This is a genomic window from Sinorhizobium sp. 7-81 (assembly GCF_030124405.1).
Taxonomy (GTDB): Bacteria; Pseudomonadota; Alphaproteobacteria; order Rhizobiales; family Rhizobiaceae; genus Sinorhizobium; species Sinorhizobium psoraleae.
In genome coordinates this window covers 227046-428424 of sequence record NZ_JASKLT010000002.1, presented here as the reverse complement: position 1 = coordinate 428424, position 201379 = coordinate 227046, and the positions used below count along the sequence as shown (strand labels likewise).

The window sequence follows — 201379 nt, the reverse complement described above, 5'->3', positions numbered from 1 at the left end:
AGCCTGGCTTTGATGAACGCCAAGAGGAGGGCGGCGTGTGCTATCTCGACGAGATCGTCGAGGCGCGCAAGGATGTCGCCGTCGTCCTGCATCCGCTGACCGACGATCGCCGCATGCTGCCGCTGGAGCGCACCGGCGAGATGCTCGAGGCGCCGCCCGGTTTCATGCTGGTCGTCTCCTACAATCCCGGCTACCAGAATCTTCTCAAGAGCCTGAAGCCCAGCACGCGGCAGCGCTTCGTTGCGATCGAATTCGATTTCCTGCCGAAGGCGCAGGAAATCGCCGTCGTCTCGGCGGAAAGCGGTCTTGCGGAGGCGCAGGTCGCACGGCTCGTCGATCTCGCCGCGCGTCTCAGGGCGCTCAAGGGGCACGATCTCGAAGAGGGCGTTTCGACCCGCCTGCTCGTCTACTGCGCCAGCCTGATCGACGCCGGGATGCCGGCGAAGGAAGCTGTTCGAGCCGCCATGATTGAGCCCCTGACCGACGAGCCCGACGTCAGGGTCGCCTTGCTGGAAGTGGCCGATTCCCTGATAGCCTGAGGTCCTGGCGATGCTTGATTTCCTCGAACTGGAAGAAACGGTCGGCCGTGCCTGGCACCGCTTCATTGGTAACACGCGCACGTGGCGGCGCCATCCGGAGCACGCGGTCCAGCTCGCCGATCTTCTACCGGTGCTCTCGATCTCGTTTCGGGGGCACGGCGGCGAGGGCGCAGTGCAGATCGCCCCGGCACGCGGGCGCACTTCCGCCCACAGGCTCAAGTGGCGGCAGAGGGTGGGTCTCGGGGAAGAAAAGCTCACGCAGCCCGGGCGCGACCACGCATCGCTGATGCTGCCGGCGGAAATCGATCTTTTCCCGGACAAGAATCTCAATCGCGACCTCTATTTCTGGCTTGTCGCCTATATGGCGACTATGTCGCTGGAACCCCTGGCGGAGGCCGATCTGCTCCGCCGCGATCTGGCCGCACTCGCCCGTGCGGAAGAAACGGTAACGGGCGTATTGCATCAGTTTCCCGGCATGCGCCCGCGTTACCGCCGTCTGGCGGCAGCCGTCCTTGCCGAGCGGACCCGAGGCACGCTGCCGTCCGTGGAGCAACATGTCGAAAACCGTATTCTCGGCATGTTGCGGAAGGCCACTGGGGAGCCGGACAAGACTTTGCCGGTCATCTTCCCGCATCGGGCGCCGCCCGGCTATTTGCCGATGTTGCCTCTGCCGCTCTGGCCTGATGCATTGGTGCGCTCTGAGACGGAAACTCGGCGCGAGGACGATGAGCCCGCGCAGGGTAGGGCGGGGTCGCCCGCCGTCGAGACCGAGCGTCATGTCGCGACCCGCGAGAACCCCGAGAACCGCAAGGGCGACCGCAGCCCCTTCATTCTAAACCGCTTCGAGAAGATCCTTGCGATGGCGGAGATGGTCAATGTCGACCGGCCGGCCGACGACAGCGACGATCATGACGCGAAGGCTGCGGAAGAGCTGGACGAGATGACACTCGGCGAACGGAAGGGGCGCCCGTCCGCACGCTTCCGGTTCGATCTGGACCTGCCGCCCGAGGCGGTCGACGTCACACCGTTGACGGCCGAACATACTTATCCGGAGTGGAACTACCGTACAGGCACCTATCTCAAGGACCATTGCCGCGTACTGGCTTTCCCCGCTTCCGCACTCGGCGACCGCGCCGAGCTGACCTCGGAAACGCAAAGCCTCATCCGTCGTGTGCGGCGCCAGTTCGAGGTGCTGCGTCCGCGTCATGAGATCCTGCGCGCGCAGATTGACGGTGCCGACCTTGATCTCGACGCCGTCGTTCGCGCGCGCACCGACCTTGCGGCCGGCGGCCAGGGAAGCGACCGCATTCATCTGATGAGCCGGCCGCAGGCGCACGATCTCGCCGTCACCATCCTTGTCGACGTTTCCCTGTCGACCGATTCCTGGTCGGATAACCACCGCGTTCTCGATGTCGAGAAGGAGGCGTTGACGATCCTGGCGCATGGCTTGGCCGCCTGCGGCGACAACCATTCGATCCTGACCTTCACGTCGCGCCGGCGCGACTGGGTGCGAGTGGAAACGGTCAAGGCTTTCGATGAGCCGATGAGCGGTCTCGTCGAGGCGCGGATCGCTGCGCTCAAGCCCGGTTATTACACCCGCATCGGCGCCGCGATCCGGCACGCCTCGGCCGAACTCCGCAAGCAGCCGAACCGCAAGAAACTGCTTCTGGTGCTGACCGACGGCAAGCCGAACGACGTCGACCACTACGAGGGGCGCTTCGCGCTGGAAGACAGTCGGCGCGCCGTGTCGGAGGCGCGCCGAAGCGGGATCAGCACCTTTGCCGTCACCGTCGACCGCGAGGCGCGATCCTATGTGCCGACGATGTTCGGCCAGAACGGCTATGCCATGGTCGGCAACATTGCCCGGCTACCGGCCGCACTTCCCGCCATCTATCGCGGGCTTGCCGGATAGGCCAGCCCGGATCTTAGGGCCAAGTATTCAACCTCGCTGACCGCATGAGGGTGCGAAACCCTCACGCGGTGCCGCGGCCGGCGGCTGCGTCGCTCCCCTTGCGGCAGCAATTCCGCTGGGCTAGCATCAATCGTGCTGCTGTAGGGCGCGTCGGCTTGCGAGCCGGAGGGGCATTGCCCGCCTACGACAAACTCAAACCGTAGCGCGCCCATGCCAAATAGCGAAAACCTCAGAAAGCAAGCCAAACTGTACCTGCGATGGCACCGTGAACGGTACTATCCTGTGGCGGAGCAGATCAGGTCGGCGCTGGCCAAATTCCGAGACTTAAGCGATGCAGAAGTCCTGGAGGCGGAGTTCAGGCTCAGTGACGCGCAGGAGCTTGTCGCCAGAAAACACGGTTTCGCGACTTGGGCCGCGCTGATCAAAGGGATCGACACCATGACCGGACCAGCAGCCACCAATAACACGTCTGTCATCACGGCGGCAGAGCCGCAGCTCTTCGTTTCGGACATCGAGATAGCGTGCCGATTTTATGTTGAGAAGCTCGGCTTCAACATCGCGTTCTCTTACGGGGAGCCGCCGTTCTATGCTCAGGTGTTTCGCGACGGCGGCCGCTTGAACCTGCGAAAAGTTGGCGGCCCTGTTTTTGACAGCGGCTTTCGCGAGAGAGAACGTGATGCGCTTTCCGCAACACTCACCCTCGACGATCCCAAATCGCTATTTCTGGAATATCAGAGCCAAGGCGTCACATTCCACCAGAGCTTGAGGGCAGAGCCGTGGGGAACTCGCACCTTCATCGTGCGAGATCCTGACGGCAACCTGATCGCATTTGCGGGCGGCAAAGGATAGCCGGGCGCTTCGCTTACCGCACCCATACCTTCACGCAGCCTTGCTGTGCGTCCTCTGCGATTGCTCGAGATAGGCGTCGAAGACGGCGGCGACAGCGCGAACGACGAAGCGGTGATCCTGCCGTACCTGGATGACGCCGCCGGTAACGTCCAGCACGCCGTCTTCGGCGAGTGCAGCGAGCTTGGCGTTCTGGTCGATCAGCGGATGCGCGTCGAGACCGTGGGCCGCGGCGATCGCAGCAATGTCGGCGCTGAAGTCGCACATCAGCCTTTCGATGATCTCAGCTCGCATGCGGTCTTCGCCGGTCAGGCGATATCCCTTTGCCGTCGCCAGGCGACCGGACGCGATGTGGCGGGCGTAAAGGCCGGGCGCCACTTCATTCTGCGCATAGCCTTCCTGCGAACGGCCGATGGCAGACGCGCCGAAACCGATGAGCGTTTCGCAATTGTCGGTCGTGTAGCCCTGAAAATTGCGCCGCAGCTTTCCCGCTTCCTGGGCCTTCACGAGGTCATCGTGCGGCAGGGCGAAGTGGTCGAGGCCGATCTGCCGGTAGCCGGCGGCAACGAGGGTCTCGCTGATCGCCACCGCCTGGGCATTGCGTGCGGCACCGTCCGGCAACGCGTTCTCGTCGATCATGCGCTGGTGCTTCTTGAAGGAGGGGATGTGCGCGTAGCCGAAGACGGCAAAGCGCTCCGGCCGCATCGCCAGGGCCGCCTTCGCCGTCGCGATGCAGGAGCCGACGGTCTGATGCGGCAGGCCGTAGATGAGGTCGAAATTGATGTTGTCGACGCCGGAGCGGCGCAGATGATGAACGGCGTCTGCCGTCTGGGCCTCGCTCTGGATGCGATTGATGGCCTTCTGGACGACCGGATCAAAGCTTTGCACGCCGAGACTGGCACGGGTGACGCCGCCGGCGCCGAGCGCTTCCGCCATCTCGACCGTCAGCCGGCGCGGATCGATCTCGACCGCGATGCCGGTTGAGCCGGCGAAGGAGAATTGCTCGCGCAACAGATTCATCAGCGCAAGGAATTCCTCCGGCTCGATGATCGTCGGCGTGCCGCCGCCGAAATGCACTTCGCCGATTGGAAGAGGTTGCCGCGTGCGGCCCGCCACCATCCGGATCTCGTCTTTCAAGACCGCGAGATAGTCGAGGATCGGCTCGTCCTGCCGGGTGATCGTCGTGTGACAGCCGCAATACCAGCACATCGAACGGCAGAAGGGGATATGCAGATAGAGCGATACGTCTTGCGCGCGCGGTATCGCCGCCAACCATTCGGAATAGGTTTGGTGATCGATCGTGTCCGCAAAACGCGGCGCAGTCGGATAGCTTGTGTAACGCGGCAGGCGCATTTCGCCGTACTTCTGAAGGATTGAGGCGTGCATGGCGGCTCCTGTGGTCATGTCGGAATTCATGAGCCGACAGTAGGGCGCTATGCCGTGCGGTTCTTTGCGAAATGCCAAGTACTGCATGTTTCCTTAATTCGTCGCCGATTTAAGGACAAAAACATGCAGCACTCCCAGCGTCCTTTGCGCGTCTGATAAGACGCGCGGCGCTGTCGTGGACGCGTTGCTCAATCCGGAATTTGTTTGCGCTTCGACAAAATGTCGCGTTGCCACGCCGACTAGTTTTCTCAAATCCGAGGCGACCGCGCCGCCTTGCCCCGGAGAGCAACAATGTCGGCGGCGAACGGATCCCTCATGACAACTGCAGAAACGGAATCAAAGCCCTCCATCGACGTCCGCACCATTCCCCCGGTGGAGCGCCATCCGAAGATTTTCGGCATGCTTAATGCCCTCGCCGCCGGTGGTTCCTTCATCATCGTCAATGACCACGACCCACGCCCGCTCCACTACCAGCTCGAAGCGAGATATCCGGGCGAATTCTTCTGGGAGTATCTGGAGCAGGGACCCGACGTATGGCGCGTCGAGATCGGGCGCCATGAGGCCTCCGGTTGCGAATGCTGCTGTGGTAGCCATTGAGCGGCGCCCGCGCTCAGCTCCTTCCTATCAGAGCGGGATGAGCGCGGTTTTCCGCCCCCGTCCCGCTCTAACTTACTAGAATCGATCGCGTGACTTCGCTTGCTTCACGTGATCCGGTCAAGCAGGTGAATAGAGATGTTCGGCGCCACGCTTTCCCGCTGGACCATGTCCTATTTTGCGGCCGCGCTCGCCTTTCTCCTGATCGGCGAGGCGATGATGGTCCTCGGCTACGGATATCCGGCCGCTGCGATTGAAGCGCCCGAGACCCTGGCGCTGGTTCACACGATCGCGCTCGGCTGGTTGAGTCTGCTGATGGCGGGTGCGCTGCTGCAGTTCGTGCCGGTCCTTGTCGGCCGGCCGCTTTGCTGCGCCCATCTCGCCTTTCCCGCGCTGGTGCTTCTCGTCGTCGGTATCGCCGGCCTGATCATAGGTTTTGTGGGTCTTGCCGGCAGTATCGATCTGCCGCCGATCGTGCTGCCGGCGGCGGCGGTTGTGACGATAGCCGGCTTTGCCTGTATCGGGGTCGCGTTTACCGTGACGCTGTGGCGCGCACGCCCGCTGCCGCTGACCGCGCGTTTCGTCGTCGTTGGTCTCGCCGCACTGGCGGTGACGATCCCGCTTGGCGGAACCTATGCTTTCGTTCTTGGCGGAGCGGGCGCGTCCGACGCTGCGATCGCGCTCACCTTGGAAGGAGTTTCGCTGCATGCCGCGCTCGGCCTGTGCGGCTGGCTGACCTTCACAACGATGGGCGTCAGCTATCGTCTATTGACCATGTTCATGCTGTCGCCGGATGCGGAGCGTCGCAGCAGCAGGATCGTCTGGCTGTCCGGCAGCGGCGCGCTCTGCCTTGTCGCGGGCATGATCCCGCTGGTTTTGATGGATGTGCCCGGCCGTCTTGGCTGCCTGCTCATTGCCGCCTGCCTTGGTGTTCTTGCCATCGTGGTCTATGCCGGCGACATGTTCAGGATTTACCGGGAGCGAAGGAGGCGTGAAATCGAGCTTAACACCCGCGCCAGCATCGGCGCCTTTGGCGCCCTCATCGCCGCCGCCGTTCTTCTCGTAGGGCTGCTCGTGACCGGTCGCATGGAACAGGGTATTGGCTCGCTGGTTTATCTTGTGGCCTTCGGCTGGCTGACGGGCATGGGCCTTGCGCAACTTTACAAGATCATTCCTTTCATGACCTGGCTTGAATGCTACGGCCCCGCTCTCGGCCGAACCCCGACACCGCGGGTCAAGGATCTGGTCGTCGAAAGGCGGGCGCTCGGCTGGTTTCGAGCGTTTTACGTGTCCGTCCTGATTGCCACCCTCAGTCTCTCGGTCGGCGCGGTGCCGCTCTTCCGGCTTGCCAGCCTTTGCCAACTGGTTGCGATCCTCGCGCTTGTCCTGGAGTTCACCCGGGCGCGCCGGCTCTCGAACGTACCGGCGAGCCTTCGCTTGCCAACGGGTGCGGTCCGTCCGCATCTTTTCCTGCCATCCCTTCAGTTATGGAGACTGCCATGACCCCCGAACCCCATGAACTCGATGTCCGGCCGATCTTGCGCGGCGGCGGTGATCCCTTCCAGGTGATCATGAATGCCGTCGACAATCTGGCGCCTGGACAGGGCCTGAAGCTCATTGCCTCGTTCAGGCCGGTGCCGCTTTTCAGCGTCATGGCCGGGCGCGGATTTTCCCACCAGGAAGAGGCCCTCGGCGACGGCGATTGGCTCGTGCTGTTCACCCCTGAGGGCGAGATTGACGATATCCGCATGTCGGCTGGGGACATGGACCTGGACGGATGGCCGGATCCGGTGCGCCAGCTCGATCTGACCGAGCTCGATCCGCCCGAGCCGATGGTGCGCATTCTCGCCGCGGTCGAGAAGATGGAAGTCGGCGAGGTGCTTTTCGCCTTGCTTTCGCGCGAACCGCTCTTTCTCTATCCCGAACTGGCGAAACGCGGCCATCGCTGGGCCGGAAATTTCGATGCGAGCGGCGAGGTCTATCGCATCCTCATCCGCGTCGGAAAGCCGGTGCACCATGTCGGCGCCTGATACCGGGGACTTGGTCGAGCGGATCCGCGACGCGCTTCGGATCATCATCGATCCGGAACTGGGATCGAACGTCGTCGATCTCGGTCTGATCTATGACATCGAGGCGCTGGTGGGAGGCGTCGTGCGCGTCACCATGACGACCACCGTGAAGGGCTGCCCGGCGACCGCCTTCCTGAAGGAGGCGGTACAGAACTGCGTCTGGTATGTACCCGGCGTCGAATATGCCGAGGTGCGGCTGACCTATGAGCCGCCTTGGACGCCGGACAGGATGGCCGCGGCCGTGCAACCATATGGGCGATGAGAGGCGACGTGATTCCCGGCCGCCAACCCTTTTCGCAAAGCGCACCTCCGCTCAGAGAACGAAATAGCCCTTCTGCAGGGCAACGGCATCATCGAGGTGAATGGCGAAGTCCGCCTTCCGGTCGCCGTTAACGTCGCCGTAGATATAAGTGTCGGACGCCCCTTGGACGTAGCGCAATTCGCCCTTGCCGCCAGCGAACGCGGCTGTTCCGACGAAGACAAACGCCTGGTTGCCGGTCGCGGCCGAATTGGCGTCGATCGCCGAAAGATCGATCCTGTCCGATTGCGAGGCGACGAAATCGTAAATCGTGTCGCGGCCGGTCGTCGTGACTGTCGTGTCCGTGAGCGTCCTGAAGAGAAACCTGTCGGCGGCGGTCCCGCCCGTCAGCCTGTCTGCTCCGGCGCCACCATAGAGCACGTCGGCACCCGCCCCGCCCGAGAGGCCGTCATTGCCGATGCCGCCGTCGAGCCAGTCGTTGCCGCTGTCGCCGTTCAACGTGTCGTTGCCGGCATTGCCGCGCAGCGTATTGGCGGCCAGGTTACCGGTGATCGAATCGCTGGCCGATCCGCCCAGGACGCTTTCGATCAGCGAGCGCGTATCGCCGTGGTAGAGCAAGGCGTTGAAGACATTGCCCCGTGCGAAGCCGCCGTTCGGGCCGCCGCCTAGATAGGCGAGCTGATCCTCGCTGAAGGTCGAGGCTTGGCCCGGCCGCAAGTCGATCTTGAGCCCGGTCCTGTAGGCTGAAAGGTCGTAGGTGTCGGTGCCGCCGCCATCCCAGACTGTCGAGAAAATGCGGTTGGCTCCCGGGGCGATGGCCGTTGCGCCGTTTACCAGCGTGGCGCCGCTGCCGGGCGTCCATTTGTAGACGGTGTTGCCGCTGTTGGTCGAGAAATCGGCGCCGTACATTTCCTGTAGCGCCGCGATGTCGGCCATCATGAAGGTTTGCGGAGCGCCGAAGCGCTCGTACCAATAGGTATTGCCGGAACCGACGAAGCCGCTGTAGGTCATGATCGAATATTCGACCGAATTGTATTGCGCGGGCAGCGCACCGTAGTCGTCGGCCTCATGCCCGTGCGAAAGCCCGAGTGCGTGTCCGAGCTCGTGCAGCAGCGTATGCCAGGCGTAATTTCCGGCCACGGGCGTGCGATAGTCGTTGGCGGTGCCGGCATAGGCCGTGCCGAACCAGACGTCGCCAGCTTGAAAGTTGGTGCCGGGATAATAGGCGTAGGCCGTCTTCGGCATGTTCGACTGCGCCAAACGAACTGTCGCGGTGCTGGCGCTGCCGAGCGCGAAACTGGCGTTGGTGAAGCCTTCGACGGAGAAACCGTCATTGGCGGCGGAACCGAACGATTGCTCCATCGCGAAGAGCGCCGCATTTTTCTGTGCGGCCGATATGGCGGCAAAACCGCTGTTCTTTTCCCCGCTGTAGCTGTAGTTGCCGGCCGATGTTGGAATGGCATAGGTGATAGTGCCGTTCCAGGCCACATTCGAGAGAACCCCATCGATCAGGCCGTTCCCGGTTGCCTTCACAATTTTGATGGATTTACCCGTTCCGCTCATGCAAATTTCCCGATCTTGAGTAGCGGCGCCTTGCGCCAGGAAGCTCGCGATTGGGACGATATGCCTTCACGAGATACGATTCTCGTAAGCCGATCGTTAAAATTGGAGACATTTTTGTGGCGTTCCGCGGATTATTGACATCGGTTGGCCTGGCCATCTTGGCGATGGGTTTGTCGACCTCTGTGCCAAGCGCAACGAACGCAGGTGAGGTGCAGATGCAGGAACCTCCGGATCCCGACACCGCCGTCAGGTCCGAGTTCGAGCGCGTGAAGGCGAAGAACACGGTCGAGGCTTACGAGCGCTTCATTCGCCGTCACCCGGACCATGCCTTGGCTGACGAAGCACGACGGGCCCTGTTGCGTCTCAAGCAGTAGAAGCCCGCCGGCAGGCAGGCCTCTGCATTTGATAACGGCTTCCAACCGATTTCAGGCGGCGCCGCGGGGCGAGCGGCGGTTGCGCACCAGCATCGGTCCGTATTCCATGCAGAACAGCGCGAATGCGCATATCCACAAGGCGCCCGATGCGGCCGCCAGTACATGGTAATAGGACGGCACGATTTCCGCGAAAGGCCGCACCAGCGCAGCGCAGATGATCGCCACGTAAGATGCGTTGGTGACGGGCGACGCCGTCAGCGGCCGACCGGTGTGTCCCCTGCTCGCGCGGGTCATCACCGCCAGCATCATGCAGGCAATGACGCCCACTGTCAGAATATGCATCACCGGATACTCCCCGAGCAGGCCGAGCGCGCCGGCGGCAATCCCGGCGAAACCCAAAGGCACGAAGGCATAGGCGACGTGCAGCACGACGAGCAGCTTTTCGGGATGGGTCGTCCAGCCGCGCCAGCGAACCAGGCGAGCAACGTGAAGCAGGGAGGCGACCATTGCGATTGCCGCCGTCAGGACATGCTCCGGCGCCAGCGCCCAGGAAGCGAGCGCGGCGATGCCCGTCAGAATCGCTCCCGTGTCGAAGCGATTATAGGGCGCCGGAAAATCAGTGCGGCCGAGCTTGTTGAGCCAGTTGCGCGTAAAGCTCGGGAGAATTCGCCCCCCGACGATCATGATCAGCATGACATAGGCTCCGATCGCAAGCCTTGCAGCGGTATCGACGTTAGCGCTTTCGAGCACCGCAAGGTGGAAGTGCACGTTGGCGCAGGAAAGCAGCACCAATCCGCCGATCACCTTCAGGTCCTTCCATTTCCGTCCCGCGATTACTTCACGGGCGCAGATCGCCAGTAGCGTCGGAAGAAACAGTGCTTCGATCGCTGCCGCCAGCGTCAGGCCGAGCAGATCCGTTGCGAGCAGCGCCAACCGGCCCGCAAGCCAGAGACCGAAGAGCCCGGCGAGCGGCAGGCCGGACACGGGAAGTCTGCCGGTCCAGTTGGGCACCGCGGTCAGAAGAAAGCCCGCAAGCACGGCGGACGAGAAGCCGAACAGCATTTCGTGGGCATGCCAGTGCGCAGCGCCATAGCCCCCCGCGATATCGATGCCGGCGCTCAATGTTGCGATCCATGCGGCCATCGCGCCGATGGCCCAGAGACCGGCGCCGAGAAAGAACGGCCTGAAGCCATAGGAGAAGAGGACGGGCCCGGTGGTGGCAAGCCCGCGCGGTATGCCGCCACGGGGCGGCGATTTGCTGCGCATATGAAACATTGTCCGATCCTGTCTGCGGGATCCCGACCGATATCGAGATGGCACCGAGTACCATAGGGGGAGGCCCATTCTTTGCGAAAACGCAAGTAATTGGCGAGCTTTGCTAAACCGCAAGTATTGGCGAGGGTGCGACAAAGTGCGCACGTGAATTTTCCAAAATTGGCAAAGCGGAAGGAAACGTTTGTTCCAAGACAAAGATGCCAATGGGACCTGGCTTTACTTGAAATACGAACGCTGAAGAAGCAGCGGTCAAAGCAACGGTGAGCCGGCCGAGAGGGCAACGGCAACCGTAACACGTTGAATATCGGCGTGATCTTTCGACAGCCAATCCCGGCGTCGCGATTGCGCCCAAGGAGAGCGATGATGAGTGAACAGCTTCAGATGACTCGCAGGACGGTTCTCGCCGGCGCGGCTTTCGCAGGCGCCTTGACGCCACTGTTGCAGACGGCGACGGCGCAGGCGGCGCCCGCGGCCGCGGCGGCCACGCCGCCGGTCGACATCTCGACCTTGCCGCGCGTGAAGGTGGACCTCGTTGCGCCGCCGTTCGTCCATGCCCATGACCAGGTGGCCAAGACCGGCCCCCGCATCGTCGAATTCACGATGACCATTCAGGAAAAGAAGCTGGTGATCGACGGCGACGGAACCGAAATCCACGCCATGACCTTCAACGGCTCGGTGCCGGGACCGCTGATGGTTGTGCACGAGGGCGATTATGTGGAACTCAGGCTGATCAACCCGGACACCAACACGCTCCTGCACAACATCGACTTTCACGCCGCGACCGGTGCGCTCGGCGGCGGCGGCCTGACGCAGGTCAATCCCGGTGAGGAGACGACGCTTCGCTTCAAGGCGACCAAGCCGGGCGTGTTCGTCTATCATTGCGCGCCTGAGGGGATGGTGCCCTGGCACGTCACGTCGGGCATGAACGGCGCAATCATGGTGCTGCCGCGCGACGGCCTGAAGGACGAAAAGGGCCAGCCGCTCACCTATGACCGCGTCTATTATGTCGGCGAGCAGGATTTCTACGTGCCGCGTGACGAAGCCGGCAATTACAAGAAATACGAGACGCCCGGCGAAGCCTACGAGGATACGGTCAAGGCCATGCGCACGCTGACCCCGACCCACGTCGTCTTCAACGGCGCGGTCGGCGCGCTCACGGGCGAGAAGGCGTTGACAGCGGCAGTCGGTGAGCGGGTGCTGATCATCCATTCGCAGGCCAACCGCGACACGCGGCCACACCTGATCGGCGGCCATGGTGACTATGTCTGGGCGACCGGCAAGTTCCGCAATCCGCCGGAGCTGGATCAGGAGACATGGCTCATCCCCGGTGGCACGGCGGGCGCCGCCTTCTACACATTCCGGCAACCGGGCATCTATGCCTACGTCAACCATAACCTGATCGAAGCATTCGAGCTTGGTGCGGCCGGCCATTTCAAGGTCACCGGCGAGTGGAACGACGATCTGATGACATCGGTGACAAAGCCGGCGTCGATGTAAGTTGATACTTACGAATTGCCGACGCGGGGCATCCGCCCGCGTCGGCCGCGACAAATGTCCCATCCGGAAACGAAGCCATGAGCAAGAAGAACCGGGAAAACTCGCCGTCGATGCTCTCGCTGACTGTGCCGGCAGCTCTGCTCGTCGCGCTCGGCATCACACTGTCGGCGAAACTCGGCCTGTTCGATCCGGTGGGGCCGGTCTCCGGCCTTGCGATCAAAGGGCCGGAGACCGTCGTTATCGAGCCAAGACAGATGCGTTATCGCGCCGAAGGGCACTTTCTGAAACGGGGTCTGGCCGTCGATGCGCCTCTGGTCGATGCCGCCCTCAGGGCGCCGTTCGCGATCACCAAGTACCAGGTGAGCCGCGGTGAATATTACCGCTGCGTCGAGGATGGCGCCTGCGAGGCACCGGAGGCCGGGGACGGCGGTGAGGACGTTCCGGTCACGGGCGTCAACTACAGGGACGCAGAGAACTACGCCAAATGGCTTACCGCGCAGACAGGAGAGGTCTGGCGGCTTCCGACCGACGAGCAATGGGCCTTCGCCGCCGGCAGCAAATTCTCCGACGATGCACTGGGGATCGATGCCGAAAGCGATAATCCGGCGCTGCGCTGGCTCGCCGATTACGAGCGCGAGGCAGGCCGCCAGAAGTCACCCGATCCGCGGCCTCAGCCTCGCGGTACCTTCGGCGAGAACGAATATGGCGTGGCCGATCTCGGCGGCAATGTCTGGGAATGGACCAGGACCTGCCATCGCCGAGTGACGATCGGCGATGGCGGCAAGGTGCTGAAGGAACAGCCGGCCTGCGGTATCTACGTGGTCGATGGCAAGCACCGCGCTTCCATGAGCTTCTTCATACGCGAGCCGAAGAGCGGCGGCTGTGCCGTAGGCGTTCCGCCGGATAATCTCGGCTTCCGCCTCGTGCGCGACGATCGCTGGTATGCCCGTTTGCTCTATGCCTTCGAACGGCGGCGCGGGCGTGCGGTATGACAGCGCACGTGTGGCCCACGCCGTCTGTTCAGGGACTGCGCGGCCGCAAATGGCAAGGGACGGTCCTTTCTTGCCCTGGTCCGGTATGGTATAGCAGCCGCCATATCGGAACGGCAGAAGACAAGGAACGACGTGGCCGCGCTCGACCGAACACTCGTTAAATCGCTCCCATTGTTTCAGAAGATGAGCGACCAGGAACTCGATCAGCTGCTGGCGCACGCGACCGTCCGGCGCGTCCCGCAAAACGAGGCGGTGTTCGAGCAGGGGGCGACGGCTGATTTCTTCTACCTCTTGCTGCATGGACGCCTGAAGGTGACACAGGTCACGCGGGACGGGCAGCAGATCATCGTTCGCGTCGTCAATCCGGGCGACCTCTTCGGCTTTGCCCGCGCCCTTCAGCGCAATGACTATCCGGGTACCGCAACGTCCGCAACGGAGAGCCTGGTGCTTGCCTGGCCGACGGAGCTCTGGAACGTCTTCGTCGAAATGAACCCGCATCTCGCCGTCAACGCCATGCACACGATCGGCCAGCGGCTTGACGAGGCGCATACGCGAATCCGCGAAATGTCGACCGAGGAAGTCGAAAGACGCGTCGCGCATGCGGTGCTGCGGCTTGCCGAAAAGGCCGGTCGACGGGAAGAGAGCGGTGTCCGCATCGACTTCCCGATCTCCCGTCAGGACATCGCCGAAATGACCGGCACGACGCTGCACACCGTCTCTCGGATACTCAGCGCCTGGGAGGGGCGGGGCCTTGTCCAGGGCGGCAGGCAGAAGCTCGTCCTGTGCGACATCCCCGGCCTCAAGCGCCTGGCCGAGCAGGCTGAAGAGCGGTAGCCGTCTCGTCCTCGCGCCGGATCGCAGCCGAGCCGTTTCTCGATCAGGCAAGCTGGCGATCGCCGGCCCTGTCTCAGTTCGGCGGCTTGCTTGCCCGGATCGCGTAGCGGTGCTGGCTTTTGCGCGCGAGCGCCTTGAAGACGTTCCAGTTCTTCGCCTGCGTCCGATGAATTTCGTTGAGATCGGTATCGATCTCGATGTCGACGAATCCGGTCTTGCGCAGAAGGTCGGCCACCTCTTCGGCGCGCGCGCCGCGTGAAAAGTGGACGCGGGAGAGAATGCTCCTGTGGGTCTCCATCATTTCGCGCGATCCGGACGGAGTGTCGGCCTTTAGAAGCCCGGCGCGCTGGCCCCAGGCGCCGAGCTTCGAGAAGAGCCGCTCCAGCGCATTCGTGTTGACGAAGTCGCCGTCGACGATCAGCAGCCTGCCGCCCGGTTTCAGCACCCGCATCCATTCCGCAAAGGCGGCGGCCGGGTCGACCAGCGTCCAGACGAGATGCCGGTTAACGACCGCGTCGTAGTGATCGTCCGGCTCCATCGTATTTTCGGCGTCGCCCAAGCGGAACGAAATCTTGCGCCGGCGCTCGCGAGCCTTGCTGCGCGCCCGCTCGAGCATCGGTTCGGCCCAGTCGAGGCCCGTTACCCGGAAGCCGAGATCGTCGAGCAGGTGCGAGACGACACCCGTGCCGCTCGCGAGGTCCAGCGCCGTGCGGCCTTCGCCCTCGCCGAGATGGCGCCGGATCAGTCGGTGCCATGCTGCGCGCTCCTCCTCGGAGAAAATCTCGTGCCCGGGGGAAAGATCGAAGGTTGCCGCGCGCTCCGACCAATAGGCCTTGATTTCGTCGCGAAGATTATAGTTCCGCTGCTCTGCCACGTCGCTCATATCGCTCTCGTCCCACCCGCTTTGGAAGCGTTCTAAAAGATATATGTTGACTGATAAAGTCATGAAATATTAGATCGCCCCAATTTTTTAGCGGAGCGAAGAACAATGAGGCTTTTCAACACGGTGGCCAGCGCCGCCATGGGTTTTTGCGTCCTTTTTTCGGCCCCGGCCTGGGCTGAAACGGTCACGGTCAAAGACGTCACGGGCCGTGACGTCGAGGTCGAAGTGCCAGTCAAGCACGTGATTCTCGGCGAAGGGCGCCAGATCTATTTCCTCGCCGCGCTCGACAGGGAAGAGCCTTTCAAGCGCGTCGTCGGCTGGCGCGACGATCTGGCGAAGGCCGACCCCGAAAGCTATGCCGCCTATCTCGCCAAATACCCGGACATCGCCAAGCTGCCGGCTTTCGGCGGCATGAAGGACGGAACCTTCGACATTGAGCAGGCCGTAGCGCTGAGGCCGGATGTCATCCTGATGAATGTCGACGCCAAGACGGCGACGGAGGAAGCCGGCTACATCGAAAAGCTCGGCAAGGTCGGCATTCCGCTCGTCTACGTCGATTTCCGTGAGAAGCCGATGGAGAACACCGAACCGAGCATGCGCATCATGGGCAAGCTCATCGGCAAGGAGGAAAAGGCCGAGGAGTTCATCAAGTTCCGCGCCGACAATATCGCCAAGGTGACCGACGTGCTCGCCAAGGCCGACGCGAAAAAGCCGCTCGTCTTCGTCGAACGCGCCGGCGGCTATTCCGACGATTGCTGCATGTCCTTCGGCAATGAGAATTTCGGCAAGATGGTCGAGCTCGCCGGTGGCGTGAACATGGCGAAGGACATCATTCCGGGCACGTTCGGTACGGTCAATCCGGAGCAGATCATCGCCGCAAACCCGGATCAGATCATCATCACCGGTGGCAACTGGCAGGGTTACGTGCCCGGCGGGGACTGGGTCGGCGTCGGCTATGGCGCCGACGAGACGGAAGCGCGCCGAAAGCTCGACAACCTGACCAAGCGTGCCGCCTTTACTGGCGTCAAGGCGGTCAAGGACGGCAACGTGCACGCCATCTGGCACCAGTTCTACAACAATCCCTATCAGTTCGTCGCCGTCCAGCAGATCGCCAAATGGCTGCATCCGGACCTCTTCAAGGATCTCGATCCCGAGGCGACGTTCAAGGAACTGCACGCGCGCTTCCTGCCGCTTCCCTACAAGGGCGGGTACTTCGTCTCGCTGAATGTCGGTCAATAAGGGGTCGGGCGCCGGAGAGAAGGGAGGCTCCCCGGCGCTCCCATCAAGAGGTTTGCATATGTCGCTGTTCAAGAGACTTTTCCCGGCGCTGGTCGCAATGGCGGTGTTCATCGCTGTACCGGCCATGGCTGCGGAAATCACCGATGTCATCGGTCGCCGGGTCGAGCTCGACCTCCCGGCCAAGCGGGTGCTGCTTGGCGAGGCGCGGCAGATTCATGTGGCGGCGGCACTGAAGGGCGAACACGTCTTCGACACAATCGTCGGCTGGCGCGATGATCTGATCAAGAAGGACCCGGATTCCTACACGGCCTATCGGGAACGCTTTCCGGCGATCGTGGACCTGCCGCTGTTCGGTTACATACCGAGCGGCGATTTCAGCCTTGAAGCGGCGATCGCACTGAAGCCGGATGTGCTGACGCTGAACCTCGAGGCGCAGCAGGCGGTCGAGGAATCCGGCTTCATCGAAAAGGCTGCCGCCGCCGGTATCGCCGTCGTCTTTCTCGACTTCCGCGTCGATCCGGCGAAGAACAGCGTAAAATCCGTCGAAATCCTCGGCGCGCTTTTTGGCGCAGAGGCGCGGGCCAAGGAGTTCATCGCCTGGCGTCAGGCCCAGATCGCGCTGGTGACCGACCGCCTGGCGGCGGCCGCGGCGGTCGCGCGCCCGAAGGTCTTCATCGAACGCTCGCCCGGGATCACCGGTGAAACCGCCTGCTGCAGGACGTTCGGACCTGCCAATTTCGGCGAGATGGTGGAAAAGGCGGGCGGCCATAATATCGGCTCGGATGTGGCCACAATAACCTTCGTTGATCTCAACCCTGAACAACTCGTCGTCGCCGATCCGGACCATGTGATTATCACCGGCAGCAACTGGGCGGCCGAGTCCGACCTCAATCAGTTCGTGAATGTCGGCCGCGGTGCCGATCCGGCGGCGGCCCGGGAAAGGCTGGCGGCCCTGATGCAGCGCCCGGGCTTTACCACGCTCAAGGCGGTGAGAGAGGGCAGGGTGCATGCTGTCTGGCACCAGTTCTACGGTGCACCCTACGAGTTCGTGCCGATCCAGCAATTTGCCAAGTGGTTCCACCCGGAGCTTTTTGCCGACATCGATCCGGACCGGACGTTCCGCGAGTTCCACGAGAAATTCCTGCCCGTCGCCTATCGGCCGGGTTATTTCGTCTCGCTTCCGCAAGGGGGTGAATAATGGTTGCGGCGGTGGGAGAATTCGCCGGTGTCGAAGGGCGCGGGCGTTACCGCGCCCTCGTGCTGCGCCGGTTGCTGCTGATCTCCGGTCTCGTCACGGCGCTCTTCGTGTCGGTGGCGGTCGACATGGCGCTGGGGCCAGCAAATTATCCGCTCACCGATGTGCTCGCGGCCTTGTTCCGGCCGGAGACGGTCGGCGACCAGCTTCGCGTGGTGATCTGGGACATCCGCATGCCGATTGCGCTGATGGCGGTCACCGTCGGTGCGTCGCTTTCGGTCGCAGGCGCGCAGATGCAGACGATCCTCGCCAATCCGCTGGCGAGCCCCTTCACGCTCGGCATTTCCGCTGCCGCCGGCTTCGGCGCGGCACTTGGCCTCGTTGCCGGCGTGGCGATCTTTCCCGTCGCGGTCCACTACATGGTTCCGATCAACGCCTTCCTGATGGCGATGGTGGCGGCACTCTTCATCCACTTCGCCTCGACCATGCGCGGCGTGACCGTCGAGACGATAGTGCTCATCGGCATCGCCCTCGTCTTCACCTTCAACGCGGCTCTGTCGCTGCTTGAATATCTGGCGTCCGAGCAGGCGCTCGCCGCCGTCGTGTTCTGGACCATGGGGAGCCTCACGAAGGCGACCTGGCCGAAGGTATGGATCACCGGCGCCGTGCTCCTCGTCGCCGTGCCGCTTTTCGCGCGCCACGCCTGGGCGCTCACGGCGCTGAGACTTGGCGATGACAAGGCGGCGAGCTTCGGCATCAATGTCCGCCGCCTGCGGCTCGAAACGATGCTGACGGTCAGTTTGCTTGCGGCTATCCCGGTCTCGTTCGTCGGCACCATCGGCTTCGTTGGCCTCGTGGGGCCGCATATCGCCCGGATGCTCGTCGGCGAGGATCAGCGCTTCTTCCTGCCCGCTTCCGTTCTTTGCGGCGCGCTTCTGCTCTCGGTGACGTCCGTCGTCAGCAAGATGCTCATTCCCGGCGCGGTGCTGCCGATCGGCATCATCACGGCGCTGGTCGGCGTCCCCTTCTTTTTCGCGCTGATTTTCACCAACAGGAGACGTTCATGGTAGCCCTGACGCTGGAAAAGGTTGGCGCGACATACGGCCGGCGCGTGGTGCTGTCCGACGTCAGTACGGGCATGTTGCGGGGTGGCGGCCTGACCGCCGTCATCGGTCCGAATGCCGCCGGAAAGTCGACGCTCTTCAAGCGCATCGCCGGGCTTGCAGCCGGCCCTGGCCTCGTCCAGCTCTCCGACACCGCCAAGGGACCGGAAGCGGTCTGTTACATGCCGCAGGATACCGGAGCGAATGCGGTGCTGACCGTCTACGAGTCGGTGCTGCTTTCGGCCAAGCAGGGCTCCGGCTGGAAGGTCAAGGATGAAGAGCTTGCGGAAATCGACCGGGTGCTCGCGGCGCTCCGGATCGACGACCTGGCGTTCCGCGGTCTCGGCGAGCTTTCCGGCGGTCAGCGCCAGCTCGTCTCGATCGCGCAGGCGCTGGTGCGCAAGCCGGAAGTTCTGTTGATGGACGAGCCGACGTCGGCGCTCGACCTCTTCCGCCAGATCGAGGTGCTCGGCTTCATGAAGCGGTTGTCGGCGCAATCCGGGATGGCAGTGCTGATCGCTTTGCACGACTTGAACCACGCGCTGCGCTATTGCGACGATACGATCGTGATCAGCAACGGATCGGTGATCGCCAGCGGCCCAACCCCCGAGGTGATCACGGCCGAGATGCTGAAATCCGTCTATCGCGTCGAAGCCCGCGTCGAGGCATGTTCTCTGGGCCGCCCCGTCGTCATCGTCGACGGTTCCATTTAGAGCAATTCCAGGAAAAGTGCGTAACGGTTTTCCGCCTGGAATTGGATTGTTTCAAAGACTGCATTGGTTCAATGAAACAATGAAATGATCTAGGCCGCGCAACCGCCGGTAAAGGGTTCGTTCCCGCGGGCGCGCGATTGACGTGACTCGCCCTCGAAGCCATGCGCAATGCTTCGAAATCGTACCGAGCAACATCAGATGGGCGTTCGCGGCCGCCGGACGGGTGACGAGCGTACTTGTCCGCAAGCCGCGTCACGCAGGCGACGCGATTTTCCCGTTCTTCGATGCTGTTGGCGAGCAAGGGGCGAGCCGGGTCAAGTGATCTTGACTTGGGGGGTAGGGTGAGAGCGTCGGCCCCGTTTTCATCTTGAAGGACCGCGACCGCTGGCTGTTCCAAAGGCGAGCTGCGATCGCGTTTCGACGGCACGATCGACAACAGCTTCACAGTAAATCTATCTGTGAACTGAATTGATTTCTTGCCGCCGGAATGGGGTTGATCTATTTAACATATATCTAAGATGCCCCATGAATGTATGAGCCGGCGCGACGCCCGGTGTGGTGGGCGGCCACTGGCAAAAGTCTTTCTCGAAAGCTGTGTCTCATGCTGACAAAAAAGGGAAAATACGGGCTGAAGGCCATGGTTGACCTTGCCCAGCTTCAGCCGGGCGAAACGGCCTTTATCACCGATATCGCCGTCCGTAACAATCTGCCGAAGAAATTCCTCGACACGATCATGCTGGAACTCCGCAACGCCGGGTTCCTTCGCTCGAAGAAGGGCCCTGGCGGCGGCTATTCGCTCGCGCGCCCGGCGGCCGAGATCCGCGTCGGCCAGGTGATCCGCACGCTCGACGGCCCGCTTGCGCCGATCCGCTGTGCCAGCCGCACCGCCTTCGAGGCCTGCGATGACTGTCGCGATCCGGAAAGCTGTCACGTGCGGCGCTCGATGGTGGTCGTGCGCGACGCCATCGCAGGGATCCTCGACAATATGACGCTCGAACAGTTCGCGGCCAGCGAGAACGAAGACCTCGTAGCGCCGTTTCGCAGCGGAGCCGGCTGAGGCCTGCCCTTTGCCGCGCCGTGGTGAAACGACCGGGCCGATGGTCGACTGTTTGGAACGGCGAGGCTTTGCGCCGGCTTCAGTGTGCCGTGTGCAGGATGTTGCGCGCCTCGTCCTCCATCGAGCGTCCGCGCGCAGCGGCGCGTAGCCGCGGTCTCCGGTCTCCACGAACGGCCGGCGGGAAAGCGGAGACCATGCTGAACGGCAGGGGATGCGGATTCGAACCACCACAGGAACGATCACAACTGCGGGTGACGTAAGAGCAACCGCATGGTGAAAGAAATCCTGCTCAACAGCCAAAGGTTTCACGAGACGGCATTGTCCCGCGCATAGTATATGACGTGCAATCTGTTGGAAAATGCTCGCGGCTGAATTTGAAAGAAACTCAGCTGTCTGCAGGGAACTCTTCGCGCAGAGCTTAGTTTGCTCCACAGTGTAACGGATGCATTGCGTCCCTAAACAGCGAGCGAAGAGAAAAATGTTGATACGTCTCATAGCAGCTACCGCCCTTCCCCTTCTGTTGGCTGCGCCGGCATTTGCGAACTGCACTCAGGAACTTGCGAAACTCGAGCAAGCTATGGTTGCCGCGGAAACGGGTGCAAGCGGCAGCACGGCCGGCGTGCCCGTTACGGAGCACCAGGAAGAAGTGATGCCCGGTAAACAGAAGCAGGGCGTTGGAACCGAAACGACAGGATCGACCGGTACTCAGACTGAAGCGGTTTCCCCCCATCAGGAGCAGGTAACCGGGACACGGACCGGCGAAAGTGCCGACAAGCCAAGCCAGCTGTTAGCGGAAGCCCGCAAAATGGCCGAAGCCAATGATGAGCAGGGCTGCATGAAGAAGCTGGCGGAAATCAAGGGCCTGATTGGGGAAAAGTGAGGAGCTGGCCTGGACAAGGACGGGTTAGCGGCTTTCCGACCACCACAATGTGATCGGCGCCAAGGCGAAGCTTACAGGTCGAACTCTCCCGCCCGTCGACGAGCGGTGACGACTCCAAATAGCACTGTCACCGAGCGGCAGCTCTCGTCCGCAAGAACCCCTGCAACGCTCATCCAGATCACCAGCAAGGGGTCGTATCCTCCGAGAGGAAACGCTCTAACGAAGATGCGAGAGCACGTTGAGCAGCTTGCCTGTTGGGTCGGCGATGAAGAAGCGTCTTACGCCCCAGGGTTCGTCGGTCAGATCGTGGACGACCTGGCATCCGATCTCTTTCGCGCGACGGTACACCTCATCCACATTGTCGACTTCGATCGACAGATCGGGCACAGGCGCATCCGAGCCGCCCTCGCTGAGGATGCTGATCTGGGGAAAGGTCGTTTCGCGCGACGCCAGCGTGGCAATCCACCCGAGATCCATGACGACATCAAGCCCGAAAAGATCGGAATAAAACTTCCGAACGTCCGGGACACTGTCTGCTGCGATATTCGCGACGATGCGCCGTACGGTCATCCTGCTACTCCTTCCCTAGATGTTCGAGTCGGGCGCCTTTCCGGTTCGGTCGCCACCGGTTGTCGAAAAGTGCTGTTCGCGCATGGCGTAGACCGACCGGCGGACCACGTCGGAAATCTGCAGGAGCTGTTTGACCAATGGCGTCGAATTGCGCCGGATCATTCCTATCATACGCGAGAGCCGGGGAAACTTCGCCGTTTGCGTCTCATGCACCTATATTTGAATACCGTCGAACGTTCTGTTCAGATCGTTTATGATGGCCGGTAACAGGTAGGGTGCAATCGTTGGAACTCTCCCAGTTCATCCACGGCACGAACGATGTCGCGGACGCGCAGCGCGAACGTTTGATCGAACACGGTCAGTCTCACTTCACGCGCGCTACGTTCAAAGAGGTCGTTGCCCAATTCTTCTTCGAGTTCTTTGATTTGCATTGATGATGCTGGCTGAGAGATTGCACAGGCGTCAGCCGCGAGCCGGAAGCGACCATGTCGTGTCAAAGCTTCGAAATAACGAAGCTGTATCAGTGGAGGATGCGCATCGACCTGTGTCTCTGGCTCAAACCGGAGGGGCCACGCTGAAATGGCGCACTGATCGAAGGCTCCGACAGACAATGCCCCCTTTTGAATGGCAGACATATGAAGCAACAAGGAGAAAATCATGGACATGGAAACTGACAGCGCGAGCAAATGTCCCGTCGCAGATACGGCCCGCGGCAGATCGAATCGCGACTGGTGGCCTAACCAGCTGAACGTCCAGGTTCTTCACCAGCAATCTGGTCTTGCCGATCCGATGGGCAAGGCGTTCAACTACGCCGAGGAGTTCAAGAAACTCGATCTCGACGCGCTGAAACAAGATCTTCATGCGTTGATGACGGATTCGCAGGATTGGTGGCCGGCCGACTTCGGTCACTACGGCGGCCTGTTCATCCGCATGGCCTGGCACAGCGCCGGCACATACCGCATCACCGATGGCCGCGGTGGCGCCGGCGCCGGGCAGCAGCGTTTTGCGCCGCTGAACAGCTGGCCGGACAACGCCAACCTCGACAAGGCCCGCCGTCTCTTGTGGCCGATCAAGCAGAAATACGGCAACAAGATCTCCTGGGCCGACCTGATGATCCTCACGGGCAATGTCGCGCTCGAATCCATGGGCTTCAAGACCTTCGGCTTCGCCGGCGGCCGTGCCGATGTGTGGGAGCCCGAAGAGCTGTTCTGGGGGCCGGAAGGTACGTGGCTGGGCGATGAGCGCTATAGCGGCGAACGCGAGTTGGCAGAACCGCTCGGCGCGGTACAGATGGGCCTTATCTACGTCAACCCGGAAGGTCCGAACGGCAATCCCGATCCCGTAGCCGCTGCACGCGACATTCGCGAAACCTTCGCCCGCATGGCGATGAACGACGAGGAAACCGTGGCGCTGATCGCCGGTGGTCACACCTTCGGCAAGACCCATGGTGCCGGCGATCCGTCCTTCATCGGTGCAGAGCCCGAAGGCGCAGCGATTGAAGACCAGGGCCTCGGCTGGAAGAGCACGTACGGGACGGGCATCGGCAAGGACGCGATCACGGGCGGCCCGGAAGTGACCTGGTCGCAGACGCCGACCTGGTGGAGCAGCTACTTCTTCGAGAACCTGTTCAACTGCGAGTGGGAACTGACCAAGAGCCCGGCCGGCGCGCATCAATGGAAAGCGAAGAATGCCGATGCTTCCATCCCGGACGCCTTTGACGGGTCGAAGAAGCATCTTCCCACCATGCTTACCACCGACCTGTCGCTCCGTTTCGATCCGGTCTACGAAAAGATCTCGCGTCGCTTTCTCGAAAACCCGGACCAGTTCGCCGATGCCTTCGCCCGCGCATGGTTCAAGTTGACCCACCGCGACATGGGCCCGAAGGTTCGCTATCTCGGTCCGGAGGTCCCAGCCGAAGACCTGATCTGGCAGGATGTGATCCCGGCCGTCGACCACAAGCTGGTAGACGAGAAGGACGTCGCCGACCTCAAGGCCAGAGTTCTCGCGTCCGGCCTCTCGGTGCAGGAACTGGTGTCGACCGCCTGGGCTTCGGCTTCGACCTTCCGCGGCTCCGACAAGCGCGGCGGCGCCAATGGTGCGCGCATCCGCCTCGAACCGCAGAAGGATTGGGAAGTCAACCAGCCAGCGCAACTGGCCAAGGTGCTCTCCGCTCTTGAAGGCATCCAGAAGGACTTCAACGCCGCGCAGACCGGCGGCAAGAAGATTTCGCTGGCCGACCTGATCGTGCTTGCTGGCGCCGCCGGCGTCGAGAGGGCGGCAAAGTTTGGCGGCGTGGACATCACCGTTCCGTTCACGCCGGGCCGCATGGATGCCTCGGAGGCACAGACCGACGCCGCTTCCTTCGCCGCGCTCAAGCCGCGCGCCGACGGTTTCCGCAACTATCTCGGCGGCCGGCAGTTCATGAAGCCGGAAGAAGCTCTGGTGGATCGCGCCCAGCTGCTCACGTTGACCGCACCGGAAATGACCGTTCTCGTTGGCGGCCTGCGTGTGCTGAAGGCGGGCGAGCCTGAGCATGGCGTCTTCACTTCGCGTCCCGAGGTGCTGACGAACGACTTCTTCGTCAACCTGCTCGACATGCGCACGCAGTGGGCCCCAATTGCCGGCGAAGAAGGCGTTTACGAAGGGCGCGACCGCAAGACGAACGAGCTCAAGTGGACCGGTACCCGCGTCGACCTGATCTTCGGTTCACACTCGCAGCTTCGCGCCCTGGCGGAAGTCTATGCCCAGTCCGACGCCAAGGAGAAGTTCGTGAAGGACTTCGTTGCCGCCTGGAACAAGGTCATGAACGCCGATCGATTTGACCTTGTCTGATCGGAAAAACCTGCCTGGACGCGGCTCTTGGCCACGTCCAGGCATCCTTATGCGGGATGAAATCTTCCTCGTCAGATCTCGTCGCCTCGACAAAATGTCAGCGCGAAACAGGCGGCCGCCAGCGGCAAGAAGTGTACGGCAGGATTCCGACCGCCTAATCTGCCGATCAGACGCGCCGCACGGCTGTCACGATCTCAGCCTTTCCCCTTCCGGGTCGAACGGCGGCCGTTCCAGGATTATTGCGTCACGGGGACGGCCGAGGATCGCGACGCTGACCTTGTCCCCCGGCTTCGCCATGTCGCCCTTGATGTAGCAGAGGGCGAGCGACATGCCGACGCTATAGCCGTACGCGCCGGACGAGACCTGGCCGATCGGGGTGCCGTCATGAAGAAAGATCGGCTCGCCGCCGGTGGCATCCGCATCCCTGGCGTCGATTGATACCATCGCGAGCTTCTGCCTCGGGTGCTCCCCGGCAATCCTCTGATAGGCGTCCCTGTTCAGGAAGGCGCCCTTGTCGATCTTGATCAAGCGGCCGAGACCACTTTCCTGTGGCCAATATTCCGGCGAGTACTCGCGGCTCCAGCTGCCGTAGCCCTTTTCTATGCGCAACGAGGCGAGCGCGCGTGAGCCGACCGGGCCTGCGCCGAGATCCTTGCCGGCCTCGAGTAAGGCGTCGTAGAGCGCGACCTGCTGGTCGGCGTCGCAGTAGAGCTCCCAGCCGAGATCGCCGGTGAAGGAGACGCGCAGCGCGACGACATCGACGCCGGCGACACTCATCCTGCGCGACCGCATGAACGGGAAGCTCTCGTTGGAAAGGTCTTCGTTCGTCAGCCGCATGAGCAATTCGCGGGATTTCGGACCGGCGATGTTGAAGGCGCAGAGGCGCTCCGTCATCGACGTGAAGGTGGTGCCTTCGGGCAGTGGAACCGCCTTGAAGAACCGCTGGTGGTAGCGCTCCGCCATGCCGGAGCCGAAAATCATGAACTCGTGCTCGCCGAGCTTCGTCACGGTGAAATCGCCCGCGATGCCGCCGCGCTTGCCGATGAGCGGTGTCAGGCACGAGCGGCCGATCTCAGTCGGCATGCGGTTGGCGAAGAGCGCGTCAAGCCACTCGGCGGCGCCGGGCCCCTTCACCGCATATTTGGCGAAGTTGGAAATGTCGATGATGCCGGCGTTCTCGCGCAGCATGCGGGCCTCGCGGCCGACGGGCGCCCACCAGTTCTGGCGGATAAAGCCGATCGTCTCTTCCTTCGGCTCGCCATCGGCGGAGAACCAGAGCGGGTGTTCCCAGCCGAAATTGAGGCCGAAGACCGCGCCCATAGCCTTCTGTTTCTCATAGGCCGGCCGGGTGCGGACGGGTCGGCCGGCCGCCCGCTCCTCGTTGGGGAAGTGGATCTTGAAGCGGTGGCTGTACTGGTCCTGCACGCGCGCCTTGGTGAAGGCCTTGTTCGCCCAGTGGCCGAAGCGCGCCATGTCCCAGCCGAACATGTCGAGCGACGGTTCACCCTCTATCATCCACTCCGCCGCAAGTTTGCCCATGCCGCCCGACTGCGAGAAGCCCGGGATGATGCCGTTGCAGCAGAAGTAGTTCGTCAGCTCCGGCACGGGGCCGAAGAGGACCGCACTGTCCGGCGACCAGATCATCGGCCCGTTGATCACGCGCTTGATGCCCGCCGTTCCGACGACCGGCACGCGGTCGATGGCGCGCATCATGTTGTCCTCGATGCGTTCGAGATCGTCCGGGAAGAGCTCGTGGCCGAAGCCGAGCGGCGTGCCTTCCTCTGCCCAGAAGCGCATGTCGCGCTCATAGGCGCCGATCAAAAGGCCGAGCCCCTCCTGCCGCAGGTAATATTCGCCGTCGCGGTCGGCGACGGAGGGAAGCCGCCGGTCGAGCGCGGCGATCTCGGCTATGGTCTCGGTCACGAAATACTGGTGTTCCGTCGGGATCAGCGGAAGTTCGAGCCCCGCCATGGCGGCGACTTCCCGGCCCCACAATCCGGCGGCGTTGACGACCCATTGGGTGCGGATGTCGCCTTTGGGCGTGCGCACGATCCAGCTGCCGTCCGGTTGCGCCTCGGTGCCGATCACTGGTGTGAAACGGTGGATTTCCGCACCCCGCTGGCGCGCGCCGGCGGCATAGGCCATCGTGACGCCGGAGGGGTCGACATTGCCGCCCTCGGGCTCGTACATGATGCAGCGGATGCCGTCGAAATTGACGAGCGGATGCAGGCGCTCCGCCTCGTCACGACCGATCTCGTAGAAGTTCATCTTGTATCGGCGCGCCTTGGCCTCCTGCAGCCTGAGCTGATGCTCGCGCGCCTCGGTCTGCGCGAGATAGAGGGAGCCTGGCTGGAAGACGCCGCAGCCTTGCCCGGTCTCCACTTCCAGTTCCTTGTAAAGCGTCATGGTATAGTGCTGGAGCAGGCTGATATTGGTGGAGTCGTGCAGGCCGTGGATATTGGCCGCCGCATGCCAGGTCGAACCCGACGTCAGTTCGCTGCGCTCCAAAAGTACGACGTCGGACCAGCCGAGCTTGGTGAGATGGTAGAGAATGGAACAACCGATTAGACCGCCGCCGATGACGACCGCTTGAGCGTGGGAGCGCATAGATTCCAACCTTGAACTGATGACGTCTGCTGCCGGCGGGCCTGTGCCGGCGGACCTCAGTTTAGGGGCGGGCGGTTTCTTCCAAAAGGCGGCGAGAGCGTGAAATCGGCCCCTTTCCGCGTCAGATGGACAAATAAAACGGGGTCATTGATCCCGCAATTTTCGCTTGTTGCCGCATGGGGTTCGGCTAGTCTGAAGTCGGCTCTTTCTGTGTTTTAGCCGGTCAGCCGATCACCTTCTGGGCCTCGGCGACAATCCACTCGCGCACCTTGGCGACAGTCGTGCCTTTTGACGCCTGGCCCTCGGCGAGGTAGTAGTTCCACGCGCTCTTGGTCCGGATCTGGAACGGCTCGACGAGCAGGCCACGGTCGATGTAGGTCCGCGCAAGCGACTGGGTGGTCACGATGCAGCCGGCGCCGCTCGCCGCCATCTCCAGCGCGATGTTGGTGGAGTTCGTGGAAAGCCGCTTGTCGTTTGCGGATGCGTCGATGCCGAGCGCATCGGCCATGTCCTGCCAGAACTCCTGCCGTCCGTGCACGGCGATCCAGTTCGATCTCAGAACGTCCCCCGGCGTCTTAATGGAATTCTGGCCGTGGACGAGTTGCGGCGCGCACAGAAGCACGAGCCTGTCGTTCCACAATTGCATGCCGTTTGCCGGCATATTGTCGAAGCGACGGATCGAAATGAGGATATCGGCGATCTGCTCGGTCGAATCCTCCCAGATCGTGCCATGCAGAAGGATTTCGACGTCAGAATGTTTCCTGCTGAAACCGGCGACGCACTTTGCCAGCCAATTTTCGGCAAGGCTCGTCGGGCAGGAGATGACCACAGTTTTGTTGCGCGCTGAAGCCAGGACGGCTTCCGTGGCGAAATCGATCTGGGTGAGTGCCTGACGCAGGGTGGGAAGAAAGGCCTCCCCCATCTCGGTCAGCTTGAGGCTCCGCGGATAGCGGATAAAGAGCTGGCGCCCGAGATATTGTTCGAGCGCGCGCACGTGATTGCTGATGGCGGCCTGCGTATAGCCCAGTTCGTTGGCCGCCTCAGTGAAGCTTAGATGCCGGGCGGAGCACTCGAAGGACCGGATGTAGTTCAATGGCGGTGGCGGCTTCATCTGAAGTTCCCTTTTTGCACGACGCTAGCCCGGCCGCTTCCGCACTTGCAAGTCGCAAGCGCGCCATGACATGGTTTTTTTTGGCCATTGCCGCCGAACTTATCATGTGAAGACCGGTGCATGATTGGCCATAGTTTCAGTGAGGCGGAACACAAAAGCGCAAGTATCCACGACCGGGCATCTTATTGCCCCCGGTGGGTGGATGCATTGCATGAAAGGCAGTTCTCGATGAGTGACAGACGCGGCGGCGGACGGCGATCGCGGGCAACCCGGGGCGGCGGCGGCATCTCACAGCTACCATGGCAGGAGGTCGTCAATACCTATACCCCGATGAAGCTTGTCGATGAGGAGCGTATAGAGGCGCTTCATCGCAATTCGATACGCATTCTCTCGGAAATCGGCATCCGCGTCATGAGCGAGAAGGCGATGACGCTGTTCGAGAAGGCGGGCGCCATCGTCGACCGCGAGAACCTGACGGTCCGAGTCGACGAATCCATTGTCGATGCCGCACTGGCCACCGCACCGTCCTCCTTCACGCTTACCAGCCGCAACCCGGCGAAGCGGCTGACGGTCGGCGGCAATACGATGGCTTTCGGTCTCGTGGCGGGCCCGCCGAACGTGCACGACCGGATCAACGGCCGACGGCAGGGTAATCTGGCCGATTACCAGAACTTCACGCGGCTGGCCCATTACTTCAACGCGATCCATATTCTTGGAAACCAGGTCTGCGCACCGATCGAGCTGCCGGCCAATTCGCGGCACCTCGATACCTACAACGCAAATCTCACGCTCAGCGATCTCTGCTTCCACTGTACCGCTATCGGCCGCGGGCGCGCCGTCGACGGCATCAACATGATGGCAATCGCGCGCGGCATCAGCGTCGAGGAGATGCGCCAATCCCCCGGTGTCATCACCATCATCTCTGTGAACTCGCCGCGGCTTTTCGACGATGCGATGGCTGACGGACTAATCGCCATGGCCGAGCACGGGCAGCCGGTGACCATCACGCCCTTCACACTCATGGGCGCCATGACGCCGGTGACGCTGGCGGCGGCGCTCTGCCAGCAGAATGCCGAGGCGTTGTTCGGCGTCACGCTCGCGCAGCTGGTCAATCCGGGGACGCCGGTCATGTACGGCGCGTTCACGTCCAACGTGGACATGCGCTCCGGCGCGCCAGCCTTCGGCACGCCGGAGAACGCCAAGGCGAACGTCATCGCGGGCCAGCTCGCGCGACGATACAAGCTTCCGTATCGCACATCGAACGCCAACGCCTCGAACGTCGTCGACCTCCAGGCCGCCTATGAGACGGAGATGGCGACCTGGGGTGCGGTGCTTGGCGGCGCCAACCTCATCTATCACGCTGCGGGATGGCTCGAAGGCGGATTGACGGCGTCCTATGAGAAGCTCGTGCTCGACGTGGAGATCCTGCAGAACATGATGGGCTTTCTCGCGCCCATGCCCTTCTCCGAGGACGATCTCGGTTTCGAAGCCATCAAGGCGGTACCCGCCGGCGGGCACTTTTTCGGTTCCGAACACACGATGGCGCGGTACGAGACGGCCTTCTACCAGCCGATGCTGTCCAACTGGCAGAACTACGGCAGCTGGCAGGAGGCGGGTGGGCGCGATGCGCTGGAGCGCGCGACCGACATCTGGCAGCAGGCCTTGCGTGAATACGAGGAGCCGGCACTCGACCCGGCAATCCGAGAAGAGCTCGATGCCTACATGATCAAGCGGCGCGCGGAGATCGGGGCGGGCGAACCTTGAGGGGGCCGATGAAGGATACGCAGGAAATCCGCTTTGCAGTTTTGATGTTTCCAAACTTTCCGCTGATGGCCTTCAGTTCGATCATCGAGCCGCTGCGCGCAGCCAACACACTTTCCGGCAGGCGCTGTTATTCCTGGATCACGGTCGCCGCCGGCGAGAAGATCAAGGCGTCGAACGGCATAGGGATCGAGCCGGACTTTCATGTGCGCAACGCACCCGAGGTCGACAGGATCATCGTGTGTTCCGGCGGGGACGCGGAGCACCTCGTCGCGGATGAGGAGATGGCGTGGATCCGCAAGAATCTCCGCTCCGGTGCGCAGCTTGGCGCGGTGGCGGACGCGGCCTTCTTCCTCGCGCGCAAAGGATTGCTCGATGGTCACGCCTGCACGCTGCACTGGACGAGCCAGCCTGCCTTCAAGGAAGCATTCCCGCATCTCGACATGCGCTCGGATCTCTATGTGATCGACCGCCGCCGCTTCACCTCCGTCGGCGGCATCGGCAGCCTCGACATGATGCTGGACATGATCGGACGGGACTATGGCGCCGAACTCGCCGACGGTGTCGCCGGCTGGTACATGCACAGCCCGTTGCGCCCGGATGCGGACCGGCGAAAGCTGACATTGCGTATCCGGAGCGGCATCGTCGACGACCTCGTCCTTTCCGCAGTGGCGATGATGGAAGATGCTATCGAGGACGTATTGCGCATCGAGGATCTGGCCAGCCGGCTTAACGTCTCATCCGACAAACTCGAACGCGCCTTCAAGGCCGAAGTGGGCGTATCGCCCAACGCCTATTATCGCAATCTGAGGCTGGGTCATGCCGCAGACATGCTGACGCATTCCAGTCTCAAGGTGAATGAAGTCGCCGTCGCCTGCGGCTTTGGAAATGCCGCAAACTTCTCCCGCGCCTTCAAGCAGCAGTTCGGATACGTGCCGCACAGCGTTCGCCGCCGCGTCTCGCGGGCGGGCGAGGCGCCCCGCGCAGTCGCGGGGCTGAAATAATGAAACTCTGCGGATTCCAGCATAGAGACTGCGGAATCCGCGCAAATGCGCGCTCCGACTCTTCTCCATCCTGCTGGAAAAGGAGAATGTCATGAGCATTGTTGTATTCGACCCCGACAGCGTGGACGATGTGGACTTCAAGGACCGGATGCGCCATCCGGAGGCAGCCGATCCGGCCGGCGGCATGTGGCTTTCGGACACGGAGCCGTCCTTCATCGACGCCGACGCCTTGCGCAAGGGGCGTTTGAAGAAGCTTCGCGACTGGATGCGCGCGGCCGGTTACGGCGCGGTGGTCCTTTTCGATCCCTATAACCAGCGCTATGCGACCGGCTCCCGAAACATGTTCGGGTACTTCCTCCGCAACTCCACCCGCTATTTCTTCATTCCCGCCGAAGGCCCGATCGTTCTCTTCGAATATCCGCAGAGCTATCACGTCTCGATGGTCCTCGACACGGTCGATGAGGCCCGCCCTTCCAAGCTTGTCTGGTCCTCCGTCTCCGGCAAGGACGACGAGACCGCCGGGCCGTTCGCGGACGAGATCACCGACTTGCTCAAGCAGCATGGCGGCGGATCGATGAAGCTCGGCATGGACCGTTGCAGCCATCTGCAAGCCGTGGCGCTCGAAAAGCGCGGCTGTGAGGTAAAGGACTGTCAGGGCGAAATTCTCGCCGTCCGGGCAGTCAAGACCCCCGAGGAGATCAAGTGCCTTCAGGTTTCCATGGCCGGCGCAGAAGCTGCAGTGGCCGCCGTGCGTGAAGCGATCAAGCCGGGCGTTTCCGAGAACGAGCTCTTCGCGATCATGTATCACGAAGTCATCCGGCAGGGCGGCGAGTTCATCGAGACCCGACTGCTGAGTTCCGGCCAGCGGACCAATCCCTGGTTCAACGAGGCGAGCGGCCGGAAGATCAGGCCGGGGGAACTCGTTGCCCTCGATACCGACACGATCGGCTGCTACGGCTATTACTCCGATTTCTCGCGCACCTTCCGCTGCGGTCCCGGCAAGCCGACGCCTTACCAGAAGTCGCTCTACCGGATGGCCTACGAGCAGGTTCAGCACAATATCGATATCGTCAAGCCGGGCATGGCCTTTCGCGAGATCGCCGAAAAGGCCTGGAAGATACCCGACCGCTTCGTCGATCAGCGTTACACGTCGGTGATGCACGGCGTCGGCATGCATGGCGAGACGCCGTTCATAGCCCACGCGATGGACTACGAGACCTATGGTCGCGATGGGCACCTCGTGCCCGGAATGGTCGTTTCCGTCGAGAGCTATATCGGCGAGAAGGGCGGTCGCGAGGGCGTGAAACTCGAAGACGAAATCCTCATCACGGAAACCGGCACGGAACTATTGTCGCGCTTCCCCTACGAGGATGAATTCCTGAGCGGGGAGATTTGATGAAGAAGCCGTTACGGATCGAGCGTCAGAAGGTTGCCGCTCTTTTCATCGATCTCCAGGAGGAGCATCGCCACGACGAGCGTTATCTCGTCGAGGGGTACGACGCGGTTCTTCGCAATGCCGCCCGCCTTCAGGATTCGGCGCGCCGCAACGGCATTCCCGTCTTCCACTGCGCCTACATCGTCGATCTGGCCGACCATGTCCGCCCGTTCCATCCAATCGGGCCGGACGGGCGCTCTGCGTTCAGTGATAAGGACGACCCGCTGACGGCGATCTGTCCCGAAGTCGCTCCGCGCGCGTCGGAGCGACTGCTTGTGAAGAACGAAGCAAGCGCCTTCGGGAAAAGTCCACTGATTGGCGAATTGCGCGACGCAGGCGTGCAATGGCTGGTGATCGCCGGTGTCTGGACCGAAGCCTGCGTCGACGCGACGGTCAAGGATGCGATCAGTCTCGGCCTGCATGTCCTGCTCGTCAAGGACGCCTGCGGCAGCGGCGGTCTTGCGATGCACCAAGCGGGTATACTGAATCTTGCAAACCGCCTCTATGGCGGCGCGGTCGTCGACACGCAAGCCGCGTGCGCCCTGCTGGAGGGCAGCACCGTCGAAGCGTGGCAGATCGAAGGATCCGTTCCCCTGCGCTTCACTTTTGAGACTGCTGCCGAACTTTACAGGGAACTCTAGGCAATGAAAGGCTGGCCGTAACGAATGGAAATCGTCCGGTTCATCATCGACAATCTGGACATCATAGGCACGCGGGCGCTCGAGCACATCTCGATCGTCTTTCTGGCGGTAGGGATTGCGATCGCGACGGCGGTACCGATCGGGATTGTCATCACGCAGTCGAAGAGCACGGCCGACACCGTTCTCTATCTTGCGTCAATGATGATAACCGTTCCGTCGATCGCGCTGTTCGGCCTGATGATACCGCTGCTCTCGCCGATCGGGCACGGCATCGGCTATGTCCCGGCGGTGGTAGCCGTCATTCTCTATTCCCAGCTCCCCATCATCCGAAACACCTACACCGCCATCACCAATGTCGATCCGGCTCTTCGCGAGGCCGCGAAAGGGATGGGCATGAGCACCTGGCAGCGTCTGCGGCAGGTCGAAATCCCGCTCGCCATACCGGTTATTATGGCCGGCGTGCGGACAGCCGTCGTCATGAACATCGGCGTGACGGCGATTGCCGCCTATATCGGGGCAGGCGGTCTCGGCACCTTCATCTCGCGCGGTATCAGCCAATCCGATCCTCGTCAGTTGGTGACCGGCGCACTTGCGGTCTCACTGCTTGCGATCGCGGCGGACCTTTTCCTCGCGCTCGTGCAGCGCCTTCTCACATCACGCGGCATCCGGTGGGAGGTCACGCCATGATCCGGCTCGAGAACCTGACGAAACACTACGGTCCGGCGCATGATCCTCTCGTTGCGGTCGACAACGTAAGCTTCGACCTCCCCACCGGCGAGATCTGCGTGCTGCTCGGCCCGTCGGGTTGCGGCAAGACGACGACGATGAAGATGATCAACCGACTGATCCAGCCGACCAGCGGCAAGGTCTTCATCAACGGCAAGGACACCAGCACCGTCGATCCAATCGAACTCCGGCGGTCCATCGGCTATGTGATCCAGCAGATCGGCCTGTTCCCAAACAAGACGATCGAGGAAAACATCTGTGTGGTGCCAGATCTGCTCGGCTGGGACCGCCGCAAGTCGCGCGCTCGAGCGAAAGAACTCCTCGAGCTTGTGGGTCTTCAGCCAGACCTTTTCCTCAAGCGCTATCCGAACGAACTTTCAGGCGGCCAGCAGCAGCGTGTCGGCGTCCTGCGCGCGCTTGCGGCCGATCCGCCGGTCATGCTGATGGACGAGCCGTTCGGGGCGATCGACCCCATCAACCGCGAAGTCATCCAGGAGGAGTTCCTGAAGATGCAGCGAGAGATCCGCAAGACGATCATCTTCGTCTCGCACGATCTCGACGAAGCGGTGAAGATGGCCGACAAGATCGCGATCTTCCGTAGCGGCAAGCTCGAACAGTATGCCGCGCCGGACGAGTTGCTCGCCCGGCCCGCGAACAGCTTCATCGAGGACTTTCTGGGCTCGGACCGGGCGCTCAAGCGGCTGAGGCTTGTCTCGGTGCGCGACGCCATGGAGACGGACTTCATCACGGTTCGGCGCTCGGATTCGCTGGAGCATGCCCTTGAGCGCATGCGTTCGTCGCGCAGCGCTGCAGCCTTCGTCCTGAACGCCGATGGCGTGCCGGAATCTCTTCTGAGCGAGCAGGCGGCAGAGGTGCGCTCCGGTACCGTGGGCGATCATGCCGAACCGGTAAAGGCTGCCGTGCCGACCACCGGCGATCTGCGGCAAGCCGTGTCGCTGATGTTCGCGCACGACATGCCGCTGCTGCCCTGCGTCGACGAGGCCGGGCGGATGGCGGGCGTGATGAGCTACCGGTCCATCGTGCATAATCTGGGCCACGGGGGGAAGGCATGAGCGCTCTTGTCGACCAGGCCGCACCGCAGCAACGCCACCGGGTCGAAATCGCACCGATGATCGTACTGATCGTTCTGGCCGGAACCGTCGTCTGGCTATGGTGGAGCGGCATGGCTGAGGAGATCCTCGCCTATTCCGATGACATCTCCTATCTCGCCGTTCAGCACCTGGAACTGGTCGCTTGGGCTGGAGGCCTTGCCATCCTTGTGGCCGTGCCGGTCGGCATCGTGCTTTCACGGCCTGCCTTCCGCTTCATTTCGGAGGCGGTGATGCAGATCTTCAATATCGGCAGCACCGTGCCGACCCTTGCGATCCTGGCGCTCTCCATGACGCTGCTCGGTATCGGTACGGTGCCCGCAGTCTTCGGGCTCTGGGCGGCCACCCTCCTTCCGATCGTGCGCAACACCTATGCTGGCTTGCGCGCGGTGCCGCCTCACCTGGTGGAAGCCGCAACCGGCATGGGCATGACGCCGCGGCAGGTTTTGTGGCGCGTCGAACTCCCAAACGCCCTCTTCGTGATCTTCGGCGGCATCCGCACGGCGCTAGCGATCTGCGTCGGCTCCGCGCCGCTGGTCTTTCTGATCGGCGCGGGCGGGCTTGGCGAACTGATCTTCACCGGGATCTCGCTGGACGAACTCCCGATGATGATGGCCGGGGCCATTCCCACGGCAATGATCGCGGTCCTGGTCGATTTCGTATTCGGCCAGGTCCAGTACTACCTCGTCCCACGAGGCATCAATCCGTTGCGATAACAAAAACGAGAGAGGAACTGAAATGAACTTCGCACCGAAACTTGCCAAAACCCTTCTGTCAGCGGCGGCCATCGCGCTCGTCGCGACCTCCGCCTGGGCAGCGACGCTTACCGTCGGCGGGAAAAACTTCACCGAGCAGCTGATCATCGCAGAGATCACCAAGCAGCTCCTCGAGAGCAAGGGCTACACCGTCGACAAGAAGGACGGCATGGGCACCAAGATCGTCCGCGCCGCATTGGAGAACGGCGAGGTCGATCTTTATTGGGAATATACCGGGACATCACTCATCACCTTCAACAAGGTGACGGAACGGCTTTCGCCGGAGGAGACTTACAACCGCGTCAAGAAACTGGATGGCGAAAAAGGCCTCGTCTGGCTGGCTCCGTCCGCGGCGAACAACACCTACGCCTATGTCATCAAGCCGGGCAACGTCAAGACGGAAGGCATGGAGACGATCTCCGACCTCGCCAAGGCGTATAACGACGGCAAGGAAATTCTCATGGGGACGACGGCCGAGTATCCCAAGCGCCCCGACGGCCTGATCGGCTTGCAGGAGGTCTACGGTTTCGAGGCCGGGCGCGCCAATGTGCGGCCGATGGACCTTGGTCTTGCCTACAACGCGCTCGCCAATGGTGATCTTGACACGATCGCCGCCCAGGCGACCGACGGCCAGATCGCAGCACTCGGCCTGAAGACGCTGAAGGACGACAAAGGCTTCTTCCCGAACTATGCGCTGACCCCCGTAGTGCGCAAGGAAGTCCTCGACGAGAATCCGGATCTCCAGGGTACGCTCGAAGCGGTCTCGACAAAGCTCGACGATGCCACGATGCAGCGTTTGAACAGCGAGGTCGATGTCGAGAAGAAAACCATCGAAACCGTGGCCGCCGACTACCTGAAGTCGCTCGGCATGTAAGGCCACGCTCTTCGCGTCCTATCGAATGTCTCGCCCGCCTGCAGGTTCTCCCGCAGGCGGGAGGGGAAGGTGCGTGCCGGAAAGCCGGGCGCCAAATGCATGGCTCGGCCAATGCCGGCCACCTTTTTGAGGAACCCCGAGAATGGTCAAGATATCAAGCGTCCGCGTCCGCCCGCTCGTCCTGCCGCTGAAGCAGCCCTACCACTGGTCCTACGGCATTCGCGAAGCATTTGCCGTCAATCTCATCGAGGTCGAGGCGGATGACGGCACGATCGGTATCGGCGAGTGCACGGTCGCGCCGGATCAGACCGGAACCGCGGCCATCCTTCACCGCCTGGCCAACCATCTTGTCGGCCATTCGCCCCATGACGTGGCGCCGCTCATCGCGCGCATCTTCCATCAGGAATATCTCGGGCACGGCGCGAATATCATGCGGGCGGCCAACCAGATGTTCTCAGGTATCGACATGGCTATGTGGGACCTTCAAGGCAAGCTCGCCAGCCTGCCCGTGCACCAACTGCTTGGCGGGGCGCACCGGAAGGCGGTCGGCTACTTTTATTTCCTTCAGGGCGAGACCGCCGAAGAGCTTGCGTGTGATGCCGCCGTTGGTCATGCCCAGGGCGAGCGGGTCTTTTATCTCAAGGTCGGCCGCGGCGAGAAGCTCGATCTGGAGATCACCGCGGCGGTTCGCCGCGAGATCGGCGACGCGCGCCTGCGCCTCGACGCAAACGAAGGCTGGAGCGTGCATGATGCGATCAACATGTGCCGCAAGCTCGAGAAGTACGACATCGAGTTCATCGAGCAGCCGACGGTGAGCTGGAGCATTCCCGCCATGGCGCATGTGCGTGAGAAGGTCGGCATTCCGATCGTTGCGGATCAGGCGGCCTTCACACTCTACGATGTGTACGAGATCTGCCGCCAGCGGGCCGCCGACATGATCTGCATCGGCCCGCGCGAGATCGGCGGAATACAGCCGATGATGAAGGCGGCCGCTGTAGCGGAATCCGCCGGGCTGAAAATCTGCATCCATTCTTCCTTCACCACCGGGATTACCACCTGCGCCGAGCACCACATCGGGCTAGCCATCCCCAATCTCGACGATGGCAACCAGATCATGTGGCAGCTCGTCCAGAAGGATATCGTCTCCTCGCCTGACCTGGCGCCCAGGAACGGCTGGCTCGATGCCTTCACGAAACCGGGTCTCGGTTTCCAACTCGCCGACGACCTCGTCGTCAAAGGTGAAAGACGCTACGCGGCAAGCCGATGACCACGGTCGGAACATCCCGGGAGATAATAGAGGCGGTTTGCCTGTCGGCGCTGACAGGCCATGGCGCGACTGTCGATAATGCGCTCCCCGTGGCGCAGGCGATCGCCAGGGCGGAGGCGGACGGCAATCGCGTCTGCGGCCTCTACTATCTGCCGATTTTCTGCAGGCATTTAACGGTCGGCAAGGTCGATGGAGAAGCCGTTCCAGACGTGACGACACGCGGTGCCACGGTCTCGGTCGACGCACGGTACGGCTTCGCGCATCCTGCCATAGCCGCCGGCATGCCGGCCCTGATCGGCGCCGCACGCGGCGCCGGCGTCGCGGCCATGGCAGTGCGCAACTCCTACAATTGCCTCGCGCTCGGCCATCACATCCTCCCGCTCGCCGATGCCGGCCTGATCGGCATCTGTCTGTCGAATGCGCCGGCGTCCGTCGCGCCGCCGGGCGCGACGCGGGCGCTCTTCGGCACGAATCCGCTTGCCTTCGCCGTACCTTCGAAAGAGGGGGCTCCTCCCATTGTCGTCGACCAGAGCATGAGCGCAGTCTCCAAGACGGAGATGATCCTGCGCCGCAATCGCGGAGAGGCGATACCGACCGGCTGGGCACAGGACAAGCATGGGCAGCCGACGACCGACGCGGCCACCGGCCTGGAAGGTTCGCTTCTGCCTGCTGGCGGTCGCAAGGGCGCCAATATCGCCCTTCTCGTGGAAATCCTTGCTGCCGCCCTGACCGGTTCGGCGCTGAGCACAGAGGCGAGCGCCTTTGGAAACGACGAGGGCGGCCCGCCGCGCGTCGGGCAATTCCTGATTGCCATCGATCCCGATCATTTCTCCGCCGGGCACTCTTGTGAAGCCGTTGACGGTTTGATGGCAGCTCATGAAGCCGCCGGCGTAAGGCTTCCCGGACACTCCGGACGAAAGCGGGCCGTTTGCGTCGATGCCGACCTGTGGCAGGCGGCCCTGCGGCTTTCAAAACCGGAAGGCGCGCCCAGGAGTCTCAATCGAACTGAACAACACAGCGACGTCAATCGTCGAATGACGCCCAACCTAGATCAAGGCATTTGCTCCGACTGTCCAAACGAGTCCGGCGACGGCGCAGGCAAGCAGCGTCGCGATGATCGAAGCTTGGAAACGGAAGATTGCGATGGCGGCCGCCGCTGTGAGCACGAGCGATGGCAGCACCAGTGAGGATGGATCGGGGACATCGAGCGCGAACCAACCGAGCCTCCACGTCACCACCTCTGCAAACAGCGTGTGCAGCCCGAACCACACGGCGAGGTTGAGGATCACCCCGACGACGGCGGCGGTGATTGCCGACATTGCGCCCGTCAGCGCCGCGTTGTTGCGAAGGCGCTCGATGAAAGGCGCTCCGAGGAAAATCCAAAGGAAGCAGGGAACGAAGGTCACCCAGGTCGTCAGGATAGCCGCAAGCGTCGCCGCCGCCATCGGGTTCAGCGAGCCCGGGTCACGGTAGGCGCCCATGAAGCCGACGAACTGGACAACCATGATCAAGGGGCCAGGCGTCGTCTCGGCCATTCCGAGGCCGTCGAGCATCTCGCCGGGCTTCAGCCAGCCGTAGTGCTGAACCGCTTCCTGGGCGACATAGGCGAGCACAGCATAAGCTCCGCCGAAGGTGACGACGGCCATCTGGCTGAAGAACAGCCCGATCTGGGTAAAGATATTGTCCGTGCCGAGGAAGGCTGTAAGCAGCATCAAGGGAAGGAGCCAGAGCGCGAGGAACGCCGCCGAGACACGCACCGACCAGGAAAGGTTCGGACGGGCATGGGCCGGAGTTTCCTCTCCGAGCAGCGAATCTTCGTCCTTCAGGACAGGACCGGATCCCGCCTTGTGACCGCCGCCAATCCGGAAGAGCGGCGAACCGGACCGGCCGCCGACATAGCCGAATATACCCGCGGTCAGGATGATCAGCGGAAATGGGACGCGGAAGAAGAAAATGGCGACGAAAGCGGCCGCCGCGATGCCGATCATCAGCCGGTTCTTGAGTGCCCTGGCACCGATCCGGAAGACGGCATGAATGACAACGGCGAGCACAGCCGCCTTCAGGCCGAAGAACAGCCCTTCGACGACGGTGACATTGCCGAAGGCTGCGTAGATATAGCTCAAGCCGAGGATGGAGAGGAAACCCGGCAGCACGAACAGCGTGCCGGCAACGAGGCCGCCGGCGGTACGGTGCAGGAGCCAGCCGATGTAGACCGCAAGCTGCTGCGCCTCCGGTCCCGGCAGCAGCATGCAGTAGTTCAGGGCATGCAGAAAACGGTGCTCGCCGATCCAGCGTTTTTCGTCGACGAGGATGCGATGCATCACCGCAATCTGGCCGGCAGGACCGCCGAAACTCAAGGCCGCAATTCTTGCCCAGACCCGTACGGCCTCGCCGAACGGAATCCTGTGGGCGTATTCCTGCCGCGCCGCTCCCGGCGCGGCCCTGTTTGCAGTTTCGGTCATTTACGAATCCTTTTTCGGCGATGGCCAGTTATGCGTTTCGTCGGTAGCATCCCGGCACCAGCGGTAAAAGGCGTCGTAGAGCAGCATCCCGGCCTCCAGTTGCTCAAGATCGTCGGCATACATACGCGACAGACCGAGTGATGCCGCCAAAAGGCCGGGCGCTTCCGGAGCGAGATCGAGGCGGGCGGTGTCCGCGCCGCGCACGATCGTGGCGAGCCGCTGCAACGGTTCGGTGGAAAGACCGAATTCCTCGACCATGACGTCGAAGGTGCAAAGCTCACCCTTGTGGCTCCAGCGGATCGGGGCATCTATGTCGAAGGGCGTCGCGGCGAAGCGCTCGCCGACCACCTCGACCTCGGCAGGCGACACGAACAGGAAGGCTGCCTGCGGATCGACGAAGCGGCGGATCAGCCAAGGGCAGGCGATGCGGTCGATCTTCGGCCGCGCCCTTGTCACCCAGACGGTGCGTCCGCTCGTATCCCGCTCCGGTATTGCGGAAGCGGGTATGGCCGGATAGCCAAGCTCAGCCCAGGCTTCGAAGCCTCCTTCGAGGACGTCGGCGGCAATGCCATAGTGGCGAAGCCAGGCGGCGACACCGTAGCTGAGTTTCTTGCCGCGATGACAGATGATCACCGCTGAGTCGCGATCGAGCTCCGCAATCCACTCCTGTACATTGCGATAGTCGCGCCGCATGGAGCCGGGCACCAAACGCGGATCAGCGTCGAAATCCTCGTCGATCCGGACATCGATGAGCGCGGGGCATCTGGGGGTGCCGATCAGGCGGGCAAGTTTCTCTGGGGAAATTTCGAGCAGTGACGACATATGACGCGTCCTCCGTGTGAGCGGTTGATTGGACGCGATGCTTCGGCTGTCGCCTCGTGGGGTGATCGCAACCCCCCATGCGCGGTGTTTTCCGCTCTTTGCCCGGTCCTGTCAAGCGGTTCGACTCGTAGGAAACGCAGAGGCCTGATCGTCGCGCAATACGTCGATAATGGTTCGCCTTTGCCCAACGCGTGTACTTGGATGTTTCGCCCCTAACAAATCCGCGCAAAAGAGAACATTTGAAGAACTTCTCCCTGTCATAACTCCGACTGGCGGTTTATAAGGAACAGATGGTTCAAAGAGCAGGCAGTGCGGATCTCCCGCTTCATGGTGGCAAGGTTCCCCGGTGGCTGGGCGACCGTATGACGAAGCTTGGCGCGGTCATCACTGAGGCGATCGTGATCGAATATGGCCGCGACGAGTTTCTCCGGCGTTTGGCGCACCCTTTCTGGTTTCAGTCCTTGGGCTGCGTCATGGGGATGGATTGGCACTCTTCCGGAATCACAACCAGTGTCATTGGCGTTTTGAAACGCGGCCTCACACCCCTTTCGCGGGAATTGGGTATTCATGTTTGCGGAGGACGTGGGCGAAACTCGAGGCAGACACCAGACGAATTGATAGACATCGGCAACCGCGTCGGCATCGACGGCGGCGGTCTTGCAACTACCAGCCGGCTCGTCGCAAAGGTCGACAGCGCGGCGGTTCAAGATGGTTTCGACCTCTACCTACACAGTTTCATCGTGGCCGACGACGGCAAATGGGTGGTCGTGCAGCAGGGCATGAATGGCGATAAACGACAGGCTCGGCGCTATCACTGGCTATCAGAAGGCGTTTCCAGTTTCGTCGATTCTCCCCATGCAGCGATAGAAGGAAGGCGCCAAGGTGAAATCGTCAATCTCGCCGACAGGCGTGCTGCAGCGTCGCGACGTAGTCAGCTTGACCTGTTAACCGCTCACGGACCCGATCGAATTGTCCGGGAGGTATTCGCGATGGACCGGAAGGTCGAAACGAAGGAACTCGCGCAACCCCTGCTGCCGCACCTTGTAATGCCGGCACATCATGAGGTGCGAGAGGAAAACATCAACATGAAGCGGTTGCATGCAACGCTTGCTGCGGCGGCCGATCGCGGACCTGAAGATTTCGAACAGCTCCTGCTCGTGCCAGGCGTCGGTGCGCGGACGGTCAACGCGCTCGCGATGGTGGCAGAAGTGGTGCATGGCGCCCCCTGCCGCTTTGCCGATCCCGCGCGGTTCTCCCTTGCACACGGCGGCAAGGATCGCCACCCGTTTCCCGTGCCACTCAAAATCTACGATCAGACGATCCGCGTAATGAAATCGGCTGTGACCAAAGCGCGGCTGGGTCGCGATGAGGAGCTGCAGGCGCTGAGACGCTTGGACGATCAGGCGAGGCAGCTGGAGAAATACGTTACAGGCCCAGATCTAAAAGAAATTGTCGCCGGGGAGTTCCGCCGGTCCCCCGAATGGGACGGTCGCAGCGTCTTTGGCTGGGAGGCATATCCTGAGCAGTCCGACGAGAAAGCAAGCTCCTAGGCGAGGGTAGGCGGTGTTGGATAGCCAAAGGACCATCCGAAGAAATTATTTGCGCTATCGGTTCGGGAGCACCCTTGCCGCAACCCAGTTGCGAGGCAAAAACACATTCTCGGTCCAAGAGGATCCCATAATGTATCGAGTTGAACTCACACCCTGTTTGTGGTGATCAAGGTAGAATTGCCCCTTGTGACCGCCGCAGCTGAGAGCTTGCGATCGACTGCCGCCAGTTGGCCCCACGCGCCTTGGCGAGCGACGCGAACCATTCGAGCGCATCATCACGGGCCACATGGCCCGGATCGATTATTCCGGACCGCAGCATGCGTGTGTCCGCGTGATGCTGAAGCGGCGCAAAGACTGCTTCCAGTTACTTCCGGAACTGCCGCACTGGCACAGCCGGTGTATTTCCACTGACAGATCGATCGCGCGTGCGGGCTGAACGTACGCTGGCCATCGCATCAGGAACGATAAAGCGGTGAATCCGTCGCCGACGGCCGCATTGGCGAGTGTCAACCGACTGCTGGACACTCAGATCAAGAAGGAACGCACCATGTCCAAGACCTCCTTCAGCATTAATCCATCGGCATTTCTGGCAGCAGCGCAAAGCCCAGCCTTCTTGAGCCACGCTGCACAGATTGCCGAGATAATCCGCCGTCGCAGGCGGATCAGTCGGGCACGCGGCTGCGCCTTGCATGAGATGCCGGATCACATCCTCAAGGACATCGGCGTAACGCGTTTCGAAGTTGAACACCTCGTCGGCTCTGCACGAGCCAGCAACCGGCACAAGGGCGCGTGAAGCGGCCGAGTGCCACGGTCTCCCCCCGATCGAAAGCAGACGAGAATGACCATGAAAACGCACCTTCTCTCCAGCGCCCTGTCCGCAGCGATTCTGATCGCCGCCGGCCCGACACTTGCCCATGATGCGAAGTACCACCTGGCAAAGAACACGGAACTGAAACAGTTCGGCGGCAACCAGCTTCCGACGCCGGTTGCCGATGGTGACCAAGTTCCCCTGTGGGCAAATCTGACCGGTCATCGCTCCTCCGCCTCTACGGCGAACGAAGGAGCGCAGGCTTATATCGATCAGGCGATGATGCTGAGTTTCGGGTTCAACCATGCCGAGGCTGCACGCAGTTTCAGGCAAGCACAGAAACTTGATCCATCTTGCGCGATCTGTTTCTGGGGAGAGGCGCTCGTGCTCGGCCCGAACATCAACGCACCGATGGATCCCGATGCAAATGCTGCGGCAATGGCGGCGGTGGCAAAGGCCACGGCCCTGGCGCCGAACGCATCTCCGCGTGAGCAGGCGTTGATCGCCGCGCTGGCCCATCGCTACGCTCCGGATGCCGACCGTGAAGTCCTCGACCAAGCCTATGCAGATGCCATGGCCGAAGTCGCCGGTAAGTTTCCGAACGACGACGATATTGCCGTTCTTTATGCAGAGGCGTTGATGGATATCAGCCCCTGGGACTACTGGACCGACGGCGGCGCAAAGCCGAAGGGAAGGACCGCGGAGATCATCTCGACGCTTGAACGGGTGCTGGCGCGCAACGCGAACCATGTCGGTGCGATCCATCTCTACATCCATGCTGTCGAGGCCTCGACGACGCCCGAGCGGGCGGAGCCGCACGCCGATCGCCTGGCGAAGATGGAGATCGATGCCGGTCATCTCGTTCACATGCCCTCTCACATCTACTACCGCGTCGGACGCTACGCGGATTCGCTTGCGGTCAACCGCCGTGCGGTCGCAACGGACGAGTCCTTCTTCAAGGCCGTGGCGCCCGAGGGGCTCTATGCAGGCGGCTACTATCCGCACAATATCCACTTCCTGCTGGTTTCGGCGCAGATGGCCGGCGACGGACCGACTGCAATCGAGGCGGCGCAGAAGCTCTCCGGAGTGATCTCGGACGAGCTCGCGCGCGCCGCACCTGCCTTCGTTCAGCCGATCAAGGCCGCGCCCCTCTTCGCGCATGCCCAGTTCAGCGATCCTGAAACGATCCTCGGGGTCGCGCGTCCCACTGGCGCCTTCCCGTTTGTTGACGCGGCTTGGCATTATATGCGCGGAGTGGCCCAGGCTGCGCGCGGTGATCTCGAAGCTGCTCGGGTCGAAGGGGCGGCGATTGCCGAGATCGCGCGATCGTCCGACTGGAGCGCGCTGGCGGCCGGCGGAATGCCCGCTGCCGACGTGTTGGAAATAGCCGGGCACGTCCTCACGGCGCGTATCGCCCAAGCGGGCGATGATTGGCCGGCTGCCGCCCGCGCATTCGCAGATGCCAAGAAAGTGGAGGATCGCCTTTCCTATATGGAGCCGCGCCATTGGTATTACCCGCTCGGGCAGTCGCTCGGGGCGGCGCTGCTCCGCGTCGGCGATCTCGATGGCGCGGAGAAGGCCTTTCTTGAGAGCCTCGATCTTGCTCCGAACAATGGCTGGGCATTGTTCGGCCTGAGCGAGGTCTACCGTGCACGCGGCGACGAGGCCCTGGTTGAAAAAACGACGCGTCGATGGCGCGAGGCCTGGGTCGGCAACACCTCGGTCCTGCGGCTCGACCGGCTTTGACGATCTGCGAAAGGAGGGCGCGGCTTTGGCGGCTTCCCCCGGCAGATCCGTCACTACGTCGCAAAAGGCTCGCCCTGCTCTTCCATGCCGGGGCGGGCATCGCATTCGTGCTGGATGTGCCCGTTGATCTAATCGACCCCAGCGTTGACGCGGTGTACGAGCGTGCTCGGCCGGCTCCATAGATCGCACCCGGGCGGTAGCGATGTTCGTGCCCCGATCGATTCCTTGGCGCGGCGCATCGGTCTGTCGCACGGCACCATGAACTCACGGAAAACACGACTGACGCGGTGGTCTGTTGGTCGCACACGTGCCGATCGCGGGCCCGCATGGGAGCAAGCCATCAAGATCGGAGCCGCGATATTGCCGGATGAACGGAAAGGCTAAGGTCGGGTCGTGCCAGCACCGGTGCCATGGCCAGAACACGTCGAATCACGCTTCCGCAAACCGTCATGCCAGTCGCCGCTTGCAGAGCTCCTCCGCATAAGCGTCGAAGGACTCGCTCTTTGTGGCCACGAATGGCAGTGTCGGCGCACGGCAGCAAGCCCGATATCCACTTCTTGTTGAGCTGCGCCATGCACCGCCCGGAAATTGTTGATCCTGCTGTCTGGGGAAAGTATTCCTTTTGTCGACAAGAGGATTTGCCAAATGACCGACAGCGACAACAATTCCCTCCCGGAACGCAAGCGGGGCTCCGGCGTGAAGATGGTCTACGACCTTCTTCGCGACGAGATCCTTGATCTTGTCCTGCCGCCCGGCAGCCCTATCGACGAGGTGCAACTGGCCGAGCGCTTCAAGCTCTCACGCACGCCGATCCGTGAGGCACTGGTGCGGCTGGCAGGAGAGGGGCTGATCGACACGTTGCCGAATCGATCGACGATGGTGTCGAACATCGATTTCCTCAACCTTCACACATTCTTCGAGGCGCTGGTGCTGATGTACCGGGTGACGACCCGGCTTGCGGCGCAGAACCACCGCCCGGAAGACCTGCCGGTCATCCGCGGCTTCCACGAAGATTATGCGGCGGCCGTCCAGTCGCGCGACGCACTGGCCATGATCGCCACCAATGCAGCTTTTCATGCGGCAATCGCCGAGGCCGGCCGCAACCCCTATTTCACCGGCCTGTTCCGGCGGTTGCTCGATGAAGGGCGGCGGATTCTCCGCCTCTACTACCAGTCCTATGAGGAACAGTTCCCACAGCGCTTCGTCGACGAGCACGCGGAAATCATCGCCGCGATTGAAGCGCGCGACGTGGAGGCGGCCGATCGTCTCGGCAAGGCGCATGCCGAGCAGATCGTTGAGCAGGTGCAGAAACTGTTCACCCGAAACAACAAGCTCGACATTGACCTGTAGCGGCCTGTATTTTTCTTGTCGACAAATAAAATACAAGACGCTATTGTTCGCTTCAAAGGCACGGAAGCGGCACCAAAGCGCACGCCCGTGGCCCCGCGACAAGACAAGAGGAGTTTCAAATGAAGGCGAAGATTTTCTCAGGCGTCATCCCCGCCTTGATGACCCCCTGCAAGGACGACCGCACCCCCGATTTCGACGCCCTCGTGCGCAAGGGCAAGGAGCTGATCGCGCAGGGCATGTCCGCCGTCGTCTATTGCGGCTCGATGGGTGACTGGCCGCTTCTGACCGACGCACAGCGCATGGAAGGCGTCGAGCGTCTGGTCAAGGCGGGCATCCCGGTCATTGTCGGCACCGGGGCCGTCAACACCGCGTCCGCCGTCGCCCACGCCGCCCACGCCCAGAAGGTCGGTGCCCAGGGCCTGATGGTCATCCCGCGCGTGCTTTCGCGCGGCTCGGTCGTCGCCGCCCAGAAGAACCACTTCAAGGCTATTCTCTCGGCCGCTCCGGATCTGCCGGCGGTCATCTACAACAGCCCCTATTATGGTTTCGCCACCCGCGCCGACCTGTTCTTCGCCCTGCGCGCCGAGCATCCGAACCTCGTCGGTTTCAAAGAGTTCGGGGGCGCCGCCGACATGCGCTATGCGGCCGAGAACATTACCAGCCGTGACGATGGCGTCTCATTGATGATCGGCGTCGACACCGCCGTGTTCCACGGTTTCGTCAACTGCGGCGCAACCGGCGCCATCACCGGCATCGGCTGCGTGCTGCCGAAGGAAGTCATCCATATGTGCAACCTGTCGCAGGCCGCCGCCGAAGGCGATGTCGATGCACGCCAGCGCGCACTGGAACTGGAGCAGGCGCTTGCCGTGCTTTCCTCCTTCGACGAAGGGCCGGATCTGGTTCTCTACTTCAAGTACATGATGGTGCTGAAGGGCGACAAGGAATACACGCTGCACTTCAACGAGACCGACGTGCTGTCGGAAAGCCAGCGCGGTTATGTCGAAGCGCAGTTCAAGCTCTTCAACACTTGGTATGCCGAGTGGAGCAAGCTTCCGGGCGCCGTACAGAAGTACAAAGCCTGATCGCCGCATCGGCCCACAAAACAGAAGGCCCTCCGATCGGAGGGCCTTTCTCGTTGGTGGCTTCGATTTCGAAATCGACCATCGTGCAGCAATTCAAAGTGCTATGGCGACCTTACGTGTCCGATTGGACGCGCGACGTGCAGACGCCTTACCTTACGCGACCGCGTCCAACCCAAAGGCGAGGAGCCGCTCGAGCTGGTCGATCTCGGCCTTTGTCAAGACGACGCCCTCTGCCTCAGACCTGGCGCGCGCCAGGAAGCGCCGCTGCGAGGGAAGGCGGGCCCCCTGACCGACGATCGCCTCAAACAGAACCTCCGCGCGGGCAAAGGGATTGCCCGGCCGTCCGGCCGCGAAGGTCTCCGGCGAGAAGGCGATGATGAGTTCGCCGTGGAACGGCGCCAAGGTGGTCGTGCCGAGGTAATCAAGCACTTCGGGGCTCGTCAGGTCGCCGATCATGATGCCCGCGAGAAGCTCGATCATCGTTCCAATCGCCGAGCCCTTGTGGCCGCCGAACGGCAACATTGCGCCGGCGAGCGCCGCTTCAGGATCGGTCGTCGGCTTGCCGTCCGCATCGATAGCCCAACCCTCCGGCAAGGGCTTTCCGGCTCGCCGGTGCAACTCGATCTCGCCGCGCGCTGCAACGGAGGTCGCGAAGTCGAAGACGTAGGGCGGTTTGCCTTCGCGCGGCCAGCCGAAGGCGAAGGGATTGGTACCGAGCAGCGGCTTGTTGCCGCCGGTAGGCGCCACGGTCGCATAGCTCGGGCACATGACGAGGCCGGCGAGCCCTTCGCCCGTCAGTCCTTCGACTTCAGGCCAAAGCGCCGAGAAATGCGTGCAATCGTTGATGACGAGTGCGGCGAGGCCGAGCACCCGGGCACGTTCGGCCAGGACAGGCAGGCCGAGCTCGAAGGCCGGATTGGCGAAGCCGCCCTTGGCGTTCACCTTAACGATGGCCGACCCCTCCTGCTTTTGGAGTTCCGGCACGGCGTCCGGCTTCACCTTCCCCGCCTTTACTGTTCGCAGAGCCCCTTCAATGCGATAGATACCGTGCGATTTGCAGGCGTCACGCTCGCCGGCGACGATGACGCGAGCAAGCGCCCCAGCTTGAACGCTATTGAGCCCCGCCTTGCGGAAGATCGCGTCGACGCGCTCGTGCAGAGCACTGATGGGAAGGGTTGTGGTTTCGCTCATGGCATTGCCTCCTGTCGCTACGGGCGGCGCAACGGTTGATGTCGTGCATACAAACAGTATACAAAGTTTCGACAAGTGCAATTCGTTCGCGGGTTGATCTTTGCCGAAGTACCGATTTTTTGAGAAAGGAACGTCAGATGGTCTTTACCCCAAAAGGAAAACACCTCGTCGCCGGCGAATGGCTCGACGGCGCGGGCACATTCGGCTCCGCCCCGGCCCACGGCCCGGTGCATCACTTTGCCATAGGCACCGTCGAACTGGTGAACCGGGCCTGCGAGGCGGCCGAGGAAGCCTTCTGGAGCTTTGGCTATTCCTCGCGGGCGGAGCGCGCGGCCTTGCTGCGCGCCATTGCCGACGAGATCGAAGCCCGTGCCGACGCCATCACCGAGATCGGCAGCCAGGAGACCGGTCTGCCCGAGGCTCGTCTGCAGGGTGAACGCGGCCGGACCACCGGGCAGCTTCGGTTGTTCGCCGACCACATCGAAAAGGGCGAGCACCTGGACCGCCGCTTCGACGCGGCGATGCCGGACCGCCAGCCGGCGCCGCGCCCGGAGATTCGGCTCATCCAGCGGCCGATCGGTCCGGTCGCCGTCTTCGGCGCATCGAACTTCCCGCTCGCCTTCTCGACAGCCGGCGGCGACACCGCTGCGGCGCTTGCCGCGGGCTGCCCCGTGGTCGTGAAGGGCCATTCGGCGCATCCAGGCACCGGTGAAATCGTCGCCCAGGCGATCGAGGCAGCCATCCGCAAGACCGGCGTCCACCCCGGCGTGTTCTCGCTGATCCAGGGCGGTAGCCGCGAAGTCGGCCATGCCCTGGTGCAGCACCCACTGATCAAGGCCGTCGGCTTCACCGGTTCGCTGGCTGGTGGCCGTGCGCTCTTCGATCTCTGCGCCGCACGGCCCGAGCCGATCCCGTTCTTCGGTGAACTCGGCTCGGTCAACCCGATGTTCCTGCTGCCGGAAGCCCTGAACGCCCGGGCGGAGACGCTCGGCCAAGGCTGGGCCGGGTCGCTGACCATGGGCGCCGGCCAGTTCTGCACCAATCCAGGCATCGCCGTGGTCGTCAATGGTGCCGCCGCGGACCGCTTCACGACAGCCACTGTCGAGGCGCTCGCCAAGGTCGCGCCGCAGACGATGCTGACCGACGGCATCGCCAAAGCCTATCATGACGGGCAGGCGCGCTTTGCCAGCCGCAACGCCGTCAAGCCGTTGCTCGTCACTCAGTCGTCCGATCGCACCGCCTCGCCCAACCTCTTCGAGACGACCGGCGCGCAGTTCCTCTCAGATCATGCGCTCGGCGAGGAGGTCTTCGGACCTCTGGGGCTCGTGGTCCGGGTGGGCTCGCTCGAGGAGATGGAGCAACTCGCGCGCGGGTTCGAGGGACAACTGACCGCGACCATCCACATGGATTCCGCCGACCTGGACGCGGCCCGGCGCCTGCGCCCGGTACTTGAGCGCAAGGCGGGGCGGGTGCTGGTCAACGGCTTCCCGACCGGGGTTGAAGTGGTCGATTCCATGGTGCATGGAGGACCCTATCCCGCCTCGACCAATTTCGGGGCAACCAGCGTCGGCACCCTGTCGATTCGACGTTTCCTGCGTCCGGTGGCCTACCAAAACATGCCGGAGGGCCTGCTGCCGGAGGATTTCCTCGGCTGATCCAAACGGCGTGCAAGCAATAAAAGGAGCTTTTCCACAAGGGAAAGCTTCTTTTAATTGCGTCTAGGCGCCCGGCTATATACTTTTTGTATTTTTCTTGTATTTTTGCAATTGATTTGTGCGCTTCAATGCGGAATAGTCCGCCGCCGTAAGACGGCACACCATTTCAGGGAGAGAGAGATAATGAAGACCTCGGTGCTCGCGTTCGGCCTCGTTGCGGCCACGGCTCTGACCAGCCCGGCCCATGCCGACAAACTTGATGACATCATTGGCTCGGGCACGCTGCGCTGTGCCGTTGTGCTCGACTTCCCACCGATGGGTTCTCGCGACGAGAACAACAATCCGGTCGGCTTCGACGTCGACTATTGCAACGACCTTGCCAAGGCACTCGGCGTAACGGCCGAGATCGTCGAAACCCCGTTCCCGGAACGCATCCCCGCTCTCATGTCGGGCCGTGTTGACGTCGGCGTCGCCTCGACCTCGGACACGCTGGAGCGCGCCAAGACCGTTGGCATGACGATGCCGTACTTCGCCTTCGAGATGGCCGTCACCGCCAACGACAAGTCGGGCATCAAGTCCTTCGAAGACATGAAGGGCAAGGTCGTCGGCGCCACGGCAGGCACGTTCGAAGCGATCGCACTGGAAAACCAGGTCAAGGCCTGGGGCGCCGGTGAGTTCCGCCCCTACCAGACGCAGGCTGACGTCTTCCTTGCGCTGAGCCAGGGGCAGATCGACGCCACCGTGTCGACCTCGACTGTCGCCCAGGCCAATGTGAAGACCGGCAAGTTCGCCGGTATCTCCGTGGTTGGCAAGGCGCCGTTCGACACCGACTATGTGGCGCTCTTCACCAACCGCGAAGAATACGGCCTCATCAACTACCTCAACCTGTTCATCAATCAGCAGGTTCGCACCGGCCGCTACAAGGAACTCTACGAAAAGTGGGTTGGCGGCGAGGTGCCGGAGCTGACGGTCAACGGCGTCTATCGCTGATCAAGCCGCTTCTCTTGCGGCGCGAGGCCTACTGCATGTTTCCTTGAATCCTAGCCGATTTAAGGAAAAAACATGCAGCAATTCAAAGTGCTACAGCGTCCTTTGCGCGTCTCATAAGACGCGCGGCGCTGTAGCCTCGCGCCGCTATTCGTTTCCGAAGGGGTGAGACGAAAATGTTCAGTTATACCTTCCATTGGAACCAGGCGCTGAAGGCCCTGCCGCAGATGCTCGACGGAGCGCTGATCACCTTGCAGGTGGCGCTGCTGTCGATGGTCATCGGCCTCGCACTCGCGCTCGCGTTGACGGCCTGCCGCCTGTCCGGGAACCGCGCCCTTGGTGGCATTACCGCGACCTGGGTCGAGATCGCCCGCAACACCCCGGCACTGTTCCAGATCTACATGGCCCATTTCGGCCTCGGCAATTTCGGCATCCATCTGAGCCCCTATACGGCGCTGCTCGTCGGGATCGCCTTCAACAATGCCGGCTACCTTGCGGAGAATTTCCGCGGTGCCCTCAAGGCCATTCCGGACACCCAGACGCGCGCCGGTCGCTCGCTCGGGATGACCCCGGTGCAGGCCTTCCGCTACATCGTCCTGCCGCAGATGCTGCGCGTTGCATTCCTGCCCGCCACCAACCAGATGGTCTGGGCGATCCTGATGACGTCGCTCGGCGTCACCGTCGGCATGAATTCTGATCTCGCCGGCGTCACCCAGGAGCTGAACGCGCGGTCGTTCCGCACCTTCGAATTCTTCGCCCTTGCCGCCGTGATCTACTATGTCATCGCCAAGGCAGTGACGCTGGCGGCGCGTGCGCTCGCCTCGCGCCTGTTCCGCTACTGAGAGAGGTGAGAGATGTTCAATACCGCCCTCACCCTAAGTGACCTCGGCTTTCTCGCACAGGGTGCGCTGATGACGCTCGCGGTCACGGCCGTCTCGGTCGCGGCCGGCACCGTGCTCGGTGTCATCTTCGGCGTCGTGCGCAACCAGGTCGGTCCTTACTGGTCGGCGCCGCTCACCTTCCTGCTCGACGTCTTCCGCTCGGTGCCGCTGCTGATCCAGCTCGTCCTCGGCAACGCCTTCCAGTCGATCGCCAAGCTCGGCTGGCCTCCGTTCACGACGTCCTGCGTGGTGCTGTCGCTCTATACGGCCGCCTATTGCACCGAGATCGTGCGCGGCGGCATCGCCTCGGTGCCGCCGACGACACGGCGGTCCGCCCGGTCGCTCGGCATGACCTGGTGGCAGGACATGCGCTACATCGTGGCGCCGCTCGCCACCCGCGTTTCGCTGCCGTCCTGGATCGGCCTGACGCTCGGCGTCATGAAGGACTCCGCGCTCGTGCTCTGGCTCGGTCTGATCGAACTGCTGCGCGCCTCGCAGGTGCTCGTCACCCGCCTGCAGGAACCGCTGCTCATCCTCATGATCTGCGGTGCCATCTACTTCCTCATCAGCTTCCCAATCGCCCGGCTCGGCGGTTATCTTGAAAAACGGTGGTCCAATGATTGAGATCCAGAACGTCCGCAAATCCTTCGGCTCGCTGGAGGTTCTCAAAGGCATCGACCTCACCGTCGAGAAGGGTGAAGTCGTGACGGTCATCGGCGGCTCCGGCTCCGGGAAATCGACGCTGCTCACCTGCATCAACGGCCTCGAGCCGATCGATGCGGGCCGCATCATGGTCGACGGTACCGAGGTCCACGCCAAGACGACCGACCTCAACAAACTGCGCCGCAAGATCGGCATCGTCTTTCAGCAGTGGAACGCCTTCCCGCACCTGACCGTTCTCGAGAACGTCATGCTGGCGCCGCGCAAGGTGCTCGGCCTTTCCAAGGAGAAGGCCGAGGAGATTGCCGTCAAGCAGCTCACCCATGTAGGCCTCGGCGAGAAGCTCTCGGTCTATCCGGCCCGCATGTCGGGCGGCCAGCAGCAGCGCATGGCAATCGCTCGCGCGCTCGCCATGTCGCCGGAATACATGCTGTTCGACGAAGTGACCTCGGCGCTCGATCCCCAGCTTGTCGGCGAAGTTCTCGATACGCTGCGCATGCTCGCCTCCGAGGGCATGACTATGATCTGCGTCACGCACGAGATGAAATTCGCCCGCGAGGTGTCCGACCGGGTGGCCTTCTTCCACAAGGGCGTGATGGCGGAAATCGCGCCGCCGGAAGCGCTCTTCGGTGCACCGAAGGATCCCGAACTGCAGAAGTTCCTCGCAGCGACGCACTGAGGCGATCATGAAGGATGCAGCCCAGCCTGACCTCATCGTCATCGGCGCCGGCGTTGTCGGCCTTTCCGCGGCGATCGCGGCCCAGGCACGGGGGCTTTTGGTCACCGTGCTCGATCGCGAGGGCCCTGCTGCCGGAGCCTCCGCGGGCAATGCCGGGGCTTTCGCCTTCACCGACATTCTGCCGCTCGCCTCGCCAGGCATCCTCAAGAAGGCACCGAAGTGGCTGCTCGACCCGCTCGGGCCGCTGACCGTTCCGCCCGCCTACGCCGCACAGATCGCACCGTGGATGTTCCGCTTCTGGCGCGCCTGCTCGCCGAAGCGGGTGGCGCATTCGACGGCAGCACAAACGGCGATGATGGACCTGTCGAAGGCGGAGCTGGAGCCCTTCCTTGCGGCGACCGGAACCTTGCCGATGCTGCGCAAGGAAGGCAATCTTCAGGTCTATGAAAGCGAGGCCGAACTGAAGGCTTCGCTGCCCGGCTGGAAGGCGCGGGCGGAGCACGGCATCGAGTTCCGTCACCTCGACGCTTCAGCCATGCGCGAGATCCAGCCCGGCCTTGCACCGCGCTTCGCCCATGGGACCTTCACGCCCGGCTGGTACTCGATCGCCGATCCGAAGCTCTACACGCTGGCGCTTGCGGATCATTTCGGCGCCCGCGGCGGTGCGATCGAACGCGCCGAGATCGTGGCGCTGAGGCCGGTCGAGGGTGGGATCGACCTGACTGCGGCGGACGGCAAGACGCGGCGTGCCCGCCACGTGGTGCTTGCGGCCGGCGCCTTCTCGCACCGTATCGCCCGCACCCTTGGCGAGCGCATTCCGCTCGAGACCGAGCGCGGTTACAATACCACGCTTCCCTCGAACGCCTTCGACCTGCGGACCCAGGTCACCTTCGGCGGCCATGGCTTCGTCGTCACGCGGCTTTCGACCGGCATCAGGGTGGGCGGTGCCGTGGAACTCGGTGGCTTGAAGTTGCCGCCAAACTTCCGTCGCGCGGAAGCCATGCTGAAGAAGGCGCAGACCTTCCTGCCGGGGCTGAAAAGCGAAGGTGGCGTGCAATGGATGGGCTTCCGCCCGTCACTGCCCGACAGCCTGCCGGCGATCGGCCGCGCCCGCGCCACGCCGCATGTGATCTACGCCTTCGGCCACGGTCACCTCGGACTGACGCAATCGGCGGGGACCGCCCGGCTCGTCGCCGATCTCTTGACCGGCCAGAGGCCGGCCATCGACATTCAATCCTTCTCGCCACAAAGATTCTGACAGGGCACCGACCATGGCCACCTACACCTTCTCCTGCATCGACGGCCACACCTGCGGCAATCCGGTCCGCCTCGTTTCCGGCGGCGGGCCGAGACTGGAGGGGGCCAACATGCTGGAGAAGCGCGCCCACTTCCTCAGAGAGTTCGACTGGATCCGCACGGGCCTGATGTTCGAGCCGCGCGGGCACGACATGATGTCGGGCTCGATCCTCTATCCGCCGACGCGACCGGACTGCGACGTCGCGGTGCTCTTCATCGAGACCTCCGGCTGTCTGCCGATGTGCGGTCACGGCACGATCGGCACCATCACCATGGCGATCGAGAACGGGCTGATCACCCCGCGCGAGCCCGGCAAGCTGTCGATCGACGCACCGGCCGGCAAGGTGGACATCACCTATCGCCAGGAGGGTCGCTTCGTCGAGGAGGTACGCCTGACCAACGTGCCCGGGTTTCTCTATGCCGAGGGATTGACCGCCGAAGTCGAGGGCCTGGGTGAAATCGTCGTCGACGTTGCCTATGGCGGCAACTTTTATGCCATCGTCGAGCCGCAAAAGAACTTCCGCGACATGGCCGACCATACGGCCGGCGAACTCGTCGGCTGGAGCCCGAAGCTGCGCGCGGCATTGAACGCCAAATATGAATTCGTCCACCCCGAGCATCCGGAGATCCGGGGCCTCAGCCACATTCAGTGGACGGGCAAGCCGACGCAGGCTGAGGCGCATGCGCGCAACGCCGTGTTCTACGGCGAAAAGGCCATTGACCGGTCGCCCTGCGGTACCGGCACCTCGGCCCGCATGGCGCAGCTCGCCGCCAAAGGGAAGCTCAAGGTCGGCGACGAGTTCGTGCATGAATCGATCATCGGCTCGCTGTTCAAGGGCCGTGTCGAGGCCGCGACCAAGGTCGCGGACCGCGATGCCATCGTTCCTTCCATCGCCGGATGGGCGCGGATGACTGGCATCAACACGATCTTCATTGACGACCGTGACCCCTTTGCTCATGGATTTGTCGTAAAATGACTCGATCGATCTCGGCTCGCAGCATATTGGGAGGCACCGCCCGTGGCCCTATCGTCGGCACTGTGGAGGCGTTGAGCTTCTGGGGCGGGGTCGATCCGGCGACCGGCCGGGTAATTGACGTGCACCATCCATTGCACGGCAGCTGTCTGACCGGCGGCATCCTGCTGATGCCGTCGAGCCGCGGCTCCTGCACCGGCTCGGGCGTGCTGCTCGACCTTGCGCTGACGGGTCGCGCCCCGGCCGCGCTGGTATTCTGCGAAGCCGAGGACGTCCTGACCCTCGGCGCGCTGATCGCCGCCGAAATGTTCGGCAAGCCGCTGCCGGTATTGCGTGTCTCGCGCAAGGCCTTTGAAGCGCTTTCGCAAGCAGAGACAGCGCGGATCAGCGAGGCGGCGATCGAGGCGGATGGTCTGACGATCACGGTCGAACCACCGGCGACGGCTGCCCTCGATCTTTCCGAGGCCGACCGCGCCATGCTCGATGGCCGCGACGGCGTCGCGGTCCAGCAGGCCATGCGCATCATCTGCGCCATGGCGGCGCAGCAGGGAGCGGAAGGGCTGGTGGACGTGGTGCAGGGCCATATAGATGGCTGCATCTATGCGAGCCCCGCCAACCTGACTTTCGCCGAGAAGATGGCGGAGATGGGGGCTGAGGTCCGGGTGCCGACGACCATGAACGCCATTTCGGTTGACCGCGCCAATTGGCAGGCGCAGGGAGTGCCGGCCGCCTTCGGCGACCCGGCGGCGCGACTGGCCGACGCCTATGTCCGCATGGGCTGCCGTCCAACCTTCACCTGCTCGCCCTATTTGCTCGACAGTGCACCGCGCGCCGGCGAATCCATCGCCTGGGCGGAATCCAACGCCGTGATCTTCGCCAACAGCGTTCTCGGCGCACGGACGGCGAAGCATCCGGATTTTCTCGACCTTTGCATCGCGCTGGCCGGACGCGCGCCACGCTCCGGCGTCTACCTGGACGAACACAGGAAGGCCCGACGCGTGATCGACGTCGACCTGCCGGAAGACGTGGACGATGCATTCTGGCCGCTGGTCGGTTATCTCGCCGGTCGCGCGGCGCCGGATCGCATACCGCTCCTGCGCGGGCTCGCCGCGGGGCAGCCCACGCGCGACGACCTCAAGGCGCTCTGCGCCGCTTTCGGCACCACCTCCGCCGCGCCGATGCTGCATGTGGAGGGCGTCACGCCCGAGGCGGGCGGTGCAGCGGCCGAAGATGCCGACCACGCGACCATCTCCCGTGCCGACATGGCCGCCGCATGGTCGAGCTTGAACGACGGACCGGACCAAGTGGAACTCGTCGCCATCGGCAGCCCGCATGCCTCGCTTGGCGAATGTCGCGCGCTGGCCGATGCGCTCGGCGGGCGCATGCGGCATCCCGAGGTCGTGGTGATCGTCACGTCCGCGCACCAGGTCATCGCCGAGGCGCGCAGCGAGGGTACGCTCGCCCGGCTCGAGATGAGCGGCGTGCAGGTTCTGCCGGACCTCTGCTGGTGCTCGATTTCCGAGCCGGTGTTCCCGACCAAGACCCGCGCGCTGATCACCAATTCGGGCAAATACGCCCATTACGGTCCCGGTCTCTCCGGCCGCACCGTGCGCTTCGGCAGCCTCGCCGACTGCGTCACCGCGGCTCTGACCGGGCACGTCCCGGCACGGCTGCCCGACTGGTTATCCTGACCGACTACTGCATGTTTCCTTAAATCGGAGCCGATTTAGGGACAAAAACATGCAGCAATTCAAAGCGCTACAGCGACCTTTGCGCGTCTGATTAGACGCGCGGCGCTGTAGTTATCCCGAAAGGAGTTCGCGATGCGCAGCACGAAAACCATTCATGTCATCTCCGCCCACGCCGAAGGCGAGGTGGGTGATGTCATCGTCGGCGGCGTTGCGCCTCCGCCGGGCGAGACGATCTGGGAACAGAGCCGCTGGATCGCCCGCGACCAGATGTTGCGCAACTTCGTCCTCAACGAACCGCGCGGCGGTGTCTTCCGCCACGTCAATCTGCTGGTTCCGCCAAAGCACCCGGAGGCCGATGCCGCCTTTATCATCATGGAACCGGAAGACACGCCGCCCATGTCCGGTTCGAATTCGATCTGTGTCTCCACTGTGCTCCTCGACAGCGGCATCCTCCCGATGCAGGAGCCGGTGACGGAGATCACGCTCGAAGCGCCGGGCGGTCTCGTGCGCGTCCGCGCCGAATGCCGCAACGGCAAGGCCGAACGCATCTTCGTGCAGAACCTGCCGAGCTTCGCGGAGCGGCTGGACGCGAAGCTCGAGGTCGAGGGCGTCGGCACGCTGACCGTCGACACCGCCTATGGCGGCGACAGCTTCGTTATCGTCGATGCTGCTGCAATGGGCTTCAACCTCAAGTCGGATGAGGCCCATGATATCGCTCGCCTCGGCGTGAGGATCACCAATGCAGCCAATGCGCAGCTCGGCTTTCACCATCCCGAAAATCCCGACTGGCGGCATTTCTCCTTCTGCCTCTTCGCGGGACCCGTGGAGCGCACGGCGGAGGGCCTGCGCGCCGGAGCGGCCGTCGCCATCCAGCCGGGCAAGGTCGACCGCTCGCCCACCGGCACGGCGCTTTCTGCACGCATGGCCGTGTTGCACGCCCGCGGCGAGATGGGTCCGGAGGACAGGCTGACGGCGGTATCGCTGATAGGCTCGACCTTCACAGGCCGTATCGTCGGCACGACCGAGGTCGGCGGTCGGCCGGCGATCCTGCCGGAAATCTCGGGCCGCGCCTGGATCACCGGCGTTCATCAGCACATGCTCGATCCTTCCGATCCCTGGCCCGAGGGTTACCGGCTGACCGACACCTGGGGCGCTCGCTGAGCCGGTTCGACCGCGGCAAGGGGAGACGGTCAGCGGACGCTGCCGCTGGCAAACCGCAAGGCACGGATCGATCGCGCAGCGACCGACAGGGCCAGGCTCCTCGGCTATCGCGGGGCCTATCCCCGCCTCGGTCATGCCGAACGCAACAACGGCGCATACCGCTCCCCAGCCGCTGAATGACGAATGCGAAGTGCTTCCTCGCCTTATCGCGCGACATTTCGGATTGATCTTGAGCATCTTATCCGCTTTCAGTGAGCACTTCAGAGTGCTCCAGCGTCCTTTGCGCGTCTGACTAGACGCGCGGCGCTGTAGAAGCGGATGCGGGAAGCGAAGGGAGTGAAGATGAGCGGAACCGGGACCTGGGACTTCTGGGTGGATCGCGGCGGCACCTTCACCGACGTTATCGGCCGCGATCCCGCCGGCGCGCTCCACGCGCGCAAGGTTCTTTCCGAAAATCCCGAGGCTTACCGCGACGCGGCGGTGCACGGCATCCGGCAGCTTCTCGGGCTTCCAGCCGGCGAACCTATACCGGCGGGCCTGATCGGCGAGGTGCGGATGGGCACGACCGTTGCCACCAATGCGCTTCTCGAACGCAAGGGCGAGCGGCTGGCGCTGATCACCACGCGCGGTTTCCGCGATGCGCTGAGGATCGGCTACCAGGAGCGCAAGAAGATTTTTGCGACCGAGATCATCAAGCCGGAAGCGCTCTACCAGGACATCGTCGAACTCGACGAGCGCGTGCTCGCCGACGGTACGATCGAGCGCCCCTTGAGCGAGGATGATGCGCGGCATGCCCTCGAAGACCTGAAGGCGAAAGGCTACCGGGCGATCGCCATCGTCTTCATGCACGCCTACAGATATCCCGACCACGAGGCGCTGGTGGCGCGCCTCGCTCGCGCGATGGGCTTCGAACAGGTTTCGGTCAGCCACGAGGTCTCGCCGCTCGTCAAGTATGTCGGGCGCGGTGACACCACCGTCATCGACGCCTATCTCTCGCCGGTGCTGAGCCGCTATGTGGCGCAGGTCTCGCAGGAACTCGACGTCGGGCGTTCCGGTGCCCGCATCATGTTCATGATGTCGTCAGGCGGCCTGACGGCGGCGGACATGTTCCAGGGCAAGGATGCGATCCTTTCCGGTCCGGCAGGCGGCGTCGTCGGCCTTGCGAAGACGGGAGAGGCGGCGGGATTCGACCGGATCATCGGTTTCGACATGGGCGGAACCTCGACCGACGTCGCCCATTTCGACGGCGAATACGAGCGCGCCTTCGAGACCGAGGTCGCCGGCGTGCGCGTGCGGGCGCCGATGATGCTGATCCACACGGTCGCCGCCGGCGGCGGTTCGATCCTCCATTTCGACGGCGAGCGTTTTCGCGTCGGCCCCGATTCGGCCGGTGCCAATCCAGGCCCCGCCTGCTACCGCAACGGCGGCCCGCTCGCCGTGACCGACGCCAACGTGATGCTCGGCAAACTGATGCCGGAATTCTTTCCGGCGTTGTTCGGACCGGAGCAGAACCTGCCGCTCGATGTCGAGACGGTGCGGGCGCGTTTTGCCGAACTCGCGTCCGAAATCGGCGATGAGCGCAGCCCCGAAGAGGTCGCCGACGGCTTTATCCGCATTGCGGTCGCCAACATGGTCGAAGCGATCAAGAAGATCTCCGTGCAGCGCGGCTATGACGTGACGCGCTACGCGCTGAGCTGCTTCGGTGGCGCCGGCGGCCAGCACGCCTGCCTGGTGGCGGACGCGCTCGGCATGAAGAACATTCTCGTCCACCCGATGTCGGGGCTGCTCTCAGCCTATGGGATGGGGCTCGCGGACATTCGCGCGACGCGGCAGAAGGCGCTCGGCGTGACGCTCGATGGTCAGGCGCCGCCGGCAATGGCGGAGCTCGGCAGTGAATTGCAGGAAGAGTGCCTTGCGGAACTTAAGGCGCAGGCCATCGCGCGGGATCTCGTCCGCACTCATCTTCGCGCTCATATCCGTTATGCCGGCACGGATACCGCGCTCGCCGTCGAGGCGCGTTTTCCGGAGCACGACGACGCCGCGCGACTGCGCCGGGAGTTCGAACTCCTGCACAAACGCCGCTTCGGCTTCATCGCCGAGAACAAGGCGCTGGTGATCGATGCGGTCGAGATCGAGACGGTCGGCGGCGGTGCGGCGCAGATGGAAGCGGATGGTCTTTCCATCACCTCCGGTGCGCCTGATCTCGGACGGCGAACCCGCTTTTATTCGCAAGGTGAGTTCCACGACGCGCCGGTGGTGCTGCGCTCCGAGATCGAGCCGGGGCAAAGGCTGGCGGGCCCGGCAATCGTCATCGAAGCCAACCAGACGATCGTGGTGGAAGATGGCTGGCAGGCGGAGCTGACGGCGAAGGATCATATCGTTCTCACACGCATCAAGGCGCTGCCCGAGCGCACCGCGATCGGCACCAAGGCCGATCCGGTGATGCTGGAGATCTTCAACAACCTCTTCATGTCGATCGCCGAACAGATGGGCGTCACGCTGCAGAACACCGCCTATTCGGTCAACATCAAGGAACGGCTCGACTTTTCCTGCGCGGTCTTCGACAACAACGGCAATCTCGTCGCCAACGCGCCGCACATGCCGGTGCACCTGGGATCCATGGACGCCTCCGTCGCCACCGCGATCCGGGAAAACCCGGTCATTCATCCGGGCGACGTGTTCCTGATCAACGCGCCCTATAACGGCGGCACGCATCTGCCGGACCTGACGGTGTGCACGCCGCTGTTCGACGATGCCGGTCGCGAGATCCGCTTCTGGGTCGCAAGCCGCGGCCATCACGCGGATATCGGCGGGATTTCGCCGGGTTCGATGTCGCCGCTTGCGACCAATATCGAGGAGGAAGGCGTCTATATCGACAACTTCAAGCTCATCGACCGCGGCCGGTTCTCAGAGGAGGAGTTGGAGAAGCTTCTCAACGGCGCGCGCTATCCGGTGCGCAACATCCTCCAGAACGTCAACGACCTGAAGGCGCAGGTCGCTGCCAACGAGAAGGGTGTCGCGGAACTGAAGAAGATGATCGCCCAGTTCGGCGAGGACGTGGTCGAAGCCTATATGGGCCACGTCCAGGACAATGCCGCCGAAAGCGTGCGCCGCGTACTCGACCAACTGCGCGACGGCGAATTCTCCTACGAAATGGACCAGGGCTGCCGGATCGTCGTGAAGATCTCCGTCGATCGCGAAAGCCGAGAGGCGACGGTCGACTTCACTGGCACGTCCGCGCAGCGTTCGGACAATTTCAACGCGCCGGCGCCGGTGACGCGCGCCGCGGTGCTCTATGTCTTCCGGGTGCTGGTCGAGGCCGATATTCCAATGAACGCCGGCTGCTTGCGCCCGATCCGCATCGTCATCCCGGAAGGCACGATGCTGACGCCGCGCTATCCGGCGGCGGTCGTCGCCGGCAATGTCGAGGTCAGCCAGGCCGTCACCAATTGCCTCTTCGGCGCCGTCGAGGCACAGGCCGCCGCGCAGGGGACGATGAACAACCTGACCTTCGGCAACGCAAACTATCAGTATTACGAAACGATCTGCTCGGGCGCCCCGGCCGGTCCGGGTTACAACGGCGCCGACGCGGTCCACACCCACATGACCAATTCGCGGCTCACCGATCCGGAAATTCTCGAAACGCGGTTCCCGGTGGTGCTGGAGGATTTCCATATTCGCGAAGCTTCCGGTGGCCGCGGCAAATGGTCGGCCGGCAATGGCACCGCGCGCACCATCCGCGCGCGCGAACGGTTGGATTTCGCCATTCTCTCCGGCCACCGCCGCGTCGCGCCCTTCGGGCTGAAGGGCGGAGAGCCGGGCGAACTGGGGCGCAACAGCGTTCGGCGCAATGACGGCCGTATCGAGGAACTGGCCGGCTGCGCTCACACGGTTCTGGAAGCAGGCGAGGCCTTCACCGTCGTGACACCGACCGGGGGCGGTTACGGAAAAGCGTGAGGCGGACTGCTGGCCGGAGGCGGCGGTTTGCCTTGCCCGCCTCTAAAGCGCGTCGCGTTCAATCAGACTCATGCGACGCGCCTTAGGTCATTTGCTTTTATGCATGTCGTTGTCGCAAAACCGCTGCACACTTTTGGGCGACATGCATTAGTCTTCAAGCCTCGGCATTCACGCCCGCGCGGCGCCGCAGGCGCTCGGCCGCGAAATCCACGAACGCACGAACCCGGGCGGAAACCATGCGCCCCTCCGCGTGTACGATGTGGATCGGCACCGGCGCGCGCTCGTAATCGGCAAGCACCACCTTGAGCCGGCCGGCCTCTATCTCCGGCGCCACCTGGTACGACTGGAAGCGCGACAGTCCCCAACCGGCGACCGCCGCAGCGATGGCCGCGTCGTTGGTGTTGACGATGAGACGGGCGCTGATCGGAACGCGAATGCTGCTGTCACGGCCGAAGAGCCATTCCGAATGGCCGAAAAGACCCTCCCGGCCGATGACGCGGTGTTGAGCAAGATGCTGCGGCTCCGTCGGTTCGCCGAAGCGGGCGAAATAATCCGGCGAGCCGCAGAGAACCTGCCTGACCGAACCAACGCGGCGAGCGATGAGGCCCGAGGCGGGAAGCGCCGCGATGCGCACGGCGACATCCAATCCTTCCTCGACCAGGTTGGTCACCCGGTCGACGAAGATGGTCTTCACCTGCATGGCAGGGTAGCGATCGAGAAAATCGAGAACGACGGGGAGCACGTGGATGCGCCCGAAAAGGGCGGGCGCAGTCACCGTGAGCAATCCTGCCGGATGCGTGAAGCTGCCTGCCGCGTTGGCCTCCGCCTCGGCAATCTCCGCCAGAATGCGTCGACAATCAGCCGCATAGCCTTCGCCCGCCGCCGTCAGCTTTAGCGAACGGGTCGTGCGGACGAGCAGCCGCGTGCCGATCATCTCCTCCAGCCTCGCAATCGCCCGCGTCACCGATGGCGGGCTCATGTGCAGCATCTTGGCGGCAGGCGCAAACCCGCCGCTTTCCACCACCTGCACGAAGATCCGCATTGCCTGCCAGCGATCCATCGCCTTGCTGCTCCGTGCGCATTATTGCGTCCGGTGAAATGGTCTAGTGTCTTTCTGGGCGCTTATCAACGTCGCGTTTAACAATCATCTTGATGCCGTTCTATTCCTCAGGAGACAGACATGAAGCTCTACCATCACCCGCTGTCCGGCCATGCACATCGTGCCCGGCTCTTTCTCTCGCTGATCGGAATCGAGCACGAGCTTGTGCTCGTCGATCTCGGCAGGAAGGAGCACAAGGAGCCGCAGTTCCTCGCGCTCAACCCGTTCGGCCAGGTTCCGGTGCTCGATGACGGCGGTACGATCATCTCGGATTCCAACGCCATACTGGTCTATCTCGCTAAGAAGACGGGACGCACGGACTGGCTGCCCGAAGACCCCGAGGGCGCGTCCGCCGTTCAGCGCTGGCTTTCGGTCGCCGCCGGCCAGATCGCCCATGGCCCGGCGCAGGCGCGCCTCATCACCGTATTCAAGGCGCCCTATCGGCCGGAAGAGGTCATTCCCCGCGCTCACGCGATCCTGACGCTGATCGAGGCGGCGCTTGCGGGCCGGAGCTGGATTGCCGCCGAGCGGCCGACAATCGCCGATGTCGCGCTTTACAGCTACGTGGCAAGCGCGCCGGAAGGCGACGTGGACCTTCAGCCCTATGCCAACATCCGCGCCTGGCTGAACCGCATGGAGGCGCTGCCCGGCTTTGTCGAGTTCCAGAAGACGCCTGTCGGTCTGGCAGCCTAGAGCGGGATGAGGAAAAGTGTGCGCGGTTTTCCGCCCGCATCCCGCTCTAACTTATTAGAATCGATAACGTTTATGATTTTGGGTCGATTCGACCCAAAATCATCGTGATCTAGGGAGTCACACATCATGGACAGCCGTCTCCTCGATCCTTCGCCCTGGCATGCGGGCGAGCTTGCGCTGCAGACGCGGTCCGGTGTGGAAGCGCGCATGGACGAGATCGGTCGCCGGGTTCTGCGCGATCATCTGATCGACCAGCACCGCGAATTCTATCCCCTCCTGCCGATGGTGGTGCTGGGGGCGGTCGACCAGGACGGCGACGTTTGGGCCACGCTCCGGGCGGGGCATCCCGGCTTCCTCCATGCACCGGACGCTCGCCGGCTCACCGCCGAGCTCACCAGAGAGCCGGCGGACCCGGCCGAGGCGGGCATGGAGGATGGCGCCTCGCTCGCCCTCCTCGGCATCGATCTCGCCACCCGCCGCCGTAACCGGCTGAACGGCATCCTCAGCCGGCACCCGCGAGGGTTCGATTTGAGCGTCGGCCAGAGCTTCGGCAACTGCCCGAAATACATCCAGCTCCGCCAGGTGCAATTCGTCCGCGATCCGTCGGAGCCGCCGGCGGTACCCCCCACCTGGAGCTCAGAGCTCGATGCACCCGCCCGCGCCCTGATCCGGCAAGCGGACACCTTCTTCGTCGCCACCTATGCGGACCTTCCCGCCGGCCGGCAGGTGGACGTTTCCCATCGCGGCGGCCGCGCGGGATTCGTCGATGTCGGCGAAGACGGCTGGCTGACGGTCCCGGATTTCATCGGCAATCGCTTCTTCAACACGCTCGGCAATATCGCGCTTAATCCACACGCCGGGCTCGCCTTCCCGGACTTGTCGACGGGTGGCCTGCTGCAGATGACCGGCGCGGCCGAGCTCATGTTCGACCATCCCGCCAAGCCTCTCGAAGGGGCAGAGCGCTACTGGCGTTTCCGCCCGCGCCGCATCGTCTGGCGGCCGGACGCGCTGTCGATCCGCTACGATTTTGCCGAATGGTCACCCTTCGCGCTCGCCACCGGCACCTGGTAGCGTGCCTTCGAAGTCGTGGGCGATCGCCGCCGTCTTGGCGAACATCGCCGACATCGAGCAATAGTTCCTCGACAAGACGCGGTCAGGCCGTGACGCGCAAACCCGGTTCGCCCTCCTCGACCGCCCCGATGATCCGCGCTGCGGGATAGCCTGCGGCCACGATCTCTTCGAGCAGTGCGTCCACCCGATCGGCTCGGCATGATACGAGCAGGCCGCCGGAGGTCTGGGGATCGGTGAGGATGTGGCGCCGCCATAGCGGAAGATCGTCCGGCAAGGTGACGTCCATGCCGTAGCTTGCCCAGTTCCGGTGCGATGCGCCGGTCACGAAGCCTTGCTCTGCGAGTTCGGCGCAATGGGAAAAGAGCGCAATGGCGTCGGCATCGATCGCTATCCGCTTCTTCGACCCTCGCGCCATCTCGAGTGCGTGGCCGAGAATGCCGAAGCCGGTGACATCGGTGACGGCATGGACGGGAGAATGCTTGGCGAGCTCGGCGCCGATGCGGTTCAGGAGCGTCGTCGACTGGATGAGTTCGGCATAGGCATCTGCTGGCAGCGCGCCTTTCTTGAAGGCGGCTGAGTAGATCCCGACGCCGAGCGCCTTCGTCAGGATCAGCGCATCGCCGGCCCGCGCGCCACTGTTGCGCCTGATATTGGCGGTCGAGCCAGTGCCTATAACCGCGAGGCCGTAGATCGGCTCCGGCGAATCGATCGAGTGGCCGCCGGCGACCGGAATGCCGGCCTCGGCGCAGATTGCGCTGCCGCCCCTCAGGATCTCGCGCACCATTTCGGGCTGCATCTTGTCAATCGGCATGCCGAGAATGGCGAGCGCCATGATCGGTTTTCCGCCCATCGCATAGACGTCGGATATGGCGTTGGTCGCGGCGATCCGGCCGAAATCGAAGGGATCGTCGACCATCGGCATGAAGAAATCGGTGGTGGCGATCACGCAGGTCTCATCGTCGAGTTGCCAGACGGCGGCGTCGTCGCCTGTCTCGGTGCCGACGATGAGGCGGGCAAAGGGGCTGCCGGCCGGCTGATCGGCAAGCAGTTGCTGCAGGACCGATGGCGCCAGCTTGCAGCCGCAGCCGCCGCCATGGGCAAGCGCCGTCAGGCGCGGCAAGGTCGCGTTATCCATGGTTGCCTCCCAATGTTTCCTGTGGACCGCGCGCGACGCGGCACGATTGTGTGAATTGAACCGGAGCCGAATAAGGGCGAATTGATACAGCAATTCAAAGCGATACAGCGACGTTTGCGCGCCTGACCACAGTACACGACAGTAGTCAGCTTCTGCCACATTGGTTGGGGTACGGTAACGCATCTCCTCCTGCCCTCATTCCTGTGCCTGTCACAGGAATCCAGCCAGCCCAAGTCCTTGGGCTGAAAGAACCCTTCCGCGCCGCAGACGCGGCGCTGCTGGATCCCTGTGACAAGCACAGGGATGAGGGCAAAAAAGGCATCCGCCAAAGCCAATTGCATTACTGTCGTGTACTGTGGCGTCTGACCGGACGCGCGGTGCAGCAGCCCGGATGAAAATTTCGCGGAAAACCGGAGATGCGTCGGGCGCAGGCCGGAATGGCCCACCGCTTCGGCGGCGCCCCATGGCGATCGTGAGTGCGCAATGCCCCGAGCCTCGGGAGCGGCGTGCAAGCCCATAGTGTTATTATGGTTGATCCGAGTGAGAGCGTCAATTTGCCGGGGAACACGTGCCAGCAACGGTCAAATGGGTTCACGGAGATGTGAGAGAAATCGCTCGAACGTCAATGCTCCCGATTGTGTTCGCTGCGGTTAATACACGCTCGCACCAATTTAGATGTAAGTTGGATATCATATTGGGGATTTGGAGTTCTTATCGATTTGACAATAGGATAGGGAGGATTAAGATTTAAACTTGCAACGCCGATTTTACGTCTTTCTTGTCAAAAGGCAGACCCAAATTCTCCGGCACGCCCTTGTCGGCAAGGCCGGTTTCAGGGAGGTGTCATGCTATGAACATGGAACTCTCGCGGCGCCAATTCCTGGGCGCCGTCGGTGCCGGAGCGGCGGCCACGGCGCTCGGATCATTAGGCTTCGGTGAAATCGAAGCCGCGCATGCCGAAGCGATCCGTGCCTTCAAGCTCGTGAGCACGACCGAAACCCGCAACACCTGTCCCTACTGTTCCGTCGCCTGCGGCGTGATCATGTATTCGAAGGGTGACCGGACGAAGGGCGAGAAGGCGGAAATCATCCATATCGAGGGTGACACCGATCATCCGACCAATCGCGGTACGCTCTGCCCGAAGGGCGCGGCGCTGCTCGATTTCGTCAAGTCCGAAACGCGGCTGAAATATCCGATGATCCGCAAGCCCGGTTCGGACAAGTTCGAGCGGGTCAGCTGGGATGAGGCTCTCGATCGGATCGTCCGGCTGATGAAGGACGACCGCGACGCCAATTTCGTCGAGAGAAACGAGGCGGGCGTGCCGGTGAACCGGTGGACGACCACCGGCTTCCTCGCAGCCTCGGCGACAACGAACGAAACGGCATGGGAGACCTACAAGGTCGTCCGCAGTGCCGGGATGCTGGTCTTCGACAACCAAGCGCGTGTCTGACACGGCCCTACGGTAGCCAGTTTGGCTCCAACATTCGGCCGCGGCGCAATGACCAACTCCTGGACGGACATCAAGAACACCGACCTCGTGGTCATCATGGGCGGCAATGCCGCCGAAGCGCATCCTTGCGGATTCAAGTGGGTCACGGAGGCGAAGGCCAATCGCGGCGCGAAGCTGATCGTGGTCGATCCGCGCTTTACCCGGTCTGCGTCGGTCGCCGATCTTTATGCACCGATCCGCCAGGGTACGGACATCGCCTTCCTGCTCGGCGTCATCAACCAGTGCATCCAGAACGACAAGGTGCAGTGGGACTATGTCAAGGCGTTCACCAATGCCAGCTACATCGTCAAGGACGGCTTCGAGTACAAGGACGGGCTGTTCACGGGCTATGACGAGGCAAAGCGCGACTACGACAAGTCTACCTGGGACTATGACATCGGTCCCGACGGCTATGCCGTCGTCGACGAGACGCTGGCGAACCCACGTTGCGTATGGAACCTGCTGAAGCAGCATGTCTCTGTCTACACGCCCGAAATGGTGGAGCGCATATGCGGCACGCCGAAGGACAAGTTCCTGAAGGTGGCCGAAATGATCGCGGAATGCTCGTCGCCGACAAAGGTGATGACCTCGATGTACGCGCTCGGCTGGACACAGCATTCCAAGGGCTCGCAGAACATCCGCGCCATGGCGATGCTGCAGCTGATCCTCGGCAATATCGGCATGCGCGGCGGCGGCATGAATGCGCTGCGCGGCCATTCGAACATTCAGGGCCTGACCGACATCGGGCTGATGTCGAACCTGCTGCCCGGCTACCTGACGCTGCCGACAGAAAAGGAGATCGATCTCGAAACCTACATGTCGACGCGCGGCTTCAAGCCGCTCAGACCCAACCAGATGAGCTATTGGCAGAACTACAGGAAGTTCTTCGTCAGCTTCCAGAAGGCGATGTGGGGTGCGGCGGCGACGCCGGAAAACAACTTCGCGTTTGATTGGCTGCCGAAGCTCGATCTGCCCGGCTACGACGTCCTGCGCGCCTTCGAGCTCATGAACCAGGGCAAGATGACGGGTTACATGTGCCAGGGCTTCAATCCGCTTCTTGCGGCCCCGAACCGCAAGAAGCTTACGGACGCACTGTCGAAGCTCAAATATCTCGTCACCATGGATCCGCTCGACACTGAGACGGCGCGGTTCTGGGAGAACCACGGCGAATACAACGACGTCGATTCGTCACAGATCCAGACGGAGGTCATCCAGCTGCCCTCCACCTGTTTTGCCGAAGACGAAGGATCACTCACCAACTCCAGCCGCTGGCTGCAGTGGCATTGGCCGGGCGGCACGCCTCCCGGCGAAGCGATGACCGACAACTGGATCATGGCGCAGATCCATGTGCGTCTGAAGGAACTCTACCGCAAGGAAGGCGGAAAGTTCGCGGATCCGATCCTCAATCTCGACTGGGCCTATGCCGATCCCGGAGAGCCGACCGCCGAAGAGCTTGCCAAGGAGATCAACGGCAAGGCGCTTGCAACCGTCTACGACACCGCCGACCCGACAAAGGTCGTGGCCGAGGCCGGCAAGCTGATACCGGCTTTCGCGGCGCTCCGCGACGACGGCTCGACCTCGAGTGGCTGCTGGATCTATGCCGGCTGCTTCAACGAGAACGGCAACAACATGGCCCGGCGCGACACGTCGGACCCGGACGAGACCGGCGCCTATTCCAAATGGGCGTTCTCCTGGCCTGCCAACCGCCGGATTCTCTATAACCGGGCCTCGGCGGACGTGAACGGCAAGGCATGGGATCCGAGCCGCAAGCTGATCGAATGGGACGGCGCGAAATGGGCGGGTTACGACGTGCCCGATATCGCTCCGACGGCCAAGCCCACGGATGTCGGGCCGTTCATCATGAACCCGGAAGGCGTCTCGCGTCTCTTCACCAGGGGCATGATGCGAGACGGGCCGTTCCCGGCGCACTACGAGCCGTTCGAATCCCCGATCGGCAATCTCGTCGCCCCGAACGTGCGCGGCAATCCCGCGGCGCGGGTCTTTGCCGGCGATTTCGAACAGTTTGCCGAACCCGCTTCGGCAGAGTTCCCCTATGCAGCGACCTCCTACCGCCTGACGGAGCATTTCCACTACTGGACCAAGCATGTCCGGGTGAATGCCGTGCTGCAGCCGGAGTTCTTCGTCGAGATATCGGAAGAACTGGCGGCGGAGAAAGGCATCACCAAGGGCGGCTGGGTGCGCGTCTGGTCGAAACGCGGATCGATCCAGGCGAAGGCGGTCGTCACCAAGCGGATCAAGCCGCTGGTCTGCGACGGCAAACCGATCCATGTGGTGGGTATACCGTTGCATTGGGGGTTCACCGGGGCGGCGAAGAAGGGCTTCGGCCCGAACTCGCTGACGCCGTTCGTCGGCGACGCCAACATCGAAACGCCGGAATACAAGGCGTTCCTGGTCAACATAGAGCCCATTGCCGGGCCGGTGGCTTGAGGAGGCCAGAGCCATGTTCCCGCCCGTCCCAAATCCAACCACCGCCCCGCAAGGTCCGAAGTTCGGTGAAAAGGACCTGATGCGGCGGTCGGCGTCGACCGTGACGCCGCCCGCCGAGCGCCAGACCGAGGTGGCCAAGCTCATCGACGTCTCGAAATGCATTGGCTGCAAGGCCTGCCAATCGGCCTGCATCGAATGGAACGACACCCATCCCGCGCTCGAGACCAATACCGGCGTCTATGAAAATCCGCACGATCTGACGCCGGACATGTTCACGCTGATGCGGTTCACCGAATGGGAGAACCCCGAGACCAACAATCTGGAATGGCTGATCCGCAAGGATGGCTGCATGCATTGCGAGGACCCGGGCTGTCTCAAGGCGTGCCCCGCACCCGGTGCGATCGTGCAATATTCGAACGGTATCGTGGATTTCGTCCACGAGAACTGCATCGGCTGCGGCTATTGCATCAAGGGATGCCCTTTCAACATCCCGCGGATTTCCGAGGTCGACCACACCGCCTACAAATGCACGCTGTGCTCCGATCGCATCGCCGTCGGCCAGGGGCCCGCCTGCGCCAAGGCGTGCCCGACGCAAGCGATCGTCTACGGCACCAAGGACGAGATGAAGAAACATGCGGAAGGGCGGATCACCGACCTCAAATCCCGCGGCTTTACCAATGCGGGTCTTTATGACCCGCCGGGCGTCGGCGGCACGCACGTGATGTATGTGCTGCACCATGCCGACAAGCCGGAGATCTATGCCGGCCTGGCCAACAATCCGACGATCAGCCCGGTCGTCGAGGCCTGGAAGGGGGTCACCAAATATGCCGGTCTCGCCGTGATGGGCGTCGCGGCGGTCACCGGTTTCCTGCATTACATGGTCAACGGCCCCAACCGCGTCTCTGAAGAGGACGAGGAGGCTGCCGAGAGGTTGACGGGAGATCGTTCCTCATGAGTACGAACACGGAATATGACGTTGGCAAAGGCGACAGCGTTCATGCCGGCAAGCCCGTCACCGTCGACCGCTATACCGGCGGCGCGCGGATCAATCACTGGATCACCGCCGGAAGCCTGGTGCTGCTTGCGCTTTCCGGCCTGTCTCTTTTCCACCCGCGGCTTTTCTTCCTGTCCTCGCTGTTCGGTGGCGGCCAGCTGGTTCGCGCCATTCACCCGTGGATCGGCGTCGTCCTGTTCTTCAGCTTTCTCGGCCTGTTCCTGCGTTTTTGGAAGCTCAATCTCTGGAAGCGCGAGGACGGCACTTGGCTCGCGCGCGTACGCGATGTGCTCGCCGCGCATGACGAGCGCCTGCCTGAAATCGGCAAGTACAATGCCGGGCAGAAGCTCGTTTTCTGGTCCATGTCGATCCTGATCATCGTGCTGATCACGTCCGGCATCGTCATATGGGATGAGTATTTCGCGACTTACACGACAATCGAGCAGAAGCGATGGGCCCTTCTCGTGCACGCGATCGCCGCCGTCCTCGCGATCAGCGTCTGGATCACCCATGTCTATGCAGCGATCTGGGTAAAGGGTACGATACGCGGGATGGTACGTGGTTCCGTGACCGGCGGTTGGGCGTGGCGGTATCACCGCAAATGGCTGCGCGAACTTGTCGCCAAACCGCCTGCGAAAGACGAAAAGAGGACCGCAGCCGAGTAGGAGCGGTTCAAAGGTCGCGGCGACCTTGCGCGTCTCAAGACGCGCGGCGTTGCAAGGGATTAGATCACGTGGCCCGTCGGGTTCGTGAGGGAGTGTGATGAAACGCAAAGACGCCGCAGCGCCGGATCCCACTGCAATTGGAGATGTTTCGTCGCCGCCGTTTGCGCGCCTTCCCGATCCCGCTTCGCTTTTTTCCGCCCGGTCGCTCCGCCTGCGCCAACTGGCCGAAGCGAGCGACCTTGCCCCCTATCTCAATTTCGTCGCCGCGCTCGCTGCAGTCCAACACGATATCCAGGCCGATCTTCCGCTCGCCGAAGGCCCCGACGCCGCGGCGGTCCTACGCGCGCGTGAGTTCGAAATGCCGCCGCTCCATCGCCATGGAATGGAGGACGGCGAAACGATCAACATGATATTCGATCGTCTGTTCGCCGCCGCCAACGCAATCGAGAAACCGGCCCCGGCCGCCGATGCACTCGCGCGCGTCGTCGCGGCCGATCGGGAAGCACGTCTTGCCATGGCCGATACCGTCCTCTCCGGCTCCTTGCCCGCGGACGCGATCGCGGAACATATCTTTATCTGGGCAGCGCTTCAGGTGCACTTCGCCCGGCTCGCGTCGCTTCTCGACGAGAAGAAGCTCACGCCGGTCGCCGACGGCGTTTGCCCGTCATGCGGCGGTCGGCCGGTATCATCCATGGTCGTCGGCTGGCCGGGCTCGCACGGCGCGCGGTTCTGTTCCTGCTCTCTTTGCTGCACCTTGTGGCACTATGTCCGGGTCAAATGCGTGCTTTGCGGCTCCACCAAGGGGATCTCCTACCGGGAGATCGAAGACCACGGCGGGATCGTAAAGGCGGAGACCTGCGACGAGTGCCATGGCTGGACGAAGATTTTCTACCAGACCAGAGAGCCGGCGGCAGAACCGATTGCCGATGATGTTGCGAGCCTGAGCCTCGATCTCCTGATGCGCGAAGGCCCTTATCACCGTGGCGGCTTTGCGCCGCTTCTGGCCGGCTTCTGAGACGCGGCGCTGTAGGGGAGGGCTGTAATGGATGCCAATGTCAGATTGCGTGACATCCCGTCGGTGGACGAGCTTCTCCGATCGGCCGCTGTCGTCGAAGCGATCGAATGCTTCGGACGGCAGCCCGTAATCGAAGCCTTGCGGAACGTCCTGGCCGCGATCCGGAATGAGGTGCGTGAAGGCGGAGACATCCCTACCTCGGATGCCATCGCGACTGCTGCCGTCGCGGCGCTGGAGACGAATGATCGATCGACGCTCCGCCCGCTCTTCAATCTGACGGGGACCGTGCTCCACACCAATCTCGGCCGCGCCTTGCTGGCTGAAGCGGCGATCGACGCCGCGACGGAGGCGATGCGCGAGGCGGTGGCGCTCGAATTCGACCTTGAAAGCGGCAAACGCGGCGAAAGGGACGATCACCTGCGCGCACTCGTTTGCGAACTGACCGGTGCGGAGGATGCGACCGTCGTCAACAACAATGCCGCGGCCGTGCTTCTGGTGCTGAACAGTCTTGCGGCGGGCAGGGAAGCGATCGTCTCGCGCGGCGAGCTCATCGAAATCGGCGGAGCATTCCGCATGCCGGACATCATGTTGCGCTCCGGCGTCCGCCTCGTCGAGGTCGGCACCACGAACCGCACGCATGCCAGGGATTATCGCGACGCCATGGGACCCGATACGGGCCTGATGATGAAGGTCCACACCTCCAACTATCGCATCGAAGGCTTCACCAAGGAGGTGGGGGCGCGCGAGCTTGCGGAGATCGCCCATGAGCGTGGGCTTCCGCTCGTGAACGATCTCGGCTCCGGCACGCTCACTGATCTTGAACGCTTCGGACTTGCGCACGAGCCGACCGTCAGCGAAGCGATCGCCGATGGCGCGGATATCGTCACCTTTTCAGGCGACAAGCTCCTTGGCGGACCGCAGGCCGGCTTCATCGTCGGGCGCAGCGCCTTCATCGACAAGATCAACAGGAATCCGATGAAACGCGCGCTGCGGGTCGACAAGATCCGTCTTGCGGCGCTGGAAGCGACGCTGCGGCTCTACCGCGACCCGGATCGCTTGAGCGAACGTCTTCCGACGATGCGGCTGCTCGCGCGTCCGAGGGCCGACATCAGCGAGCAGGCCGCACGGCTGGCGCCCTTGGTGGAGCGCACGGTAAAGGGCGCCTTCAACGTTTCGGTCATTGCCTGCGAAAGCCAGATCGGCTCCGGCGCGCTGCCGCTCTCCACCGTGCCGAGCGCGGGGCTCGCCTTGGCGCCGCTATCGGGCAGCGGCCGCATTCTCGCCGAGCTGGCCGCGGCACTCAGGCGTCTTCCGATGCCGGTCATCGGCCGAATCGAACGCGGATCGCTGGTCCTCGACTTGCGTTGCCTCGAGGACGAAGAGGGTTTCGTTGCCAATCTCGAACACCTCGATCCGCCGGGCGGAGGACCTTCGTCGTGAGCCTTTTCAGCCGTTTCTCGCGAAAGCCGACCGACAGCGATGTCTCCGGCGAGGCCTCCATGCCCAAGGCGCTCGCCGCCGCCCGCAATGGCGACTTTGAGACCGCCCTCGCGATCTGGGAACCCTTGGCGCGGGCTGGAGACGCGCGGGCGCAGAACAATATCGGCGCGTGTTTTGCCGGCGGATTGGGTGTGCCGCGGGATGCCGACCTGGCTTATCGCTGGCTGAACTTGTCCGCCGAGGCAGGCGATCCGGTCGGCCTGCGCAACTTCGCCTCCCTCCTGTTCAAGGGCGAGGGGATCACACCGGATTATCAAAGGGCCGCAGCGCTTTACCGCAGGGCGGCCGAACAGAACGACGCCGAGGCTCAGGACATGCTGAGCTGGATGCTGCTCGAGGGCGATCTCATCGAGCCCGATTTTGCGGAAGCCCACCGCTGGGCGCTCGCCGCCGCCGAGAACGGTTCGGCCGCGTCGATGACGCGGCTCGGGATGCTCTACCACAATGCCATCGCGGTCGCGCGCGATCCGATCGAGGCGGTTTACTGGTGGGGACGCGGCGCGCGTGCGGGTGACGCCGACGGGCAGGCGATGCTTGGCGCAGCCTATCATCTGGGAAGCGGCATCGCCCGCGATCCGATCGAAGCCTTCGCCTGGCTCTTGAGGGCGCGTGAAGGCGGCAGCGCGCTGGCCGCGCCATTCTTCGACGTCGTACGCGCCGCGCTCGACCCGGAGGAACTGGCAGAGGCGGAGCGTCGCGCCGCAATGCCGCTGTCCGAAACGGCGGACCCGTCACAGCCTGCAAGCGAAAGGAATGAACAGTGATCGTCGGCACTGCCGGTCATATCGATCATGGCAAGACGTCGCTCGTACGCGCGCTGACCGGCATAGACACCGATCGGCTGAAGGAGGAAAAGGATCGCGGCATTTCGATCGACCTCGGTTTCGCCTATATGCCGGTCGAGGGCGCGGAGACCATCGGCTTTGTCGACGTCCCCGGCCATGAGAAATTCATTCACACCATGCTTGCGGGTGCCGGCGGCATCGATTTCGTCCTGCTGGTGGTCGCGGCCGACGACGGCGTCATGCCGCAGACGCGCGAGCATTTTGCCATCGTCGATCTTCTCGGCATCGAAAACGGCATCGTCGCCATCACCAAGGCCGATCTCGTGGCGGAAGATCGCCTTCAGGAAGTCGAACGTCAGATGCGAGACGAGCTCGCGGGTTCGGCACTTGCCGATGCCCCCATGATCCCGGTTTCGACCATATCGGGCAGGGGGGTGGCATCGCTTCGCGACGAAATCGTCGGTGCGGCACGCTGCTTCACACGACGACGGACATCGGGCCGCTTCCGGCTGGCCGTCGACCGTTCCTTCACCATTCAAGGAGTCGGCACGGTGGTCACCGGAACCGTGCTTTCGGGACAAGTGGCGGTGGAAGACCGCGTCACCATCAGCCCTTCCGGCCCCGACGCGCGGGTGCGATCGATCCACGCGCAGAACCGGCCAAGTGAAACTGGCCGTGCGGGCGATCGCTGCGCGTTGAACCTCGCCGGCCCCGGCATCACGAAGACGGCAGTTGGTCGCGGCGATATGGTCTGCGACCGAAGCCTGCATGCGCCGACTGGCCGGATCGATGCGACGTTGCGTGTACTCGCCTCGGAGCCGAAGCCGATCGGCCACTGGTTCCCGGTGCGGCTTCATCACGCCTCAGTCGAAGTCGGAGCCCGCATTGTCCTTCTGGCTGACGAGCCGGCAGTGCCGGGAGCGCGCACGCTCGTCCAGCTCGTGCTGGAGCGGCCGATCGCGGCGGCGGCCGGAGACCGGTACGTCGTTCGCGACACTTCTGCCCGGCGCACGATCGGCGGCGGTCGCTTTCTGGATCTGCGCGCGCCGGCGCGCAAGCGGCGCACGGCGGAGCGGCTGGCGCAACTCCAAGCCCTGTCGCTCACCGATCCGAAGCAGGCGATCGAGGCCTTGCTTGCCGTGCCACCGTTTTATGTCGACATCGGCGCCTTTGCACGCGACCGGGCGATTGCCGAAACAGAAGCCGGCGCACTGGCCCAATCGTTGAGCGTCGTACAGCTACCGCTGGATGCGGCGACGCTCGCCACGTCCGAGACGAGTTGGGAAAAATTCCGCAGCGACATCCTCGCAAGACTGAAGACCTTCCATGCGGATAATCCGGACCTTCTGGGAATAGGCGTCGAGCGGCTGCGGACGCTGGCGGCGCTTCGATTGCCGGTGCCGGCCTTTCGGGCGGCCTTGCAGGCACTCGCTCGATCGGGCGAGATCGCGCTCGATGGAGCCTGGGTCCGCCTTGCCGACCATCGGGTAACGATGGCTTTGGCCGATGAAAGGCTCTGGCATGATATCAAGCCTTTGCTCGACGGAGCCGAGCGGTTTCGCCCGCCGCGCGTGCGCGATATCGCGGGATTGCTGGCGATGCCCGAGGCGCAGGTGCGCCGGCTCTTGAAGCTCGGCAGCCGCATGGGCAAGGTGCACGAGGTGGCGCACGATCATTTCTTCCTACGCGAAGTGGTCGCGGAGATGGTCGCGGTTATCGTGGAGATCAGCGAGGCCGCCGACAAAGGTTGGTTCACCGCGATGCAGTTTCGCGATCGTCTCGAAAACGGCCGCAAGGTTGCGATCCAGATCCTCGACTTCTTCGATCGCCACAGCGTCACGCTCAGACGCGGCGATATGCGCCGCCTCAATCGCAACCGTCTGGACCTTTTCGGCAATTTGTCGAATGGTGCCAGCGAGAAGGACATTTTTTCAGGAGGAGATTCGTCCCCGGTGGGGCGTCCGGACTTCAAATCCGGGAGGGGTCGAGAGACGGCCTTTGGTGGGTTCGACTCCCACTCTCTTCCGCCATCGCGCGAAATTCGGAAATAGTCGTCCGGGGCCTACAGCGCCGCGCGTCTAACCAGACGCGCAAAGGTCGCTGTAGAACTTTGAATTGCTGCATGATTTTGTCCTTAAATCGATTCCGATTTAAGGAATCATGCAGTAGCGTTCAGCTGAAATAGCCCGGATAGAGAAGCCGTAACTCGTCGATATCCGGAATGACGGCGCTCAAGTGATGCATCATCGCGTCGCGGGCGCGGTCGGGTTCATGCGCCGCGATCGCGTCGCGGATCGTCATATGCTCCTCGATGACGCTATCCATGCGGCCAGGCACCGGTAGCGTCAGGCGGCGGGTGCGGTCGATCTGTAGCTTCACAGTCTTCAGGATGGTCCAGATGCCCGGATAGCCGGCGATTGCCGAAATAGCCTCGTGGAAGGCCTCGTCCTGCTCGTGAAATAGCGAGGGCTCGTTATGCGCCGCGTGGACGCGCTGGCGGGCGATGATCGCGTCGAGCCTGGTAATATCATCAGTGGTCGCGATTTCAGCGGCATGTTCCACCGTCGTGCGCTCGAGCGATTTGCGGATGACAACGGCTTCGGGAATGGCGGAGACCGGAATTCGCGACACGAAGGTCCCGGATTGCGGGAAGATTTCAACCAGACCGGCTTCGGCCAACCTCAGAAGCGCCTCGCGCACCGGCGTCCGGCTGACACCGAATTCCTCGGAGATGCGTTTCTCCTGCAGCGCGACGCCCGGCTTCATCTGCAGCGAAAGGATCGCGGCATAGAGCTGTTCGTAGATCGCCGATGCCGTCGTCACCCGGCGAACCTTGACGCCGCCAGGCATCGCAAAAGACGGCGACGACACGTCCGGGCGTTGGCGTTGCGACATGGAGCAAACTCCATTGGTTGACTCGGCTTTGAATACTAGTATATCAATTCATCCATGTTGCCAATATGGACGCAGGGGAGCGCGGAAATGGCATTGCATCCCGATCGGTTGTTTCCGGTGGAGCCGGAGGCTCGGACCGTCGCCCGGCGGCTCTACGACGCCGTTGCCGGCCTGAAGATCATTTCGCCGCACGGCCATACCGACCCGTCCTGGTATGCGGAGGATCAGGCCTTTCCGGATCCCGCGGCGCTCTTCATCACGCCGGATCATTATGCGACGCGGATGCTCTATTCGCAGGGCGTCAGGCTGGAAGACCTCGGGGTCAAGAGGCGCGACGGCAGCGGCGGCGCCCCGGACGGTCGCGCCATCTGGCGACTTTTCGCCAAGCATTTCCATCTCTTTGCCGGCACGCCCACAAGGTTGTGGTTCGAGCATTCGCTGGAATCCGCCTTCGGTATCACGGAGCGGCTGGGGCCGGGCAACGCAGACGTCCTTTACGAGCGCATCGCGGAGGCGATCGCCACACCGGCCATGCGGCCGCGCGCGCTCTATGACAAGTTCGGAATCGAGGTGATCGCCACGACCGACGGCGCGCTGGATGATCTCGCGCATCACGATGCTGTGCGCAGTTCGGGATGGCATGGCCGTGTCGTACCCACCTATCGGCCGGACGCCGTCGTGGATGCCGAGGCACTCGGCTTTGCCGAGAACGTCGGGAAGCTGCTCGCGATCACTGGCGAGCCCGCGACGTGGACCGGCTATCTCAACGCGCATCGTGCCCGCCGCGCCTTCTTCAAGGCCCGTGGCGCCACCGCGACGGACCATGGCCATGCGACCGCGCGTACGGAAAACCTTTCACAGGCCGACGCAGCAGATCTGTTCGATAAGGTCCTGTCCGGCAGGGCCGGACCGGCGGAGGCCGAGGCCTTCCGCGGCCAGATACTGACGGAAATGGCGCGCATGAGCCAGGACGATGGCCTCGTCATGCAGATCCATCCCGGTTCCTACCGCAACCACAATCCGTCGCTGTTTACGAATTTCGGGCCGGACAAGGGCGCCGATATCCCCAAAGCGACCGACTATGTGCACGCGCTAAAGCCGCTGCTCGATGCGGTCGGGAACGACGCCTCGCTGACGATCATCCTCTTCACGCTCGACGAGACCGCCTATTCGCGCGAACTGGCGCCGCTCGCCGGCCATTATCCGGCGCTGAGGCTAGGTCCCGCCTGGTGGTTCTTCGACAGTCCGGAAGGCATGCGCCGGTTCCGCGAGACGACCACGGAGACCTGCGGCTTCTACAACACCGTTGGCTTCAACGACGATACCCGCGCATACCTGTCGATCCCGGCGCGGCACGACATGGCACGCCGGGTGGATTGCGCCTATCTCGCCCGCCTCGTCGCGGACCACCGTCTCGACGACGAGGAGGCCCACGACCTTGCGCGGGAACTTGCCTACGGGCTCGCCAAGCGGGCGTACCGCTTGTGAGCCGCTGCTGCATGTTTCCCTGAAACGGTGCCGATTCGGGGTGAAACTTCTCGCACCACAATTCGTCAGCGCGACGCAGATCGTCACGCGGGCAGAACAACAGCAGGCTTCATGATGCGGCTCTCACGACAGACACTCGACCGGTTGCCGGCTACCGTCAAACGGCCGGAATACGACCACGCCCGGCTTGCCGTCGGTATCGTCCACCTCGGCATCGGCGCGTTCCACCGGGCGCACCAGGCCGCCTTCACCGACGCGGTGCTTGCACAGGAACCGGCTTGGGGGATTTGCGGCGTCTCGCTGCGCAGCCCCGAGACGCGCGATGCGCTCGCGCCGCAGGACGGGCTCTATACGCTCAAGGTTCAGGATGGTGAGGGCGAGGAACTGCAGGTGATCGGCAGTGTCGTCGAGCTCCTCTGCGCGCCGGAGAACCCGGAAGCCGTTCTCAACCGCATGGCCGACCCGGCGACGCGGATCGTTTCGCTGACGATCACCGAGAAAGGCTACTGCCACAATCCGGCAACCGGCAGGCTCGATGAAAATCATCCCGAGGTCGTCCACGATCTCAAGAACCTCGCACGACCGAAGTCGGCGGTAGGCTTCATCGTGGAGGCGCTTGCCCGTCGTGCGGCCGCCGGCGTGCCCCCGTTCACGCTGCTCTCCTGCGACAATCTTCCGTCCAATGGCCACGTGCTGAAAAACGTCGTCACGCGCTTTGCAGAACTGCGCGATCCGGCTCTCGGCCGCGTGGTCGGGCAGGTTGCCTCGCCGTCGACCATGGTGGACCGGATCGTCCCGGCGACGACGGAAAGCGACCGGTCGGACATTTCCGCGGCGATCGGCGTTGACGATGCCTGGCCGATCGTGACCGAACCGTTCCGGCAATGGGTCGTGGAAGACGACTTTCCGCTTGGCCGTCCGACCTGGGAAAATGCCGGCGTCGTTTTCGTCGACGACGTCGCCGTCTTCGAGATGATGAAACTCAGGCTCTTGAACGGCAGCCATTCGACGCTCGCCTATCTCGGCTATCTCGCCGGCGCGGAGACGGTCGCCGAAGCCATGGCGCTGCCGGGCATGGAGGCGCTGGTCGAGGGATTGATGATCGAGGAGGTCTCGCCGACCTTGCCGGCGCTGCCGGGTTTCGATCTCGCCGCCTATCGCCGGGCATTGCTTCAACGTTTCCGCAATCCGGCGCTGCGCCACCGGACATGGCAGATTGCCATGGACGGCTCGCAGAAACTGCCGCAGAGGCTGCTCGGAACCATCCGCGAGCGCATCGCGACCAAATCCTCCTATGACCGCCTTGCGCTCGGCGTCGCCGCCTGGATGCGTTATGCGCGCGGCATCGACGAAAAAGGCAACGCCATCGATGTCCGCGACCCTCTTGCCGCCCGGATCGCCGGCATGACGCAACCGCTGCATCGGCCAGAAGAGATCGTGGGCGCTTTCCTTGGCATCGCCGAGGTGTTCGGCGACGATCTGTCGTCGGATCAGGCGTTCCGGGACACGCTCGTTTGCTCGCTCGCCGCCCTGATGTCGGAGGGCGCCGCCACGGTGGTCAAATCCCGGGCGTGAGCTCTGAGCACCCGGCAGCCTTGTTCTCAAGGGGCAATAGATGCCGTCGGCTTTGCCGCCACTGCTGGCGCGAAGCTGCACGCGGCGATCGATAGTTCCGAGCGTTGATCGACGATCGTGTTGGCCGTGCGCCGTCTCTCCCGCACGAGCCGCGACCGGGCAAGCCTCACACAAGATCGCAACGGAATAAGTGTGCTCATTGGTTCTCAGTCTTGCGCAGGCTGCGCGGAGCTTTGGGAGCAGCGGCCTCTCGGTGGCGTCCAGTCGCCCTTCGAGCGAACTCTTTGGAATGCGCAACTCCGGACGCAAAACCGTTACACACTTTTCCTGGATTTGTTTTAGAGGAATACGCAGTGGATCCCGTGAAGCTCAGCATCTGCATCCCGACTTACAACCGGGCCCGCTTTTTGGAGAATGCGCTCGGCCGCATCGTCGAACTCTACCGAATCCCGTTCAGCTTCGAGGTCGTCATTTCCGACAACGCGTCCACGGACGATACTCGGGACGTTGTCGAAACCTTCGCCGGCAAAGGGCTGCCGATCCGCTATTTCCGCAACCTGGAGAACCGCGGCGTCGACGCAAATCTCGCCAGCGCCTTCCGGCACGCGGCAGGCGAATATGCGGTCTATCTCGCAGACGACGACATGCTGGCGATCGATGGCCTTACCGAGGCTATCGCCTACCTCGACAGGAATCGGGAACTGTCCGCCTGTTTTGCGCCGTGGTTCGTCCATAACGAGATCGAAGGAAGAGATACGGACCTCTTCTACCAAATCGATGCCGACATTAAATTCGACAAGGATCAATTCGAGCGGCTTTTCGCCTTCATCGTCGAGCGGCATATCTTTCCCGAAATCGGAATCTATCGTACCGCCGCGCTGCGCGTTGCGTGGCTGCCGCGTCACTTCGCCTATTGGGCTTTTTCCAACCTCGCGCATTTTCTCGAAAGCGGCGGCGTTGCGTTTCTGAAGAAGCCCTTCTACAGGCAGGTCGTCCAATCGAAGATCGGGCGGGACCGCCCGCAAGCCGGCCACGACGAATTGCTCACCGCCTGGGACCGTTACCGGGGTGGTCTGGAATACTTCCTGCACGTCGGAGTGAAGCGCGGGGCCGTGCGCATGACACCTGACCGTCGCGCGGCACAGGACACGTCGATCAAGCAGTTCACCTGCATGCGCATGGCCGTTGCGATGCGGATGTGGGCGGCCAGGAAAGACTACGTCAAAGCCTACGAGATCCATACGCGCATGGCGCTTGCCGGGTTCGAGCACCATCCGGTTGCCCGGCAGCTGAAGGATTCCTTGCCGCTGATGGTGGCCGTGCAGACGCTTGCCTGGCAGATCAATGCGGCTGCCGAAGTCAACCGCGTGATCCTGCATGGCGTCGACAGCCCGCCGTCGCTTGAGGGCCTGCTGCGCGAGCTCGGCCTGCGCCAGGATGTTGCCGTCGTCGCCCCGGCTCCGGAGCTCGGGCCGCAAGAGATCGCGCGCTCGGCCGTCTTCGTCGTCGCCGAAAGCGATCGCCAACAGTTCCTTGCGCAAGGCTATTCGCCGAATCTCGTTTTCTGCGAAAGCGACATCGTCGGCAACGTCGTGGTCTGAAACGCGCCGTGGCTGCAGGGCCAAGCGGATAGCGCCGCATTGGCAGGATCCTGCTCAAGTCTGCATCTGACTTTTGGAAGCGAATGAACCGCCGGCGTCGCCCGTGGCTGCGCGGGATGTTTTTTCGCGGCCATTTGTCTGCCACAAGACGCAGTGCAACTCGCACCATTGAAATCGATTACATTTTCTGGCTTCATGTCCCGGCAAGATTTGGGAGGATCTTATGAGGAAACTTATCGCGGTAGCGCTCAGCACAGTTGCGTCCATCGTCATCTCGGCATCGGCAGTCAACGCAGAGACCTTCAAGATCGGTCTCTCGAACGGCTGGGTCGGCAGTGAATGGCGCACCCAGATGATCGACGAGGCCAAGGCCGCTGCGGAAAAGTGGAAGGAGAAAGGCGTCGACGTTGAGGTCTCGGTCCAGAGCGCGAATGTCGACGTGCCCGGGCAGATCGCCCATATCCGCAATTTCATCGCCGAAGGCGTTAACGCCATCATCGTCAACCCCAACAGCCCGACCGCGTTCGATCCGATCTTCGCCCAGGCGAAGGAAGCCGGAATCCTTGTCATCGCGACGGACGCGGAAGTCTCGTCTCCGGACGCCATCTATGTCGGCATCGACCAGACCGCCTGGGGTGCCGCCGGGGCGAAATGGCTAGCCGAGACGCTGGGCGGCAAGGGCAAGGTCGTCGCGATCAACGGTGTTGCCGGCCATCCGGCCAACGAGATGCGCGTGGCGGGATACAAGCAGGTCTTCAAGGACTATCCGGACATCCAGATCGTCAACGAAGTCAACGCCAACTGGGATCAGGCCCAGGGCCAGCAGGCGATGCAGAACATCCTTGCCACCTATCCCGACGTGAACGGTGTCGTGGTTCAGGACGGCATGGCCGCCGGCGCCTGGAAGTCGATCATGGACGCCGGCAAGACGGGCCAGATCGCGGCAACGGGCGAAATCCGCAAGGACTTCATCGACCTCTGGGTCAAGGACAAGCTGAATTCCGGCGCGACCGTCAACCCGCCGGGCGTGATGGCGAGCGCGTTGAACGTCGCGGTGCTGATGCTGCAGGGCAAGGAATTGAAGGAGCCGGCAAAGGCCGGCCAGTACGGCAACGCCCTCTACCTGCCGATCCCGTTCATCGACAGCAAGAACCTGGGCGACGCTGCAAAGCAGCTCGAAGGCAAGCCGGGCTACTATTCCTATACCAGCTCGCTTTCGATCGAAGACGCGGAAGCCCTCTTCAAGTGAGCGTGTCCGATGGTAGCGCGGGCCGAGGATCGGCCCGCGCATGCCTTCGCACCGTAACGGACGAAGTTCCATGTCGAAACTGAAACTGAGCGGTGTAAGCAAGGCTTACGGCGCCACATTGGCGTTACGTCGCGGTGATCTGGAGGTCATGGCCGGCGAGGTTCATGTGCTCATGGGCTCGAACGGATCGGGCAAGAGCACGCTTTGCAAGATCATTGCAGGCAGCGTGCGGCCGGACGCCGGAAAGATCCTCATCGACAACAGGCCGATCACGATCACCGGGCCGCGCTCGGCACGCGGACACGGGATCGGTATCTTCTATCAGGAGCTGAGCCTTGCGGCTCACCGCTCGGTCGAGGAAAACATCTGTCTTGCCGCCCTGCCGATCAAGTCCCATCTGTTCGTCGACCGGGCTTTGCTCAAGCAGCGTGCGGCGCGCTACATCAGGCTCTTCGAAAACGTAGCCGGGGAAGGATTTTCCGCCGACGCACTTGTCGGCAACCTGCGTCCCGACCAGCGGCAACTCGTGGAGATCATGAAGGCGCTGGCGAGCGAGGCGCCGATTCTCATCTTCGACGAGCCGACTTCCGCGCTCGACCGGGCCCAGGTCGATCGTTTCTTCGAGATCCTGCGCGATTTGAAGCGGCAGGACCGGGGTGTCATCTTCATTTCCCACCGCATGGACGAGATCAAGGCGATCGGCGATCGGGTGACGATCATTCGCGATGGCGAGACGCTCACGACGCTCAATCTTGCCGAGACGGATGCGGCCTCGGTTATCCGGCTGATGGTCGGCGGCTCCGGCGACATGCCGGCTTCGCAATCGTCTGCCCCGGCTGTCGTCGACCTCGCCGACGGAACGGCGATGACTGTCCGCGATCTCTCCGGTGCCGGCTTCCGCAATGTCAGTTTCGATGTCGCCAAGGGCGAGATCCTCGGTTTCGGCGGTCTCCACGGCCAAGGCCAGTCGGCTCTGCTCCGGGCGATCTTCGGTGCCGGCTCGATCTCGTCCGGCGAGGTGTTGATCGGCGACAGCCGCCTTGACGCCTTGAGCCCGCGCGATGCCATCCGGCGGGGCTGCGCTTACGTTTCCGGTGATCGCGGCCGCGACGGCGTCATCAGCGGCAGGCCGATCATCGAGAACGTCACGCCGATCCATTACCTGCGTGATCGTCTGATGATCGCGAGGCCTTCCAAGCTGCGCGACAAGGTGACGCCGGCGCTCGAAAGCATGCACACCAAATTTGCGAGCCTGTTCCATCCGATCAGTTCGCTTTCCGGCGGTAACCAGCAGAAGGTGATCATCGCCCGCTGGCTGATCGACCGCCCGGATGTTCTGCTCCTCGACGACCCGACCAAGGGTATCGACCTTTCGGCAAAGGCCGACCTCTTCGCGCTGATCCGTCAACTGGCGGCCGAGGGCCTTGGCATTCTGCTCTATTCATCCGAAGACGCCGAACTGTTGGGCAACGCCAACCGCATCCTGGTCTTCAACGGCGGCTCGGTGAGCCGCGAGCTGACGGGTGCCGACCGCACGCGCTACAATCTTTATCAAGCCGCTTACGAGGCCGCGTGATGGCAGATGTCACAGTCACTCCGAGAGCGCGCGCCGGCGGCATCCGGAAGCTTCTGGAGCGCTATCCCTTTCTGCCGGCACTGGTGATCGTCGCCGCGCTCCTGCTGCTCAACGGCGTCTTCTCGCCCAACAGCCTCAGCTACCGTTCGCTGACGGGGCTTCTCAGCACCTACATGGCGCTGATCATGCTCGCGATCGCGCAGACCTATGTCGTCTATGCCGGCGATATCGATCTCTCCGCCGGCTCGATCCTGTCGCTCGTCAACGTCGCGATCGTCGTTCTGATGGAGCGATGGGGCGGCGGTGCCGGCGCGGTGCTGCTGGCGCTCGCCCTTGGCCTTCTGCTGGGGCTCGCCTGCGGCCTTGTGAACGGCATCGTCGTCGCCGCGCTGCGGCTGCAGGCGATCGTTGCGACTTTCGCCACGAGCATATTCTTCACCGGGTTCGCCCTTTACATCCTTCCCGTTGCCGGCACGCCGGCGCCGGCGCTCTTCTGGCGGACTTATGGCGGACGGCTGCTCGGCGTGCCCTTTGTCTTCTATATCCTGGCGGTCTTGGTCCTCCTCCTCCTGGTGCTCAGCCGCACGCGCCTCGTCACGCAATTGCTTGCGGTCGGCGATGATCAGCAGGCGGCTTTCCAGACCGGGCTCCCGGTCGTATCGGCGCGCATCAAGGGCTATCTGCTCTGCGGGCTTTTCTCGGCACTTGCCGCCTTCTGCATCACCGGTGACACGGCAAGCGGCGACCCGTTGGTCGGCGGCAAGATGACGCTCTATAGCGTCGCCGCGGTGGTGCTGGGCGGCAGCGCGCTTTCCGGCGGCTGGGGCACGGTGGTCGGCTCGCTGCTCGGGGCGCTGACGATCGGCCTCATCAATTCGGTCGTGTTCTTCATGGGCACGCCGTCCGAATGGCAGAATTTCGTCCAGGGTTTCGCCATTCTCGTCGTGCTGATGGCAGGCGTGCTGGCGGGCAGGAGGGCGCGCGCGTGACCCGGATCCTCACCTTCGTGCGTGAGCCGCTCATCATCGCGCTGGTGCTGATCGCCGCTCTTCTTTACCTCGGCGAAACGCTGTCGCCGGGCTTCGCTTCCGGCGGACAGATCCTGAGGCTGCTGATCGTCGCATCGCTGCTCGGCATTGTCGCGGCCGGCCAGAACGTCGTCATTCTCGGCGGCCGCGAGGGCATCGACCTTTCCGTCGGCGGCGTCGTTTCGCTTTCGGCGATCATCGCGGGCAACGTCATGAACGGAGCCGACGGCGGTATTGTGCCGGCTATCCTCGCCTGCCTCGCCGCCGGCGCCTTCTTCGGTCTTCTCAACGGGCTGGGCGTGACACTCCTGCGCATCCCCCCCCTCGTCATGACGCTCGGCATGCTTGGTGTTCTCCAGGGCCTGCTGGTCGTCATCCGCATGGGCATACCCTCCGGCCGCGCCGCGCCGGGCCTTTCGGGCTTCGTCACGCAGCCGTTCTTCTTCGGCATTCCGGGCATCATCTGGCTGTGGATCGCGATCGGCGTGCTCATGGCCTTCATGCTCCACCGCACGGTTTTCGGCCATCGCATCTATGCCATCGGCTCGAACGAGCATGCGGCCTACATGGCGGGTGTTCCGGTCCGGCTGATGCGCATCGCGCTCTTCATGATCTCCGGCATGTTCGCGGCGATCGCCGGCATGTGCCTGCTTGGCTACTCCGGCTCGTCCTTCGCCAATGTCGGCGAGCAGTACACGCTCTCGTCGATCATCGCGGTCGTCTTCGGCGGCACGTCGCTCGCCGGCGGCAAGGGCGGTTATACTGGCACCATGGCCGGCGCGATCCTGCTCGTTATCCTCCAGAGCATTCTCACCACCGTGAACATCGATGAATCCGGGCGGCAGATGGTGTTCGGGGCGACGCTGCTCCTGCTGATGATGTTCTATGGACGGGGTCGGGCGATGCGTGCATGAGAGAGCGGCCGAAGATCAAGGATATCGCCAAGCGGGCGGGCGTATCGGTCGCGACCGTGTCGCGCGCACTGAGCGACTCGACACTGGTCACCGCCGAGACGCGCCAGCGCATCCATGATCTGGCGCGCGAGCTCAACTACCGGCCGAATGTCAGCGCCCGCAATCTCAGGACCCGCAAGTCGATGTCGGTGCTGCTGGTCGTCCGCGACGTCGGCAATCCATTCTATCTCGACATCCTGAAAAGCGTGGAGGCGACGGCGCGCGAAGCCGGCTATTCGGTTCTGATGGGCAATACCGAGAATGATCCGGCCCGCGAGACCGAGTATTTTCACATGCTGCGCGACGGCCATGCCGACGGCATGATCCTGATGACCGGCAAGCTGCCGACGGCCGGCGGAAACTGGAGCGGTGCCCCGACCCGCGTGCCCGTCGTCGTGGCGCTCGAGATCATCGAGGGCGCGGGCCTGCCGCATGTGCAGGTGGACAATGCCGGCGCCGCGCGTGAAGCGGTGGAGCACCTCATCTCCCTTGGTCATCGGCGCATCGCCCATATTAGCGGGCCGGTTCCGGAACTGATGAGCCTTCACCGTCGCGAAGGCTATCGCCAGGCCATGCGCGACGCCGGGCTCGATGTCCCGGATGCCTACGAGGTTCGCGGTGACTACCTGCTCGAAAGCGGGCAGGAGTGCTGCCGCGCGCTTTTCACCCTGCCGGAGCCGCCGACCGCGCTCTTCGTCGCCAATGACGAGATGGCCTATGGGGCTGCGTACGAGTTGCGGCGCATGGGGCACGACGTGCCGGGCGACGTGTCGGTCGTCGGTTTCGACGATCTTTACCTGAGCAAGGCGTTTTATCCGCCGCTGACGACCGTCAGCCAGCCACGCGCCGAGATCGGACACGCCGCCATGGAACTGCTTCTTAAGATCCTGTCCGGCGCCGAGATCGATTGCGACGAGCCGATCATCCTGCCAACGGTCTTGCACATCCGGGGCAGCACGGCTCCGCCGCAGGGATGACAAACACAGGCGAACTGTGATGCGCCGCATCCGGTTCCGCAACACACAGTGGGGAGGAGAGAATGACTGAGCTGCCAAGGCAGACGCTGCGGGTGGGATTCGTCGGAACCGGCTTCATCGCCCATTTTCACCTGAAGTCGATGATCGGAGTCCGCAATGTGGAGGTCACGGGCGTCTATAGCCGCAGCGCTGAAAATCGCGCGCGCCTGGCAAAGGAAGTCGAGACGCTCGGGCTTGGCAAATGCCGCACGCATGAAAGCCTCGACTCGCTGCTCTGCGCCGAGGACGTCGACGCGATCTGGATTCTTTCGCCGAACTACACGCGGCTCGACGTGATGCGGGCACTCCACGCGGCGGTCGCGGCGGGGCGCAGCAAGATCTTTGCCGTCGCCTGCGAAAAACCGTTGGCACGCACGGTCGCAGAAGCCCGCGAAATGCTGCGGCTTGCCGAGGACGCCGGTCTCAACCACGGCTATCTGGAAAATCAGGTTTTCTGCACACCGGTTCTGCGCGGCAAGGAGATCATCTGGCGCCGTGCAGCCTCCACCACTGGCAGACCCTATCTCGCACGCGCCGCGGAAGAACATTCCGGCCCGCACGAGCCATGGTTCTGGCAGGGCGACAAACAGGGCGGCGGAGTGCTCTCCGACATGATGTGCCACAGCGTCGAGGTGGCGCGTCATCTCCTGACTGCGCCTGGCGCGCCGCGCGGTTCACTCAAGGTCAAGGCGGTCAACGGCACGGTCGCAAACCTGAAATGGACCCGCCCCAATTATGCGGAGCAACTGAGTCAGCGGTTCGGCAAGGACGTCGACTATCGCAACCGCCCGTCCGAGGATTTCGCGCGGGCGACGGTCACGCTCGAGGATGAGGACGGCAACGAGCTGATGATCGAGGCGACGACATCCTGGGCCTATGTCGGCGCAGGCTTACGCATCCAGCTCGAGCTTCTCGGCCCGGAATATGCGCTGGAATACAACTCGCTCGGCACCGGCCTGAAGATCTTCATGTCGCGCGCCGTGAGTGGCTCGGAGGGCGAAGATCTCGTCGAGAAGCAGAATGCCGAGCAGGGACTGATGCCGGTGTTGGAGGACGAGGCCGGCGTCTACGGCTACACGGATGAAAACCGGCACATGGTCGAATGCTTCCGCAAGGGGCAAAAGCCGATCGAGACCTTCGAGGACGGCCTCGCCGTGGTAGAGATCCTGATGGGACTCTATCGCTCGGCGGAGATCGGCGCGACGCTCAAGTTTCCTGCGCCGGAGCTGGAAGATTACGTGCCGATCGTGGCGCGAACCGGAGCGTGACGGTCCACTCCATCAGGTCCTCCGACGGCACGTCCAGTGGTAGTCCCCCTACAGCGCTGCGCGCGTCTTATCAGACACGCAAAGGACGCTGTCCCCCTTTGAATTGCTCCATGTTCTTGTCCTTAAATCGGCTCCGATTTAAGGACACAGTAGAATTCGCAGCGCAGCGCGATACGGAGGATGAGACGATGCAGGAGAAATCGGCCCCACGGCCCAAAGGAGCGCGGCCATGCTGATCCGGGACAAGGTCTTTCTGGTGACCGGCGGCGGATCGGGTCTCGGGGCGGCCGTCGCACGCGCCCTTGTCGCCGATGGCGCCTCCGTCGTCATTGCCGATGTCAATGTCGACGCGGGCTCCGCGATTGCGGCCGAGCTTGGCGAGAAGGCGCGTTTTGCGCCGACCGACGTGACAAGCGAAGCGGAGGGCGAGGCGGCCGTCGCTGTGGCGCTCGAGAGCTTCGGACATCTCCACGGGCTGGTGAACTGCGCCGGCGTTGCGCCTGGCGAAAAGGTGCTCGGACGCGACGGGCCGCATCGTCTCGAAAGCTTCACGCGGGCGATTGGCATCAATCTGATCGGCACCTTCAACATGATCCGCCTGGCCGCCGCGGCAATCGCGAAGGAAGAGCCGGATGGCGACGGCGCCCGCGGCGTTATCATCAACACGGCATCGGTTGCCGCATTCGACGGGCAGATCGGCCAGGCCGCCTATTCGGCATCGAAGGGCGGCGTGGTGGCGATGACGTTGCCGATCGCGCGCGAACTCGCACGCTTCGGCATCCGCGTCGTCTCGATCGCGCCGGGCATTTTCGAAACGCCGATGATGGCCGGCATGCCGCAGGAAGTACAGGACTCGCTCGGCAAGAGCGTCCCGTTCCCGCCACGCCTCGGCCGCCCGGCGGAATATGCCGCGCTGGTGCGGCATATCTGCGAGAACGACATGCTGAACGGCGAGGTCATCCGCCTCGACGGCGCATTGCGGATGGGTGCGCGCTGAGGGTTGGCTCGATGACGGGCCGTGTGGAGAGCAGACTGCGCGCCGGCTGAAATTTCGCCGATTGGTCAACCCAACGGGGAGAGCATCGCGAACACGAATGCCGTGAGCACTACGATCAGCATCATGAAGCCGAGAACGCAAATCTCGCGCATGCGGTAACCTCCGCCGACGGTCAAACCTCGTCGGCGCGCCCGGGTTCCGCTTTTTTGACGAAGCAGAGATGAAGGTCCCAGAACAGGGCAGAAGGGACTATTGGGGCGTTGCTCTGGGACCCTCGCGCGCGCCCGCTGCGGTGTTGGGGGAACCCGCCGTAGGCGCTCAACTACAGCAATATGCGCCATGAGGAACATTCCGCAACGGGCCTAGGACCTCTGGCTGTGCCGCATCGGACTAAGGTCTGATACTCTCTTTTTCGGCCGTCTTCGGCGAGGAGCGCTGGAACATCTCTTCAACGCAGCGGGTTGTTCTGTGGAAGGGATGAATAACTGGAGGACCTCTGATGAAAGGTGTCATCATCAAGAGTGCCATCGCCCTGAGTCTCGGACTTGGTTTGATTGCTGTTCCCGTCGCAGCGCACGACACATCTGAAAAAGGCACCGTGACCGGCGCGGCTGGCGGAGCCGTCGCTGGTGCGGTTGTTGGCGGCCCGGTCGGCGCCGCCGTTGGAGGAGTTGCGGGAGCGATGGTCGGCGCGGCAATAGATCCACCGCCGCCAAAGGTCATAGAATATGTTGAGGCCCAGCCGCTTCCGCCAAGTCCGCTGGTCCTCAAAGAAGAGATAGTGGTCGGCAAGCCGGTGCCTGAAACGGTTCTTCTGACCCCCGTTCCCCAGGACAAGCGGTATGCTTATGCCGTCGTCAACGAGAAGCGCGTAATCGCTCACCTGAGGACCCGTACGGTGGTTCAGTTGGTCCAATAAACGGGGCTCGTCCGACGAGCGACGCTGATTGGACCATGGCGAGCATGCAGCACGACGCAGATCCGCCACCCGGTCAGGCGCAGTGAACGCAGGTGCCCGAGCGCCAGGCAGGAATATTTTGACAAGTCCGTTGCCATGGCACCAAACTGCCGGAAACGGAGCGGTCTCACGCGATGGCGAAGAATGTTTCGGTGCAGGCAACGATAGCTCCGGATCGGTTGCTGACGACGCGGCGTTCGCGAGCGGTCGCGCTCCTGGTCGCGTTCGCGGTGGGAGCAGTCGTTTGTTATCTGCTCGCGGTCTCCTTTTTGCCGGCCCTGACATGGGCGCTGGTCCTCGCAATCATGTTCCATCCGCTTCACCGGCGTATCCTGAAGGATCTCCGCTATCCGGGACTCGCGGCCGCGACGACCGTGGTAGTCGCCGCTTTTATTGTTGTCGTGCCCATTACCTTCGTGGCGGAACGGTTGGTGAATGAGGCGGCGAGGGGGGCGCAGATCGTCGCCGACGCCCTGAGGTCCGGCAACTGGCGCGAGGCGCTTGCCAGCTATCCGCGGATCGCGCCGGTTCTCCTATGGATGGAGACGCAACTCGATCTCGCCGGCCTTGCTGGCAACGCCGCCACTTTGCTCACCAATTACAGCGCACTGTTCGTACGCGGCTCGGTGGCCCAGATCATCAATATCGTCCTGACTTTCTATTTTCTGTTTTATTTGCTGCGCGACGGACGCGAAGCGTTGGCTATGCTCAAGAATTTCTCGCCGCTTGCGTCCGAAGAGATGAACAGGCTGTTCCTTTGCGTGAACAGAACCGTCTACGCCGTCATCTTCGGAACCTTTGCCGTCGCTGCCGTGCAGGGCACCTTGGGTGGTCTTATTTTCTGGCTTCTTGGCCTGCCGTCGCCGCTGGTCTGGGGCATGATAATGGGCCTGCTCGCGATAATGCCGGTTCTCGGAGCCTTCATAGTCTGGGTCCCGGCCGCGCTGTCTCTCGCGCTGAGCGGCGAATGGGAGAAGGCGCTGGTCCTTGTGGCGTGGGGTGCAGGCGTCGTCGCGACGGTGGACAATCTGCTTTATCCGATCCTCGTCGGAGACCGCCTGAAACTGCACACCGTGGTGGCCTTCATCGGCATGATCGGCGGCATCATCGTATTCGGCCCGGCGGGCGTCGTCATCGGACCAGTTATCTTCACGGTTATGCTGCTGCTGCTGGATATCTGGCGCGAGCACAACAGGGAAAACCAATAGTCAGACGGTGCCGGTTGCGCGCGGTCCAACCGGGTGGAACGGCCCGCAGGCTGCGCGCTTACGCCGGTGTCCGCCGGCGCGCAAGCCTGACTAGTATCTACGCGAAGATGACGTCGTTCGCCGAGAGATCGGAGAGCGTGAGGTTGTCCAGGAAGAGGCCGAACGTCTGGGACTCGTTGAATGCGATGTAAAGCCCGTCCTCCGTTTCGGTTGCTGCGGCGATGAGGTCTGCGAAGCTGTCGATGCGCGTGACGGAAAGCGCGTAGTCGCCGAAGCGCAGTACGTCGCCGCTTTCGGTGTCGAAGTCGGTGATGCGGTCGACGCCCGTGCGGGAAAATGTATCAGACGACCACAGGAAGGTATCGGCGTCGGCGCCGCCTGTCATCACGTCGTCGCCTGCCCCGCCCCAGAGCAGGTCGCTGCCCGCACCACCGTCGAGCCGGTCGTTGCCATCGAGGCCGGCAAGCTGGTCGTTGCCGGCGAGGGTGCGGATGGTGTCGGCGCCGGAGCCGCCCTCCACCTGAAACGTCTCCATATTGGCGAAGATCAGCCTCGTGCCGAGCATGCCTGCCGCCGCGTCGAAGTTGACCGCTTCTGAAAGTGACCAGGTGACGTGAAGCGTATCCTGACCCTCCCCGCCGTCGATGATGCCAGAGGGTGCACGAACCAGGATCAGGTCGTCGCCGTTGCCGCCGTTGATCACCGTGTCGCCGTCGTCGATGCTCGTTCCCGAGTCGTGAATCTCATCGTTGCCGTCGCCGCCCACCATCACATCGTTGCCACCGACGCTGATCAGGATGTCGTCGCCCGCGCCGCCATAAAGGGCGTCGTCGCCGCTTCCGGATACGAGGTGGTCCCTGCCGCTGCTGCCTTCAACGTAGTTGTCGCCCTCGCCGAGATGGGCATAGAGGGAGGCGAGATCTCCGCCGATCAACGTATCGCTGCCACTGCCGAAATGTATGCTGGCGACCTCGATGCCGCTGATCAGCGTGCCGGTCGAGGCAAATCCCCGCGCGAAGTCGACAGTCAGGTCCTCGCTCCTCGCTTCATCGAAAAGCGAGAGCGTATCTGAGCCTTCCCCGCCATCGATCACCGCGGAAGCGAGGGTGGTCGTGATCTTGTCGCTGTGATTGCCGGCAAAGATACGGTTCGCGCCGCTCCTGTCGACGATGATGTCGCCGCCGTCGCCAGTGGCGATCGTGTCGTCGCCCAACATGCTGGTGCCGTCGTCTCCGTCGGTGCCGTAAGGGCCCACGATGTCGTCTCCGGCACCGGTCGAGATGATGTCGTCGGTGGTCGCGCCGAAGATCCGGTCGTTGCCGCTCCCGGTGGTCAGCACCAGTTTCTCGATGCGGTTGAAGAAGATGTGTTCCCAGTTCGATGTATTGTAGCCGATGATGCCGTGGCCGTGCTCGCCGCTGAACCGGACGGCGGTGCTGACGCTGGAGAGGTCGATCACCAAAGTGTCGAAGCCTGCTCCGCCTGTGATGGCACCCCCGGTGCCAATCAGGGTGATCTCATCGTCGCCGTCGCCGCCGTCGAGCCGGTCGTAACCACTCGTGCTCGTCAGGAGATCGTCTCCCGCGCCGCCATCGACCAGATCATCACCGCCGCCCGCATCGATCGTGTCGGCGCCGGTCAGCCCCCAAATGCGGTCCTTCTCCTCCGTTCCAAGTATCGTATCATCTTCAATTGTGCCGACGATCGTGGCCATGCCCCATTCTCCCTAACTAATGAATAGGATTCATAGCGTGTATTAATGTACTTTTGAAACGAGAATATGAACTGACGAAAACAATACTTAATTGATCTAAATATATAGGAGTTTACTTCAAACTTAGAATTACAAAGTATCTACATTATACGCAAATCAAGAACAGGCGATTGCGGCGATACCGGCGTGGTCGCCGCTATCGCGTGCGCAGCTATGGGTCCTAGCCCAACATCTATCCAAAGCGGCACACGCACGCACGGACTGGCTCGAGGTGCTCAGTACGGGGGGCGTGTCCTCCTGCGCCAACGTCCCCTTCGGCGATTTGAGCCGGACGAGCTTTCGAGTCGCTACCGCAGGCGCTGGCCGTTCGCGTCGAACACCAGGGCGCAGGCCGGATCGAAGCGGGCGGCGATGCGCTCGCCGGATTTAAGGCCGCGGCCATTCTTCGTTTCGATCACGACGAGATCGCCTTGACCTTGGCGGGCATAGGCAAAGGTCTCGCCGCCGAGATGTTCGAGCATGTCGATCGTGAGATCGAGGGCAGCTGGCCCGGTCTCGTTGAAATGCTCCGGGCGGATGCCGATGGTTACGGGTGCGCCCGCTGCACCCGCCTCCACCGCGACCGGTATCGTGACGTCACCAAAATCCGGTAGCCGGGCAATTGTCCGGCCGCTGCCGTCAGCTTCCAGCACTCCCTTAAGGAAGTTCATCTTCGGCGAACCGATGAAGCCGGCGACGAAGAGATTGGCGGGATCGTCATAGAGCTCCAGCGGCGAGCCGACCTGCTCGACCATGCCGCCGCGCATCACCACGATCTTGTCGGCAAGCGTCATCGCCTCGACCTGATCATGGGTGACGTAAACGATCGTGGTGGCGAGCGTCTTGTGGAGCCGCGCGATTTCGATGCGCATATGCACGCGCAGCTCGGCGTCAAGATTGGAAAGCGGTTCGTCGAAGAGGAAGATCTTCGGATGCCGGACGATCGCGCGGCCGATCGCCACGCGCTGGCGCTGTCCGCCGGAAAGCTGCTTCGGCTTTCGGTCGAGCAGGGGGTCCAGTTCAAGGATTTTCGCCGCCTCGCCGACGCGGCGATCTATCTCCGCCTTGGCGACGCCGGCAAAGCGCAGTGCAAATCCCATGTTTTCGCGCACGGTCATATGTGGATAGAGCGCATAGGACTGGAAAACCATGGCAATGCCGCGCTTTGACGGATCGACATCGTTCATCCGCGCGCCGTCGATCGTGAGGTCGCCGGAGGTGATCTCCTCGAGGCCGGCAATCATGCGCAAGAGGGTCGACTTGCCGCAGCCCGACGGGCCGACGAAGACGACGAACTCGCCCGACTTGATGTCGAGATCGACGCCCTTGATGACGTCCAGGCTGCCATAGGATTTGCGGATGTCGCTGAGTTGCAGGTCACTCATGCGCTCGCTGCTCCTTCGGCGGAGAGCGCCAGCGTTTCCGAGCCGAGACGCGACGACGCGACGGTGACGTCAATGGCGCCAGCTTTCCCCGTCGACTCCAGCCAGAAGCCGGTCGAGCCTCCCTGCAAGACGATCCTGCCCGGCCCGATGAGCCGCGCCGGGCCTTCAACCATGATGTCGACGGCATCGTTCAGGAAGGGAAGGACGTTGCCGGCCTGATCCAACGCGCGGACGACGACGCGCACGCTGTCGCGGCCTTCGGCACGAAGCGTCCTGCTGTCGGACTCGACCTGCAGAGTGGTCGGAACGGGATCGGCGACCATGCGCAGACTGGCCGCGGGCTTGCCAGCGATGAAGCCGGTGAATTCTGCGTCCTCCCATTTCATGCCCCAGACGCCGAGCTCGTCCTTGGTGAAGTGGCGATGGTCGATGACGACCGGGGCGTGCGGCAGATGCGGGAAGTTCTGGCGATCGGGTCCGACGCGTTTTGTGAGCGAGCCGTATTTCAGCTCGACCTCGTCGCAATTGGTGAGCACGATCAAGGGCAGCACACCGCCGATGTTTCGCTCGCCGCGTGCCCAGAAGGTGACCGGCTTCATCACGACTTCTTCGGAAGGATCGCATTGGCTTGCATAGACGTAAGCCGCGAACTTCGGCTCGCGGAACATGTCCATGACGCCGTGATAGCAGATGCGGTCGCCGGAGCCGAAATCCTTGTGGGTGTTGTAGTCGAACATGCACCAGCCGATCGCGCCGGAAATGCTGGGGTCGCCATGGGCGGCGTTCAGCACTTCGAGATGCCGCCGCACGTGTTCGGCCTGACGCTGCTCCTGATCGTAGATTTTCGTCGGGAACATATGGCCCCCGAACTCGGTGATGAGGTAGGGCACCTGGCGCGAAAGCCCAGTGCACTCCTGTTGCGGCCGGAGCGCCGTGCGCGGACGGTTCGCTCCCGGCAGTTCCTCGTTGCCGAGGATGAAATCGTTCATCGTGTAGACGTCTTCGAGGAATTCGCTGTCGGTAATATAGCGTACGCCGCCGGTCTGCCGCGCCGGGTCGAGCTCGCGCGCCAGCCGGTTGGTCTCGACGTAGAAGTCGTGCGAATCCTGGGACTCGTTAATGCGCACGCCCCAGATGATGATCGAGGGATGATTCCAGTCGCGCTCGATCATCCGGCGGACGTTCTGGATCGCCTCCTCTTTCCACGCCTTGCCGCCGATATGCTGCCAGCCCGGAATTTCCTCGAAGACGAGCAGGCCGATCCGGTCGCAATGGTCGAGGAACCATTTCGACTGCGGATAGTGCGAGGTGCGCACGAGATTGCAGTGGAGCGTGTGTTTCAGGATTTCCGCGTCGCGCTCCTGCGCGCTGCGGCCCATGGCGTAGCCGACATAGGGGAAGGACTGATGGCGATTGAGACCGCGAATCTTGAGCGGCCGGCCGTTCAGCCGGAAGCCGTCCGTCGTGAACTCCGCCGTGCGGAAGCCGAAATGCGAGGAGAGAAGATCGCGGCCGTGATCGGTCCTGAGTTGCACCTCGATCTGGTAAAGCACCGGATTGTCGATATCCCAGAGCGAGAGGCCCTCGAGACCGCTCATTTCGAGCGTGACGCTTTCTCCGCGGGCCTCGGCGATCGCCTCGGCCAGGAGTTCGCCTTCCGCGTCTCTCAGGAGCGCCGTCACCGTTCCGGAGAAGGTCAGCCCCTGTGGGTTGGCGAGATCGCTGCGGATGGTGACGGACTTGGCGTCGCTCAGCACATCGCGGGTCTCGATCTTGATATTGGCGACCGAGACCTCGTCGGTGGTCTTCAGCCAGACGTCGCGATAGATGCCGGCATAGGTGAGATAGTCGATCCGGCCGCCGAAGGGCGGGATCTCCGGATTCTCGCTGCCGTCGATCTTGACGGTGATCAGGTTGTCGCCTTCGCGAAGCTTGCCTGTCAGCCGCGCCTCGAACGGGGTGTAGCCGTCCTTGTGCGCGACGATCTCCACACCGTTCAGATAGACGACGGCATCCGCCATCGCCGCATCGAAGACGAGCGAGACTTCGCGGTCTTCGAATTCCGCGCGCCAGGGCAGCACCTTCTGATAGGTGAAGGCGCGCTGATAGGACGTTTCGTCGAAATAGTTGAACGGAAGCTCGACGGCATTGTGTGGCAGGCTGACAGCCTGGCCGGCCTTGAGCGTGCCGGCTTCGGCAGCGGTAAAGCCCTCGGAAAAGATCCATGAATCGTTGAACGAAGTAATAGAGCGCATCATCATTCCTATTTGACTGAGCCCAGCATGCCCTGGACGAACTGACGTTGCATGAAGAAGAACACGGCAAGTGTCGGAAGCGTTGCGAGCACGGTTCCGACCATGACGACGCCGTAATCGGGGTAATAGGCGGAGGCGAGCGAGGAAATGACCAGCGTGATGGTCTTCGTCTCGTTCGACTGCAGCACGATCAGCGGCCAGAGATAATTGTTCCAGGCCGTCATGAAGACGATGATGAAGGCCGCTGCGTAAGTGGATCGCATCACCGGCACGTAGATGTAGAGAAAGATCTGCCATTCCTTGAGGCCGTCGACCTTCGCGGCGTCGCGCAGTTCCGACGGAAACGCCTTGGTGCTCTGGCGGAAATAGAAGACGATGAAGGCCGAGCCGATCGAGGGCAGCACGACAGCGATGTGCGTGTTGATGAGACCCATCTGGCCCATCATGATGAAGAGCGGAATCATCAGCGCCGCAAACGGGATCATCAGCGTCAAGAGCATGGCGCGATAGAGGCGTTCGCGATGGCGCGAGCGGAACATCTCGAAGCCGTAGCCGGCGAGCGACGAGACGGCGAGTGTCAGCACCGTCGCGAGGATTGCGATCTTCGCGGAATTCCAGAACACGAGCGGTGCGTTCACCTGGGTGAAGAAGGTGTTGATATTGGTTGCGAGCGCGGCGCCCGGCAGCACCTTTCCCTTGATGATGTCGATCGACGAATTGGTGGCGCCAAGCACCATCCAGACGAAGGGAAAGACGGAGAGGAAGGCCATCAACCCCAGGAAGCCGTAGGTGAGAAGCGCGCCTGCCGCGCGTCCGATACCGTTCGTCATTTGTCGCGCTCCCGGGCTGCAAAGAACTGAAGGAAGGCGAGAAGCGCGACGAGAACGACGATGACGTAGGAGACCGTCGCCGCGTAGCCGAAATTCGGCATGAAGCGGAAGGTGAGATTATAGATGTAGAGCGACAGCGTCAGCGTCGCATTGGACGGTCCGCCGCGGCCCTCCGTGAGATTGTAGACCTCGTCGAAGAGCTGCAGCGTACCGATTGTCGAGATCACAGTGGTGAAGAGGATGACCGGTTTCAGGAGCGGGATGGTGATGTGGGTGAAGCGTGCCCAGGCCGGGACGCCGTCGATGCGCGCCACCTCATAGATCGACTTGTCGATGTTCTGGAGCGCCGCGAGATAGAAGATCATGTTGTAGCCGGTCCAGCGCCAGGTGATCGCGATGATCACGAGCACCTTCGCCCAGAAGGGATGCGTCAGCCACGGAATCGGCGAGGAGACTATGCCGATCGCCTGGAGCGTCGAATTGACGACGCCGTCGGTCGCGAACATGCCCTTGAAGAGAACCGAATAGGCGACCAGAGAGCTGACGCAGGGCAGGAAGATCGCCGTGCGAAACAGCCCGCGTCCGACGAGCCGCGGATTGTTGAGGATCGACGCCAGGATCAGCGCCAGCACGATCATGATCGGCACCTGCACGATGAAATAGGTCATCGTGTTGGTGAGAGCCTTGATGAACACCGGGTCGTTTGAGAGACGGACGATGTTCCCGAAGCCGACGAACTTCATCATCATGCCGCGGCCGGACTGGAAGGACATCCAGAGCGACCAGACGATCGGATAGATCATGAAAAGGCCGATCAACCCGAGCACCGGGGCGACGAAGAGCCAGCCATTGACGTCGTAGTAGCGGCCGATGCCGCCGCGGCGTGCGGGAACCATCATCATCCTCATGGGTAGCGAACGAAAACCTGTCAGCCGCGCATCAGCCGCGGCCGGAAGGGTGGGCGGTTGCCCGCCCACCTTGCTCATCCGCTCACTGGATCTGCGCGCTGACCTCGGCGTCGATCGCCTTGAGAACGTCGTCGACCGGCGTTCCCTGCGTCAGCGCCGGAAGTTGTGCCGTGACGGCGGTATCCGCCTCGTTGGTGAAGATGCCGTAATTCACCGACGGCACCTTGGCGAGCCAGTCGGAGAAGTTCTGCCAGACCTTCTCGCCGCCGAAGAAGGGATCGGCCGCCTCGTAAGCCGCACCGCCGCGCGCGGCGAGCAGCGAGCCGACGGCGCCGCGATCCTGCAGGATCGTCTGATAGAAATCGACATCCTTGGCGTAGACTTCATTGAGGAAATCGATCGCCTCGGCCTTTTCCGCCGAGCTTTCAAGCACGTACCAGCTCGATCCGCCGAGGTTCGAGGCTTGCGTTGCGCCATCGATCGCAAGTTTCGGAATAGGAGCGACACCCCATTTGCCGGCCTGGTCCGGCTGCGCCTTGACGGTACCGGTGATCCAGACGCCGGTGACGACCGCCGCGACGTCGCCCGAGGTGAAGGTTCCGACCCAGTCGGACCAGCCGGCGGCCGGCTTGTAGATGTTCGCCGACATGATCTTGCCGACGGTCTCGAGTGCGGCTTTGAGCGCCGGATTGCCGGTGATATCGGCCTTGCCTTCCTTGTCGAAATACCATTGCCCGGCCGATTGCATGATGATGCGGACGAGGCCGGCATCGTTCGGGTCGAGCCCCATCATCTTCTTGCCGGTCTTGGCCTCGACCTGCTGGCCGATCTCGATGAAGCGGTCCCAGGTGAGGTTCTGCATGTCTTCCGGCTTGAAGCCGGCCGCCTCGATGTAGTCCTTGCGATAATAAAGCCCGGTGACGCCGGAATCGAAAGGCATGCCGTAGACCTGGCCGTCAACGGTCATTACCTCGACCTTGTAGGGAGCGAAGCCGGAGTAATCAACGGTGCCGGAGAGGGCTGCGAAGGCGCCGGGGAAGGATTGCAGATATTTCTGCGCGCCGTAGTCCTCGATCAGAACGATGTCCGGCAGCGCATCGGCGGTGCCGGAGGCAAGGCCCGTCTGGAGCTTCTGCTCGACGTCGGTCTTGGCGAAATCGACGACGTTGAAGGTGACGTCAGGATGAGTCTTCGTGTAGCGGGCGCCGGCCTCCTTCATGATCGCGACATTGAAGTTCGGATCCCAGCACCAGATGGTGATTTCCTTCGCCTCCGCGGCAGTCACCGCCAGGAAGCTCACGCTCGCCAGCGCAAGGCCGGCGATGCGTGGCAGATAGGCACGCGCCAGATTGTCCATTGTTTCCTCCCGGAATTGTGTTCCCCGAGACAGTCCTCCCTGTCTCGGGGCGGAGTATTTCTCAAAATCGGGAGCGAGGCAATATTTTCAGTAAATTTTTACCTCGGTTTTTCACTCAGCCGCGGCGGCGGCCGGTGCCGGCGTGCTGCCACGCCAGATGATCTCGGTTCCGAGAACCACCTTTTTGGCGATCTCGCGCCCCGAAAGGCGCTCAAGAAGCAGGTCGACCGCCGTCTCGCCGATCAATTCCGCAGGGATCTTCACGGTGGAAAGCGGAGGACCCAGAAACTGGGCGACGGGAATGTCGTTGAAGCTCGCTACGGCCACGTCCTGCGGGATCCTGAGGCCCATCTCGTGGATCGCTCTGTAGGCGCCGAGCGCCATGTTGTCGTTGCAGGTGATGAGGATCTTCGGCGGATTGGGCTTCGACAGCATCGCCTTGGCGAGCGTATAGCCGCTGTCCGGTGTCATTCGTTCGACCATGCACAATTCCGGATCATAGAGCCCGGCCTTGGTCATCCAGTCGATATAGGTGCGGCACCGACGTTCGGCATGGATGTTGTCGGGACCGTAGAAGGCGTCGATCCAACCGATGAAGCCGATGCGGCGATAGCCCATGCCGTGGATGGCTGTCAGCAGCCGGCTCATGGCGAGGGAAACGTCGCTCAACACGGCATCGTCCATGTCCCCGATGGGTGCATAATCGGCAAAGACGAGATGGCGGGCGTGGCGGCGCAGCCAGTCGAGCTCGTCGCCATAATAGTGGCCGACGGCCACCACGCCCGAGGCTCCCTCCAGCATTGCCGCCTCGGGAGGGCTCCCGGTGAGGAAGACTTTGACGACCTCGCTCTTCAACGCCTGACAGCGGCTTTCGATTCCGAGCCGCACGCCAACATAATACGGGTCGGCCAGTTCCTGCGCGGGATCGAGGAAATGCACGAGCGCAATCTTCAATCCGGTACCGACGCCTTGGGCTGCGGCGCGGCTGCGGTTGCGCGGCGTTGCATAATTGAGCGCCTCGGCGGTCTCGATGATCGCCTGGCGCTTGCTGGTGGAAATCGACAGCGTCGGATCGTAGTTCAAGACCCGCGAAACGGTCGCCGATGATACGCCGACCGCCGAAGCGATTTCCTTTATCGTAACCATGTTGCACTTGTCCTCGTCTCAGCCGCCCACGATTATCAGGGATCATCGGTCGATGCCACGCGGCAAGCGTGGGGACCGCGATCTTGGCGCGAGCGCACAAGTAAATTTTTACTAACGCTGCGTCATTTGCAAGCGGCAGTTTTGGAAACTTGCCCGCGAGACAAGCTTAAACCGTTGAAATCGGATGCGGATGCGCTTGGCTGCAGCCGGATGGCTCGCTCATCCGGTGCTGCCGGAGCCAAGGGGCGCGGTGGCGGGTCCGTGCATGACTTCTCCATCGAGACCGAAACGCGATCCGTGGCAGGGACAGTCCCAGGTGCGGTCGGTCTCATTCCAGCCCACGATGCAGCCCATGTGCGGGCATACGGCCGACACGCTGTGCACGCGGCCCTCATCGTCCTTGTAGGCGGCAACATGTTTGCCGTCGATCCGCATGATTGCGGCCTGCCCTGGCGGAAGCTCCTCAAAAGAATGCAGTTTGCGAGACAGATAGCCACCCACCAGGTGGGCGCCGACCATCGCATTCTCCTTTACATACTGCGCGGCTCCGCCGAAGACTGTCGTACGTTTGGCATCGAACAGCGATAGCCAGGCGTGGTGATTGCCTGCCGCAAGCTCCGCCAGGATCATCGCGGCAGCGGTTCCGTTTGAAATCCCCCAGGCGGCGAACCCGGTCGCGACAAGGTAGCCATCTTTGGTCGCTGACCAGCCGACGAAAGGCAGCTTGTCGACAGACGAGTAATCCTCGTTGATCCATTGGTACTCGATGGGTCCCGAATCGAAGTTTTCACGCAGCCACCGCTGCAGATCCGCCATGTATCGACGCTCATCGTCGGTATGGCCCGGTTTGAAGCTTTCGCCGGCGACGATCGCGTAAACCTCTCCGTTTTCCCGCCTGTGGGTGCGGATCGAGTGGCCGGGCTGATCGACACTGATATACATGCCCGGCGGCGGGCTCTGGATACGCGCGGCGGCAACGGGCTCGGCATAGGGATGAGCCGCGGTGTAGAAGCCTCCGATCTGGCCGAGCGGGAGATGCGTCGCCATGATGACATGGCGTGCGCCGACGCTACCCGTTCGCGTGACCACGCGCGTCGACTCCCAATCCGTGACCGGGCTGTTTTCGAAGACATGACAGCCATCGCCGGGGATCGTTTGCGCCAGGCCCGCTACATATTTCGTCGGGTGGAATTGCGCCTGGCCATCGAAGCGTATCGCGCTCGATACTTCGAATGGCAGTCCTGTGTCGCGGGTGAGGGCGGCCGGCAGGCCCAGGCGCCGCGCCACTTCTGCTTCCGTCTCTATACGATCGACCGACTTTTCCTCGAGGGTATAGACGTAGGCCGACTTCTCCTCGATGTCGCAATCGATCGAATGCTCGCGGGCGAGACTGCGGATCTTTTCGATGGCGCTCTGCTGCGCCTCGCCATAGAGGCGGGCATGGTCCGCATCGAACTTCTGCTCCAGTGTCTGATAGATGAGCCCGTGCTGGGAGGTCATCTTGGCGGTAGACTTGCCCGTCACCTGCCGGCCCACTCTGCGAGCTTCCAGCAGGACGACACGCAAGCCCTTGTCCTTGAGGAGGCGCGCCGTCGTGACGCCGACGATGCCGCCGCCGACAATGACGACGTCGGTGGTGGTATCCTGCTCCAGACGGGGAAAATCCGGAGCGTCGCAGGTAGCGTTCCAGTAGCTGCTTGAATCCGGTGCGCCGGGCATGTTTGTTCCTCGCGGGTGTCATCAGCCCGTGCCGTGGGCCGGACCTTCGCATCCAACAGGGAACGCCATGCTTTGTTCCTCAGGCGGCCGCCTCCTCGCGGCGAGAGAGCGACCCCCACTTGCCTGCTTGCGAGCGGCAACGCACCGCGTTCAGTCACAAGCAGCAGCGAGCGTGGTCACAGATTCGCTTACCTTCTGAGCCTTTGCGGGCACGCTCGCATACATGCCGGTGGTGCGGAACTCGGTGGGGCTTGCGCCGAAGACGCGGCGGAAGACCTTGGCAAAATAGTTGGGGTCTTCGAAGCCCGACATGATTGCCACTTCCTTGACCGGCAGGTCCGCGGTCTTGGTGAGGAGTTTCACCGCCCGCTGCAGCCGCTTCTGCAGAACGAATTCGGCTGGCGGCATGCCCTCGCTCGCCGCGAAGACGCGGGAAAAATGCGCCCGGCTCAGCCCCGATACCTTTGCCAGTTCCTCGACCGGCAGCGGCTTTTCAAGGTTCGCCATGATGTGATCGATGACGTGATGCATGGTACGGTATTCCTGGCTGAAGACCGGATGCGACCCGAAAACGTCGTCATAGAGCGCCATCGCCGCCTCGTAGGCGATCGCCGAGGCGCGGCCCGGCGTCTCGCCGCCGGTGATGAGCCGCAGACTGCAATCGGCGAGATGCTCGATCGTTTCGGGCTGCAGCTTCAACACCGGACCAGTGACCGCCAGGATGGCGCGATGGATGCGCAGCGCCTCCTCGCCGTTCATCGATATCCAGAAGAATTGCCAGCGCCCGCCGTCCTCCAGCCAGTAGCGATGATTGTGCGGCACGAGCAGGAGCAACGTCTCGCCCTCGCGCAGACGGTAGCTGCGGTTTTCGTAGCGCAGGTTGCCGGCGCCGCCGATCGTGTGCTGCAGCACGGTGAACGGCGTCTGCCCGCGCTTTCGTCCGTCCCAATTGTAGGTCGCGTCGGTGCGTATTTCATAGCCCGTGCTGGTCGGCATGGTGTGCAGGCTCTGTCTTCCCCGCGGCAGCGAAACGGTGCGCATCACCGGGCCGTGGTCGATCAAATCTTGCAGCACAGAATTACCCATGAAAGCACAATACCTCTCTAGTCGTGCGGTCGATTATACACATAATGGCCACAGATCGCGCAAGACGGCCACTTTTCTGTAGCGGGAAAGAGCCTGGGAGAGGAGGGGTCGCGCTTTGCGACCAGCGTCAATTCGATGAATTGATTTTACCCTTATAGCGCGAATGCCGCAGGACGAGGAGGAACGAGACGACCATGAGCCGCTTCAAGATCGCCATTATCGGTGCCGGCAGCATCGGCTTCACCAAGAAGCTTTTCACCGACATTCTTTCCGTGCCGGAGCTCCAGGACGTCGAATTCGCGCTCACCGACCTGAGCGAGCACAACCTCGGCATGATCAAGACGATCCTCGACCGGATCGTCGAGGCGAACAGGCTGCCGACGCGGGTGACCGCCACTACCGATCGCCGCAAGGCGCTCGAGAGCGCGCGCTACATCATCAGCTGCGTTCGGGTGGGCGGGCTCGGCGCCTATGCCGACGACATTCGCATTCCGCTGAAATACGGCGTCGACCAGTGTGTTGGCGATACGATCTGCGCCGGCGGCATCCTCTACGGCCAGCGCAACATTCCTGTCATCCTCGACTTCTGCAAGGACATCCGCGAGGTCGCTGAGCCGGGCGCGAAATTCCTGAACTACGCCAACCCGATGGCGATGAATACCTGGGCCGCGATCGAATACGGCAAGGTCGATATCGTCGGTCTATGCCACGGCGTCCAGCACGGGGCCGAGCAGATCGCCGAGATCCTCGGCGCCAGCGACGGCGAGCTCGACTACATCTGCTCGGGCATCAACCATCAGACCTGGTTCATCGACGTGCGACTCAACGGCCGCAAGGTGGGCAAGGACGAGCTCGTCGCTGCCTTCGAGGCCCATCCGGTGTTCTCGAAGCAGGAAAAGCTCAGGATCGACGTGTTAAAGCGCTTCGGCGTCTATTCGACGGAAAGCAACGGTCACCTCTCCGAATACCTGCCCTGGTACCGCAAGCGTCCGGACGAGATTACCAAATGGATCGACATGTCGGACTGGATCCATGGCGAGACCGGCGGCTATCTCCGCTATTCGACCGAGACCCGCAACTGGTTCGAAACGGAATATCCGCAGCTCTTGGCTTCCGCGGGCAAGCCGATCGATCCAGCGAAGCGCTCGAACGAGCATGCGAGCCGTATCCTCGAGGCGCTAGAGACGGGCCGGGTCTATCGCGGTCACTTCAACGTCAAGAACAATGGTGTCATCACCAACCTGCCGGCGGATGCGATCATCGAATCGCCCGGCTTCGTCGACCGCTTCGGTATCAACATGGTGTCGGGGATCACGCTGCCCGAAGCCTGTGCCGCCACCTGCATCTCGTCGATCAACGTCCAGCGCATGTCCGTCCACGCGGCGATATCCGGCGACATCGAACTTCTGAAGCTCGCGGTGCTGCACGATCCGCTCGTCGGCGCCATCTGCACGCCGGAGGAGGTGTGGCAGATGGTCGACGAGATGGTCGTCGCCCAGGCCGAATGGCTGCCGCAATACGCCCACGCGATCGATGCGGCGAAGGAGCGGCTCGCCCGCGCGACGGTCAAGACCCGCGACTGGAAGGGTGCTGCGCGCCGCGAGGTGCGCTCGATCGAGGAGATCCGTCAGGAGAAGGAAGCGATGCGCGCCGCCGGCTGATCGGCGGTCGCGTCCGGCATCTGCGTGAGGAGACGCGGCTGCCGCCCGGCGTTCGCTGCCGGTGAGAGTTAGGAGGAGCGCCACCCGTCCCGGCGTGGCGATCAGTGGAGGGAGAACCAGAGGCAATGAAAACGTACCGACTCAGAACAACGACCGCCCTGCTGGTCGGCATATCCGCATTTGCCGTGCAGGCCGTCGCATCCGAACCGACCGTCGTGCCCGAGCAGCCGCCGTTCCCGGCCCAGGGCAAGATCACCTATGTGCCGCGCGACGCGCTGCTGGAGTTCAAGGCGCTGCCCGAATATCACGAGCCGGACTGGGTCACGGAGAAATTCGTGAAGGCCGGCAAGCTGCCGCCGGTTGCCGAGCGGCTGCCGAAGGAACCGATGGTCTTCAAGACCGGCAACATGCCCGACGGCGTCGGTGTCTATGGCGACGTGCTGCGCCATGTCATCGGCGGGCGTCCGGAAGGCTGGAACTACAGCGCGGGCCAAACCCAGGGCTGGGGCGGCATCGACATCGGCATGTCGGAATGCCTGACGCGCACCGCACCGCTCTTCCAGGTCGAAGCTGCCGACGTGGAGCCGCTGCCGAACCTTGCCAAAAGCTGGGAGTGGTCCGAGGACGGCCACAAGCTCACCATGCATCTCGTCGAGGGCGCGAAATGGTCGGACGGCGATCCCTTCGACGCCGAGGACGTCATGTTCTATTGGGACGACAACGTCGTCGACCCGAACGTTTCGCCGCTGAACGGCGCGACCCCTGAGACCTTCGGCGTCGGAACGACGCTGAAGCAGATCGACAAATACACGGTCGAATGGACTTTCAAGGAGGCTTTTCCGCGCCAGCATCTCTACGCCATGGCCTACGGCACCTTCTGCCCCGGTCCGTCGCATATCCTCAAGACCAAGCATCCGAAATATGCCGGCACGACCTACGACCAGTATAAGAACGGCTTCCCGGCGGAATACCTGAACATTCCGGTGATGGGCGCCTGGGTTCCGGTCGCTTATCGGGCCGACGACATCATCGTGCTGCGCCGCAATCCCTACTACTGGAAGGTCGACGAAGCCGGCAACCAGCTGCCCTATCTCAACGAGCTGCACTACAAGCTGTCGACCTGGGCCGACCGCGATGTGCAGGCGATTGCCGGTTCGGGCGACTTCTCGAACCTGGAGCAGCCGGAGAATTTCGTCGAGTCGCTGAAACGCGCTGCCGATGAAGCGGCGCCGGCGCGGCTCGCCTTCGGTCCCCGCGTCATCGGCTACAATCTGCGCCTGAATTTCTCGGCCAATGGCTGGGGAGAACCGGACGCGCGGGCCCAGGCGGTGCGCGAGCTCAACCGCAATCTCGACTTCCGCAAGGCGGTCACGATGGCGATCGACCGCAAGAAGCTCGGCGAAGCCCTGGTCAAGGGCCCATTCACGGCGATCTATCCGGGCGGGCTTTCCTCCGGCACGAGCTTCTACGACCGCCAGTCGACGATCTACTATCCCTTCGACATCGAAGGCGCCAAGGCACTGCTCGAAAAGGCCGGGCTCAAGGACACGGACGGCAACGGTTTCGTGAACTTCCCGGAAGGAACGGCCGGCGGCGCGGACGTGCAGATCGTGCTGCTCGTCAATTCCGACTACGGCACAGACCGCAACCTCGCCGAGGGCTTGATCGGCCAGATGGAGCAATTGGGTATCAAGGTCGTGCTCAACGCCGTCGACGGCACCAAGCGCGATGCGACGCAATATGCTGGCCGCTTCGACTGGCTCATCCGCCGCAACGAGCAGGAGCTGACGTCGGTGGTGCAGAACACGACGCAGCTTGCGCCGACCGGTCCCCGCACCAGCTGGCACCACCGTGCCCCTGAAAGCGGCACCGTCGACCTGATGCCCTACGAGCAGGAACTCGTCGATCTCGTCAACAAGTTCATCGCCAGCAACGACAATGATGAGCGGGCGGCGTTGATGAAGCAGTTCCAAAAGGTATCGACCACCAATGTCGATACGGTCGGCCTGACGGAGTATCCGGGCGCGTTGATCATCAACAAGCGCTTCTCGAACATTCCGACCGGCGCTCCGATCTTCATGTTCAACTGGGCCGAAGACACGATCATCCGCGAGCGGGTCTTCGTCGCAGCCGACAAGCAGGGCGACTACGAGCTCTATCCGCAGCAGCTTCCCGGCAAGCCCGGCGATAGCGGCCCGAGCAACTGAGCCCCGAACCGTCCTTCCGGCTTCAGTCGTGAAGCCGGAAGAATGAGTCCTTTCAATGCGCCCGGGACGCCGGAAACACCGGCGTCCCGCGCGAAGAACGACAGAAGGAAACGGCATGTTCAGGTTTCTGCTTGTCCGCATCGCCTCTGCCATTCCGGTATTGCTTGTCCTGAGCGTGGCGACCTTTGCCATCATCCAGGCGCCGCCCGGCGACTACAGCGACTATATCCGCTCGCAGCTGATCAACCAGGGCGGGGCGTCCTTCGAGGAAGCCGACGCGCAGGCGCAGGCCTATCGTAAGGAGCACGGACTCGATCAGCCGTTGCCGATCCAATACGTCAACTGGATGACGGGCATCGTGACCCGAGGCGATTTCGGCCACAGCCTTTATTACAACAAGCCGGTTGCCGACGTCGTTGGCGAGCGCCTGCCGCGCACACTGGCGCTGGCGCTGGTGTGCCACTTTCTGGCATCGGTCATCGGCATATCCTTCGGCATCCTTGCTGCGACGCGGCAATATTCCTGGGTCGACAGCCTGCTTTCGACCGTGTCGTTTCTCGGCATGACGGTGCCGCGCTTCCTGATGGCGCTGATCATCGTCTATGTCCTCGTCTTCCATTTCAATGTCAGCGAGATCAACAGCTTCAATTCCGCCCGCTACGGCGGGGCCCCCTGGTCGTGGGACAAGTTCGTCGATCTGGTGAAGCATGTCTGGCCGGTCGTCGCGATCGCGACGTTCGGCGGGCTTGCCTACAACATGCGCGTGATGCGCGGTAACCTGCTCGACACGCTGAACGCGCAATATGTCGAGACGGCGCGCGCCAAGGGCCTGAGCGAGGGCGCCGTCGTCATGCGGCATGCCGTTCCGAACGCGCTGCATCCGCTGATCATGTATCAGGGTGTCGTGCTTCCCTACATGCTGACCGGCGAGATCGAAACGGCGATCATCTTCGCTCTGCCGACCGTCGGCCCGGCGATCGTCGGTTCGATGTGGGTGGGCGACGTCTATGTGACCGCCACCTTCATGCTGGTTCTGTCGGCGACGCTGATCGTCGGCAACATCATCGCCGACCTGCTGCTTGCCGCGCTCGATCCGAGGGTGCGCATGGGAGGGGGAGCCTACGCATGACCATGGAAGCGCACAGCACCATTCCGGTTGCTACGCAGCCGAAGGAGCAACCGAAGGAAAAGCACCACAATGAAAGCTATTCGGCTCTCGTCTGGCGCCGCCTCAAGCGGTCCTGGACCGGTCTTCTCGGCCTGATCCTCGTCAGCCTGCTGGTTCTCATGGCGCTCTTCGCCGATTTCCTGTCGCCCGTCGATCCGAAGGCGACTGGCGTAGGCTTTGCACCGCCGCAGGCGATCAGCCTTCACGACAAGGACGGCAATTTCGTCTTCCCGCCGCGCAGCTATCCGGTGCGCGAGACGGAAGAACTCGATCCGATCACCTTCCAACCGGTGATCGGCCCGGATTACGACAATCCGCAGATCCTCGGCTTTTTCGTCAAGGGCGCGCCCTACCGCCTTCTGGGGCTCATCCCGGCGGAGCGCCATCTTTTCGGCGCGGTCGACGGGACGGCAGTCCATTTCCTCGGCACCGACAAGTTCGGCCGCGACGTGCTCGCGCGCATTCTTCATGGCTCGCGCATCTCGCTGATGATCGCGCTCATCGTCGTCTTCATCGTCACCGTGGTCGGCACGACCGTCGGCATGGTGTCCGGCTATTTCGGCGGCCGCTTCGACGCGTGGGTGCAGCGCTTTGTCGAACTCGTGCTCGCCTTTCCGCAACTGCCGCTCTATCTGGCGCTCGCCTCGCTGATCCCGGTGACAGCGCCGACCAGCGTCTTCCTCGCTTTTGTCATCGTCGTGATGTCGGCGCTCGGCTGGGCGCAGATGTCGCGTGAGGTCCGCGGCAAGACGCTGGCGCTCGCTCGGATCGACTATGTCCGCGCGGCGATCGCGATCGGCGCGACCGACCGGCGCATCATCTTCCAGCATATCTTCCCGAACGTGATGAGCCACGTCATCGTCGCGGTGACGCTGTCGATCCCGCAGGTCGTGCTGCTCGAATCCTTCCTCGGTTTCCTCGGATTTGCGGTGAAACCGCCGCTGATCTCCTGGGGGCTGATGTTGCAGGACACGGCGAATTATTCGGCGATCGGTTCCTATCCCTGGATTCTCTCGCCCGTCGCCTTCGTGCTCGTCACCGTCTTCGCCTTCAACGCGCTCGGTGACGGCCTGCGCGACGCAATCGACCCCTATTGAGGAGCACGCCAATGGCGACGACAGAGACTATTGCCCCGGCTCCTGAAGAAAGGCGCGACCGCCACACCAAGGATACGCGGCCGGTCATCGATGCCCGCAAGGTTGCGGTCACCTTCAAGGTCGAGCATGGCACCGTGGAAGCGGTGAAGGACGTCTCCTTCCAGCTCTACCGCGGCGAGACGGTGGCGATCGTCGGAGAGTCCGGCTCCGGAAAGTCGGTGACGGCACGGACTGTCATGGGGCTTTTGTCCAAGCGTGCGACGATCGCTCCGCAGGCGCGCATCGAATATGACGGCCGCGACGTCCTGAAGTTCTCGAAAAAGCAGCGGCGGGCGCTTCGCGGCGATCGGATCTCGATGATCTTCCAGGAACCGATGAGTTCGCTCAATCCCGTTTACACGATCGGCAGCCAGATCATTGAGGCGATCCGCGCCCATCGGCGGATGAGCCGTCGCGCGGCGAACGAACGGGCACTGGAGCTCCTGCGACACGTGCAGATACCGGATCCGGAGGCGCGGCTGAACCAATATCCGCACCAGCTTTCCGGCGGCCAGCGCCAGCGCGTGATGATCGCCATGGCGCTCGCCAACGACCCGGACGTACTGATCGCCGACGAGCCGACGACGGCGCTCGACGTTACCGTGCAGGCGCAGATCTTGAATCTGATCCGCAAGCTGCAGAAGGAACTCGGCATGGCCGTGATCCTGATCACCCACGACCTGACGGTCGTCAGGCAGTTCTCGGACTATGTTTACGTCATGCAATACGGCGAGGTGAAAGAGCACAACACGACGGCCGCGCTCTTCGCCAACCCGCTCCACGCCTACACCCGCCGGCTGCTTGCGTCCGAACCTTCGGGTGCGGCCAATCCGCTGCCGGACAATGCGCCGATCATGCTCGACGGCCGCAGCGTCCGCGTCTCTTTCATGCTCAAGAAGGGCGGCTTCTTCAGGCCGGAGCTGAAGGAGCTCGTCGCGGTCGACAGCCTGAACCTCCACCTGCGACGGCACGAAACGCTCGGTCTCGTCGGCGAGTCCGGCTCGGGCAAGACCACCTTCGGCCAGGCGCTGATCCGCCTCATCAACACCGACAGTGGCGAGATCTACTTCGATGGTCAGCCGATCCATGGCAAGGACCGCAAGGCGATGCGGCCGCTTCGCTCACGGATTCAGGTCGTCTTCCAGGACCCGTTCGCCTCGCTCAACCCGCGCATGTCGGTCGGGCAGATCATCGAGGAAGGACTCGTCGTCAACGGCATCGGCGAGAACCGGCAGGACCGGTTGGCGCGCGTCGAGGACGCGCTCGTCAGCGCCGGCATGCCGGCCAATATCCTGTCGCGCTTTCCGCACGAATTTTCCGGCGGCCAGCGCCAGCGCATCGCGATTGCACGGGCGATCGCGCTGGAGCCGGAGTTCATCCTGCTCGACGAGCCGACCTCGGCGCTGGATCTCTCGGTGCAGGCCCAGATCATCGACCTGTTGCGCAAGCTCCAGGACGAGCGGGGTCTGAGCTATCTCTTCATCTCCCATGACCTCAAGGTCGTGCGCGCGCTCTGCCATCGCGTGGTGGTGATGCAGCACGGCAAGATCGTCGAAGAGGGGCCAGTGAACGAAATCCTTTCCAATCCCAAGACCGCCTACACCGAACGGCTCGTCCGGGCCGCCTTCGATGTGGCCGCATGACCTTCAAACAGAGGTATCCCATGAACAGGCAACCCAAGATCACCTTCATCGGCGCCGGCTCCACCGTCTTCATGAAGAACATCATCGGCGACGTCTTGCAGCGCCCGGCGCTTGCCGCTGCCACCATCGCGCTGATGGACGTGAACCCTGAGCGGCTCGCGGAAAGCGAGATCGTCGCCGGCAAGCTCGTGCGCACGCTCGGCGTGAAAGCCAGGATCGAAACGCACTCGAACCAGTTGAAGGCGCTCGAAGGGGCCGATTTCGTCGTCGTCGCTTTCCAGATCGGCGGTTACGAGCCCTGCACCGTCACCGACTTCGAAGTGCCGAAGAAATACGGGTTGCGCCAGACGATCGCCGACACGCTCGGCGTCGGCGGCATTATGCGCGGCCTTCGTACAGTGCCGCACCTTTGGAAGATTTGCGAGGATATGCTTGAGGTCTGCCCCGAGGCGATCCTGTTGCAATACGTCAACCCGATGGCGATCAACACCTGGGCGATCGCAGAAAAGTACCCGACGATAAAGCAGGTGGGCCTCTGCCATTCGGTGCAGGGCACGGCCTTCGAGCTTGCCCGCGACCTCGACATCCCGGTCGAGGAAATCCGCTACCGTGCGGCCGGCATCAACCACATGGCCTTCTACCTCAAGTTCGAGCACCGGCAGAAGGATGGCAGCTATCGCGACCTCTATCCGGATCTGATCCGCGGCTATCGCGAAGGGCGCTTCCCGAAGCCCAGCCACTGGAACCTGCGCTGCCCGAACAAGGTGCGCTACGAGATGCTGACGCGACTTGGCTATTTCGTTACCGAGAGTTCGGAGCATTTCGCCGAGTACACGCCCTATTTCATCAAGGACGGCCGCCCGGACCTGATTGAGAAATTCGGCATTCCGCTCGACGAATATCCGAAGCGCTGCATCGAGCAGATCGAGCGCTGGAAGGGTCAGGCGGCCGCTTACAAGGAGGCCGAGACGATCGAGGTCGCCGAGAGCCACGAATATGCCTCATCGATCATGAACTCGGTCTGGACCGGCGAACCTTCGGTCATCTACGGTAACCTCAGGAACAACGGCTGCATCACCTCGCTGCCGGAAAACTGCGCCGCGGAAGTCCCGTGCCTCGTCGATGCCTCGGGCATCCAGCCGACCTATATCGGCGCGCTGCCGCCGCAACTCACCGCGCTGATCCGCACAAACATCAACGTCCAGGAACTGACGGTTCAGGCGCTTGTCACCGAGAACCGCGAGCATCTCTATCACGCGGCGATGATGGATCCGCATACGGCCGCCGAACTCGACCTCGATCAGATCTGGTCGCTTGTCGACGACCTGCTCGCAGCCCACCGAGACTGGATTCCGGAATGGGCGCGTGTTTCGAAAAAGGTTCAGGCCGCCTGATTTTTTCTCCCGGTCAGGCGGCAAGAAAGCCCCGGGACAATCGTTCCGGGGCTTTTCCACAACCGCCCCTTAAAAATCGCGCCGCGGTGCGCCACATTACCTGAATGTATATCCTGCATGTTCGCTCAATCGGCGTCGATTGGAGGGACGAGCATGCAGCGATTGGAAATGCCACAGCGGGCTGTGTGCATCCAAAAGGACGCAAGATCGCTGCCGGCGATGACGGAGTGTCGCAATGCAGTCGCTATTGAATCCAGGTCTCGCCGAGGCACGCCAGGACGACGGAACCCGGCCGAAGCGGGGGCGGAAAGTCCTCGACTGGCTGATCAACGAGACGCGCGGCGAGCGTTTCATCGACAACATCTTCGTGGAAATGTGCGAACGGCTGGTGGTGGCCGGCGTGCCGGTCGCGCGGGCGACGCTTCATTTCAGGATCCACCATCCGCAATGGATCGGCGCGCGCATCCTCTGGCGGAAAGGGCTGGCGGAGGCGGAGCTCCAGACCTATGAATACGGCATCGAGGATACCGAGCAATATCTGAACAGTCCGCTGCACGAGTTCAACAACGGTGCGCCGGAGGTGCGAGCGCACCTCGATGACCCCACGGCGGACGGCCCGAAGTACCCTCTTTACGATGAGTTGCGCGCCAGCGGTCTCACAGACTATTTCATCTGGCCGCTCGAGCACACGCTCGGCAAGCGGCATGCGGTGAGCTTCGCAAGCGACAGGCCGGGCGGCTTCAGCGAGGACGACATGGCAGTCTTCGCCGATCTCCTGCCGGTGCTGGCGCTCGTCAGCGAGATCAGATTGAAGAACCGCTTCGCCCGGACGCTTCTGGAAACCTATGTCGGTCCGCATGCAAGCGAACAGATCCTCGCCGGCGCGACGACGCGCGGCAGCGGGGTGACCGTCGGCGCCGCGATCCTGATCTGCGATCTCCGCGACTTCACGAAACTGTCCGACCTCTGGCCGCGGGACGACGTGATCGAGCTGTTGAACGGCTATTTCGACGCGATGTGCGAACCGATCGAGCGGCATGGCGGCGAGATACTCAAGTTCATGGGCGATGGCCTTCTGGCGATTTTCCCGTTGAGCGACCCGATGGCCTGCAACAATCTTCTCAGCGCAATCGGCGAAGCACAGGCGGCGTTTGCCAGGCTGAACGAGGAGAACCTGAAAAAGGGCCATGAACCGCTCGGCTACGGCATCGGCGTCCATGTCGGCGACGTGATGTATGGCAATATAGGCTCACGCAAACGCCTCGACTTCACGGTGATCGGGCCGGCCGTGAATATTGCTTCCCGCCTCGAAAGCCTGACGAAGGTGATCAAGCGGCCCGTCCTGCTCTCCAGGGCCTTCGTCGAAATGGCGAAATGCCAGGGCGAGCTGGAAAATCTCGGCTCCTATCCGGTAAGGGGGCTCGACGAGCCGATCGATGTCTTCGCGTTTTCCGGCAATTCCGCGCCGGCGGATGCGGCTGCAAGATGTTAGATTGGGCAACTATCTTGGCAAATCTATAGCTTACGGAAGACCCTCAGCGCGCCAACATACCTTGCACGACAGTAATGTATGGGTCTGGCGGACGCTTTTCCGCCCATCCCTGTGCCTGTCACAGGGATCCAGCAGCGCCGCGTCTGCGCGCGGAAAAGTCTTTTCAGCCCAAGGACTTGGGCTGGCTGGATTCCTGTGACAAGCACAGGAATGAGGTTGCGAGGAGACGCTTTGCCGTGACCGCGACCGATGAGATTACGGTCGCCCCACGAAGAGGCAGGCGAAGGCAAGGTGACCGGAACAGGGCCTGCCGGGAACTTATGCGTTCCTTATGTCTTTGCCATGAGTCCGTATCGATTTCCCTATGCGACTTCGGGTCGGGCTGACATGGAACGGGATAACGCTTTAGCGGAGCCGTTGCCTTCAGAATTCCACAGTTGTCGCGTCAAGCGGGCTCCGACGTGGAGACGAGTATCGGCGGCGTGACCGCCGATACTTGCAGTGAGCTAAGAGACGATGAAGATCAAGAATGGCTTCAGGATTACCTGGAAGACCAGCCGAAATCTGCCAGTTGAGTATTTCATCCTGACGAACGTGCAGTTCGAAGGAAGAGTCATCGGCCATCTGGCCGGCCGCCCGATCCGCGAGACTGCCGTCGACAACGACGGGCTTCGGTATCGGTTCGTCGGTGTCGCGCCGCGCGACGAGAGAGGCCGATTCGATGTCCAGTCGCTCAAGACCGGCGAATGGATCGTCCAGCCTGGACTGGTTTACGCTCAGAATCCGATGCTGAGTGATCGCGCGGCGTGACCTCTTTGCAGCGCCGCGCGTCGAGCGTCAGCGCCAGCGCGCGGTCTTTTCGATCCATTCCCGCGTCCGGCCTTCCGGGTAGGCATTCAGCGTGATGTCGGTGACGACGGCCGCACTGTCTGCTCCGTGGGCGAAGACGCCTTCGAGCCGGTCGGTGTTCAATCCGCCGATCGCGACCAGCGGAAGCGGCCGTACGCGCTCGCGCCAGGCGGAAATGCGGGAAAGTCCCTGCGGCTGCCATTTCATCTTCTTGAGGATCGTCGGGTAGATCGGCCCGAGCGCCACGTAGTCCGGCTTGGCGGCGAGCGCCGTTTCGAGCTCCGCCTCGTCATGGGTGCTGAGACCGAGCTTCAGCCCGGCCGTGCGGATCGCCGCGACATCGGCCTCGGCGAGGTCCTCCTGACCGAGATGAACGAAGTCGCAGCCTTCCTCGATTGCGATCTGCCAATAGTCGTTGACGATCAACTGGCAGCCATGGGCGGCGCAGACCGCCCTGGCGCGGCGGATCTCGCTTCTGAGATCCGATTCGGGGCGATCCTTGATCCGAAGTTGCACCAGCTTGACGCCGAGCGGCACGAGGCGCTCGATCCAGGCGGCACTGTCGACGATGAGATAGAAGGGATCGAGCTTCACGAGAAGACTGCCTTTCCGATGACGGGGGTCGAGGGAACAGCCATGTCGCGCGGTTCGAGCATGCCCGCCTCGAAGGCGGCGCGGCCGGCATCGATCGCCTTGGCGAAGGCTGAGGCCATCAGCGCCGGTTTTCCCGCGCCTGCAACGGCGGTGTTGAGCAGCACCGCGTCGTAGCCGAGCTCCATTACGGTCGTGGCATGCGAGGGCCGGCCGATGCCGGCATCGACGATCAGTGGCACATCGGGAAAATGCGCGCGCATGGCTCTAAGTGCCCCGATGTTCTGCGGCCCCATGGCGCTGCCGATCGGCGCGCACCAGGGCATCAGCACTCTGCAGCCCGCCTCGACCAGCCGTTCGGCAACGACAAGATCGTCGGTCGTATAGGGGAAGACCTCGAAACCTTCGCCGGCAAGGATGCGCGCCGCCTCGACGAGCCCGAAGACGTCCGGCTGAAGTGTGTCGTGATGGCCGATGACCTCGAGCTTGATCCAGTTCGTGCCGAAGACCTCGCGCGCCATCTTCGCCGTCAGCACCGCCTCCGACACCGCGTGGCAGCCGGCGGTGTTCGGCAGAACGCGTGCGCCGAGTTCGCGGATGAGTTCGAAGAAGGCGCCGCCCTGCCGGCCGCCGGCCGTCTCACGGCGGAGCGATACGGTGACGACCTCGGTGCCCGCCTGCCGAACGGCATCAGCGAGGATAGCGGGGGAGGGGTAGCGCGCCGTGCCTAGCAGCATGCGCGAGCCGAGTTCCTGTCCGTATAATGTCAGCATGTTCAGCCTCCCTTCATCGGCGAGAGAATTTCGATCCGGTCGCGATCGTTGAGCCGATGGCTTGCTCTGTCGGTCCGGTGAACGAGTTCGCCGTTGACGGCGGTTGCGAGCCACTCGCCCTCGTACTCGAGCGCCAGCAGCAGCTCCGACAGCGTCTTTGCGCTGCTCTCCAAGGTCTCGCCGTTGACGATGTAGGTCATTGGGTTGCTCCCTGTCGGAAAGAAGGATTGGGGGAGAATGGCGGATGTTCCGCTCCGCAGAGCTTTTCTGCGAGCTGCCGTGCCATGGCGGGCGCAAGCAAGAAGCCGTGGCGGTACATGCCGGCGATCGCGAAGCCGTCGTCGCGGTCGAGGACGCGTGGCAGGTTGTCGGCAAAAGCAGGCCGGACGCCGACGCCCATCTCCACGACGCGCGCCTCGCCGAACGCAGGATGTACGGCGTAAGCGGCGTTCAGGAACTCCATCACCGAGCGGGCGGTGATCGGTCCGTCATCATCGGTTTCGATCATGGTCGCGCCGACCATGAAACGATGGTTATCACGTGGCACGATATAGAGCGGGTGGCGCGGATGAAGCAGGCGGACAGGCCTTGAGAGGCTGATCTCGCAACCATCCAGAAAAAGATCCGCAACACCTAGTCGACTAATGCCGGGTGTGTTGGCGATCGCCGCCGCACCTGTGCATTCGACCACTGCCGAGAAGGGCGTATCGGACGGCAGGTCGGTGCTCCCGAGATGGAAGCGGACGCCTCTCTCGACGAGCGCGGCGTAAAGGCCGTCCATTGCCTTTCGCGGATCGAGATGGGCTTCTTCGGGAAAGAACAGCGCGCGGTCGAACCGGCCCGCAAGGTCCGGTTCGAGTTCTCCGATCGTGTTGCCGCCGACCCATTCGTATCCGCGGGTGCGGGCGGCGAAGCGGGCGAGCTCACCGCTGTCCCGTCCTGCGGCGATCACCAATGTGCCCCTGCGGGACACTTCGCCGGGGGCAGCCTCCTCCCACCAGTCGGCGGCGGAAAGCCCGAGCGTCAGCACTGCTTCATCGGCCGCTTCGCGTTCGCAGTAAGGCGCAATCATGCCCCCGGCATAGCTGGATGCGCCGGTTCCTACGGTTTCCGCCGCGTCCAACACCTCCACCGCGATCCCGCGGCGGCTGAGCTCGAAGGCGGCGGCAAGGCCGGCGACGCCGGCTCCCTTGATCAATACCGTCATCCTACTCTCCTGGCTGCGCTTCTTCGCCGACCGGCATATAGAGGTCGCCGCCATCGCGGTATTTGGCTGCCATCGCCTCGAGCCCTTCCTTCTGCGCCTCGGCACGGATGTCGTGGGAAATCCGCATCGAACAGAATTTCGGGCCGCACATGGAGCAGAAATGCGCGACCTTGTGCGCTTCCTTCGGCAGGGTCTCATCGTGGAAGCTGCGCGCCGTTTCCGGATCGAGCGATAGATTGAACTGGTCTTCCCAGCGGAATTCGAAACGCGCGCGGGAAAGCGCGTCGTCGCGAATGCGGGCGGCCGGGTGACCCTTGGCGAGGTCGGCGGCATGTGCCGCGATCTTGTAGGTGATCACGCCCGTCTTGACGTCGTCGCGGTCGGGCAGCCCCAGGTGCTCCTTCGGCGTCACGTAGCAGAGCATCGCGGTGCCGAACCAGCCGATCATCGCGGCACCGATGCCCGAGGTGATGTGGTCGTAGCCGGGCGCGATATCGGTCGTCAGCGGCCCGAGCGTGTAGAAGGGCGCCTCGCCGCAGACGGCAAGCTGCTTGTCCATGTTTTCCTTGATCTTGTGCATAGGCACGTGGCCTGGGCCTTCGATCATCACCTGGCAGTCTTTTGCCCAGGCGATCTTCGTCAGTTCCCCGAGCGTTTCGAGTTCGGCGAACTGAGCGGCGTCATTGGCATCGGCGATCGAGCCGGGACGCAGGCCGTCGCCGAGCGAGAAGGAGACATCATAGGCGCGGCAGATGTCGCAGATCTCCTCGAAATGCTCGTAGAGGAAGCTCTCGCGGTGGTGATGGAGGCACCATTTGGCCATGATCGAACCGCCGCGCGAGACGATGCCGGTGACGCGGTTGACGGTCAGCGGAATGTAGTGCAGCCGCACGCCGGCATGGATGGTGAAATAGTCGACGCCCTGCTCGGCCTGCTCGATCAGCGTGTCGCGATAGACCTCCCAGGTCAAATCCTCGGCGATGCCGTTCACCTTTTCGAGCGCCTGATAGAGAGGGACGGTGCCGATCGGCACGGGCGAATTGCGGATGATCCATTCGCGGATGTTGTGAATGTTGCGGCCGGTCGAAAGGTCCATGACGGTGTCCGCGCCCCAGCGCGTCGCCCAGACCGTCTTCTCCACTTCCTCGGCCATCGACGAGGTGACGGCGGAATTGCCGATATTGGCGTTGATCTTCACCAGGAAATTGCGGCCGATGATCATCGGTTCGGATTCCGGATGGTTGATGTTGGCCGGAATGATCGCCCGACCAGCTGCGACTTCCTGGCGAACGAATTCGGGCGTGACGAAATCGGGGACCGAAGCGCCGAAGCTTTCGCCGTCGCGCGTCAGCGCCTCCTTCGCCGCCTTGCGGCCGAGATTCTCGCGGATCGCAATGAACTCCATTTCCGGCGTGATGATGCCGGCGCGGGCATAGGCGAGCTGGGTGACGGCCTGTCCCGCCTTTGCCCGCAAAGGTTCCTGGCGAACGGGAAATTCAGGGGTCAGCTTTTCGCCCGTCGCAAAGCCGTTGTCCTCCGCCTTGACGCTGCGCCCCTGATAGGCCTCGACGTCACCGCGTCCAAGGATCCAGTCGCGGCGAAGCTGCGGCAGGCCCCGATCAATGCGGATATCCGCATCGTCGAGCGTATAGGGGCCGGAAGAATCATAGACGGCGACCGGCGGCTCACCGGACGTCGGATGCAGCGCGATCTCGCGCATCGGCACACGGATCTGCGGATGGATCTCGCCGGCCTTGTAGACTTTCTGCGAGGCGGGAAGCGGACCCTGCGTGACCGAGGGAGTCGTGCGCGGCGGGTTGATAATATTCATCGTGAGGCTCCAAAGTTTACGCGTTGGAGACCCAGTTCTGAAGCCGGAAGGATGAAAAGACGCTGCGCCGATGGATCGCGAAAATCGGAATCCTGGCTGTCGCACGTCCGCACCGTCCCTACGCCAGTATGAACTGGATCAGGTTCAACGGGTCACTGCGCGCTTTAGCAGTATCTCAGCCCCTTGCCGGGACCCCCCTGGTGAATGGTGCGAATAGTGCCGGTTATCGGCGTGGCGTCAAGATGGTTTTTTGAGCTTCGGCGGCCGGTTCCTATTCGGCGCGCGCTAAATCGTATCACGAATGCGCCTAAGGCTATTCTTGTGGAAAACCGTTCGGCATCGGTGCGCTTCTGTGCAGTCTAGTGAATATTAGCTGCACTGAATGAGGAGAGTGTCCTGATTCCAGAGCTCGGAGAGAAGGCCTCGCATTGGCGGAGCCGCAAGCGGAAGAAGCAACCGCAGCTTACTCCCGTGTCGCAAATGCGGAGCTTTTGGGGTCTGATGTGGGCCTATTGGTTCTCCGACAGGTGGCGGGAAGCTTGGGCCCTGGCGGCGATCATCGTCGTGCTGACGGCGTTTTCGGCGCTGTCGAGCGTTTGGTTCGCCGATGCCTCGGGCGAACTCGTCAATGCGATTGCCTTTCTCCACCATCCGCAGAATCCGACGACACTCCGCTCCATTCTAGCAAGCGCGGCGACGATGGTCTCGATCGTCGTGCTGAAGGAAGCCGGGTTCACCGCGGTCCGGCACTTCCTCTCGACGATGCTGCATCGCAAATGGCGCGCCTGGCTTGACGAGCGCTTTAACGACGCATTGCTCAGCCGCAACCATACACATCTTCACTTGCTGCGCGGCGCGTCCGAGGCGACCCCGATGGCCGGGGGGATGCCGGATAACATAGACCAGCGCATCCAGGAGTCGATCAAGGGCATGACCGGCGGGGCCATCGGACTGGCGATGGGCATCGGCGGCGTCACCCTGTCGCTTTTCTTCGTTGGTGGGAGGATCATCGAAAGCTCCACCGAGGTTGGCGGACTGGAATTCCTTGGCAGTTACGGCAGCGCCTGTCTGACACTTGCCGCCGTCGCGGCCTATGTTCCCATCAGCACGTTTCTCGCAGTCAAGATCGGTGCAATTCAGCAGCGGCTGGACGTCAGGATGCAATCGGCCGAAGGCAGCTACCGCCGCGAACTCACAACGCTGCTCCACCGCAGCTTCCATGTCGCGGCCTCGCGAGGTGAGGGGGTGCAGAAGCGCATCCACAGCCGGCGCTATCGCGAAATCGACCAAACCTGGTCGAGCCTGAACATTCTGACGGCTTGCTATATGGGCTTCGAGCTCGTCTATAATTTCATCGGCTCGCGCGTCATCGCCTATGCGCCCGGACTGCTGCCCTATGCCGAGAGCAAGATCAGCCTGCGCGGCTATGTGACAGGGGCGGAGCTCGCTAATGCCATCATCAACGATTGCTCGTGGTTCATTCATGTCATGCCAGACATAGCCCGGCTCAGGGCCAATGCAGGGCGCATCACCGATCTCGCAAAGGCGATCGAGGACGTGCAGCAGCCGCGCGCATTCTATGCCCGCACCGGCCGGTCGGAGCTAAGCTGCGTTCGGCAGAATCGCGAGATTGGCTTGACCATCCAGCGCCTCGAACTGATGCACCCGGGCGCCGACTTGCCCTTCCTTGCGACAGGCTACCTTCACTTCAACCCAGGCGAATGGACACTTCTCGTCGGTAGATCCGGCAGCGGCAAGTCTTCCCTGCTCAAGGCGATCAATGGTCTGTGGCCGCATGGCCGCGGCTCGGTCGCACTGCCCAGACACGTGCGGACGCTTTTCGCCGCGCAGGAGGTCAAGCTGCCGCCAATATCATTGAAGGAACTGATCTGCCTGCCCGAAGAGGGCGATGCCCATAACGACAGGGAAGTCGCAGCGGCGCTCTCCAGGGCCGGCCTTTTCGATTTCGTCGGTGATCTCGCCGGGGAGGGGCGTGGGACGCAAAGCTGGGACCAGCTTCTTTCCGGCGGCCAGAAACAGAAGCTCGTGCTTGCGCGCATCCTCCTGCATCGTCCGGGTCTGCTGTTCCTGGACGAGCCGACCAGCGCCCTCGACGGCGAGGCGGCGATCACGTTCCATCAAACAATCAAGGATGAGTGCCCCGGTGTAATCGTCATCAGCATTATGCACGCCGCCGTGCCTCCGAAATCCAAGACGGGCAAACAATTCTACGACAACGTGCTCGCCATCGCCGACGGCAAGGTCACGAAGAGACCGCTGTCGCTGTTGCCGTTCGGCGCGACCGAACTCACGCGCGTGAAGCCGCGCGCCGAAACGATCGGACCGATATTGCGGTAAGCTCGGCCACTGGGGCGGGATGAGGAAAAGTGTTTGGCTTCCACCCCTATCCCGCGCCAGCTTATTAGATTCGATAACGTTTATGATCTTAGGTCGACCCGACCCCAGATCATCGTAGTCTAGAACTCACCATCCTTGGCCGATGTTTGCCCCGCATAATCCGCCCGGTTGATCCCGTGGCGTTGTAGCTTGTCGTAGAAGGTCTTGCGGGGAATGCCGAGCGCTTCCAGCGTTTCCTTGACGTCGCCTCGATGCGCCGTCAGCACTTCTTTCAAGATCTCGGCTTCGTAGCGCTCCAGCCGTTCCGGAAGCGAGGCCCCGGCCTGCGCCGCTGGCGGGACCGGATTGCCGAGACTTCCCTCCACCCCGAGCGCCACCCGCTCGGCGAAATGCGACAGTTCGCGCACATTGCCGGGCCAGGAATGCGACATGAGGTGATGCTGGACAGCCGGGGAGATCGACGGGACGTCGCGTTCGAAACGTTCCGCGGCGCGCGTCAGGAAATGCGAGAAGAGCAGCGGGATGTCCTCGCGCCGCTCGCGCAACGGCGGGATCGAAAGCGTCACGACATTCAGCCGGTAGTAGAGGTCCTCACGAAAGTCGCCGCGCTTGTCGGGGTCGCCGAGGTCCACCTTGGCGGCGGCAACGACCCGGATGTCGGCCGGGCGCGTCTCGTTGGTGCCGAGCGGGGTGATCTCGCGCGCCTCCAGAACGCGCAGCATCTTGACCTGGGTCGCCGGTGGCATCGCCTCGATCTCGTCGAGGAACAGCGTGCCGCCGCTTGCATGCTCGATCCGACCGATCCTCTTCTTGACGGCTCCGGTGAAGGCGCCCGGCTCGTGGCCGAAGAGTTCACTCTCGATCACCGTTTCCGGGAGCGCGCCGCAGTTCAGCGCCACGAAATTGCCGGTCCTGCGCCGGCTCCATTGGTGCAGGAGCGTCGCGACCACTTCCTTGCCGCTGCCGGTCTCGCCGGCGACCAGCACATCGACGTCGGTGTCGGCAATGTGTTTCAACGTCTGCCGCAACCGCTCCATGACCGGCGTCTGGCCGATCAGCGGCAGGCTGTCGGAGGCGGCTTCCGCCGCGCGTCGAAGCGCGCGGTTTTCCATTACCAGGCGGCGCTTCTCCTCGGCGCGCCGCGCGCTCTGGACGAGCCGATCGGCGGCAAAGGGCTTGGCGATGAAATCATAGACCCCATCCTGAATCGCCTGGACCGCCATCGGGATGTCCCCATGCCCGGTGACCAGAATGACGGGCAGGTCCGGATCCAGCGCCGCCACCTTCTGGAAGAAGGCCAGCCCGTCGAGACCCGGCATGCGGATGTCGCTGATAATGACGCCGTCGAATTCGGGGCTGAGGGCGCCAAGAGCTTCGGCAGCGCTGGCGAAGGGGAAGACGGCAAAGCCGGCAAGCTCCAGCGTCTGCTGCATCGCCTTGCGCAGGTCGCGGTCGTCGTCGATCAGGAAAACGGAAGCGGCGTCGCTCATTGCGCTTGAGCCTTCTTCAATTGGACAGTGAACGTCGTTCCGGACGTGCTGGTCTCGACCGCGATGTCGCCGCCATAGTCGGCGACGATTTCCTTGGAGATCGCCAGCCCGAGGCCGAGCCCCTCGTCCTTCGACGTGTTGAATGGGGTAAAAAGCTCATCGCGAACATGCTCCGGAATACCGGGGCCGTTATCGGCAACCGCCAGCTTGATGCGGCCGTCGGTCTCCGTGCAGCGTACCTTGATCTCGCCGTTCTCGGCGTCGCCGAGTGCTTCCAGCGCGTTCTGGAGAAGATTGATCACCACCTGTTCCAGACGGATGCGGTTGCCCATGACCTGCAGGCCGTTCGGAGGAAGAGAGATCTTGATCGTATCCATGCGGCCGGCAAAGCGGCTGCGAAGCAAGAGCATGGCCCCCTCGATGACATCCCGCATCTCGGTCGGCTCGGCGACGAAATTTCCCTTGCGAGCGAACCGGCGCAATTCGTCGGTGATTGTCCCGACGCGTTCGGTAAGCTCGGCGATGCTGGTCAGGTTTTCCGCCGCTGTCGCGCTTTGGCCGCGATCGAGGAAGGTGCGGGCGTTATCCGCATAGGCGCGGATCGTCGCGACGGGCTGGTTGATTTCATGCGCAACGCCGGCGGCGACCTGCCCCAGGATCGCCAGCCGATTGGCCTGCACGAGGTCCTGCTGAACCGCCTGCAATTTTTCGGTTGTCTGCCGATGGTCGGCGATTTCCGTCTGAAGGCGATCGCGGGCCATGGTGAGATCGCGCGTCCGCTCCTCGACACGCGCCTCGAGCTCGTTGCGTGCCGCGCGTTCGGTCGCCGAACGCAGGGCGACCATCTGGCGCCGGCGCATGAGAAAGGCCGCAAGCGCCAACAGCGGCACCAGAATCGCGAGCATCTGCAGCCTTGTTTCGCGTGCGCCCGCGGACAGCGTGGCGGTCAGCGGCGACAATTGCTCCAGCCGCCAATTCGTCGATGGCACCATCGTCTCGACACGCAGGAACATCTCGGGGCGGCTGCCAGGGAGCAGCACGCTGAGGGTGGAGGAGCCGTCGGCCTCGGCTTCGACTTGCCGGAACGGCAGCGGCAACAGAGGCGCGTCGCCGAACTGCAGGCTTTCGCGGATCGCCGCCAGCCTCTCGTCGGGAATTTGCTTCGTCGTCATGAAGCGCCAGGACGGCAGGCTGGTGATGAGGACGATGCCGCGGCGGTCGGTGACATAGGCCGGCTTACCCGCGCTTGCCCAATCTGCTTCGACGCCGTCGAATTCGAGTTTGGCAACGATGACGCCGAGCGGCCCCGCCGGTCCGTCGATCCGGCGGGAAATATAGAGGCCCGGGCGCTTGCTGACAGACCCCATGGCGAAATGCTCCGCGTTGCCATCGCGGATAGCCAGCCGGAAATAGTCGCGAAAGCCATAGTTGCTGCCGACGAAACTCGTCGGCTCGCGCCAATTGCTGGCGGCGACCGCGATGCCGTCCAGCCTGATCAGATAAACGACCGCGGCGCCGGCACTTGCGGCAAGCTCCTCCAGCTTGTGGTTGATCTGGTCGAGCGAGCGCGCGTCGGGCGACAGGAGCGACTGACGGATCGCCGTGTCGTCGGCGAGCACCAGCGGCAGCGCGCGCTGTTTTTCGACTACGGCGCGCAACAGCGCCGCCTTGAGGCTGGCGTCGATCCGGCTCTGGTCGGCCAAGGCGCGGAGCGCCTCCGAGCGGCCGTACTCGCCGGCCGCGAGAAAGCCGAGCGAGAGGAGCGCGAGCGCTACCCCTGTAAAGGCGAGCCAGAGTCTCCAGGCGCGACGCTGAAGAATGCCGAGCTCATTTTTGTCGGGAACAGTCATCGCGGCATTGTGCATCTTTTCGCTCAACGTGCCAATTCGTCTGTGCGGATTTCCGCTCATCCTGGCGTGAGTTCTCCAAGGGTCAAATATAAACGGATTAAGAATCAAGACGTTATTCGTGCGCGTCGAATCTGGCACGCCCGTTGCAATTACCTCCGCATGGCAGCCGGGTGCTGTCGTTCTTCGGAAAATGGCCTGGGAGGCCCGGCGCATTGCCGGACTGGGCCCTCGTGGAGGATATCATGATCATCGAACATTCCGCGGAGGTCCGCGGCAAGACACCCCTGTATCGGCATCTTTATGTCCAGGTCCTCGCGGCGATCGCCGCAGGCATTCTGCTCGGGCATTTCTATCCGGATATCGGCACGGAGCTCAAACCTCTCGGCGACGCCTTCATCAGGCTCGTCAAGATGATCATCGCGCCGGTCATCTTCCTGACGGTCGCGACCGGTATTGCGGGCATGACCGATCTTGCCAAGGTCGGGCGCGTCGCCGGCAAGGCGATGATCTACTTCCTGACCTTCTCCACGCTCGCGCTCGTCGTCGGTCTCGTGGTCGCGAATGTGGTCCAGCCTGGCTCCGGCATGCATATCGACCCCGCCTCGCTCGATATGAAGGCGGTCACGACCTATACGGAAAAGGCACATGAGCAGTCGATCACCGGCTTCCTCATGAACATCATTCCGACGACGCTTGTCGCGGCCTTCGCCGACGGCGACATCCTGCAGGTGCTGTTCATCTCCGTCCTGTTCGGCATCGCGCTCGCCATGGTCGGCGACAAGGGCCAGCCGGTAGTCGACTTCCTGCATGCCCTGACGCTGCCGATCTTCCGCCTGGTGGCGATCCTGATGAAGGCCGCCCCGATCGGTGCCTTCGGCGCCATGGCCTTCACCATTGGCAAGTACGGCGTGGCGTCGATCGCCAATCTCGCCATGCTGATTGGCACCTTCTATCTCACCTCCTTCCTCTTCGTCTTCCTCGTGCTTGGCGCAGTGGCGCGCTACAACGGCTTCTCGATCGTCGCGCTCATCCGCTACATCAAGGAAGAACTGCTGCTGGTGCTCGGAACGTCCTCCTCGGAAGCGGCGCTGCCGGGCCTGATGAACAAGATGGAGAAGGCGGGCTGCAAGCGCTCGGTCGTCGGCCTCGTCATTCCGACCGGCTATTCCTTCAACCTCGACGGCACGAACATCTACATGACGCTTGCCGCGCTCTTCATCGCGCAGGCGACCGATATTCCGCTCTCCTTCGGCGACCAGATCCTGCTGCTGCTCGTCGCCATGCTGAGCTCGAAGGGGGCTGCCGGCATCACCGGCGCTGGCTTCATCACGCTCGCCGCAACGCTCTCCGTCGTTCCGGCCGTGCCCGTCGCCGGCATGGCCTTGATCCTCGGCATCGACCGCTTCATGTCGGAATGCCGGGCGATCACCAACTTCATCGGCAATGCGGTCGCCACTATCGTCGTGGCGAAGTGGGAAGGCGAACTGGACCGCGGGCAGCTTGCTGCCGTGCTCGGCGGTGAAACACCTGCCGTCGAAACCATCCCAGCGGTCGTCCAGCCCGCCGAATAAGTTGCCTCCCGGGCAAGCCTGCACGCAAGTGCAGTTTGGCGCGGTCTGTTTCGCAGACCGCGCTCTTTTTTGGAAAATCGCGGCTGCTGCCCGCCATCAGATCCCGTGCAGGACCTGCGTCGCCTTGACCGCCGCGGAGGCGCGGTTTTCGACACCGAGCTTCACGTAGATCTGTTCGAGATGTTTGGTGACGGTGCGGGCGCTCAAGCCGAGGATCTCGCCGATGTCGCGATTGGATTTGCCCTTGGCGATCCACAGCAGCACCTCGGATTCGCGCTGCGTCAGGAGGAAATGCTGGCGCAAGATCTCGTCGTCGCTCATGCCGTTCTCGGCTGTCAGGCGGAAGAGATATTCGTTGGAGCCGACGGCGCCGAGATAGGAAATCTGCAAGCCCGTCTGCCCCGCCTGCTGTAGTGTGAAGCTGGCCTGACCGGAGCCATGCTTTTCGCGCTGCCGCATCCATTCGGCGATGCGGGCGGTGACGACCGCAAGGCCGTCGTCGCTGCCGGTGGCGGCATTGACGAGGCGCGTCGCCTGCGGCGTCGACCAGCGGACGCCGCCGTCGCCGCGCACGGCAAGCAGGTGGCGCCCGGCCGCGTCGAGCGCAACCCGCGCGCTCTGGGCGGAACGCGCATTGGAGAGGTGGACGCGGATGCGGGCCCTCAGTTCATCGATATTGATCGGCTTGGTGAGATAGTCGACGCCGCCCGCCTCAAGTGCACGCACCACGTGCTCCGTCTCGGTGAGCCCGGTCATGAAGACCACCGGAACCTGGGTGACGGAGGCGTTCGCCTTGAGCCTGACGCAGGTGTCGAAACCGTCCATGCCAGGCATCACGGCATCGAGCAGGATAATGTCGGGGGTGATGCGGTCGGCAATATTCAAGGCGGCGTTGCCGGACGTGGCGATCAGCACGGAGAAGCCGGACTGTTCCAGCGCTTCGGTCAGGAAGCCCAGGGCCTCTGGCGAATCGTCGACCAGCAGAACGATATCGCGCGGATTGGCGGGGTCAGCCACGTGTGCCGGCCTCCTCTGCCGTCAGCCGTTTCAGGAAGGCGTCGTAGCCCGAGAGGTCGAAGGCTCGCACATAGGCGCGTACCGCCTCGGCAAAGGCCTGGTTCTCCGGGTTCAGGGCAATCTCCGTCAGCTTCGCCTCGATGCCCCTGACGTAGCCGATTTCGCCGAGCCGGATCAACTCCTCCACGTGGTGGTGTCCGGGATTGGTCACAGGATCGGTGCTGCCGTTGGCGTTCTTGCCATCGTCCTCATGGATCCATTCGAGGCCGAGATGGATCGCCAGCTTGTCGATGAGCTGGCGGACGCCAAAGGGCTTGGCGAGCGTATCGTTGTGGCCGCCTGCGGCGCCGGCGGTCGATCCATCGCCGATATTGGCCGATAGCATGATCGCCGGTGCCGTCTGGCCGCTTTCACGCAATTGCGTCACCAGTTCCCAGCCGTTCATGCCCGGCATGGAGATGTCGATCAGGAACAGGTCGGGTTTGATGTCTTCGATGAGCGTCAGGCACTCCTGGCCGCCTGCCGCCGCCAGCACCACGAAATTGAGCGGAACCAGCACTTCGCGCATCAGATCGCGATGATCCGCGTTGTCGTCGACGACGACAACGGTGCGGCGGGCGCCCTTGTAGGATCGGATTCGGCGTACCGGGTCGTTGAGCGCCGCCGGCCGGTCGACGGCGGAGAGCATCAGGCGGATCCTGAAGGCTGTGCCCTTGTCCTTTTCGCTGGTCACGGAGATTTCGCCGCCGAGCGTCTGCGTCAGGAGGCGCGTGATGGTCAGGCCAAGCCCGAGCCCGGGCATGCGATGTTCAGCATCGCCGCGCTGGAACGGATCGAAGATTCGCGGCAGGTCCTTGTCGCTGATGCCGCGGCCGCTGTCCTCGATCGTGAAGGTGGCAACCTGGTTGCGGTAGCCGACGTCGAAGCGGATGCGGCCGCGTTCGGTGAACTTCAGCGCATTCGACAGGAGATTGACGAGGATCTGTCGGAGCCGCTTCTCGTCCGCGCGCACGTATCGCGGCAGTGACGCCACACGGTTGTGTTCGAAGGCAATGCCCTTGGCCTGCGCTTGCGGGCGGAACATATCGACGATCTGGTCGAGGAAATCGTGAATGTTGATCTCGTTGGAATAGACCTGCAGTTTTCCGGCCTCGATCTTGGAGATATCGAGCAGGCCGTCGATGAGACCCGAGAGGTGATCGGCGCTGCGCTTGATTACCTTGATCGCCCCCTGCCTTGACGGCGGTATGGTCTCGTCGCGTTCGAGGATCTGCGCATAGCCGAGCACGGCATTGAGCGGCGTGCGCAGTTCGTGGCTCAAGCCCACGACATAGCGGCTCTTCGCCCGGTTTGCCGCTTCCGCCGCCTCCTTGGCGTTCTGAAGCGCCGCGTCGGTCTTCTTGTGCGCGGCGATCTCCTTCAGGAGCAGCGTGTTCTGGCGGGAGGACTCTTCCTCCGCGACCACGCGGCTGTCATGGGCGAGCACATAGAACCATGAGACGACGCCGGCGAAGATCGCGAAGACGAAGAAGACGATCGCCACCGTCCGCTCCACGACGGCGGCGGTTTCGGGCGAGGTGGCGGTCGTCTGATGAGCGATCATCGCGAGAATGATGCCGATGCCGGTGATCGAGAGGATGGCGGAGATCGCGTAGCGGCCGAGCCTCGTGGCGAGCTTCGCGGTCACCGCCTCGGGCAGGATCATCTTTGCGACGGTGGCGACCTGCGTGTTCAGCCGCGCCTTCGGTTTGCACATGTCGTGGCAGCGGCTGTCGAGCGAGCAGCAGAGCGAGCAGATCGGCGCGGCATAGGCCGGACACCAGGCCATGTCTTCCGGCTCGAACGGGTGCTCGCAGATCGAGCAGGTGATCTCGCTTTCGCGAAACCAGCTCTTGCGCGGCTTGCGGGCGAGATAGAATTTGCCCTCCGTCCACCAGGCGATCAGCGGCGAGACGATGAAGGCGGTGACGAGCGCGATATAGGGGGCAAGCGAGGCGGCGATATCGCCGAAGGCGCCGAAATGGGCTGTCAGCGCGAGGATCGCCGAGATACCCATGGTGCCGAGGCCGACGGGATTGATGTCGTAAAGATGGGCGCGCTTGAACTCGATACCGGGTGGTGACAAGGCCAGCGGTTTGTTGACGAAGAGATCGGCCGAAATCGTGCAGAGCCAGGCCATGGCGATGATCGAGAAGATTCCGAGCGTTTCCTCGAGCAGGCGATAGATGCCGAGTTCCATCAGCAGGAGGGCGATCGCGACGTTGAAGACCAGCCAGACGACGCGGCCGGGGTGGCTGTGGGTCAGCCGCGAGAAGAAATTGGACCAGGCGAGCGACCCGGCATAGGCGTTCATCACGTTGATCTTCAGTTGCGAGATGACAACGAAGGCGACCATCAGCAGGAGTGCGGCCGTATCCGACGGAAAGATGTAGCCGAAGGCGGTGTAGTACATCTGCGCCGGATCGGCGGCGCGCGTCGAGGGCACGCCGGCGCTGAGCGCCAGCACGACGAGAAACGAACCGGCCAGCAGCTTCGGCGCGCCGACGATCACCCAGCCGGAGCCCGCGAGAAAGACGGCGATGCGGTGATGCAGCTTCCTCTGGCCGTCCGGCGGCAGGAAGCGGAGAAAGTCGACCTGTTCGCCGATCTGCGCCATCAGCGCGAAGATCACAGCGGAGGCGGCGCCGAATTCGAGGAGATTGAACGGCGCGACGGTGCCGGGCGGACCGGAGGTGTGGTGGATGCCGGAATAGGCAAGCCAGAGCCCCACTTTTTCCCAATCGGCGAACGCGATGAAGGCGAAGGGCAGGATGTTCAGCACGATCCAGAAGGGCTGCGTCATCAGCTGGAACCTGCTGATGAGGCGGACACCGTGGGTCACGAGCGGGATAACCACGACAGCGCTGACGATATAGCCGATCCACAGCGGTATCCCGAGGGCAAGCTCCAGTGCCCCGGACATGATCGAGGCCTCGATCGCGAAGAGGATGAAGGTGAAGCTTGCGTAGATCAGCGACGTAATCGTCGAGCCGATATAGCCGAAACTGGCACCCCGGGTCAGAAGGTCGATGTCGACGCCGTGGCGGATGGCATAGCGGCTGATCGGCAGGCCAACGAGCAGGATCATCACGCTCGCGACCAGGATCGCGACGATCGCGTTCGTCGTGCCGTAGGACATGGTGATCGCGCCGCCGATCGCTTCGAGCGCCAGGAAGGAAATCGCGCCGATCGCCGTCTGCGAGATGCGCTCGGAGGAAAAGCGCCGCGCGCTTTTCGCTGTGAAGCGCAGGGCGTAGTCTTCGAGCGTCTGGTTGGCGACCCAGCGATTGTATTCTCGTCGAACGGGAATGATGCGCTGGCGTGCCGCCATGGTGCCTCGTGTCGTTTGTCTGTTCCCGGCAGCGCCGTCTTGCTTTGGTAACACAGACGGACGGCTCGCGAAATTGCTGCATTGCGGAAAACATCGCCGGCTCCAGGATCGACGTCGGTGATAGCACCGCCCTTGACAGCAGGCTGCTCTCCTGCAATAAACCGCTAGGTTAATTAACTGTTGAGTTAAATAAGTATGGACCGGTTGAGCAACACCTTGTCGGCATTGGCGGACCCGACCCGCCGCGCCATTATCGCCCGCCTTGCCGCCGGCGAGGCGACGGTGAACGAGCTGGCGGCCCCGTTCGACATGAGTCTGCCTGCTGTCTCCAAACATCTGAAGGTGCTGGAGCGCGCGGGCCTGATATCGCGGGGCCGCAACGCCCAATGGCGCCCGTGCCGGCTTGAGGCGGCGCCGCTGAAGGAAATTGCCGACTGGGTCGAGCGCTACCGCCAGTTCTGGGAGGGCAGCTTCGACCGGCTCGACAGCTATCTCCATGAACTCCAGCACAACGGCAAATCCGGTCATGACTGACGCCAGAGCTGCTAACGAAGGGAGAAGCCGATGAATGCCCCGTCTCGCAAGCAAGAGATTGCCCTTACCATCACGCGCGTCTTCGCCGCGCCTCGCAGCCTTGTCTTCAAGGCCTGGACCGCAACCGAACATCTGGCGCGTTGGTGGGGTCCGAAGGACTTCACCGTCCCCAGCATCACCGCGGATTTCCGTGAAGGCGGCACCTGGCGCAGCTGCATCCGCTCGCCGGAAGGACAGGACTATTGGGCGCACGGCACCTACCGCGAGATCGTGCCGGCGAGCCGCATCGTTTTCACTTTCACCTGGGAAGAGGAGGACGCGATGGACACGCTGATCACGGTCACCTTCGACGAGGTCGAGAGCGGCACGCGGCTTACTTTCCACCAGGCACCATTCCCGACCATCGAAAGCCGCGATTCTCACATGGAGGGTTGGGGCGAGTGCATGGACCGGCTTCTTGCCTATGTCGTTGCCCGGAAGGAGGCCATGGAATGAAGAAGACCTATCACGGGAGCTGCCAATGCCAGGCAGTACGCTTTTCCGCAAATCTCGACCTTGCGCCGGAAAGGGAGCGCTCGACGCCGGCGCGGCCCGGCGTGTGGTGGACGTCGACATTCCGCTGCAACTGCTCGTTTTGTCTGAAGACGCGATTCTGGAAAGTCTTCGTCACGCCTGAGGATTTCTCCTTGCTTTCCGGTGAGGAGGCCCTCACCGAATATCGCTTCGGCGAGCGCTCGATCCGCCACGTTTTCTGCCGGCACTGCGGCGTCCATCCGTTCGCCAGCGCCGATTTCGAGATGCTGGGCGGCCCGTTCCACGCGGTGAATATCGCCTGCCTCGACGATGCCACCGACGAGGAGCTGGCGAATGCCCCGATCATCTACGAGGACGGGCGCGTCGATGCCTGGGACCGGCCACCGGCGGTGACGAGCTTTTTGTAAGTGGTCCGAACCACCGCTTGCCCTCACATTTCTCGTGTCTGCCACGGTGGTGATCCGCGGCAGACACCTCCTGCGTCGGAAGTGCCACGACTTCCTTCTTCCCCCCTGCACCTACGTAGAATGACGTATGTGCAGGGCAGCGCCACTCGTCGATGATCCCTCAAGCAACGGCCAAGGAGAACGACCGTCCCGTTGCGCGACCAGAACAAGAGGGGTTCAATCCGATGACTATCAGGGCACGCGTTTGCGGCGCATTCCTTGCTGCCGCCCTTTCGACGACCGCGTTCAATGGCGCCTTTGCGGCGGACGACACGATCAAGGTCGGTATTCTTCATTCGCTTTCCGGCACCATGGCGATCTCCGAAACGACGCTCAAGGACGCCATGCTCATGCTGATCGATGAGCAGAACAAGAAGGGCGGGATTCTCGGCAAGAAGCTGGAGGCGGTCGTCGTCGACCCCGCTTCCGATTGGCCGCTCTTTGCGGAAAAAGCCCGCGAGCTGATCTCCGTCGACAAGGTTTCGGCCGTCTTCGGCTGCTGGACGTCCGTGTCGCGCAAATCCGTGCTGCCGGTTTTCGAAGAACTGAACTCGATCCTCTTCTACCCGGTCCAGTACGAGGGTGAGGAAAGCCAGCGCAACGTCTTCTACACCGGTGCGGCGCCGAACCAGCAGGCGGTCCCAGCCGTCGACTATCTGATGGAGAACGAAGAGGTCGAGCGCTGGGTGCTCGCCGGCACGGACTACGTCTATCCGCGCACAACCAACAAGATCCTCGAAGCCTATCTGATCTCCAAGGGCGTGAAGCCCGAGGACATCATGATCAACTACACGCCCTTCGGTCATTCCGACTGGCAGACGATCGTTTCCGACATCAAGAAGTTCGGCTCGGCCGGCAAGAAGACCGCCGTCGTCTCGACGATCAACGGCGACGCCAACGTGCCGTTCTACAAGGAGCTCGCCAACCAGGGCATCAAGGCCGAAGATATCCCGGTCGTCGCCTTCTCGGTCGGCGAAGAAGAACTCGCCGGTCTCGACACCGGCCCGCTCGTCGGTCACCTCGCCGCCTGGAACTACTTCCAGTCGGTCGACAACCCGGCCAATGCCGAATTCATCAAGACCTGGAAGGCTTATACCAAGAACGACAAGCGGGTGACCAACGACCCCATGGAAGCCCACTATATCGGCTTCAACATGTGGCTGAAGGCGGTCGAAAAGGCCGGCACCACCGACACCGACGCCGTGCTTGACGCCATGGTCGGCATCTCGGTGCCGAACCTTTCCGGCGGCTATTCCACCATGATGCCGAACCACCACATCACCAAGCCGGTGCTGATCGGCGAAATCCAGTCGGACGGTCAGTTCGAAACCGTTTGGGAGACGCCCGGCCTGGTCGTCGGCGACGAGTGGTCGGACTATCTGCCGGACTCGAAGGATCTTATCGCCGACTGGCGGGCGCCGATGTCCTGCGGCAACTTCAACATCGCCACGGGAAAATGCGGCGGTAAGGGTTCCTGATTTCATGACGAAGCACTTGTTCTCGGAAAAGACCATATCGGCCTTCTTCGACAACGCCGTTTTCATGACGAACCGATAGATCGAAATACCCTCCGTCCGAAAGCGTCCATTCGGACGGAGGGGCATTTTCACCGATGCCGCGCCGCGAACCGACGCGGAAACCGTGCGAGGGGCGAATGTATCGCATCTTACAAACCGTGCTTGTGGCCCTGATCCTGTTGACCGCGATCCCGACCGCGGGACTGAGGGCGCAGGAGTCGTTGCGCGACCTGGTGAACGCGCTCGGCACGGCGAAGCTCTCCAACATGGACGAACATATCGCGGCACTCGCAAAGAGCGGCGATCCCAAGATCGTGCCGGTCCTCGAAGCGCTCGGCGACGGCAACCTCTACGCCCGCAAGGCCGATGGTCTGGTATTCCTGACGCGTGACGACGGGGCGAACCTGACGCTGACCGATCCGCTTTCCGGCGAGAGCGTCGGCGAGGCGCCGAAGGGGGCGCTGCAGAAGATCAAGGTGAACAACAGCGTACGCCGTGCCGTGCGCGCCGCGCTCGGCGGCCTGACGCTGCTGAGCCCCGATCGCGATCAGCGCTTCAAGGCCGCGCAGTCTATCAAGCAGGCACCCAACGCGGATGCGCTCCCGACCATCGAAAACGCGCTCGCCTCCGAGAAGGATGCGGCTATCCGTGTTTTGCTCGAAGAGGCGCGCGCGACGGCGATCCTCACCTCCGACCGTCCCGGCGAGGAGAAGCGACAGGCCGTTCAAATCCTGAAGCAAGGCGGCAGCCGCGAGGCGCTTTCCATTCTCTCGACCGCCCTCGGCACGGCGGACGAGACGTTGAAGGCGGATATCAAGGCGGCGCTCGCCAGCATCGAGCAAAGCCAGGCGCTCTGGGCTGCCGGCCAGAATGTCTGGTACGGGCTCTCCCTCGGCTCGGTGCTGCTGCTCGCCGCGATCGGCCTTGCGATCACCTTCGGCGTCATGGGCATCATCAACATGGCGCATGGCGAGATGGTGATGCTCGGCGCCTATACGACCTTTCTCGTGCAGGAGATCATCCGCACGTCCTTTCCCGGTCTTTTCGACTGGTCGCTGGCGATCGCGCTGCCGCTCGCCTTCCTGGTGACCGGTGCCGTCGGACTGGCGATAGAGCGAGGCGTCATCCGTTTCCTCTACGGTCGCCCGCTTGAAACGCTGCTTGCCACCTGGGGCATATCCCTGATCCTGCAGCAGGCGGTGCGTTCGATCTTCGGTCCCACCAACCGGGAGGTCGGCAATCCGTCGTGGATGTCAGGCGCCTTCGACCTCGGCGGGTTGACGGTCACCTGGAACCGTCTCTGGATCATTGTTTTCGCGCTCACCGTCTTTGCCGGTCTCCTGTTCCTCCTGAAGAAAACACCGATGGGCCTCCAGATGCGCGCGGTCACGCAGAACCGGCGCATGGCCTCCTCGATGGGCATACGCACGCCCGTGGTCGATGCGCTGACTTTTGCGCTCGGCTCCGGCATCGCCGGCATGGCGGGCGTGGCGCTCTCGCAGATAGACAACGTCTCGCCGAACCTCGGCCAGGGCTACATCATCGACAGCTTCATGGTCGTGGTCTTCGGCGGCGTCGGCAATCTCTGGGGCACGCTCGTCGGCGCCTTCTCGCTTGGCATCCTCAACAAATTCATCGAGCCCTATGCCGGCGCCGTGCTCGGCAAGATCCTCGTGCTCGTGCTGATCATCCTCTTCATCCAGAAGCGGCCGCGCGGGCTGTTTGCACTCAAGGGCCGGGCGGTGGAAGCATGATCACCTCTTTCCTCATCAAGTCTCTCGATCGCACAATCATCATCGCCGTCGCGATCCTGCTCGGCCTCGCGCTTGTCATTCCGGCGCTCAATCTCCTGACAACGCCGGATCACCCGCTGCACGTGCCGACCTATCTGGTCTCGCTGTTCGGAAAATATCTGACCTACGCGCTGCTGGCGCTGGCGCTCGATCTCGTCTGGGGTTTTTGCGGCATTCTCTCGCTGGGGCACGCCGCCTTCTTCGCGCTCGGCGGCTATGCCATGGGCATGTACCTGATGCGCCAGATCGGCGCCCGCGGCTCCTATGGCAATCCGCTCCTGCCGGATTTCATGGTTTTCCTGAACTGGAAGGAACTGCCGTGGTTCTGGTACGGCCTCGACATGTTCTGGTTCGCGGCACTGATGGTGGTCGTCGTGCCCGGGCTGCTTGCCTTCGTCTTCGGATGGTTCGCCTTCCGCTCGCGGGTCAACGGCGTCTATCTGTCGATCATCACCCAGGCGATGACCTATGCGCTGCTGCTCGCCTTCTTTAGGAACGACATGGGTTTCGGCGGCAACAACGGGCTGACGGACTTCAAGGATATTCTCGGCTTCAACATCCAGGCGGACGGAACCCGCGCCGCGCTTTTTGCCGCCTCCGCACTGGCACTCGCCGTTTCGCTTGTCGTCACATCAGGGATCGTGCGTTCGAAGTTCGGCAAGGTGCTGGTGGCGCTGCGCGATGCGGAAAGCCGAACCCGCTTCCTCGGCTACCGCGTCGAGCACGTGAAGCTCTTCGCCTTTACGGTTTCGGCGATGATGGCCGGTATCGCCGGCGCCCTTTACGTGCCGCAGGTCGGGATCATCAATCCCGGCGAGTTCGAACCCGGCAATTCGATCGAGGTGGTCATCTGGACGGCGGTCGGCGGGCGCGGCACGTTGATCGGCCCGATCATCGGCGCCATCCTCGTCAATGGAGGAAAAAGCATCTTCACGGCGGCCTTCCCGGAATTCTGGCTCTTCGCGCTTGGCGGGCTCTTCGTGCTCGTCACGCTGCTCATGCCGAAGGGCATTGTCGGCACGGCACAGCACCATCTTGCCCGACGCCGCTCCTATCGCGAGGCCGCGCGGAAGGAAAGAGTAAGTGCCAAAGAGGCAGGCCTGCCGGCTGCAGAACCGATGGCTGCGGAGTGATCGTCATGAACGAGAAGAAACCCAGGAGCCTGCTCTATCTCGACGGCGTCTCCGTCTCCTTTGACGGCTTCAAGGCGCTGAATTCGCTTTCCTTTGTGGTCGAACCGGGCGAGCTCAGAGCAATCATTGGTCCGAACGGCGCCGGCAAGACGACGATGATGGACATCATCACCGGCAAGACCCGACCCGACGAAGGGGAGGTCTTCTTCAAGGGCGATATCGATCTTACCCGAAGGGACGAGGCAGAAATCGCCCAGCTCGGCATCGGCCGCAAGTTCCAGAAACCGACGGTGTTCGAAAACCACACCGTCTGGGACAATCTGGAACTGGCGCTGAACCGCAGCCGCGGCGTCTTCGCGACACTGTTCTACCGCCTGACGGAGGAGGATCGGTCCCGTATCGAGGAAATCCTTTCGACCGTGCGCCTGACGGCGCGCCGCGACGATATCGCCGCCAACCTCTCGCACGGCCAGAAGCAATGGCTGGAGATCGGCATGCTGCTTGCGCAGGAACCGGAACTGCTGCTCGTCGACGAGCCGGTCGCCGGCATGACCGATGCGGAGACGGCCGAGACGGCCGTGCTGCTCAAGGAAATCGCCAGGACGCGCTCGGTCGTCGTCGTCGAGCACGACATGGGCTTCATTCGTGATCTCGGCGTCAAGGTGACCTGCCTTGCCGAGGGCTCGGTGCTGGCGGAGGGCTCGATCGACTTCGTCAGCAGCGATCCGAAGGTGATCGAAAACTATCTCGGCCGATGAGCGAGGCGAGCGGAAGGAATCTGGACCCATGTTGACCGTCGAAAACGTCAGCCTTCACTACGGCGCCGCGCAGGCCTTGCGCAACGTCTCGATCAAGGCCGAGATGGGAAAGATCACCTGCGTGCTGGGGCGCAACGGCGTCGGCAAGTCGAGCCTGCTCAGGGCGATCACCGGCCAACATCCGGTGACCAGCGGCGCGATCGCCTTCAACGGCGCCCCGCTCGACGGCATGGCGCCCTTTCGCCGGGCGAAGCTCGGCGTCGGCTACGTGCCGCAGGGGCGGGAGATTTTCCCCTTGCTCACGGTCAGGGAGAATCTCGAAACCGGCTATGCGCCGCTGAAGCGGGCCGACCGCTCGATCCCAGAGGACATCTTCAGCCTGTTCCCGGTGCTGCAAGCCATGCTCGGCCGGCGTGGCGGCGATCTTTCCGGCGGCCAGCAGCAGCAGCTTGCCATCGGTCGCGCGCTTGTCACGCGTCCAAAAATCCTCGTGCTCGACGAGCCGACCGAGGGCATCCAGCCGTCGATCATCAAGGACATCGGCCGTGCGATCAAATATCTGCGGGATTCGACCGGCATGGCGATCCTGCTCGTCGAGCAATATCTCGATTTCTGCCGCGATCTCGCCGACCATGTCTACATCATGGACCGCGGTGCCTTCGTGCATGAGGGGCCGGCGGAAACGCTGGATACGGCGGAGGCACGCCGGCATTTGACCGTGTAATTGTTTTCCACAGGGGTAAATTATTCCAGAAATTCAGCCGCTTGCCCGCTCCTCGAAGGATGCTTTGCCTTCGGAACACGGCAAAAAATACAGTGTTTTAATCGATTGTGTTGCGCTGCCTGCTGCTTTGAACCATACTCCCGCTGCACGCTTTATGAAGGAACATCACAATCCGTTACCGCTGACGGAATTGGCCATTTCGCGTTTCCGGCCTACCCAATCGGAGGAGACCCTAATGACGAATTTCCTGCCCGCCCTTTACGAAGGGCACGCCCCGATTACCCTGCAGAATCTGTTTCGAGAGGCACTCGAGGCCTATGAAGACTGGGATGAGGGGATGCCTGAACCGATGGTTTCCTATGAAGGCAACATGCTGCCGATCAGCGACGTCTTCGACTGGATGAAACCTTGCACCGATATCATGCCCGCCAACATGATCGGTATCGTCACCGACCGGCTGAGCAAGCCATGGAGTGGCCGCGGACCGCTTGACGAGATGACCTTTTCCACCGCGGCCCGCGTCATGGCCGTTCTGGTCAGGCGCCGCCTGAGGCGCTTCGGTCGCGGTTCGGTCGAAACTTTTGTTGACCGCTTCAATCAGCGGCTTCACGCTGAGTAACAGCGCCAAGGCTTGATTGGGCAAACAGCGCGGCTGTCGTGCCGCGCTGTTTCGTTGTGCGTCCGTCTGTCTTCGGCCGATGCCTGTACGACTGAGAGTTCTTTCATTTCATACGACGCACCGTAAGATGGTCGGGTGAGGGGAGCGCAGCACATGCGCAATTTCCTCGCGCCGAGCAGATATAACAAGCAGCGGCGCGCAGCGCCGGTGGCCGAATTGAGGCGGGGTGTGGCGTCAAACGACAGCGAAGTCAGGAATCGATCGCGCCGGGGCAGCGGCCGTCCGACCCTTGCGGACGTTGCGGGTCTCGCCGGCGTCGGCAGCATCACGGTCTCCCGCGCGCTGCGAGATCCCGAGCGCGTATCGCCGGAACTGCGCCAGCGCATTGCCGCGGCAGTCGACGAGCTGGGCTACGTGCCGAACCCGAGTGCTCGTGCGCTGGCGTCGGCACGGGCCGACGTCATCGGCGTGCTCGTTCCGTCGCTGACGAACAATGTCTTTTCCGAGGTCTTGCGCGGCATCCACGACGGCCTGGGGGATTGCCCGCTGCAGATCCAGTTCGGCAACACGCATTATTCCGAACAGGAGGAAGAGCGGCTGCTGAGGGTCTTTCTCGGCCAGCGCCCGTCCGCGTTGATCGTTTCCGGCATCGATCAGGCCCCGACGACGCGGCAGATGCTGGAAGAGGCAGGTTGCCCGGTCGTGCAAATTATGGAAATCGGGCCGGACCCGATCGACATGATGATCGGCTTTTCCCACCTGGAGGCGGGCAAGGCGGTGGCGCGGCACCTGGTCGATGTCGGCTGTAAGCGCATAGGGTTTCTCGGCGCGCGCATGGACCCGCGTTCGCGGCGGCGCCTCGCAGGCTATGAGACGGTGATGCGCGAAGCCGGCCGTTTCGACGCAGCGCTCGTGACGACGACCATATTGCCCTCGAGCGTGTCGATGGGTGCCGGTCTGTTTCACAAGGCGCTCGAAAAGACCCCGGATCTCGACGCGGTCATCTGCAACAACGACGACCTGGCATTGGGGGTGCTTTTCGCCTGCCATCGCGCAAGTCTGAAGATCCCGGCGCAAATCGCCATAGCCGGCTTCAACGATCTCGAAATGATGGAGGTCGCATCGCCCTCCATCACCAGCGTGCGGACCCCCCGATACGAGATCGGCCGGCGCGCCATTGCCATGGCACGGGCCGCCATTGCAGGCGAGCGGCCGCAACGAACCATCGTGGATCTCGGCTTCGAGTTGAAGATGCGCGAGAGCACGATGCGTGCGGCAACACCGACGTTCTGAGCGCAATGCGGCCAGAATGCGGCGCTTTACTTTGCCAGTTGGTAGCGCTACCATTCCTGCCTGTGACGTTTCGGGAGGAGACCTGTCTGACGTCACCGGACTCGCGTATCGACATGTCGTGCCGGATCGGCAATCAGCGCAGACGTTGTCTGCGTCGAATGCTCGACGTCTGGAGCCTTGTGGGTTCCACTGCATGTTTCCTTAAACCGTAATCGATTTAAGGGCGAAACATGCAGCAACTCAAGCGCTACAGCGGTCCTTTGTGCGTCGGATAAGACGCGTGGCGCTGTAGTGGACGCACAACGAGCGCTCCAGCACGTTGATCTAGTGCATTCCCGTCCGCTTTTCGTGATTCCACCCAAAGCGGGATGCTCTGCCGGCCCCCTGTTTCGATGCCTTGTCCCGGCATTTCAACAAAATGGGAGGGAATTCGATGACCAGAAAATTCGTCAGCGGCATTCTCGCGGCCGCTGCACTTGCACTTCTGTCCACGACTGCGCATGCCGAACCCGAGGTCGTCAGCGGCCCCGCGGCCGAACCGGATTGTTTCGTACCGTGGACGGCAGAAACCAAATTCTTCAAGTTTCCGAAAAAGGACGGGCCGTATCGGATCGCGCTTGCCAACGGCTATATCGCCAATACCTGGCGCATTCAGATGATCCAGACCGCCAAGGCCTATGCGGCGCAGCCGGACGTCGCTGCCAAGCTCAAGGAATTCAAGGTGGTTTCTACCGGCGAGGACGTGCCGGCGCAGATTTCGGCGATCAACAACTTCATCGATTCCGGCTATGACGCGATCGTCGTCAATGCCCAAAACCCCACCGCCTTCGGACCAGTCATCAAGCGCGCCAAGGAAGCCGGCGTGGTCCTGGTCGCCTTCGACAATATTCTCGACACCGAAGACGCGATCAACGTCAACGTCGACCAGAAGGGGCTCGGTGTGCTCTGGGCGAATTGGCTTGCCAAGCACCTGCCTGAGGGCGGCAAGATCCTGGAAGTGCGCGGCGTTGCCGGCACGTCGGTCGACACCGACCGTCATAACGGCATTCACGAGACATTTGCCGCCACGGGCAAGAAGTGGGACGTCGTCGAGGTGCTCGGCAAGTGGGACGATCCGACCGCACAAAAGGCGACGGCCGATGCGATTGCCGTTCACAAGAAATTCGACGGCATTACCGCGCAGGGTGGCGACACCGGCGTCGTGCAGGCGATGATCGATGCCGGCCATCCCTTCGTTCCATTCGGCGGAGAGACGGAGAACGGCTTCCGCAAGTTCTGCGCCAAGCATGCCGGCGAGGGATTGAAGTGCTCGTCGGCGGGCACCGGCCCGGCCCAGGTCGCGGTTGCCATCAAGACGGCGATCGCCGCGCTGGAAGGGCAGGTGGTGCCGCAATCGATCAAGTTGCCCCTGGCGATCGTCGAAGATCCGAACTTCAAGGAAGGCCAGGACTTCTATCCCGACCAGTCGGACAATTTCTTCGTCGGCAACGCCTTCCCGACCTGCGGCATCAACTTCACTGCCCAGGAGATCATGGGCCAGACGAAGGAAAACCAGTAGGAGCCCTCCCGATCCGCATGCCGCGCTGAGGCGCGGCATGCACGAAAAATCCGGCATCCGAGGCGACAGATGACCACGGCAGAGACAAAGGCGACGCCGCTCTTCCGGATGAAGGGCGTGTCGAAGCGTTACGGCGGGGTGCGTGCCCTGGAAAATGCCGAGCTTGACGTGGAAGCGGGTCACATCCACGCCATTCTTGGCGAGAACGGCGCAGGCAAGTCGACGCTGATCAAGATCATGGCGGGCGTGGTGGCGCCGGACGAAGGGCGGATGCTGCTCGATGGCAGGGACGTCGTGTTTCGCTCGCCGGCCGCAGCAGCCGCGGCAGGCATTGCCTGCGTTTTCCAGGAACTGTCCCTTGTCCCCGATCTCAGCGTCGCGGACAACATCGCCATCTCCAATCCTCCGTGCCGCTTCGGCATGATCGACCGGCGGGCCCAGCGGGCGCTTGCGGAAGAGGCGCTGGCGCGGGCCGGCGCGGAGGACATTCATCCGCGTGCGGCGGTGAAGGACCTGCCACTCTCCCGCCGGCAGATGGTCGAGATCGCCAAGGCGTTGGCCTCCAGCCCGCGCATCCTGATCCTCGATGAAGCGACTTCGGCGCTGACGGCCGGTGACGTCGCCAAGGTGTTTGCGGTGCTGAAGCGGTTGCGTTCGGAGGGCCTTGGCTTGCTCTATATCTCGCACCGCATGCACGAGATCGCCGAACTCGCCGACACCTGCACCGTGTTCCGCAACGGCCGCAATGTCGCGAGCTTTCGCGCCGGCACCCGCACCAACGACGAAGTCGTCGAAATGATGATCGGGCGCGAATACAGTAACGTCTTCCCGCCTAAGCCGCAGCGTGCGCCGTCGTCGAAGCCGCCCATCCTCGAATGCCGGAATCTCGGCTGGGGCGCCCGGCTGCGCGACATTTCTCTGTCGGTCGGCGAGGGAGAGGTGGTGGGCCTCGGCGGACTGGACGGGCAGGGTCAGCGCAACCTGCTGCTCGCCCTTTTTGGGGTGCTACGCGGAACGACCGGGTCCGTGCTCATCGATGGCACGCCCATGGCGATCGGCAGCCCGGCTGCCGCGCGCTCTTCGCGCAGCGCCATGGCGCTGATCCCGGAAGACCGCAAGACGGAGGGGCTGATGCTGCCGATGACGGTGCGGGAAAACCTGTCCTTCGCGGCGCTCGACCGTGTTTCGCGGGGCGGGATCATCGATCGTACGGCAGAAGAACAATTGATCGATGAAATGGTGCGGCTGCTTGCGATCAAGACTGCCGGCCTCGACATACCGGTCGGGGCGCTGTCTGGCGGCAATCAGCAGAAGGTGGTCATTGCCAAGTGGTTGATGCGCAAGCCGCGCATCGTTCTGTTGAACGACCCGACACGCGGCATCGATGTCGGCACGAAGCAGGAGATGTACCAGCTTCTGCGCCGGCTGGCCGATGCCGGCGCGGCGATCCTGTTCTATTCGACCGACTATGACGAGCTGATCGGTTGCTGCGACCGGGTTCTGGTTCTCTATGACGGCCGCATCGTCCGCGAGCTTGAAGGCCGAGGCATCACCGAGCACGCGCTGATCGCGAGCGCTCTCAACGTCGATAGTGGTCAAGAGGGAACGACGGCATGAGCGAGTGGCGCTATTGGTTGAACGAACAGCGCGGCACGCTGATGGGGCTCGCGATCTTTCTGCTGATGTTTACCGTCTACATCGCCAACCACCCGGCCGGCCTGACTGCCAACGTGGCCCAGACCGCAGCCAACAAGGGGGCGCTCTTTGCTTTCGTCGCCATGGCCCAGACATTGGTTGTGATCACCTCGGGCATCGATCTGTCGGTCGGCATGATCTTCGTGCTGACCAATTGCCTGGCATCCTGGCTCGTCGTCGGCGAACCGCTGCCGACTGCCCTGGGCGTCGTGGCCGTGCTCGTCGCAGGCATGGTCTGCGGCGCCATCAACGGGCTCCTGGTGATCTACGGGCGGCTGCAGCCGATCGTCGCTACGATCGCGACCGGGGCCATTTATTTCGGCCTGGCGTTGCTGCTGAGACCCTTTCCCGGCGGTTCCGTCAACGAGGACCTTGCAGACGCGCTTACGGGCCGTCTTTTTGGCGTGATCCCATCGAGCCTGGTGCTGCTGGCAGCCGCCGTCGTGCTCGTCTGGCTGCCCTTTCGGCGATCGAAGATCGGGCGGGCAGCCTTTGCGGCAGGCTCGTCCGAGCAGGCGGCCTTCATGTCCGGCATGCCGATCCGGCGCGGCAAGTTTGCGGCCTACACGCTCGCGGGCCTGCTCGCCGCGATGGGCGGACTGTTCCTGACCTTCTTCACCTATACCGGCGAGGCAGCCTATGCCAGCGGCAGCGGCTACACGCTCTGGTCGATCGCGGCGGTCGTGCTCGGCGGGGTCTCGCTCTATGGCGGCCGGGGCAGCGCCATCGGCGCGATCTTCGGCGCCTTCGCCGCCCGCGCGACCGGTGATATGCTGTTCGTCTTCGACGTCGATCCGCTATGGCAACCGTTGCTGCAGGGCGTCGTCCTGATGATCGCCGTGAGTATCGGTTCCCTGGCTCTGCTGCGGGTGCGCAACCGTCTGGACTGGTTCCTATGAGCGAGACTTCAGAGAACCGCATCTCGATCAGGGCCCGCCTGCCGGCATTTCTTCGCCGAGCCGATCCGGCCGTGCTCACCGCCTTCGGCTGCATCCTGCTGCTGCTCTTCTTAAGCAGCCTCTATTCCAGCAACTTCCTGTCGCTCAACTACCTCCTGCAGCAACTCAAGGTCGCTTCGTTCCTCGGGGTGGTGGCCGCGGGCATGATGGTCGTGATCCTACTCGGCCATATCGATCTTTCCGTTCCCTGGGTGATGACAACCGGAGCGATGATGGCCTGCGCGGCCGCAGGCTTCGGCGGCGTGGGACCGATCATCGCCATTCCCATTGGCGTGCTCTGCGGGGCTGCCTTCGGACTCGTCAGCGGCTTCGGCGTCGCCTATCTGCGCATCCCGTCGATGATCGTGACGCTTGCGAGCAATGTCGTCGCTCAGGGGCTGATGGTCGTTTACACCGGCGGCTTCTCGCCGCAGGATTCGGCACCGCCGGCCATACGCTGGCTCGCAACGGGATTCGTCATTCCTGGCCTGCCGAACGCCATCATCGTCTGGGCGGCGATCAGCGCCATGATGGTGTTCCTGTTCACGCGCACGTCCTTCGGCCGCGCCGTCTACGGGATCGGCAACAGCGAACGCGCAGCCTATCTTTCGGGTGTTGATACGCGCCGCATCGTCATGATCGCCTTTGCGATTTCGGGCGCGCTCAGCGCCTTCGGCGGCGTGCTGCTCGCCGGCTATGCGTCGAAGGCGGCGCAAGCGATGGGCGATGCCTATCTGCTGCCGGCAATCGCGGCCGTCGTGCTCGGCGGCACCTCAATCCTTGGCGGTCGCGGCTCCTATCTGGGCACGGTCGCCGGCGTCATCCTGATCACGCTCCTGCAATCGATCCTCTCGGTGATGCAAATGCCGGAAGCGGGCCGCCAAATCGTTTACGGTGTCGTCATCATCGTGATGCTGCTCCTCTATGGTCGCGCCCCACCAAACCGGTGAAGCTATCACCATTTCCCCAAAATGGCTTGACGCGAATCAGAGGATGAATCACCTTCTAACGGAATAGATCGCATATTCCGCATTTCAGCGTAGTTCAGCGACCGGCCTGTTAGAAGACGTTGCGGGCGCATTTGCGCGACCGTCGAACGGATGCTGTTGCCGGTTGATTGCTGCCGTAAATGCGATGCGAAACGCGAGAGAGGGCACTTGGGAATGGATATGGCGGGATCGACGGCGGCGGCCGGAGAAGCGGGGGGCTTGAGCGGAACGGCACATCGGCGACCGGCGGACGAGGCGATCGCGGCGGATGCACGCGCACTTTCCGAGCAGTTGAAAGCGATGCGCGATCGTCTGTTCGCGCCGACGGCGATGAAGACGCTCCGCAGCTTCACGTCCGGCGAGGCCGCCAAGCTGATCGGCGTTTCCGACGGTTATCTTCGGCAATTGTCGCTGGCAGGCGAGGGCCCCCAGCCCGACACCGGTGCGGGCGGGCGGCGCTCGTATTCGCTTTCCGACATCAACGCGCTTCGTCGTCATCTTGCCGAGCAGGCGCTGGTCAAGGGCAACGGCGCCAAAGCGCGCAGCTACCTGAAGTGGCGCGACAGCGCGAAGGGCGAGCATCTGCAGGTCGTTTCCGTCACCAACTTCAAGGGAGGCTCCGGCAAGACAACCTCGTCGGTCCATCTCGCCCAGTATCTCGCTCTGACCGGCCATCGGGTTCTCGCGGTCGATCTCGACCCGCAGGCATCGCTTTCGGCGCTGTTCGGCTATCAGCCGGAACTGGACCTGACCGGCAATGACACGCTCTATGGCGCCATCCGCTATGATTCCGAGGCGCGGCCGCTCAAGGAAATCATCCGCAAGACCTATTTCGACGGGCTCGATCTCGTGCCGGGCAATCTTGAACTGCAGGAGTTCGAGCACACGACGCCGCAGGCGCTGAGCGCACGCCAGAGCGGCGCGGATGCCGGACCGCTCTTCTTCGCCCGCGTTCAGACGGCGCTTGCGACCGTTGCCGACGAGTACGACGTCGTCGTCATCGACTGCCCGCCGCAACTTGGCTACCTGACGCTTTCGGCGCTCTGCGCTTCGACTTCGGTCATCGTCACCGTGCATCCGCAGATGCTCGACGTCGCCTCGATGAACCAGTTCCTCTACATGACCTCGGACCTCCTCAGCGTCGTGCGCGAGGCTGGCGGCGAGCTCAACTTCGATTTCCTGCGTTATCTCGTCACCCGCTTCGAGCCTAATGACGGGCCACAGGCGCAGATCGTCGGCTTCATGCGCTCTCTCTTTGGCGATCGGGTGCTGACGTCCGCCATGGTGAAATCGACGGCGATCTCGGATGCCGGCCTGACGAAACAGACGCTCTACGAGGTTGGCCGGGAGAATTTTACCCGCGCGACTTACGACCGGGCGATCGAATCGTTGAACGCCGTCAACGGCGAAATCGAGGCTCTCATTCATGCGGCCTGGGGGCGCTAAGACATGGCTGGCAACAACAGGAAAAACGAATTGCGGGCGCTGTTTGCAGGTGGTGCTCCTGCGGCACCTTCGGAACAGACCAGCCCGAGCGAGTTGACACCTGTCAACCGGCAGACGGCTGCCGATGCGCCACGCGCGGCATCCGGAGCGGTCCGGGCCATGGGACTTTCGCTCGGCAACATCACCCGCGAGGCGGAAGAAGCACGCGTGTTGCGGGAGGCTCTCACGCAAGGCGAGCGGGTGGTTGCGCTCGATCCTATCCTGGTCGAGGCCTCCTTCGTCGAGGACCGGTTGACCGACGGCGAAGTGGACGATCCAGACTTTCTGGCGCTCGTCGAAAGTATCCGCGAGAACGGCCAGCAATCGCCGATCCTCGTGCGGCCGCACCCGGAAAAGCATGGCCATTACCAGACTGCTTACGGCCATCGCCGGCTGAAGGCGGTGCGCCGGCTCGAGCTCCAGGTGAAAGCGATCGTCCGGCCTCTTTCCGACGACGAACTGGTGCTCGCCCAGGGCAAGGAAAACGCGGAGCGGCGCAATCTTTCCTTCATCGAGCGCGCGCTTTTCGCCGCGACGCTCGCCGCGCGCGGATTCGACCGCAAGGTGATCGGCGACGCGCTTGCGGTGCAGAAGAGCGAGCTGTCGCGCCTGTTGCAGGTGGCCGACAGCGTACCGCATCATCTTGTGCGGGCGATCGGCCCGGCGCCGAAAGCCGGACGCGAGCGGTGGATGGCGATTGCCACGTTACTCGAAAAGGCCCGCGGGCTGGCGGACGAGGAAGTCGGTTCGCCGCGGTTCCGCGCCGCAGACACCGACCAGCGCTTTCAGCTCGTCTTCAATCGCCTATCTGAGAGCGACAAGCCGGAGCCGGAGAAGCCCGAGGAACTGAAAGACGAGGCGGGCCGTGTCTTCGCGCGGCTGAGGCTTGACGGAAAAGCCCCAAGAATCGAGTTCCTGCCCGGCACCCACCCGGCCTTCCTCAAGGAAGCGGTGTCGATGCTGGCGAAATGGCACGCGACCTTTGTGGAGAACCAGAAGTCCTTATGATTTGAGCGGTAGAGGGCTAAGCCACTCATCCTACTGCATGTCTCCTTGAATCGACCTCGATTCAAGGACAGAGACATGCAGCATTTCAAAGTGCTACGGCGACCTTTGCGCGTCTGGTAAGACGCGCGGCGCTGTAGATCTCCCCGCTTGCGGGAGAAGGCGCCGGCAGGTGGATGAGGGGATCTACTTCGCCAGAATAACAAATGCCTCAAAACTATGCCAAGGGCGCGCTGAACGGCCGCTTTCGAACCCAAAAGGCCGGCCTAAAAAGCTCCCGAAGTTCTAGGATCTTGAGGTCCGGAACATTTGGTCTTTGATGATGTTGGACGTTAATTGGCCCGCGTGATCGAGGCGCCAAAACTGACGCCGGGCGGGCTTCAAGGAGAAAGCCATGATCCGTCCGGTGCCTTCACTTTTTCTTCCGCGCCGTCTCCTCTTGCAGTTGGGCCTTGGAGCGACGCTCGCCTCGAGCGCAGGCCTCGCGTCGATTTCGCGTGCCGACGAGCCGGGCGGCGTTATGGACGAGGATATTTTCCAGTTTGCGCTCAACCTGGAGTACATGGAAGCCGAATATTACCTGCGAGGAACGACCGGGAAAGGGATCGATGATTCTGATGCGGGCGCGGAAGCTGGCCCTGTAACCGGTGGCAGCCAAGTTTCCTTCGATACGCCCGCCATCAGTGAGTTCATGCGCGAGGTGGCGGAAAACGAACTCGCGCATGTTCGATTCTACCGCAAGACTCTCGGAGATCAGGCGGTGCCCAGACCGGCCATCGATTTCGATGCGGGCTTTACAGCGGTCGCAAAAGCGGCGGGCCTCGGCGAGAACTTTGATCCATTCGGCAACGAGATGAACTTTGTGCTTGGCGGGATGCTGTTCGAAGACGTCGGCGTTACCGCCTATGCCGGCGCGGCGACAGTATTGAAGAACAAGGATTTTCTGGCCGCTGCCGCCGGTATCCTGGCTGTGGAGGCCTATCACATGGGGATGGCCCGATCCACGCTCTACAGAATGGGCGAGCAAGCCTGGAAGGCGGCGAATGCAGTTTCTGATGCCCGTGACAAAATCGATGGATCGGAGGATAAGGATCAAGGCATCCAGATGGACGGCAAGGCCAATATCGTTCCTTCGACGCCGGATGCGATAGCCTTCACCCGGACCCCGCAAGAGGTGTTGCGCATCGTGTATCTCACTGATCAGGAGGGCGCGACGAAGGGTGGCTTTTACCCGAACGGGATGAACGGAATGATCAATAGCACCTGAACGGCTGGCGATCGCGCACGGCCGCGGTGCCTCCTGCTGTCGCCGGCCGGTTTCCAACGTTTACGCCTGAGAACGTCTGACGGCTCTCCTTCGAAGGATTATGCCCCGACCGGCTGAGGCTTTCGCCGGTCGATCAAACGCTTGGCGAGCCTCTGGCCAGGTTTTTCGACCGCGAAGAAAGTCATGCAGGCAGCGGTGTAAACCAACGGCACCAGAATGGCGGTAACCACGGCGAACCGCACAGGCGCTGTCATCGTGTCGCCGAAGGCGCCGATGAAATAGGCGGCGATCGGCTGCAGAAAGATGAGGTGCCAGAGATAGGCCCCGAACGAAAGTTCCCCGAGCCAATGGAAGAACCTGTTTCCGAGGGACGAGGAAACCGCGCGAAGCCGCGCGCCCAAACCATCGCCGGCAAGTCGATGATAGAGCAGCGCGAAGAAGACGGCGACGAGCATGACCCGCATCAGCATTTTCGTCATCGTCATATCGCCGCCGATCGGCAGCAGAGCGAGCGCCATGGCAGCGCCGCCATGGAGAACAGCCTTCGGCCCGTCCGCGTGAAGACCAAGCGCCAACAGCATTCCGCTGAGAAAGGTATGCATCTTCAACGGCAGGAAGGCCGGCATTGGAAAGTGAACGCCGAACAGGCTCAACGTCGAAACGATCGCGAGGGCAATAACGGCCGTGAAGAGCGCGCCTTTCAGCCAACCGCCTTTCTTGAACAAGAGCATGATGAAGGGAAAGGCCGCATAGAACTGCATTTCAAGCCCTATGCTCCAGTCCGGCAGGGGAGTCCGGTAGGCGTAGTCGGGAGAGAGGCCGAAAAGAAAGCTGACATGCATCAGCCCGTTCCTCACGCCATTGTCGAGGTAGCGCTGGGGTGACTGCGGCGTTCTTTCGAGGAAGGCGTCGATGACCATTCTCGATTCGAACAGCCAGACACCGAGCATGAAGGCAACAGCCAGGAGGACATAGTAGAGCGGCGCGATTCTGAGGAAACGCCGGATCCAGAAGCGTACCCAGGTCGAGCTCAGATCCCATGGCTCCTTGCCGGCACGCAGCTGATAGTGAAACACCATCAGGAAACCGGAAAGCATGATGAAGAGATCGACGCCGAGATCAGGCTCCGACAGAACGGGCAGGCGCCAACCCGTCAGCAATAGCGCATGGCCAACCATCACCCAGAGAGACGCGAGGCCTCGAAGTCCATCCAGGCAATCGATTCGGATCTTGCGGGAAGCATGGTCAGCCATCAGCAATCTTCGTCCTTGTTAGCAACTAAAGGTTACTGGGTGCGTGCTATGTTGCGACGCACAAGGGACTGCCTAGAGACCGACTAAGGCGATAGTAAGTAATGGCCGAGCGTTAGGAGAGCGGGCAAGCGGTCTGGCCCCTGCTTCGGCGACAAAGGATTGCCTTGGTTGCGGAGAACGTTGCTCAGACCCGGCTGGCCCGCGCATCCAGGCTGAAGGGACCCGCACCGAACGCGACGATCTGCAGGAATCCGCCTGTGATGGCGAGATTCTTCATGAAGTGGATCATCTGGTTTTGGTCCGCAAAATTGGTGTGAAATCCGAGAGCCGATACCAGTGTGAAGACCGCCAGGGCGAGTGCCACCAAACGCGCTTGATAGCCGAGGACGAGAAGAATGCCGCCACCGAGTTCCAGCACGAGAGCGATGGCATAGGCGACCGAGGGCAGGGGCAGATTTGCCGCCGCTATATAGCCGATCGTTCCGGAGGGATCCGCCAGCTTTTCGAAGCCGGACGAGAGGAAAATGGCGGCGAGAAGCAGACGGCCGATGAAGGCCAGAACGCTCTGAAGTGCAAGGTTGTCGCTCATGTCAGGTGCCTTTCTTAGCGGGGTGGGCGAAGCGGGTCATGGCATGAGAGGATTTGCAACCGCCGCGCATCACCAGCGCTATTAAGCCTTCCGCCGATCCTTGGCAGGAGGCGGGATAGCGATAGCAATCTATGTTTGTAAACATAACGCTCGCGCTTCGGAAATCTTCCCGGTCTGAAACAGAATTTGAACGGTGGCAAAAAACCGTCCCCGAAGCCCTGGAAAGCCTTGAATGCGGTAGGCCAAAAGAGGCCTCCGCGAAGCTCTTCGAAGGGCACGCGACCTTTCCAGCGATCTACCTGGAAGGGAGTTGTTAACCTTCATTTCCTATTCGGTTGAGACAGCCCCTTCGATAATGAATTTCGAGTTTTCAGGCCATGCGTATTCCCCGGACAAATTTCTCGACGGCAGCTTTGTATGATGCAAACCAGGCGGACGATTTCGAGGCTCCGCGTCCGGGTGCGCCGAGCAGCGCCCACCCCGAGCCGGTGGCCTCCGCCGAACACGATCACCTGTTCGAGGCGCCGGAAGCGCCGCGTCGGGCCTCCAGCCATGAAGCCGACGACGCAGGCTATGCCGGGCGCGCGATGCGGCTCTATGGCCAAGGCTCGGCCTATGCTCCGGCCCAGGTCACGGCCTCCACGCGAGATCCGCTGCCGACGCTTGCCGAAATCACCGGTCATGACGGCGATACGACCTGGGAGAGCCATTTCTTCCTGTCGCCCAATGTTCGCTTCACCCGTACCCCTGAGCGCGAATTCATGAAGCGCCGCGCGCCGTCGATGGACGAGAGCGCGGCCGAAGCGGAGGAAGACGCGCCAGCGGACCAGCAGGCTCCCGAGCCGGAAGTGGTATTGGAAGCGGCCGCGGAGGAAACCGCAGCGGCGGTCGCGACTGAGGCGTCGTCCTACAGCCCGTCGGAACTTCTGCGGGTGCTCATGCAGCAGCTTCCGTCCTGGCCCGGTCGGCCGCAGCCGAGCGAGGAGCGCGCTGATGAACCGGCGGCGGTTACCGAGATGCCAGCGCCCGTCGAAGAATCGCCCCAGTCGGCCGCAACTGCCGCTGTCGCGGAAGCAGCACCGGCGATACCGGCAGTTTCCGACACCGCCGCGCCGTCGGGCACTCGTCTCTCCTATCTCTCCGATCACGCCTTTTTCGAGTTCATGCCGCTCGAGGATGGTTTGCCCGTCATGGCCGAGGCTGAGCCAGCAAGAACGATCGCGGTGACTCCGCCGGCGGATCCGAAAGCCGTCGTTGCAAAACCGGTGGAGATCCGCAGGTTGCCGCCGACGGCGATCACCTCGCTTTTCCGCGTCGTCGAATGCCGGCGCCCCGAACCCGTTGCCCTGGATTCCGTCGCAGCCCCGTCGCCGGAGATCGACGCTTCCGCCGCTGCGGATCTCGTGACGGACCCCGCTGTGGAACTGGTTACAGGCGGTTCACCGCAGCCAGAAGCACCTGCTCTTGCCGCGACGCCCGCAAATGATGCGCTCCCTCAGCCGGGCGTTACGAAGGCAGCGATTACCATGCCGGTCCAGGTCAAGCGCGCGCCCCCGTCGCTACCGCCAATTGGAGCGACCGAGCGGTTCCAGGCCGCCGACGCCTACGAGTTTCCGTCCGAAGAACTCCTGCAGGAGCCCCCGCAGGGCCGGGGCTTTTTCATGACGCAGGAACAGCTCGAGCAGAATGCGGGGCTTCTCGAAAGCGTGCTCGAAGATTTCGGCGTCAAGGGTGAGATCATCCATGTGCGGCCAGGCCCCGTCGTCACGCTTTACGAATTCGAGCCGGCGCCGGGTGTCAAATCATCCCGCGTGATCAACCTCGCCGACGATATCGCCCGGTCGATGTCGGCGCTCTCGGCACGCGTCGCGGTCGTGCCCGGCCGCAACGTCATCGGCATTGAACTGCCGAACGCCACCCGCGAGACGGTCTATTTCCGCGAGCTGATCGAGTCCGCCGACTTCCGCAAGACCGGCTACAAGCTGGCGCTCTGCCTCGGCAAGACCATCGGCGGCGAACCGGTGATTGCCGAGCTCGCCAAGATGCCGCACCTGCTCGTCGCCGGCACCACCGGTTCGGGCAAGTCGGTGGCGATCAACACCATGATCCTGTCATTGCTTTACCGGCTGAAGCCGGAGGAATGCCGGTTGATCATGGTCGATCCGAAGATGCTCGAACTCTCCGTTTATGACGGCATCCCGCACCTTCTGACGCCGGTCGTGACCGACCCGAAGAAAGCCGTGATGGCGCTCAAATGGGCGGTCCGCGAGATGGAGGACCGTTATCGCAAGATGTCGCGCCTAGGCGTGCGCAACATCGACGGCTACAACCAGCGTGCGGCGGCGGCGCGCGAGAAGGGAGAGCCGATCCTCGCGACGGTCCAGACCGGTTTCGAAAAGGGTACGGGCGAGCCGCTCTTCGAACAGCAGGAAATGGACCTCGCGCCGATGCCCTATATCGTCGTCATCGTCGATGAGATGGCCGACCTGATGATGGTGGCGGGCAAAGAAATCGAAGGCGCGATCCAGCGCCTGGCGCAGATGGCGCGTGCGGCGGGTATCCATCTGATCATGGCGACGCAGCGGCCGTCGGTCGATGTCATCACCGGCACGATCAAGGCGAACTTCCCGACACGCATCTCGTTCCAGGTCACCTCGAAGATCGACAGCCGCACGATTCTTGGCGAGCAGGGGGCCGAACAGCTTCTGGGCCAAGGCGACATGCTGCACATGGCCGGCGGCGGCCGCATCGCCCGCGTCCATGGCCCCTTCGTCTCCGACCAGGAGGTGGAGCACGTCGTGGCGCATCTGAAGACGCAAGGCCGCCCCGAATATCTCGAGACGGTGACCGCGGACGAAGAGGAAGAAGAGGCCGAAGAGGATCAGGGCGCCGTATTCGACAAGAGCGCGATTGCGTCCGAGGACGGCAACGAGCTCTACGACCAGGCGGTCAAGGTGGTGCTGCGCGACAAGAAGTGCTCGACGTCCTACATCCAGCGCCGCCTCGGCATCGGCTACAACCGTGCCGCCTCGCTCGTCGAGCGCATGGAAAAGGAGGGCCTTGTTGGCCCTGCCAACCATGTCGGCAAGCGCGAAATCGTCTACGGCCAGCGCGACCATTCCGGCGTGCCCGAAAACGACGATATGGACTGATTCGAAGAGTCACACTTCCGTCAATGCGCGTGCCTGGCCGCGGCGATTACTGGCGTCTAGAGATTTTGCAGTCAGGTGGAATCACCTGACGTCGCACAAATGCGGCAAAAACAAACAGGTAGAGCGGTGGCGCGAACGCACGTGAGCGCATTCCGCTCTAGCGACTCTCACGCGTATGCCAAAGAGTCAGGACGTAGATTGTTGACGGCGTGATCTCATAGCGCATTTCGTAATGGCCGACGAGAAGACGGCGGACCTCACGGGGATCGAACTCCTCCAGCCGTTCGCCCATACGTGGCTGTTCCAGCAGGCGGTTTGGAGCGCTTGCCAACGCTTGCACGGTGCGGGCTGCAGCTCTCCGATAGACCGGTGCGAGAAAATCATGAAGGCGCCCGAGCTCAGAAACCGCCTTTGTTGTCCACTGGATGTTCATCAAAGTGGCAGAGGCAGAGGGTTGTCACTCTCCAGCCTGTCGGCCCAAGCCTGCACGGATTGGTGGCTGATGAGATGACCCCCGTCGACATCGGCGAGCGCTTCCAGCGTCAAGCGGCGGCGTTCCTCTTCCTGAGCGATCCAGGCTGTCAGCGCTTGCTTTACGATCCAGCCGCGCGAACGTTCGAGCCGTGCGGCAATCTGGTCGACCTTCTCAGCGAGCGGTAGTGGCACATGCGCCGTCAGCACCTTCGTTTCCATGGCTCTACTCCAGTCAATTCAATCATAACGATTAAATCCGATTGCATCCAGAGCCAGTCGCAGCTTTCCTGACTGCACCCCGAAAATCCGCCGGCGCGCCGAGCTGGGCGCAATCCGCCGCCAGCTACCGGCCGTCACAGAGGCGAAGATCAGGCCCTCGTTTCGGATGGAGCGGGTCGTTCAGATCGGCCGGCGCGGCAGCAGTCCCTGAACGTCTTGCCTGAACCGCAAGGGCAGGGGTCGTTGCCGCGCAGTTGCAACCGGCCGATCAGGGGCAGGAGAGCTGCGGAAGGCAAAAGTCCGGCGACCAGGATCGCCAGCTTTGCGGAGATGCCCGGGACCACGAGGCGCCGGCGTGCCTTGAATCCGCGCCAGACGCGTTCGGCCACGTATTCCGCATCAAGCTTGGGCAGAACCTTGAACAGTGCTGCCCTGTTGGCACCCGACTTTTCGAGAAACTCCGTCGACACCGGTCCTGGAGCCGCGCAAGTGACGGTCACACCGGCGCGGCGCACTTCCTGATGCAGCGCCTCCGAAAAGGAACGCACGAAGCCCTTGCTCGCATAGTACAGCGCCATAAAAGGTCCGGGGGTGAAGCTTGCCACAGAGCCAAGATTGATCACGCCGCCCCGGCCACGCGCCACCATTGCCGGCAGGAAGCGGAGGGTGAGCTCGGTCACGACGCGGATATTGAGGTCGATCAACCCGAGCTGCTCGTCGAGCGGTAACGCCGCTGCTCCGCCGCGCAGGCCGTAGCCGGCGCTGTTGACGAGAACGTCGCATATCAGACGCTTTTCCGACAGGAAGTCTTCGAGACGCGCCGCCGCATCACTGGCCGTCAGGTCCAGCGCAAGCGTGAATGCCTCGCCTCCCGCCTTCTGAATTGCGACCGCCACGGCTTGAAGGTCCTCCGGCGAGCGCGCGACCAGGACCACGGTGGCGCCATCCCTTGCGGCCACTTCGGCGATTGCCTTGCCAATGCCTCGCGACGCGCCGACGACAACGACCGCTGGCCGGAACTCTTGCTTCAGCGTCATGCCGCCGATCCCGATGCCGCGGCGGCCGGAATGGTTTCGCTTCCGAAAAAGCTTGCCACTTCATCGGCGATTTCGCCGTTCAGGATCTTTTCGAACCGCTCCAGCGCGCGCGCGACATTGGCGCCGTCCATGACCCGATGATCATAATGGATGCGGACGATTACGGATCCGTCCTCGCTGATCGGACCGTAGTTGAAAATCGTGGTGAGCGGCGTCAGAGGATTGAGCGACTCGGCGCCGAGGCCGGAATAGACCGACAGCTGAAACGTACCGAAATGGCGTGCCCGCTGCCGCCCGATATTGAGGCCGAGCCACATGAGCAGCCACCGAATCGGCGCCGGTGCGCGGGCGAGCTTCAATGCGCGGCGGAACTCCTTGATCTCCTGCACGGGGCGTGATCGCGCGGCCTGGATCAGCTCTCCTAGTTCGGTGATCGAGCGGCGCTCGGGGGTCTTGATGGTGCTCAGCAGCACGACCCGCTCACCGTCATGTTCGCGCTCATGTGCGACCGAGGCGACGCTTCCCGGATATTCGTAAAGCTGGGGTCTCGGGAACTTGACGTAGGCGCGGCGGAACTCCGGCGTCTCCTTGGAGAGAAGCGCGTATCCTTTCAGGAAAAGCGCCGTCCAGGAGGGCTTGCTTTGCTGCGCCATCCTGGCTTTTTGCAGCACGCCAAGGTTCATCTGGCGCTGCACCGTGACCCGTGGCACGCCGATCGAAAACCTCATCAGATCTCCGACGAGGCGTCGTGCCGGCGAAAGCTTGATGGCTCGGCCTCGCATCATGCCACCTCTAGTAAAGATAGGGGATAATTCGCTTGGTCCTGGCCATATAGGTGCGGTACTGCGCGCCGAAGATCTCCAACATCATACGCTCCTCCTTGTCCACCCTGAGGAAAAACAGGACGGCAAAGCCGACCAGGCCGGCGAGGCCTATCACCCAGTTCGACAGCAGAAAGGCTTGGCCAAGGCCCATAAGCAGGAAGGAGGTGTACATCGGATGCCGGACGAGGGCATATGGCCCGCGGGAGATTAGTTCGTGCTTGTCGCGAATCTCCAGCGAAATGGACCAGTTGCGGCCGAGTTCCTTGTGGGTTCTGCGGAAGACCCACATCGCCGTGGCAAAGATCAACGCGCCGAGAGCGACAGCCCACGGCTGCGCCGGATAGTCGGCGGTCTCCGGAATGCCGGTGGCGACGTAAAAGCCGGGAACGATCGCAAGGCCGAGCAGGGCCGCTGCAAGCCCGACCTTCTCGGAACCCGACCGGCGGTCGCTGACAACCCGCACGCGCTTGGCGCGGCGCTCGTAAGGACGCCGAATGAAGTACCACGCGACGATGCCGAGTACCCAGATGATTTCGCCGACGGAAGCGACTGTTATGTTCACTCTAGCCCACCAAAGCTTCGCTGCGATCGGCGGCCATCGCAACGGCTGTCAAGGATGTGGCCATTACGCTCCGCTCCGACCGACAAAAGTGCTGCGGCGGAATGATCCGACCGCCGGATGAGCGGGGGGAGCACCAATTGCACTCACCCGCCGTTCATCTCCCGAAGCCTTGTAATGAATTCTTGCGGCCTGAGCCAGATGCCAGGCGTCTTATATCCCATGGAACGAGCGATGTCCGCCACGAAGGCGTTGCAGTTGTAGAGCGACGCGTGCCAGAAGCGCGCCTCGGCCTTCAGCTTTCGGATCTTCGCAACGGTTTTCTGGTACTCCGCTTCCGTCAGCAGAACGCGCCAGCTTGCCGACCTGTATTCGTCTTCCAGATCGCCGTCGCTCGCCCCTGTCTCGGCCGGAACCGGCAGGAAGTGGCCCATGACGTACGGTGCGGTATCGTTCGTAGCCGGGGCAAGTCCCGCAACTTCTGGGTTGATCATTGCTCCGGACTTGTTCGTACGCCCGAAAATCACGTAGGAGTGACCATAGCTGAGCGCGTAGCGGGAGCGGAATTCGATAAAGTAGCCGTAGTCTCTCTGCTGAGACTTTCCGGCAATTTTTGCCCCAGTGGCGTCGATACTCGAAACAAAACGTGGTTGGGGAGCCTTGTCTTCCGTCTGGCATGCCGTGGTCGCCATTGCAAGCAGGACCACGAGCGATATACGACCTCGTTTAAGCGTCATTACTACGCTCTATCTCCCGAGCTCTGATGAGCGCCATGTTGAAAGCCAGCTCCTGTGAGCTTGTGGCTTCCGCGCTGTAGATCCTAAGCCGGTGTGGCCATGAAAAAACGTGGGAAGGGTCGCGAGACCCTCCCCGCGCAAAGTTCAAATTTACTTGTAGACTGGTGCCTGTTCAACCGGCGCTGCTGCCGGTGGCGGGGCCTTCCCCTTGCCTTTGCCAATCGTCCCGCAAGCGCTCAGGCTGGCGACCGAAAACAACGCAATCATCACGATTAGAAATCTGCTCATCAGAAGTCCTTTCCTCAATACTCGGAATGGGTTATCGAAGGCAACATTTGAAGTAATAGTGGCGAATTGCGACTCGGCCTAGTGCAGAAAGGACACAGTTGCCATCCGGTTTGTCGCTGCCGAACTTTCGACGGTGTCCCAAAAACACACAGGTTGATTATTTATACCGAAAATTTAGGGGAAACACCATCAGATGATCAATACCGGCGTTCCCACGGGCGTGCGGCTGTAGAGATCGACGATATCCTCGTTCGTCAAGCGAATGCAACCGTTCGAAACCGCCTGGCCTATCGTCCAGGGCTCGTTCGTCCCGTGCAGGCGGAACATGGTGTCCTGGCCGCCACGATAGAGGTAAAGCGCCGACGCGCCAAGGGGATTATGTGGTCCGCCGGAGACACCGCCCGCATACTGCGCCAGGTGCGGTTTGCGCCGAATCATGCTGGCGGTTGGCGTCCAGGACGGCCATTCCGCCTTGCGGCCAACGACCGCCCTGCCTTTCATCGTCAGCCCCTCTTCGCCGACGCCGATTCCGTAGCGGGTCGCCCAGCCACCCTCTTCGACCGAGTAGAGGTAACGTTCCGTCGTGTCGACGACGATGGTTCCGGCCGGCTCGGGTCCGTCATAGCGCACATGCCGCCTTCTGTAGCGACGATCCACGCCGGAGGTACTTGGGAGCAGCGATGGGATTCCCACGCCTTGCCAGGTTGCACTACATCCAGAGGTCAACAGAGCCAGACTGCCCAAAACGAGCATCCGGCGCGTAATTTGGTCATTGTCCATCTTTACCTGCTGAGCAAATTGATGCGCCCCCGATTCGTCTTTAACACTGCAGCGCGTGGCGGCCAAGTGTTGCACGCCGATTAAGATGGCTGGCGAGGGTAGAAAGCGCGAACGGTGAACATCTTCGTTCGTTGTCGAAAGCATCTGCGAGATAAGCGTGGTATATCTGTGATGGCGCGTAGATCAGGCGAGGAACAGGAGCGGGATCAACAGGCGTTTTCTCGTGAGCTTGCCAGGATTCTCGGCCCGGCGAATCGGTCGCCGCTCCGGGTAGCTTGTGAAACGTCTTGCGGGCTCGCGCCCGCTCGATTAGGTCGAACGACGGCAATAAGGATAGACAAATGAAACTTGGCTTCGAGGGAAAGGTTGCGGTCGTGACCGGCGCGGGTTCCGGAATTGGCGCGGCTGTTTCCCGGCAGCTCGGTGGCGAGGGAGCCGAGGTCGTTGTTGCCGATCTGGGTGCTGACGCCGCGCGCCGAATCGCCGCCGAGATTCGCTCGGCCGGAGGCAAGGCCCATGATTTCGCCGTCGATGTAGCCGACGCCGAAGCTGTGGAAAAGTTGATAAAGTTCGCCGTCGATGAATGCGGCGGCCTGCATCTGGCGGTCAACAATGCCGGGATCGACGGCATCCGCAAGCCGACGGCCGACTATCCGCTCGACGAATGGCACAAGGTGATGAACGTCAACCTGAACGGCGTTTTCTACTGTATGAAGTACGAGATCGCCGCGATGCTGGCGCAGGGCGGTGGCGCGATCGTCAACATGTCTTCCATTCTCGGTTCGGTCGGTCTGCCGACTGCGGCCGCCTATACCGCAGCAAAGCACGGCCTGGTCGGCCTGACGAAGGTCGCCGCCATGGAATATGCGCGGATCGGCGTCCGCATCAATGCCGTCGGTCCCGGCTGGATCGAAACGCCGCTGTTGTCGGAGCATGCCGACATTGCGAGCACCCGGCGCATGATGTCGCTGCAGCCGATGGGAAGGCGCGGCACGCCGGAAGAGGTCGCCTCCCTCGTGTGCTTCCTCCTCTCCGAGCAGGCGAGCTTCATCACCGGAAGCGTCCACCTGGTGGACGGCGCCTACACTGCCCATTGAGGGGCACGCATTCCGGCGATTCCTCCGATCTTCTCTCGCTAACGGCCTGTGGAAAGCAGCGGAACTGCTCGCCCCTGTTTTGATTGGTTTTGCCGGGCCGTGAGACGGCGGACCGCTGCGCGCTGACTGCGATTGCCATTCCTGTTGTCGACTGTGCCTGCGACGCTACCTGACCGTGTGCTTCCGCCGAGGAAGGAGAGGCGTGATCTCAACAACAACTCATCGACAATAAAAACGTTTATATTTCGATTGAAATCGTTTTTATTGCCTGCTAGTGAACGCGAGGTTGCCAAGGTCGGGGAGGATGCATGGCCGCGGAGAATCGCACAGCGCGCCGTAGCGCACCGCCAACGATCAAGACTCTGGCGGACATCACCGGCTATTCGATCGCCACGATTTCGAAGGCGCTCCGCGGTTCACCGGTGGTCGCGCCCGCGACCCGGGAGGTGATCTTCAAGGCGGCGCGCGAGGCCGGCTATCAGGCCAATGCACGCGGCATGGCCCTTAGAACCGGCCGGACCTGCCAGGCAGCCGTGTTGATGCCGGTGACCGCGGCGCAAAACTACGAGTGGGACGGCGTCGAATATACTCAGATCCTGAGCGGCATCAGCCAGGCGCTGGACGGCAGCGATTATCGCATGTCGGTGCATGTCGTTCGGGATGCGGCGGAGGGCTGTGACGTCGCACGCCGGGTCATCGACCAGGGGCTGGCCGACGGGTTGATTTTTTCGGGCATCCTCGACGACGATCCGCGCATCGATCTTCTGGTGGAGAGCCGGTTTCCGTTCGTATCGCTTGGCCGATGCCGCCAACCGCTCGACTATGCCCATGTCGACATCGACAACGAGTGGGCGGCGCATGCGGCGACGGCAAGGCTGATTGCTGGCGGTCACCGCCGCATCGCCCTGGTCAACCCGGAGCGGCGCCTTTCTTATGCGCTCGACAGGATCGACGGTTTTACGCGCGCCTTCCGCGAAGCGGGACTGCCAGCCTCTCATGATCTTGTCGCCGAGGGCGATCTTTCAACGCAGTTCGGCAGGGAAAGCGCCGCTCGCCTCCTGCAGGCGGCGGAACCGCCGACAGCCTTTGTCTGCATCAACGAATCGACGACCCTCGGTGTACTTTCGGCCCTTGGCAGTCTCGGACGGCAGGTGGGTGTCGACATCGATGTCATCGCCTATGACGACATCAATGTCAGCGCCTATTTCACGCCGCCGATTACCACCTTCTACCAGCCGATCGAAGTTCTCGGGCGCACGCTCGGTGAGTTCCTGTTGCGGCGCATGGCGGGCGAGGAGCCAAAGGAACTGCGCCAGATCTTCCGGCCGAAGCTGATCGAGCGGCAGCCGGACAGCCTCGGCGGGCGTCTCGTCGGGTAGAGAGATCCACAATTCACAACGGAGGAGAAAACGTGAAGACATTTGTGATTGCCCTTGCGCTGTCGGCCCTGGCATCCGGCGCCGCCCACGCCGCCGATCTCGGCGGCCAGCTCCTGAAAGTCGGCTCGGACACGACGTCGCCGCCGATGGAAAGTGTCGATCCGGCGACCGGGCAGGTCATCGGATTCGACGTCGACGTGGTCAATGCCATCTGTGCCAAGATCCATTGCCAGGCGGAATTCGTGACCACCGGCTGGGACGGCATTTTCACCGCGCTCGATCAGGGCAACTTCGACCTCGTCGCCTCTGGCGTCTCGATCACCGAGGAGCGCAAGAAGGCCATGGACTTCTCAGACCCCTATATCGTCAACAGCCAGGCCGTGCTGGTGCGCGTCGAGGATCAGGGTGCGTCCCTCGATGATTTCAAGACCAAGGGCAAAAAGCTTTCCGCCCAGGCCAACACCACCGACGCGCAGGTCGCCGAGGGTGTCGTCGGCAAGGAGAACGTCGTTGCCTATGACAGTTTCAGCGCGGCGATCATCGCGCTCAAGAACAAGGATGTGGACGGCGTCGTCATCAACGGCGCCAATGCCGCGGCCTACGAACGCGAATTCGCCGGCGAGCTCGTTGTTGGGATTAAGGACCTCGAATCCGATCCGCTCGGCCTCGTCTTCCGCAAGGGCGACGCCAATGTCGCGGCCTTCAACGAAGGGCTGAAGATGATCAAGGACGACGGCACGCTGGATCAACTCGTCGACAAATATTGGGGCCTCAAATAGGCCGACCGCCGACTTGATCCGACTGTCCCGGAGCGCGTTGTCCGTTCCGGGACCAGGAACTTTCCGGAACATACTCCTCGGAGAAATGAATGTCGTTTCTGAGAAGCGTGCGGCCCAGCAATCTGATCATCCTGACCGCGCTGCCATTCATCGTCTATCTCTTTGCTTCCTCCGGGGACTACCAGCGCTCGCTGCGGGCGATACTCGGCGTGGAGAACGGTTCCTCCGCCTTCGTACCGGGCTTTCTGACCTTGACGATCGCGTTTGCGTCCGGCATCGCCGTTCTGCTCCTTTCGCGGACGAAGGCATACCGCCCGCGGCTGTCGACGGCCGCCGCCATACTCAATCTTGTGGCCGCCGCCGTCCTTCTCTCAAGCGGCACCATTCATCCCTTCGTTGCCTCCGTCGTCGCCAATGCCGTCGACCCCTTCACGTCTTCTCTCGTGGTCAAGGGCGTGACGCCCCGCCAGTTGACGGAAGCGGCCGACCTCGCGGTGCACGGTGTCGAATCCGTACTCTACCCGGCCTATTTCGGGATGACCCTGCTGGGACTTGGCCTTTTCTTCGCCGGCACGCACAACACCGACGCGGCGGACAGCCGGCTCCGCAGCGTCGGGGGCTGGATCCTCGGTCTTGTCAATGGCGCGGGTTTGATCTTCATCTTTTTCTTCGCACACATCGCCTTTGCCGCCGGGGTTGCGACGACGATCCGCGCCGCCATCGCCGCCTATATTCTCGCGGCGGTCATGGGGCTCATCTGGGTCGGCCTGCTGCAACTGCACTACACCGCACGCACGAGCCTGCTTTTCGCGCTGGCGACCCTCGCACTTGCCCTCGTGTCCGCCTGGTTCCTGCTGCAGCCGCGCGAGGCCTATGTGCTTGCAGGCTCGCTCGAGGGCAAGGTGGCGATCGTCAGCAACACGCCGTCCGGCCTGATCGGTGCCGTGCGCTTCGGCCAATATCCGGGTGCGCCCGAAAAAGAGTCCGCCGTCAGGACCTTCCTTGGACCGACCGAAGCGGTCACGGCCGCGGAGAAGAAGGACGTGACGGCTGCGCTTTTGCCTAAGGCGGCAGTTCCCGCAGGTTGGCCGGTACTCTGGGAAACCGAAACGCTGAACGACCGGGACCGGTCGGCTGGCATCACCTTCGCGGTGCTCGCCATCATCCTCGGCCTGCTCACCTTCGGCGGCTACCTGCATAGGCGCCATCCGCTGGCGATCGGCTCGGAGTTCGTCGTCGATACCATTCGCGGCATACCGATGCTGGTGATCGTGCTCTATGTCGGCCTGCCCCTGAGCGGCGCCTTGAAGGATGCGACCCAAGGCGTCCTCGACCCGCCTAACCTGATGCGCGGCATCGTCGCGATGGCGCTTGCCTATTCGGCCTATCTCGCCGAAATCTTTCGCTCCGGCATCAATGCCATTCCCGTCGGCCAAATCGAGGCGGCGCGCAGCATCGGTCTCAACCGCTGGCAGACGGCGCGGCTCGTCGTGCTGCCGCAGGCCTTCCGGATCATCATCCCGCCGCTCGGCAACGAGTTGATCGCCATTCTCAAGGACACGTCGCTGCTGTCGATCCTGTCGATCCGCGACATCACCCAGCGCATGCGCGAGTTCCAATCAGCAAGCTTCCTGCCCTTTGCACCCTATAACTCGGCAGCGATCTTCTACATCTTCCTGACGCTTGCGGCGGCGAGCCTCGTCAACATGATTGAGCGAAAATATGACATCAAGCATCGATAGGAGGAGCACCATGACCGGCCCCACGGTCCTTATCACCGGCGCTTCCCGCGGTCTCGGCCTGGAACTCGCACGGGTCTATGCCGGTTCCGGCTGGCAGGTGATTGCCTGCGGGCGTTCCGTCTCGGCTTCGATTGACCCCGGGCTCGCCCGGCGAAGGCTGGATGTCGCGGATAGCAATTCGATCGCCACATTGGCGCGCGAACTCGACGGTCTGCCGATCGACCTCCTGATCAACAATGCCGGAATTCGCGGCGACACGGGCGGCTTGGGGACGCTCGAGCCGGAGGAGTTCCTCGAGGTCATGCGCGTCAACGCATTGGCGCCGCTTCTTCTGGTGCGGGCGCTTCTGCCCAACATCCTCGCCGGCGAGCGCCGGATTGTCGCCAATATCAGCAGCCGTGCCGGATCGCTGGCCGAGGGTACGCTCGACGACGATGAGGGCGACTATGCCTATCGCTGCTCCAAGGCGGCGCTGAACATGGCGACGGTGAAGCTCGCTCAGGATCTGCGTAAGCGCGGAGTTGTGGTTCTGTCGCTGCATCCAGGCTGGGTGAAGACCGACATGGGCGGCGAGGCGGCGACAGTTCCGATCACCGAGAGCGCAGCCGGGCTCAAAGCGGTCATCGACAAAGCGGGGGTCGCCAATAGCGGCAGCTTCCTCGCTTTCGACGGCAAACGGGTTTCATGGTGAAAATGTGAGCGGGATCATGGCGACGAAGGAATTGGGCGGACAGGAGATGACGGCGATCAAAAAGCTGCTCACCGAGACCTATGGCATGGAGGGAGAGATCTCCGCGCTGCCGGGCGAGCACGATCTCAATTTCCGTATTCGCGCGAGCGACGGCAGTTCTTTCCTGCTGAAGCTGCATGCGGCGGGTGCTTCGGAAGAGCTCGACATGCAGGTCGCCGTTCTCGAGCACCTGGCCCTGGCAGCGCCGGCATTGCCCGTCTCCCGCGCCCTGCCGGATCGTTCCGGGGTGCTGCTCAGTTCCGTCGACTTCAAGGGCGTGCGCCTTGCCCGGCTCCTCACCTGGCTGCCCGGCGAAACCTGGGCGGGGGCTTCGAACCGCAGCGCCGTAAGCGTCGAGACATTGGGAGCCTTGCTCGGCGCGCTCGACCGCGCCCTGACGGGCTTCGGTCATCCGGGTGCAGGGCGCGTTTACGGCTGGGATCTCGCCCGGGCCGAGATGCATCGCACCCATGTCGATCTGATCGCGGACGAGGAAAAGCGCAACGTGGTTCGCGCCATTCTCGATCATTTCGTTTCCGCCGTGCTGCCGCGCCTGAAAGCTTGCCCGCGGCAGGTGATCCACAACGACGCCAACGACTACAATGTGCTTCTCGACGCCGATGGACGCGTCAGCGGTCTGCTCGACTTCGGTGACATGGTCGAGACTTTTCGCGTCATCGAGATCGCGGTGGCCTCCGCCTATGCATTGATCGGCGCGGAGGATGCGGTCGGCACCATCGCCCGCCTTGCCGGCGCTTATCACGGCGCCAACTCGCTTACGGAAACTGAAGTCGAGCTGATCTTCGACCTCGTGCGCACCCGCTACGCCGTCAGCATCTGCATGGCAGCAAAACAGATCCGCGACAATCCTGAGAACACCTATCTGCTCGTCAGCCAGGAGGATGTCTGGCGCGAACTGCAGCGAATCGAGCGCGAAAACCGGGCAATTGCCGTTGCTCGCCTTCGCGATGCCTGTGGCTTCGAACCGGTTCCGACGGCGGCGCGGATCGTGCGCTGGCTCGAGCAGAACGCCCATGATTTTTCGGGGATCATAAGGCCGGCAGTCTCGAAGCCAAAGGCCGCGGTCTTCGATTTTTCGGCAAGCGGGCTCGCTGCGAACGACTGGGCGACACTTGACAAGGCGGAGGCGGAAGCCCGGATCGAGGCACTTATCCGCAACGAGGGCGCGGACTTCGGCCTTGGCCTCTATGGCGAGGACCGCGCGGTCTACAAGGGGGATGCCTATCGGACGACGGTCGCGAGCCAGCGGCGCACCGTCCATCTCGGCGTTGATATTTTTGCGCCGGCCGGCGAATCCGTTCATGCACCGTTTGCGGGCAAGGTCGCCTTCTACCATGACGACGCCGTGGCGCACGGTTTCGGTCCGACGGTGCTCATCGAGCATGTGACCGCCGAGGGTGACGTGTTCTGGACGCTTTACGGTCACCTGTCGCGCGAGAGCGCGGAAAAACTTGCGATCGGTCAGCCGATCGCCAAGGGAGAGGCTTTCGCGGCCCTAGGCGCCCGCGATGAAAACGGCGGTTGGGTGCCGCATCTGCATTTCCAGATCGTTACCGACCACCTCGGTCTCGAAGCGCGGATGCATGGCGTCGGCGTGCGCGACCAATGGCAGATCTGGCGCGAGGTGAGCCCTGATCCGAGCGTCGTGCTCGGGCTTTCGGTGCCGGCGTCGGTCACCGTTGCGCGCGACAAGGAATTTCTGGTGCGCGAACGCCATCGCCGCATCGGCCGGTCGTTGAGCATCGCCTACAGCGCGGCACCCCTGAAGATCGTCAGCGGTGAAGGCGCTCACCTTATCGACGAGGAGGGAAAACGCTGGCTCGACATGGTCAACAATGTCTGCCATGTCGGCCACTGCCATCCGCGTGTGGTCAAGGCGGCCGAGACGCAAATGGCGCGGCTCAATACAAATTCGCGCTATCTGCACGACAGCCTGGTCGAATATTCGCGGCGGCTGACCGCACTCTTCCCCAACCCCCTGAACGTCTGCTTCTTCGTCAATTCCGGCAGCGAGGCGAATGATCTCGCGATCCGGCTCGCCCGTGCCCATACCGGCAACCGCGACATCATCACCGTCGATCACGCCTATCACGGCCATCTCTCGAGCTTGATCGACGTCAGTCCCTATAAATTCGCCGGCAAAGGCGGGGAGGGCAGGCCGGCGCATGTGCGCGTCGCCGAGATGCCGGATCTCTACCGTGGCCGCCACCGCTACGGCGATGCCGATGCCGGGGCGAAATATGCCGAAGACGTCAAACGTCAGGTCGAAGCGCTGGCGGCGGAGGGCCGCAAGCCGGCGCTGTTCTTCAGCGAGGGCGTTTTGGGGACCGGCGGCCAATTGGTCCTGCCGGAAGGATATCTGGAGCAGGCTTACTCCCATGTGCGCGCTGCCGGCGGATTGTGCCTGGCGGACGAGGTGCAGGTGGGCTTCGGCCGTGTCGGCACTCACATGTGGGCGCACGAGACCCAAGGCGTCGTGCCCGATATCGTCACCATGGGAAAGCCGATCGGCAACGGTCATCCGATGGCGGCCGTTGTCACCACCGAGGCGATCGCGGCGACCTTTGCCAACGGCATGGAATACTTCAACACCTTCGGCGGCAATCCGGTTTCGGCCGAGATCGGACTTGCCGTACTCGACGTCATTCGCGACGAGCGGCTGGTTCACCATTGCGGGGTCGTCGGCAAGCGTTTGATGGATGGCGCGCGCCGGCTTGCGGAGCGGCACCCGACCATCGGCGACGTGCGTGGCCACGGCCTCTTCAACGGCATCGAACTCGTGCGCGATCGCGATACTCTGGAGCCGGCCGCGAGCGAGCTCGACTTCGTCATCGCCGAGATGAAGAGGAAGCACCGGATCCTGCTTTCAAGCGAAGGACCGCATCACAACGTGCTGAAGATAAAGCCGCCGGCACCCTTCAGCGCAGAGAACTGCGACTATTTCCTCGATGCGCTCGACGAGGTGCTGGCAAGGGTTGCGAGGGGTTGATCAACCGGTCGCGGGCGGAGCCGTCCAGAGTCGAATCCGGCTGCAGTGGTGTCCACACCCCCTCTGCCCTGCCGGGCCGACCGTGGAGGGACGGACCTCGACCAGGCGGGTCGGCCTCGGACGCGCTGGCTGACATTAGTCACTCTTCGCCATTTGTCTTCGTATTGCGCTCAGCTGAGTTCTTGGGCGAGTCCGATGAGAAGCCCTTCAGGCCCACGGATGTAGCAGAGCCGATACGTGTCTTTATACTGGACTACTTCGCCTACGAGCTGCGCGCCATGCGTGCGAAGCCTTTCGAGCGTCTCGTCGATGTCGTCCACGGTGAACATGACGCGGAGGTAGCCGAGAGCGTTGACCGGGGCGTTCCGGTGATCTGCGACGACAGGCGGCGTGAGGAAGCGGGAGAGCTCGATCCGGTTGTGGCCGTCCGGTGTGCGCATCATGGCAATCTCGACACGCTGATCGCCCAGTCCAGTGACGCGTCCGGCCCATTCTCCTTCGATCGTGGCCTGTCCTTCGAGCTCGAGGCCGAGTTCGCGAAAGAAATCGATCGTGCCTCCGAGGTCTTCGACGACGATTCCTACGTTGTCCATCCGCTTGAGCGCCATGTTCCCAATCTCCAAGGTGTCGTTCCAATCTACAAGGTGTCGCCTAGTCCAACAACGGGACGCTTGCGGTGCCCCAACAGCGGCGGCCATCCGGGCCTGAGTCGCTGCTGTCGACATCAGAAACTTGAATCATGGCCGCCTCAAAACGGCCGGCACATTCAACCGGCCTCTGAGATGCAGTTTTCGCTTTACAAAAAAGTTAAACGTTTTTATCGTGAATAAAAACGTTTAACTAAACGATGAAACGGCGACAGTGATCGCCTTATGCGCTTTGGGGAGAGATTTTTTTGGCAGCGATCCGCATCGAAAATCTTCGCAAGGGCTTCGGCTCGCTGGAAGTGTTGAAGGGCATCGACCTCGACATCGCCGACGGCGAGTTCGTCTGCTTCCTCGGCCCATCGGGCTGCGGCAAGAGCACGTTGCTGCGCTCGATCGCCGGGCTTGAAAATCTCGATGGCGGCTCGATCCGCCTGGGCGAGCGTGACATCACCGACTTGCCGTCGGCGAAGCGCGACATTGCGATGGTGTTCCAAAATTACGCGCTCTACCCGCACATGAACGTCCGCAAGAATCTCTCCTTCGGCCTGGCGCTGAACGGCATGAAGCGCGACGAGATCGAACGGCGCGTCACGAACGCGGCCGAGGTGTTGCGCATCACCGAGCTTCTGAACCGCAAGCCGCGCCAGCTTTCCGGTGGCCAGCGCCAGCGCGTGGCGATCGGCCGGGCGATTGTGCGCGAGCCGAAGCTGTTCCTGCTCGACGAGCCGCTCTCCAATCTCGATGCGGGGCTACGCGTGACGATGCGTGTCGAGCTCGCGGCCCTGCACGAGCGTCTCGCCGTTTCGATGATCTATGTGACGCATGATCAGGTGGAGGCGATGACGCTCTCCGACCGCGTCGTCGTGCTCGACAAGGGCAAGGTCAGCCAGTTCGGCACGCCGCTGGAACTGTTCTATCGGCCGGCAAACCTCTTCGTCGCAGGGTTCATCGGCTCCCCCCGCATGAATTTCCTCAGCGCCAACGTGGCGGACGAGAGCGAGACGGGCCTGAGGCTTGTCGGCGGCGGGCTCGCGCGGGAGCTTTCGCTCGACACGCTTTCGCCCGCGCCGATCGGCCGCGACTGCCCCGTGACGCTTGGAATTCGCCCGGACAAGTTGGCGTTGACATCGCCCGATGAAGCGCATCTTGCCGGCAATGTCAGGCTCGTCGAACGCCTCGGCACCGAAAGCCACGTCCATATCAGCCTCGAAGGCGGCGGTGATCTGACCGCCGTCGTGCGCGGCACGCATCCCGTCTCAACCCGCGAGCGCGTCCATATCCGCATTCCTTCCGAGCATTGCCATCTCTTCGATGCCGACGGGAAGGCGATCGAACGGCCGCTCGATGCCGAGACGCGGGCGCTCATCAAACAAGAAAAGGGAAGGGGCCCGCGCGGCCCGGTTTTGGAGGAGAGACATGCATAAGATGACGAAGTCGATCGTCGGCTCGCTTTTGGCGCTTGCGCTGACGGGAGCGACCACACGGGCGGAAGAGACCTTGCGTTTCGCGACCTGGGACACGGATGAAAGCCTTGCAATCCAGCAGGCGATCGCAAAGAAATTCGAGGAAAAGCATCCGGGCGTGAAGGTCCAGGTCGAACCCTATGCGGACGGTTACGACCAGAAGCTCGTCGCCGCCTTCGGCGCCGGCAATCCGCCGGACGTCATGTATATGTGGAATTTTCCGCAATATTACACGTCGTTGATGCCGCTCGACGAGCTGATCGCGCGGGATGCCGCCGAGATCAAGCCGGACGATTTTCCTCAAGGGTTGATGAACACGACGCGCGTCGAGGGCAAGACCTACGGCATGCCCTCGGGCTTTACCACCCAGGTCGTCTTCTACAACAAGGACATGTTCGCCAAGGCCGGCGTTGAGCAGCCGAAGGACGGCTGGACCTGGGAGGACCTGCGCGCCAAGGCCGCGAAGTTCCGCGATGAGGCGAACAAGGTCTATGGCTTCGCCGTCGACGCCAAACCTGACCCCTATGACTTCGAGCAGTTCCTGTGGTCGAACGGCACCAAATACATCTCCGACGACGGCAAGGAGATCGATGGCTATATGAACAGCGATGCGGCCGCCGAGGTGCTCGACATGTTCGCCGATATGGCCAAGACGCAGGAGGCGGTGACCCTCAATCTCGGCGACGATACGTCGGGCGCGACGCTCTTCAAGGGCAGCAAGATCGCCATGTTCCAGAGCGCCATGTGGTCGAAGGCGGGCATCGATGCTGCCGGCTTCAACTATGGCGTGGCGCCGCTGCCGAAGTTCGGCGACCATGTCGCCCATTCAGCGCTCGGTGTATCGGCGATTTCGATCGCCAAGGACGCCGCCCATCCGGATCTCGCCTGGGAATTTGTAAAGTTCTTCTCTTCGCCGGAAGCGGTTGCCATGCGCACCAACGACCTGCCGGTCCGCACCAGCGTCGCCGAAGAGAAGGGGATGACCACGGACCCGGTCTACAAGCCGTTCTTCGACATTCTCGCCACCTCTGACACCGAAATCCACGCGTATTTGAAGAACGAGAACTGGGGCAAGATCCAGGACAACCTGGCGCGCGCCATCGAGGCGACGATGATCGATCAGGGCAACGCCAAGGCGCATCTGGACGATGCCGTGGCTCGCTCGAAGCGACTGTTGAAATAAGCGAGGAACGGGGAAATGGATATGGCCTATGCCGGAACGCAGACAGGAGCCGCGCCCCGCAAGCGTGCGAGCGCAATGCGTCACATTGCGCCCTATCTGTTCATTTCCCCGTGGATCCTCGGTTTCCTGTTCTTCACGCTCGGGCCGCTCCTGTTCTCGCTGACGATGAGTTTCTTCGACTGGCCGGTGGTCGGCGAGCGCACCTTCGTCGGCTTCGACAACTACCGTTCGATGTTCACCGAGGACCCGCAATTCTGGGAGAGCCTCTGGATCACCGTGAAGTTCGCGGCGATCTACGTGCCGTTCAACATCGTCATGTCGTTCTTCCTGGCGCTGATGCTGCACCACGTGACCTTTGCCAGCGGCTTCTTCCGCACCGCCTTCTATCTGCCAAGCGTCATTTCCGGCGTCGCGCTGGTGACGATCTGGAGCTGGATCTACAGCAGGGAATACGGGCTCTTGAACTTCATGCTGTCGCTCGTCGGAATCGACGGCCCGAACTGGCTCGGCGATCCCAATCTCGCGATCGTCGCGATTATCATCGCCAGCCTCTGGGGGCTCGGCGGCACGATGCTGATTCTGCTCACAGGCCTCAAGGCGATCCCGAAGGAGCTTTACGAGGCCGCGACCATCTCTGGCGTGCCGGGCTGGGCCCAGATGCTGTTCATCACGCTGCCGATGCTCGGGCCGATGCTCGTCTTCACCTTCATCACCTCGATCATCTCCGCCTTCCAGCAACTGACGATCGCGCTGCTTTTGACGAGGGGTGGTCCGCTCGGTTCAACCTATTTCTTCGCCATGTATGTCTACGACAACGCCTTCAAATATTTCGACATGGGTTATGCCGCAGCCGGCTCCTGGGTGATGTTCGTCATCGTGCTTGCCTTGAGCCTCATGGTGATGCGCTGGTCTGCCGCCTGGGTCTACTACGAAGGCGAGATCCGCCAGGCCGACGGAGAGCGCAATGCGTAAGACCTTCCTCTATTCGGCGCTGATCCTTGCCTCCGCGCTTTTCATCGCGCCCTTCTACTGGACCTTCATGACGGCGATCAAAAGCTCGGCCGAACTCTATCAGTTCCCGCCGGTCTTCTGGCCGTCCGAATGGCGCTGGGAGAACTTTGCCGCCGCCTGGAGCAAGCAGCCGTTCGGCACCTATCTCACGAACTCGCTGATCGTCGTCGTCTTCTCGACGGTCGGGCAACTACTCTCGAGTTCGCTCGTCGCCTTCGGCTTTGCCCGCTTTCGATTTCCCGGGCGCGATGCGCTCTTCATCCTGTTGCTCGCAACGATGATGATTCCGTGGGACGTGAAGATGATTCCGCTCTACATGGAGTTCAACATGCTGGGCTGGATCAACACGCTCAAACCATTGATCGTGCCCGCCTATTTCGCCGATGCGTTCTTCGTCTTCCTGCTCCGGCAATACATCATGACGGTGCCGATGGAGATCGACGAGGCGGCGCGGATGGACGGGGCGAACAGCTTCGACATCTATTGGCGCATTCATCTGCCCCTGATGATGCCGGCGCTGGTGCTCGTCGGGACCTTCCATTTCATGAATGCCTGGAACGATTATCTCGGTCCGCTGATCTTCCTCAACGACCAGTCGAAATACACGCTGACGCTCGGGCTTTCGATGTTCAAGGGCCTGCATGAGGTCGACGTGACCTCGATTGCGGCGATCACCGTGATCCTCTGCCTGCCGCCGCTCGTGCTCTTTTTCCTGGCGCAGCGCTACATCATGGATGGCGCGGTCGGCTCATCGGTGAAAGGTTAGGCCATGCTGTTCGATATCGAGCATGTTCCCTTCAGCCGAAGGGGACGGTTCCTGACGCTGTCGATGATGCGGGTGCCGGGCCGTGAGAGCGAGCGCGCCCTCTATCTGAGACACGTCAGCGGCGGTGACGAGCGTCCCTCGCTTGGTCGACTCTGCCGCGTCGAATTCCTGGATCGGACAGGAGAAATCGCCGAGGCTCGCTTCGAGTTGTCGCCGGACCAGTTCGTCGCGCGGATCGGCGAGGGTTGCGTGCGTTTCGTGATCGGCGAGGGCGAGCGGCTGCATCTGAAAGGCGAGCGCGGGGGCGTTCGCTTCCATCTCGAAGGCTCGCGCTACGACTATGTCTACCGCACGCCCGCCGGCGAGGATTGCCTCGTCGCGGCCGCCGAAAACGTCAAGTTCATTCCAAGAGTTGTTTCAGGAGATCTTGCCGTCTCCGGTGAATGGCAGCGCGATCGTTCGACCGAGGTCTCTTTCGTCTTCTCCGGTGAAGACGGCTTCGAAGGCAACGTGGATTTCTTCCGCGCGCTGCCGCCGCTGGAAAAGGCAGGTGGCTTCGACGAGGCGCATGCCGGCGTGGCGGCGGAGTTTTCCGCCTGGTATCGATCGGTACCCGCAGGCGTGGCGGGCGGAGAGGAAGCGCACCGGCTTGCCGCCTACCTGCTCTGGGCGAATGCCGTGCCCGCCGGCGGCGCGCTGACGCGGCCGGCGATCTACATGTCGAAAAATCACATGATCAACATCTGGAGCTGGGACAACGCTTTCTCGGCGCTGGGTGTGGCGGCTTTCGATGAAAAGCTCGCCTTCGACCAGTTTGCCGCGATCTTCGATCATCAGCACCCCTCCGGCCTCTTGCCCGACTATGTGAACGACCGCGACGTGCTCTTCGCCTTTACCAAGCCGCCGGTGCACGGCTGGGCGGTGTCCTCGATCGCCGCGGCGCAGCCGGATTTCCTGACGCCCGAGCGCAAAGCCTATCTTTGCACTGCGATCGGCCGGCAGATTGCCTATTGGCTCACCTGTGCGCGAGCCGGCGAACACGAACTGCCGAGCTATTTTCATGGCAACGACAGCGGCTGGGACAATGCGAGTTTCTTTGCCAAGGGCGGCCCGGTTCTTTCTCCCGACCTGCCGGTGTTCCTGATCCTTGCCTGCGACGCCCTTGCCACGCTGCTCGCGGACAAAGCCAGCCGTGCCGCCGTCTGGTCCGAGACGGCCGACAGGCTGCAGGCGCTGCTGATCGACCGGCTGTGGACCGGCGAGACATTTGGCGCGAGGCTCGCAAGCGATCCGGGCCGCGTTGTCGACGGGGAAAGCCTGATCCAATTCATGCCGTTGCTTCTCGGTAAGCGCCTTCCGGCGGCGATCAGTAAAACGCTTGTCGCCAGGCTCAAGGCGGGCGGCTTCATTACCGAATGGGGGCCGGCGACCGAGAGCCCGCAGAGCCGCTTCTACGAAGACGACGGCTACTGGCGAGGGCCGATCTGGGCGCCGACGACCTACCTCCTTTGGGACGGCCTGCGTCGGCAGGGCGAGGGCGCGTTGGCGCGAGAAATCGCGCAAAAGTTCTGTGCACTTGCCAACAAAAGCGGTATGGCCGAAAACTTCGACGCACGGTCGGGGAGGGGCTTGCACGACCGGGCGTTCGCCTGGACGTCGGCGGTCTATCTGCTGCTGGCGCAATCCCTCTGCGACGAAAACCGGTAAAGAGTTGAACGGCGATGCAGCGACCGACGATCAAGACCATTGCGCAGGAGACGGGGCTGTCGATCGCCACCGTGTCCAAGGCGTTGAAACACTCACCGCAGGTTCGTCCGGAAACGCGCGCGATCGTCTTCGATGCCGCCGAGCGGATCGGCTACGAGCTTAATCTTCACGGCGTGCAGTTGCGTACCGGCAAAACCTTTCAGGTCGCCGCGATCATGACGGCGCCGGGGCCGAAGCAGGACGAATGGGAAGGCGTCGAATACGCCCAACTCCTGAGCGGTATTTCCTGGGCGCTGGAGGAAAGCCCTTACCGCGTCGCCCTCTTTGCCGTGCGCGATTTTAAGGAAAGCCTCGCGACGATCAAGCAGATCGTCTCGCTGAAGAAGGCGGACGGTATCATCATTTCCGGTACGCGCGCCGACGATCCGCGCATCCGTGTGATGCAGGAGGCGGATTTTCCCTTCGTCACCTATGGCATGAGCATCGAGAACGAGCCGCACGCCTATGTGGACGCCGACAACCAGCAAATGATCCGCGTGTCGATGGCGCGCTTGGTCGCGCGCGGGCACAGGCGCATCGCCCTGCTCAATCCGGTGGAGCAACTGACCTACGGCATTGTTCGGCTTAACAGTTATCGGCAAGCGCTCGACACAGAGGGCCTTCCCTATGATCCGGCCCTGGTCGCCCACGGGCGGCTGACCCCAGCCTTCGGCCGGGAAAACGTGATCGCCATGTCTCAACTTGCGGATCCGCCGACCGCCTATATCTGCGCCAACGAGGCCACCGCGCTTGGTGCCTTCTCCGGCTTCCACGCGCGGGGCCTCGTCCATGGTCGCGACGCGGTCATCAATGCCACCGACGACTTGAACGTCAGCCAGTATTTCGCGCCGCCGATCACCACCTATTACTTGCCGATCGGCGAACCAAGCGCGCTGCTTGGCAAATTCATCCTGCGCCGCATGGAGGGCGAACAACCGGAGGCGCTGCAAATTTTGCTGATGCCCGACCTTATCGAGCGATGCGACGATCGCCTCAGGCCGGAGCGCTAAGCCAGGAAAAGCGTGTAACGAATTTCCTTCCGGGACTGCGTGAATTCAAAAGGGGTAGGGCAATTCCACGGCTTCAATGAACCGCGAAAAGTTCTAACGAACGGGCGGCGCGCAGCGTCTCTCCGACCGAAAATATAAACGTTTTTATCCCGGCGCCTGCCGGCTCGTTGCTGCGACGAAGGCTTCGCCTGCAGTCGCCAATTGAAAGTGACAAAGGAACCCACCTTGCATCTGCCGCTGACCAAACCTAACCGCTTCAATCCCGACCTCCAGCGCTCCGATATGCTCGAACTCGGCGTCTGCTACTATCCGGAGCAATGGCCGCGCGAGAAATGGGACGAGGATGCAAGCCGCATGGTGGAGCTCGGGCTTGCCTGGGTTCGCATCGGCGAGTTCGCCTGGGGCCGGATCGAGCCGAGGTCCGGCGAGTTCCACTGGGAATGGCTGGACGAAGCGATCGACGTGCTTGGCGGTGCCGGGCTCAAGGTCATTCTCGGCACGCCGACGGCTGCGCCGCCGAAGTGGCTGGTCGACCGTCATCCGGACATCCTGCCGGTCGACGCCCGCGGTGTCGTGCGCAAGTTCGGCGCGCGCCGCCACTACTGCTTCTCGAGCCGCCGGTACCGCCAGGAGGCCGCCCGCATCACGGAGGCAATGGCTACGCGCTATGGCGAAAGCGCCTATGTGCATGCCTGGCAGACGGACAACGAATACGGCGACCACGACACGATCTACAGCTATTCGGACGAGGCGCTGCGCGCCTTCCGGCTGTGGCTCGCCGAGCGTTATCGAACCGTCGAGGAGCTGAACCGCGCCTGGGGTACGTCGTTCTGGGCGATGCACTACAACAGTTTCGACGAGGTGGAACTGCCGAACAATCTCGTCGAGGAGCCGAGCCCGACCCATATCGTCGACTACATCCGCTTCTCCTCAGATCAGGTGAAGAGCTTCAACAGGGCGCAGGTCGATATCATCCGTGCGCATTCCCCAGGCCGTCCGGTGACGCATAACTTCATGTCGCAGAATACAGACTTCGACCATTACAAGGTCGGCGAGGACATCGACATTGCCTCCTGGGATGTCTACCCGATGGGCGGGCTCTTGAACGGTCGGCTGGCGGCGGACGACAAGGCGCACTACCTGCGCGTTGGCGACCCCGACCAGCCGGCGTTCAACCACGACCTCTATCGGGCGGTCGGCCGCGGCCGCGTCTGGGTGATGGAGCAGCAGCCGGGCCCGGTAAACTGGGCGGCGCACAACCAGTCGCCGGCCGACGGCATGGTGCGGCTCTGGACTTGGCTCGCCTATGCCCACGGGGTCGACATGGTGTCCTATTTTCGCTGGCGGCAAGTGCCCTTTGCACAGGAGCAGTTCCATGCGGGCCTGCTGCTGCCGAACAGCGAAGCGGACCAGGGCTATCTGGAAGTCGCGCAGGTGGCCGACGAGATGAAACGGCTGCCGAAGGGCGAGACGCGCGGCAAGGCGAAGGTCGCGATCGTGCTCGACTACAGCTCCCGCTGGGCGACACGCGCACTACCGCAGGGCCGCAGCTATTCCGCCGCAGCCACGGCGCTCGATTGGTACGCGACGGTGTCACGGCTCGGCGTCGACATCGATTTCATCGGCCCACATTCCGACGTCGACGGCTATCAGTTGGTGCTGGCGCCCGATCTGATGATTGCCGACGCGGCCTTTGTCGAACGGTTGGCAAGGTCGGGCGCGAAGGTCCTTTTCGGCGCGCGCAGCGGCAGCAAGACCGAGGACATGCACATTCCCGAAGGCCTGCCGCCGGGGCCGCTTTCGACGCTGATCGATGTCAGCGTCGCCCGGGTCGAGTCGCTGCCGGGCTTCCACAAGGAAACCGTTCTCTACGGCAACGAGATCTTTGAGGCCGGCGTCTGGCGCGAAAGCATCAGAACCGGCGAGATGGTGCTCGCCACTTTCGATGGCGAATACCGCAACGGCGCACCGGCGCTCGTCGGCAACGAAAAGGCGCGCTACCTCGCGACCGTCGCGCGCGGCGACTTCCTCCAGAAGGTGATTGGCGACGCGCTCGGCTGGGCCGGGGTGGAAAGCCTGACCGAGCTCGGCGATCTGCGGGTGACACGCCGCGGACGGCTCCGCTTTGCCTTCAATTTCGGCAAGGCGCCGGCAGAGGTTCCGGCGGCAGAGACGGCGACGTTCTATGTCGGCGGCCGACGGCTCGCGCCGGTCGATGTGGCTATCTGGACGGAATGAGTGCCGTGCGCGGCGGGCTGGGCCGCCCCGCCTCTTCTCGACGTTCGCACCGCTTAGTCGCCCATCGGCTGCTGATGAAGAGGCGCTCAAATAATCACGCGAAATGCATGGCTGGTTACCAAACATGCAGGACTGGGTCGCAAGCTGCTGAAAATATAACGATCTGAAATTGGCACGACGCTTGCTTGCTCGCCTTGTATGCAAGATTTGTCGCCACAACAGACAGCACAGAATGGCATCGACGAGGCCGTCGTCTCTTCCATTCTCTCCGCCCGAATCCGCCCCGGTACGCGGCTGAGCGAAAACCAGCTCGCAGCGCTCTTCGATGTTTCGCGCACCCGCGTGCGCGAGGCCATGATGCGACTGGAGGCGCGCGGCATCGTCAATGTCAGCCCGCGGCGCGGCTGGTTCGTGGTGGAGCCCTCCGCCGAGGAGGCGATGACCGTCTATGACGCCCGCCGCGTTATCGAGGCCGGGCTCCTGCGCACCATGAGCCGCCTGACGGAAACCGGCCGCACAGTCCTCAATGCCCATCTCGCAGACGAGAAGGCGGCAATTGCCGCCGGTGACCGGCAGCGCCTGACCTGCCTGATGGGCGATTTCCACATCCGCATCGCGGAACTCGCCGGCAATGCCATTCTCGTCGATATCCTGCGCGATCTGACTGCACGCACGATCCTGATTTCGATGCTCTACCAGTCCGATTTTCACGCGTTGCAGTCCCATCTCGGCCATTGCAGTATCGTCGCCGCGATGGAGGAAGGCGACTTCCAGAAGGCGGCAGCACTCTCCGTCGAGCATCTGGACGAGGTCGAGACCGGGCTGGACCTTACAAGACGCCCCGACCCGCTTGCCGATCTCAGACACTCCCTTTCGCTTCCTCCCCAGACCGTCGCTCCGTCTTCGAAGGCGTCGCGCAAAGCCAAACCGTAAACAAAGGAGAATGACCTCGATGCTGAAAAGAAGACACTTCGTTGCCATGGCGGTGTTGTCGGCCGCCGTCGGCTTCGCTTCCGTTTCCTACGCCGATGCGCTCGGCGACATCACCGAACGCGGCGCGCTGCGCGTCGCCGTTCCCCAAGACTTTCCGCCCTTCGGCAGCGTGGGACCGGACATGGCGCCGGTCGGCTACGACATCGATATGGCCAATCTGATCGCCGAGAAATTGGGCGTGGAGGTCGAGCTCGTACCGGTCACGAGCGCCAACCGCATTCCCTATCTGCAGACCAACAAGGTCGATCTGGTGATTTCCAGCCTCGGCAAGAACCCCGAGCGCGAAAAGGTTATAGATTTCTCGAGCGCCTACGCGCCGTTCTTCAATGGCGTTTTCGGGCCAACCGAATTCGCCGCTGCGAAACCAGAGGAACTCGCCGGCAAGGTGGTCGGCGTCACTCGCGGCGCAGTCGAGGATCTGGAACTGACGAAGATCGCGCCGACCGACACGGTCATCAAGCGCTATGAGGACAACAACGGGACGATTTCCGCCTTCCTTTCCGGGCAGGTCGAAGCGGTTGCGACCGGTAACGTCGTTGCCGCAGCCATTCTCGCCAAGAACCCGCCGAAGCGGCCGGAGCTCAAATTCCTCATCAAGAATTCGCCCTGCTACATCGGGCTCAGCAAGGAGCAGCCGGCGCTGCTCGAAAAGGTCAACGGCATTATTGCCGCCGCCAAGGCCGATGGCTCGTTGAACGCCATTTCACAGAAATGGCTCGGAACCGATTTGCCCACCGATCTCTGATCAGCGGCCGCCATCCCGCGCGGGAGGTTACTGGGCGGGATGGCATCGCCGAAGTTTTGCCAAACAGGGGTGCGCCTTTGAATTATCAATTCGAATTCGGCTGGCTCGCCGAATACTATCCGCAGATCGTCAAGGGGATCGGGATCACGATCGAACTGATCGCGGTCGGCGCCGTTGCCGGCATTTCGCTTGGCATCTTCTGCGCCTGGGTGAGGGCGCTCGGCCCTGCCTGGCTGAAGCCGATCGTCGCGCTTTACGTCGAACTGATCCGCAACACGCCGTTTCTCATCCAGCTCTTCTTCATCTTCTTCGGGCTTCCTTCGCTCGGCCCGCAGCTCAGTGAACTGCAGGCGGCCAATGTCGCCATGATCGTCAATCTCGGCGCCTATAGCTGCGAAATCATAAGGGCCGGTATCCAGGCGACGCCGAAGGGCCAATTCGAGGCGGGTGCCAGCCTTGCCATGACGCGTTTCGAAACTTTTCGCCACGTGGTTCTCGTGCCGTCGCTTCAGCGGATCTGGCCGGCGCTCTCTTCGCAGGTCGTCATCGTCATGCTCGGCTCGGCCGTCGTTTCCCAGATCGCCGCGGAAGACCTGACGTTCGCGGCGAACTTCATCCAGTCGAGGACCTTCCGCGCCTTCGAAGCCTATATCGTCTCGACCGCCGTCTATCTGGCGCTTGCGGTGCTGCTTCGCCAGGTGCTGGCGATGGTTGGCGGGCTCATCTTCCCGAGGAGGGCAGCGCGATGATCGAGTTCACGATCTGGGACATTTTGCGAAACCTGCTGCTTGCCACCCGCTGGACGATCGTTCTGTCACTCGTCTCTTTTGTTGGCGGCGGCATCGTCGGGTTGGGCCTGCTTTTCCTGCGCATCAGCAAGCGTAAATGGTCGCAGTCACTGGCGAAATACTACATCGAGCTGTTCCAGGGCACGCCGCTGCTGATGCAGCTCTTCATCGCCTTTTTCGGGCTTGGTCTCTTCGGCATCGACGTCCCGGCCTGGCTTGCCGCCGGACTGGCCTTGATCTTCTGGTCCGCCGCCTTTCTCGGCGAGATCTGGCGCGGCTGCGTCGAGGCGATCGCCAGGGGTCAATGGGAAGCCGCCGCCAGCCTCGGCATGGGCCGGCTGCAGCAGATGCGCTACGTCATCCTGCCTCAGGCCATGAAGATCGCTGTTCCACCGACGGTCGGTTTTTCCGTCCAGGTCATCAAGGGCACTGCGCTGACCTCGATCATCGGTTTCGTCGAACTATCGAAGGCCGGCACTGTCGTCACCAACGCCACCTTCCAGCCCTTCACCGTCTACGGCCTCGTCGCCCTCATCTATTTCGCGCTTTGCTGGCCGCTCTCCTGGAGCAGCCAGATCCTCGAAAGGAAGCTCAATGTCGCTCATAGAAATCACTGAAGTCCGCAAAAGCTACGGCGAGAACGAGGTGCTGAAGGGCATCAATCTCGATGTCGAGCCAGGCGAGGTGATCGCTATCATCGGCAAGAGCGGTTCGGGCAAGTCGACGCTCTTACGCTGCATCAACGGCCTTGAGACGATCAGCAAGGGCTCAATCTCCGTTGCGGGCGCTCAGCTTCACGACGATGAAGTGCACCTGAAGGCGCTGCGCCTGAAGATCGGCATGATCTTCCAGCAGTTCAATCTTTTCCCGCATCTGACGGTCGGCGGCAACGTCATGCTGTCGCAGATGGTGGTCAAGAAGACGGCGAAACCGGAGGCGGACAAGATGGCGCGCAGGATGCTGGAGCGCGTCGGCCTGGAGCAAAAATTCGACGCCTATCCGGACGAGCTCTCCGGCGGACAGCAGCAGCGCGTGGCGATCGCTCGCGCGCTTGCGATGCAACCGATGGCGCTGCTCTGCGACGAGATTACCTCCGCGCTCGATCCGGAACTGGTCGCCGAAGTGCTGGCGGCCGTGCGCGAGCTTGCCGCCGAAGGAATGACGCTGCTCATGGTGACGCACGAAATGAAGTTCGCCCGCGATGTCTGCTCGCGTGTCGTCTTCATGCATCAGGGCCGCGTGCACGAGATCGGACGGCCGGAGGATGTCTTTGCCAATCCGCAGACGCCGGAGCTGAAGCAGTTCCTGGGCTTGCACTGAGCAGGCGACCGGTCGGGGCGGATACCCGGCCGGTCGCTATCGCCCCGTGGGGTCAAGGGCGCACGGTGATGTGCCCTTTCATGTTCGGGTGGTAGCGGCAGATATAGTCGAAGCTGCCCGGGGCCTGCAGTGGGAGGCGACCCGATTTTTTCGCAGGGAGGAGCACTTCCGCACCTCCCTGCACCGTGGCGGTGTGAACGAGCGCATCTTTGTTGATCCACTCGATTTCATCGCCCACCTTCGCCTGGATCTCCGCGGGCGCGTAGACGAGGCGGTCGATCGTGACCTGAATGGTTTCTGCCTGTGCGGGAACGGCGATGGCCGCCGCTCCCAAGAACAGCGCCAGGAAGGCGCGTCTCGCCGGGTTCGCGCTCATTTCAGTTCCGTCGCGACATGTTCGGCGTGCTGCTGATGGCCCTGGAACAGCTTCAGCCCGGTCTCGAGGAGAGACTTGAGCTCGGTATTTTGCGCAGAAGGGATCAGCAGGGTTTCCAGTGCGCCGTTGACCTGTTTGTGATAGGCGGCCTCGTTCTCGACATAGGCCTTATCGAAGTCGTCGCCCGTCAGTTTCGCCAGTTCCGCCCGCTTGATTTCAGCTGCCTGCGCCAGAGCTTTGCTGGTGTCGTTGTCCTCGGGAGTTACATTGAGCTTCTTGACGAGATCGAGCGCCTGTTGGTTTACAGATTCGTGGTCGCGCACCATGCTTTCGGCGAATTCGACGACGGTCTTGTTCTTCGACGTTGCAATGGCCTGCTTCGCCGCTTCGATGTCGATCACACCTGCGGTATAGGCGATATGCGCGATCTGTGGATCGGTCGGCTTGTCGGCAGCGAGCGCCCAATTACCCCCAAGCAGCAGGGCGATTGCAGCGGCTGCGGTGGCTAAGCGTGTGGTCATCGGATGTTCCTTTCCAGCAGTCAGAGTGCTACAGCGTCCTTTGCGCGGTCTGATAAGACGCGGCGCTGTAGAAGATTGAAGCGTGATGTCCAATTGACGTGCTTTGGATGCTTCGCGGGTCGAAACGTTCCCGATTATCCGCCGCCGGTCCCGGGCTCAGGGCGCGAGATGCGAGCGAGGACGGCCTCCGTCAGACGCTCGCAGCGTTTGCCCGCGAAGGGAAAGGCGTCCATCAGGACGGGGCCGATCTGGCGCTCCAACTGTTCCTTCAGCAGGTGTCGGGCCCGATGCAGCCGCGTCCGGACGGTCTCGGGTCGGAGCGCCAGCAGATCGGCGGTCTCCTCATTGCTCAGGCCCTCGATCACGCGCATGACGAAGACCGTTCGAAAGATGTCCGGGAGCTGGTCGGTCGCCTTTTCGACCAGGTCGAGAATTTGTCTCTGTGCCATCGTCTTTTCCGGGTCATCGGCGTTTGCGTTGAGTGGGAAGGCAATGATCTCCGCCTGATGGGCTTGCGACATGTCTTCGGTGAGCCGTTTCCTGCGCCGACTTTGGCGCAGCCGGCTCAGGGCCTCGTTGATCACGATGCGCGACAACCATGTGGTAATCGCTGACTCCCCGCGGAACTCGGAAAAATGCGTGAAGGCGCGGACATAGGCCTCCTGGAGAACGTCCTCCGCATCGCTGTTGTTCTGCACGATGCTCCGCGCGATGCGATAGAGCTTGCGGTTGTGCGTCTGCATGATCGCGCGGAAGGCGTCGATGTCGCGCGACGGCATCTCTCGTTTTCGGGAAGGGACTGTTTCGGCGATGGGCATGGCGTGGCTCCTTGTCGCACATTGGATGCCGGACCCGCTCAAACGTTCCCAAATGTGCAGGTGATCGCCATTCTATCGCGATAGCCTCAACGCTTCGACCCTACAGCGCCGTGCGTCTTATCAGACGCGCAAAGGACGCTGCAGCAATTCGAACCGCTGCATGTTTTGTCCTTAAATCGGCGTGCGACAGCCTTCAAAAGAGAAAGCCCGGCGCGGGAGGAGTTGCGCCGGGCTTTCGATCCTGATCGGCAACTGGGAGGAGGAGGGTTGCCGATCCCACGATGGAGCCGGGAGGAGGAAGGCTCTATCGATAAGTCATACAATAATGCTGCGATGCAACATCTTCAAGCCCGACGTGGGTAAATTTCTACGCAATCGAGATATGGCGTGGAATTTACAACAGCGTCGGCTGACGGTGCGCGGGGGCACCCGGTGCGCTGAACCCGAAGCGATGCGCTTGCATTCCCCGCTGTCTGCGCCAGATTTAGGGGACCCCAAGACGAAGGAGGCAGCCATGGCGGAGGATCGCAAGGCGGCTCTGGTGCGGATCACCGGAAGGGTGCAGGGCGTCGCCTTCCGCGTCTGGACCCGCGACGAAGCGGCACGGCTCGGCCTGGCGGGCTGGGTCCGCAACGAACGCGACGGCTCAGTCACCGCTCTGATCGCCGGACCCGAGGCGGCGATCTCGACGATGTTGAGCCGGTTCTGGAAAGGCCCGCCGGCGGCACGGGTCTCGAAGGTCGAGAGCGAAGATGCCTCCTCCGTGCACGCGCCCGTGGGATTTCACATCACCGATTGACACGACGGCCGCTAGATACGCGTGCCGCGCCGGCGCGGGGTCATACCCGCTCCAGCGCCACCGCGATCCCCTGGCCGACGCCGATGCACATGGTCGAGAGCGAATAGCGCGCGCCGGTCTCTGCGAGTTCCAATGCCGCCGTGCCGGTGATGCGCGCGCCCGACATGCCGAGAGGATGGCCGAGCGCGATCGCGCCGCCGTTGCGGTTGACGCGGGCGTCATCGTCGGCAATGCCGAGTTCGCGCAGCACGGCCAGTCCCTGGCTCGCGAAGGCCTCGTTGAGTTCGATCACGTCGAACTGCTCCTGCCTCATGCCGAGCCGCGCCATGAGCTTGCGGGAGGCGGGGATCGGGCCGATGCCCATCACCCGCGGCGGCACGGCCGCCGACGCGCCGCCGAGGATGCGCGCAATCGGCGTCAATCCATGCTTCCTGGCCGCTTCCTCCGAGGCGATGATGAGCGCCGCCGCACCGTCGTTGACGCCTGAGGCATTGCCGGCGGTGACCGTGCCGCCTTCGCGGAACGGTGCCTTGAGCTTGGCGAGCGCTTCCATCGTCGTTGCCCTGGGATGCTCGTCCCTGTCGACAACGACGGGCTCGCCCTTCCTCTGCGGAATTGTGACCGAGACGATCTCCTTGGCAAGGCGGCCGTTTGCCTGTGCCGCGGCGGCCTTGGCCTGGCTGCGGACGGCAAAGGCATCCTGGTCTTCACGGGAAACGCGATAGTCCTCGGCGACGTTCTCGCCGGTCTCCGGCATCGAGTCGACGCCGTATTGCCTCTTCATCAAGGGGTTGACGAAGCGCCAGCCGATGGTGGTATCGTGGATTTCGGCATGCCGCGAGAAAGCGCCTTCGGCCTTCGGCAGCACGAAGGGCGCGCGCGACATCGACTCGACGCCGCCGGCGATCATCAGTTCGGCTTCGCCCGACTTGACCGCGCGCGCGGCGGTAATGACGGCGTCCATGCCCGAGCCGCAAAGCCGGTTGATCGTCGTGCCCGGAACGGAAAGCGGAAATCCGGCGAGCAGCAGCGACATGCGCGCGACGTTGCGGTTGTCCTCGCCCGCCTGATTGGCACAGCCGAAGATCACGTCGTCGACCGCTTCCCAGTCGACCGATGCACTGCGCTCCAGGAGACTCTTAAGCGGGATCGCGCCGAGATCGTCTGCGCGCACCGAGGATAGCGAGCCGCCGAAGCGGCCGATCGGCGTGCGGATATAGTCGCAAATGAAAACGTCGCGCATCAGGCGGCCTCCTTGCCCTTGTCGGCGCCCTGATGGGCCTTCTTGGTGCGGGCGTTGATGTCGCGCAGCACCGAAAGTTCCGTTTCGGTCGGCACCGGCGTCTCGATGACGGTGTCAGCGAACTTGATCGCCCAGCCGCAGTTTTCGACGATCTCGTCGCGCGTGACGCCGTGATGGATGGAGACGACGGTCAGCTCCTTCGTCTCGGGATCGGGCTCCAGGATGCAAAGATCGGTGATGACGCGGGTCGGCCCCTTCGTCTTCATGCCGAGCCGTTCGCGGTGGTCGCCGCCTTCGCCGTGACCCATCGAGGTGATGAAGGGCAGTTTCTCGACGAAGCCGCGCTTCGAGAGAGCCATGGTGATGAAGATGCGGCCGCAATTGGAGGCGATCTCCGGCGCGCCGCCGCCACCCGGCAGGCGGACCTTCGGGTGGTCGTAGGGGCCGACGACGGTGGTGTTGAGGTTGGCGAAGCGGTCGATCTGCGCGCCGCCGAGAAAGCCGGTGGTGATGCGCCCGCCCTGCAGCCAGTAGCGGAACATTTCCGGGACGGAGACGGTGAAGAGGGCGGTGTCGCAAAGCTCGCCGTCGCCGATCGACAGCGGCAGGACGTCCGGCTTGGTGCCGACAGTGCCGCTCTCGTAGATCAGCGTAATGTCCGGCGCATGCGTCAGCCGGGCGATGTTGCAGGCAGCCGAGGGCGCGCCGATGCCGACGAAGCAGACGTCGTCATTGGAAAGTTCGCGCGACGCGGCAATTGTCATCATTTCCGTGGGTGTGAAATCCGTCATCGTGTCCTCCTCATGCGGCCTTTGCCGACTTTGCGGCATGTCTGGCGAAATCCTCTGGCTTCGCGTCGAGCACGTTTTCCTTGATCCAGGCAGTGAACGTTTCCCGGTCGCGGGCGATCTCGTCCCAGGCGATGTAGAAGGCGTTGGAGCGCGGATAATAGCCATGGGCATAGGAGGGGAAGGCGCCGCCTGGCACGTGGACGACTGCCGTCACCGCCCAGGTTGGCAGGACGACCGAATTCGGAGAGGGTGGATCAAGTTCGTCAACGATCTCCTCGACGGTCACGATCGAGCGCTTGGCGGCAAGCACCGCTTCTTTCTGAACGCCGACGATGCCTTCGAGGAGTACGTTGCCTCTCCGGTCGGCACGCTGGGCATGGATGATCGTCACGTCCGGACGGATCGCCGGCACGGCGGCAAGCACTTCGCCGGTGAAGGGGCAGGTAACTTGTCTGATGTTCGGGTTCACCTTCGGAAGGTCGGCGCCGATATAGCCCCTGAGCATTGCGAAGGGCAGGTTTGCGGCGCCTGCCTCATAGGCGTTGGCCATGGCCGCGTGAGAATGTTCCTCGATTTCCAGTGGCCGCGGCCATTGATTTTCTACCGCGTCGCGGAAGCGGTGCAGCGAGCCGACGCCGGGATTGCCGCCCCAGGAGAATTTCATGCCGCGGGCCGCGCCGACGCCGATCAACTGGTCATAGAGGATGTCCGGCGTCATGCGGACGAGGAAGAGATCCTTCCTGCCCTGGCGGATCACCTCGTGCCCGGCGGCATAGGGAATGAGATGGGTGAAACCTTCCATGGCGACGGTATCGCCGTCCTCCACGTTTTCGGCGACCGCCTCGGCGAGCGACAATATGCGAGCCATCCGGGCCCTCCTCCGTTGATGTTGCCGACATGGCGATGCTCCTCGGAGGACCAGCGGTCCGCAGCTTTCGTCATCGGCGATGGCGGAAATAAGCGCTCGTTTCGGCTGCTCGTCAAACATTTTGTGCGATATTTGACATTTGTTCGTATATCGCACAGAATTGGGGTGAATGAACGAGGTGAGGGAATCATGCGGGAAACGGATTTCGTTAGCGGCTTTGCGCGCGGGCTGAAGGTCATCGAGGCCTTCGGGGAGGCGCAGCCGCGCCTGACGATTGCCGAGGCTGCGAAGATTACCGAGCTTGACCGTGCCACGGTGCGGCGCTCGCTGCTCACGCTTTCCGAGCTCGGTTATGCCGACTATGACGGCAAGTTCTTCACGCTGACGCCGAAAATCCTGCGGCTCGGCCACGCCTATCTGTCGGCGACACCTTTGCCGGCGCTCGTCCAGCCCTATCTCGACCAGCTGTCGGAAAAAGCGGGGCAGAGCGCCTCGGCGTCGGTGCTTGACGGCACGGAGGTCGTCTATGTGGCGCGCGCCTCGCAGCGGCGGGTGATGTCGATCAACCTGATGCCGGGATCGCGCCTTCCCGCCTATTGCGCCTCGATGGGCCGTGTCCTGCTCGCCGCACTTCCTGAAGCGGAAGCGCGCGAAATCCTGAAACGCACCGAGCTCAGGGCGAATACGCCGCGGACGAAGACCGACCCGGAAGAGTTGATCGAGGAACTGCGCCGGGTCCGAGAGCAGGGCTATGCGGTGATCGACCAGGAGCTCGAGCTTGGGCTTTGCTCTATCGCGGTGCCGTTGATGAACGCCCGCGGGCAGGTGGTTGCCGCACTCAATATCGGTGCTCCTGCCGCCCATGTCGCAGCCTCCGAACTCGCGGAGCGCTACCTCTCCTTGCTAAAGGAGACCCAAGGGGCACTGCGACCGCTGGTGCAGTAATTGTCAAAACACTCCGACGGAGAGCGCCGAGAATCGGCTGACGAGCCGAAAGTATCGCAGCGCGCGACAATTCCAGCGGCTCGCCGCGTGCGAATGCAACAGCTGCGCGTGATTTCATTATGGCCTCTGCCGTTCGTTAAATTGGATCGTTGGGATAAGCGGCAGTGGCGGTCCACAGCTCGCGTACCATCTGCCGAAGCAGCAGAGCCTCGGCCCATCGGTCGGTCGAGTCGTTGCCGTCTCGCCCCGTGATCGCATAGGGTTTGGGACCCAACTCGCAGGTGAAGATGAGCTCCGCATCATCGGCGGCGCGTGATCGCCAGTTGCGGAAGCCGTACTTCCACCACTCGAGAAAGAGTTCGACCCAAGGTCGATGGTGCGGAAAAGAGATCTCGATCTGCGCCTGCTCGCGCGAAGCGACACGGCCGTGAAAGGCCCAGGCGTTGCCCATCACCCGGCGGATCATGGTGTGGTTTTCCTCATCGACCGGAAAGGCGAACTCGCGGCCGACCAGAAAATGCGAGAGGTCGGCCAGCAGCGGCAGCTCGGGACGGTGCTCCAGCAAGTCGAGCATGAAGAACAGGTCCGTGGTCATCCGGTCGCGATGCGTTTCGATGAACACGGGCACGCCTGCGGCCCCGGCAAGCCGCATCCATCCATCGAGGAGCGGCAGGCAATCCTCGATCCGGCGTGGACGGACATCGGGCTGCAGATTGATATGGCTGACAGGAAATTCCGCGGCAAGTTCCAGCGGCAGGCGCAAGTCCTCGACGCTGCGAGGAAAGCAGACGCCTTCGACCTTCAAGCCGGTGCCCTGGATGGTTTCGTTCAGGCGGAGAACATCCTGGCGGTTCGTGTAGTGCGCGCTGATACCATCGAAACCCGCTTCCAGGATCATGGCGATGTTCTCGTCGAGGCTGCGCTCGTTGCCGTCCGTGTGCCGGCGCTCCATCGCCCAGAGCGACTGGAAGACAAGCAGCTCCTGCATCAGGCGGCCCGCGCGCTTTTCAGAAGCGTCTTGAGGTTCAAGCCGGGGTCGGCCAATGCCGCGGGGTCGGGGCTGATGCTGGCGGCAATCAGCATCTCAGCCAGTTTGATGTCCTTCGCCAGGCTATTGCCGAGGCCGAGACCCGCCGCAGCCACGAGGCGTCCATCGTCCAGATAGAATTCGAGTTCGCCCCCTGCGATTGAGCGCAAGACGCGCTGATGCGCCGGCTGCGGCAGCCCCGCTACCTGCAGGCCAAGATCGTACTGATCGGACCAGAACCAGTGGATGGCGGTGAAGGTCTCGGCTGCGCCGGCCATGTTCCGCGCCGCGGTTTCGGCCTGGCTGCGTGCGTTGCGCCAGCTCTCCGACCGAACAGGCGCGCCGCCGGGTTGCGCCACTGCCGCGCAATCGCCTGCCGCGAAAACGTTTGGTGCACTGGTGCGAAGGCAGGTATCCGTCAGAATTCCGTTGCCCGTCGCAAGTCCGGCCGCTTCCGCCAGTGCAGTTTCCGGCAAGACGCCGATGGCGCTGACGACGAGATCAGCGGGCACCATGCTGCCATCGGTCAGGGTCACTCCCTCGTCGCTGATTGCCACCACGCCGCGCTCCACATGGAAGCGCACACCTTCGGCAACGTGTCTCGCATGCAGCTTTTCGGCAAAGCGCGGAGGGACGGCGCGGCCGAGAGGTTTCGGTGCGGCTTCGATCACTGTGACCGCAACACCTTTTCCTCGAAGCACCGCGGCAAGTTCCATCCCGATCAAACCGCCCCCGACAACAGCAACGCTTTGGCCTGCCGCAACATTTGAGAAAATCGCCTCGGCATCGGCATGGGTACGGAAGTCGAGCGCGCGCTCTGCACCCGCACAGGTGACCCGCCTCGGACGCGCGCCCGTGGCGAGAAGCAGCTTTTCATAGCTCAACACCCGGCCGTCGCTTAAGGTCACGGTTCCGGCGTCGGCATCGAGCTTCGAGGCAGATAATCCGGGGAGATAGTCGATGCCGGCCGCCTCCAGCGCTTCTGTCGCGCAGATCAACTTCATCTGCACCGCGCCGTTCATGGGTTTCGATAACGGTGGCCGTTCGTAGGGCAGGTGAGGCTCGGCTCCGACCAGCGTGACGGATCCGGAATAGCCCGCTTCGCGCAGGGCGAATGCTGCTCGGGTGCCGCATTCCCCGGCACCGATGATGACGATACCGTCCATGTGCTCTCCAATCGTGAGAAGACCGGCGCAACCAGAGGGGAGCGCCGGTCGGGGAGGATCAGTTCTGTTTGGCGTATTCGGCCATGTTCCTGGGCGTGAGGGATGCTTCTAGCCGAGGGCTACGCGAACTTCTCCATCGATCACCTCGGTCGGATAGGTTTTCAGGTTCTCGCAGGCGGGAAGCCTGAGCGCCTCGCCGGTGCGATAGTCGAAGGCGCCGGAGTGCTTCGGACATTCCACCTCGAAATCCATGACCAGTCCGTCCGCGAGATGGATCGCTTCGTGGGTGCAGAGACCGGCCGTGCAATAGACACTGTCGTCTGGCCCGCGGTAGATCGCGTAGGTGCGCCCGCCATGATCGAAGCGGATGGCTCCTTCCTGTTCGATGTCGTCAAGCTTGCAGGCTGAGATCCAGCTCATTGGGAGGCCCTCCCGACTTCAACGCGAGCCTTGCTGGCTGCGAGTTTTTCCTTGCGCTTGCGATAGCGCTCCTGCATGCGGGCCTCGCCTTCCGGGGAGCCGTCGTGCCAGGTGCCGAACCATTTATCGAGCGGGATCAGGGCGTCGCCGTAGTTCACCTCGAAGTACTTGTGGTGCAGGTAGTGAGCATAGGCATGGCTATCGACCAGCTTGTCCTCGCCGATCTCGACCTTGTCGAAGCCGACATGGCCGGGGATCGCCCCGAAGCCCGCATAGTGGAGCTGATAGAGCATGAGGATCGGGTTGGAGGGGAGGATCAGGTGATAGAACGCCGTCCCGAAATAAAGCAGGTGCTCGACCGGATGCATCGACAGCGAGGACCAGGGCGAGGGGTTCACCGAATTGTGGTGGACCGAATGCACCCACTTGTAGAGGAGGGGCGTGTGGATGAGCCGGTGAATGCAGAAGAAGTGGAATTCGTGAATGATCGGCACCACCAGCGCGACAACGGCAAGGGTCCACGGATTTTCCGTGAAGCTCAGCCAGGGCGCGTAGCCGTTGGCATGGGCCCACAGCATGGCGACCTCGACCGCGGTCCAGATGGTCACACCCGAAAGGAACGTGCGTAGAATATTGTCGACGTTCTGGCTCTCGAACCAGAATGCCTTGCTCTTCTGCTCGGCCGGGAACTTTCCGTTGTACTTGAAGCGGTTCTCCTGCCGCTTCAGGACATAGAGGTGGAGCTCGAAAGCGCCGTAGAAGAAAAACAAGCAAACCGCATTGACAGCGTAAAGCCAGGCGATCCAGCCGATGGCGAAAGTCTGCATCGTTTCGATCGGCGGAACCACCCATGCCCAGTAGGCCACCGCCGATGCCGCAAAGATCACGTTCCAGGGAAAGAAGTAGTGCGGCAGCCACTTCAGGATTGCCATCAGCCGGGGCGGAAAAGCGAACAGCGGCGCGGTTTCAACCGGCTGGTTCGGCGTCCAGTCGCCCCGCTTGTTGCGCGTTCCATATTTCAGGTCGTCCATTGCGCTCTCTCCTTCGGGCGGGGCGAGAGCCTCGCGCCCGCACAAGTTTCTGAGTTGCGGAGAGCGCGCGCTTTGAGCGCCTTTATCCGGTCGTTTCTTTCGAAACTTCGGCTCTCCTCCATGCCTCGAAACTAACAGGAGGCACTCTGAACGCCGAAGCCATTCTTGATCTAATTAGATCAAAGCGATTCCTTGGTTATGGTGATGAAGCGAATGGGAGCGCGGTCCGGCTCGATCTCGGTCAAACCGATACGCCGTAGAATCAAATCGAGCGCACGCCGCGCCTGAGCCTCCGGCGCCTGATCCAGCACCACATCCATCGTGCCGTCTTGCAAGGCGATGCGCGTGTAATCGGTCAGTTCGTGCCCAACGAAGAACACATTGCGACCGTGCGGATGCCGGCGAAGCACCTCGATCAGGGCGGAGTTCGCGCCCCCGGCATTGTAGAGGCCGGCAAGATCCGGATACATCTCCAGCGCCGACCACAGCAGATCGGCGCTAAAGCGTTCCTCGTCGCGACCGAACCCAATCCATTCGAAAATGGAAGGCTCGGGAGATTCAAGAAAATAGTCCGAGAACCCGCGGATACGATCGCGATGCACCTGATAAATAGGATGGCAAATTGCAACGACCGGTCCGCTCGGACGGGCCATTCGGCAGAGAAACAGCGCCGCGGTCCGGCCGGCGGCATAGTTGTCAATCCCTACGAATTCTCCAGCGCGGTCGGAAGCGCGAGTGACGACGTGAACTACCGGCAAACCTTGCGCATTTACCTTTTCCACCGCAGCACTGATCACCGGATTGCTGGGCACCGCAAGAATCAGACCGGCACATGAAGGATCGGCAGAGCGAATGCGGCGCGCAATCTCTTCCGGCTTCATCTCGTCGGTGAAGCTACGGTGTACCACCACCAGCGGATCGAGGGTCGCGGCAATCCTCTCAAACGCCTTGGAGAGCCGCCGATAAAAGGTCGTTTCGGGGCGAACCATCAGCACTTCGATGCGCAGCAATCCCCGATGGGCATCGGGAAGCTTGCGCGGGTAGTTCAAGCTGCGCGCGGCAACCACCACCTTCTCGACCAATGCCGGGCGAACACCTCCACGCCCGTTCAGAACACGCTCGACCGTTGCTGTTCCCACTCCTGCATGGCGGGCTATGTCCCGATAATTCGGCTTGCTCACGTTTCGGATCCCTCGAATGGGGTTGGGCATCGTATGCTGCATTGCGGCAAGTATCGCTCCATCGGCCATGAATTCACCAAAACTTCGCGACAGAACGCTATTGCGGGTTGTCCGTCGGGCACGGAATACCTCTCGCAAGCGGCAAGTCGGCCGGCACTACCCTCCCATGTCTGGCGAGACTTTCACACGGGGATGACGGAACATGAAAGTTGTAGTCGAAAATACCGTCTGCTTGAACACAGGCGACGCGGCCATTCTTTTCGCGATCAGGCATATCCTGAAATCGATACTGGGCGAGAAAGTGGAATTGCTGGTGCTCGACAGCCAGCCGGAGGTCGCGGCGCGACTTTATCCGAAGGAACAATATCCCGATATCGAGCTGCGGAAACTCCCGTCGGAATCGATCTTCAAGTACAAATACGACGACAACACCGTCAAAAATGCGCTGAAGCAGGTCTATAACCAGGCTGCCTTCCACGCGCTCCGCCATCTCGGCAGCGGCAACTATCTCGACAGGCGCTTCTTCAGCGACGAGGACCGGAAGAGCCTTGCGCTCTACAAGGACGCCGATCTTGTGATCACCACCGGTGGCACCTATCTCGTCGAAAACTATTCGCTCGAGCGGCGTATCAACCAGTTCAAGCTCGGCGAGTCGCTTGGCAAGAGGACGATCTTCTTCACCCAGTCGCTCGGCCCGTTCGAGAAGCCTTACAATCTCCGGATGCTGCCGCCGATTTTTGCCCGTAGCCCGCTGATTCTCCTGCGCGACGTTCGTTCGCGCGACCATATCCTCGGTCTCGTGGACGATCCGTCGAAGTGCCATGTGGTCGCTGATTCCGTCTTTGCGCTTGCAGACGTTGAGCGGATCAAGGCGCTGCTGATGATCGGCCGCCCCGCACCGAGCGGTCGCGTCGGCATCTCCGTGCGGCACTGGCATTACGTCAAGGGCGGCGACGGCGGCATGGGCCGCTACATCGATTCCGTTCGCGAGATTGCGACGAAGCTCGTGCGCGACCACGGCAAGAAGGTCACGTTCATTTCGACCTGTCAGGGCGTACCGGAATATGCGCATGACGATTCGAAGACGGCGAACCTCATCGTCTCGGGACTGGCGCCTGAAATCGCCGAGCACGTGAACGTCGACGCATCGTTCCACACGCCGGAGCAATTGATGGCAATCGCCAAGGGCCTCGATTTCGTCGTGGCGACGCGCATGCACATGATGATCATGTCGCTTTGCACGGGTACGCCAGTGCTGCCAATCGCCTATGAGTTCAAGACCAAGGAAGTCGCCAAGCGCGTCGGCGTCGACGATGTCCTGCTCGACATCGATACGGTCACGCCGGAAGAGGCGAGCAGCAAGCTCGACCGCTTCGTCGGCAATCTCGATCACTATCGCGAAGTAAGCCTCAAGGCCGTGCTCGAGGAGCACGCCTCGGCGATGTCGGCGGCGGATCTCCTCCGCCCCCTGATCGAAGGCCTATCGGCGAATGGCGCCGACGGCCTTCGAAAGGACGTCGAACAGGACTTTGCGCGGCTGGCGTAGAGCAAGTGCGAAGACGAGCGCCAGCCCGTAGTTGAGGCAGATCGCGGAAGCGAGGGCGAGGAAGTCCGATGAACCCGCCAGCGCTTCCGGCAGCATCCGATAGCAGATCCAGGCGGCCAGGGCCGACACCAGAAAGAGGCCCTGGACGTAAAGGAAATCGATCGCCGAGACTGGCCCCACCCGCTGCAGGAGCCAAGCAAGTACTGGAACGCGCAAGACGTAGCCGCTAATCGCATAGGCGGCCGCGACACCAATCGCGCCCCATTGCAGGCCGACTACAAAGGAGAGCACCGTCGTCAGCGATGAGTATATGCCCCAGCGGAACATCGTCTTCGTCTCGCCCTGGCAGATGAAGATCCAGCCCGTGGTGCTGGAAACCGGCTGCATCAGGCTCGCGATGCCGAGCCATGCGAAGATCGGGGCGACCGGCAGCCACTGCTCACCGAAAAGAATGCTGACGGTAGGCTCTGCGGCCGAGGTCACCGCCGCAATGCCGGGCATGGTGACTGCCGCGAGCAACCAGTTTGTGCGCAGGTAGATATCGCGAAAGCGGGGCTTGTCTTCCTGGATGCGGCTCATCAGCGGGATCATCACGCGCGACAGCGGCTGCGTGATGTTCTGCAGCGGGAACAGGAGAAGCTTGTAGGCGCGGTCGTAATAACCGAGCTCGATCGGTCCGGAAAACTTGCCGATCAGGACGTTGTCGAGATTGCGCGAAAAGAAGTTGACGAGGTTGAAACCGGTGAGATTGGCGCCGAACGAGATGATGTCGCGGTCGATTGCAAATGCCGGCCGGCCGGGCATCCAGCGCGTCGCCCACCACGCCGCCAGGAGCGCGACGGCGGCAGACGCCGCGGGCCCGATGACAAGCGACCAGTAGCCCATCCCGAGATAGGCGGCCGTTGCGGTGACCAGAAGGCCCACGACCGCAGCGTAGACATCGTTCAACGCCAATTGTCCGAATTTGAGATGCCGGTTCATCAAGGCGAGCGGAAGGGCGGCCAGGCTGCCGAGCAACAGCGGAAGCGCGGCGGCAATCGCAATGGCCGTCATGCGCTGGTCGCCGTAGAAAAAGGCAATGGCGGGCGAGAGGACGACCACGACCAGGGTGCAGACGAGGCCGACGAGGGTACTTATCCAGAAGACCTGATTGAGCTCTCTCTCTCCGATCTCCTTGCGCTGGATAACCGCCTGTTGAAGCCCAAGATTCTGAAAAAGCCCGACGAAGGCGACGATCGGGCTGACCGATGCGACGAGGCCGAAGTCTTCCGGCGCGAGCAAACGCGCGAGCACGATGACGGAGACGAACTGAACGACCATACGAATGGCCTGGGCGCCACCTGTCACCAGTCCGCCGCGAAGCGCGAGGCGACCGAATTGGATGTTTTCTGCGTTCAAGCGACTTGCCTCGCTCCGGCGAACCGACTGACGATTTCGGCGAAATCGTTGTCGAGTGCCTCCATGTCGAATTCGGCCTCGACCTTCTTTCTTGCTTGCAGCGCTATGCGCTCGCATTGCTCGGGATGCTCCGCGACGAAGCGCAGCCGGTGCGCGAGCGTCCCGACGTCCTTTTCGTCAGCGAGGAAGCCCGTCTCCTGATCCTCGACCAGTTCCGGAATGCCGGAGTGATTGGAACTCACCACCGTCAAACCGGCTGCCATGGCCTCCATCAGCGCCACGGGAATGCCTTCGACATCGCCGTTCTTGGCGGTGACGCTCGGCAGCACGAAGGCGTGGGAGCGCCGGAGCCATTGCTTGACGTCCTTGTGGGCAAGGCTGCCAAGGAAGGAAACGCGACCGGCGATGTCGAGTTCGGAAGCCAGCGCCTCGAGTTTTTGCCGCAAGGGGCCGTCCCCGATGATCGTGTAGTGCCAGTCGAGTTCCGGCGCGTCGGCACGAACTCGTGCGAGCGCGCGCAGTGCGTATTCCACCCCCTTTTTCTCGGCCAAGCGGCATACGGAAATCAATTGCAGCGGCACGCCGCGCCAGGATCTCCATCCATAGGAAATGTTTCGCAGATCAATCCCCATATGGTGCACGGCGACCTTGGCTTGCGGCGCCCCGGCGTCCACGAGAACGCGGCGGAAATAGTCGTTCACGGTCAGGTTGAGAGTGCCGTATTCGAAGAGGTCATTGTATCGGCCGAGGCCACGCTCGCGCAGCGGGACGCCGACATCGTAGCCGTGGAAGATCGTGACGATCGGAGGTTTCAGCCTCTTCCATTTCTTCAGCCGCGCGGCGCGGGCGCCGTTATGTCCGAAATGAGCGACGACGACGTCGCATTCGTTCAGGCGAGCGACCGACGACAGATCGAGCGCTGTGGAGACCTTGTCGCGAAGTCTCGCCGGCAGGCGCCCGACGGTCGGACGCGTGCGCGCCGCCGCACCCCACCAGTCGCGGGTTCGTGCGAGAAGCGTCGCAAGCGGCTCCTGCTCGCGGTCCGCGAAATTATAGTCCGAGATCCCGTTACAGACGACATCGACGGTAAAGCCGCGCCGCAAGAGGCCGGCCATCTGGCCGACGACGAAGGTTTCCGAAAGCGACGGAAACTGACCGACTATGAAACCGACGCGCATTTTGCCGGTCTCAAGAAGCCTTGAGTGCAGAGGGGCGGCTCGCGGCAGCGCGATCCAGGACCTCGAGGAATGCCGCAAACTGGCGTTCGGGCTGCATGAGCGGGCGCGCGGCGAATTTCGAGGCGGCCGCCGACAGCCGTTCGTATTCGGCATCGTCGCTCCAGAGGCGGCGGATCGCTCCGGTCCATTCTTCGAGCGGTCCATCGTGGTCGAGAAGGATGCCGCCTTCGCCGATTGCCTCCGGCAATCCGCCGCGCGTCGATCCGACGACCGGAATACCGCTGCAATGGGCTTCGGACGCCACGCGTCCCCAGGCCTCTTCCCATTTGCTCGGCGCAAGCAGGATCTTCGTCCGCCCATAAACGGTCTTCATATCGCTGGTGCGGTTTTCGAGCCGCACGTGCTTCAACGGCGCGATGATCTTCTCGATCTCTGCCCGATGGTCGTCGGCGAGCTTCCAGCTTTCGACGAACAGGAAAGGAATGTCGGGGCATTGTTCGGCGATGCGGACCGCCAGCTCGAATCCCTTTTCCTTGTAGGGGTTGATGAAGGTCACGTAGTTCCGCGTCGTCGGCGTTTTGTAGGTTTCGGGATTGATCGTCGGCGGGATGACCACCGAATCGATGCCGTATTTCTGCTTGTAGGTGCGGGCGGTGAATTCCGAATTGGCGATGTAGTAGGCGCCGGTCAGTTCCCTGAGGTCGCCGGCGAGTTCGTGAAACTCGACGTTTCTAAGATAGATGACCAGCGGCACATTGTGCACCTGCAGCGCCTTTCCGATCGGGACCGATTTGTGGCACTGCACAACCGCAACGTCGGGGCGGAGCTTGTTGACGGCGAAACTTGCCGCCTCCCAGGGGTGCCAGGCCCGAACGACGGGATAGCCGGGAAAGCTGTCCATGACGCCGCGCTCCCCGGACAACTTGAGTTTCACGCGCGCCTTGAAGCCGAACATGCCGTCGCCGAATAATGCGGCCAATACGCCGGCCTCGTGACCACGGTCACGCAATTGCTGGACGAGGTGGTGCGTGCTCGACTGAACGCCGCCGCTGAACTCCGGATAATAACCGTTTCCGCCGGCAAACAGAACTTTCATACCACTGTTCTCCTTCATAGAGACGTTTCACCGTGACCGCTGGCGTCTCACCCGAACGGGCGAGGCGAAAGGCATCAACTCCAGAATGACGGCAATTGTTGGGTCGGTCGCTCCTGGGTGGGCGCAACCTGCGATATCAGGCCGCGCGTGGGCGAAGGCCACCGGGCTGGCGCGAGTGCGCGCGCGTTTCCGAAGAGGTGTTCATCCGGCCGCAAGAAAACAGTCCTCCACCGAGCAGGGTGACCGTACGAGACAGGTGCGCAGCATTGCTGCACTGCAGCAGAGAGTGTCATGGCGGAAGCGGATAGTCAATGAACCTACCCGGTCGAGTTAGCTCGAACGGGTATGGGCAGACACCCGAACCGCTTGCTTGACGCCGCGGCCTTTCGAGCCTCAAATCGGCCTCAGAAATAAAAAAAACGACGGGCGGGTGCATCATGGCCGAGGACGAACCGGTACTGGAGACCAAACTGACCTCCACCAAACGGCGCTGGGCGGCGGATGGCAAGTTCCTGACCGGG

The 201379-nt window shown here is 62.6% G+C and carries 168 protein-coding genes, 1 tRNA gene, 4 pseudogenes and 1 riboswitch (1 of these 174 running past the window's edge); of the genes and pseudogenes, 115 read left to right on the top strand and 58 right to left on the bottom strand.

The genetic code is table 11. The features are described 5' to 3' along the window. From QN224_RS09250 to QN224_RS09240, 3 genes are all read left to right on the top strand, one after another. Positions 1–539 (top strand): CbbQ/NirQ/NorQ C-terminal domain-containing protein (locus tag QN224_RS09250; protein ID WP_283976415.1); only part of this gene is annotated, 539 nt, incomplete at its 5' end. A 10-nt stretch (positions 540–549) separates the two neighbouring features. Then, positions 550–2451, top strand: a complete 1902-nt coding sequence (locus QN224_RS09245) for a nitric oxide reductase activation protein NorD (RefSeq protein ID WP_283976414.1) — start codon at positions 550–552, stop codon at positions 2449–2451. Positions 2452–2661: 210 nt separating this feature from the next. Continuing rightward, the gene (locus tag QN224_RS09240; protein WP_283976413.1) at positions 2662–3300 is read left to right on the top strand and encodes a VOC family protein; all 639 of its coding nucleotides are present in this window, start codon (positions 2662–2664) and stop codon (positions 3298–3300) included. A 30-nt stretch (positions 3301–3330) separates the two neighbouring features. Here the strand turns inward: QN224_RS09240 and hemN are convergent, their stop codons facing one another. Continuing rightward, positions 3331–4683 (bottom strand): oxygen-independent coproporphyrinogen III oxidase, encoded by a 1353-nt coding sequence (gene hemN / locus QN224_RS09235; RefSeq protein ID WP_283976412.1) that lies wholly within the window; start codon positions 4681–4683, stop codon positions 3331–3333. Between the two features lie 315 nt (positions 4684–4998). Here hemN and QN224_RS09230 point away from each other — a divergent pair, with 315 nt between their 5' ends. From QN224_RS09230 to QN224_RS09215, 4 genes are all read left to right on the top strand, one after another. After that, on the top strand, positions 4999–5280 hold the full coding sequence (locus QN224_RS09230; protein ID WP_283976411.1) for a DUF2249 domain-containing protein: 282 nt from the start codon (positions 4999–5001) through the stop codon (positions 5278–5280). 135 nt (positions 5281–5415) lie between these two features. Then, positions 5416–6780, top strand: a complete 1365-nt coding sequence (locus QN224_RS09225; protein ID WP_283976410.1) for a hypothetical protein — start codon at positions 5416–5418, stop codon at positions 6778–6780. Beyond that, the gene (locus QN224_RS09220) at positions 6777–7307 is read left to right on the top strand and encodes a DUF2249 domain-containing protein (protein WP_283976409.1); all 531 of its coding nucleotides are present in this window, start codon (positions 6777–6779) and stop codon (positions 7305–7307) included. The genes QN224_RS09225 and QN224_RS09220 overlap by 4 nt, the downstream gene beginning before the upstream one ends. Continuing rightward, positions 7294–7608 carry a metal-sulfur cluster assembly factor gene (locus tag QN224_RS09215; RefSeq protein WP_283976408.1) on the top strand — a complete coding sequence of 105 codons (315 nt, stop codon included), beginning with the start codon at positions 7294–7296 and terminating at the stop codon, positions 7606–7608. The genes QN224_RS09220 and QN224_RS09215 overlap by 14 nt, the downstream gene beginning before the upstream one ends. A gap of 51 nt (positions 7609–7659) precedes the next feature. On the opposite strand, the gene QN224_RS09210 is transcribed toward QN224_RS09215, so the two are convergent. Next, entirely contained in the window at positions 7660–9168 is a 1509-nt protein-coding gene (locus tag QN224_RS09210) for a M10 family metallopeptidase (RefSeq protein ID WP_283976407.1), read from the bottom strand. Positions 9169–9383: 215 nt separating this feature from the next. Here QN224_RS09210 and QN224_RS09205 point away from each other — a divergent pair, with 215 nt between their 5' ends. Beyond that, entirely contained in the window at positions 9384–9542 is a 159-nt protein-coding gene (locus QN224_RS09205; RefSeq protein ID WP_173511888.1) for a hypothetical protein, read from the top strand. A 51-nt stretch (positions 9543–9593) separates the two neighbouring features. Here the strand turns inward: QN224_RS09205 and QN224_RS09200 are convergent, their stop codons facing one another. Further along, on the bottom strand, positions 9594–10817 hold the full coding sequence (locus tag QN224_RS09200; RefSeq protein ID WP_283976406.1) for an NnrS family protein: 1224 nt from the start codon (positions 10815–10817) through the stop codon (positions 9594–9596). 363 nt (positions 10818–11180) lie between these two features. Here QN224_RS09200 and nirK point away from each other — a divergent pair, with 363 nt between their 5' ends. The 3 genes from nirK to QN224_RS09185 all read left to right on the top strand — a co-directional run bounded on the left by nirK (position 11181) and on the right by QN224_RS09185 (position 14140). Beyond that, the gene (nirK, locus tag QN224_RS09195; protein WP_269286368.1) at positions 11181–12314 is read left to right on the top strand and encodes a copper-containing nitrite reductase; all 1134 of its coding nucleotides are present in this window, start codon (positions 11181–11183) and stop codon (positions 12312–12314) included. A 77-nt stretch (positions 12315–12391) separates the two neighbouring features. Then, complete coding sequence (locus tag QN224_RS09190) at positions 12392–13306, top strand: SUMF1/EgtB/PvdO family nonheme iron enzyme (protein ID WP_283976405.1); 915 nt, start codon at positions 12392–12394, stop codon at positions 13304–13306. Between the two features lie 132 nt (positions 13307–13438). Further along, positions 13439–14140 (top strand): Crp/Fnr family transcriptional regulator, encoded by a 702-nt coding sequence (locus QN224_RS09185; RefSeq protein ID WP_336621104.1) that lies wholly within the window; start codon positions 13439–13441, stop codon positions 14138–14140. 73 nt (positions 14141–14213) lie between these two features. On the opposite strand, the gene QN224_RS09180 is transcribed toward QN224_RS09185, so the two are convergent. After that, positions 14214–15023 (bottom strand): class I SAM-dependent methyltransferase, encoded by an 810-nt coding sequence (locus tag QN224_RS09180; protein WP_283976404.1) that lies wholly within the window; start codon positions 15021–15023, stop codon positions 14214–14216. Positions 15024–15128: 105 nt separating this feature from the next. Here QN224_RS09180 and QN224_RS09175 point away from each other — a divergent pair, with 105 nt between their 5' ends. From QN224_RS09175 to QN224_RS09150, 6 genes are all read left to right on the top strand, one after another. After that, positions 15129–16262 (top strand): ABC transporter substrate-binding protein, encoded by a 1134-nt coding sequence (locus QN224_RS09175; protein WP_283976403.1) that lies wholly within the window; start codon positions 15129–15131, stop codon positions 16260–16262. A gap of 58 nt (positions 16263–16320) precedes the next feature. After that, on the top strand, positions 16321–17460 hold the full coding sequence (locus tag QN224_RS09170) for an ABC transporter substrate-binding protein (protein ID WP_283976402.1): 1140 nt from the start codon (positions 16321–16323) through the stop codon (positions 17458–17460). Further along, positions 17460–18527 carry an iron ABC transporter permease gene (locus QN224_RS09165; protein ID WP_283976401.1) on the top strand — a complete coding sequence of 356 codons (1068 nt, stop codon included), beginning with the start codon at positions 17460–17462 and terminating at the stop codon, positions 18525–18527. The genes QN224_RS09170 and QN224_RS09165 overlap by 1 nt, the downstream gene beginning before the upstream one ends. After that, positions 18521–19273, top strand: coding sequence for an ABC transporter ATP-binding protein (locus tag QN224_RS09160; RefSeq protein ID WP_283976400.1), 753 nt, complete (start codon positions 18521–18523; stop codon positions 19271–19273). Before QN224_RS09165 ends, QN224_RS09160 begins: the two co-directional genes overlap by 7 nt. 601 nt (positions 19274–19874) lie before the next feature. Next, on the top strand, positions 19875–20330 hold the full coding sequence (locus QN224_RS09155) for an Rrf2 family transcriptional regulator (protein ID WP_269286378.1): 456 nt from the start codon (positions 19875–19877) through the stop codon (positions 20328–20330). 478 nt (positions 20331–20808) lie between these two features. Further along, positions 20809–21210, top strand: coding sequence for a hypothetical protein (locus tag QN224_RS09150; RefSeq protein ID WP_283976399.1), 402 nt, complete (start codon positions 20809–20811; stop codon positions 21208–21210). A 216-nt stretch (positions 21211–21426) separates the two neighbouring features. Here QN224_RS09150 and QN224_RS09145 read toward each other — a convergent pair whose 3' ends face one another. Both QN224_RS09145 and QN224_RS33855 read right to left on the bottom strand, forming a co-directional pair. Then, on the bottom strand, positions 21427–21780 hold the full coding sequence (locus QN224_RS09145; RefSeq protein WP_283976398.1) for a VOC family protein: 354 nt from the start codon (positions 21778–21780) through the stop codon (positions 21427–21429). Between the two features lie 15 nt (positions 21781–21795). Continuing rightward, a pseudogene (locus QN224_RS33855) lies at positions 21796–22304 on the bottom strand (LysR family transcriptional regulator). A gap of 133 nt (positions 22305–22437) precedes the next feature. Between QN224_RS33855 and katG the strand changes: the two are divergent. Next, complete coding sequence (gene katG, locus QN224_RS09130; RefSeq protein ID WP_283976396.1) at positions 22438–24612, top strand: catalase/peroxidase HPI; 2175 nt, start codon at positions 22438–22440, stop codon at positions 24610–24612. A gap of 186 nt (positions 24613–24798) precedes the next feature. On the opposite strand, the gene QN224_RS09125 is transcribed toward katG, so the two are convergent. Both QN224_RS09125 and QN224_RS09120 read right to left on the bottom strand, forming a co-directional pair. Then, on the bottom strand, positions 24799–27219 hold the full coding sequence (locus QN224_RS09125; RefSeq protein WP_283976395.1) for an FAD-dependent oxidoreductase: 2421 nt from the start codon (positions 27217–27219) through the stop codon (positions 24799–24801). A 223-nt stretch (positions 27220–27442) separates the two neighbouring features. Further along, on the bottom strand, positions 27443–28330 hold the full coding sequence (locus tag QN224_RS09120; RefSeq protein WP_283976394.1) for a LysR substrate-binding domain-containing protein: 888 nt from the start codon (positions 28328–28330) through the stop codon (positions 27443–27445). A 228-nt stretch (positions 28331–28558) separates the two neighbouring features. Here QN224_RS09120 and QN224_RS09115 point away from each other — a divergent pair, with 228 nt between their 5' ends. The 10 genes and pseudogenes from QN224_RS09115 to QN224_RS09070 form a co-directional block, all read left to right on the top strand. After that, positions 28559–30094: a trimethylamine methyltransferase family protein gene (locus tag QN224_RS09115; RefSeq protein WP_283976393.1), complete on the top strand. Its 1536-nt coding sequence runs from the start codon at positions 28559–28561 to the stop codon at positions 30092–30094. Positions 30095–30102: 8 nt separating this feature from the next. Further along, entirely contained in the window at positions 30103–31095 is a 993-nt protein-coding gene (locus QN224_RS09110; RefSeq protein ID WP_283976392.1) for a GlxA family transcriptional regulator, read from the top strand. A 91-nt stretch (positions 31096–31186) separates the two neighbouring features. Then, positions 31187–32491, top strand: a complete 1305-nt coding sequence (locus QN224_RS09105; RefSeq protein WP_173511871.1) for a Xaa-Pro peptidase family protein — start codon at positions 31187–31189, stop codon at positions 32489–32491. Next, positions 32491–33171 carry an isochorismatase family protein gene (locus QN224_RS09100; protein ID WP_283976391.1) on the top strand — a complete coding sequence of 227 codons (681 nt, stop codon included), beginning with the start codon at positions 32491–32493 and terminating at the stop codon, positions 33169–33171. The genes QN224_RS09105 and QN224_RS09100 overlap by 1 nt, the downstream gene beginning before the upstream one ends. A gap of 24 nt (positions 33172–33195) precedes the next feature. Beyond that, a complete protein-coding gene (locus QN224_RS09095; protein ID WP_173511869.1) occupies positions 33196–33858 on the top strand; it encodes an ABC transporter permease in 663 nt (220 codons plus the stop codon). Then, positions 33855–34970, top strand: a complete 1116-nt coding sequence (locus tag QN224_RS09090; protein ID WP_283976390.1) for an ABC transporter ATP-binding protein — start codon at positions 33855–33857, stop codon at positions 34968–34970. Before QN224_RS09095 ends, QN224_RS09090 begins: the two co-directional genes overlap by 4 nt. After that, positions 34967–35722 carry an ABC transporter permease gene (locus QN224_RS09085; RefSeq protein ID WP_283976389.1) on the top strand — a complete coding sequence of 252 codons (756 nt, stop codon included), beginning with the start codon at positions 34967–34969 and terminating at the stop codon, positions 35720–35722. Before QN224_RS09090 ends, QN224_RS09085 begins: the two co-directional genes overlap by 4 nt. A 22-nt stretch (positions 35723–35744) precedes the next feature. After that, positions 35745–36635: a glycine betaine ABC transporter substrate-binding protein gene (locus QN224_RS09080; RefSeq protein ID WP_283976388.1), complete on the top strand. Its 891-nt coding sequence runs from the start codon at positions 35745–35747 to the stop codon at positions 36633–36635. Positions 36636–36777: 142 nt separating this feature from the next. Further along, complete coding sequence (locus tag QN224_RS09075) at positions 36778–37902, top strand: mandelate racemase/muconate lactonizing enzyme family protein (RefSeq protein ID WP_283976387.1); 1125 nt, start codon at positions 36778–36780, stop codon at positions 37900–37902. After that, positions 37899–38807: pseudogene (locus QN224_RS09070) on the top strand (Ldh family oxidoreductase); the annotation flags it as partial. The gene QN224_RS09075 and the pseudogene QN224_RS09070, both read left to right, overlap by 4 nt. A 141-nt stretch (positions 38808–38948) precedes the next feature. Here the strand turns inward: QN224_RS09070 and chrA are convergent. Then, entirely contained in the window at positions 38949–40364 is a 1416-nt protein-coding gene (gene chrA / locus QN224_RS09065; protein WP_283976386.1) for a chromate efflux transporter, read from the bottom strand. Continuing rightward, on the bottom strand, positions 40365–41186 hold the full coding sequence (locus QN224_RS09060) for a sulfurtransferase/chromate resistance protein (protein WP_283976385.1): 822 nt from the start codon (positions 41184–41186) through the stop codon (positions 40365–40367). It abuts the gene before it with no gap. A 290-nt stretch (positions 41187–41476) separates the two neighbouring features. Here QN224_RS09060 and QN224_RS09055 point away from each other — a divergent pair, with 290 nt between their 5' ends. Next, a complete protein-coding gene (locus QN224_RS09055) occupies positions 41477–42736 on the top strand; it encodes a DUF763 domain-containing protein (RefSeq protein ID WP_283976384.1) in 1260 nt (419 codons plus the stop codon). Positions 42737–42882: 146 nt separating this feature from the next. On the opposite strand, the pseudogene QN224_RS33850 reads toward QN224_RS09055, so the two are convergent. Then, positions 42883–42989: pseudogene (locus tag QN224_RS33850) on the bottom strand (VapC toxin family PIN domain ribonuclease); the annotation flags it as partial. A gap of 294 nt (positions 42990–43283) precedes the next feature. Between QN224_RS33850 and QN224_RS09050 the strand changes: the two are divergent. The 4 genes from QN224_RS09050 to QN224_RS09035 all read left to right on the top strand — a co-directional run bounded on the left by QN224_RS09050 (position 43284) and on the right by QN224_RS09035 (position 47722). Continuing rightward, positions 43284–43529 carry a hypothetical protein gene (locus tag QN224_RS09050; protein ID WP_283976383.1) on the top strand — a complete coding sequence of 82 codons (246 nt, stop codon included), beginning with the start codon at positions 43284–43286 and terminating at the stop codon, positions 43527–43529. 51 nt (positions 43530–43580) lie between these two features. Next, entirely contained in the window at positions 43581–45290 is a 1710-nt protein-coding gene (locus tag QN224_RS09045) for a hypothetical protein (protein ID WP_283976382.1), read from the top strand. A gap of 645 nt (positions 45291–45935) precedes the next feature. Beyond that, positions 45936–46640, top strand: a complete 705-nt coding sequence (locus QN224_RS09040; protein WP_283976381.1) for a GntR family transcriptional regulator — start codon at positions 45936–45938, stop codon at positions 46638–46640. Between the two features lie 119 nt (positions 46641–46759). Next, positions 46760–47722, top strand: coding sequence for a dihydrodipicolinate synthase family protein (locus tag QN224_RS09035; protein ID WP_173511857.1), 963 nt, complete (start codon positions 46760–46762; stop codon positions 47720–47722). 153 nt (positions 47723–47875) lie between these two features. Here the strand turns inward: QN224_RS09035 and QN224_RS09030 are convergent, their stop codons facing one another. After that, positions 47876–48913: an Ldh family oxidoreductase gene (locus QN224_RS09030; RefSeq protein WP_283976380.1), complete on the bottom strand. Its 1038-nt coding sequence runs from the start codon at positions 48911–48913 to the stop codon at positions 47876–47878. A gap of 137 nt (positions 48914–49050) precedes the next feature. Between QN224_RS09030 and QN224_RS09025 the strand changes: the two genes are divergently transcribed. The 10 genes from QN224_RS09025 to QN224_RS08980 all read left to right on the top strand — a co-directional run bounded on the left by QN224_RS09025 (position 49051) and on the right by QN224_RS08980 (position 62854). Continuing rightward, on the top strand, positions 49051–50568 hold the full coding sequence (locus tag QN224_RS09025; RefSeq protein ID WP_283976379.1) for an aldehyde dehydrogenase (NADP(+)): 1518 nt from the start codon (positions 49051–49053) through the stop codon (positions 50566–50568). A gap of 183 nt (positions 50569–50751) precedes the next feature. Continuing rightward, positions 50752–51558 carry a transporter substrate-binding domain-containing protein gene (locus tag QN224_RS09020; RefSeq protein ID WP_283976378.1) on the top strand — a complete coding sequence of 269 codons (807 nt, stop codon included), beginning with the start codon at positions 50752–50754 and terminating at the stop codon, positions 51556–51558. Positions 51559–51731: 173 nt separating this feature from the next. Continuing rightward, complete coding sequence (locus QN224_RS09015) at positions 51732–52397, top strand: amino acid ABC transporter permease (protein ID WP_283976377.1); 666 nt, start codon at positions 51732–51734, stop codon at positions 52395–52397. A gap of 12 nt (positions 52398–52409) precedes the next feature. Then, positions 52410–53060 carry an amino acid ABC transporter permease gene (locus QN224_RS09010; protein ID WP_173511852.1) on the top strand — a complete coding sequence of 217 codons (651 nt, stop codon included), beginning with the start codon at positions 52410–52412 and terminating at the stop codon, positions 53058–53060. Next, positions 53053–53775 (top strand): amino acid ABC transporter ATP-binding protein, encoded by a 723-nt coding sequence (locus QN224_RS09005; protein ID WP_269286411.1) that lies wholly within the window; start codon positions 53053–53055, stop codon positions 53773–53775. Before QN224_RS09010 ends, QN224_RS09005 begins: the two co-directional genes overlap by 8 nt. A gap of 7 nt (positions 53776–53782) precedes the next feature. After that, positions 53783–55033 carry an FAD-binding oxidoreductase gene (locus tag QN224_RS09000; RefSeq protein WP_283976376.1) on the top strand — a complete coding sequence of 417 codons (1251 nt, stop codon included), beginning with the start codon at positions 53783–53785 and terminating at the stop codon, positions 55031–55033. A 13-nt stretch (positions 55034–55046) separates the two neighbouring features. Then, positions 55047–56048: a 4-hydroxyproline epimerase gene (locus QN224_RS08995; protein WP_283976375.1), complete on the top strand. Its 1002-nt coding sequence runs from the start codon at positions 55047–55049 to the stop codon at positions 56046–56048. Further along, positions 56045–57736 carry an aconitase X gene (locus QN224_RS08990; RefSeq protein WP_283976374.1) on the top strand — a complete coding sequence of 564 codons (1692 nt, stop codon included), beginning with the start codon at positions 56045–56047 and terminating at the stop codon, positions 57734–57736. Before QN224_RS08995 ends, QN224_RS08990 begins: the two co-directional genes overlap by 4 nt. A 132-nt stretch (positions 57737–57868) precedes the next feature. After that, positions 57869–58897: a trans-3-hydroxy-L-proline dehydratase gene (locus QN224_RS08985; RefSeq protein WP_283976373.1), complete on the top strand. Its 1029-nt coding sequence runs from the start codon at positions 57869–57871 to the stop codon at positions 58895–58897. Positions 58898–59239: 342 nt separating this feature from the next. Continuing rightward, a complete protein-coding gene (locus tag QN224_RS08980; RefSeq protein WP_283976372.1) occupies positions 59240–62854 on the top strand; it encodes a hydantoinase B/oxoprolinase family protein in 3615 nt (1204 codons plus the stop codon). 154 nt (positions 62855–63008) lie between these two features. On the opposite strand, the gene QN224_RS08975 is transcribed toward QN224_RS08980, so the two are convergent. Beyond that, on the bottom strand, positions 63009–63914 hold the full coding sequence (locus QN224_RS08975) for a LysR family transcriptional regulator (protein WP_283976371.1): 906 nt from the start codon (positions 63912–63914) through the stop codon (positions 63009–63011). 120 nt (positions 63915–64034) lie between these two features. Here QN224_RS08975 and QN224_RS08970 point away from each other — a divergent pair, with 120 nt between their 5' ends. After that, positions 64035–64646 carry a glutathione S-transferase gene (locus QN224_RS08970; RefSeq protein WP_283976370.1) on the top strand — a complete coding sequence of 204 codons (612 nt, stop codon included), beginning with the start codon at positions 64035–64037 and terminating at the stop codon, positions 64644–64646. Positions 64647–64772: 126 nt separating this feature from the next. Then, on the top strand, positions 64773–65717 hold the full coding sequence (locus QN224_RS08965; RefSeq protein ID WP_283976369.1) for a pyridoxamine 5'-phosphate oxidase family protein: 945 nt from the start codon (positions 64773–64775) through the stop codon (positions 65715–65717). Between the two features lie 82 nt (positions 65718–65799). Here QN224_RS08965 and selD read toward each other — a convergent pair whose 3' ends face one another. Then, positions 65800–66852: a selenide, water dikinase SelD gene (gene selD, locus QN224_RS08960; RefSeq protein WP_283976368.1), complete on the bottom strand. Its 1053-nt coding sequence runs from the start codon at positions 66850–66852 to the stop codon at positions 65800–65802. Between the two features lie 850 nt (positions 66853–67702). Between selD and fdnG the strand changes: the two genes are divergently transcribed. The 8 genes and pseudogenes from fdnG to QN224_RS08920 all read left to right on the top strand — a co-directional run bounded on the left by fdnG (position 67703) and on the right by QN224_RS08920 (position 77778). Further along, a complete protein-coding gene (gene fdnG / locus QN224_RS08955; protein ID WP_283976367.1) occupies positions 67703–70789 on the top strand; it encodes a formate dehydrogenase-N subunit alpha in 3087 nt (1028 codons plus the stop codon). 13 nt (positions 70790–70802) lie between these two features. Beyond that, positions 70803–71744, top strand: coding sequence for a formate dehydrogenase subunit beta (gene fdxH / locus QN224_RS08950; RefSeq protein WP_283976366.1), 942 nt, complete (start codon positions 70803–70805; stop codon positions 71742–71744). Beyond that, entirely contained in the window at positions 71741–72448 is a 708-nt protein-coding gene (locus tag QN224_RS08945) for a formate dehydrogenase subunit gamma (RefSeq protein ID WP_283976365.1), read from the top strand. The genes fdxH and QN224_RS08945 overlap by 4 nt, the downstream gene beginning before the upstream one ends. Before the next feature lie 97 nt (positions 72449–72545). Then, entirely contained in the window at positions 72546–73463 is a 918-nt protein-coding gene (gene fdhE / locus QN224_RS08940) for a formate dehydrogenase accessory protein FdhE (protein ID WP_283976364.1), read from the top strand. Positions 73464–73490: 27 nt separating this feature from the next. Further along, positions 73491–74903, top strand: coding sequence for an L-seryl-tRNA(Sec) selenium transferase (gene selA, locus QN224_RS08935; protein WP_283976363.1), 1413 nt, complete (start codon positions 73491–73493; stop codon positions 74901–74903). Positions 74904–74962: 59 nt separating this feature from the next. Then, entirely contained in the window at positions 74963–75727 is a 765-nt protein-coding gene (locus QN224_RS08930) for a tetratricopeptide repeat protein (protein WP_283976909.1), read from the top strand. Beyond that, positions 75724–77559, top strand: a pseudogene (gene selB, locus QN224_RS08925) (selenocysteine-specific translation elongation factor); the annotation flags it as partial. The gene QN224_RS08930 and the pseudogene selB, both read left to right, overlap by 4 nt. 123 nt (positions 77560–77682) lie before the next feature. Then, positions 77683–77778: transfer RNA gene (locus tag QN224_RS08920), tRNA-Sec, on the top strand. 142 nt (positions 77779–77920) lie between these two features. Here the strand turns inward: QN224_RS08920 and QN224_RS08915 are convergent. Beyond that, a complete protein-coding gene (locus QN224_RS08915) occupies positions 77921–78643 on the bottom strand; it encodes a GntR family transcriptional regulator (protein ID WP_283976362.1) in 723 nt (240 codons plus the stop codon). 87 nt (positions 78644–78730) lie between these two features. Here QN224_RS08915 and uxaC point away from each other — a divergent pair, with 87 nt between their 5' ends. The 12 genes from uxaC to QN224_RS08855 all read left to right on the top strand — a co-directional run bounded on the left by uxaC (position 78731) and on the right by QN224_RS08855 (position 93560). Further along, entirely contained in the window at positions 78731–80131 is a 1401-nt protein-coding gene (gene uxaC / locus QN224_RS08910) for a glucuronate isomerase (RefSeq protein ID WP_283976361.1), read from the top strand. A 114-nt stretch (positions 80132–80245) separates the two neighbouring features. Further along, on the top strand, positions 80246–81706 hold the full coding sequence (locus tag QN224_RS08905) for a mannitol dehydrogenase family protein (protein ID WP_283976908.1): 1461 nt from the start codon (positions 80246–80248) through the stop codon (positions 81704–81706). 353 nt (positions 81707–82059) lie between these two features. Continuing rightward, positions 82060–83307, top strand: a complete 1248-nt coding sequence (locus QN224_RS08900; protein ID WP_283976360.1) for a glycosyltransferase family A protein — start codon at positions 82060–82062, stop codon at positions 83305–83307. A gap of 223 nt (positions 83308–83530) precedes the next feature. Then, a complete protein-coding gene (locus QN224_RS08895) occupies positions 83531–84556 on the top strand; it encodes an ABC transporter substrate-binding protein (RefSeq protein ID WP_283976359.1) in 1026 nt (341 codons plus the stop codon). A gap of 70 nt (positions 84557–84626) precedes the next feature. Further along, complete coding sequence (locus QN224_RS08890; protein ID WP_283976358.1) at positions 84627–86132, top strand: sugar ABC transporter ATP-binding protein; 1506 nt, start codon at positions 84627–84629, stop codon at positions 86130–86132. Further along, positions 86132–87121: an ABC transporter permease gene (locus tag QN224_RS08885; protein ID WP_283976357.1), complete on the top strand. Its 990-nt coding sequence runs from the start codon at positions 86132–86134 to the stop codon at positions 87119–87121. The genes QN224_RS08890 and QN224_RS08885 overlap by 1 nt, the downstream gene beginning before the upstream one ends. Next, positions 87118–88074, top strand: a complete 957-nt coding sequence (locus tag QN224_RS08880) for an ABC transporter permease (protein WP_283976356.1) — start codon at positions 87118–87120, stop codon at positions 88072–88074. The genes QN224_RS08885 and QN224_RS08880 overlap by 4 nt, the downstream gene beginning before the upstream one ends. Continuing rightward, positions 88071–89090, top strand: a complete 1020-nt coding sequence (locus QN224_RS08875; protein WP_283976355.1) for a LacI family DNA-binding transcriptional regulator — start codon at positions 88071–88073, stop codon at positions 89088–89090. Before QN224_RS08880 ends, QN224_RS08875 begins: the two co-directional genes overlap by 4 nt. Before the next feature lie 62 nt (positions 89091–89152). Then, positions 89153–90397, top strand: coding sequence for a Gfo/Idh/MocA family oxidoreductase (locus tag QN224_RS08870; RefSeq protein WP_283976354.1), 1245 nt, complete (start codon positions 89153–89155; stop codon positions 90395–90397). 229 nt (positions 90398–90626) lie between these two features. Further along, on the top strand, positions 90627–91394 hold the full coding sequence (locus QN224_RS08865) for a 3-hydroxyacyl-CoA dehydrogenase (protein ID WP_283976353.1): 768 nt from the start codon (positions 90627–90629) through the stop codon (positions 91392–91394). 499 nt (positions 91395–91893) lie between these two features. Further along, positions 91894–92313 carry a DUF1236 domain-containing protein gene (locus tag QN224_RS08860; protein WP_173511829.1) on the top strand — a complete coding sequence of 140 codons (420 nt, stop codon included), beginning with the start codon at positions 91894–91896 and terminating at the stop codon, positions 92311–92313. A 173-nt stretch (positions 92314–92486) separates the two neighbouring features. Further along, a complete protein-coding gene (locus QN224_RS08855; RefSeq protein WP_283976352.1) occupies positions 92487–93560 on the top strand; it encodes an AI-2E family transporter in 1074 nt (357 codons plus the stop codon). A 97-nt stretch (positions 93561–93657) separates the two neighbouring features. Here QN224_RS08855 and QN224_RS08850 read toward each other — a convergent pair whose 3' ends face one another. From QN224_RS08850 to QN224_RS08810, 9 genes are all read right to left on the bottom strand, one after another. Further along, on the bottom strand, positions 93658–95274 hold the full coding sequence (locus tag QN224_RS08850) for an SMc04171 family calcium-binding repeat protein (protein ID WP_283976351.1): 1617 nt from the start codon (positions 95272–95274) through the stop codon (positions 93658–93660). Positions 95275–95621: 347 nt separating this feature from the next. Beyond that, a complete protein-coding gene (locus QN224_RS08845) occupies positions 95622–96698 on the bottom strand; it encodes a sn-glycerol-3-phosphate ABC transporter ATP-binding protein UgpC (RefSeq protein WP_283976350.1) in 1077 nt (358 codons plus the stop codon). After that, positions 96695–98953, bottom strand: coding sequence for a glycoside hydrolase family 2 protein (locus QN224_RS08840; RefSeq protein ID WP_283976349.1), 2259 nt, complete (start codon positions 98951–98953; stop codon positions 96695–96697). Before QN224_RS08840 ends, QN224_RS08845 begins: the two co-directional genes overlap by 4 nt. An 8-nt stretch (positions 98954–98961) precedes the next feature. Next, positions 98962–99783 carry a carbohydrate ABC transporter permease gene (locus QN224_RS08835; RefSeq protein ID WP_283976348.1) on the bottom strand — a complete coding sequence of 274 codons (822 nt, stop codon included), beginning with the start codon at positions 99781–99783 and terminating at the stop codon, positions 98962–98964. Beyond that, the gene (locus tag QN224_RS08830) at positions 99780–100679 is read right to left on the bottom strand and encodes a sugar ABC transporter permease (RefSeq protein WP_283976347.1); all 900 of its coding nucleotides are present in this window, start codon (positions 100677–100679) and stop codon (positions 99780–99782) included. Before QN224_RS08830 ends, QN224_RS08835 begins: the two co-directional genes overlap by 4 nt. A 94-nt stretch (positions 100680–100773) precedes the next feature. Beyond that, complete coding sequence (locus tag QN224_RS08825; protein WP_283976346.1) at positions 100774–102048, bottom strand: extracellular solute-binding protein; 1275 nt, start codon at positions 102046–102048, stop codon at positions 100774–100776. A 111-nt stretch (positions 102049–102159) separates the two neighbouring features. Beyond that, complete coding sequence (locus tag QN224_RS08820) at positions 102160–103194, bottom strand: LacI family DNA-binding transcriptional regulator (RefSeq protein WP_283976345.1); 1035 nt, start codon at positions 103192–103194, stop codon at positions 102160–102162. Positions 103195–103413: 219 nt separating this feature from the next. Further along, entirely contained in the window at positions 103414–104913 is a 1500-nt protein-coding gene (locus QN224_RS08815; RefSeq protein WP_283976344.1) for an FAD-dependent oxidoreductase, read from the bottom strand. A 150-nt stretch (positions 104914–105063) separates the two neighbouring features. Beyond that, positions 105064–105999, bottom strand: coding sequence for an AraC family transcriptional regulator (locus QN224_RS08810; RefSeq protein ID WP_283976343.1), 936 nt, complete (start codon positions 105997–105999; stop codon positions 105064–105066). A 194-nt stretch (positions 106000–106193) separates the two neighbouring features. Between QN224_RS08810 and QN224_RS08805 the strand changes: the two genes are divergently transcribed. From QN224_RS08805 to QN224_RS08770, 8 genes are all read left to right on the top strand, one after another. Then, positions 106194–107660, top strand: coding sequence for an alpha-glucosidase/alpha-galactosidase (locus QN224_RS08805; RefSeq protein WP_283976342.1), 1467 nt, complete (start codon positions 106194–106196; stop codon positions 107658–107660). Positions 107661–107785: 125 nt separating this feature from the next. Beyond that, a complete protein-coding gene (locus QN224_RS08800) occupies positions 107786–109867 on the top strand; it encodes an ABC transporter substrate-binding protein (protein ID WP_283976341.1) in 2082 nt (693 codons plus the stop codon). 115 nt (positions 109868–109982) lie between these two features. Next, positions 109983–110996 carry an ABC transporter permease gene (locus QN224_RS08795; RefSeq protein ID WP_269286458.1) on the top strand — a complete coding sequence of 338 codons (1014 nt, stop codon included), beginning with the start codon at positions 109983–109985 and terminating at the stop codon, positions 110994–110996. Beyond that, on the top strand, positions 110993–112132 hold the full coding sequence (locus QN224_RS08790; RefSeq protein ID WP_283976340.1) for an ABC transporter permease: 1140 nt from the start codon (positions 110993–110995) through the stop codon (positions 112130–112132). Before QN224_RS08795 ends, QN224_RS08790 begins: the two co-directional genes overlap by 4 nt. A gap of 11 nt (positions 112133–112143) precedes the next feature. After that, entirely contained in the window at positions 112144–113814 is a 1671-nt protein-coding gene (locus tag QN224_RS08785) for an ABC transporter ATP-binding protein (RefSeq protein ID WP_173511813.1), read from the top strand. A gap of 20 nt (positions 113815–113834) precedes the next feature. Next, a complete protein-coding gene (locus tag QN224_RS08780) occupies positions 113835–115208 on the top strand; it encodes an alpha-glucosidase/alpha-galactosidase (protein WP_283976339.1) in 1374 nt (457 codons plus the stop codon). A 235-nt stretch (positions 115209–115443) separates the two neighbouring features. Continuing rightward, entirely contained in the window at positions 115444–116700 is a 1257-nt protein-coding gene (locus QN224_RS08775; RefSeq protein WP_283976338.1) for an adenylate/guanylate cyclase domain-containing protein, read from the top strand. Between the two features lie 516 nt (positions 116701–117216). Beyond that, positions 117217–117510 (top strand): hypothetical protein, encoded by a 294-nt coding sequence (locus QN224_RS08770; RefSeq protein ID WP_283976337.1) that lies wholly within the window; start codon positions 117217–117219, stop codon positions 117508–117510. A gap of 27 nt (positions 117511–117537) precedes the next feature. On the opposite strand, the gene QN224_RS08765 is transcribed toward QN224_RS08770, so the two are convergent. The 5 genes from QN224_RS08765 to thiC are packed head-to-tail and all read right to left on the bottom strand — an operon-like array spanning position 117538 to position 121951. Continuing rightward, entirely contained in the window at positions 117538–118143 is a 606-nt protein-coding gene (locus tag QN224_RS08765) for a thiamine phosphate synthase (protein WP_283976336.1), read from the bottom strand. Continuing rightward, complete coding sequence (locus QN224_RS08760; protein WP_283976335.1) at positions 118140–118913, bottom strand: thiazole synthase; 774 nt, start codon at positions 118911–118913, stop codon at positions 118140–118142. The genes QN224_RS08765 and QN224_RS08760 overlap by 4 nt, the downstream gene beginning before the upstream one ends. Positions 118914–118915: 2 nt before the next feature. Further along, positions 118916–119113 carry a sulfur carrier protein ThiS gene (thiS, locus tag QN224_RS08755; RefSeq protein ID WP_283976334.1) on the bottom strand — a complete coding sequence of 66 codons (198 nt, stop codon included), beginning with the start codon at positions 119111–119113 and terminating at the stop codon, positions 118916–118918. Next, the gene (gene thiO, locus QN224_RS08750; protein ID WP_283976333.1) at positions 119110–120120 is read right to left on the bottom strand and encodes a glycine oxidase ThiO; all 1011 of its coding nucleotides are present in this window, start codon (positions 120118–120120) and stop codon (positions 119110–119112) included. The genes thiS and thiO overlap by 4 nt, the downstream gene beginning before the upstream one ends. 1 nt (position 120121) lies before the next feature. Then, a complete protein-coding gene (gene thiC, locus QN224_RS08745) occupies positions 120122–121951 on the bottom strand; it encodes a phosphomethylpyrimidine synthase ThiC (protein ID WP_283976332.1) in 1830 nt (609 codons plus the stop codon). 97 nt (positions 121952–122048) lie between these two features. Beyond that, positions 122049–122160, bottom strand: a riboswitch (TPP riboswitch). Between the two features lie 271 nt (positions 122161–122431). Here thiC and QN224_RS08740 point away from each other — a divergent pair. After that, positions 122432–124309 carry an ABC transporter ATP-binding protein/permease gene (locus QN224_RS08740; RefSeq protein WP_283976331.1) on the top strand — a complete coding sequence of 626 codons (1878 nt, stop codon included), beginning with the start codon at positions 122432–122434 and terminating at the stop codon, positions 124307–124309. A 119-nt stretch (positions 124310–124428) separates the two neighbouring features. Here the strand turns inward: QN224_RS08740 and QN224_RS08735 are convergent, their stop codons facing one another. Both QN224_RS08735 and QN224_RS08730 read right to left on the bottom strand, forming a co-directional pair. Beyond that, positions 124429–125799, bottom strand: a complete 1371-nt coding sequence (locus QN224_RS08735) for a sigma-54 dependent transcriptional regulator (protein ID WP_283976330.1) — start codon at positions 125797–125799, stop codon at positions 124429–124431. Then, entirely contained in the window at positions 125796–127664 is a 1869-nt protein-coding gene (locus QN224_RS08730) for a sensor histidine kinase (RefSeq protein ID WP_283976906.1), read from the bottom strand. Before QN224_RS08730 ends, QN224_RS08735 begins: the two co-directional genes overlap by 4 nt. A gap of 227 nt (positions 127665–127891) precedes the next feature. Between QN224_RS08730 and QN224_RS08725 the strand changes: the two genes are divergently transcribed. Further along, a complete protein-coding gene (locus QN224_RS08725) occupies positions 127892–129220 on the top strand; it encodes a dicarboxylate/amino acid:cation symporter (RefSeq protein ID WP_173511802.1) in 1329 nt (442 codons plus the stop codon). 96 nt (positions 129221–129316) lie between these two features. On the opposite strand, the gene QN224_RS08720 is transcribed toward QN224_RS08725, so the two are convergent. Beyond that, positions 129317–130237, bottom strand: coding sequence for a response regulator (locus tag QN224_RS08720; protein ID WP_283976329.1), 921 nt, complete (start codon positions 130235–130237; stop codon positions 129317–129319). Beyond that, positions 130230–133607: an ATP-binding protein gene (locus QN224_RS08715; protein WP_283976328.1), complete on the bottom strand. Its 3378-nt coding sequence runs from the start codon at positions 133605–133607 to the stop codon at positions 130230–130232. The genes QN224_RS08720 and QN224_RS08715 overlap by 8 nt, the downstream gene beginning before the upstream one ends. 195 nt (positions 133608–133802) lie before the next feature. Here QN224_RS08715 and QN224_RS08710 point away from each other — a divergent pair, with 195 nt between their 5' ends. The 17 genes from QN224_RS08710 to QN224_RS08630 all read left to right on the top strand — a co-directional run bounded on the left by QN224_RS08710 (position 133803) and on the right by QN224_RS08630 (position 151895). Next, positions 133803–134141: a metalloregulator ArsR/SmtB family transcription factor gene (locus tag QN224_RS08710; RefSeq protein ID WP_283976327.1), complete on the top strand. Its 339-nt coding sequence runs from the start codon at positions 133803–133805 to the stop codon at positions 134139–134141. Positions 134142–134171: 30 nt separating this feature from the next. Then, positions 134172–134636, top strand: a complete 465-nt coding sequence (locus QN224_RS08705) for an SRPBCC domain-containing protein (protein WP_283976326.1) — start codon at positions 134172–134174, stop codon at positions 134634–134636. Next, the gene (locus QN224_RS08700; RefSeq protein ID WP_283976325.1) at positions 134633–135082 is read left to right on the top strand and encodes a GFA family protein; all 450 of its coding nucleotides are present in this window, start codon (positions 134633–134635) and stop codon (positions 135080–135082) included. Before QN224_RS08705 ends, QN224_RS08700 begins: the two co-directional genes overlap by 4 nt. Before the next feature lie 224 nt (positions 135083–135306). Next, entirely contained in the window at positions 135307–136599 is a 1293-nt protein-coding gene (gene urtA, locus QN224_RS08695) for an urea ABC transporter substrate-binding protein (RefSeq protein WP_173511796.1), read from the top strand. A 176-nt stretch (positions 136600–136775) separates the two neighbouring features. Further along, positions 136776–138392, top strand: a complete 1617-nt coding sequence (gene urtB, locus QN224_RS08690; protein WP_283976324.1) for an urea ABC transporter permease subunit UrtB — start codon at positions 136776–136778, stop codon at positions 138390–138392. After that, positions 138389–139564 carry an urea ABC transporter permease subunit UrtC gene (gene urtC, locus QN224_RS08685; protein ID WP_283976323.1) on the top strand — a complete coding sequence of 392 codons (1176 nt, stop codon included), beginning with the start codon at positions 138389–138391 and terminating at the stop codon, positions 139562–139564. Before urtB ends, urtC begins: the two co-directional genes overlap by 4 nt. Before the next feature lie 5 nt (positions 139565–139569). Beyond that, on the top strand, positions 139570–140322 hold the full coding sequence (gene urtD, locus QN224_RS08680; protein WP_283976322.1) for an urea ABC transporter ATP-binding protein UrtD: 753 nt from the start codon (positions 139570–139572) through the stop codon (positions 140320–140322). A 28-nt stretch (positions 140323–140350) separates the two neighbouring features. After that, positions 140351–141046, top strand: coding sequence for an urea ABC transporter ATP-binding subunit UrtE (urtE, locus tag QN224_RS08675; RefSeq protein WP_283976321.1), 696 nt, complete (start codon positions 140351–140353; stop codon positions 141044–141046). Positions 141047–141281: 235 nt separating this feature from the next. After that, on the top strand, positions 141282–141665 hold the full coding sequence (locus QN224_RS08670; protein WP_283976320.1) for a hypothetical protein: 384 nt from the start codon (positions 141282–141284) through the stop codon (positions 141663–141665). Between the two features lie 153 nt (positions 141666–141818). Further along, on the top strand, positions 141819–142958 hold the full coding sequence (locus QN224_RS08665; RefSeq protein ID WP_283976319.1) for a LacI family DNA-binding transcriptional regulator: 1140 nt from the start codon (positions 141819–141821) through the stop codon (positions 142956–142958). A 433-nt stretch (positions 142959–143391) separates the two neighbouring features. Continuing rightward, positions 143392–144516 carry a sugar ABC transporter substrate-binding protein gene (locus tag QN224_RS08660; protein ID WP_283976318.1) on the top strand — a complete coding sequence of 375 codons (1125 nt, stop codon included), beginning with the start codon at positions 143392–143394 and terminating at the stop codon, positions 144514–144516. Positions 144517–144585: 69 nt separating this feature from the next. Continuing rightward, positions 144586–146133, top strand: a complete 1548-nt coding sequence (locus QN224_RS08655) for a sugar ABC transporter ATP-binding protein (protein ID WP_283976317.1) — start codon at positions 144586–144588, stop codon at positions 146131–146133. Next, complete coding sequence (locus QN224_RS08650; RefSeq protein WP_283976316.1) at positions 146130–147110, top strand: ABC transporter permease; 981 nt, start codon at positions 146130–146132, stop codon at positions 147108–147110. The genes QN224_RS08655 and QN224_RS08650 overlap by 4 nt, the downstream gene beginning before the upstream one ends. Next, positions 147107–148099, top strand: a complete 993-nt coding sequence (locus QN224_RS08645; RefSeq protein WP_283976315.1) for an ABC transporter permease — start codon at positions 147107–147109, stop codon at positions 148097–148099. Before QN224_RS08650 ends, QN224_RS08645 begins: the two co-directional genes overlap by 4 nt. A 219-nt stretch (positions 148100–148318) precedes the next feature. Continuing rightward, on the top strand, positions 148319–149584 hold the full coding sequence (gene repA, locus QN224_RS08640; RefSeq protein WP_283976314.1) for a plasmid partitioning protein RepA: 1266 nt from the start codon (positions 148319–148321) through the stop codon (positions 149582–149584). A 3-nt stretch (positions 149585–149587) separates the two neighbouring features. Then, complete coding sequence (gene repB / locus QN224_RS08635) at positions 149588–150631, top strand: plasmid partitioning protein RepB (protein ID WP_283976313.1); 1044 nt, start codon at positions 149588–149590, stop codon at positions 150629–150631. Positions 150632–151022: 391 nt separating this feature from the next. After that, positions 151023–151895 carry a ferritin-like domain-containing protein gene (locus QN224_RS08630; protein WP_283976312.1) on the top strand — a complete coding sequence of 291 codons (873 nt, stop codon included), beginning with the start codon at positions 151023–151025 and terminating at the stop codon, positions 151893–151895. 98 nt (positions 151896–151993) lie between these two features. Here the strand turns inward: QN224_RS08630 and QN224_RS08625 are convergent, their stop codons facing one another. Next, positions 151994–153148: an acyltransferase gene (locus QN224_RS08625; RefSeq protein WP_283976311.1), complete on the bottom strand. Its 1155-nt coding sequence runs from the start codon at positions 153146–153148 to the stop codon at positions 151994–151996. Between the two features lie 184 nt (positions 153149–153332). Next, positions 153333–153737, bottom strand: a complete 405-nt coding sequence (locus QN224_RS08620) for a DoxX family protein (RefSeq protein ID WP_283976310.1) — start codon at positions 153735–153737, stop codon at positions 153333–153335. Positions 153738–154114: 377 nt separating this feature from the next. Here QN224_RS08620 and QN224_RS08615 point away from each other — a divergent pair, with 377 nt between their 5' ends. Then, positions 154115–156889 (top strand): DNA translocase FtsK, encoded by a 2775-nt coding sequence (locus tag QN224_RS08615; RefSeq protein WP_283976309.1) that lies wholly within the window; start codon positions 154115–154117, stop codon positions 156887–156889. Between the two features lie 157 nt (positions 156890–157046). On the opposite strand, the gene QN224_RS08610 is transcribed toward QN224_RS08615, so the two are convergent. The 8 genes from QN224_RS08610 to QN224_RS08575 all read right to left on the bottom strand — a co-directional run bounded on the left by QN224_RS08610 (position 157047) and on the right by QN224_RS08575 (position 161807). Continuing rightward, positions 157047–157322, bottom strand: a complete 276-nt coding sequence (locus tag QN224_RS08610; RefSeq protein WP_173511780.1) for a type II toxin-antitoxin system RelE/ParE family toxin — start codon at positions 157320–157322, stop codon at positions 157047–157049. Further along, a complete protein-coding gene (locus tag QN224_RS08605) occupies positions 157322–157582 on the bottom strand; it encodes a CopG family ribbon-helix-helix protein (protein WP_173511779.1) in 261 nt (86 codons plus the stop codon). Before QN224_RS08605 ends, QN224_RS08610 begins: the two co-directional genes overlap by 1 nt. 149 nt (positions 157583–157731) lie before the next feature. Next, a complete protein-coding gene (locus tag QN224_RS08600) occupies positions 157732–158619 on the bottom strand; it encodes an SDR family NAD(P)-dependent oxidoreductase (protein WP_283976308.1) in 888 nt (295 codons plus the stop codon). Next, positions 158616–159401, bottom strand: a complete 786-nt coding sequence (locus QN224_RS08595) for a hypothetical protein (RefSeq protein WP_283976905.1) — start codon at positions 159399–159401, stop codon at positions 158616–158618. Before QN224_RS08595 ends, QN224_RS08600 begins: the two co-directional genes overlap by 4 nt. Before the next feature lie 10 nt (positions 159402–159411). Beyond that, positions 159412–159999 carry a protein-S-isoprenylcysteine O-methyltransferase gene (locus QN224_RS08590; RefSeq protein WP_173512477.1) on the bottom strand — a complete coding sequence of 196 codons (588 nt, stop codon included), beginning with the start codon at positions 159997–159999 and terminating at the stop codon, positions 159412–159414. Positions 160000–160148: 149 nt separating this feature from the next. Continuing rightward, the gene (locus QN224_RS08585; RefSeq protein WP_283976307.1) at positions 160149–160739 is read right to left on the bottom strand and encodes a hypothetical protein; all 591 of its coding nucleotides are present in this window, start codon (positions 160737–160739) and stop codon (positions 160149–160151) included. Between the two features lie 150 nt (positions 160740–160889). Then, the gene (locus tag QN224_RS08580) at positions 160890–161027 is read right to left on the bottom strand and encodes an ABC transporter (protein ID WP_283976306.1); all 138 of its coding nucleotides are present in this window, start codon (positions 161025–161027) and stop codon (positions 160890–160892) included. A gap of 189 nt (positions 161028–161216) precedes the next feature. After that, positions 161217–161807, bottom strand: coding sequence for a L,D-transpeptidase (locus tag QN224_RS08575; protein ID WP_173511775.1), 591 nt, complete (start codon positions 161805–161807; stop codon positions 161217–161219). A 341-nt stretch (positions 161808–162148) separates the two neighbouring features. On the opposite strand from QN224_RS08575, the gene QN224_RS08570 reads away from it, so the two are divergent. From QN224_RS08570 to QN224_RS08545, 6 genes are all read left to right on the top strand, one after another. Next, on the top strand, positions 162149–162904 hold the full coding sequence (locus QN224_RS08570; RefSeq protein ID WP_283976305.1) for an SDR family NAD(P)-dependent oxidoreductase: 756 nt from the start codon (positions 162149–162151) through the stop codon (positions 162902–162904). 308 nt (positions 162905–163212) lie between these two features. Further along, positions 163213–164283 carry a LacI family DNA-binding transcriptional regulator gene (locus QN224_RS08565; protein WP_283976304.1) on the top strand — a complete coding sequence of 357 codons (1071 nt, stop codon included), beginning with the start codon at positions 163213–163215 and terminating at the stop codon, positions 164281–164283. A 32-nt stretch (positions 164284–164315) separates the two neighbouring features. Next, positions 164316–165062: a transporter substrate-binding domain-containing protein gene (locus QN224_RS08560; protein WP_283976303.1), complete on the top strand. Its 747-nt coding sequence runs from the start codon at positions 164316–164318 to the stop codon at positions 165060–165062. 89 nt (positions 165063–165151) lie between these two features. Further along, positions 165152–166804, top strand: a complete 1653-nt coding sequence (locus QN224_RS08555; RefSeq protein ID WP_283976302.1) for an amino acid ABC transporter permease — start codon at positions 165152–165154, stop codon at positions 166802–166804. A 10-nt stretch (positions 166805–166814) separates the two neighbouring features. After that, complete coding sequence (locus QN224_RS08550; protein ID WP_283976301.1) at positions 166815–167495, top strand: SDR family oxidoreductase; 681 nt, start codon at positions 166815–166817, stop codon at positions 167493–167495. 16 nt (positions 167496–167511) lie between these two features. Then, on the top strand, positions 167512–170544 hold the full coding sequence (locus tag QN224_RS08545; RefSeq protein ID WP_283976300.1) for an aminotransferase class III-fold pyridoxal phosphate-dependent enzyme: 3033 nt from the start codon (positions 167512–167514) through the stop codon (positions 170542–170544). Positions 170545–170714: 170 nt separating this feature from the next. Here QN224_RS08545 and QN224_RS08540 read toward each other — a convergent pair whose 3' ends face one another. Then, positions 170715–171152, bottom strand: coding sequence for a VOC family protein (locus QN224_RS08540; protein ID WP_283976299.1), 438 nt, complete (start codon positions 171150–171152; stop codon positions 170715–170717). A gap of 287 nt (positions 171153–171439) precedes the next feature. Between QN224_RS08540 and QN224_RS08535 the strand changes: the two genes are divergently transcribed. From QN224_RS08535 to QN224_RS08480, 12 genes are all read left to right on the top strand, one after another. Then, entirely contained in the window at positions 171440–172615 is a 1176-nt protein-coding gene (locus tag QN224_RS08535) for a sn-glycerol-3-phosphate ABC transporter ATP-binding protein UgpC (RefSeq protein ID WP_283976298.1), read from the top strand. Further along, on the top strand, positions 172608–173837 hold the full coding sequence (locus tag QN224_RS08530; protein ID WP_210267475.1) for a sugar ABC transporter substrate-binding protein: 1230 nt from the start codon (positions 172608–172610) through the stop codon (positions 173835–173837). Before QN224_RS08535 ends, QN224_RS08530 begins: the two co-directional genes overlap by 8 nt. A gap of 15 nt (positions 173838–173852) precedes the next feature. Next, a complete protein-coding gene (locus QN224_RS08525) occupies positions 173853–174809 on the top strand; it encodes a sugar ABC transporter permease (protein WP_283976297.1) in 957 nt (318 codons plus the stop codon). Then, positions 174802–175614, top strand: coding sequence for a carbohydrate ABC transporter permease (locus QN224_RS08520; RefSeq protein WP_283976296.1), 813 nt, complete (start codon positions 174802–174804; stop codon positions 175612–175614). Before QN224_RS08525 ends, QN224_RS08520 begins: the two co-directional genes overlap by 8 nt. A 3-nt stretch (positions 175615–175617) precedes the next feature. Beyond that, positions 175618–177321 carry a trehalase family glycosidase gene (locus tag QN224_RS08515; RefSeq protein ID WP_283976295.1) on the top strand — a complete coding sequence of 568 codons (1704 nt, stop codon included), beginning with the start codon at positions 175618–175620 and terminating at the stop codon, positions 177319–177321. Positions 177322–177335: 14 nt separating this feature from the next. Further along, on the top strand, positions 177336–178370 hold the full coding sequence (locus QN224_RS08510) for a LacI family DNA-binding transcriptional regulator (RefSeq protein ID WP_283976294.1): 1035 nt from the start codon (positions 177336–177338) through the stop codon (positions 178368–178370). A gap of 225 nt (positions 178371–178595) precedes the next feature. After that, entirely contained in the window at positions 178596–180608 is a 2013-nt protein-coding gene (locus QN224_RS08505; protein ID WP_283976293.1) for a beta-galactosidase, read from the top strand. A 198-nt stretch (positions 180609–180806) separates the two neighbouring features. Continuing rightward, positions 180807–181541, top strand: coding sequence for a GntR family transcriptional regulator (locus QN224_RS08500; protein WP_283976292.1), 735 nt, complete (start codon positions 180807–180809; stop codon positions 181539–181541). 19 nt (positions 181542–181560) lie between these two features. Then, the gene (locus QN224_RS08495) at positions 181561–182346 is read left to right on the top strand and encodes a transporter substrate-binding domain-containing protein (RefSeq protein ID WP_283976291.1); all 786 of its coding nucleotides are present in this window, start codon (positions 181561–181563) and stop codon (positions 182344–182346) included. A gap of 77 nt (positions 182347–182423) precedes the next feature. Further along, positions 182424–183095, top strand: coding sequence for an amino acid ABC transporter permease (locus QN224_RS08490; protein WP_283976290.1), 672 nt, complete (start codon positions 182424–182426; stop codon positions 183093–183095). Continuing rightward, positions 183092–183751, top strand: coding sequence for an amino acid ABC transporter permease (locus QN224_RS08485; RefSeq protein ID WP_283976289.1), 660 nt, complete (start codon positions 183092–183094; stop codon positions 183749–183751). Before QN224_RS08490 ends, QN224_RS08485 begins: the two co-directional genes overlap by 4 nt. After that, complete coding sequence (locus QN224_RS08480; protein ID WP_283976288.1) at positions 183729–184454, top strand: amino acid ABC transporter ATP-binding protein; 726 nt, start codon at positions 183729–183731, stop codon at positions 184452–184454. Before QN224_RS08485 ends, QN224_RS08480 begins: the two co-directional genes overlap by 23 nt. Positions 184455–184506: 52 nt before the next feature. Here QN224_RS08480 and QN224_RS08475 read toward each other — a convergent pair whose 3' ends face one another. The 3 genes from QN224_RS08475 to QN224_RS08465 all read right to left on the bottom strand — a co-directional run bounded on the left by QN224_RS08475 (position 184507) and on the right by QN224_RS08465 (position 186169). After that, on the bottom strand, positions 184507–184830 hold the full coding sequence (locus tag QN224_RS08475; RefSeq protein ID WP_283976287.1) for a cupredoxin family copper-binding protein: 324 nt from the start codon (positions 184828–184830) through the stop codon (positions 184507–184509). Beyond that, entirely contained in the window at positions 184827–185351 is a 525-nt protein-coding gene (locus QN224_RS08470) for a DUF4142 domain-containing protein (RefSeq protein WP_283976286.1), read from the bottom strand. Before QN224_RS08470 ends, QN224_RS08475 begins: the two co-directional genes overlap by 4 nt. Positions 185352–185485: 134 nt before the next feature. Then, entirely contained in the window at positions 185486–186169 is a 684-nt protein-coding gene (locus QN224_RS08465; RefSeq protein WP_283976285.1) for an RNA polymerase sigma factor, read from the bottom strand. Positions 186170–186683: 514 nt separating this feature from the next. Between QN224_RS08465 and QN224_RS08460 the strand changes: the two genes are divergently transcribed. After that, positions 186684–186968 (top strand): acylphosphatase, encoded by a 285-nt coding sequence (locus QN224_RS08460; protein ID WP_283976284.1) that lies wholly within the window; start codon positions 186684–186686, stop codon positions 186966–186968. Positions 186969–187008: 40 nt separating this feature from the next. Here the strand turns inward: QN224_RS08460 and pcaF are convergent, their stop codons facing one another. From pcaF to QN224_RS08445, 3 genes are read right to left on the bottom strand one after another with little or no spacing between them, the layout of a single operon-like run. Then, entirely contained in the window at positions 187009–188211 is a 1203-nt protein-coding gene (pcaF, locus tag QN224_RS08455; protein ID WP_283976283.1) for a 3-oxoadipyl-CoA thiolase, read from the bottom strand. Then, positions 188211–189002 (bottom strand): CoA-transferase subunit beta, encoded by a 792-nt coding sequence (locus tag QN224_RS08450; RefSeq protein WP_283976282.1) that lies wholly within the window; start codon positions 189000–189002, stop codon positions 188211–188213. The genes pcaF and QN224_RS08450 overlap by 1 nt, the downstream gene beginning before the upstream one ends. A 10-nt stretch (positions 189003–189012) precedes the next feature. Beyond that, complete coding sequence (locus QN224_RS08445) at positions 189013–189870, bottom strand: CoA transferase subunit A (RefSeq protein ID WP_283976281.1); 858 nt, start codon at positions 189868–189870, stop codon at positions 189013–189015. 189 nt (positions 189871–190059) lie between these two features. Here QN224_RS08445 and QN224_RS08440 point away from each other — a divergent pair, with 189 nt between their 5' ends. After that, on the top strand, positions 190060–190815 hold the full coding sequence (locus QN224_RS08440; protein WP_283976280.1) for an IclR family transcriptional regulator: 756 nt from the start codon (positions 190060–190062) through the stop codon (positions 190813–190815). Between the two features lie 136 nt (positions 190816–190951). Here the strand turns inward: QN224_RS08440 and QN224_RS08435 are convergent, their stop codons facing one another. The 5 genes from QN224_RS08435 to QN224_RS08415 all read right to left on the bottom strand — a co-directional run bounded on the left by QN224_RS08435 (position 190952) and on the right by QN224_RS08415 (position 195640). Beyond that, positions 190952–191803: a sugar phosphate isomerase/epimerase gene (locus QN224_RS08435; RefSeq protein ID WP_283976279.1), complete on the bottom strand. Its 852-nt coding sequence runs from the start codon at positions 191801–191803 to the stop codon at positions 190952–190954. Then, positions 191803–193008, bottom strand: a complete 1206-nt coding sequence (locus QN224_RS08430) for an FAD-dependent oxidoreductase (protein ID WP_283976278.1) — start codon at positions 193006–193008, stop codon at positions 191803–191805. Before QN224_RS08430 ends, QN224_RS08435 begins: the two co-directional genes overlap by 1 nt. A gap of 108 nt (positions 193009–193116) precedes the next feature. Beyond that, on the bottom strand, positions 193117–193428 hold the full coding sequence (locus tag QN224_RS08425; RefSeq protein ID WP_283976277.1) for a MocE family 2Fe-2S type ferredoxin: 312 nt from the start codon (positions 193426–193428) through the stop codon (positions 193117–193119). Beyond that, entirely contained in the window at positions 193425–194459 is a 1035-nt protein-coding gene (locus tag QN224_RS08420) for a sterol desaturase family protein (RefSeq protein WP_283976276.1), read from the bottom strand. The genes QN224_RS08425 and QN224_RS08420 overlap by 4 nt, the downstream gene beginning before the upstream one ends. A 179-nt stretch (positions 194460–194638) precedes the next feature. Next, positions 194639–195640 carry a LacI family DNA-binding transcriptional regulator gene (locus QN224_RS08415; protein WP_283976275.1) on the bottom strand — a complete coding sequence of 334 codons (1002 nt, stop codon included), beginning with the start codon at positions 195638–195640 and terminating at the stop codon, positions 194639–194641. A 202-nt stretch (positions 195641–195842) separates the two neighbouring features. Between QN224_RS08415 and QN224_RS08410 the strand changes: the two genes are divergently transcribed. Further along, a complete protein-coding gene (locus QN224_RS08410; RefSeq protein WP_283976274.1) occupies positions 195843–197186 on the top strand; it encodes a polysaccharide pyruvyl transferase family protein in 1344 nt (447 codons plus the stop codon). Here the strand turns inward: QN224_RS08410 and QN224_RS08405 are convergent. Genes QN224_RS08405 through QN224_RS08395 form a run of 3 tightly spaced genes read right to left on the bottom strand, consistent with a single transcriptional unit; the run spans position 197121 to position 200858 of the window. After that, positions 197121–198584 (bottom strand): lipopolysaccharide biosynthesis protein, encoded by a 1464-nt coding sequence (locus tag QN224_RS08405; protein WP_283976273.1) that lies wholly within the window; start codon positions 198582–198584, stop codon positions 197121–197123. The two genes, QN224_RS08410 and QN224_RS08405, sit on opposite strands and share 66 nt — an antisense overlap. Beyond that, complete coding sequence (locus QN224_RS08400) at positions 198581–199762, bottom strand: glycosyltransferase (protein WP_283976272.1); 1182 nt, start codon at positions 199760–199762, stop codon at positions 198581–198583. Before QN224_RS08400 ends, QN224_RS08405 begins: the two co-directional genes overlap by 4 nt. Positions 199763–199772: 10 nt before the next feature. After that, entirely contained in the window at positions 199773–200858 is a 1086-nt protein-coding gene (locus QN224_RS08395) for a glycosyltransferase (RefSeq protein ID WP_283976271.1), read from the bottom strand. A 437-nt stretch (positions 200859–201295) separates the two neighbouring features. Between QN224_RS08395 and QN224_RS08390 the strand changes: the two genes are divergently transcribed. Then, positions 201296–201379, top strand: the 5' portion of a protein-coding gene (locus QN224_RS08390) for a sulfite oxidase-like oxidoreductase (RefSeq protein WP_269286565.1). Its footprint extends 579 nt past the window's final position; the window shows 84 of its 663 coding nt (coding positions 1–84); the start codon lies at positions 201296–201298; its stop codon lies off the right edge, out of view.

Excerpts from the sequence above, each read along its gene's own strand:
- QN224_RS09245 (WP_283976414.1), top strand. The coding sequence starts at position 550 with ATGCTTGATTTCCTCGAACTGGAAGAAACGGTCGGCCGTGCCTGGCAC.
- QN224_RS09240 (WP_283976413.1), top strand. The coding sequence starts at position 2,662 with ATGCCAAATAGCGAAAACCTCAGAAAGCAAGCCAAACTGTACCTGCGA.
- hemN (WP_283976412.1), bottom strand. The coding sequence starts at position 4,683 with ATGCACGCCTCAATCCTTCAGAAGTACGGCGAAATGCGCCTGCCGCGT.
- QN224_RS09230 (WP_283976411.1), top strand. The coding sequence starts at position 4,999 with ATGACAACTGCAGAAACGGAATCAAAGCCCTCCATCGACGTCCGCACC.
- QN224_RS09225 (WP_283976410.1), top strand. The coding sequence starts at position 5,416 with ATGTTCGGCGCCACGCTTTCCCGCTGGACCATGTCCTATTTTGCGGCC.
- QN224_RS09220 (WP_283976409.1), top strand. The coding sequence starts at position 6,777 with ATGACCCCCGAACCCCATGAACTCGATGTCCGGCCGATCTTGCGCGGC.
- QN224_RS09215 (WP_283976408.1), top strand. The coding sequence starts at position 7,294 with ATGTCGGCGCCTGATACCGGGGACTTGGTCGAGCGGATCCGCGACGCG.
- QN224_RS09210 (WP_283976407.1), bottom strand. The coding sequence starts at position 9,168 with ATGAGCGGAACGGGTAAATCCATCAAAATTGTGAAGGCAACCGGGAAC.
- QN224_RS09205 (WP_173511888.1), top strand. The coding sequence starts at position 9,384 with ATGCAGGAACCTCCGGATCCCGACACCGCCGTCAGGTCCGAGTTCGAG.
- QN224_RS09200 (WP_283976406.1), bottom strand. The coding sequence starts at position 10,817 with ATGTTTCATATGCGCAGCAAATCGCCGCCCCGTGGCGGCATACCGCGC.
- nirK (WP_269286368.1), top strand. The coding sequence starts at position 11,181 with ATGAGTGAACAGCTTCAGATGACTCGCAGGACGGTTCTCGCCGGCGCG.
- QN224_RS09190 (WP_283976405.1), top strand. The coding sequence starts at position 12,392 with ATGAGCAAGAAGAACCGGGAAAACTCGCCGTCGATGCTCTCGCTGACT.
- QN224_RS09180 (WP_283976404.1), bottom strand. The coding sequence starts at position 15,023 with ATGAGCGACGTGGCAGAGCAGCGGAACTATAATCTTCGCGACGAAATC.
- QN224_RS09175 (WP_283976403.1), top strand. The coding sequence starts at position 15,129 with ATGAGGCTTTTCAACACGGTGGCCAGCGCCGCCATGGGTTTTTGCGTC.
- QN224_RS09170 (WP_283976402.1), top strand. The coding sequence starts at position 16,321 with ATGTCGCTGTTCAAGAGACTTTTCCCGGCGCTGGTCGCAATGGCGGTG.
- QN224_RS09165 (WP_283976401.1), top strand. The coding sequence starts at position 17,460 with ATGGTTGCGGCGGTGGGAGAATTCGCCGGTGTCGAAGGGCGCGGGCGT.
- QN224_RS09160 (WP_283976400.1), top strand. The coding sequence starts at position 18,521 with ATGGTAGCCCTGACGCTGGAAAAGGTTGGCGCGACATACGGCCGGCGC.
- QN224_RS09155 (WP_269286378.1), top strand. The coding sequence starts at position 19,875 with ATGCTGACAAAAAAGGGAAAATACGGGCTGAAGGCCATGGTTGACCTT.
- QN224_RS09150 (WP_283976399.1), top strand. The coding sequence starts at position 20,809 with ATGTTGATACGTCTCATAGCAGCTACCGCCCTTCCCCTTCTGTTGGCT.
- QN224_RS09145 (WP_283976398.1), bottom strand. The coding sequence starts at position 21,780 with ATGACCGTACGGCGCATCGTCGCGAATATCGCAGCAGACAGTGTCCCG.
- katG (WP_283976396.1), top strand. The coding sequence starts at position 22,438 with ATGGACATGGAAACTGACAGCGCGAGCAAATGTCCCGTCGCAGATACG.
- QN224_RS09125 (WP_283976395.1), bottom strand. The coding sequence starts at position 27,219 with ATGCGCTCCCACGCTCAAGCGGTCGTCATCGGCGGCGGTCTAATCGGT.
- QN224_RS09120 (WP_283976394.1), bottom strand. The coding sequence starts at position 28,330 with ATGAAGCCGCCACCGCCATTGAACTACATCCGGTCCTTCGAGTGCTCC.
- QN224_RS09115 (WP_283976393.1), top strand. The coding sequence starts at position 28,559 with ATGAGTGACAGACGCGGCGGCGGACGGCGATCGCGGGCAACCCGGGGC.
- QN224_RS09110 (WP_283976392.1), top strand. The coding sequence starts at position 30,103 with ATGAAGGATACGCAGGAAATCCGCTTTGCAGTTTTGATGTTTCCAAAC.
- QN224_RS09105 (WP_173511871.1), top strand. The coding sequence starts at position 31,187 with ATGAGCATTGTTGTATTCGACCCCGACAGCGTGGACGATGTGGACTTC.
- QN224_RS09100 (WP_283976391.1), top strand. The coding sequence starts at position 32,491 with ATGAAGAAGCCGTTACGGATCGAGCGTCAGAAGGTTGCCGCTCTTTTC.
- QN224_RS09095 (WP_173511869.1), top strand. The coding sequence starts at position 33,196 with ATGGAAATCGTCCGGTTCATCATCGACAATCTGGACATCATAGGCACG.
- QN224_RS09090 (WP_283976390.1), top strand. The coding sequence starts at position 33,855 with ATGATCCGGCTCGAGAACCTGACGAAACACTACGGTCCGGCGCATGAT.
- QN224_RS09085 (WP_283976389.1), top strand. The coding sequence starts at position 34,967 with ATGAGCGCTCTTGTCGACCAGGCCGCACCGCAGCAACGCCACCGGGTC.
- QN224_RS09080 (WP_283976388.1), top strand. The coding sequence starts at position 35,745 with ATGAACTTCGCACCGAAACTTGCCAAAACCCTTCTGTCAGCGGCGGCC.
- QN224_RS09075 (WP_283976387.1), top strand. The coding sequence starts at position 36,778 with ATGGTCAAGATATCAAGCGTCCGCGTCCGCCCGCTCGTCCTGCCGCTG.
- chrA (WP_283976386.1), bottom strand. The coding sequence starts at position 40,364 with ATGACCGAAACTGCAAACAGGGCCGCGCCGGGAGCGGCGCGGCAGGAA.
- QN224_RS09060 (WP_283976385.1), bottom strand. The coding sequence starts at position 41,186 with ATGTCGTCACTGCTCGAAATTTCCCCAGAGAAACTTGCCCGCCTGATC.
- QN224_RS09055 (WP_283976384.1), top strand. The coding sequence starts at position 41,477 with ATGGTTCAAAGAGCAGGCAGTGCGGATCTCCCGCTTCATGGTGGCAAG.
- QN224_RS09050 (WP_283976383.1), top strand. The coding sequence starts at position 43,284 with ATGTCCAAGACCTCCTTCAGCATTAATCCATCGGCATTTCTGGCAGCA.
- QN224_RS09045 (WP_283976382.1), top strand. The coding sequence starts at position 43,581 with ATGAAAACGCACCTTCTCTCCAGCGCCCTGTCCGCAGCGATTCTGATC.
- QN224_RS09040 (WP_283976381.1), top strand. The coding sequence starts at position 45,936 with ATGACCGACAGCGACAACAATTCCCTCCCGGAACGCAAGCGGGGCTCC.
- QN224_RS09035 (WP_173511857.1), top strand. The coding sequence starts at position 46,760 with ATGAAGGCGAAGATTTTCTCAGGCGTCATCCCCGCCTTGATGACCCCC.
- QN224_RS09030 (WP_283976380.1), bottom strand. The coding sequence starts at position 48,913 with ATGAGCGAAACCACAACCCTTCCCATCAGTGCTCTGCACGAGCGCGTC.
- QN224_RS09025 (WP_283976379.1), top strand. The coding sequence starts at position 49,051 with ATGGTCTTTACCCCAAAAGGAAAACACCTCGTCGCCGGCGAATGGCTC.
- QN224_RS09020 (WP_283976378.1), top strand. The coding sequence starts at position 50,752 with ATGAAGACCTCGGTGCTCGCGTTCGGCCTCGTTGCGGCCACGGCTCTG.
- QN224_RS09015 (WP_283976377.1), top strand. The coding sequence starts at position 51,732 with ATGTTCAGTTATACCTTCCATTGGAACCAGGCGCTGAAGGCCCTGCCG.
- QN224_RS09010 (WP_173511852.1), top strand. The coding sequence starts at position 52,410 with ATGTTCAATACCGCCCTCACCCTAAGTGACCTCGGCTTTCTCGCACAG.
- QN224_RS09005 (WP_269286411.1), top strand. The coding sequence starts at position 53,053 with ATGATTGAGATCCAGAACGTCCGCAAATCCTTCGGCTCGCTGGAGGTT.
- QN224_RS09000 (WP_283976376.1), top strand. The coding sequence starts at position 53,783 with ATGAAGGATGCAGCCCAGCCTGACCTCATCGTCATCGGCGCCGGCGTT.
- QN224_RS08995 (WP_283976375.1), top strand. The coding sequence starts at position 55,047 with ATGGCCACCTACACCTTCTCCTGCATCGACGGCCACACCTGCGGCAAT.
- QN224_RS08990 (WP_283976374.1), top strand. The coding sequence starts at position 56,045 with ATGACTCGATCGATCTCGGCTCGCAGCATATTGGGAGGCACCGCCCGT.
- QN224_RS08985 (WP_283976373.1), top strand. The coding sequence starts at position 57,869 with ATGCGCAGCACGAAAACCATTCATGTCATCTCCGCCCACGCCGAAGGC.
- QN224_RS08980 (WP_283976372.1), top strand. The coding sequence starts at position 59,240 with ATGAGCGGAACCGGGACCTGGGACTTCTGGGTGGATCGCGGCGGCACC.
- QN224_RS08975 (WP_283976371.1), bottom strand. The coding sequence starts at position 63,914 with ATGGATCGCTGGCAGGCAATGCGGATCTTCGTGCAGGTGGTGGAAAGC.
- QN224_RS08970 (WP_283976370.1), top strand. The coding sequence starts at position 64,035 with ATGAAGCTCTACCATCACCCGCTGTCCGGCCATGCACATCGTGCCCGG.
- QN224_RS08965 (WP_283976369.1), top strand. The coding sequence starts at position 64,773 with ATGGACAGCCGTCTCCTCGATCCTTCGCCCTGGCATGCGGGCGAGCTT.
- selD (WP_283976368.1), bottom strand. The coding sequence starts at position 66,852 with ATGGATAACGCGACCTTGCCGCGCCTGACGGCGCTTGCCCATGGCGGC.
- fdxH (WP_283976366.1), top strand. The coding sequence starts at position 70,803 with ATGTTCCCGCCCGTCCCAAATCCAACCACCGCCCCGCAAGGTCCGAAG.
- QN224_RS08945 (WP_283976365.1), top strand. The coding sequence starts at position 71,741 with ATGAGTACGAACACGGAATATGACGTTGGCAAAGGCGACAGCGTTCAT.
- fdhE (WP_283976364.1), top strand. The coding sequence starts at position 72,546 with ATGAAACGCAAAGACGCCGCAGCGCCGGATCCCACTGCAATTGGAGAT.
- selA (WP_283976363.1), top strand. The coding sequence starts at position 73,491 with ATGGATGCCAATGTCAGATTGCGTGACATCCCGTCGGTGGACGAGCTT.
- QN224_RS08930 (WP_283976909.1), top strand. The coding sequence starts at position 74,963 with ATGCCCAAGGCGCTCGCCGCCGCCCGCAATGGCGACTTTGAGACCGCC.
- QN224_RS08915 (WP_283976362.1), bottom strand. The coding sequence starts at position 78,643 with ATGTCGCAACGCCAACGCCCGGACGTGTCGTCGCCGTCTTTTGCGATG.
- uxaC (WP_283976361.1), top strand. The coding sequence starts at position 78,731 with ATGGCATTGCATCCCGATCGGTTGTTTCCGGTGGAGCCGGAGGCTCGG.
- QN224_RS08905 (WP_283976908.1), top strand. The coding sequence starts at position 80,246 with ATGCGGCTCTCACGACAGACACTCGACCGGTTGCCGGCTACCGTCAAA.
- QN224_RS08895 (WP_283976359.1), top strand. The coding sequence starts at position 83,531 with ATGAGGAAACTTATCGCGGTAGCGCTCAGCACAGTTGCGTCCATCGTC.
- QN224_RS08890 (WP_283976358.1), top strand. The coding sequence starts at position 84,627 with ATGTCGAAACTGAAACTGAGCGGTGTAAGCAAGGCTTACGGCGCCACA.
- QN224_RS08885 (WP_283976357.1), top strand. The coding sequence starts at position 86,132 with ATGGCAGATGTCACAGTCACTCCGAGAGCGCGCGCCGGCGGCATCCGG.
- QN224_RS08875 (WP_283976355.1), top strand. The coding sequence starts at position 88,071 with ATGAGAGAGCGGCCGAAGATCAAGGATATCGCCAAGCGGGCGGGCGTA.
- QN224_RS08870 (WP_283976354.1), top strand. The coding sequence starts at position 89,153 with ATGACTGAGCTGCCAAGGCAGACGCTGCGGGTGGGATTCGTCGGAACC.
- QN224_RS08865 (WP_283976353.1), top strand. The coding sequence starts at position 90,627 with ATGCTGATCCGGGACAAGGTCTTTCTGGTGACCGGCGGCGGATCGGGT.
- QN224_RS08860 (WP_173511829.1), top strand. The coding sequence starts at position 91,894 with ATGAAAGGTGTCATCATCAAGAGTGCCATCGCCCTGAGTCTCGGACTT.
- QN224_RS08855 (WP_283976352.1), top strand. The coding sequence starts at position 92,487 with ATGGCGAAGAATGTTTCGGTGCAGGCAACGATAGCTCCGGATCGGTTG.
- QN224_RS08850 (WP_283976351.1), bottom strand. The coding sequence starts at position 95,274 with ATGGCCACGATCGTCGGCACAATTGAAGATGATACGATACTTGGAACG.
- QN224_RS08845 (WP_283976350.1), bottom strand. The coding sequence starts at position 96,698 with ATGAGTGACCTGCAACTCAGCGACATCCGCAAATCCTATGGCAGCCTG.
- QN224_RS08840 (WP_283976349.1), bottom strand. The coding sequence starts at position 98,953 with ATGCGCTCTATTACTTCGTTCAACGATTCATGGATCTTTTCCGAGGGC.
- QN224_RS08835 (WP_283976348.1), bottom strand. The coding sequence starts at position 99,783 with ATGACGAACGGTATCGGACGCGCGGCAGGCGCGCTTCTCACCTACGGC.
- QN224_RS08830 (WP_283976347.1), bottom strand. The coding sequence starts at position 100,679 with ATGGTTCCCGCACGCCGCGGCGGCATCGGCCGCTACTACGACGTCAAT.
- QN224_RS08825 (WP_283976346.1), bottom strand. The coding sequence starts at position 102,048 with ATGGACAATCTGGCGCGTGCCTATCTGCCACGCATCGCCGGCCTTGCG.
- QN224_RS08820 (WP_283976345.1), bottom strand. The coding sequence starts at position 103,194 with ATGGTTACGATAAAGGAAATCGCTTCGGCGGTCGGCGTATCATCGGCG.
- QN224_RS08815 (WP_283976344.1), bottom strand. The coding sequence starts at position 104,913 with ATGCCCGGCGCACCGGATTCAAGCAGCTACTGGAACGCTACCTGCGAC.
- QN224_RS08810 (WP_283976343.1), bottom strand. The coding sequence starts at position 105,999 with ATGGGTAATTCTGTGCTGCAAGATTTGATCGACCACGGCCCGGTGATG.
- QN224_RS08805 (WP_283976342.1), top strand. The coding sequence starts at position 106,194 with ATGAGCCGCTTCAAGATCGCCATTATCGGTGCCGGCAGCATCGGCTTC.
- QN224_RS08800 (WP_283976341.1), top strand. The coding sequence starts at position 107,786 with ATGAAAACGTACCGACTCAGAACAACGACCGCCCTGCTGGTCGGCATA.
- QN224_RS08795 (WP_269286458.1), top strand. The coding sequence starts at position 109,983 with ATGTTCAGGTTTCTGCTTGTCCGCATCGCCTCTGCCATTCCGGTATTG.
- QN224_RS08790 (WP_283976340.1), top strand. The coding sequence starts at position 110,993 with ATGACCATGGAAGCGCACAGCACCATTCCGGTTGCTACGCAGCCGAAG.
- QN224_RS08785 (WP_173511813.1), top strand. The coding sequence starts at position 112,144 with ATGGCGACGACAGAGACTATTGCCCCGGCTCCTGAAGAAAGGCGCGAC.
- QN224_RS08780 (WP_283976339.1), top strand. The coding sequence starts at position 113,835 with ATGAACAGGCAACCCAAGATCACCTTCATCGGCGCCGGCTCCACCGTC.
- QN224_RS08775 (WP_283976338.1), top strand. The coding sequence starts at position 115,444 with ATGCAGTCGCTATTGAATCCAGGTCTCGCCGAGGCACGCCAGGACGAC.
- QN224_RS08770 (WP_283976337.1), top strand. The coding sequence starts at position 117,217 with ATGAAGATCAAGAATGGCTTCAGGATTACCTGGAAGACCAGCCGAAAT.
- QN224_RS08760 (WP_283976335.1), bottom strand. The coding sequence starts at position 118,913 with ATGCTGACATTATACGGACAGGAACTCGGCTCGCGCATGCTGCTAGGC.
- thiS (WP_283976334.1), bottom strand. The coding sequence starts at position 119,113 with ATGACCTACATCGTCAACGGCGAGACCTTGGAGAGCAGCGCAAAGACG.
- thiO (WP_283976333.1), bottom strand. The coding sequence starts at position 120,120 with ATGACGGTATTGATCAAGGGAGCCGGCGTCGCCGGCCTTGCCGCCGCC.
- thiC (WP_283976332.1), bottom strand. The coding sequence starts at position 121,951 with ATGAATATTATCAACCCGCCGCGCACGACTCCCTCGGTCACGCAGGGT.
- QN224_RS08740 (WP_283976331.1), top strand. The coding sequence starts at position 122,432 with ATGCGGAGCTTTTGGGGTCTGATGTGGGCCTATTGGTTCTCCGACAGG.
- QN224_RS08735 (WP_283976330.1), bottom strand. The coding sequence starts at position 125,799 with ATGAGCGACGCCGCTTCCGTTTTCCTGATCGACGACGACCGCGACCTG.
- QN224_RS08730 (WP_283976906.1), bottom strand. The coding sequence starts at position 127,664 with ATGCACAATGCCGCGATGACTGTTCCCGACAAAAATGAGCTCGGCATT.
- QN224_RS08725 (WP_173511802.1), top strand. The coding sequence starts at position 127,892 with ATGATCATCGAACATTCCGCGGAGGTCCGCGGCAAGACACCCCTGTAT.
- QN224_RS08715 (WP_283976328.1), bottom strand. The coding sequence starts at position 133,607 with ATGGCGGCACGCCAGCGCATCATTCCCGTTCGACGAGAATACAATCGC.
- QN224_RS08710 (WP_283976327.1), top strand. The coding sequence starts at position 133,803 with ATGGACCGGTTGAGCAACACCTTGTCGGCATTGGCGGACCCGACCCGC.
- QN224_RS08705 (WP_283976326.1), top strand. The coding sequence starts at position 134,172 with ATGAATGCCCCGTCTCGCAAGCAAGAGATTGCCCTTACCATCACGCGC.
- QN224_RS08700 (WP_283976325.1), top strand. The coding sequence starts at position 134,633 with ATGAAGAAGACCTATCACGGGAGCTGCCAATGCCAGGCAGTACGCTTT.
- urtA (WP_173511796.1), top strand. The coding sequence starts at position 135,307 with ATGACTATCAGGGCACGCGTTTGCGGCGCATTCCTTGCTGCCGCCCTT.
- urtB (WP_283976324.1), top strand. The coding sequence starts at position 136,776 with ATGTATCGCATCTTACAAACCGTGCTTGTGGCCCTGATCCTGTTGACC.
- urtC (WP_283976323.1), top strand. The coding sequence starts at position 138,389 with ATGATCACCTCTTTCCTCATCAAGTCTCTCGATCGCACAATCATCATC.
- urtD (WP_283976322.1), top strand. The coding sequence starts at position 139,570 with ATGAACGAGAAGAAACCCAGGAGCCTGCTCTATCTCGACGGCGTCTCC.
- urtE (WP_283976321.1), top strand. The coding sequence starts at position 140,351 with ATGTTGACCGTCGAAAACGTCAGCCTTCACTACGGCGCCGCGCAGGCC.
- QN224_RS08670 (WP_283976320.1), top strand. The coding sequence starts at position 141,282 with ATGACGAATTTCCTGCCCGCCCTTTACGAAGGGCACGCCCCGATTACC.
- QN224_RS08665 (WP_283976319.1), top strand. The coding sequence starts at position 141,819 with ATGCGCAATTTCCTCGCGCCGAGCAGATATAACAAGCAGCGGCGCGCA.
- QN224_RS08660 (WP_283976318.1), top strand. The coding sequence starts at position 143,392 with ATGACCAGAAAATTCGTCAGCGGCATTCTCGCGGCCGCTGCACTTGCA.
- QN224_RS08655 (WP_283976317.1), top strand. The coding sequence starts at position 144,586 with ATGACCACGGCAGAGACAAAGGCGACGCCGCTCTTCCGGATGAAGGGC.
- QN224_RS08650 (WP_283976316.1), top strand. The coding sequence starts at position 146,130 with ATGAGCGAGTGGCGCTATTGGTTGAACGAACAGCGCGGCACGCTGATG.
- QN224_RS08645 (WP_283976315.1), top strand. The coding sequence starts at position 147,107 with ATGAGCGAGACTTCAGAGAACCGCATCTCGATCAGGGCCCGCCTGCCG.
- repA (WP_283976314.1), top strand. The coding sequence starts at position 148,319 with ATGGCGGGATCGACGGCGGCGGCCGGAGAAGCGGGGGGCTTGAGCGGA.
- repB (WP_283976313.1), top strand. The coding sequence starts at position 149,588 with ATGGCTGGCAACAACAGGAAAAACGAATTGCGGGCGCTGTTTGCAGGT.
- QN224_RS08630 (WP_283976312.1), top strand. The coding sequence starts at position 151,023 with ATGATCCGTCCGGTGCCTTCACTTTTTCTTCCGCGCCGTCTCCTCTTG.
- QN224_RS08625 (WP_283976311.1), bottom strand. The coding sequence starts at position 153,148 with ATGGCTGACCATGCTTCCCGCAAGATCCGAATCGATTGCCTGGATGGA.
- QN224_RS08620 (WP_283976310.1), bottom strand. The coding sequence starts at position 153,737 with ATGAGCGACAACCTTGCACTTCAGAGCGTTCTGGCCTTCATCGGCCGT.
- QN224_RS08615 (WP_283976309.1), top strand. The coding sequence starts at position 154,115 with ATGCGTATTCCCCGGACAAATTTCTCGACGGCAGCTTTGTATGATGCA.
- QN224_RS08610 (WP_173511780.1), bottom strand. The coding sequence starts at position 157,322 with ATGAACATCCAGTGGACAACAAAGGCGGTTTCTGAGCTCGGGCGCCTT.
- QN224_RS08605 (WP_173511779.1), bottom strand. The coding sequence starts at position 157,582 with ATGGAAACGAAGGTGCTGACGGCGCATGTGCCACTACCGCTCGCTGAG.
- QN224_RS08600 (WP_283976308.1), bottom strand. The coding sequence starts at position 158,619 with ATGACGCTGAAGCAAGAGTTCCGGCCAGCGGTCGTTGTCGTCGGCGCG.
- QN224_RS08595 (WP_283976905.1), bottom strand. The coding sequence starts at position 159,401 with ATGCGAGGCCGAGCCATCAAGCTTTCGCCGGCACGACGCCTCGTCGGA.
- QN224_RS08585 (WP_283976307.1), bottom strand. The coding sequence starts at position 160,739 with ATGACGCTTAAACGAGGTCGTATATCGCTCGTGGTCCTGCTTGCAATG.
- QN224_RS08580 (WP_283976306.1), bottom strand. The coding sequence starts at position 161,027 with ATGAGCAGATTTCTAATCGTGATGATTGCGTTGTTTTCGGTCGCCAGC.
- QN224_RS08575 (WP_173511775.1), bottom strand. The coding sequence starts at position 161,807 with ATGGACAATGACCAAATTACGCGCCGGATGCTCGTTTTGGGCAGTCTG.
- QN224_RS08570 (WP_283976305.1), top strand. The coding sequence starts at position 162,149 with ATGAAACTTGGCTTCGAGGGAAAGGTTGCGGTCGTGACCGGCGCGGGT.
- QN224_RS08565 (WP_283976304.1), top strand. The coding sequence starts at position 163,213 with ATGGCCGCGGAGAATCGCACAGCGCGCCGTAGCGCACCGCCAACGATC.
- QN224_RS08555 (WP_283976302.1), top strand. The coding sequence starts at position 165,152 with ATGTCGTTTCTGAGAAGCGTGCGGCCCAGCAATCTGATCATCCTGACC.
- QN224_RS08550 (WP_283976301.1), top strand. The coding sequence starts at position 166,815 with ATGACCGGCCCCACGGTCCTTATCACCGGCGCTTCCCGCGGTCTCGGC.
- QN224_RS08545 (WP_283976300.1), top strand. The coding sequence starts at position 167,512 with ATGGCGACGAAGGAATTGGGCGGACAGGAGATGACGGCGATCAAAAAG.
- QN224_RS08540 (WP_283976299.1), bottom strand. The coding sequence starts at position 171,152 with ATGGCGCTCAAGCGGATGGACAACGTAGGAATCGTCGTCGAAGACCTC.
- QN224_RS08530 (WP_210267475.1), top strand. The coding sequence starts at position 172,608 with ATGCATAAGATGACGAAGTCGATCGTCGGCTCGCTTTTGGCGCTTGCG.
- QN224_RS08525 (WP_283976297.1), top strand. The coding sequence starts at position 173,853 with ATGGATATGGCCTATGCCGGAACGCAGACAGGAGCCGCGCCCCGCAAG.
- QN224_RS08520 (WP_283976296.1), top strand. The coding sequence starts at position 174,802 with ATGCGTAAGACCTTCCTCTATTCGGCGCTGATCCTTGCCTCCGCGCTT.
- QN224_RS08515 (WP_283976295.1), top strand. The coding sequence starts at position 175,618 with ATGCTGTTCGATATCGAGCATGTTCCCTTCAGCCGAAGGGGACGGTTC.
- QN224_RS08510 (WP_283976294.1), top strand. The coding sequence starts at position 177,336 with ATGCAGCGACCGACGATCAAGACCATTGCGCAGGAGACGGGGCTGTCG.
- QN224_RS08500 (WP_283976292.1), top strand. The coding sequence starts at position 180,807 with ATGCAAGATTTGTCGCCACAACAGACAGCACAGAATGGCATCGACGAG.
- QN224_RS08495 (WP_283976291.1), top strand. The coding sequence starts at position 181,561 with ATGCTGAAAAGAAGACACTTCGTTGCCATGGCGGTGTTGTCGGCCGCC.
- QN224_RS08485 (WP_283976289.1), top strand. The coding sequence starts at position 183,092 with ATGATCGAGTTCACGATCTGGGACATTTTGCGAAACCTGCTGCTTGCC.
- QN224_RS08480 (WP_283976288.1), top strand. The coding sequence starts at position 183,729 with ATGTCGCTCATAGAAATCACTGAAGTCCGCAAAAGCTACGGCGAGAAC.
- QN224_RS08475 (WP_283976287.1), bottom strand. The coding sequence starts at position 184,830 with ATGAGCGCGAACCCGGCGAGACGCGCCTTCCTGGCGCTGTTCTTGGGA.
- QN224_RS08470 (WP_283976286.1), bottom strand. The coding sequence starts at position 185,351 with ATGACCACACGCTTAGCCACCGCAGCCGCTGCAATCGCCCTGCTGCTT.
- QN224_RS08465 (WP_283976285.1), bottom strand. The coding sequence starts at position 186,169 with ATGCCCATCGCCGAAACAGTCCCTTCCCGAAAACGAGAGATGCCGTCG.
- QN224_RS08460 (WP_283976284.1), top strand. The coding sequence starts at position 186,684 with ATGGCGGAGGATCGCAAGGCGGCTCTGGTGCGGATCACCGGAAGGGTG.
- pcaF (WP_283976283.1), bottom strand. The coding sequence starts at position 188,211 with ATGCGCGACGTTTTCATTTGCGACTATATCCGCACGCCGATCGGCCGC.
- QN224_RS08450 (WP_283976282.1), bottom strand. The coding sequence starts at position 189,002 with ATGACGGATTTCACACCCACGGAAATGATGACAATTGCCGCGTCGCGC.
- QN224_RS08445 (WP_283976281.1), bottom strand. The coding sequence starts at position 189,870 with ATGGCTCGCATATTGTCGCTCGCCGAGGCGGTCGCCGAAAACGTGGAG.
- QN224_RS08440 (WP_283976280.1), top strand. The coding sequence starts at position 190,060 with ATGCGGGAAACGGATTTCGTTAGCGGCTTTGCGCGCGGGCTGAAGGTC.
- QN224_RS08435 (WP_283976279.1), bottom strand. The coding sequence starts at position 191,803 with ATGCAGGAGCTGCTTGTCTTCCAGTCGCTCTGGGCGATGGAGCGCCGG.
- QN224_RS08430 (WP_283976278.1), bottom strand. The coding sequence starts at position 193,008 with ATGGACGGTATCGTCATCATCGGTGCCGGGGAATGCGGCACCCGAGCA.
- QN224_RS08425 (WP_283976277.1), bottom strand. The coding sequence starts at position 193,428 with ATGAGCTGGATCTCAGCCTGCAAGCTTGACGACATCGAACAGGAAGGA.
- QN224_RS08420 (WP_283976276.1), bottom strand. The coding sequence starts at position 194,459 with ATGGACGACCTGAAATATGGAACGCGCAACAAGCGGGGCGACTGGACG.
- QN224_RS08410 (WP_283976274.1), top strand. The coding sequence starts at position 195,843 with ATGAAAGTTGTAGTCGAAAATACCGTCTGCTTGAACACAGGCGACGCG.
- QN224_RS08400 (WP_283976272.1), bottom strand. The coding sequence starts at position 199,762 with ATGCGCGTCGGTTTCATAGTCGGTCAGTTTCCGTCGCTTTCGGAAACC.
- QN224_RS08395 (WP_283976271.1), bottom strand. The coding sequence starts at position 200,858 with ATGAAAGTTCTGTTTGCCGGCGGAAACGGTTATTATCCGGAGTTCAGC.